Source organism: Actinomycetota bacterium, assembly GCA_030650795.1.
In the GTDB taxonomy this organism is placed as follows: Bacteria; Actinomycetota; Actinomycetes; order S36-B12; family S36-B12; genus UBA11398.
This window is the reverse complement of the sequence record JAUSDJ010000031.1, coordinates 286,530-478,710: the sequence shown is the minus strand read 5'-3', so window position 1 is coordinate 478,710 and position 192,181 is coordinate 286,530. Positions and strand designations below refer to the sequence as shown.

Sequence of the window (192,181 nt, the reverse complement as noted above, 5' to 3'; positions counted from 1 at the left end):
TCCGCCAATGCCCGTCGCGACCAACGGGGCTTGCTTTGGCTCGAGCGTTGTAGGCCTGCGCTGGAGTGCGCTTTGCCAGGGAGCGGTGCGGCCGGTTGTGGTTGTAGTCATGGGCAAATATGTCGAGTTGAATCTGCAGGTCGACAAGGGTCGGGGCCGGTGCTTGGGCGCGTAGCCATTTCTTCAAGGTTTGCTGGAAGCGTTCAACTTTGCCTTGGGTCTGCGGGTGGTTGGGTCGACCGTTCTTCTGCTGGACTCCCAAGATGACCAGTTCGCGTTCGAAACCGTTGCGGCCCCCACGTAGCCGGGTGGTGAACACCATTCCATTGTCAGTCAACGTGGATGCCGGGACCCCGTGGACGTTGATCGCCGCGCGGAACGCGGCCAGCACGATCGGACCAGTGACGACACGGTTGGCGGTGATGCTGATCGCGTAGCGGGAATGGTCATCGATGAAGGACAAGATCTCAGTGTCAGTTCCATCAGCCAACGGCCAGTGGGTGAAGTCGGATTGCCAGCATTCATTGGGCAGGTCGGACTCGAACCGAATGTAGGTGCGGCGGGGTCGTTTGCGTGGCTCGGGGGTGATCAGGTCTGCGCGATTCAAGACCCGCCAGATCGTGGTCACCGATGGTGGCCGGATCCCTTGGCGTTGCAGGTGGACGGCGATGGTGTGCGGGCCAGCATCAAGGCCAGCAGCGGTCAACTCACCTCGTAACGCGATGATCGCTTCAATGGTTGCCTCAGGTGCGGCGTTTGGGTTCGACTTGGGGCGGGTGGATTGTTTCTCGACCGCGTCCCAACCACCGGTCCGCCACCTGGCCACGAGCTTGCCGACCCAGGCCTTCGAAATTCCATACTGTCGCGCGACCGCCCCATGGGACTGACCAGCGAGCACTGCTTCCACGATGACCCGGTTCTTCGACATCCCCGCAGGGTTAACGAAGACGCGGGACAGGGGTTAACTAAGTCGTGAAACACCGCACCCGAGGCGGCTCCGCGCAAAGTTGTTTATTGCCAACGGGTTTGCATTGGTAGCCATGGATACCGACTTAGCTCTTGGCCCTGCACTTTGGCCCTTTCTCTTCGGGCTTGCGCCCTCAAATGCCTTCAGAACAAGGCCCTGTTCGGCTGGTTCGTGAGGGGCGGAGGCTCTCAGTACGCGGGTTGCCGCACGGGCAATGCGTAGGTCCGAGAATTTATCCACTAGAGACGAGCCTGGGTGGGTAGTTTCCGTCCGACCTCCGGGATCAGGCTGAGCCCATTTCTTCGCGTATCCGAGTTTGAATGGTCGGCGATGGGAAGAGGGGTACCTGCGCTGTTTGTCCACAGATGGGCGACACCGGTTGCGCTTCAGGCTCCGAGGGGGTCGTGTTCGGAGCATCACGCCATCGACCTAAGTCAGCTGAAAGGACGAGACATGACTACCAATGCTCACCACCGGTCGCGGGTCACCGACGACATTGCGACGCCGCTGCTTGCCCAGCAGGGCTTGTGGGACCGAAGCGACATCGCTGCGTTCCTTAAGCTGGGGAAGTCTGCAACCAATGAGGTTATGGCGGCGGCGGACTTCCCAGCGCCCGTTGTCGGGATTCGGCGCTATCGCCGGTACGTCCCCGATCTCGTCGTCGCGTGGGCTCTCGATCGTGCGCGGGGGAGGATGGCCGAACGCAGCCGTGTACGGCAGGTGCGGTAGCAGATCGACTGGGCGTGGGTGTCCCGGACTGTTACTAATATTGCGAGAGCGCTATATTAGTGACATGGCAGCCGTAGGAGTCTCCGAGGCGGCGCGCTTGCTGGGCGTGAGCCAGCAGCGCGTCCGAGCCATGCTCGCTGACGAGCGATTGGAAGGCAGCAAGGTAAGCGATGTCTGGCTGGTGGAGCTTCCTCGGCAGCGTGACTCGCGGCTGCGGCCGCGTCGGCGTCCGATGTCGCCGGCGCAGGCGTGGCGCGGCCTGGGGCTTTTGTCTCGACTCGATATCCAAGCGGACCCGTCCGTCAAGGCGCATCTGCGCGCACGTCTTCGCAAGGTTCTCGCGGACGACGGTCTTGATGACATTGCGCGGGCAGGCATCCTGCGTGCCTGGTTCAAGCTGCGGGCGGATCCCGAGCGGTACTTAGTTCCTGACGTGCCGCTCGCGCAACTCCGCAAGGATTTCCGCGTACTGCCTTCTGGAGCCAGCCATCCGGATTCGCCTGTGCGGGATGTCAGCCTGTTCGAGGCATACATCGCAGCGGACCAGCTCGCGGCAGTTGTCCGCGAACACTCGATGATCCCGGACGTTGCGGGCAATGTGCTGCTACGCGTCGTATATGAACCCGAGGGCTTGCGTTGGATCAGGCAAGGAATGCTGCCCGCCGCCTGCATCGCGGTGGATCTAGCCGAGCACGACGACGCACGATCGATCGCCGCCGCGAGTCAGATGATCCAGGAGTCATCGCTATGAGCCAATCACTCAGCCCACTCGGTAAGGCAGTCGCGGAGAGCGTCCACGCCCGGACCGGTCGGCGACTGACCATCGTGCGACACGACATTCTCGGACTCATCCTCGAACAGACAGCAGCCGCGCAGACCACTGACGCAACGCCCGACGTCGTCACCGAAATCATCGACCGCCACCGGGAGTTGAAGACAGTCTCTTTGGTCGGCGATGAGCTGCCGAGCATCGCGGAGGCACTCGCGTGTGAGGCCGTCCTTGAGACAAAGGGACAACCGCCATTCGTCGTTCCGGGCGTGCGAATCCCACTCGCACACCACACCGACTTCGAAGCCGAGGGCTGGCTCACGCTTCTTGAGTTGTTCGATGCGATGCCGCGCGACTGGGCACTCGTCGGCGGCCAGATGGTCCACCTCCACTGCTGGCAACGAGGCGTGACCCCACCTCGGGTCACCACCGACGCTGACGTCATTCTGGACGTGCGCCTGAGGAAGTCGGCCCTCGCCACGGCCACCGCCTTCCTGCGAGAGCGCGGCTTCGACGAGGACGGACGCAGCCCGACCGAAGTGGCCCATCGGTGGAAGCGCGGCCGCGTATCCATCGACGTGCTGTTGCCCGAAGGGATAGGCGAACGCGTCGCACAAGCGCGCACAGTCACGGGAGGGCGCACTGTCCAGGTGCCTGGCGGAACGCAGGCCCTCGCCCGGGCGCAACGCGTTGAAGTCGAAGTCGCGGGACGTACCGGCTACGTCATCCGCCCGAGCCTGCTCGGAGCTCTCGTGGGCAAGGCAGCTGCACTCGAGATACCCGTCGACCCGAACCGGGAACGGCACCGCGAAGACTTCATCACCTTGGCCGGCCTCATCGACAACCCCGCCGGGATGAACCAGATCGTGGACAAGAAGGATCGCCAGCGCGCGGAACGCATGTTGGCATGGGCACCCGACTCATATCCGGGCTGGGACCAAGCCGAGCATGGCGTCGCTACGCGCGGAACAGCCGTCATGTCCTTCGGAATCAGGCCGCCAAATTAGAGCCGAGGCATTCACTGGCCGGAGCGATTCGACTGCCTCATTCGGTGGGATTGCCCATCGGAAGCAAGTAGGGGCGGCGCTCAGAGAGTTCGAGCCGAATCTCCACCTCAGAGAGAAGTACGTGTGGGCCGCCGACTATCACAATCGGGTCTGCGAGACTTTCTTCAAACGACCAGACCTGATGATCTCAGAGAGTCAGATCGGTTGTCGCGAACGACGGTCGTTCTTATTGCTCTAGTTCCGGACAAGGCTCCATCGCTCTGAGGCGAGGCGGGACGAAGCAAGGTGGGCGAGTCCTCCGCAGGTGTCGGCCGCCCCCTTCATGAAGTCAAGCACCAACTTCCTTTGGAGCCTGGAAAGGCGTCGCGGCGAGTTACCGTCCGTCCTCATCCTCGCGCTCTAGGACCGCGAGCCGCCGCGCTTTCAAGGCCTCGATCACCTTCCTTGCCCATGTCTGAACTCCGGGGTCGGCGCCTTCGACTAACCACGCCTCAAGCTGGCCGATCTGCTTGCTCAGCCTGTCCGATTCTGGCCCCCACCAGCTTCCAGACGCGAACTCGCCGTAGAGGGAAGCTGTTACCTCGTCGTCCGCCCCGAAGCTGCCAAGTAAGAACGTGACCAGATCAGATGGAGGTCCCTCGGCGATCCGTGTCAGCGATGCGACCAGTCGAGCCCGCAGCACGTCGCTACCGATCCATGAGGCGACCTCGTCCGCAGGGTAAGAGTCTGCGAGCCAGCCGCGGAGGTCCATCCTCAGCCGCCATGATCCGGTCTGCAAGAGCCCCATCACCTTGCCGAGACTGGTCACGCCGCTAGCCGATATCGCGTCCCGGATCAGTCCCTGCTCCTCGCTGCCTTCGTAGATGTGCAGGTGCCCCGTATCGACTTGCTCCAGTAGGATCACCAGCAGCGCCTCTGGGTCTCTACTCAGTTGTCTGCGCGCCAGTTGTACCCAATCCCAGCTCTGCTGTCCGAGGTCTGGAAACGTCTTTCGCTTCTCTACGAGGGTGGTCAGCGTCGCCTCCAGGTCCCCGCCTGAAGCATCTCGGCCATGGACCAACATCGCGACAACGTCGATCGCGAAGCTGTAGTCGTCTTGGGTGTCGAGCTTCGACAACCACTCGTCGATGATCTCGATCAAGAGCGACTCATCGACGCCAACATGCCAGCCGAAGAGTCTGGGTGCGCCGACGTGAACGGGAAGGACCCTTAGCAACTCGACGACGCGGTCCCATCCCGACCGTGACTGCGGGCCGCGAACTGTAACGACCAGCCGCGTCACGGGATCTAGCCCGCGACCAATAGCTCCATCGAGAAATGAGTCAAACGCGTCCGGCGATCCGCGATCCATCGATGCATAGAGATATCCAACGAGACCAGCGACGTTGCCGTCCTCGGCCACAGCGGCGAGGTCGGCGACCGTCGGGTCCGTCCGTTCAAGGTGATGGAGCGCCCATCCCAGTTCAAACGACGCGTTGGGCGGCTCCTTCTCTCTGAGTAGTTGCAGGATCGACGTGACCGCGATGTCCTCGGGGAGATTGGAAGCAGCCCGAGTAATGGCGTCTTTCAGTTCTTCCTCTCCGACCTCCCAGCGATTCGCGTACGCGAGGGCCGCAAGTTCCTCGCTTGAAGTCGCCGGTGACAGGCGTGCACTTAAAACGTCCAGTGCAGCCCTGCGCGCCGTCACGTCCGGCGCAGAGTTGGTCGCCTCCTTGAAGGCCGGGTCCTCAACGTTCGCGAACAGCGCGTAAAGGTGGGCGACCGATATTCTAACTCCCCGCATCTGCTCTTCGGGCAGCGTTGTCAATGCATCGAACAGAGAGTCGCGAAGAGCGACGATCTCAAGCATGGGGTGTATTGCGTCAATGAGGGATTTCGTGGCGGTTTCACGGACCACGGAGTCGGGGTCGTCCGCCATCGTGCGTAGAAGGGCGATTGCGGCGCGCACATACTCCCAGGCTTCATCCCACGTTTGGGGAGCGCCCCGAGGCTCGACGACGACCCCGCCCTGGACCTCGCCGGAAACCGTGACAAATCCACCTCGGATATCAACCGCAGCGTCTGCACCTTGCGCCGCCAGTCTGCGCCTGCCAGCATCGACGTCTGCTGACACCGCGCACAGGTACTCCATGCGTTGGCTGGGAGTTGCGGCAGTGGCGGGGAGGAGGGCTCCAAACAGCGCGAGCCAGGTTCCAGTCGCATTGTTGCTCCACGACTCGTTCTCGGCGAGTGCGAGCCGAAGCAACAGGTCGGCCGCTGCCACGAACGTTCGCGAGTGCCAGACCAACTTCTCAAGTGTCCACACTAGGTCTCGCCGAATGGAAGTGAGCTCACGAAGTCGGGTGTCGTCCGCACGCTGAATCAGGTCGGTAAGACGTGAACACAATTCGTCGGGACAGATGATTGCAAGCTGGATCAGAAGGCGTGAGTTGCGGCCATCGGCAATGGATTCGAGCGAGGTGAACGGACCAGATGGACCAAGAATCCTACTCAGCGCTGTGGCTGCCGGACCCGACGTGCCGAGGTCGGCGGCGCGGAGCAGCAACTGCTCAGCCAGATCGTCGTCGATGAGTGGGAGTAGATCGGCAAGAATCTGCGTGTCGAGTGAGTTCCATGCGTGCCGAGCAAGAAAGACGGCGACTGGGTGCGGTGTCACGGAGCGGTACCGTCCGTGCCTCGTGACGAGTCCCAAGCGTTCGAGCTTCTCGTTTGCCTGGACGAGGTTGCCCACTGGAATGTTTAGGCCAGTTGCGATCTGTTCGAGTTCGAAGCTCATTTCGCGATCAACGCCGTACCGAGTGAAGAGCGCCAAGGCGCTCAGAGCTAAAAAATTGTCACCGTCCGACAGCTGGTTGCCGATAAGAATCTGCAGTGCGTTTTCGTCGATCAGACTGCCAACGTTGATCGTCTGGTCGTTGAGAATCGCGTCGGCGAGATGCAGGGCCCAACGGATGTTCCCAGCGCAGTGCGTCACGACCACCCGTCGGGCTTCCTGCCACAGCGTCGGTTTGCTCTGCGTCAGAATTAGGTCGATGGTCTCGTCCGGCAGGGCCGAGAGCTCGATTGGCAGGGCTTGCGTGATCCTCACGTCGCGCTCTCCGATGGTGATCAGCTTGATCTGCGAGCCAGTTTGAAGTTGTTGGGCGAAGACGATGTGGCGTTGCCGGGTGCACTCGTCGACAACGACCACTGCGCTACGTTCTTGGCCAGTCAAGTGGTCGATTAGCGGGTAGTTGAGATCATCGGCATCGCCGACGTAGAGCACGAGTGGCTCATACGGAGAATCTCTGAGAGCCTCGAGTACACCGCGGGTCTTCCCAAGTCCACTCGACCCTTCGATCCGCATCTCGTACTTAGAGTTGTCCGCTAGAAAGGTTCGTATGGCGGCTTGAAGTTCATCGCGCTCAGTCGAAGGAACCCAAGTAGGGCGGTGCGCCTGGCTCTGCTGCCACTTGTCGAAGGCAACCGCGACGTTGCCGATACCTCTAAGAACGCCGGAGACGGCAAGTTGCGGGTGGACCTCGACCCAGCGGGCCAACTGGTTCCCGTCTATCACCTTGAATCTGTCGCCGGAGACGTCGTAGCCGAGCTCCGCCGCCTTGTCGCGCAGCGCCTTCTCCCGACTCTCGATCAGGTCGTCCTCTAATGCCTTGCCCAAGACGATCCGGTAGCTGCCGCCTGCGTCGACGATCTCCCGCGCCCGGCTGGCACTTTCAAACTCGCTCGCGCAGGCTGCGGGTCCGAGATCACCCGCCTTGAACTGCCAGGCGGAATCGCCGGCCGGCAGCCATTCGGTCTCTCCAGCTGCATACACGCCTGCGTCGACACCTCGGTCAGCGACGGTGGCCCTGAACGACGTATGGAGATCGGTTCCAGCCATGCCAGCGCGAGCACACTCCACGTCGAGCAAACGATTCACCAGTGTCTGGAACAGCCCACCCTCGAGGCCCGCGACCTGCCCCGGGTCAACCGCGAACGGACCGAAACCCTCATTCAAGACGATGCCCCCGTCGGGTCGAATGCCCTGAAATCTATCGGACGCCTTGCACCGTCTCTAGCGGAGACGACACGGACCTTCGATGTATGAATGCTGCCCCCTTGTGAAGGACGACGCGCGCTGCATCGACGACGCCCTCGCCAGCAATATGTTCTGCCCAATCAGTTTCACTGACATCGCGCACCTGGCGGCCGACGAATGCGACAGGGCGAGTCGTGTCAGGTGGCTTCGGCCCCGCTTGACGCGAAGGCGCGATCCTGGAGGGTGTCGTATAAGAACTCGGTCAGTGCGACGGCGGCGTTGAAGGCCAGGCGTGCGTGACGCTCCAGGGCGGGACTCGCCTCCGTCCGGCCGTGTCCGCGGCCGATCTGGTTGCGAAGCTCGGCGAGGCCGGTAACGACCGTATTGAGCGCCCCGAGCGTCTTCTGAGCGGCCTCGCTCCCCTTGACGGTCGACGGCACGGACTTCTTGTCCAGTGCCAGCTCGGTCGCAACCTTCTTGTAGAGCGTGCCGAGATCGTCCTTGGGTTGGTAGGCGATGCCCCGCTTGTCGAGGATCAGCTTGTACATCGACTCGACCAGATCCTTCGCGCTGGTAATCGCACCTGCCGGGTCGTTTGCGATGTCGCGGGCGATGGCGGCGAGATGGTCTTGCAATGCGCGATGGTCCTCAAGTTCGTTGCGGGCTGACAGGTTCAGTGCTGTGTGCGGGTCATGCGTCGCGGAGAGCCGAGAGCCCTCGTACACCGAGCGACCGCTCACCTGGGAAGTCGGGCTCAGCACGAAGCCGTCGGGCCTGAGCTGGCGGTTGAATTCAGCGAGGATGTCCTCGGCCTTCTCTGGGTCGGGCCTCACGACGGGATGGACGACCTCCGCGAGAAAGGCCAGGAACGTCTTGTCATCGCAGTTCATCAGGTCGAATCGGGCGTCGGTGAAGATCCAGTCGTCCTCCCAGTCATAGTTGTTGATTCGGTGCTGGTAGGTATCGGCGATCGCATCCTTGAAGCGCGGGTCGTACGAGGGCATGGACTTCGCCGTCGGCCACACGCGCACGATGAAGTCGGGCTCGGCGAGCCGCCCTGCCCACGCGACAGGGGTCATCGACATGTAGTCGAAGACGTTGCGTCGCGTCGCGCTGGAGATCGCGTGTCGGGTACTGGCCATCGTGACCCAATTGTCGCACCGATTCACGGAACGTCCGCCCGCCTCCATCCAGTCATCCAGGCGTTCCTAACGGCGGCGACGCCCAGCGTCCCTTGCTACGCCATGTCAGCGAAGGCCTACCGTCGACACATGCGAATAGGCGTGTGACCCACCACCCATGCCATGATCGCCACCACGATGTGGCGATCGCCGCAGCACGTGGTGCCCACGAGCCATTCGGTCCGCCGAGATCGGCGTGATGACCAAGGGCGATCACGCCACCATCGACGTTGACGATGTCCTCGGAGACGCCGAGCGCCTGTCAGCTGGATCCGGCGGCTTCGCTCGGGGCTGCGAGAACGAAGTCGTCGTTGAGCTTGATGACGAGGGCGATCATCAGCCGCAGCGCGACGACGTAGCTGTGAAAGTGCAAGTCCTCGTCCCCGTGCGGTTGAGATCCGTGCATGTACTTGTTCCGCAGCTCTGGCCCGTTGCTGAACTCGACCTTGTTGAGGAGGAAGTTGACGTAGCTGGCCTCTGGCTCCGACAGGAGTGACGAGCGTCGGGTCATCCAGCCGCGGGCGGCCATGGTGTCAACCGCCTTGCGCCCCTCGTGGCCAAGGTGGAAGTAACTGGCGGCCTGCGTCTGGAAGAGCGACCTGAGCACCCGGAACTGTGACGCGTTCGCGATACGCACGCGCGCGCCTGTGACCTCGAGAATGCCGAGCTGGATCAGGAAGTCGATGGCCGGCCGCTGGTGGTCGGCGAACTCGGCGTACGCGACCGTGTTGTTGATGAGGCCCGATCAATGACAACAGAGGTTCGACGACATCGCCGGCCAGATGCGCTCCGGCAGACGGGATGTGGGTTCGTCAGCTCGTTGCACACCCGGAGTTTGGCAGATCCGGCTGCCTGATCACCCGCCGCTTCGGTGCCTCGTAGGCCGACATTGATGCGCTGGGGCGCGTGGAGGTCGAGGTGTTGGTCGGGGCATTGACAGGCGGTAGTGCCATGAGGACTCTTGTCGCAGTGACAGGGGGTCGCCATGGTTCGTCGTACAGTTGGTTCACTTGCGTTGGGGATTCTCGTGCTGGCGGGTCTGGTCGCTGGTCCAGTTGCCGAATCGTCGGCCGAGCCGGAGTTCCGTAATAAGCGTCCTCCGGTGATTTCGTCCGCGACGGTGGATGCGCAGCGGCGGCTTGCGGTGACGTTCACGGCTCCTGATGGTGTGCTCTACGGCGGCCATGTCTACATGGGCAACTCGACGACCAACCTCGGGGCTCCGTCCGGGGATCCGTCGTACGGTCAGTTCATGTTTTGCAACAACAAGGGCACCTGTCAGGGTCGTTGGGCGCTGGAGCAGCCCAGCACCGCGGCCACTGGGCCTTTTACGTTCACGAGCCCGCCGCTGGACGTGGCTACGTTCGGTGCTGGAACCTGGCAGGTCCAGGTCGAGACGACCAACGAGGACACGTTCGCCAGTACGAGGCAGTGGGAGAACTCCAACATCGTGAGCGTCGAGCTGCCGGCAGGGAAGCCCGGTGCGGGAGGTGGCGCTGCCGGCGGAGCAGGTTCCACTCCGAAGTTCGGCGGGTTCAGCGTCGGTACTTATCAGAACGGTGGACAGCTTCCAGGTTTCCACGTTGGCGTCGCGTGTGGTGCCGCGAAGTACTTCTCTGTGCACGTGGAATTCACCACTTTGTCGGGCAAGACGTTTTTCGGTAAGGCGGTCGCTCGAGGCGAAACCAAAGAGGTACCCGGAGTGGTCCAGAACGGTAACGCGAACTTCGAGTTGCGTGGTCGCGTTCCTAAGGAGGGCTTTGTTATCAAAGTGTCGAATGTCGCCTGCTGGAGCGATGACCAAGCTAACGCGATCGGCCCGGGCAGAAAAGTTTTCACGCGTCAGTGCCGGTCCTTTGCCGCGGGCTGCCTGCTGACAGATACTTCCGGTCGACGGTTGGCCACGAGAGCGTCCACCACTCCGGGAGCTGATCCGCATCCTGTCCCGACCACGCTGGCTCCGATCCCCGACGTGGGAGACGCCAGCGACGCGGACGCTGATGAGGCGACCGGCGGCCAACCGCCGGGCAAGCTGATGCACTACACGCTCGTCGCGACCACGGACAAGAGCGGGCTGCGGATGAACAACCTCACTGTTCAGGCCGAGTGCCAAACCGGCAAGAAGTTCGCGAACGAGTCCTTCTCCGTTCTCGTCACCGTTGGTGACGCCGACGGGAACGACAAGGCACCCATAGTCAAAGTCGCCGGAGCTATGAACGGCGGCAAGGGCGCCGGGCTCAAGCCACTCGAACTCGCATTGCCGCTCGCGGGATACACACTCGGCGTCTCCAACGCGTACTGCATCGGGACTGACGGAAGCCGGGGCGCGGGCATTCGCACGCCCTTCCACCGCGTTTGTAAACCGGCGAGGGGACGCACCACTCGCTGCACGATTGAGGCAGTCTTCCGCTAAACCGGCAAGCACTGGCGAGTCGGGCCCTAGAGCCCCCCGACTTCACTGCCCTCACGCCAGCTACTGGGTTGATTGGCTCCAGGCTTCGGAGAAAATCACCGCTTCGAACTCCAGCGCCACAGCCTCTACGTTGTCATCGGTGTCATCCTCTGGTGAGAAGTAGAACGTCATGCCTCTGTGTTCCCGCCCTGTTGCGCAATGGAACCTGTTTGCCGCTTGACATTAACGACGCTGGGGCCGAGGGGAGAAGGGTTATTCCGATGGCGCCCTCCCGCTATTCGAGCCCTTAGAAATCTCGCCCGTCAGTGGACGCTTCTCCACGGAGCGGAACAAGAGCGCATTACGGGACCGGCGTGATTGCCTACCCCTCCCATGATCACCGCATGCACTCGGCGGGACCGGTAGTTCGCCCTCGACCATCCAGGCATGTTCCTGCTTCGTGAGGCATGCTGTTCAGATGGCAGAGCCACCTGAACGACCGGTGTCTCATGGGCAGCAACAGGGCATCGACGTCGACGCCGTTGCGCAGCGCCTGCGCGAAGAGCGCGACGAGGTCAGCGCGAGACTTGCGACCATGATCAAGAGCCTTGAGTCTTTGTTCGCTGCGTCGGTGGACTCGAACGCCGATGACGAGCACGATCCCGAAGGTCAGACCATCGCCTACGAGCGGGCCCAACTATCGGCGCTCATCCGCGCGGCTCGCTTGCAAATGTCCGCTATCGAGACGGCCACAGCGCGAGTGGAGAAGGGAACGTACGGAATTTGTGACGTGTGCCTCGAGCAGATCCCGGGCGCTCGCTTGGAGGCTCGGCCTACCGCCCAAACGTGCGTCCTGCACACTACGACCGACAGTCGTTGAGTTCGTGTATATCCAACGGCTTCGGGCACCGGCGAACCGCAGTTGCTCGGCCCTTGCTTGTCCGCGGCTCAATTCCACAAGGCGACGAGAGCCGTCTGTGCGCGTTCTGCTTTCGGTGGGTCCAACCAGGAGGTTGTGTCCGTATTCTTGGGTCTTTCCGGACCGGGTGGAGCCTGAAGGCAATCATGATGCCGACGCAGCGCATGCGCAGTGCGTAGGTCCAAGGCATTCGCGCGGTGGATATCGCGAGTTCGTATCGGCCCTGACTTTGGCCCTACCTTCCTGCCTCTCCGTGCATCTCTATGCACCTCGAATCGTTGGTACTGCTCGATTTCCTCATGGATATCCAAGCCGTCGGTGAACTCGTAATGCGTAGGTCCGGGGTTCAAATCCCCGAGGCGGCTCCGAGCCGAAATCCATTGCGCTGCAACAGGTTGTGGCGAGTCGAGGGCTCATTCGAGGCGTCCGATTCGCCTCTTTCCACGGACCAAATGCCCCGGAAATGACCCGGTCTGCGAGCCGGTTGCCTTGACTTACGCACGAATGTTTAGGTCAAGGCGCCTGTCCGGACTGTGGACAATCGAGGCCCTCGACGCGTACCACAATTACAGAGCCCGCAGCCCGCAGCCCCCAGCCCCCAGCCCCCAGCCGCCCGGCGACCGTGCGGATCGCGTTCGAACTCGCTGCCGTAGTCCTCACGGGGATCCATGACCGGCCGGATCGCCCTGACCTTGAACTCCTCGCTGTACTTCGATGGCATGACCGCATCCTTCCGGGAACCCAGATAGGCGTGCGCATCAAACCCGGCGCGGTTCACTCCCTGACTTCCCTGGGCAGTGCCGTACACTCGGCGCAACTCACAGGAGGCTCTATGAAGCGCAATCGGGTCGTTGCGGTCGCCGGATCGGCGCTGGCGGCGCTGCTCATCGCGGGGTGCTCGTCAGGCGAGCCGGACCAGGCGCCATCGAGCGCGCCAGCAGTGGACGTGTTCTCGGCGCCGGCATCGGATGACCCGCCCGACTCGGGCGCTGAGCTGATGGACGTCGACGCTCGGGCACTCGCCACCGGCATCGCCAAGGCGGCAGGCGTCCCGGCTGAGAAGATCACCGTCGACTGCCCGGAGACCTACCCGAATGAGGTGGGACACACGTTCGAGTGCGGGCTCAACGACGGCAGCAAGGATTTCACGGTGACGGTCACGGTGACAGATCTCGCGGGCGGCGTCGAATTTGAGATCACCGCCGAGGGTCTGCCGGACTAGACGGTATGTAGAGGCCGGGGCCTCGCTCACCCGATCGTGGTGGCGCTGATACTCCTATGTCAATGCGGCGAGGTCGGCGGTGAGGATGGGGGAGAGTCGTCGGGCGAGGTAGCGCCTGATGCAGCGGACGATTTCGCGGTGTGAGAGTCCTTCTTCGGTTCGCCGTTGTGAGTTTGTCAACGTGATTTGGCCCCACCTGTTGTCACGAGGTGTTGCAGCAGTGACCAGAACGGTTCCATGGCGGCGGCGTCACCGGCTGAGGCGACTCGGCCCATGGGGCCTTGCAGTCCAGCTGCGGCCAGGACTGCTCTGAAGCCTCGGTCGCGAAATTGCGATCCACGATCCGAATGCATGATCACCACGCCTGCGGGTTGGCGTCGGGCGATCGCGGCACGAAGCGCGGCCACTGCCAGGTCCGCGGTCATCCGCTTATTAATCGCGTAGCCCACGATCCGGTTGGAGAACACGTCCTTGATCGCGCAGCAGTAGATCTTGCCTTGGCTGGTGGGATGTTCGGTGATGTCGGTCAGCCACACCTTGTCCGGGCCAACGGGGGTGAAAGCGCGGCGTACCAGATCGTCATGCACTGCTGGCCCGGGTCTCTTGCCTGATCCGCGCCGGGCTTTGCGCACCGTGGTTGACCAGATCCTCTGCTGAGCACACAGTCGCCACACCCGGCATTCCCCAGCAGTGATCCCGACCTGGGCCAGCTCATCGGCCAATACCCGATCGCCGAACGCCGGATCATCACCATGAGCATCGAACAGCGCGTTGATGACATAGGCGTCTCCCAGGTCCCTGGCGCTGACCGGATCAGCCACCCACGCGTAATAGCCCTGAGTCGAAAAGCCGAGCACCCCGCAGGCCTACCGCATCGAGAAACCCTCGGCGGCCAAGTCACGGACCAACGGGTAGGTCATTTTGGGAGCGACGACTGCGCGAAATAGGCCGCAGCCCTACGCAAGATCTCATTCTCCAACTCCAGGCGCCGCATCTTCCTGCGCAACTGCACGACCTCGGCCTGCTCCGCGCTAGTCAGACCGTCCTTGATGCCGTCATCGACATCGGCTTGACGCATCCAACGCCGCACCGATTCCTCAGCGATATCGAAATCAACAGCGACTTCAGCGATACTCAAATCACCACGACGGGCGACCGCAACAACATCCCGCTTGAACTCCGGGGGGAACTTCTTTGGCATAGCAACCTCCTTCCTGCAGGACCTCGTCCCACAAAACAGATGTGAACCCAACCGACAGCAGACCCAGCGCACGATCGGGCAGCGTGTCTAATTGACTTCTCTAAAAGTCGCATCTGACACCCTCTAAAAGTCGCATCCAAGATCCTCCAAAAGTCGCATCCGTGCTAGAGTCGATGCATGGGGACACAGTTCTCTGGCATGAGAAGTCGACGAATCCTGGCTGTCGCCTTAGAGCACATGTTGGACGATCCGGTAGTCCTGCTGGAGGGTCCTCGCTCTGTCGGCAAGTCGACGTTGCTGAGCGAGATCGCCAAGAAGCGTGGTGGGCGTGTCGTCGACCTGGATGATCCGGCGACCTTGACCGCGATGCTGGCTGACCCCGCTACGCAAATCGCGGGCGACCACCTCGTCTGTATCGATGAGTACCAGAAGGCGCCGCTCGTCCTTGATGCGATCAAGGCAGAACTCAACAGAGGGACAGCCCCCGGTCGTTTCGTTTTGACGGGTTCGGCAAGACACGCATCTTTGCCGGGGGCAGCGCAGGCACTGACGGGTCGTCTGGACCGGCTCGAGGTGCTGCCCCTGTCTCAAGGCGAAATCGGCGGGGTGCACGAAGACTGGCTTGAGAGTTTCCTCGCAGATCCGGATGCATGCGTCGCCCCCGACCTGTCTACGACGACGCGTGAGGACTACATCAACCGAATCGTCGTAGGCGGATTCCCTCTCGCACTTGCAGCGTCTAGCGACGCAGCACGCAACCGATGGCTGAAGAACTACGTCTCGTTGACCCTGGCGCGAGACGTTGCGGACCTGTCAGCGATCCGTCACGGGGCACTTCTGCCGGACTTCCTTGGAAGGTTGGCAGCACAGACTGCGCAAGTACTCAACATCGAGAAGGCGGCCAAGGATGTTGGACTAGAAAAGAACACGGCAGCGCGATACGTATCGCTTCTGGAGCATGTGTTCTTGCTTTATCGCCTGCCTGCTTGGGGGAAGACCCTCAGCGCGAGAACAGCTCGGCTACCGAAGGTGCACATGATGGATTCGGCCGTAGCCGCTCATCAGATGCGCCTGACTGCCACAAAGCTGGCTCGCCGTGACGCAACAGCGCTTACCGAGTTCGGGCACCTGCTGGAGACATTCGTGGTGGGCGAGTTGAAGAAGCAGGCCTCATGGCTGCCGGACGCACATTCATTTGGCCACTGGCGAACGCGCGATGACGACGAAGTCGACTTCGTCCTTGAGCGAGATGACGGCTGCGTGGTCGCGATTGAAGTCAAGGCTGCAGCTCGCGTCGCTGGGCAAGAACTGCGGCCATTGAGTCACCTTCGCGACAAACTTGGCGAGGCCTTCATAGGAGGCGCGGTGCTGTACCTCGGCCAAAGGTCCTACAACTTCGAGGATCGGATTTTCGTCGTTCCTGTCGACCGATTGTGGACCAAATAGGTAGCCAATTAAGGTGGTCAAGACATGGATCATCGTTGGAAACCGCGCCCGCATCTGCGCTAGCGTTCCCGGTGCGGGCCTTTCGAGGCGTTACCGAGCCCTTGCTAATAACCCGCTAATAACCCGGCGCTACGCAAACTCTTGCGGAGCTCTATGAGGGAAATGGCTTGCGGTGGAACAACTTTTGTGAGGGAAGCCGCTCGCTCATAAGTACTCCCTAAATTCAGAAGCACCAAACTGTCAAGCATGTCCGTCAGTTTCATACCCGAGGCGGCTCCTGCTCTCATGGAATTGCGACGCGAGACGTCATCATTGGCCTTCAGGCGCGGATGGGTGTGACTGAGTCGCAGGCAGGAAGGGAATGTGTCGAGCAGGCGTGTCGTTGGCAGACCGCATGCGCTGTGTTCCTTCAGAGCCAAGAAGTTCGGGCTATCGGAACTGCAGGACCCCGGCTGGCGTGAGCGTGGGATGCACGTTCTCGGGCAGGGCTGACGCCTGGCTCGAGCCAGGTATGTAGACCGGGCTGGCTGCCAGCGACTGCTCGAGCGTCGATCCGGCAGGCAGGTACATCGAGGCACAAGCGGAGATCGCGACCACGCCCATGTTCGGTCGTAACTGGTCGTTGAGGGTCGTTGGCCCCGAGACATGCTTGGTGAACAGGCCCTCGGCGCCGTCGAACGGGAGGAAGGTGAAGTTCGGCATGAGATCGCCGGCCTTGTAGGTCACCTTGTAACGGTTGTCCTTATCCGTGAGGTGCCCGGTGTCGACATGAGGGCCGAGGGAGCCGTCCATCGCGGTGCCGAGCGGCACATAGGTCACCACCTCCGACCCATCGGGCACCCGCGTGAAGCCATTCAGGGTCGGCTCCCAGCCGCCATGCGCGGAGATGACGTAGTTCGGTGACTGCGTGCCCAGATGCGCGGTCGCCTTGGCGAAGCTCTCGTCCTGGCCGCGCCAGGCAATGGGCGTGCCCGCAGGTCGGTACTGCACGAGCTGGGTCTCCTCCTGGCCTCGGCCCGTCGGAAGGCTGTAGGAGTGCTTGCTGTAATAGCCGTCGGTGCTCCGGCGCCAGTACGCGTTCTCCTCGGGATCGATCTGGTCCTTCTTGGGCGCGAGGCAGAGATCCTTCCCGCAGAACGGGCGCAACTTGAAGCCCCAGTCGACCTCTGGGACCTTGCCCCCGACGATGCCGAAGTAGTCCTTGGAGATGCCCGTGCCCTGGTCGCTGCTGATTCCCACCGTGACGATCCGGTAGGGGCTGCTCTTGGCTTTCGCCGGAATCCGGACTGTGCATGTGGCGTCAGCAGAGGTGCAGCCAGCGATGCGCGAACCCACAGCCGCGAGCTGGTTCCACTCGATCGGGCAGGGCTTGTCGGGGGGTTGTGAGTAGTCGCCAGTCGAGTGATAGCTGCAGCGGTTTGCGACAGTGCCCGTGAGCGCCTGCCCTGGGCGCACGACGTGGCTGTCCAGTGAGAAGGTGCCATTGCGCGTCTGAGTCGTGCAACTGGAGTCGGAGTAGTCCTTGCCGACCGCGCCGCAGTCCGGCGGCGGAGTGCCGAGCCCAGCAGCGCTCGCTGCACCGGGTGCAGGCAGCACCAGGGCGAGGGTCACGAGCAGGCCCACGACTATCCGTGCACCTGCAGTCCAGGTTCGCACCACGCGCCTGATTATGCACGCCGTCGTGCGGAGATGTGTCGCTATTCTCGATGCCACGCACCCGAAGTACCCCTCGCAGGAGCCATTAAGCGCGCGCTGTCGCCCTAGGTGATGCTCATCTGTTGATGGCACGTCGCCGACTTCCGAAGTGGCCTGCGCGGTCGTGCGTGAGATCGAGCAGTTGGGCGGCTCAGCGGTCGCGGTCAGCGAGTCAGTCACTTCGATGGCCGGGGCACAGATGATCGTGCGCTCGGCAGCCGTGGATATCGACGGTGTCGTCACCGCAGTTGTCGCACCAAGTCTCCGAGCCCTAGGTTCTTCCAGTTCTCCAGCATGCCCGTCATCGTGTGCAACATGACTCGCGACGCATAGTGGTCTCTGAAGAAGGGATCCCGAGGGCCGGAAAGTGAATCGATGTCGTCGTTGTCGCGAGCAATCGCAACCGGTGCGGCCATCGACAGACCGAAATTGGATGCCATGGAGAGTCGGACGTGCAGGCTGATCTCTCCGAGATCCAAGTGCGGTCCACCCTGAGCCTCGAACTCATCGATCATGATTCCCAAGAGCTCATCAAGGTGCTCGGCGAAGACATATGACTCAGCACAGCCGAGCGCGCCACCGACGACCTGTGTCAGAGGGAGTTGTCCGCAGTTGGCCCAATCGATGAAGCCGCACTCGAGCTCACCCTGATCGTCTCGTTCGAACCAGCAGTTGTCGATATTGCCGTTCCAGTGTGCGAAGGCAACGAAACGCGGACGGCCACTCAGGAGAATCTCCTGGATGCGCTCGCGGACGGCGAACGCGTCGCCCATGTAGGCAATGAACTGCTCGCGCAGCGAAGGATCAAGAAGATCCTCAGGAAACAATTTGGGATAGCGCTGGATGAAATCGAACATCTTGTTTGCCCGCACTATCGACTGCTCGTCGGACACAGGGATGCGGAACATTGCTGACCCCTGTTCGGCGTCAGGAAAGAGCTCATCGAACTCGGAGGAGAGCTTTCCGGCGCGGTGTGAGCCAGACAGCCGGCCCAGGCTCCGAAAGATTGCTCGGTAGTGCTCGACCGCATCGGGGATGAGGTAGTCCATGCACTTGGCGTGGGCTGGCTCCACGTTTCCCTCGCCGTACGGGATCAACTCGGTGATGAGCAATCCAGTGGCGGACTCAGCCTCTAGGTCGGCGAACATGAACACCGGGACCATGACGGGGAAGTCTGGCGATCGCGAGAGCAGCGCAAAGTTCACTTCCGAAAGCATCATCCACTTGGCGCTGTCCCAGAGGTCGTTGTCGAAGTGGCGGGAGAACTTCACAAAGAGACGGTCAGGCAAAGCAGTGTCTGGTTGCTCGTAGACCACGGTCATCTTGAGCTTCTTGCCGCTTCCACCGTCGAAGAACTCCGATGACTCGACGATGGCGACGACACTGTTGGTCGCACTTAATACACCGCTGGCGCGAAACGCCTTTGTGAGGAATTCGACGCCACCCGCCAAGAGAGCCTCGGGATCGGCCGGGATTGGTAAGCCAAAATTGTCGCCGGTGACCCAGCGCTCCTGCGTGGAGGAGTTGAGGGCATCCGTTCGAGAACTCATCTGAGCGACGCTACCAATCCGTTGCGGTTCTTCGGGAACTGCCTTCGCGATATCGCTGCCCCTCGAGAAGGGATTCTGGCAGGCACACATGCACGATGAGCCGTGGTTCTCGTAATGCGTGGGTCCGGGGATCGAATCCCCGAGGCGGCTCCATGCAGATATCCGGATAGATCAGGGAAGGCCAACGTGGCGTTCAGGTCTTGAGAGCCACTATTTCTCGCGTGCATCCATGCTCTGAAAGACGTTCCTTACGCGGTTGCTGCTGATGTTCCATTCACAGTTGGCGGCTGCTGCTCGCGAGACTTCCGGGGTAGGACGTAGCCGAGAACGATGCCGATCACGATCCCACCGACACCGAGGATGGCTAGCCAAACGATGGTCACCGGGATGACGCCGAAGACGAACAGAAGTAGGGCAACCCCTAGACCCAGAAACACTCCTGCGAAGAATCCCATGATCGGATGATGGCGACGTTTCACTGTGGATCCCCTCTATCTGGCTTGCAGCATTGTGTAAGTGGACATCAGAGCAGCAGTATTCCCAGGAACATCAGGAAAAAGATCAAGAGGAAGATCAACCCCGAGTAGAACAGCGGCGAAGCAAAGGGAGAGCCGCTTCCGGTGATGTAGCCACTCGCCGTGCAGGAGCCTCCAGATCCAGTCACCGTCGCCGTGACCGGCACCTTTGCCTCCCCCAAGGAGTTCAGCATGAACGTCACTGCGCCGGGAAGATCCGAGAGGGCGTACTCACCTTGGCTCTTCTTCAAGCCTTCATCGTTGGTGAAGTCGCCGCTCGATACTGGAAATCCGCTCACCGTGACCTTGTAAGCGCCATTCTTGAGGACAACTTTGGAAGCACCTTCCCACTGGACTTTGCCCTCCATGTCGATAACGAAGGGACGCTCTTCCGTGCCACCGATGCCTGGTGCGTAAGCGAGGTCTAGCGGTCCGCCACTGGCCGTGTATGAGGTTGCGTTCCCGCTGCAGCCCTCTGCCTCGGCTGCGTGCGCCCCGTCTGCGACAAACACGATTGACAGGAAAGCGACAACAATCGCCGTGACAACGGAAGCTAGTGATGATTTTCTGTGCGACACAGATGCCTCCCGGTCATGAGGATGTGCAGACTACTACCGCGAAGTCACCTGCGTCTACGAATGCAATGGGCGGTGATACAACGAATTTTGAGACTGTAGACGCGCACACGGCAGGCAACGCTGCAGTTTGGTTCTCACCGAACTCAGCGGCGTCCAGACAAATGTAGGCAACACTGCCTTGATTGCTTGTAGTGCTGCAGCCGTGTTAGGGCTGAATGTGGTTGCGGCTATGCCTGCATCCGCGACTCAGTCTGGCTTGCAATCGGCTCTTGCTGCGGCAAAGAAGACCGGCTGCACGATCACGGGGACGAACGGCAATGACGTGCTGCGCGGCACGAGTGGCAACGACGTGATCTGTGCTCGCGGCGGGGACGACAAGATCTTTGGTCTCGGCGGGAATGACATCCTGCTCGGTGACTCCGGCGCTGATGACATCCACCAAGACGTCCGCGCGACGGTACGTGCCGACACATCCGGTGATCATGCGATGTATGTCAACTGGCAGACTCTCGGAGATCTTCCCAATGACTGGACCGCGTCGTATGCCGGCGGCGCCTGCACCAACAACGAGGCCAGCCCGACCTTTCGCTTTCGAGATAGCTGGGATGGTCGACTCTTCGACCTCAAGAGCGCAGACATGTGGCTCTTGGCAACGCACCCGGGCGGATCTGAGTTCAAGGTGACCGTGTGTTCCGGGATCCGCGGATGTGCCGTGATCTGCGACAGCGACCAGAGGTTCAAAATCACGACCCAATTCTCGTAGGTGAGCGGCGATACAGTCGTTCCATGAGTCCGGTCCGGCCTCCCATCGCCAAGGCCTTCATCCCGTTCCTGCCGGTCGCGCTCGCACTCGTCTGCATCCAGATCGACTTCTTCTCCCTCGGACTGGCACTGCCGGTGATCGCCGATGACTTCGGCGTCACAACAACAAATCTGCAATGGGCATTGAGCGGTTACATGCTCGCTCTTGGTTCGTTGATGATCCCCGCAAGTCGACTCGCTGATCTGCTTGGTAGGAAACGGATCCTGCTCATTGGCGTGGCGACCTTCGGAGTTACGTCGCTGGCATGCGGCTTGTCGTCGACTCCGGAGATGCTCATCGGCTTTCGAGTGCTGCAAGGTGTTGGTGGCGCAATGATTCTGCCTGTTGCCTTCTCGCTGGTGACCAATGCAACCGATGCAGATGTTCGTCCTCGCATCCTTGGCATGCTGCTGGCCATTGCTGCAGTCGGAACGGCTATTGGTCCGATCCTTGGCGGAGGTCTTGCTTCCACCATTGGATGGCAATGGGTCTTCTTTGTGAACGTTCCGGTCGCGTTGATCGCGCTGGTGTGGGGGAGCATCTCTTTGAAAGAGAGCAAAGACAGCGAAGGTCACCGCTTGCGCGAGCTCGACTGGCTGGGGGCGGGTCTTGTTGTTACCGCGGTTGCATTGATCAGTTTGGGGATTGACGCAATATCTGGCGTGGGCTTTCTCGTGCTCTCGACGATCGCTCTACTGGTCGTGGGATTGGCGGCGTTGTTCGTATTCTTGTTGCACGAGCGAGGCGTGGCATGGCCGATGGTTGGGCAGGACCTGATGCGTCGCGGATCGTTCTGGACTCTGGTTGGTGCTGGCAGCTTCGCCAATGGCTGCTTCGGCTTGATGATCATCGTGTCAGTGATTGAACTTCAGCAGGTTCAAGGCCTTAGTTCTGGTCAAGCCGGTCTTGCGTTCATCACTGCGGCATTGGCCACCGCTTTGTGCGGACCAATCTCGGGTCGACTCGCTGGCAAGGTGCCGGGCGGACAAGTCATGGCGGTGTGCATTTTCATTGGAGGGATCGGACTCATCGTGCAGGCGAAATCAGCATTACTTGTGGTGGACCTCACCGGTCTCGCTGTCTGCGGTTTCGCCTTCGGGATGGGGTACACCTTCACCAATGTCGCAACTCAGAGCGTGCTTCCCGAAGAGTTGTCCGGGCAGGCATCAGGAGTCTCGCTCACGCTCATGGTCACTATTGCTGGTCTTGCAGTGGTCCTTGGGGCCATGGCCTTGGAGCTCGCCAGCGGCGGGACCGACATGGGTGCGGCGACGGTGACAGTGCTGCTCTGGTCCGGGATTGTTGCTGTGTTGGTTGCGGTTGGCTTTGGCTGGACACAGCGTCATGACCGCATTGCCAAGGTGCCAGTGCCGGCGTGAAGCCGGCGCTATTCGACTGAAACGAATAGGTCAGTGCGCATGTCTGCTGGGTCAGCTCCCGGAGTTGGCATCGTCACGTAGACACCCCACACCGGTCCGGTCGGTGCCAGCCCTTGTTCTTCAATCCACCGATGCAACTGCTGCCACGCTCCTGGATTCAATTGCAATACCGGTGGGAAAGCCGGCCTCGAGATCGAAGGTCTTTGCTGGCACGCTGAAATAGCGAGCGGATGCCGGACCGGCAATCGAAGCCCCCTGTTCTTGGATCTCCTGCACTTCGCCTCGACCGCCGGCCTTGGCGTGTTGGCTGGCTAGCGGCGAATTTCATTCACCCGCACAATGACCGATATGGCAATCCGCGGACGAGCCCTCATCGCTGCTGTGTCGATTGCATTGCTTGGTGCTGCGGTGGGATCGACAGGCATCGCATCCGCGGGCGTTGAGTCTGCTCGTCAGGTGCCCGGCACTAGCTGCCCGATGTTTCCCGACGACAACTATTGGCGCGCGCGCATCGACTCGCTGCCCATCAATACTTCGTCGGCGCAATGGATGTCGAATATGCATCCCTCGACTTCCCTTCATCCCGACTTCGGGCCTTCATTCGGCGAGCAAGAGGTTCCGTACGGAATGCCGATCACTGTCGTTCACGGGGCGGCCCGAGTTCCCGTCACATTCGATTACGCCGATGAGAGCGACAAGGTGACCTATCCGCTCAATAAGGACACATTGATCGAAGGTGGTGCCAACGCTAACGGCGATCGACACGCGATCGTCGTGGATGCGGACAGTTGCACTCTGTTCGAGACGTGGAACACCCGACAGACAGCAGGCGGATGGACCGCCGGTTCAGGTGCTGTGTGGTCTTTGAAGTCGAACAAGCTGCGCCCCAAGTCATGGACTTCGGCAGACGCGGCTGGCCTGCCGATACTGCCCGGCTTGCTTCGCTGGGTCGAGGTCAAAGCAGGTCAGGTCGATCACGCCATTCGATTCACGACCGACGTCACCCAACGCGCATTCATCTGGCCTGCGCGCCACCAGGCGGGATCGACAGACTCCGTGGCATTCCCGCCTATGGGCGCGAGGTTCCGTTTGAAGTCTGGCTATTCAACTTCGGGCTATTCGAAGTACGCCCAGGTCGTCCTCACAGCCATGAAGAGATATGGCTTAGTGCTTGCAGACAATGGCTCGCCTTGGTACTTCCAGGGTGATGCTGATCCAGCGTGGCCCTCTGTTCTGATTGCAGAACTCAAGCGCATCCCTGCCTCGGCTTTCGAGGCGGTCGACACCGCGCGACTCCAGGTTTCGCCGAACTCGGCCGCGGTAAGACAGAAGTAGTGGGACAGTGATGTGATGTCGCAAAGCCCTTCAGGTAGTCGGACGAGCACTCGGTTGGCTCGCCACTTCGAGGCAGTGCGAGACGCATCCGGCATGGTTACTGGCGTGCTCGCAACCGAGCAGCACTATCCGGATCGCACCTACTCGATCGACGAACTCCGTTTGCGAGTGAACGGATTGCGCAACATTGCGGTTCGCTACGGAGGGCACCTGCTTTTGGCCGAGGGCAATATTGAAGCTTGGACAGTCGGCGTTCTGCACAGCCGAGTCACGCTCAGCATTCCCTACCTTGAAGGGCTTCAAATGTTCAGCGAACCGCGAACGGCTGGCGCCTTCATGTCGATCTTGGAGGAAAGCGAGCGAAGGCTTTTCGATTGGCTCAACACCCTGCCTGGCTTTACGAGTGAAATCGACGACCTCGCCTGAAGATGGTCCTTGGCATGAACCTCAGAAGCACATGAGGATCACTAGGTTCGTTACATATCGCGATATCGAACGGCCATTGCGAGCTTTGCCTTGATGGTGTCAGCGGTGGCTGGACGCGGATCGGTGATGCCGTCCGGACCGCTGTAGAGCCCTGCGTAGGCGGGTGTGTCTCGCTGGAAGCGCCAGCCTTCAGATAGCGGGCCAGCATCGACCGCGTCATAGCCAATTCGATCGAGGAATTCGACTACCGATTGCTTTGCGCTGGCATCATCGCCAGCTATCGCCAAGGCGCTGCGATCTTGCGCACCGGTCGGACGTGCCAATTGCAAGAGAGCTCGGTACCAGATGTTGTTGAACCCTTTGACGACGTGTGAGTCCGGAAGGTGAGCTTGCAGCAGTTCGCTCGTAGTCGTTGACTCATCATCGAGTTCGGCGATGTCGCCGTCCCGTTGGGCGTAGTAGTTATTGGTGTCAATGACCACCTTCCCCGCCAGAGGCACGGCAGGGACTTCTCGGTAAGCCCGCAAGGGGATTGTGACAACGACGATGTCGCCCGCCGCCGCAGCTTCAGCCGCTGTCCTCGCGCGTGCTTGTGGTCCGAGTTCCTCGACTAAGTCACTCAGAGTTTCGGGTCCGCGCGAGTTGCTCACGACGACGGCATAGCCAGCCGCTACAGCAAGGCGCGCAACTGTGCTTCCGATTTTGCCGCTGCCGATCAAACCAATTGTTGTCATAGCTGGTCGTCACCCCATGTTCAGGGCCGACTTGCCGCCCCACTGGTAGCCGCTGCGGAGACCGCCATGAGAAGTGCCGAACACCACGGTGTTCATGGCCTGGTCGAGTTCTTCCGGGTCCCATTGCTTATCGGACACACCGACAACGCCGTTGGGAGTCCAGGGAGAGAAGTGCGTGACCCGGGATCCCTGTGAGAAGAAGGCCTGACCATTCACATGACGGGACAGGTCCGAGGCCAGCCAAACGGCCAGGGGTGCGACATTGCCTGGGTCGCGCGGGTCGTACTCGGTGTACTGGTCGGGCTCTGCGATCTCGTCGATGTCGGTGCCGCGAGTGATGCCGATGAGCCGCGTCGTGCCCGAGGGAGCAATGGCATTGGAGCGGACGCCGTACTTCATCATGTCCTGGGCAAGCGCGACGGAGAACATCGCGATGCCGCCCTTGGCCGCTGCGTAATTTGTCTGTCCGGTGTTGCCCAGCAAGCCGACCGATGACGTTGTGCAGATCACGGATGCGTTGACCTTGCCCCCGATCTCCCTGCTCTTCTCTCTCCAGTAGGCGGTCGCGTGGCGCGCAGGTGCGAAATGGCCCTTCAGATGGACTTTGATCACGGAGTCCCAGTCACTCTCGTCCATGTTGAAGATCATCTTGTCTCGCAGGATTCCCGCATTGAGCACGAGACAGTCGAGTCCACCGAAACTGTCGATTGCCTGATCCACCATGACCTTCGCTGCTTCGAAGTCCGACACATCGGCGTAGTTGGCGACCGCCTCGCCGCCCCGGCTCTTGATGATCTCGACCACCTCGTCTGCCGCGCGTTGGTCTGACCCACCGCCCGACGGAGCGCCACCGAGGTCGTTCACGACCACTTTGGCGCCATGCTCGGCCATAAGGAGGGCGTAGCCACGGCCCACGCCGTGCCCTGCGCCAGTGATGATTACGGACTTGCCCTCGAGAAGTTTCATGTCGGGATCCTAAGGAGCGGAGCAGGTCAGGATGGGGCAAAGGCCAGATCTCGGAGGCGACTCGACACTGAATGCCAGGCGGGGCAAACGGCTGCGAGCGCACGCACCCACCGGCTAGCGTCTTTTGCCAAGTGCACGCATCTTCAGATGCTGACGAAACCCTGAGGGAGTTGATGGCCGTGTTCGAGGACAAGGTTGTAGTGGTGACCGGTTCAAGCCGTGGCATCGGTCAAGCGACGGCGATTGAGTTCGCTCGCTTGGGGGCCAAGGTCGTAAGCGTGGCTCGCGGCGTGCCGCATCACATCTTCCCGGGGACTCTTGCCGAGACCGAGCAGGTGATCCGCGGGCTCGGCGGCGAAGTGGTGAGCGTGGAAGCAGACCTCATGGACGAAGTCGCCATCCAGAAGATCTACGACGAGACCATGAATGCCTTCGGACGGTGCGACATCTTGGTCAACAATGCGGCGGCCTCGTTCCTCGGCTCGTTCATGGACCTGTCGCTGAAGCGACTGGACATCATCTGGAAGGTCAATGTCCGGGCAACGTGGCAGCTCTCCCAGTTGTTTCTGCCTCAAATGCTCGAACGCCAGTCTGGCCGGATTGTGAACGTGAGCTCTGGTGGCGGTCATGTGAACTACGGAGGTGCCACTTGGGAGGATCTTCAGGCCCCCGCCACGGGCGCAGTGCGGCGCATGGGCGTTGGACAGGCCGGTTTGGGCGCGACCGCGTACGGCACTTCGAAGGCAGCCTTGGATCGACTCACTCAAGGACTGGCCGGTGAGATCGCAGGCCAGGGCGTCGCTGTGAACGCAATCGGCGTCGAGGCCCGGACGCCACCCAACGTGCATTTCATCACCGATGAGGAGTCACCAGAAGGAGAGCTCCCAGAGGCGCCCGCGCAACTCATCACCTGGCTTGCAGCCCAGCCACCGGAGGTCACCGGAAAGATTCTCAGTCAGCACTTGCTACTCGGGCCACTGCGCGAACTTGGGCTCGTGCGGCCAGCGGCCAGGCCCGGCGACAACCCCGACCTGCCCTCTGGTTCTTCTGGGATGCTGCCGAAGAGTTGACGACCGCGGTGAGTTCGTGGTTGCAGTACCGCCGGCATCATTTGCTGACGTAACTCACAGTTGCTTGTTGCGACCGTCGATATTTTTGGTAAGCGGGCGTAGCGTCAAAACATGAGGCAACACACGCACATGCGAGCCGCCGATGTGAAGGCGCTGTTGGTCTTTGCAATGCTGGCATTGTTAGTGGTTTCGACTTCGGCATTGATCTTCGCGCAATTGCGCTGACACGAGGTTGGCTCCAAGTCGCAGCAGCGACTCGTCTATCCGCCGAGTCTTAGGCGCTTGGATCTGAAGCGGCAGGATTGCTCGAGTTCAGTTGTACCTCAAGTCGCGATGCTGAGAGAGCAAGGCTCCAACTCGAGACGTAAAAGGCCACTCCACTGATGACGGTTGCCACTCCAAATGCCCAGAAGTACTCGACCGACGCATCCAGACCGGATTCACCAGTGATCCATGACATGACGGCCGCGATGGCAGCGAGGATGCCGATCGCTGCTGTGGCATAGGCGCCTCGCCTCAGCAGCCGGGCTGCATGTCTGGCGTTCTCGACTTCCGCGGCATAGCCGCGGGAAGCGCCAAATTGAGGATCCACGCGATGACCTTAGCGATCGTGGCCGATACTCACGGAGTTTCCAAATGGCTCTTGGCTAGCTTGCGGTTCGCGTTCGCCAGTTCGGATTGCGCCCAACAAATGCCACCAGCCTCGTCTGCACATCTGCGTCGTCGGACACTTTGACACTCGGGCCGTACTGAACTGAGGAACGCAGCATTTCGTCGATGCCTTCCATGCCCGCGAGTAAGTTCGCACAGAAGTCAGCATCGAGTTCGATCGGCTGATCAGTTGCTTGCGCCAAGTCCCAGCTGTGCATGAACACATCTGGAGTGATCATCATGTCGATTGCAGTTCCCAATGGCATGACTCCCGCCTGCGGGTGCGCGAACTGCGCACCTTGGGTTTCAGGCTTCATCAGGATGTCGCGCAGCCCGTCGTCGAAGCGCGCCCAATCACCGACGGGATCATTTTCCTTCGGATCGCGAGTTGGCAGCTGAATTGATGCGCCAACGCTCAACAGCCCGGGTACCCAATCAACCAGGTGCCACACCACATCACAAGCCGCCCAACCTTCGACTGGCGAAGGTGCGTCCCAATCTGTGGTGCCGTTGACGAGTGCAGTGAAGCCGCCAGAGATGGCGGCGTAGCGCTCGGCTGGATCGTCAGGAAATGCCATTGCTCAACAACCTCTCAAGTTCTGCGTAGCCCTCGTTGACTCCAGTTTCCATTCCGCTGGACATCCAAGAGTCGCGCACTGCAAAGCTCTCAGAGAGCGAGCGCGCATGCAATCGCGTCATGCCGTTGCCGAGATCGGTGAACTCCACAGTTTCCAGCGCAACATCATCTGGTTGCCCCTCCCAAGTGAATGTCTGGACGATCTTGGTCGGTCCAACGGTGTGGAAGCAGCCGTGGAAGGCGAACTCCTCGCCATCTCGGCTGGCGACGTATCGCCAGGAGCCACCGGTTCTTGCATCCCAGTAGTCGATTCGAGTGCTCAGGCTGGCCGGTCCTATCCAACGGGCGAACAGCTCCCGTTCGAGGTGGCAGCGCATCAACTGCTCAGGGCTCGCGTGGAAGTCGCGACGGATATGGATCAACGGCACCTCGGCATCTGCCTTGATGCTGGTTTGGTTCAGTTTGGTGTTCATGCGGTTGCTCCTTTCGTCGTCTCATTCATTTCGGCCAGAACCCCGTCGAGTCGGCTGTAGCGAGCTTCAGCCTCGCGTTGATAGCGGCGTATCCAGCCGGCCATCATGTCCAGAACTTCTGGCTCGATATGGACAGGTCGACGCTGTGCGTCTTTGGTTCTGCTCACAAGGCCAGCGGCTTCGAGCACCTTGAGATGCTTGGACACCGCCTGGAGACTCACGTCGTATCGCTCGGCAAGTGCGGTGATCGTGGCTTCACCTGTAGCCAAGCGCGTAAACATGTCGCGGCGCGTTGGATCCGCGAGCGCACTGAACGCCAAAGACAATTTGTCAGCCATCTGGCCCCTAACTAGTGAGTGAAGAAAGTTATTGGGCATTGTCTGGGCTATCAACCAGTTGGTTGACAACAGGAGAAGCCTGCGCTCGCGCTCAGATTCGAGTGGAATACATCTTGGACAGCTACCGGTTGAAGGCTGGTGTCGAGCGGGACAGGATGTGAGCGGGACCTAACTCAGTGCAGTGGGAAGGATCGACATGGCCGATTCAGATGGCGTGACCAACAGCGGCAGCGAGAGCGAGAACCCGGCGATCTCTTCGCCCGAAGTGAAGTCGACGCGACCGAATTCGAATCGTGACTGGTGGCCCAACCAGCTAAACCTGCAAGTACTGCAGCAGCACGCGACTGGTCCCAATCCCTTGGGTCCTGATTTCGACTACTCCGAGAGTTTTGCGAATCTCGATGTTGAAGAGCTCAAGCGCGATCTCTTTGCCTTGATGACTGACTCACAAGAGTGGTGGCCTGCCGACTACGGCCACTACGGGCCCTTCTTCATTCGCATGAGTTGGCACGCAGCTGGCACCTATCGCGTAGCCGATGGTCGCGGCGGCGGAGGCAGCGGCATGCAGCGCTTCGCACCGCTCAACAGTTGGCCCGACAATGCCAACCTCGACAAGGCACGACGCCTGCTGTGGCCGATCAAGCAGAAGTATGGGCAGCAAATCTCCTGGGCTGACCTGCTTGTTTTCACCGGCAACTGCGCATTGGAGTCCATGGGCTTCACGACCTTCGGCTTCGGCTTTGGTCGCGAAGATGTCTGGGAGCCAGACGAGATCTTCTGGGGACCAGAAGACACTTGGCTTGGCGATGAGCGCTACACCGGCGAGCGCCAACTCGAAGGTCCATTAGGTGCAGTGCAGATGGGCTTGATCTATGTCAATCCCGAAGGTCCTGACGGCAACCCTGACCCGCACGCCTCAGCCCATGACATTCGCGAGACCTTCAAGCGAATGGCAATGAACGACGAAGAAACTCTCGCCCTGATCGTCGGAGGACACACCTTCGGCAAGGCACATGGTGCGGTTGACTCTGAATACGTTGGGCCCGAGCCTGAAGCCGCACCCATCGAGGCACAAGGCATCGGCTGGACAAACAGCTACGCCACTGGCAAGGGCGTGTACACGATCACCAGTGGGCTTGAAGGTGCGTGGACGAAGGAGCCCACCAAGTGGGACAACGAATTCTTGGAGAACCTGTTCGGATACGAGTGGCAACTCACGGCAAGTCCGGCCGGTGCAAAGCAATGGGAACCTACTGATCCTGCTGCCAGCACCACAGTTCCTGATGCACACGACATCACCCAACGGCATGCACCAATAATGTTGACAACTGATCTCGCGATGCGGATGGATCCGGTCTACGAACCGATTGCAAAGCGATTCTTCGAGAATCCTGATGATCTTGCAGATGCCTTCGGCAAGGCCTGGTTCAAGTTGCTGCACCGTGACATGGGCCCGCGATCGAGATACCTGGGCCCGTGGATTCCAGAACCCCAGATTTGGCAGGACCCCGTTCCGGATGTTGAAGGTGATCTCATTGGCGGTGCCGAGATCGCAGCACTGAAGCGATCAATCTTGGAGTCAGGACTTTCCGTGCAGCAGTTGATCTCAACTGCCTGGGCTTCTGCTTCGTCATTCCGCGGCACTGACAAGCGCGGTGGCGCGAACGGTGCTCGAATTCGCCTTGCACCGCAGAAAGATTGGCCGGTCAATGAGCCCGCGACTTTGAGTTCTGCACTCGCGAGTCTCGAGCAGATCCAAACTGGATTCAACAGTTCACAGACAGGCGCGATCCGCGTTTCGCTCGCTGACGTGATCATTCTTGGTGGCTGTGCAGCAGTTGAGAAAGCGGCCAAGGATGCTGGCTTCGAGGTCATCGTTCCGTTCGCTCCTGGGCGCACCGATGCTACGCAAGAACAAACCGATGTCGAATCTGTAGGAGTGCTCGAGCCGACAGCTGATGGTTTCCGCAACTTCCTGCAGGAGGGCGAAAAGCTCTCTCCAGAGACTCTACTGCTTGATCGCGCGAACCTGCTGACACTCACAGCGCCGGAGATGACTGTGCTGGTCGGCGGAATGAGAGCACTGGGCGCGAACTCCGGACCGTCCAAGCTGGGCCTGCTCACAGACCGTCCGGGCGTCCTGAGCAATGACTTCTTCGTGAATCTGCTCGACATGGAAACTCAGTGGCGAACTTCTCAAACAGACGTTCACGTCTTTGACGGTTGTGATCGCAAGACCGGTGACGTCAAGTGGACGGCCACTGCCGTTGATCTCGTCTTCGGCTCGAACTCGCAATTGCGTGCACTCACTGAGGTGTACGCATCCGCGGATGCCAAAGAGAGGTTTGTGCTCGATTTCGTTGCTGTGTGGGACAAGGTCATGACTCTGGATCGTTTCGATTTGCTGTAGTAGTTGTCGCGCACTGCACTCAAGTATTGCGATCGTTGAGAGAGGTGAATCATGAAGACAATGACGTGTGAGCAATTGGGCGGGTCATGCGAGCTTGCCCTGCACGGCGACACTGCTGACGACATCATCAAGGCTCAGGATCGTCATCTGAAAGACATCGTTGACACTGGCGATGAAGCCCACAAGGAAGCATTGAAGTCCATGAAAGGTCGTTGGAAGAACCCGATCAAGGGCATGGGTTGGTACAAGCAGGTCAAGAAGGACTTTGCTGCGTTGCCTGAAGTCTGAGCACCCCGCAGTCCAGCATGCGCTTGCCGAATGATGGAAGTGAAGCGACTAAGCGCACGACCTAGCGTCAGTACTCAGATCGGTAGGCGCCGGTTGGCTCATTGATCTGAGCCGCCTGATCGGCGCCGGTAACCGGCAGGCCTGCCGGATCAATGAGTCCGATTTGCACGAGCACGGCTGCCTGATCCCAATAGATGTGCTCATGAGTCACCAGACCTGCGTCTGCGCGCACGATGACCACCAACGGAATCTGCACGCTTCGCCCTGTCGCAGGAACCCCCGGAAGTATCCAGTCGATCGCTTGGGTGTGCGTGAATCGGACGAGTAGTTCATCAACCATTTGCACGGTGTCCGTGGTGCGCGAGATGTTGGTGATCTCGACATCGGGGGGGAAGAACTTGCCCACAAGGTGGGCGTCATAGAACTCTCGCACCCCCCGCTGCCCAGACCCCCCTGCGCGTACGGGCACGTGATTGAGGTGTGGGTTGGGGCCCATGGTGGCCATCGTTCGCTCGAGATCACCGTCCATTTCTGCTTGCATGTGATCTTCGAACAACTCCGCAACGGATGGCTTAGGCAGATTCATGGCTTCCCTTCGATGGGTGGTGCTGTGAATTGATCATTGCCCGGCGATGCGCAAGCGCTCGTTCACACGTGCGCGTGCCTTGAGACTCGAACCGAGTACCGCATCTCATGCGAGTGCCCAGGCTGGAGTTGTACTGCCTCTTCGCGCAGATTGCCGCCTTCTACGCAGAGCATTGAGGGCCACTCCTCGTCGCCGAAGTCTCTGATGCGCTTGGCTTTTTCGACCCATGGATTCCACACCACTGTGCTGGCCGAGTTTTCTTTGTCGATGATCAGCACTCGATCCATAGCTTGGTCGATGACGCGCACCTGGCCCGATGCCGTATAGATCCGATCAGTTTCATTCGTGAACGTCACGTCGCCAGCCTGGGTCTTGACGTTCAGTCCGTTTGGGTCTGCTTGGTCGAGGTACGAGCATCCGTCGAGCCCTTCGAGAGCGATCTTGCGAATATCGCTCACATGGAAATAGGCATGCAGAGCAGCTTCGTAGGAGAACGCCCGCTTGTCGGTGTTCTCGACGGTGAATGAGAGTTGGAGTGTGTCTCCTAGACGAATCTCGTATCGAGCAGTGAAGGCGAAGGGGAAGTTGGGGTCATCAGTCGGCGCACCATTGAGGGAGAATTGTGCGATGGCATCGTTGCCGGCCTGCCCTTGATCGATGAGGCGCCACGGTTGAGTGCGAGCAAAGCCGTGAGCTGGAGTGAGATCACCCGATCTTCCTGCTCCGAACCACGGAAAAATGATCGGCACCCCGCCTCTGATGGCAATACCGGTTTCGAAGCGCGCAAGCGAACTCATCCAGATCACGGGCTCGTTGCCGGTGGGAATCCAAGACGTGAGGTGTGCGCCGTGTGCGAACACGGTGCCAGTGCCTCCAGTATTCGACAATGCGATCGCTGAAGGGATGGACTCATTGGCCACGTCGGTGAACGTACCGCATGTTGACTGGCATTCATCTGGATTGTGGCGCTCCTAATTGAGTTCGCACTGACACACTGAACCCCTGCGCGGCTGATCTTGCGTCCTAGGGGAGGATTCAAATGAATGCACGAGCGTTGCTTCAAAGAGCAAGCGCAGTGCGACTGCTGATTGCATCGCTAATTGCTGTGAGTTCGGTGATTCCGGCCAATGCGAGCACGGTTGCCATCTGCAATTCGGCGGACCTTTCAGGCAAAGCAACTGGATCGGGAGCCGGAATGTCTCAGCCGTACGTGGTGATCACAGTGACCAACATCGGCAAAGCATCATGTGCGCTGAAGGGCTACCCGGTGTTGACCGGGGCTTGGACTGCCAAGGGCAAAGTCGCCATCAGCGCCAAGAATGGTGATCTGTTCAATATGCCAAGTGCAAAGGTCAAGAGATTCGTATTGGCTCCCAAAGCCAAGGCGTGGTTCGCCAACGGATCTGCAACGGCCTATGACCCCCCTCTTGTCACGATCAATCGCATTGCATTTGCTACTTCGGCTGGTACCAGCGTGGCTGACAGCTCGATGATTCGATCAGGGCTGATGGCGACCGCACCCGCTGGCAAGCCCTACCCGCTGGGGGTAACGGCCTTTGCTGCAGGCAAGGGTCCTGCGTCAGGTTGTGACTCTGGTAACTGCTGAATTTGTAGGGCAGGCTTTCTTGCCCACTCTCATCGTTCCAACCGTGAAGCATTGCAAGAGTCCGCGACTTCTCGGGCTCGCGTTGCTTCCCGCAATCTTCGCTATGCATTCGTTCACCTCGGCATTCGTCTGGCACGGCCTGCTTGGCGGTGTCCCGCCAATTGTTCTCAACGCAGCGACCGGGTTCTATCTGTTCGTCGCATTCGTCCTATTGCCGATGTACGCACCGACCGCCGTGCTGCTTGTGGAACCGCGGGGTTGGCGAAGAATCGTGTTCGTACTTCTGATCGCAACGGGTGCGTATGCAGGTCTCTCTTTTCTGCTAGCGCTGATCGAAGGTCGCGGAAGTGCCGTTGCGTGTGACTTCTACATCTCGTTCAATATCGACTCCACGGCAACCTCTGTCGCGGTGCTCTACATCCTCGCCGCGTGTGGGGCGCTGCTCTTGTCGGGACAACGGATTCTTGAGTATTGGGGAATCGTCAACGCGCTGGCGGTTGGAGCACTCGCATTTTGGGCCAGCCGTGGTCTGTCATCTCTGTGGTGCTTTTTGGCCGCGTGCAGCAGCGTGTTCATCGCTTGGTACTTGCGTCACTTGGATGCCGCACATTTGTCTGGCAAGCCCTGGCCCTGGGAGTCGCCTGCTTCTGATGAGGTGCGGAAAGTTGAAACACGACTCTGAAATCTATACGCAACTAAAGGTTGCGTCGCTTCGATTCTCCCGATCGTCTCTCGCGCAACCAAAAGTTGCAGGAGGAATTCATGGAGTTTGGAAGTATCGATCGAGAGATCTACGTGGAGGCGTCACCAGAGATCGCCTTCGAGGTCATTGATGTGCAAGCCCCTCGCTTCTTTTCCTTTCGCTGGACCCAGCCCAGTGGTGAGGCAGCCGTTGAAGGCAACTCGCTCTTGGTCACCTTCGAACTCTCGCCCTCGGGAAGTGGCACTTTGGTGAAATTCGCCGAGACTGGTTTTCGGGAGATGGGTTGGGAGGTCGCAGTCCTCGAGGAGACCTACAACGAGCACGTCAATGGTTGGAACCTCTACATTCCGCGTCTTGCTCCATACGTCTTGAGCATGCAGTCTCAGTCGTGAGCACAACACTCTCCGACAAGATCGATGACGAGTTGTGGTCGGCCATCGGCGATCCAACTCGGCGCCGCATGCTCGATCTCTTGCTCGCAGGTGGCGGCGGTACTGCCACCTCATTGGGTCAGAAGTTGCCGGTGACTCGCCAAGCCGTTGCCAAACACCTCGTCGTCTTGGATCGAGTGGGTTTGGTTCATGCAATCTCAGTGGGGCGAGAGAAGAGATATCAGGTAGACGAGGCTCAACTCGCGCGCGCAGTGGCTCAGTTGACTTCGGTCGGATCAGCTTGGGATGCACGACTGCAGCGCATCAAGCGGATCGCAGAAACGATCCAACACGCTCAAAAGAAGTAGCAGTCCTCTGTGGTGAGAATGGATCGACTAATCACAGCTCGAACTGGGGCCGTCTTACGTGCACGATCCATCGGCAATCCGAGAGATCAGTTCGCGTAAGAGTTCGCGCTCGCCTTGCGTGAAATTCGAGAGAAGTTCGGCCTCGGCTGCATCGCGACCCTTGGCCACTTCGACTTGCACATTGGTACCGGCAGAGGTGATTTGCGGCATGCGGGCTCGGCGGTCATCAGGGACCTGCATGCGGATGACCAACTGCTTGGCCTCCAGGCGGTCAATGAGGGCGGTCAAGGTCGTCTTGTCGACACCGAGGTCGTGGCTCAAGGCCAATTGAGTTCGCCCGGGATGCTCAACAAGCGCTGTCAGCACGATCCAGTCACGAGCGTCGGAGAGGCCTTGAGTTCGGCAAACGGCGTCGAGGGAAGCTCTCAGGCGCTGAGCGCCACGGTGGAAAAGCCAGGTCAGATCTTCAGGAGTCCCCGTGCAGACCTCGGCGACGTCGTCCATCACGTGAGGCTAGCCGGATGGCGGCCCATGGAAAGGTCGCAAAACATTCTCACCTCGGATGGTTGAAGGATGGATAGTTGAATGTTATACTTTATGAATCTAAAGTAATTGGCCCGGCTTGAGATTCTCCAGCCGCCATCACCGACCCAGGAGTTCCTCATGACGACAGCAAGCGACGTTCAGATTCCCGAGTACATTGCCGGCACTTGGATGATTGACCCTGTCCATACTCATGTTGGCTTTGTCATCAAGCACATGATGGTCAGCAAGGTTCGCGGCAATTTTGACACCTTCTCAGGCGAAATTGTTGCCGCCGACAACCCGCTGGAATCAACAGTGAGCGTCAGCATCGATGCCAAGTCGATCAACACCGGCAACACCATGCGTGATGACCACATCCGTTCAGCTGATTTCTTTGACGCCGAGAATCACCCCACCCTCACCTTCACCTCCACTGGCATCCGTCAGGCCGGAGAAGAATTCTTCATCGACGGTGACCTCACCATTCGCGGAGTCACGAAGGCAGTCTCGCTGAAGACTGAGACCCCAGAGTTCGCGCAGATCTCACCGGAGAAGTTCAAGGCCGGCTTCTCGGCCACAGCCGAGATCACCCGCACCGACTTCGGAGTCAACTACAACGGCCCGATCCCAGGTGGCGGCCTTGCACTAGGCGAGAAGGTGCAGATTGTGCTTGAGGTTGAAGCTGACCTCGTCCCCGCAAGCTAGTACTGCGGAGCACATTCGCCTGAAGCAAATCAGTTGGCTGGATCGCGAATGATCGGGCAGGTCATGCAATGGCCACCTCCGCGACCTCGCCCTAGTTCGGCGCCAACGATGGTGATGACCTCGACTCCTGCCTTGCGCAGCAAGGTATTTGTGTACACGTTGCGGTCGTAGGCCATGACTACGCCGGGCGATAGCGCAATCAAGTTTGCGCCTGAATCCCATTGAGTGCGCTCGCGTTGGTAGGCATTGCCACCTGTTTCGACCACGCGAAGTTTTGGCAGGTTCAGTGCGCCGGCGACTACATCTACAAAGTTGCCTTCATCGCGGCGCAACTCGACCCCGCCGGGCTTGTCTGATGGGTAGTACGAGAAGGCTTGAATGCTGTCGACGATGTCGGGATACAGCAACACCAGGTCGCGATCCGCGAAAGTGAAGACAGTGTCCAAGTGCATTGCTGCGCGCAATTTTGGCATTGCCGCGACGAGCACGCGGTCGGCGGCACCTGCTTCGAAGAGCCTGGCCGCGACCTGACTGACGCCCTGTCGTGAGGTGCGCTCGCTCATGCCGATCAGCGCAGTGCGATTGCCGATGGGCATGACGTCGCCGCCTTCGACTGTGGCCATGCCCCAGTTCTGAGTCGGATCGCCCCACCACTCGTGCACCTTCCCGGCAAACTCGGGATGGAAGCGGTAGATGGCAGTCGTGAGGATCGTCTCTTCATGGCGTGCCGGCCAGAACAGCGGATTGAGAGTCACGCCGCCATAAATCCAACTCGTCGTATCGCGCGTGTAAAGGGTGTTCGGCAGTGGTGGCAAGAGATATTCGTTGACGCCTGCCGCATCGCGGACAAGTCGCAGCATGTCGCCGCCACGCGTTTCCGGGAACTCCTCGGTCGAAAGTCCGCCGATGAGGGTTTCAGCGAGCTCGCGGTCCTGGAGTTCGTCGAGGTATGAGCGAACTTCATCCACGAGCCCATTGCCCACGGTGTTCGCGACAATTTGGTGATCCAGAATCCAGGCTCGAGCTTGCGGAATTGCGACCGTTTCGGCAAGCAGCTTGTGCATCTCCACGACCTCGACTCCGCGATCTCGCATCTTGGTGATGAAGTCGAAGTGATCGCGCTTGGCGTTCTCCACCCACATGACATGCTCAAACAGCAAGTGATCGCAATTGCTCGGGGTGAGCCGTTCATGCGCCCTACCGGGTGCGCAGACCAGAACCATGCGGAGTTGACCGACTTCGGAATGAACGCCGAATTCAGTGCTCATCGAACCTCCAGAGTGTCGGTGCTCAGAGTTTCGCAGAGTTGATTCGAAAAACACGAATGTGCTTATGGGGGCAAGGACTGTTGAGCACCGCTAGGTTCAACTCATGAAACGTCACTTCGCGCCCATCGTTGTCGCCGCCGCATTCGCTTCCGTGTTGCTCGCTGGTTGCTCAGCAAGCGTCGATATTGGCGGTCAATCGATCACGTCTGATGAATTGTCATCGCAGGTCACATCAGCGCTTGCCGGTGAAATGAAGGTGGATGTGGACAAAGTGCCGACCATCACCTGTCCCGAGGATCTCGATGCGAAGGTCGGAGCCACCACCACGTGCCTGCTTCAGGATGAGACTTCGGGCAAGGATTACGACGTCGCCGTGAAGGTCACCAGTGTCGATGGCAGCAAGGCGCAGTTCTCGATCGAGGTTGCCAGCCAGCCTGTCCCGGCATCAACTGAGTAGTTCGGCCAAGGAAGCGCGCACCCTTCCCATGTCTACTGAGGTGGGAACGGATGCGGCATCATCGAGTTTCGCCAGCGATTTCTGAGCATTCGCGGTTGCTCCTTTGCGATTGCCACGTGCGAGTTGCGTCAGTGCCGCAGCCCACTGAGCGAGTGCTTGCCACACCGCGCGCTCTTCATCGGGGCAGCAGCGCCACCTTTGCTCGAAACTCTCGTGTGCATGAAACGGCAAGTCAGCGTTGACGTAGTCCATGGCTTGTGACCACGCCTCTTCGCTGGAAATCTCAGTTCGCTCTGGAATGCCAGGCACAGCCGATTGGATCGACCCGCGCAATGGGCGCCCGTACTTATCGCGCGGCTGCTCACTCATGAGCGGTGGTCAGGGATCACATGAGTCGATTCCAGATTTGGCGCCTGAACACCGGCAATGGCGATGGACACGGCCTCATCGAGAGCCCGCAGTTCTTCGCGGAGCTTGTCGCTGATTCGGCTGCTGCTGAGGGGCACCGTCCTAGTATCGAACTTCGACGACTCGAGGGAAAATCATGGTTGAGTAAGCGGAGTTTCGCGGGGCGAGAATGGACAAGCGAATCGAGGCTTGGTTCGCTCTGTTGTTGCTTCTCGTGCTGTTTGCTCTCGTGGTTGGCATGCTCCTCAGCTCTGTTCTTGGCCTACTTGCCGTGGGCCTTTCCAAGGGATAGGTACCGAGAGTGTGCGATTCAGGGCTGCTACCGTCGCGATTCATGAGTGTCAACGCCCTATTCAGTCGAGATGGTGACTGGTTCAAGCCCAGCCCTTTCACCACCGGACCCTGGCGGCCCGATGCCATGCATGGCGGACCTCCTTCGGCGCTGATGGCTCTGGCAATTCATGAGGCTCTCGAAGAGGACGAGCAGGTAGCACGTATTGGCGTAGATCTTGAGAAGCCCGTTCCTTTGGAACCAATGCAGGTGCACGCCTCGCGTCGGCAGGTATCGCGAAGAGTGGCCCATCTCAGCATTGAATTGCGAACCTCGAGTTCTGTCGTGGCATCTGCGCGAGCTTTACTCCTGCGCGGCCAAGGCCCCGTTCCATTGGTCGACATGGTTCGTTCGATTGCGCCTGAACTGCCAAACTCAGTATTGGAATCTTCGGAACGGGACCAATGGGCGACTCAGCCCTGCGTCTTTCACCGCGATGCGATCGAAGCCCGATTCACGACAGGCGACTGGGGAATACCTGGGCCGGGAACTGCCTGGATGCGCTTGACCGTGCCGTTGGTTGAGGGTGAGCCGACGCCGGATCTGTGCCAGTTGATGGGTGTTGCCGATTTTGGTTCGCCGTTATCGCAGGCCGTGGAGCCTGGTGCCGGTGTGGCATTGATCAATGTGGACGTGAACGTCACCTTGGCCGGAGCTCCGGTTGGTCCATGGTTCTGCATCGCGACCCAGGGCTCGGTGAGTCAAGCGGGCATTGGCTTGGCAGCAACGCAGTTGTTCGACGTGAACGGCCCGCTCGGTGTCATCACGCAGAGCCAAATTGTGTATGCCGCTCCCCGCGGCTGAATCAACATGATCCAGCGGAAGAGTGATGGCCTAACTCGCTGTTGCGTCGTGAGGCAGGCCGGCTCCTGTCACGCAGAATCCGAAATGCCGCACGGTTGCGCCAGCCGCGATGGCGCCGCCCCATGAGGGAGCCGTCACCCGAGCACGGTCGCCACTGACGGCGGGTTCGTCGTCGGAGTGGGTGTCGCAGTCGGGTGGGCATGGTGCCAGAGGTCGGCGCTGTGGCTCTGGCCTGCATCGGCAGAGCAACGCAATGCGTTAAGCGAACGGCGGTCTAGGAACTCACAACGTCGACTGGAAACCAAGGAGGCGACACTCGGCAATGATCTGCTTCATATTGGACAGAGCGCCGTTCTCATTGCTCGCATCAACCTGCTTGGGAAAGCCATTCACCAATACGGCCAGATGCTGGAAGTTCTTCTCATCGGCAACAAGGGCTTGCGTTGCATTGAACTGGGCTTCCTGCACAGCGCTTCGAATATCCGGAGTCCCCTTGTTGAGCATGAGGTTGACGGCGTGCATCTCGATACAGGCATCTTTCGCCGAAGCATGACCATCCGGACCGCCGCAACCAGCCAGCCCTAGACATCCAAGCAACACCAGGAGGCCAAGCACAGCTGCGCGATTCACCTTTGCACACTAACCCCTGGCATTCTGCTCACCTCCGAGAGAAGAGCTGCCCCTACGATCCCAAGAGCCAACCGACTCCTAGTGAACCAACAATGCGAGAGGGACCCCTTGGACGATCAGCTGTTTCCCGCCTTGCTTGCAGAGGTGCCGAACTTCCGTGACTTGGGAGGAGTGGGAGCCGGAGCTGGCCGTGAGTTTCGCCGCGGGGTTGTGTTTCGCACGCAGGCGCTCACTGGCCTTTCCGCTGAAGCTCAGGCGGAGTTGCTCGTGCTAGGTCTTACACGCGTTGTTGACCTTCGCATGGAGAAGGAGCGGATCGATCTTCCAGTGACAGTGCCTGGTGGCATTGCAGTGCTCGTCGCGGATGTGGTGGGCAGCGCGAGTCCGAATGGTGCTGCTGCGGCAGGTGCTGCCGCGACGGGAAAGGATATCGATCAGCCTGTCAGTGAGACTCCAGGTGGCAAGGACATGATGTTGGAGACCTATCGCAACTTCATTCAGCTACCCACAGCACAGGCTGCCTACTCGGCGTTCGCTCGATCCGTCATGGAGACCGATGGCGCCGTGGCTGTGTATTGCGCGGCAGGAAAGGACCGAACCGGCTGGGCTGCTGCCTTCCTTCAGAACTTCGCAGGAGTCGATGAGGCCACCGCAATCCAGGAGTATGCGAAGAGCAATGTGTTTCTCGTTAGCAGGTATGGTCCTCGCATTGAAAGTGTGCGCGTGTCCGGTGGTGACCTTGAAGCCTTCAAGGCTTTGGTCAACGCGAATCCTGATTACCTCGCCGAAGCTTTCGCATTCATGCGTGCGCGTTACGGCAATATCGAGGGCTACATGACGAATGCATTGGGATTCTCGCAGGCAGAACTTGCGGCACTTGAGGGTCGCATCGTTTCCGAAATCTGAAACAAGGACTCATGCGCCTAGGCACGATCGAACCGCCGGTCAATTCATTAATTGGCGAGCGCAACTCCACTTATATCAATCGGAGGAATTGCTCTACGTCTAATTAGGGTGCGTAACTGGTGTTGCGGGGGGGGTAACCTCTAGTCGCCAAAAGGTATTGTGCAGCAACAAGTATTCGGTGTAGATTCTTGTGGAAAGAGTTCTCTGTGAGACTCCGCGAGTGCGCACTTGCAACGTATGTGCACCCAAATGTCGCTTACGTACTGAATAACGAGCACAAGGTAACGAACGAATAACGAATCGAACTTGGCTCTATCTACAAGACAGCCGTTGGTGCTCTCATAACGGTATTCGACCCGTCTTCGCGTCTGCGATTGACGAACCTAGGAGGATTGCATGCACGCTCAGATTCGTGTCCGACGCCGTTCAGCAGCAGTTGCTGCTGGCGCCAGTGCGTCGCTACTGCTCGCCATGATCGCAACAAGCGCAGGGGCGGCTCCAACGACGCCGCCAGGCCTGGTGAAGAACAACGCGTCCTGTCCGGCTACTCCGGGTGTCTCGCCTACCTCGGTGACCTTCGGCTGGGTCGGTCCCAAGACCGGAGCTGCTGCGGCGAACTACCTCTTCTCCTCTGAAGGTGCTCAGTTGCGCATCGATCAGGAGAATGCCAAGGGTGGCGTCAACGGTCGCAAGATCATCTTCAAGGTCTATGACGATCAGTCCAATGGCAGTGGCCAGATCACGGCCGTGCAGAAGGCCATTCAGTCGGACAACGTCTTCGGCATGACCGCCCAGACCAACATCACCTCGATGTACCCGACGTTGAAGGACAACAACATCCCGGTCACTGGTTTCTCCAACCCGGCCTTCGGCACCGATCGCAATGCTTTCGGCAACAATGGCGCGACCCTCTCCTCCAACCCAGCCCTCGCCAGCACCGGCGTGCTGGAGAAGCTGAAGCAGCAGGGCGTCACCAAGATTGCCAACATCAACCACGTCAGCACCGGCGCCTCGGCTTCGGGCAACGCCACTGCAGCGCTCATGCAATATGTGCCGGGCCTGACCCAGGTGCTGCGTATCGCTGATGAGCCACAGGGAGCGCATGACGCGACCTCGACCGCACTGCGCATCAAGCAGTCCGGTGCTGATGGCGCGATCATTGTCGGCTTCATCGACGGTGGCATCTCGATCATGCAGGCACTCAAGCAGCAGGGAGTCACCCTGAAGGGTGTCAGCCTGGTGGGTCTGTCCGACCCAGCGGTGCTGAAGAACACCAATGGTGCGCTTGACGGAGTGCTCGGTACGAACTACGGCACTGTGCCAGTAGGCGTGCCTAACAATCCCGCCGTTCGCACCTACGCAAACGGAATGAAGGCAGCCGGGCTGAACCCCTATTCCTCGGCTGCTCCGCAGGGCTTCCTCGGTGCTGACCTGTTCATCACCGGACTCAAGCTGGCCGGCAAGTGCCCGACCCGTGAATCCTTCATCACCAACCTGCGCAACTTGACCAAGTACAACGGCCATGGACTGCTCGCAGAGACGGTCTCGATGAAGGGTCCTGGCTTGGTAGCTAACGGCAACCCGGCGCTCTGCACCTGGTACATGATTGCCAAGGGCACCGACCTCACGCCCGATTCCAAGGCAACCTGTGGTGCCAAGATCATCGACACCTCGACAGGCAAGGTCGTCTACGGCGGCTAGTCAGCAATCGATCGAGTGACTGTGGCGGGTGTCCTTGGACACCCGCCACTTTCACGCACCGCAGCGGCGAAATGTCGTGTCTGACCTGAATAGCCGATTTGCCGAAAATAAACTAGTAACGATGCAATAACGAATCGCATTGCCTGCTATCCACCAGTGCGACGGGATGTTGTCATGGACGTATCGCATCCGTCCGCGCGAATTTCGCAGGACGAACTAGGGAGGTCTCAATGCACGCCAATAATCGTGCCCGACGTACGTCGGTCGCACTCGCAGCAGGGGCAAGCGCTTCGCTTCTGCTCACACTGATCGCAACAAGCGCCGGTGCTGCTCCAACGACACCGCCAGGCCTCGTGAAGAACAACGCATCTTGCCCGGCAACTCCGGGTGTCACGCCCACCTCGGTCACGCTCGGCTGGATTGGTCCCAAGACTGGTGCTGCTGCAGCGAACTACATCGGCTCTTCGGAAGGTGCGCGGTTGCGCATCGACCAGGAGAATGCCAAGGGTGGCGTCAACGGTCGCAAGCTGACTATCAATGTCTATGACGATCAGTCCAACGGCAGCAGCCAGATCACAGCTGCGCAGAAGGCAATCCAGTCCGACAACGTGTTCGGCCTGACGGCGCAGACGAACATCACCTCAATGTACGCAACGCTGAAGGATCAAGGCATCCCTGTCACTGGCTTCTCCAACCCGGCATTTGGAACCGACCGGAACGCCTTCGGCTCCACGGGTGCCACGACCTCGTCCAACCCAGCCATCGCCAGCACCGGAGTGCTCGAGAAGTTGAAGCAACTCGGTGTGACCAAGGTTGCGAACATCAACCACGTCAGCACCGGTGCATCAGCTTCCGGTAACGCAACCGCTGGTCTTATCCCCTTCGTAGGTGGTTTGACTCAGGTTCTGCGCATCGCTGACGAGCCCCAGGGCACCCACGACGCCACCTCCACCGCATTGCGCATCAAGACCTCCGGTGCCGATGGCGCGATCATCGTCGGCTTCATCGACGGTGGCATCTCGATCATGCAAGCACTCAAGCAGCAGGGAGTCACCCTCAAGGGTGTGAGCATTGTGGGTCTTTCTGACCCGGCAGTGTTGAAGACCGCAAACGGCGCACTCGAAGGTGTGTTGGGTACGACCTACGGCTCCGTGCCAGTGGGCGTGAATTTCCGCTCGGTGAAGACCTTCGCATCAGGTATGAAGGCTGCCGGACTGAACCCCTACTCCTCTGGTGCACCTATGGGCTACCTCGGAGCAGACCTGCTCATCAAGGGACTCAAGGTTGCGGGCAAGTGCCCAACCCGTGAGTCGTTCATCTCCAACCTGCGCAACGTCACCAACTACGACGGTGCAGGCCTGGTTCCTGAGAAGGTCAGCTTCAAGGGCCCGGGACTCATGCCAAACGGTAACCCGGCCAACTGTGGCTGGTACCTCACTGCCAAGGGGACTGATCTGGTTGCTGACGCCAAGCCAACATGTGGGTCGAAGTACATCGACACCACCACTGGCAAGGTTGTCTACGGCGGCTAGTCCTCAACAGAATCAAGAACTGTGGCGGGTGTCCTTGGACACCCGCCACAGTTCTTTGTCTTGCAGCTACTTCATGATCACGTCTTGAATGAATGGGGATTCAATCACCTGCCCGAGCACGCCGAGATCGGCACCAAGGCGTGCCGCTACTTCTTGAACCACCCGAACGTCCTTTGCAACAAACCTACCGGCTGCGGCTGCGGATTGCTCGAGAGATCCGCTGGCAGCAATCATTTGCACTGCGCGACTGTTGCCACTGGCATGGGGAAGGGCAGCAAGGAGCACAGCTTCGGATACACCGATTTCCTTGCCCAGTCGCAGAGCGTCGGCGGCCAGGCCGATGTGTGCAGTGAAAAGAGCGTTGTTGATGAGCTTCACGCGCTGGCCGTAACCAACTTGACCAGCGTGCACGATCACCTCGGCGTAGGTATCGAAGAGCGGGCGGACGAATTCCAGGTCGTCATGCGTTGCTCCGATGAACAAGGTGAGCCGGCCGGCCTTGATGTCTATGGGACCACCGCTCAAGGCGGCATCAACGACGCGTATCCCTTTCATCGCAGCCTCACGAGCCATCGCTTCCAGGGTCAACGGATCGCAGGTGGTGTGCACGATGATCACGCCGCCAGCTGGCATCTCCGCGATGAGTCCGACTTCACTGAATGCGACCTCGTTGACCTGCCGATCTGTGAGAACGCAGATATACACAACATCAGATTCGCGAGCGATCTGCATGGTCGAACTGCTGCTGCGAATCCCTGACGAAGTGAGTTCCTTGGTCAGCTTTCCACTGCGATCAACGACATAGGGATCAAACCCTGCCAGTGATAGGCGGTGGACGATTTCAATGCCCATTTGACCCGTTCCAACGAATCCGATGCGCACTGCCGCTCCCTCATGCCTTCCAGTGCGGGTCGCGACCAAGGAAGGCAACCAAGTGTTCGACTGATGTGTCAGTTGTTGAGACTGGGAATTCCTCGGCAAAGAACTTGTCTGGTCCGCGGTATTCAGGCTTGAGCATTGACTTGCCGACAGCAAGCCCAACGATGGTCGCGGCAGCGCTGTCGAATTCGGCAGTTGGGTCCGCACCGGCTTTGTAGGCATTGGGGTCAACTTCTGACGGATTGGAAGTCAATCGTCCGGCGAAACCGTTCGACCAGCCCACCAAGTGATTGATGATGTCCTCAGCGGAGAATTCCGAGCAGGGTGTTTGCAACTGCAGTTGCTCTGCTGTGACGCCAGAGATGATCGCTCCCGTTTTGGACAGGCTGTCTTCGAGCAGGGCAACATCATTGGAAGCCATTTATTGAGGCTACTCCTGTGTCCTGGCCTTGACAGGCTGGAATTTCGTCAGTTAAATACAACCAAATGGTTGTAGATATGTTGAGCGATCGTGAAGTGGATCGGCTCTTTCATGCGCTAGCCGATGCCACCCGCCGGGACATCGTCCGCCGCGTGATGCGCGAGGACTGTTCAATCTCCCAACTTGCACAGAGCTACTCCATGAGCATGACTGCAGTTCAAAAGCATGTGATTGTCCTGGAAGGTGCTGGTCTGATCGCCAAGATCAGGCAAGGACGTGAGCAGCGAATCGTGGGAAACCCCGACGCGGTGAAGAGCGCGCAAGGCCTACTTGATAGCTATGAGCAAATCTGGCGAGACCGATTCAAACGGATGGACGAATTGCTGGCCGAATCAATAACAGGAGGCAAGAAGTGACTGTCACCAAAGTTCTCAAGGATCCATCGACCTGTTCAATGACGGTCACTGCTGAATTCGATGCCCCACTCGATCGAGTGTGGCAACTGTGGGCCGACCCGCGTCTACTTGAGCGTTGGTGGGGACCGCCGACCTATCCCGCAACCTTTCTCAAGCACGATCTGACGGAGGGTGGACTTGTCACCTACTTCATGACTGGCCCCGAAGGCGATCAGCCTCGTGGATTGTGGCGAGTAGTTGAAGTTGCGCCACCGCGACTCTTGGTTGTTGAGGACGCATTCGCGGATGAGACTGGTGCAGCCATTGCTGATATGCCTGTGACACTCATGCGCGTAGATCTGACCGAACGTGATGTCGGCGGCACCAGCGTGTCCATTCGTTCGACCTTCGCATCGGTTGAAGCAATGGAACAGCTCGTTGCTATGGGAATGGATGAGGGTGTGCGCCAGGCCATGGGTCAGATGGACGCCATCCTGCTCGATTGAGCACAGAACTATCGACAACTGCCGCTAGCGTGACCATATGGGTCTTGCGGCAGCTCGTCGAGGAGTAGCACCAGAGATCTACGAGGCCGCGGATCGTCGCGTATTGGATATGCCCGGTCCGGTCTGGACTATGGCGATGTGGTTCGGCGCATCGGCGGTAGTGGTCGCTTTCTCGCTCATCTTCCCTACGCCACCGAATGAAGCTCTCGGCCTGCGGGTCTTCGCCATGATCTATGGCTTCAGCGTTGGCGTTGCTTTGATCATCATGCGCAGCCGCACGCCGATGCTGTTCATCCATGTGCAACTGGTGATCTACATGCTGCTTCTCATCCGACTCACCACGACGGCCGGCACTCCACAAAGCGCGGTGACCTCCGCAATGAACCTCATCGTGCTCGCGGTCTACGTGGGTTGGTGGATTCCGCGACGAGTTGCGGTCATCTACATGGTCCTGGCGGATTTCGGCCTGCTGTTCTCCTTCTGGCGCACTGATCGACTTCCCGAGCTTGCTGTTTCTTGGCTAGCAATCACCGGGCTTTCGATTGGACTCGTGATTGCCTTCGGTGCCCTGGTGTGGAACATGAAAGTCCAGCTGGTAACAGATCCGCTCACTGGTTTGCTCAATCGTCAAGGACTTGGCGCGCTCATTGAGCGTCGGGCCCAAGTTGTTGGTGAGCTCGCGCCGCGCGCGCTCATTGCATTGGATCTGGATCATTTCAAGACCATCAACGACCGCGATGGTCACCTCGCTGGCGATAGAACCCTGGCTGCATTCGGCGCTGCCCTCAGCGCGGAGCTTCGGCCGCAGGACATCGCATTTCGTGTTGGCGGTGACGAGTTCGTGGTCATCCTTCCAGGAACTTCCATCGCCGATGCCTACGCTGTGGCACAACGCTTGCGAGAGGCTATGACGATCGACTGGTCATACGGCATTACCGAGTGGCTTCTTGAGGAGGAATTCAGTTCCGCTTCCTCACGCGCTGATGCGGCGATGTATGCCGACAAAGCAGAACGCGAACGCAGCTCGCCACCGAGGCCATGATTCTCGTCGCTGGCAACACTCGTCAGTGATCGCGACAGAATGCATCCATGAGTGAGCAAGTCGCGCGTACCGCAATCGCGCTTGCGCTGCTGCTCATCGCAGCGCTAGCCGTGATGACCGTCGGCGGTCTTACGTACCGGCGCGAGTTGGTGGTTGCATCCTTGCGGGCTCTTGTTCAACTGACCGTCGTTGCGCTCGTGATTGCGTGGATCTTCAATCACTCCGAAGGCGCGTTTCTCTATCTCGGATTGATGCTGCTCGCAGCTTCGTACACCTCGAATCGACGTATTGGTGGTGATCGGCGCGATTGGCTATGGCTGTTGCTTGCCATCTTCGCCGGAGTTGCCGCAACCACTTCGATCGTTGCAATCACGGGCGCGATCGACTTCAGCCCCCAGGCACTCTTGCCATTCACTGCTCAGATGATCGGTGGCGCGATGAGCGCAGCGTCATTGTCTGGTGTGCGGCTTCGCCAAGAGGTGCGAACGCACTTTGCTGAGTTTGAAGGCTACGTGTCCTTGGGCGCGAGTGTCCGTCAGGCAGGCAGGGAATTCTCAAAGCATGCTGCGGAGCAATCCCTGTTCACTTCACTTGATCAGACAAAGAGCGCTGGTTTGGTGACTCTGCCAGGCGCCTTTGTTGGGTTGTTGCTCGGCGGTGCCACACCACTGCTTGCTGCACAGATCCAGTTGCTAGTGCTGATTGGCCTGCTTCTCGCGCAGAGCATCACGAGTGTGATGACCACCCGGATGATCAGTCCATTGCAGATACCGGATGTGCACAAGGCCGCCCGTGCCGTCACGGCCACGCATTGAGATGGCCATGAGCGCTGGCATACAGCCACCCAATGATTCTGGCTTTCGACTCGATAAAGTCAGCGTCTACTACGGGTCGGAACTCGCCGTTGGCGAAGTAAGCATGGCTATCGCAGAACATCGCATCACTACATTTATTGGCCCAAGCGGGGCGGGCAAGACGACACTGCTGCGTGCACTGAATCGCATGAATGATCTAGTCCCAGAGATCCGAACTGAAGGACTCATCGAATATCGCGGCCAAGATCTCTACGGTGCGACAGTTGACCTCATCGGCATTCGCCGACGTATCGGCATGGTGTTTCAAAAACCTAATGTCTTCCCCAAATCAATCTACGACAACATCGCATACGGCCCTCGCCTGCACGACAGGACAGGGGAACTCGATGAGCTTGTACGGCGTTGTCTGGAGCGGGCCGGACTGTGGCAGGAGGTCAAGTCGCAACTGTCAAAACCAGCGATGGAACTGTCCGTTGGCCAGCAACAGCGCCTCACGATTGCCCGGTGTCTGGCAGTGAATTCTGAAGCGCTCCTCATGGATGAGCCCAGCGCCTCTCTGGACCCAGTTGCGACTCATGCCATTGAAGAATTGATGGCGCAACTCGCTATTGACCACACCATCGTGCTCGTCACGCACAACCTTCAGCAGGCGCTGCGTGTTTCAAATGATGTGGCCTTCTTCGAGGCCGAGCATTGCGGCCAAGAGGAACGGCATGGCCATTTGGTCGAATACGGGTCAGCAGACCAGGTGTTCGCTGACCCTCAGGATGAACGCACGAAGGTCTATCTCGCCAGCAGCTAACTCGTTAGCCCTCAATCAGCCAGGACACGTCAAGGGTGACGCTGACCTTCGTTGTGCCGGGCTCGATTGGCGTCGTCACTTTCTCATCGGGGGCGGCATTGGCCATGGCGATGGGAGGTGGAGCATTCGATGAAGTCTCCGTCACCGATGCAACTGAGCCGAGGCTGAATCCGAGAAGTTCGGCGTATTGCTCGGCTTGTGCGCGAGCAATCTCAACAGCTTGCGCGCGTGCCTTCTGCGAGGCGGCGGCCGGGTCGCTGACATAGGTGCTGACTGAATCGATGCTCACCGAATTGCCACCAGCAGTGACGATGGCATCGAGGCTTGCGCCGGCTTGGGCGAGATCGCGCAGGGTGACGGTCAGGCTCTGCGTTGCCTGGTAGCCGTTGAGAGTCTGCGAGCCGGTGGATGAGTAGCGATAGACCGGACTGACGCTGATGCTTTGCGTGGCGATGTCTGCGCTGTCGACGCCGGCATTCTTGAGGGCATCCAGCACCTTCACGGTGGCTGCGGCCGTGGCACTTTGTGCGGCAGATGCAGAGTTTGCATTCACTGAGGAGACGGTGAGCGAGGCCTTGGCGGCGTCAGGGGTGACCTCGGTTGATCCGGTGGCCGAAACATTCACCGTGCGTAGTGCGCCACTGGGTTCGGCTGAGTTTGAGGAGCAGCCACTCACAAGGATGGCGGCGGATGCGGCAATGGCTGCTAGGCCAAGGAGAGCGCGTCGATTCATGCATCAATAGTGGGTCAAGGCCGCCGGCAAACAAAGCAGTGTCCGGCCCCGAGCGGAGGAGATTTCCCGTTGACCGAGGCCGGACGCCTGAATTAGACAGTTTTGATGAGGGTTTGCACCATCGCGCCCATGTCTGGGTTGCCAGCGAGTTCTGGATGAGCGCGCTCAGCGTGGAGCATGACGTGCTCGATGAGCTCGTCCTTGTTCTCTGTGGTGAAGCTTCCCGGGCATGCAGCGCCGGTGTCAGCACATGTGAGTTGGTAGGCCATGACAATCTCCTTCGTCCATCGGTTCGTGCCGGGCGGGATTCCACCGGGCCGCTTACACAAGAAGGACGAGCGAGATGAGCCGAAAAGGACAACTCGCCCGAGAGTTCTTGGGAAGATTTCTCAGACGTGCTGATCGAGCATGACCGGATTGCCGTCGGCATCTAGGGCAGCCAGGCTCGCCGGGCCAATTCTATTGCAGTTCCTCTATTAGACGGTCAGTTCCGCGGGCACGGTTTCAAGCACGTTGGCGATGGCGTTCATCAGTTCGCGGGCGCTTGCTGCCGTCATCTCAATTGCGACGCGCTCGCCTGTTGTCGATCGTGGATTTGGTAGATCGATGTTCAGGGTGTGATCAGCTGACGCATGTACGGGATGGTCGAAATAGACGACGGCATCGACTGCGGCAAACCAGTGCCCACCTGGGCCTTTTGCGCTGGCTTCAATTGGCGCGTGAACGGTGACGTAGGTGCACATCTCAGGCTCTCAGGTAGGTGGCGTAGAAGTCAGTGATGCGAGCCCAACCATCATTGGCCGACTCGAATCGGTAGGCGCTGCGGTCTGTAGTGAAGAAGCCGTGTCCGGTGTCTCCATAACTCACGAGTGTGTGGGTCTTTCCTTCGTGCACAAGAATTTGCTCGAGTTCGGCGACTTGTTCGGGGCTTGGGTACCAATCGTCTGCTCCGAACAATCCGAGCAGGGGCGCGCGCAGCGCTGGCAACTGTTCAACGAGGTTTGTCACTTTCAGCGGGAAGCGTTCACTCGGAGTGCCGGTGACAAAGGCTCCGTAGCAATCAACGACTGCGTCGACATCCACAGTGCAGCCGACGAGCACTGATTGGCGTCCCCCAGAGCAGTAGCCGATCACGCCCACCTTGCCGTTGGATGTGGGGAGTGCGCGCAGGTACGCGGCGGCGCCTGTGGCATCACCAACCAAGCGGTCATCAGGCACGCCACCGTTTGCACGGGCGACAGCAGCTGCATCGTCGGGTGCCGCATCTGGCGCTTCGCGCCAATACAGATTTGGGCACAGGGCGTTGTATCCCATGGTTGCGAATCTGCGAGCGATCTCCTTGGATCCGCGATCGAATCCTGGCATGTGGTGCACCACGATGACTGAGCCGCGGGGAGCGCTGCCCTCCGGCACGACGAGATATCCCTGCACCTGGTCGCCATTGGCTCCGGTGAACATGATGAATGAGGCAGTAAGTGATTCAGACATGCTTGGAATTTATCGCAGCAACAGAGGGTTGAAAGAAATTCTTCGGATAGCGAACCTAGCCAAGCGGATGGACATCAACCTCGACAGCATCCGCGATGGGCGCAGTCTTGGCGGCTACTCGTTTGAAGTTCCAGAACATTGGCAATCCCAGCACGAGCAGTGCCATGGCCGCGAGTGGGAAGACTGCGCGAAAGCCGATATGTGCAGCAATGATCCCGCCCAGTGCCGGGCCCACCTGTCCAGATAGAGCTTGCACACTTTGATACAGGCCGAAGATAGAACTCAGCGCAGTAGCTGAAACCAAGGTAGGCAGAAGCGTGGCTGAACTGGTCTGCAGCACTCCCTGGAATAGCGACATCACCACCACCAGTAGAGCCAATGCGGCGACTGAATGCACGATGCCCATTGGGAAGAGGAACAGTGCGACGCCGATCGTGGCTCCCAGAAGGGCCAGTTGTATTCCGATGCGCTGAATGATGCGTCCGGCAGAGATGGCAGCGAATGCGCCCGCAGCGGCGATGCCGAAGAACATCAGCCCGATGATCACTGTGGTGTCACTTCCCGGGGGAAGCATCGTCACGACATACGGGGCCAGGATCGGTTGAATCATGGGTCCTGCAAAACTCAAACACAGTACGAGTCCGAGCGCGGCCCAGGTGATCGGAGCGCGCAGGACCGATCCGAATCCCTGCTTCTTGGCTGAATGTGCTGGGGCAAGGGCCCTCTTGGGCTCGCGAATCATGATCATCGCGACGATGGAGCCTGAGTACATCAGCACTCCAGCAACGATGAAGGTGGAGCGATAGCCGAGCGAAGCCACGAAACCAATCGCTATGACTGGACCGAGCGCCAGGCCAGCGAGACTCACGCCCTGCAGCCGTCCGATGGCCTTGGGAATGAGATTGCCGGGTGTGCCAGCGGCGATGAGTGCCATAGCAGCGGCAGCTGAGCCAGCCATGAGCCCGATGAACAATCGAATTGCAACGATCTGCCACGTACTGGTGGCCAGTCCCATCAAGAGCAGCCCGGTTGCGCCGCCCAAGCAGGCCCGAACAAGCATTGGCTTGCGTCCGTATCGGTCTCCAGCAATTCCCCATATCGGCCCGGAGATGAACGCACCCAAGCCCTGCGCTCCCACCGAGATTCCCGCCCACATAGCTGCCTGCTCTCCCGATGAGCCATCAATTTGCTGGATGTACAAGGGAAGGAAGGGATACGTGAATGAAAATGTCGATGTCAGAAGGAAGCTCACCAGCATTGCGGCAGCGTTATTGCGTTGCCAGCCCGGCGAGCCTTGGTCGTCCATGAGGTTCCGCATCCCTAAGTCGAGAGGAGGGTCTTGGGCAACGTAGCCGAACTCTCACGTCGACGCGGGGCATCCTTGATATCGCCTTATGAAGTCCTGCCGATCGAACGGGTCAACCAGTTTTTCGAGGAGAGGGCAGGGTCAGAATCAAGAGGCCTGCCACCGCCGAACCGATGGCGACGAGCATGAACGGAATCAAATAACCGCTGGAGAACTGGTGGGTAAGACCGATGTACAGGGGTGCGGCCGCGACACCAAGTGACGTGAACAGATTCGCCCGTGCAAACAGACGGGCATAGCGTTGCGCACCGAACAGATTGAGGATCCACAGCGGAATGAACACCTGGTTGTTGCCGACCGTCACACCCATGAGTACGGCGCCGATGATGAGTATGGGAAGGCTGTGAGCAAAAGCAATGATCGTGAGAGAGGAGACTTGGAAGACCGCCATTGAAAGACTGAGTATCTTCAGCGACACATGCGGAAGCACAAGTATGCCAAGGATTCTGCCTAAGACCGAGGTCGCAGCTATGAGTGAGACAGCAAGCGCGGTATTGGTGATGCCACGTTCAACACCCAGGGTGAGCATGTGAGTGATCGCCGCCACCTGCGACATGATCAGCAGAGCAAAGGCCAGGCACACTGTTGCAAATACGCGCGTTACTTGAGCTCCGGTGATCAGTGCGGGCATGACGACCGCATTGGCAGCTGCAGTTGTTCCTGTTGATGCCGCAGCCAACTCCTTGGCCTTGGAAGATTTGGCCACCGTGGCAACTGGGATGAGCACGACGAGCAGGACAGCTCCCATGGCAATGCCTGTTGCGGTGAGGCCCTGACCCTGAACAGCCGAGCTCACTATTGGTGCGAAGACGGCACCACCGACGCTGAGACCAGCGGCAGCGACGGCGAGTGGTCGTGCGAGTTTGTTGTCTCCGAATCGTTCGAGCACCATCGTCGAAGCGGGAATCATCGAAAAGCCAGCAGAGACAAGGCCATAGACCAGGTACAAGGCCCACAACTGCCAGGCGTGTTGAACTGATCCAAGCAGCGCCATACACCCGGCCGAAATGATCGCGCTCACTGTAATCACCTTGCGCAGCCCGAACCGCGGCAAGATTCTTGCCACGGGGATGCCACCGATGCCGTTGCTCAGCAAGAAGATCGTGGCGCCGGCCGATGCCGCAGTCAGAGAGATGTCGGTGTTGTCGATATACGCGCGACTGAATGCACCAAGGGAGTAGAAGCCAAATCCGGTATTGAGGGTGAGCATCACGAAGGCGGCAGCAACGATGCCCCACGCTCCGCGCGATCTAGCTCCCGATTCTTGTTCGTCTACCAGGCTCACGCCGTCATCTGCTTTGCATGGTCATCGATCTCGCTGAGCAGTTGAGTCTTGGTAGTCGAACTGGCGAAGGAAGCACGAGCTGATTCGCGAGCGAGTTCGGTGAGGTCTTGGGCGTTCAGACCAAAGATTTCGTGAGCGATGCGGTACTCCTTGTTTAAATCAGTGTCGAACATGCCTGGATCATCGGTATTCAAGGTGAGACGCACCCCTGCTTCCCGCAATTGCGGGAATGGGTGCTCGTGCAGACTCGCGACAGCTTTTGTGCAGACATTTGAAGTGGGGCACACCTCAAGCACGACATCACGGTCGACAAGTTCGACCATGAGTTGTGGGTCCTTGGCGGCCGCGATTCCGTGTCCGATGCGCACTGCATCCAGTGAATCGAGGCTTTCGCGAATGCTCTCTGGGCCGGTGGTTTCCCCTGCGTGCGGCACGCTCGCGAGTCCGATCGCTCTGGCTCGGCGGAAGACATCAGAAAAGGCCGAGCGGGGAACACCAATCTCGGGGCCGCCGAGACCGAAGCCAACGCTTGCCGCCGGCAAATGCTTTTCAGCCCATTCAATGGTGCGAAGCCCTGATTCGAGCCCGAGCTCACCGGGAATGTCGAAGATCCACGCGAGTTCAACGCCGAAGTGCTCGAGCACTTGCTGCCGTCCGTCGGTTAGAGCCTGCGCGAGCGCGTCAGGGGCGATTCCCACGAGTAAGTGGCTATCTGGAGTGACTGTCACTTCGGCGTATCGCACTTGCACTTGTTGAAGGTCACGTCCTAACCCGAACACAAGAGCCTGAACGTCATCAGCCGTACGTACCAATGCGTTGACTGCGATGTACACATCGATGAAGTGGGCGAAATCGGTGAAGGCGTAGAAATTGCGAAGTGCCTGTTCCGTCGTTGGAATTCCAGCCTCGGGGTGGCGCTGGGCGAGTTCAAGAACGGTCGCGACTGAGGCCGCGCCCTGTAGGTGAACGTGCAATTCAGCCTTCGGCAACCCAGAGATATACGAGGAGATCTCGAGGGGGGCACTCACTCTTGGGACCCTATCGGGGACATGAGGCATGATCGGATGTATGGCTGAGACTCGTCCTCGAATCGAATGGATGGACCTCGTCAAGGGCTCGGCGATCCTCGTGGTTGTGGGCTCACATGCCGTTATCTTGATGGAGCCGGTGACGCACGGTCAGTCCGCGCAGACGGCTTGGTCACTGATCCTCACCGTGCTCGAGCCCATGCGCATGGCGCTGTTCTTCATGATCTCCGGAATGCTCGCCACCGCCGCGATCACCAAGCCTTGGGGCAAAGTCCGCCGACGCACATGGGGGATGACGTATCTCTATGTGCTGTGGTGCTCGATCTTCTTCGCCGTTCTCTATATATATGCGCCGTTGCCATTCCTGGAGGAATTGCGCTGGGTGGTTCGCAATCTGCTTGTCGCCGGAAATGGCTACTGGTATCTCTATGCGCTGATCGTGTATTTCTTCCTGGCGCGAGTGACGCGGCGCTGGCCGATCTGGATTCTGCTGAGCATCGGAGTGGCGCTGAACTTGCTCAAGTCACCCCTGCTCGAGATCACTCGGGAGCACTTCAACAGTCTTGAGACTGGCTCGATGATGGTAAAGATTCTGATGAATCTGATGTTCTTCCTGATCGGCTTGCATTTCAAGGAACTGCTGACGCAGATCACCAGATTCGCAACGTGGCCACGCATTGCGACGCTGAGTGTGATCCTCACCATTGCCGGAGTCGTACGTTTCAAAGTCTCTTGGTTCTGGGAGCAGTCATTCCTGCCGGCATCGTTGCTGTTCATCTTGCTGGGGGTCATGCTGTCGTCCAAGCTCATCAACTTCGCCGGCCCACGCAACTTTGGATCCCGTATCGGCACACAGACACTGCCGATCTTCGTACTGCAATTTCCGTTCATGCTGATGCTGCAGCAGGTATTCAAGGACGATGACATTGCACTGTTCAATGGCTGGGTATTTGCGGTGGTATTCCCCATCGCGTTCACGGCGTTCGTTGTGGTCTTCGCCCTGTGGCTGCACCGCATTACGCTGAACAATCGCAGCCGCTACCTCTTTGAGATTCCTGACTGGGTCACTCGCGAGAAGAGCCGAGAGAGCACGACCGTGAACTCCTAGTACTAGTCAAGAGCCAGCAGCAGCTTGCCGAAGTTCTCTCCTGAGAACAGCATCGCAAATACCGACGGGAATTCCGCCAATCCACCGCTGACTCGGGTCTGGGGCGCTACCAGCTTTCCCTGCTTCACCCATTGCGCAAGCTGTACTCGAGCTCGCTGGTATTCAGATGAATAGTCGGAGACCACCACCCCTGACATTCGAGCTCTGCGCACGAGCAGGTTCATGTAGTTGCTGGGACCTGGGGGCCGTGTCGTGGCGTTGTACTGAGAGATCCCACCGCAGAGAACAACGTGGCCGTTCACGGCGATATTTCCCAGTGCGGCATTCAGCACTTCACCACCTACGTTGTCGAAGTACAGATCGATTCCTGTTGCACAGGCGGCAGCGAGATCAGCCGCGAAGTCACCCGATTTGTAGTCAACGGCAAGGTCGTAGCCGAGTTCAGCGGTGACTCGTGCGCACTTCTCGGAGCCTCCTGCGATGCCAATGGTGTGGCAGCCGGATAAAGCAGCAAGTTGTCCAACGATGGAGCCAACCGCGCCAGCGGCTGCCGAGACAACGACAGTGTCCCCAGCTCGTGGATTGGCATGAACAATCAGCCCAAAGTAGGCAGTGAGTCCTGACAGACCAAGAAGACCGAGATACATCGAAGCCGAGCCGAGTGCAGGATCGACCACGGTCACTCCTGTGCCATCGGACACCGCATAGGTCTGCGCATTGAACATGCCGACCACTTGCGTATTCACCGGAAATGTGGAATTGCGCGACTCGACCACAGTTCCTGCGCCCGTCGCGCGCATAGCGCTGCCGAGTTCGACGGCTGCGGCCGCGGCGGGGCTTTCGTTCATCCAACCCCGCATGGCCGGATCCATCGAGAACTCTTCGAGCTGCACCAAGAATTCCCCGTCACCAACTTCGGGCATGCTTGTCTCGCGAACTTCCCAACATGAGGAGTCCGGAAATCCGACCGGGCGCTTCATCAGCGCCAGGATCTGGTTCGTGTTCAGCCCAATACCTCGGGCAGATCCGCCGCGATCGTTTCTGGCGTTACATACGACTCGTAGCGGCGAATGACATGGCCATCGCGGCCAACCAAGAACTTAGTGAAATTCCACTTGACCTCATCGGTGCCGAAGGTCTGCGGGTTGCGCTCTTTCAGTGCATCCCACAGGCGTGGAATGACCGGCTGGAAATCGCCTGGATCTTCAGCTCGCAAGTAGACGAACAGCGGATCGGCATCCTCGCCATTGACATCGATCTTGCTCATGACGGGGAAAGCGACCTTGTAGGTCAATGAGCAGAACTCTTGAATCTCTTCGTCAGTCCCTGGCTCCTGCCCTCCAAATTGATTGCAAGGAAAACCAATGATTTCAAATCCCTTGCCCTTGTTCTCCTCGTAGTGAGCTTCCAGCGCTTCGTACTGAGGGGTGAGCCCGCACTTGCTGGCCACGTTCACAATCAGCACGGCCTTGCCGGAGTAATCGCTGAGGGCAATGTCGTTGCCATCGGCAGCCTTCACGGTGAAATCGAAGGTGTTTGTCACAGATTCCCCATTCGAGTGATCAGTCGCGAGATGCCTATGACGGTAGTCCACGACCGCATCTCGTACTTCGCTGTAGAGCAGAACTATATATGGCGGGCGTCAATTAAATTGTGCGAAACCTAAATCTTCTCTCAGCCACCGGACCCAGGGAGTGACGCTTTGCCAGCCGTTGACAATCCGATCCAAGGATTCGCGAGTGGCCAGCCAGCGACCTGGTGCGTGATGTCGACTAAGCGACAGGCTCCGCAAGCGCAGGAGATCAATGTTGGGGTGATCCTTGGAGTAGCCCCGAGGCGCGGTCTTCAGGCTGGATTCATCGGCAAGAGTGAATCCCTGGGTTGCGGCATCAGCGAGCAGGCCGCGAACCATGGAAGCCCCCTTTTCGGTCGCCACGATCGACCGAAAATGAGCGATCTGGGTTCGATCGAGTTGGTGGCTGCCGCCGTTGACGAGCATGCCGTCAGCATCGATCCGCAGATAGAAGATCGCCAATTCTCCGGCATTGGCAACGAGCGAAGCGTGTTCGTTCAGCGGAGGCAGTTCGGGCCAGAATCGGGTGTTCCGATACGGACGGAAGACCTTGATCGGTGCGTACTTGGTTTCCAACTCGCTGGCCAGCGCCTTCAGTGGCAGTGCCACTTGGGAGTCATAAGTGGCGCGATTCGCCTGAAACCACTCACGATTGTTGTTCTTCTCAAGCGCGAGATAGAAATCAATCAAGCCTGGTCCGAATCCTTGGAAATCAGGCACTTTCAGGATCCTGGCCAGCTTCCTCAATGCTGGCCAGCATTCGATCAACGGCGTCTGCTGACCACTGCTCGTCTTCGACAGATGCATCGTGCACATTTACGGTGCGAATCTGACCTTGCGGAAACCACAGTTCAACCTTGCGGCCACCTCGCGAGAATTGAACGAGTCCCTTCCATGTGTTCTGATCTCGATCCTCGCGCCAGGAGACGAGTTGCCCTGCGTAGACCTCGCCTTGAAACTGCACGAGTACTGGACCAGGTTCCACGGACACATGTAACCACTGAGTGCTCATTCAATTAGGGATCTCAGATCAAGGCTTTGAGTTGGATGTGCATGCGTTGTCACCGAACACCGTCGATCTGGTCTATTGGCGCGCATTGCCCACTCTTGCAGTCGCTCGTTCTACGGTACGTAGGTGGCGAACACATCCGATGGCTCTGATTCGGCGGTGACCATCGCGGAAGCCGTGCCGGGCAAGGGTTTGGCGGCCGGTTCGATCGGGCTCGCTGGTGCGACTGCAATGGGCTTGGCCTCCACGGCGCCGGTGTTCTCGCTGGCCGCCACCATCGGATTCGTTGCTGCAATTGCCGGGGTGAAGGCACCAGCCTGCATGTTGGTGGCATTCATCCCAATGCTGTTCACGGCGTACGCGTATCGCGAGCTCAATGCGGCGGTGCCCGACTGTGGCACGACCTTTACCTGGGCGACAAAGGCCTTCGGCCCGTATGCCGGCTGGATGGGCGGCTGGGCGGTGGCCGTTACCGGCATTGTCTTTCTTGGAAATGCTGCGGAAGTCACCGGCCAATACCTCTTTCAGATTCTGGGCATGGGCGGCTTGGTAGGCAACCGATTCGCCGTTGCCTGTGTTGGCGTGGTCTTCATTTTGGTGATGTCCTACATCGCCTATCGAGGCATCAATATTGCCGCTTGGACTCAGATGGTCCTGGTGGCACTGCAGTACATCGCCATGGCGATGCTCGCAGTCGCTGCATGCGGGGCTGTTTATGTCACTCACAGCAACCCCGCGTCACTCAAGCCAGAACTTGCTTGGTTCAGCCCCTTCGGAATGCAACTGGGAGATTTTGTCCAGGCCAGTCTGCTGTGTCTGTTCATCTACTGGGGCTGGGATGCGATCTTGGCCATCAACGAGGAGACGAAAGACCCGAAGAAGACTCCGGGCCGGGCTGCACTCATCGCGACTGTGATTCTGTTGGTGGGCTACTTGTCGGTGACTACTGCGGTGGTGGCTTACGCGGGCCTGGGAGACACGGGGACAGGTCTGAACAATCCGGCCATTCAAAATGACGTGTTTCACGCCATTGCCCTGCCGTTGATTGGCCCCTGGGGAACGCAGTTCATCCTGATCGTGACCTTGCTCTCGGCAGCAGCGTCAGCTCAAACCACGATCCTGCCCACGGCTCGAGGAACTCTTTCGATGGCTACCTACAAGGCGCTGCCTCACCAGTTCGCCCGTGTGCATCCCAAGTACATGACGCCTGGCTTCTCGACATTCGTCACGTGTGCGATCGGGCTGTCGTACTACGTCGTGATGTCGATCATCTCTGACTCTGTCCTGCAGGACACCATCCTGTCGATCTCACTCGCCATTGCCTTCTACTACGCCCTCACTGGATTCTCATGTGTCTGGTATTTCCGCCATGAGGTCTTCACGAGTTGGCAGGCATTCTTGGTGAAGTTCTTGCTGCCCCTGCTCGGCGGATTGATGCTGGCCTTTGCTTTCGTTGCCAGTTCGATTCAGATGTTCAGCCCCGACTACACCGGGACTGATATCTGGGGCATCGGGAGTGTGTTCATCATCGGCTTGGGATCACTCGCGGTGGGCATTGTGGTGATGCTGTTGTGGCAATTGCACCAGCCAGAGTTCTTCCGCGGCGAAACCTTGCGCCAGGACACTCCAGTACTCGCGCCTGACGCATAAGCCAATGTCGGTGGTTCACGACGGTGATGGCGAAGCCCTTCGCGTCTCCAAGTTGTGTCTGCAGCATCGCAGCGGCACTTCCTGAGAACGATCTAGCCGAAGGTGAACGCGTAAGCGGTGACGCCGGGAGAGAACTTCAATGTCAGGAGCGCTTCTTGAGCCGAGCCCTCGCTGAGCGTGTACAGCGTTGGAGCGACATCTTCGAGCGCTATCCGAATGTGAAGGTCGTCTCTGCGGAGAGCGGGATCGGTTGGGTCCCATTCATGCTGGAAGCCTGCGAGTACCAACTCGATGAGATGGTCACGACCAAGGAGGAGCGAGGCTTACAAAAGCATCGACCTACGGAGTACTTCCGCAGCAACGTCTATGTCATGAGCTGGTTCGAGCGATCAGCAATGAAGATTCTTGATGACGTGGGCGTGGACAACGTCATGATTGAGACGGACATCCCGCATCCGACCTGTCTCTTCCCAAACTCTCATGACCATTTCGCAGATGTCATACGCGATCTGAGCCCTGAGGTTCGGCGGAAGATCGTGCAGGACAACGCTGCTGGCGTATACAAGGTCAAGCTGTCGCAGTGAAAATCGTGAAAGGGCGGGAGCGAGAGCTCCCGCCCTGCCACACTCAATATCGGATCGCAGATGCATGAAGGAAGGACGGATCATGGCCACCATGCCGCGGGTCGCAATTGTTGGAGTCGGGTACTCAACCATTGGACGCAATACCGGTTTGAGTCTGGACGCACTCACTGCTCAAGCAAGTGTTGCGGCCATGGAGGATGCGGGGCTGAAGCCAACCGACATCGATGGCGTCGTGACGCACAGCTTCCCTGCCCAGTTCGTGTCGTCTACGCACACGGCTGCCAACCTTGGAATTCCTGATCTGGCCTTCTATTCAGGCAACTGCGACGGTGCGGCATACAGCGTCGCGGCCATGCATGCGATAGCTGCAATCGCCTCTGGTTCTGCAGAGACGGTACTCACGATTCGCACCGTCCATCGTCGGGGTGCGGCAGGACCGACTCTGGACATGGTCGATGGCAGCGCCAAGATTGATGGTCCAGGTCAACTCGCAACGCCATACGGCGTTGGTGGACCCTCGTGGGCTGCCTTCTACATGCAGCGACACATGGCCAAGTACGGCAGTACCGAAGAGGACTTCGGCGCCATGGCCATCGCGCAGCGTAAATTCGCGACGAACAACCCGGCGGAGGCATTCCACACCGACCCGTTGACCATGGATGACTACATGAACTCGCGCTACATCTTCGCGCCGCTGCATATGCTCGACTGTGACTACCCGGTCGACTCATCCAGCGCTCTCATCTTCACCACCGAAGAGCGCGCAAGGGATCTCAAGCAGAAGCCGGTGTTCTTCGACTCCTGGGCCAACGGCACCACAAAGGAGTCCGACTTCAGTCTCGTTGAGGAGATGACAAAGTCCTCGCCGTGGATGGCGTCCCAGCGGATGTGGAGCCGCACTGACCTCAAGCCGAAGGATGTTCAGACGGCAGGCTTATATGACGGCTTCACGTTCATTGCCATGCAATGGATGGAAGCTCTCGGCTTTTGCGACGAAGGTCAAAGCGGCGCCTTCATTCGATCAGGTGCAACAGGCGTTGACGGCTCGCTGCCCACCAACACCGATGGTGGCGCGTGCAATGTCGGCCGGCGTCACGGAGCCAACTTCTTCATTGAGGTCACGCGTCAATTGCGCGGCACCGCGGGCGATCGAGCGCTGCCGAACAATCCGAAGGTCGGCGTGGTGAGCAACGCAGTTGGCGGCTTCGCTGCCTGTGCGCTACTGACAGCTGAGTAACTGACCGACGCTACGCAGCCTGGGGATATATCCGACGCGAGTCGACGGGTCGACGCCATTTGGTTGATCGCCGCCAGTACAGATAGGTGACCAGTCCGATGGGGATCGGCACCAAGAAGGTCGCCAGCCGGTAGAGGACGACTGCGGCCAGAATCGCGGTTTGTTCAGATTCGGGCAGCCGGTAGCCGAGAACAGCGACGAGCACTATTTCAGCGACTCCAAGCCCACCCGGAGTCGGAATGAGGAGTGAGGCGAGGATCACGCAGCCATATGCCAGGACGATCGTCCACCAGGAGATGGTGTCGATGCCGAGCCCCTGCACCCGGCAGGCAACCCCTAGTACCAAGCAGGCAGTCAACTGCGAAGCGATCGTCGCAAATGTCAGGCGCATCCAGCAAGTACGCAGACTCTGGATCATTTGTGAGCGGAATCTCGGGAGTTCAGTGGTCATGTCCGGTGGCTTCATCCTTTTGATGATTTTGCGCGCGAAGCGCAGAACGGCGTTCGTCCATCCACCGAGCCTGCGAGAAAATCCCTCGCTCCGAAGAATCAGGCCGAGGATGATCGCTGCGAGCACCACAAGTCCAAGGAGAAGCAGCGCCCACCAGACAAGGTTCTCTGGCGCTGGTCCATAGATCGAGACCGCTGCGAGCGAGACGGCGAGCAGGGTGAACTTCGTCATCTGCGACCAGACACCGGTAACGATTACTTCGGATGTGATGTCGTCGAGTGCGAAGCCCCATGAGCGCAACATCGCGAAGTTGAGGCCCGTGGCGATCGCTCCGCCTTCGGGCACCGTGTTGGATAGTGCAGCGGACGCAGTGTTCGTCACGGCGGCTTCGCGTAAACGCAGACCGCGGAGGACCACAATGAACGGTGGCCAGTTGGTGAAGAGATTGAAGACGCCCAAGAGACTGATGACGACGACCTGCGGCCAGGTGATCAGGGCGAGCGCGTCGCCAGTGTTCTCGGCACCTTCCATCTTGCTGAACAAGAACAGCAAGGCGATGATGACGACGCCGTAGGAGAGAAGGCCCGAAAGAATGCGGCGAATGACGCCTTTCGGCCGATCCTTGGGTAGACCGGCGTCACCAATGTCGTCGTCATCGACCGGCTCTGGCACAGGAGAACTATCCGGAGTCGTCACGATCGGAATTCGACCACAGATGTGGATGTGGCATCTAGTCGCCCCGCCGCGGTGATTGCGTGCTACTGCTTGTCAGTTGTAAGAGCAGCACAAGATGGACTTGCTTCAAACGCTTTGCCGATTGCTGCTGAGCGATCCTTGATGGCAGCGTCGATCGCCTTGATGTTGTCGATTGCGGCTTGGCCTGCCTCAGCAGCCGAGCTGCCCACGCTCAAGAGCGCGGATGCAAGGTCGATGCCGGATGCATCCTTCAAGCCGGCGATACTGGTGCCCAACGCAGCGACGGCAGAATTCAAGTCGTCACTCGACTGCTGGATTGCGGTCGCATTGGCGCCCGAAGTATCGGTGTCAGGAATTGTGCCGACAGTTGTCGCCAGTTCCTGCCCGGCTTGTTGGATCAGAATGAACTGCTGTGCGATAGACGTCTGAAGATCCGTGCCGCCCGATGTCACAGCCGTTCCGATGTCGGTAATTGAACTCTGCAAAGTCGAGGTGTCAGTGCACACCTGATCCGCCCATGCGATCAACGCCGCACTTGGTTCGGAGCCGCTAGTAGCTGAAGAACTCGCTGTTGGCTCTGTGCTGGTGGAACTGCAGGCAGCCAGTAATCCGGCAGCCGCAATGACAACGAGCATCCTTTTCATCGCGCGCTCCAATTCCTGAAACTGGTGGGTCGAACCTACCAATGTCAGGAAGGAATATGTGATGTGAATACAGAGACATTTGCAATCCTGAAAGTCCTGTTGGGCACGTCATCAGCGAACTTTGCAGTCGACGTGCCCAACTTCAATGGACTAGCTGTTGATTCGTTAGCGACTCAGATCAGAGGGCGCGGGAGAAGATTGCGTCGATCTCTGCGAGCTCGCTTGCGCCGATGGCCATGGCACGTCGGCGGTCCCACTCCTTGCGAATGTCGCCATTCTCAGTGGAAGAGTCCTTGCGATGGAACATTGATGTGATCTTCATGGAGTTGTGCTCCTTTACTTGTGTACGCCGTTGCTTGGCTTGTGGCCTGCAACCGCGTACGGCCTTGTTTGGTGTCCCAATTGTCTCATTAGAAAAGTGCACTCTTCGCAATCAGGACGTGTCCTACGTCACGGTCGTGTTTCGACTATGAAGAGATAGAAAACATTGGCGTACAACAAGTTTTCGTACTCGGCTATTCCACGAGGGGAACAACGTTCTGTTATTGCAGAAGCCCATTTGAAATGTTTACAAAGAATCGCGTGATTGTTGCTTTGCAGCACGAGTAGTTTCCAGCTGCGAAAGACGTGCAGTAACTGAGGAATGCACGTTTCTGAATGCAAACGATGGGAGCAACCGTGTCGCGTGACGCAAGTTTGTCAACAACGCAATATGTCGAACTTCGAGGCAATCGCTTCGCATATACGCAGCGCGGGAGCGGTCCTGTTGTCATCAGTGCACATGGCCTCACTTCGAGCCGTGCGAACAATCGAATAATGGGCCTGAGTGACTTTTCTGAAGTTCTGGATGCTGGCAGGCAGTTGATCTCGTATGACGCACGAGGGCACGGTGAGTCCTCGGGAACGCGAAACGCCGAGGACTACTCGTGGGCTGACTTGGCCAAGGACATGCTCGCGCTGGCAGATCACTTCTCACCTGATGCGCCCGTTGTTGGCATTGGCTCGTCGATGGGCACCGGCATCTTGTTGCACGCGGCATCTCAGCGGCCAGATCGATTTGCCGCGTTGATTCTCACCGCTCCGCCGACAGCGTGGGAGACCCGAGCTGATCAGGCTGGCATCTATCGCCAAATGGCGGATCTTTTTGAAAGTAGCGAGCCAGATGCAGTCGCGGCGCTATTCGCCCAAGCACCTGTATCAGTGCCGCCTGTCTTTGCCAACGTCCCCGGCTATCCGGCTGCTCCGGACATCAGTTTCGAATTGTTGCCGACTGTGTTCCGCGGAGCCGGGCTCAGTGACCTGCCGCCGCTGGCATTGCTCTCCACCCTTACCCAGGCCACATTGATCCTGCCCTGGGCGGGCGACCCTGGACATCCTGTGGTCACGGCCCAAGAACTGATGTCGGCCATGCCGAATGCCCAGTTGCATGTGACCGACACTCACGAGGATCTGTTGACCTGGGGGCAGCGGTCAGCGGCTTTCCTTGGGAGCCATGACCTCTAAGGCAGTTGATCGGACAGTATGCGGTGGTTATTGCTTGCTTGCCATTGAACCCGGTGGACTACTGATGAGCAGTGCACGGATCTCCTCTTGTTGTTCGGTGAGGCGATCGAGGCGAGCGAGGAGTTCGGCATGAGCCTGGGGCGCTGCGGGGGTGGCTGCTGATTCGCCTTCGGCCACTTCAGGTGGATTGGACTCATTGGGACGTTTCACAAACCACGAAGCGACGGTGGCGCTGATGGTTCCGATCAATCCGATGCCCACCATCATCACGACTATCGCGATGAGTCGGCCGGTCGGGGTCACCGGCGTGTAGTCGCCATAGCCGACGGTTGTCGTAGTGACTACCGCCCACCAGAGCGCCGTGCGAAAACTGGTGATAGTCGCGTCCGCGGCGTCCTTCTCCACCTGCCATTCGAGAAATGAACTGACGAAGACAACAACAATGACCAGACTGCCGATGGAGCCGGCAATCTTCTCGGTGCTGACGGAGGCAAGACTTTTTCGCAGTAGCAAGAACACGCGAAGAATTCGCAGCATCGGCAGCAACACCATGAGCAGATCGAGCTTGTGGGTGGCAACGAATGCGCTCTTTGGCTTTGAACAACTCAATCGCACGAAATAGTCGACCGCGAATCCAGCCCAGACAAGCCAGGCGATGAGATCAAACGCGAGTGTTATCCCGCTCGATGCATCTGGCAGCGACCAGATCAAGAGAAGATCGATCAGGAAGACCACTGCTAGTGCATCAAGCAGTCGAGCCGTCACGCTGACCCAATGTTGGCCCTTGGGCGTGAGTGTTGGAGTCCTCTTGGCCATGGCTCATCTTGTTGCGAATTGATGCCTGCTTGTGTGAGCCACGCTGGCGGTGCGCAACTCCGCTAAAGTCCGGAACATCAACTAGCAGGGGGTAAGCGCAATGCAACTAGGCGATGTCTTGTGGAGCCTTTTCGTCATCTTCTTCATGGTCATGTACTTCATGGTCTTCTTCATGGTCATCTTCGACCTCTTCGGCGATCACACCATGGGTGGCGGAGCCAAGGCAATCTGGGTGGTTGCCCTGATTCTGTTTGGGCCCTTCGCGGTTCTGGTTTATCTGATCGCACGTGGCAACAGCATGGCCGAGCGCCGCAAGGCAGCGATGGACAAGGCTGAAGCGGCTCAGAAGGCCTACATCCAGCAGGCCGCCGGCTCTGTGGCTGCACCCGCTGATCAGATCGCCTCTGCAAAGGCGCTGCTTGATTCAGGCACGATCAATCAGCAGGAGTTCGATTCATTGAAGGCCAAAGCACTGGCGTAGGCCTGATGAAAGTTCGACAACAATCTTTGGGGTGCTCGCGATTACGCGGGCACCCCAGGTTGTTTCTTTCGAGAGAACCATGTGGCGCGCAATGTGTCTGCAGTTGCGGGCGGCAGTGTTCAGTGAAATGTGCACCGTCAAGCTGGTGCGAATCAACTCAGGGTGTCCTACGCTCCGAGGCATGTGTTGCGTCGTACTCGTACTCGGATTCCTCGGACCTCGGCTCGCACTTCTCTATGCCTGGATCTTTACCCCTCGAGTGAGCGACGCCTTTTCCGGCAACTTCTTCTTGCCCCTTCTTGGGTTGCTGCTCCTGCCTTGGACTGCACTGGCCTACTGCGCGGCTTGGTCGGTTGCTGGTGGCGTCAGTGGCATTGGCTGGTTGGTCGTCGCACTTGGCTTTCTATTCGACATCGGCTCCTATTCGAGCCGGTCTGCCTCACAGCGCATGCAGGCATCGCAGTCCTGACTCTGCGTTGATACCTTCCCTATCGTGAGCAAGGGACGGCTAGAAGCATTCAGCGACGCAGTGATCGCAATCCTGATCACGATCATGGTGCTGGAGCTTCGCCCACCTGAGAGTGCTGATTGGTCGTCGCTTGAACCGGTCATTCCTGTTTTTCTCACGTATGTATTGAGTTTCATCTACTTGGCCATCTACTGGAATAACCATCACCACTTGCTCCAAGCCAGTACCAGGGTCACTGGCGGAGTGCTGTGGGCGAATTTTAGCTTGCTGTTTTGGCTGTCGCTCTTCCCGTTTGCGACGGGTTGGATGGGCCTGAACCACTTCGAGCCTATTCCGACGGCCGTGTATGGCGGGGTTCTGATGATGGCCGCGATCGCGTTCTACCTGCTGCTTATCGTCATCATTCGCGCTCAAGGTCCTGAGTCTGAAATCGCCGCTGTGCTGGGGAGCAATCTCAAGGGAAAGATCTCACCCATTATTTATTCCCTTGGCATCGTGGTTTCGTTCTTTCAACCTTGGGTTGCGGTTGCACTCTATGTCGTTGTTGCTGGTATGTGGCTCGTGCCCGATCGCAAGTTGGAGCGCGCTTTCAACAGTTAACCGAGATTGACCCAGCTCATCCGCGTCACCTGATGACAGAACCAGGAATGGGTTACCGGCTGGATCTCAAGGCTTCAATCGAGTCACCGGCTCACTGTTCGTTACTGGCGTAACGCAGTACTCGCAATTGCCTGAGGTTTACGATCGATCCATATTCTGAGCCTTGGATGGATGTGCCTATTGATGATTCGCCTGCTTCGCCGATTTCTGCAGCCCTACAGGCGAACACTGATAGTCATCATCGTGTTGCTGTCCATTCAAGCCCTTGGACAGTTGTATTTACCAAACCTCAATGCCTCAATCATCAACAACGGTGTCCTCAAAGGCGACACGGACTACATCCTGCGCACGGGCGCCTTCATGCTCCTGGTTACTGCCGTGTTCACGATTGCGGGAGTCGTCGCGGTGTACTACAGCGCGCGAACGGCAATGCGGTTTGGCCGTGATGTCCGCCGTTCAATATTTGAGAAGGTTCAAGGCTTCGCTTTACGCGAGGTGAATGAATTCACCGCGCCATCCTTGATCACGCGAAATACCAACGACGTCCAGCAAATCCAGATGCTCGTCATCATGGCATTGACGACGATGATCTCGGCACCCATCGTTGCCATTGGCGGGGTGTTGATGGCCATGCACGAGGATCTGCGCCTTTCGGCCCTCTTGCTTGTCGTCATCCCCTTGCTTCTCTTGGTCATCGGATCAATCGTGCTGCGGGCCGTCCCGCAATTTCAGGTCATGCAGGAGCGAATAGACCGGATCAACCTTGTCCTTCGCGAGAACCTGTCCGGCATCCGCGTCATTCGCGCATTCGTCCGCAATCGCTATGAGCGCGAGCGCTTCGCGGAAGCCAATGACGCGCTCACCGCGACCTCTCTTCGAGTGCAGCGCCTCTTTGCTCTGATGATGCCTTCGCTGTCCTTGATTCTGAACCTGGCAGTAGTCGGCGTGCTGTGGTTTGGCGGGCAACTGGTCAACGATGGTTCCCTGCAAATCGGCAACCTCACGGCGTTCATCGCTTACGTCATGCAGATCCTGACCTCAGTGATGATGGCAGTGATGATCGTGGTGATGATTCCGCGCGCGGCAGCATCGGCCGAGCGCATTCAAGAGGTCTTGGATACCGAGCCGGCAATCGTCGAACCCGAGCATCCCGCGCAGATCGTTCCCACCATTGGCCTTGTTGAATTTCGTGATGTCGATTTCCTCTACCCAGGAGCCGAGCAGCCCGTTCTTCAAGGAGTCAGTTTCACCTGCAGGCCCGGTCAAGTCACGGCCATCGTTGGCAGCACAGGCGTTGGCAAGACGACTGCTATCAATCTGATGTCGCGTCTCTACGACGTATCGGCAGGACAAGTGCTCGTCGATGGCGTTGATGTGCGCGAGCTCTCCTTCGAATCCCTTTGGTCGGCCTTTGGCGCAGTGCCGCAGAAGGCATTCCTCTTTCGAGGAACCATCGAGAGCAATCTGAAGTTTGGAAAGCCTGAAGCCACAGAAGAGGAGATGTGGGCCGCATTAGAGACGGCGCAGGCTGCAGATTTCGTGGGCGAGTTGCAGGGCGGTCTCCTAGCCCGGATTGATCAAGGCGGCGCGAACCTTTCGGGAGGACAACGTCAGCGCATCGCCATTGCGCGAGCGCTGATTCGCCGACCGCTCATCTACATCTTCGATGACTCCTTCTCGGCTCTGGATTTCACGACCGATGCTCGCCTGCGCAGCGCTTTGAAAGAGCAGACCACCCATGCCACCGTCATCATCGTTGCCCAGCGAGTGAGCACGGTGATGCAGGCCGAGCAGATCATCGTGCTTGAGGATGGCCAAGTGGAGGGCATTGGAACCCATCAGGAATTGATGGCCGAATGTGAGACCTACCGCGAGATTGTGTTCTCCCAGCTCAGTGTGACGGAGGCAGCATGAGCGGCGGTGGGCCAGCAGGCCCGATGATGCGACGTCCCGGCGGTCCACCCGGACCAGGAGCAATGGCGCCGGAGAAGCCAAAGGCCTTCGCGGCATCATTGAAGCGTCTGGCCTCGCGCCTCCTGCCTGAGCGGCTGCAGATCACCGCAGTCTTTGTATTGGGATCGATCAGCGTGTTCTTCGCTGTGCTTGGACCCTTCCTTCTCGGGCAGGCAACCAACGTGGTCTTTGACGGCTTCCTTGGCAATCAGATTCCCGCGGGTCTCACCAAGGATCAAGCCGTTGCTGCCCTGAATGCCTCGGGGAACTCAGCACAGGCCGATCTGCTCGCCTCCACGTCTGTGAGTCCCGGCGTTGGCGTGGACTTCACACAGCTCGGGCGCATTCTCGCGCTGGTGATCATCGTGTACATGTTGAGTTCGGCGTTCATGTACGTGCAGGCCTTTCTCATGGCGGGCGTTACGCAACGCACGATGTATCGCCTTCGCGAGGAAGTCGATGCCAAGCTGGCCCGACTTCCGTTGAGTTACTACGACCGCCATTCGCGGGGTGATCTGCTGAGCCGGGTCACAAACGACATCGACAACGTCTCGATGACTTTGCAGCAGGCGCTCACTCAGACGATTACTTCACTTCTGACTGTCGTTGGCGTACTGATCATGATGCTGTGGATCAGCCCGATTCTTGCGCTGATCTCCTTGCTGACGGTTCCGCTATCCTTCTTTGTGACCATTGCTGTTGCACGCAAAGCGCAACCGCATTTCTCGCAGCAATGGAGGTGGACAGGAACCCTCAACGGACATGTTGAAGAGATGTACAGCGGTCATGAACTCGTGAAGGTGTACGGGCATCGATCTGAGGCAATCGCCGATTTCAACGCGGCCAACGAGAAGATGTACGAAGCAAGTTTCAAGGCGCAATTCCTCTCTGGCATCGCGCAGCCAGCCATGCTGATGATCTCGAACTTGAACTATGTGCTCATCGCAGTCGTCGGCGGCCTTCGAGTTGCCACCGGCGCAATCTCACTCGGCGATGTGCAGGCATTCATTCAGTACTCACGCCAGTTCACGATGCCGATCACGCAACTCGCGGGCATCATCAATCTGATGCAGTCTGGCCTGGCCTCCGCCGAGCGGGTGTTCCAAGTGCTCGATGAAGAGGAAGAGATCCCGGACAGCACCACGCCTTCGACCATTGAGTTTCCTCGAGGACGTGTGGACTTCGAGGACGTGACCTTCAGGTACAAGGAGGACACCCCGCTGATTGAGGGTCTTGATCTCCACGTCGAACCTGGTGAAGTCGTGGCAATCGTGGGCCACACGGGTGCCGGCAAGACCACCTTGGTGAATCTGCTGATGCGCTTCTATGAACTCAAGGGCGGGCGAATTCTCCTGGATGGGGTTGATATTCGTGATCTGACCCGCGATGAGTTGCGCAGCACTTTCGGCATGGTCTTGCAGGATGCGTGGTTGTTCACGGGCACCATTCGCGAGAACATCGCCTACGGATCATTGAGTGCGACAGATGAGGAGATTGAAGAGGCGGCTAAGGCGGCCTATGTCGATCGCCTGGTGCGCACCCTTCCGCACGGCTATGAAACCAAGCTCGATGGTGAATCCTCAAATGTCTCGGCAGGCGAACGCCAACTGCTGACGATTGCTCGAGCATTCCTGGCGGATCCGGCAATCCTGATCCTTGACGAAGCCACAAGCGCAGTCGATACACGAACTGAGGTGCTTGTCCAGGAGGCGATGGCCAGGCTTCGTCACGGGAAGACCGCCTTCGTCATCGCGCACCGGCTCTCAACGATTCGCGATGCCGACACGATCCTGGTGCTGGATCGAGGACAGATTGTTGAGCAAGGCAGCCATGAAGAACTCATGGCAGCCGAGGGTGCCTATCACTCTCTGTATGCCAGCCAGTTCGAGAGCGCAATCCCGGATGTTGCGTAGATCTACTGCGCGCGCCATAGCGCTGCTTGTGTGCGCAGGCCTTGGACTGATCGGTATCGAATCGGCGAGCGGTCTGACGGCCTCCGCAAGCCCATCAACGAGCTCTCCCACTCTTCACGTTCAATATGCCTCCGCAGCAGGCACGACATTTGCTTTCGCTCAACTTGGCAGCGGGCCTGCGCTGATATTGCTCAATGGCACTGGTTCGCCGATGAACGAATGGGATCCAGCGCTGCTTGCTGCGCTCGCGAGGTCACATCGAGTCACGGTGTTCGACTACCCCGGGATCGGACTGTCTGCGCGAGCGCCTTCGAAATGGACTTTCTCCAACGCTGCCGACTGGGTGGCTGCCTTCGCCAAGGTGCTATCGCCCAAGGCCCCAGTTGATGTCGTGGGCTGGTCGATGGGCGGTTTCATTGCCCAGCAACTCGCGATCCGCCACCCCGAAGTGGTTCGGCAACTCATCCTTGCTGCAACGAATCCTGGCGGACCGCAGGCGAAGTTGGGGCCGCGATGGGTGCAACAACTGGACAGCGCATCCCAGGAGAGCGACAAGGCGTATCTGCAAACGAACTACCCGCATTCAACTGATGCGCAGGCCGCGGGACGGGCCTTCCTGCACCGACTCTCCACAGCCGTTGAGTCCGGTGCGTATCCGCCTGAGCAGGTACCTGCGGCCACTTACAGGGCGATGGTCGCGGCTGAGGATCCTTGGCTTCGCAGCGAGGCCAACTCCCGCGCTCTTCGAACATTGAGTATCCCCACGCTCGTCATCACGGGCGCTTCCGATGTCGTCACGCCAGCGGCCAACAGTCGACTCCTTGCGCGAATAATGCCTGGAGCACGATTGGTGTTGGTGCCTGGCGCGGGCCATTCCTTCCTCTTTCAGAATCCGCAACGCACAGCCCGGACATTCGATGCCTTCTTGGCCGCCTCGCCAGTTGAAGTAGTGCGTCAGCCGAGCGGACTCCATTGCCGACTGAACCATCGTTGAATCCGCTCAGCCCCGAACTGCGCTTTGTCATCCATCAAGGCACTTGAGGGACCAACGAGATCACCCTGAGGTCGCTCACCAGGACGAAAAACTACGTCGACCTTTGCGACCTCGAAGTCACCGAACTCCAGGTAGCAGATGCCGCGACCGTCGTACTCGCTTGTCGGTGCTTGCCTGTCTATCGTCGCGATGATTCGCTCGGCAACCACCACCGCCTGGCCTTCAGAGAAGACTCCGGCCTTGGGAGTACCGATGCTAGTGACGTCTCCGACTGCGTACACATTCGGATGCGCGGTCTCAAGGGTGAGCGGATCAACCGGTATCCAGCCGTCCACAGTCATGCCGGATTCCGCAACGACCTTCGGCACTTGGTGCACCGGCACACCAAGGAAGAGATCGAATGGGAGTTCCTCCTCGTTGCTGAGCTCAACTGTCTTGGCATCAGCATTGAGACCTTTGACAACTCGATCCGGTACCCAATTGATACCGCGCTCAGAGAATGCTTGAAGGATTGCTTCAGAAGCTTCTGGTGAAGGCGGAATCGGCACGCCGAAAGGCATCACCAGTGTGATGTCCGATACCTGGCTCAAACCCCGGTCCGAAAGGAACTCGTGCATGAGAAGCGCAGTTTCACTGGGCGCTGGGGGACACTTGAACGGTGTTGAGGTGACACCAATAACGACCCGACCACCTTTGAAGTCAGCCAGCACTTCGCGAAGAGCAAATGCCCCTGCGACGGTGTAGAACTCGTGACCAACTTCTGCGAGTCCTGGTGTGGCAGAGATATCAAGGTTGGCACCCAGAGCAATCACCAGAATGTCTGCCTCAAACTCGCCCGCTGTTGTCGCAACACGACGTTCGTTGGGATCAATGGAAGTCACGCTTGCTGACACGAACCGCACGCTCGGTTTCACGATCTCGGAGTATGGATGCCGAACATCACATCGAGCTTGGAAAACCCAAAGACGAAATATGGGCTGTGATCGATCAGCACAATCTCGACATTGCTTGAGCAGGCTTCAGAAACGAGAGTTGCGATTTCCAGCCCGCCAAAGCCGGCACCGAGAACGACCAAGCGCGTGGTCATGGCAGGACCTTAGCCCGGAAAGTGCACGCTTACGAGTGCTGTCGCGCATTGAAGGCATCCACTGCGTCCGCGAGGTTTCCGTACATGCGGTCGGGAGAAATCTGGCTCATCAAGCCGTACTCCTGCAGTGTTGTACTCAGCGCCGAATCCGCTCGAGCCAGAGCAAAAGTGATGTTTCGGGCCTTCAAGAAATCGAGAAGGCCGGCGACGGCTATCCCAGCGGAATAGTCAATATCGTCCAGTGACGAGGCGTCCAGGATCAGCCATTCGACAGGAGCAGGGGCCGAATCGATCAAGCGCTCCACATCATCAACGAAGGAGTTCGCATTGGCGTAGAAGAGTTCAGCGTCGTAGCGAAAAACGATGAGTCCAGGCTGGCTTTGGACCCCGGGAGCACTCGTGACGTAACTCGGTTCGCCGCTGGGACTGATGCTCACGACAAAGTCCTTGGGCTTGTACTGACGACGGACGATCTCCAAGATCGAAATGGCGATTGCAAGGATGATCCCCTGCTCCACTCCGACGGCACAGACGACTACAGCAGTGAGGACTGCGATCACGAACTCACTGCGGCGGCGCGAGGCAATCCGCTTCAATCCCGTGATGTCGATGAGGTCCACGCCGATTAGAAACACGATCGCGCCAAGAACAGCCTTCGGCATATTGGTGAGCAAGCCAGTGAAAAACAGGGTGAAGAGCAATGCGATCAAGGCCATAGTCAGATTGGCGACTTGCGTCTTGCCTTGTTGACCATCGAGGATCTGGGTCTTCGTGGGGCTGCCGTTGACCACGAAGGTTCCGCTGAGACCAGCAGCGAGGTTCGCGCCGGACAGGCCGAGGATGTCTCGATTGATGTCCACTCGATCGCCGTGCTTCATCGCGAAGCTGCGAGAGGTGTTGCGCTCTGGGCGATGATGAGGATGAAGCAGGAGAAGGCGATCCCCACGATGTCGGCCATGTTCGACATGCTCACGCCTTGTGGCAGTCCAATTGGTGGGAAGCCGCCCTGCACAGCCCCAACAACATCGATTCCCTTGGAAGCGGAGTCGAGCACAGTAGAAATACTGATGAGATTGCGGACTTCTGCTCGGTCAACTACAAAGTGACCTTCCCGATCATGGGCAAGATTGATGTCAACGGGCCGGACGCCGACCCACTCTTCACCTATCTTCGTGCCGAGGCGCCCGGTGACTTCGGTCCACAACATGGCGGCATGTTCGACCACATCTCCAAGAACTATCCAGAGCGAATCGGCACCGACGAAGTCAAGTGGAACTTCAACAAGTTCCTGGTCGGCCCCGATGGAGAGGTCATCAGGCGTTACGAGCCGAGCGTGACCCCAGCCCAGATCAGTGAGGATCTTGAGAACTACCTGAAGTAGCGCACTCGAGCCCTCTCACAACGCGAATTGGGTGGGTCCGTGCTGCGCGGATCCACCCAACTGCTATTTGAATGGTGAATGCCGACTCTGTGATTCCTCGGTGATTATCCTCAAGGTGAGCTGCGAGTGTGCGAACGCAGTTCTCGGTCTGCGAGTTATGAAAGCAACGCTGCCACCGGTCGCAGCGCATATCCGAAGGCTTCGGCAACAGCCGTGTAAGTGACCTCACCAGCGTGCACATTCAAGCCGAGCGCTAGTGAAGGATCCTCAGCCATAGCCTTCCGCCAACCTTTGTTGGCCAGATCAATCGCATACGGCAGTGTCACATTTGTCAGCGCGTATGTAGAGGTGTGCGGCACAGCCGCGGGCATATTGGCGACGCAATAGAAGAGTGAGTTGTGCACTCGAAAAGTGGGAGCGGCGTGGGTGGTAGCACGGGATCCCTCGAAGCAGCCTCCTTGGTCGATTGCAATGTCGACAAGAACTGAGCCTTGCTTCATTTGCGCGACCAGATCATCACTGACGAGCCTCGGTGCCTTAGCACCGTGCACGAGCACAGCGCCAATCACGAGGTCGGCATCGATGACCGCTCGCTCGACCTCGAAGGCATTGGAAGCAATGGTCTGCATGTGCCCCTGGTAGATCGCATCGACTTCACGGAGTCGAGCAATATTGCGATCCAGCAGCAAGACTTCTGCTTGCATGCCGAGTGCGATTGCTGCTGCATTCATGCCGGCTACCCCTGCGCCAATGACGACCACCTTCGCGGCATAGGTTCCTGAGACGCCACCTAATAGCACCCCTCTGCCGCCACTGATGCTGAGCAGCGCTTGCGCACCCACCTGCGGTGCAAGGCGGCCGGCGACCTCTGACATTGGTGCCAGCAACGGCAAAGTGCCGTTGGGCAACTCGACCGTCTCGTATGCGATGGCCGTGCAACCGGAGTCGATGAGGGCCTGAGTGCACTCGCGCGATGCCGCCAGATGCAGGAATGTGAAGATCATTTGGCCAGATCGAATCAGCGGGAACTCGCTGCTGATTGGCTCTTTGACCTTGAGTACCAGTTCGGCCTGGCCCCAGACATCTTCCAGCGATGAGCAGATCTCCGCCCCAGCTGAAGCAAACTCGTGGTCAGGGATCGATGAACCGTCGCCGGCACCAGATTCGATGATGACTTCATGCCCGTTGCCTACAAACTCATGGACTCCTGCGGGAGTGATCGCCACCCGCAACTCCTGGCTCTTGACCTCTCGAAGCACTCCGACCTTCACAGCATCCTCCCTAGCGAGTTCAACTGATTTTAGGCCTGCTTATGCTGTTCGCGTGATTCATGGACTGCGCCGCGTGATCTTGTTCGATGGCGACTGCCTCACCTGCAATCGGGTCCTCACCTTCATCGCTGCACGGCTCCCGCATGAGATTGAACTTGCATTCGTGCCGCTTGAATCGACTTTGACAACCGAGTTGCTCGTCTTCCATCCCAAACTTCGTGAACGCGATGCGGTGATCTATTTGGATGACTACGCCTTGCTCCATGGCGCGGCAGCTGTTGAGCGAGTGCTCTCGTTCATCCCTCGATGGCGTATCGCTGGGCAAGTGCTCGCGGTGCTTCCGAACGCGTTGGCCGAAAGCGCATACGACGTTTTCGCCTCGAATCGATACCGATGGAACAAGAGACTGACGGCCTGTGAAATTCCCAGCGCGCAACTCTCTGCGCGTCTGGTCGGTTAGTAGTAGTCGTAAGTCCCACCTGGAGACGTTGCGCCGCCCGGCGCGGATCCGGAACTGGACGATCCGGTTGACTTGATGGGAGCCCCGCTCGGAGCAATGACCCACCACAGTCCACCGGAAGCGTTCATGCCCTGACCATGAGCCTGACCCGCTGCCGTGTCTCCGCTATAGGTGTAGGCCGGAAGTCCGTTCACGGCGAGTTGGGTCTTGCCGTCGCTGCGCTTGATCACACTCAACTTCGCCTTGACATCAACTGAATGGCCAAGTGTCTTCGCAGTGGCGAGCACGGGTGGCCACGCCTGAGCGCAGGCGCCATTGCAACTCGACTTGCCAGCGGTATCCGCGGCAAACAGATAGATGGTCTTGCCCTTGGCATTGACCAAGACTTTGCCGACACTTGTGGTTCCCGTGTGCACTGGCTGCGAAGCGGCAGTCACGCTCGCCGTGCCAGCAGCCACGAGGCCGATCGTGAAGGCCAACGCTGCCACAGCCTTGATTGGACTGAATCGCGAAGTGCTCATGTTCTTCTCCCGGATGTCCGTCAACGTTTAGATCGCCTATTCGGACCCCGCTGCCACCAGGGGTTGCTCTCGACGGTAGTTCGACTCTCACTTATCTGTCAATGATCTGCGCCAATTGTGGCTCCAATTCGACATGAACTGCGACCCTCGAAACTGACGGGTCCTCAAGATGCCAGACTGGGTGCATGGCTGAGGAGCAGGTAGACGAGCAGCGCGAGAAATTTCGCCAGGCGCTCGAAGCGAAGAAGAACAAGGGTCGGAGCAATGGACAGGGCCCAACAGGCACAACCGGCGCCGTGAAGGACAGCTCAAATCGAGCTGGTGGCAAGCGGGAGCATCGCCGCAAGAGCGGCTGATTTATCGATTCTGGGGGACTCGAAGGTAGATTTGTCCCCTATGGAAACCAGCCGGCCACGCATTGAGTGGATGGATCTGGTCAAGGGCACCGCCGTCTTGGTCGTGGTGCTCTTCCACTCGGTGAACCATATGGAGTCCATCACCAAGGACGACAGCGTCTCAGCTGTGTGGTTCACCTCGATGAATGTGCTCGAGCCAATGCGGATGCCGCTATTCTTCATGGTCTCCGGAATGCTCGCAGCCGGTGCCATCTCGCGTCCTTGGCGGCGCTCTCGTCGACGTACCTACGGAATGACCTACCTCTACATCCTGTGGAGCGCGATCTTCTTCACGGTCGTAGCTCTGTATGTGAACTCAGGCTTTGTCGCTGCGATCAGCCAGTTCCCTGGTCGCTTGCTTGTCGGCAGCAGTGGCTATTGGTATCTCTACGCGCTGCTGCTGTATTTCATCGTCGCCAAACTGCTTTGTCGTTATCCGGCGTGGATCATCGTGGCGCTTGCCATCGGACTGAATCTATTGAGAGCTCCAGTTGCGCAGTGGAATCGCGATTTCATGGTGAATCTCGATGCGGGGTCAGCGATGACCTCAATCGTCACAAATCTGGTCTTCTTCCTGATCGGCGCGTACTACAAAGAATTGCTCGCCCAGATCACGCGGTGGGCATCGTGGCTTTGGGTCGCAGGGTTGTTGGTGCCTGCCATTGCGTACGGCATTTGGCGAAGTGCGAATTCATCGACTTGGGAGCTGACCTATCTGCCGGTCTCACTCCTTTGGATTGTGGCCGGCGCGATGGCGGCGTACCTCCTGGTTCAATGGGAAGCGCCGCGAAAGTTCGGTACCTTCTTTGGCGCTCGCACCCTGCCCATTTTTGTCGTGCAGTTCCCCTTGCTGATGTGCTTGTCTTCCTATCTGCACAACAACAATCCCGCGTATATGCAAAATGCCATCGTCCAAGTATTCTTTCCCGTCGCGATGACCTCGATGCTGGTTGGGGCAGCTCTGATCCTGTACTGGGTGACGCGAAATAACTTCGGCAAGTACTTGTTTGAAGCTCCTGGCTGGGTAGTGCGTGAGCCAAGGGCACTCAAGCAGGAGCATGCATTGCTGGAGTCGAATTCAGATAATGCTCAAGACCTATCGAATGTCCATCCGTAACTGAAACTGCTTGCGCTCATCTGCGTTGTGCCAGTCTTGCTTTCCACACGAATGAGGGAAGGCTTCACATGCGAGTAGTCGGTGTTGATGAGTTTGGTGGACCAGAGGCTCTGAAGGTCTTTGAAGTTGCCTCGCCTGAGCCTGGTCCGGGTCAAGTGCGCATCCGCGTTCACGCCGCAACGGTCAATCCCACGGACACACTTTTTCGATCGGGTGCCCAAGCAGGCAACATGCGCAAGACAGAGCCGCCTTACATACCTGGCATGGATGCCGCTGGCGTGATCGACGCAGTCGGGCCCGAGAACGATGGCCGGCTTTGCGTTGGCGATCGAGTTGTGGCGTTGGTGCTGCCAGGTGGCTCTCGTGGTGGCGCTTATGCAGAGCAGATCGTTGTCCCTGCCTTCTCTGTTGTTGCTGCGCCGAAAGACGTCGATTTTGCAGCGGCGTCGACACTGCTGATGAATGCGTTGACCGCGAGGATCACTCTTGACCTGCTGGGCCTGCATGAGGGACAGAGTTTGGCTGTCACTGGTGCTGCCGGAGCCTATGGCGCCTATGTTGTCGAACTGGCTTTGTCGGAGGGGCTTCGTGTGATCGCCGATGCCTCGCCCAAGGATGAGGAACTTGTCCGGGCACTTGGTGTCTACGAGATCGTCCCTCGCGGCGACGCAGTTGCTGTGGCCATTCGTACCCTGGTGCCTGAAGGAGTGGATGCCCTTGCTGATGGTTCCCTGCAAGGAGCACTCGTTCTTCCGGCAATTGCCGATGGCGGCGGATATGCCGTCGTGCGTGGTTGGAACGGCGATGTTGAGCGCGGAATCACCGTCCAGCGTGTGCTGGTAAGCGCAGAGTCGAAGAACACTGCTGCATTGGAGAGGCTCGTCCAGCAGGCCGATGCTGGGCTGCTGACTCTTCGGGTTGCGGACGTAATTCCGGCAGCCGATGCAGCGCAGGCTCATCGCCGCCTTGAGGCTGGCGGCGTACGGGGACGCCTCGTACTTGATTTTTCGTAGAACGAGGATTTTGCTGCCGAAGTGAGGCTTGCGACAGCTTGCTGCGAGGAAGTACGGATAAATTGCTGGGGAAGTGGGGTGTCGTAACCGCTCGATCTTGGCAGCCGTTCGTACCGTGAAGTTATGGCTATTCGTACCTTCGCGCGTCCTTTTGTCCTGCTGACCGTTTCCGCTGTGGCAGTGGTCGGCATCGCCTCACCAAGTCCGGCAGCAGTGGGTGATGACACCTCCTTTGCGCTGGCCGCTGGGGCAACTCCGTTCGGAACAGTGCTCGGGCCCGATGGCGCAATCTGGATGGCCACCGGAGCCGCAAACTCGATCGCAAGGGTCGATGCCAAGGGCACGGTGACCAACTACCCCGTGCCGACGGCCGCATCGGCCCCCCGCTTCATCACCGTTGGTTCGGATAGGAACTTGTGGTTCACCGAGCAAAGCGGCAACAAGATCGGTCGCATCACGACGGCAGGCGTCATCACAGAATTTCCAGTCACCACTGCAGGCGCCGAGCCATTCGCCATTGCACCGGGACCCGATGGCAACTTGTGGTTCACCGAGCAAAGCGGCAACAAGATCGGTCGCATCACGACCTCGGGATCGGTGACAGAGTTCTCAATTCCGACAGCGGCCTCTGTGCCCTACGGCATCGTTGCGGGCCCCGCGGGCAGCAATGACATGTACTTCACTGAGTCTGCTGGAGACAAGATCGGCAAGATCACTTCCTCAGGAGCAATCACGGAGTTCCCGCTGACCAGTGGAGCTCGCCCCTTTGGCATCTCCACAATCGGTTCGGCGCTCTGGGTTGCCGAGCACGGGATCAACAAGCTTGCTCAACTGCAGGGCACGACAGTTCTTGAACTGAGCCTCCCAGCTGGTACGCAGCCTCTCTGGATCACCCAGGGTCCTGGCCCCACCATGTGGGTCTCCTTCTTTGGCACCTCTGCAGCGGCAGTCTTCACAGCTGCGGGTTCTTTGCAAGCTATCTACCCGCTGGAGGCCGGATCCAAGCCCACTGGCTTGACTCAGGGCTCCGATGGCAACATCTGGGTGGCTGAAAGCGGAACTGCCAAGCTCGCACGTGTGTTGTCAGGCCAACTGCCGATTTCAGTAACAGCGCCTGCAGTAACTCCCGCCGGCGTTGCTGTCGGTGCGACGGCGAGCACGACAACAGGCACCTGGGCATACGAGCCAACGAGCTTCCTCTATCAGTGGCAACGATGCACGGCGAACTCGACTACGAGTTGCACTGTCATCGCTGGTGCCAGCGCGGCTACGTATGTGGTGACGACGGCTGACGCAGGCAAGTACCTCCTATCCAGCGTCGCGGCGACAAACCTCAATGGCTCAGTGACCGCTGTGAATAGCGCTCCGGTTCAGGTTGGCGGAAGTGCGACGCCGTCGCCGACCTCGTCGGCCACCCCCGCGCCCTCGACAACTGCAAAGCCGACGGCCAAGCCGACTGCAACGTTGTTGACGATCGCCGGTCCGGCGGTCATCAATCGCGGTAGTGCGGCAACCTTCGTCGTCACCGTGAGTCCGTCGACGGCAGCAGGTGTGGTGAATCTGACCTACCGTCAAGGAGCGAAGCGGGTTCTCGCGCTGAATTTGAAGCCCGTCAATGGGGTGGTGTCGTCATCCTTCGCGGCTCCTGCCACCTGGAAGAAGGGCAAGGGTCGAGTGATTGCTCGATTTACGCCCACCACGCCGACGGTCAACGGCTTTGCAAAGTCGATTCATCTGGTGAAGGTCCGATAGCGAGCTGGCGTCAGTCGCGCAATTTGCTGAACTGTGTTGACCGCCCAAGTGGTGGGGTCTAACGTCAGTCGGGCCCCGCTGCAGTTGGCCTGCGGGAGATGCCGAACTGCTGAGGAGTGCACACCTTGACCATGCGCGACGGAGTTTTCATTGCTGGTGCTTGGAGTCAGGGAGCTGGGTCGGCAGAGCTCGTCGAGCGCTCATCAATCGATGACCAGGTGATCGGGTCGGTGCAGTCGGCATCCGAGGCACAGGTTGATGCCGCAGTACTTGCTGCCGCCGCGGCCTTTCCTGTCTGGAGTGCGACACCTCGCGCGGAGCGCACGGCAAAACTGCATGAAATAGCAGAGGCTCTTGAAGCCCGCACTGACGAGTTTGCTGAGCTGGCCACTCGCGAGGTTGGCACCACCTTGTCGATCTCCAAAGCAGTTCAGGTCGGCTTGGCAGTGCGCGTGCTGCGCTCAACCGCAGATGCAATGGACGAACTCTCCCTTTCGGAGGAAGACGAGAACTTCGTCGTCGAGCGTGAGCCAATCGGGGTCGTTGTTGCGATTACACCCTGGAACTTTCCCTTGCATCAGATCGTCGCAAAGCTCGCCCCGGCGCTTGCTGCTGGATGCACAATCGTGGTGAAGCCTGCTGAGCTGACCTCACTTTCAGCAATCGCGCTGTTCGAGCTCATTGATGGCGTCGGACTTCCGGCGGGCACAGTCAACCTGGTATGCGGCCCCGGCTCGGTTGTAGGCGAAGCGCTCGTTCGTCATCCGCTGGTCAACATGGTCAGCTTCACCGGATCCACTCTGGCCGGAAAACGCGTCGGCGAACTAGCCATCAATGACGTGAAGAAGGTCGCGCTTGAACTCGGCGGCAAATCGGCTTCCGTGTTGCTCGAAGACGCCGATCTTGATCGGGCGGTGCCCTCATCATTGAGCAACTGCTATCTCAATAGTGGCCAGGTCTGTTCGGCGCTTACGCGACTGATCGTCATGCGCTCGCAACTGCCTCGTGTTGAGGAATTGCTGCTCAAGGCTGCCGAGAGATTCGTGCCGGGTGATCCACTTGAGAGCTCAACGCGACTAGGCCCACTGGTGTCAGCCGACCAGCGTGATCGCGTCATTGAATACATTGAAATTGGAATTGCCGAGGGCGCTCGCGTTCTTGTCGGTGGTCCGCAGCAACCCGAACTTCCTGGCTATTTCGTTACGCCAACGGTGTTCACTGACGTCGACGTCGACATGCGCATCGCACAAGAGGAGATCTTTGGGCCGGTGCTCGTTGTCATTCCGGTCGACTCCGAGGAGGAAGCCCTTGCAGCCGCCAATAAGTCGGCTTACGGGCTGGCTGGTGCCGTCTGGTCAGCTGACCGTGATCGCGCGGTTGCCTTTGCTCGCAAGTTTCGCACGGGGCAGGTGGCCATCAACGGTGGTGCCTTCAATGCACGCGCTCCCTTCGGTGGCTACAAGATGTCGGGCAATGGACGCGAGCTCGGAAAGTACGGTCTGGACGAGTACTTCGAATACAAGGCCTTGGTCTACTAAGACCAACGGCGCTGAGCTAAAGCAATCGATCTGCGAGGAGGAGGAACTGTGTCATCGCTCGTAGTGATCGATAGCCTCGACGACGTCGTGGTGATCCGAATGAACCACGGCAAAGTCAATGCTCTTGACGTGGATCTGCTCATAGCGGTGCGTGCGGCTTTTACGCAAGCGCCCAAGGATGTAGCCATCGTCCTTACTGGCAATGATCGGGCATTCTCAGCTGGGCTGGATCTGCGACAGTTACTGGACTCTCCACTGCAGTACTCCGATCAATTACTTGATGAGCTTTCGGCAACCTGCCTGACGATCTTTGATCACCCTCGGCCCGTCGTTGCTGCTGTCAACGGGGCGGCAATCGCTGGCGGCGCCATGCTGGCACTTGCCGCCGATGTGCGCATCATGTCGGGAGGTGTCATCGGCTTGCCAGAACTCAAAGTGGGCGTTCCGATCCCCTCTGTGCTGATGGAACTTGCCCGGTACGTACTTGGACAGCATTTGTCACGCCATGTCCTTCAGGGCCTGGCCATCGATCCCGAGGCAGCGCTCGCGATCGGCATGATAGATGAGCTGGCCGACCCAGAGCAGCTACTCGATCGCGCCATTGCCCAGGCTCAGGGTCTGGCTTCGGTTCCTGCTGTGACCTTCGCATTGACCAAGCAGGCATTGCACGCTGAGACTCGCGATCTGATGGAAGCCGGCTCGCCAGCCGACGATGACGAGGTTGCCGATGCGTGGCAATCCGCGGAGGTCCGGGCCCAGATCCAGGCTCAGGTCGATCGCATGACTCGGCGGTAGTCAGCAGGCTTGGTAGTCTGCTGAGTGTCGGAAGCGGTAGCTCCGAACACTTCACGGAGGCCCGCCATCAGTACTCCATCGCCCGATGCACCAACTCAAGAGTCGCTATACGCCAACATCTCAATGCCCCACCTGCTGGATCTCTTGCACCTTGACGAAACAAATCACGACGTATTTCGTGCCAAGACGATCTTCGAAGATCCCATCAATCTCTACGGTGGTCAGGTTGCAGCACAAGCCCTGCGCGCTGCTGGGACGACAGTTCCGGAGGGTCGCGCTCCACACTCCTTCCATTGCTACTTCCTGCGTGCCGGCGATCCCAAACTGCCAGTGGACTACTTCGTCAATCGTGATCGAGATGGCCGTGCTTACTCAGCACGCACAGTGAGCGCGATGCAGGATGGTCGCGAGATTCTCACGATGAGTACCTCCTTTCACGTCGACGAAGATGGCCCAGACGTGCAGCCGGCAGGCATTCCGGAGGTGCTCTTTCCAGATGATCCGCGTGCGAAGACCATGAAGAGTCGAACTGTGGATATCGACTACCGCGATCCACGCCTTGTCGTCGAAGAAACCATGGTGCGCCAGGTGTGGGCCAAGGCGACTGTCGACCTGGGTGACGACGCACTTCTGCATGCCTGTGTAACCGCATATATCTCTGACATGTTCACGGGCCTGTTCACTCTTGTGCCCCGTCGCGAAGACGTGGCGCTGAGCAGCCTTGATCACGCAATGTGGTTCTTGCGCCCCAATCGCGCGGATGAATGGATCTTCATGGATCTCGTTGGTGAGTCCTTGAACGGTGGACGCGGGCTCTATTCAGGCTCGATGTTCAATGAGCAAGGTCAACTGGTTGCTCGGCTGATGCAGGAGTCCCTATTCCGCGCTCGTAAGAATTAGCCCGTCGTATATCGCAAGCGCCCAAGAGCTTCCTGCATGGCGATGGTCTTTGCGGTTGTCCAACCGGGTGGGTTGAGGGTCAGTGCGATGGCCGAACCCGAGGCACCGATGTAATTGTGGCCGACCTCCGGCGGCTCACCGCCGCTGACCAGATCCATCCCGACTTGCAGACAAGTGATGATCCAGCTGTAACGAATGTGCGTATCGACGCCGGGCCCCAAAGGAGAATCGATCCATTCGGGTCGATTGAAGAGGAGATCCCAACTCCAGTACACGACTGGGTCGTTTGGATGCGCCGCGATAGCAATGGATTTCCCTGCGGCTGGCGGAGCAGTCAGCAACTCCTCGCTGCTGACGAATACGCGCGCAGCCGTGCCGTTTCCGATCACTGGCTGCCATGCCGGCCCTGCAGTGCGATCGGCCTGCCATGCCTTCCACAATGTTGAACCGGCGGGTGGTCCGATCCAGATCACGGACGAGAAGTCGGTCAGCACATCGGCTGGAGTCGACAAGCTGTTCCAAGCGCCCTGACTGCCAAAGGCGCCGAGGGATTCTCCGAAGAGCACCAGCTTGGGACGATGGTCGGCTGGATGTTTTCGCCAGGCATCAATGATCGTGTGGATCGTGTCAGCATTCTGGATCTGCGTGGTCTCTTGGTCGATGAGAAAGCCGATCCAACTGGGCACCGCGCTGTATTGCACCCCGATGCTTGCGATATTCCCAGCCGTCACGGTCTCCAGGGCGTTGATGGCGTCGGGCTCAACCCAGCCGGTTCCCGTCAGTGCAATGACCGCGAGGTAGTCACGATCCCAAGCGTGGGTGCGATCCAGTTCTCTCACCGCCAGATCGCTTCGCTCCTGAGGAGTTGGCGCCTGATCAACGCCAATGTACAGACGAAGTGGTGTCGTTGCAGGTGCTTGAGTGATGGCTGAGATCTCACTGGGCTGCATAGTGTTGCTCACGAAGAAGCGTCCCTCGCGACCCAGAGTTGCCCATGGGGTCAGGCTCTCGGCGCTGCCGCTGTTGGAACCAAGATCACTTTGGGATTGTCCTGAGGTATCTGCGTTGATGACGCTGTAGGAGGCAACAAGTCGGTTGAATCCAAGGGCCATGGCGGAGTTGAAGAGCAGAACGACGAGTACCGCTGCGATGACTCGGATGGTCATGACTCGCCGGTATTGTCGTAGCGGTCCGCGCTTGGTTGTCCAGCGCCATAGCAGCGGGAATGCGGTTGCCAAGCGCGCCAAGTTGTTGGTGCCCAAGCGAATGCTTCGTCCAATCGCGATGAATGCGAGGGCAAAGACCAGGCTGGCGAGCAGCACGATGACCGTTGATGCCAAGGTGCCGGGCATATCGAGCTCGGCCTGCTGTTCGAGCTGCCAGCTGATCGCAATTGGAGTGAATATGACAGCCGGAATCCACGCGATCACGATGCACGCCCAGCGAAGTGACTTCCGCGGTTGCCAGCCCGAGGTGAGAGGAATCTTCCGCCAGATCCAGCCAACTGAGGCGCCGAGCGCGTAAGCCAGAGCGGTGCCAAGCGAGGCAAGCAGGATCAGGAGGCTGATGGGCCGGGGCAGCAGCGAAGGAGTCAAAGCGATCACGTAACCCGGCGCCGCACACACCAAGCCCAGCGCGCTCAAGGGCGCGCGGACGATCCGACGGCGCAAGGGCGGGGAGAACGGCGCAACACTCATGACAGCAGTATTTCGATGACGGACCCTGCCTCGCCCGGCGGCTCGTGTGTAGCGTTTCACCATGACAAATATCGCCCCATTTGTATGGTTTGACTCCCAGGCAGTTGCGGGCAGTTAGTCGCGATGCGGATCGCCGTTAGAGGCAGATCCTGTCGACGCGAGCGGCAAGTTCGAAATCGAGAGTGGTCAGACCTTCTTTGTCGTGCGTCATCACTGACACGCGCAATTTTGTCCACCGGATGTCGATGTCGGGGTGATGATCCATGGCCTCGGCGACTTCAGCTATCGCATCGACCCACTGCATCGCCGTGTGAAAGTCCTTTGCCACTGCGGTGCGAGTGAGTTGGCCCTGCTCAAGGAACCACAGAGGAAAACTCGTAAGCATGACGGCGATTTCTTCATCTGACAGCAGGGTGGGGCGCACATCCTCACGGTACTCGAATACAAGGGAGGTGCCGAGCTGATTGCCGGCACCCCCCTTGTATATGAGTGGACTAGGCCGGTACCTGTTGTGCGATCTTGGCTGCGGTCATGACCCACTCGGTGCCGTCGTCGGTGTAGCCCGCCGGAGGTGTGTCTTTGACCTGATCAGTCTTCGTGTATGCCGAGCCGTTGTCACCGTATCCAACTGGCGGCGCGTCTTTGACACTCGCGTAGTAGCCGTCGGGAATGACTGCGTAGTAGCCAGCCGCACTGCCGTTGGCATCCCAGGCATTCGCCGCGTAGTAGGTGCCGCCGTTGGGCGAGGTTGAGAAATCCACGTGTGACCCGGTTTGCTGGAACTGCTGGTGGTAGCTGTATGGATAGGTGCTCGTCACCGCATGGAAGGTGTACGGGAGAGTCTTTTGACATTGCGCACCGGCATCGGCAAAGCCAGCAGGGCAGACCCAAATGGTGCGAGTGGACGGTCCGGGTGCCGGCGCTGGGGCAGGGGCAGCCGCCGGTGGCGCTGGCGCGGGTGCGACAGCAGCTGGCTGCACGGCGGCGGCCGGCTGATCAACGAGAACACCAGTGAATTGAGCCAGGCTTTGCTGCATGGTGGCCGAGCTGGGTCGGCCTGTGCTTGCGGAATTCGCCGGGGTGACAGTGAACGTGTACCGCTGTCGCACGTCGAGGCCGCTCAACAGCGTGTGCGTGTCTGATGTGATTACCTTGGCCGCGGGGTTGGCTGCGCCGACAACCGTGGCAGTCGCGGTGTATTGGACGACGCTTCCCTCGCCCTTGTTCGCAGTGTGGTTCCAGCTCAACTGCACCTCGCCGGAGATTCCTGTGGTGACAACCGTCAGCCCCGATGCTGCGCCTACCTGAGAAACGGGAGTCGCGAAGCCGATGCGCGCGCCATCTCTTGAAACGGTGTACCGAATGCCGGGATCGAGGTTGTTGAATATTGCCGGCTCACCTGCGCGCACCTTCATTGTTCGAAGCTGATGACCAGCAGCCTGAGCCGCGATAATCCCGCCGTCCGGCGAGATCACGGTGATGCCATTGAGTCGATTGGCAAGCACTTGAGTGATGCTTGGTGTCGAGTCGCTCGCGATGATTGTTGGAGCCGGCTCTTGTGCGATGGTGACGGCAAATGCTGGCGTGGCGCTGAGGTACAAGCCGATGGCTGTCGCAGCGGTTCCGGCCAGGATGAAGCGCTTCATGATGTCTCCTCCTCGGGACGGCCGATGCCGTCACTACGGAGGTTTCCCCGACACCCATGCGATCAAACGCAGAATTGTCAGAGTTGGGTAAGGATCGACGTGGGAGTTCGCCTGTGGACGAGGAAGATGTGCAGTCGCTTTGCTACTCCCGGAATCGCAAGAGTGCGCCCCCGGTTTGAGTCGGATCGGCCAGCAATAGCGGGATGCTGCCGCCCGTGGTCATGCTGGTCCTTGCCCCGCGAGCGTCGAGTTCCTGTTGGGCATCTCCAAGAGAGCGCACTGGCAGAGTCACTGCATAAATTGCGGCGCCTCTCTCAGCGAGAGCTTCCCGTAGGCCAACATCGGCTTCGTTATCCGAAGGCGAGACGAACTCAACGATGTGATCCCCAAAATCCAGCGCCGCAGAAAGGTGTGCTGTACCGACATGTGAAGTTGATGGCTGCCGCCCAGTGAACTCAGCCATCCATGCCACGGATGCCTGAGCGTCTTTGACGCACACAGTGATCGTCGGTCCGCCGCAGATGCCGATCGGATTGCTGCCCGCGCCCTTGCTCGGGTCCCAATCCGAAGTCTCGCGTGGATCATGTTCGAAGCGAGCGGTGGTCAGTTCAAGTGACAGCCCATGGCAGTCACGAGGATGCACGAATATGTACTGGTCAGGTGCGTGATCGGTGATGCGGATGCCGCGCTCTTGAACGATCTCAATTGCTTCCTCCAGCGACGGCACGGTCCATTCAAGGGAGTGCCAGCGCTCGCCGAATTTCTTAATCCAAGAGTCGATGGCCAGATCAGGCAATGTGGGCGAGAAGACTTCAAAGCATGCCGCGCCAGCCACGTACAGCGCATTCCTAGCACCGAACTCAGGTGTGCTGAATTCCATGAACACTGGAGAGTCGAAACTCGTGCGGTAGTAGTCAAGGAGACCGTCATAGTCCTTGCAGAACTGATTGACATGTCCATGCCGGATTAGATTCAAGACTCTGCTCATTGTGCTGCCTACTTTCCTTGAAAGGCTCCCGGGCGATTCTCGCGCAGAGCCGCCAAGGCTTCTTGGTGATCATGCGTTGTCATGATCACTCCCATATGGGATGCAACCAGATCGAGCGCGGTTCGGAGGTCGATATCGGCAGATTGATAGACAGTGCGCTTGATCAAGCTCACTGCGATGGGCGCCTGTCGAGCAATGCGTTCGGCCAAGGCTTGAGTGTGCGCAAGGAGTTCGTCATCGTGAACAACAGTGTTGACGAACCCGATCTGTGTGGCTTCAGCACCGGTGACGGTATCGCCAGTGAGCAATAGCTCGAGTGCCTTTGCTGTGCCAATAAGTCGGGGCAAGTAGTAGCAACCGCCGTCACCGGGTACGACGCCAAGGCGAACATATGCCGCGCTGAATCTGGCGGATTGCGCGGCAATACGCATGTCGCACATCAGAGCCATATCCATGCCGGCACCAACGGCTGCACCGGCCACGGCTGCAATCACTGGTTTGTCGATGCGATCCAATGTGAGTGCGACGCGATGGATGTCCTTGGTGAGGAATTCGCGGCGGGCCAAAGCCGAGGGGTCCACAGCGGCGAGCGCTTCGAGATCAATTCCGGCACAGAAGGCTTCGTTGCCACCTGTGATCACGATGACGCGAACTTCTGGATCTGCGTCGGCCTTCAACAGCAGGTCCGCCCACAGGTTCACCATGCTCAGAGTGAAGGCATTGCGCCGAGCAGGTCTATTCAAGGTGAGTGTTGCAACGGCATTTGTCACTGAATAGAGGATTTCCTCGCTCATCGATCCTGACCTTCCCCTGCATTGACGATGGCTTCCCACAATTGCGGTTGATCCTGCCGCATGAATTGAGTTCCGAGCCAGGTCTCCCACTCTTCAGGCCTACCACCCTCTTCGATCCATGACCACAACCGGGTGGTGAGCGAGCCGAGTGGATATTCCTGGCTCATACCCATCGCCCCGTGCACTTGATGTGCATCGGCACTCGCTCTTCGCGCGGCGCGGGAAGCCACACTCTTTGCGATCGCGCAATTCCAGACGGTTGGGGAATTGATTGCGGTGGCAACTGCTGCTTCGGCAAGAAGAGTTTGTTCTGCGATCGCGGCCAACATGTGTGCTACCGCCTGCTGCTCGGCGATCGGCTTGCCGAATTGTTCCCGGGTTCGGGCATAGTTGACGGTCAGATCACGCAGCGCCAAGAGAGCACCTGAGATCTGAACAGCTCGCGCTAATGCAAGGCGGGCATGCAGATCAATCCAGCCGACTTCCGAAGGCAGCGGCAACAAAAGTGCAACTTCGGCGTTGTCCAGAAGAAGCTCTGCTCGACTTTCACCGGCGAGATTGCTGCCAGCAATGATCTCTGCCTGGCTCATGGCTACTAGAGCGATGTGCCAGAGCTGATCGATCAGCACTGGGAGTACTGCCAAGTGTGTGTTTTCGGCAATTGGAACGTTCAATGCGCGGCCGGTGATCTGCCAAGCGCCATCCGCCCGCGCCGCTGCCAACTCAGAGCCGATGTCGAAGGCGGGCGCGAGCTTGCTCTGAAGCTCTACGTGACCACATTTCTGCAAAGCCCATCCGCTGATGAATCCGCTTTCGGCAAGATCCGTATTTCGCGCCCGACCAGCCAGAAGTCGTAGCGCGACAGCCAGGTCAGCATCATCTCCACCCGATCCTCCCTCGGCCTCAGCGATGCCAATCCAGCCGATACCCGCCTCTTCGAGGGCACTCATGAGTTGGTCATCGGTGCCCTCGCACATTGCAATCAGCGCATCAGCCAGAGCGCTGCGTTCAGGAGTCAGTGGCCAGTCGAGTTGGCTCATCGGCTCAGACCCTTGCTGACGATGCCGCGCAGAACTTCGTTCGTGCCCCCTCGGATGGTGAATCCAGGCGCTTGAAACTGTGCCTCGCGCAAAAGTGATCGTGCTTGCGTACTCGCTGCAGATGTTCGACCTTGATCTGCAACAAGATCGAGCGCGACTTGCACAGTTCGCTGTTCAAATCGAGTGCCGAGCGATTTGAGGAGCGGAATCTCGATTGCCGAAGTCTGACCGGCAGCCAGATGCTCCACAACGCATTGGTTGATCGCGCGATAGCTGGTGATCTCGGCAATGCAGCGGCCGATTTGGGAAGCCGAACCTGCGGACGGACCTAGGCCGGAGAGCAATTCCTGCAGCAACGGAAATGTGGAGAGATATCGTTCTGGCCCGGCTCGCTCGAACGCCAATTCCTGCATGGCCTGAGTCCAACCATTGCCGATTGGTCCAAGGACGTCGCCGTCAGGCACGAACGCCGAGTCAAAGGCCACCTCATTGAAGTGATGCTCGCCGCTGATCAACGGGATCGGACGAATCTCAATGCCTGCATTGGGCAGGCGAACGATGAACTGCGTGAGGCCCTCGTGACGCAGGCCGCCCGTGCGTGCGAGCACAACAATTGCGTGCGCAGAGTGGGCGCCGCTAGACCAGAGTTTGGCTCCGGTGATCGACCAACCACCCTCGACTTGCTCGGCACGAGTGCGTATGGCTGCCAAGTCTGAGCCGGCATCGGCCTCACTTAGGCCAATTGAGATCCAGGCTTTGCCGTCTGTGACCCGAGGCAGCCATTCGCGCTGTTGAGCGGGTGTGCCATGTCGCAGAATCGAAGGGGCGAACTGTCGTTCGGCAAACCAATGCGCTGACACTGGGGCTCCAGCTACGAGCAGCTCTTCGCTGACCACCAGGCGCTCTGCGACGCCCAATCCACGTCCACCGAATTCTCGGGGCAGCATGAGACCGATGAGCCCGTGATGACCAAGCCGGGCGCTGAATTCAGGATCGAATCCGGTGAGCCAGGAATCGCAATGGGCGGTGAAGTGCCCTTGAGCCAACTCGTCTTGAATGAATCCGCGAATCTCTGAACGCAAAGCTGCCAGCTCAGACATGCAGACCTTCCCTCATGACGGCAATCTCCCCGATCCGCACTCTAGGTGGCAAGCACCCCCTTATGGTTTCGAATGTGACTGCCAGACATGAGCAACGTGGACGGATTCTGGTGATCACGATTGATCGACCTGAGAAGCGCAATGCCATCAATAGCGAGATCACCGAAGCGATCGATATTGCCCTGAATGAACTGGAAGACAATCCCGATCTGTGGGCCGGAGTCATCACTGGTACTCCCACGATGTTCTCGGCCGGAACCGATATGAGTTCCCGTGATTCGCGATCAACTGAACGCGGAGGGGAATATGGCCTGATCCGTCGACAACGCGTGAAGCCGCTTATTGCTGCTGTCGAAGGCAATGCATTAGGTGGCGGCTTCGAAATCGCCCTCGCTTGCGATTTGATTGTTGCCTCCAAGACGGCACGCTTTGCCTTACCTGAAGTTCAGCGCGGGGTCATTGCCACCTCAGGAGCGCTTTTCCGCGCGATGCGGGCATTGCCTCTCAATGTTGCGCGCGAGATGCTCATCGCTGGCACCAGCCTCGATGCTGACAGGGCCTATCAACTCGGACTCGTCTGCCAGGTCACTGAACCCGAGCGAGCGTGTCAAGCCGCGGTGGAACTTGCCGAGCGCATCTGTGTGGCGTCACCGCATTCGGTGCAGCAGACCCTGAAAGCCATCAATGCGCAATTGGCAGATGAGGATGCGCTTGGCTGGGAGGCGACTCGCGTCGCAGTTGAGGCGATTCTTGAATCTGAAGACATGCAGGAGGGCCTAGCCGCCTTCTTTGAGAAACGTTCACCTGAATGGAAGGGCCGGTAGCCATGTCAGACGACGGATTGAAGCAGCAGCGTCGCAGTCGCCGCATCGCGATGACCGATGAAGAGCGCGACACGTTCCTGGGAAGTCAACGAGTGTGTCGGGTGGCCACGGTCGGCTCGGATGGCGCACCGCACGTGACACCTCTGTGGTTCGTGTGGGATGGGTCTGCGCTGTGGCTCAACTCCATTGTGCGCAGCCAGCGCTGGGTCGATCTGCAGCGTGAGCCGCGCATTGCCATCGTCGTCGACGGTGGTCAGGAGTACTCGGACCTGTGCGGAGTGGAGATTGAAGGTACCGTCGCAGTCGTGGGTGCAGTCCCACGCGGCTCAGAAATCAGCGATGAACTGCTTCCAATCGAGCGGTCCTTTGCCGCCAAATATTCACAGAGTGATGTCTATCTTCCAGATGGATTTCACGCCTGGCTGCGCGTGCAGCCGAGCAAGATCACGAGTTGGAATTTTCAGAAGAACGAGGCATTACGACCCCCTCGCTGACCAGTTGGATCAAGCGGCCGTAGTTGCGCACGATCCATTCGTCCTCGGTGTTTTCGAGGAGCCTTTGGGTGCGCAAGCCCACGGCCAATCCAAGGATCAGGCAGGCGAGCAGTTCCACGCGTGACTCGAGATCTTCGCCGGGCTCAACAAGGGGCGATACGTGCTTGAGCGCCCACGCGCGAAACTCCTCGCGTTCGGATTGTGGGTCGGGGGCATCGGCAGTTCGAAACACCGCTTGCACCCAGGGCTCCGCCATTCCGGCGGCCTGCCGGTCGAGGACCCTTTGGGCAAGTGCCTCACCGACCTTTTCGCGCGGAATTGAAGGGTCAAAGGGCGGGGGCACCGACGGCGCGGCGTCTTCGTAGAGCTTGGCCTTGCTCCCACCAACCTTCATCACCATCGAAGCAGAGAGACCGGATTCCGCAGCAATCTGACGGATGGTCACGGACGGGTAGCCGCGCTCAGCGAACAGCCGCTGGGCTGCGTCGAGCACGACATCTCGGGAGTTTGTCTTCACTTCAAGGCCTCATGTCGGTGGGTGAGCTCTTCGACGAGTTTGGGATCGATGGGATCAAGTTCATGATGAGCAGGCCTTGGAATAGCCATGGCGACCAGCGCACCGATGAGCGAGGCAGCAGCCGCGAACAGGAAGATGTGCTGGAAGGCCGCAAGAGATGGCAGGGTTTGCCCCGCGACACTCAGTGTGGTCACCGAGAGGATCGATGCCACGGCTGCACTGGACACTGACGCACCAACGCTGCGAAGCAGGGTGTTCAGGCCATTGGCCGCAGAAGTTTCGGTTTCCGGCACCGAGCCCATGATCAACATTGGCATCGCCGCGTATGAGACAGCTGTGCCGGCCGCGACGATGACGGCGGCGATCATGATGAGCGTGACAGTGTCGTGCATGAACACCCGCAGAATGTAGCCAAATGCCATCACCAAAGCGCCGGTGATGAGTGTGATTTTTGCCCCGAATCTTCGCGTCACACCTGCAGACACGGGCGCGAGGACAACCATCGTCAGCGACGTGGGAATCATTGCCAATCCGGCTTGAAGCGGCGTCAGCCCGTGGCCGTAGCCAGTGATGGCTGGCATCTCGAGCATTTGCAAGGTCGAGAGCATGTTTGCGTACATCGCGAAGCCCATGAGGATTGCGGAGATATTGGTCATGAGCACGGGGCGCTTCAAGCTGATCCGCAGATCCACCAGCGGCTGCTTGACCTGAAACTCCCACGGAGCCCAGAGGGCAAGGATCGCGGCACTCACACCAAATGTCAGCAGAGTCTGCTGGCTCGTCCATCCCCAAGAGCCGCCTTTTGAAATGCCGAGCAGGAGCGAAGTGAGCGCTCCAGACAGCAAGATGGCGCCGAGATAGTCGAATGAGCCGCCAGTGCGGATCTCGGATTCGCGCACCACTGTCACAATTGCAATGGCCATGATGATTGCGAAAAGGCCGGATACCCAGAACACGGCGTGCCATCCGAGAGTGGTGTAGATGATGCCCGCCATTGGCATTCCCATTGCGGCACCTACGCCAAGTGTCGCACTCATGAGGGCCACGGCAGCGCCCAACTTCTCGGCCGGGAGTTCATCTCGCATGATGCTGATGCCGATGGGAATGAGTGCCGAGGATGCGCCTTGCAGCAGGCGCGCAACGATGATCAGCATGAGGCTGTTGCTCAGTGCGCCGATTACTGATCCCGCAAGCAGCAAGCCAAGGCAGACGAGCATGATCCGCTGCTTGCCGTACATATCGGCCAGCCGCGTCAAGGTCGGGGTGGCCACAGCTGCGGCGAGCAGCGTGGCGGTGACGACCCACGAAACATCGTCGGTGGACGCATTCAGCAAGCCTGGTAGATCCGAAAGCAATGGCACGAGCAGGGTGTGCATGAGCGAGACGCCCATGCCGCTGACCGCCAGGACCGCGATGATCGCGGCCGGTGAGTAGAGGTGCTGTTGACGCTCGGGCATATCCGCCTAACCAATGGTGGTGAACAACCGTTCACCCATTCAACCACATACGTCAAAACGCTCATTTCCACCAGAACGACCGGTGGTTCATCTCACATCTTCCTTCGGGGAAGATGGCGAGTCATGTGAGCCAGATCTCCGCCAATATATGGACAAATCGGATGAAATGCCCCAAGCAGACGAGAGGCGAAGGCTTGGAAATCGCGGAAGAGGTTCGTATCGTCATGCAGTCCGAGTTTGAGATTTGAGCTCGGGGAACTCCTTGGCCGTGGCCAAGAACTGCGTGGCCCTTGTGGTCCGTTCCGTGCGATTCGGGGCGGCGGTCTCGTTCGTTGGAGAGTGCAGTGGGCCGGACCGATGGCCGCGCTGCGCATTGACCCGAGGTCCCGCCACGCACCTCCAGGTGCTGACCGAAGAGGACCAATGCGCATTGCGCACCGTGCCGCCCTTGTGGTGGCATCGCTGGCTGTGGGGCTGTTTCCGATGACCTCACCCGCCCAAGCCCAAGAACCGACTGCCTTGGTTATCAGCCAAAGCGCAGCAACAGCAAAGGCAGCAACTCTTGCGGCCAAGACCTGGAAATTCGCCTTCGCCTCCACAGAGACCCTGGACCGCAATGGCGTCGAGCCGAGTCTGTACCGCGGGAAGTTCTTTCGGCCTTCCGTCGAGCGAGTTCGCAAATGCATCGTGCATCGCGAGAGTTCCGGTCACTACACCTCTGTTTCGCATAATGGCTATCGCGGGGCGTATCAAATGTCTGGCTCACTTGCCCGTGGCGTTACCTGGATGATGCTCAAGGAGCATCAAGGCCTGCTCGGCAAGACTGCAGCACAGCAGGCGATGGCGAAACTGAGAGCTACCCCTATCTCCAAATGGACCCGCTATTGGCAGGACGCCGCCTTCAGCACGATCTACAACTGGGAGAAGACAAAGTCAGGTGCCAAGCATTGGCGTGGCGGCCGTTGGCACTGCTAGCGCGCTGACTTCTGGCACGATGCGGACATGCTTCGAGTGCTCACCGTCAATGTCAATGGGATTCGCGCGGCCGCCCGTCATGGTGGGCTGGGTTGGCTCGCCGACTCCGGTGCGGACGTCATCTGCATGCAAGAGGTTCGAGCCACCCACGAGCAGTTGCACGAAGTACTGCGCGAGTCACCGCTAGCCGCCTACTTCGTCGAGCACTCGCCAGCTCCGCAGCTGGGTCGTGCCGGTGTGACTGTGCTGAGTAAGCGCCCACTCAAGCGAATCAAGACGGGCGATCCTCAACTCGACAGTGAAGGCCGTTGGGTCGAGGTTGAAGTCGATACCGACGTCGGACCCATCACTCTCGCGTCGGTCTACGTCCATTCGGGCGAGGTTGGCACTGTGCGCCAGGATGCGAAATATGTCTTCCTGGAGTCGATGGAAGCCAGACTCGCCAAGTTGGCGTCCCCTCGCCGCAAGAAGCCAGCCGTCATCTGCGGTGACTTCAACATCGCGCATCGCGAAGTCGACCTCAAGAACTGGAGGGGCAATCGCAAGAATGCCGGCTTCCTTCCAGAGGAGCGGATCTACCTTGATCGGTGGTTTGACAAGATTTGGACGGATCTAGGGCGCAAGTTCGGCGGCGATGGTCCTGGCCCGTACACCTGGTGGTCGATGCGCGGAAAGAGTTTCGATACCGATGGTGGATGGCGTATCGACTACATCATCACCACAGCTGGCTTGGCCAAGCGCGCCCAGTCCGTGGTCATCGGAAAAGCAGCCACCTACGCCGAACGATGGAGTGACCACGCGCCGGTCATCGCTGACTTTGCGTAGTCAGGCGCCGAGAGTCTGATCGTGAATTCGATAGATCGTGTCCGTGATGGATCGAGCTTCTGACTCATCGTGGGTCACGTGGATAGCGGTCACGCCCTTCTCGCGCAGAAGTCCCGCTACTTCAGCTGCCAGCCTCGCACGAAGATCGGTATCAAGTGCGCTGTAGGGCTCATCGAGCAGCAGTAGGGCCGGGTTGGGCGCCAAGGAGCGCACCAGGGCAACGCGCTGTGCTTGCCCACCGCTGAGTTCAAGGGGGGAACGATCCTCGTAGCCTTCCAAGCCGACCCAGGCCAGCAGTTCACTCGCGCGTGCTCGCGCCTGATTTGAGGCCATTCCTGCGCGTCGCAGTCCGTAAATCACGTTTCGGCCCACCGTGAGGTGTGTAAACAAGAGCGGGTCCTGAAAGACCATCCCCACTCTGCGCTTATGGATGGGCAACGAAGTGACGCCCACGCCGGCGACGTGAATCTGTCCCGAAAGGAGCGGCACGCTGCCGAGAATCGACGCGAGCAAGGTGGATTTTCCGCAGCCACTTGGGCCCAGGATTGCCACGATGTCTCCTTGCGGTACTACGAGTTCGGCCTGAAGCAATGGGCTGTCATAGCCGATCGAACACTCAATCAACTCCAGTCCGCTCGTCATCGGGCCAAACTCCTACGACCAAGGGCATCGACGCCAAGGATCAGCAGGACCGTTCCAATGACCAGGACCATCGCGAGTGCCGTAGCCACACCGAGCGAGGCGTCACCAGGTCTTTGCAGTAGGCGCATGATCTGAAGAGGCACAGTTGGTGCGCCTGATCGGGCTAGGAATGAGGCCGCTCCGAATTCGCCAAGCGAAACGCAGGCCGCCAAGCCGCCAGCCGCAAGCAGAACTATGCGCAAGGTAGGTCCATAGGCAGTGAAGAACGCTCGTGTCGGGCGAGCACCAAGCGCGCTGGCGACCGTGGCAGCGCGCGCATCAGTGGCTCGCAATGTTGGGAGCACTACTGCGATCACCAATGGCACCGCGACGAGCGAATGAGCCAGCGGGATGAGGAGATCCAGTGACCGCAAGTCGATTGGAGGTCGACCGAAGGACAACATCAGTCCAAGGCCAAGAGTCGCGGCCGACAATCCCAGGGGTGCCAGCGCCACGAGCGCCACGGCCCGACCAACGCGGTGGGCGAGCACGCTCATGGCAGCAAGTACACCAATGAATCCAGCGATGAGCCCGGAAATCACTGCGTACTTCAGCGACACTGCGATGGCCGAAGCTGGGCTTGCAAGCCGCGTTGTTCCGGCGTCCAGTGAGGTGAGCGACTGCCACCACTGCAGAGTCCATCCGTCCTGCCCTCTGATGGAGTCAAAGGCGAGAGATACCAGTGGCAGCAATACGATCGCCACGCCGGCTCCGGCTATTGCGAACACGAAGATTCTTTGACGCAGCCTCCGCGGTCGAGGCAATCGCGCTATGCGCAAAACCGGGGTGGATCGAGTTCGTGTCACTGAAGCACGTGCTCCGAGGAGTAGCACAACTGTTACGAGGATCAACTGCAGGACAGCTGTCATCGCAGCGGTGGGAAAGTCGAGCAGCAGCGAGGTCTCGCGGAGAATCTGCGACTCCAAAGTGCGAGTGCTGCTGTCACCCAGTACCAGCACCACACCAAGGGAGGTAAAGCAGAACACGAACACGACCGCTGCTGCGGACAAAATGGCCCCGCGCAGTTGTGGCAGCGTGACTGTGACGAAAGCGCGGAATGGGGTGGCTCCCAAGGCGCGGGCCGCAGTCACCTCGCGGGTGTCCAATTGCTGCCAAGTCGCACCGACGATCCGAACGATGACAGCGAGATTGATGTATGTGTGCGCTGCGATAACGAGAAGAAAGCCTGGTTCCAGGAATGAACCAAGCAAGCCTCGAAAGGCCAAGGCGATGACCACTGTGGGTAAGACAAAGGGCACTGTGACAAGTGCCTGAGTCAACGCTCGGCCGCGAAATTGGTAGCTGCTCAGCACAGCAGCAAGCGGGATGCCGATGGCCAATGCAAAGCCCGCGCTGATGAGTGCTTGCACTGCGGCAAGCCCAGCAATGCGCATAGTTGATGACCAGTCGAAGTTGCCGACTGCTTCGAGCGAATGCTGCAGAACTGTCGTGATGGGTGCGCCAAGAAGAACAGCAAGAAAGAGAGCAGGGGGAACCCACGCCCACTTCAGCCAGCTTGGTGCGTTCAGCGGCCCATCACCTGACCCCAAGTCTTGAGCCACTCATTCAGATGAGAGTTCACATCTGAGGCTGGAAGCTGCATTGGCTTGGGCACCTGCGCCGCGAACTTGGTGAATACCTTGGGCAGCGGCACACCGGAGCGAGCTGGAAAGACGAACATCGAGAGCGGAACATCGGCTTGCACAGGCGCCGAAAGCAGCCAATCGACAACCTTCTGCGCCGCTGCTTCATTCTGAGTCCCGCGGAGTACACCTGCAAACTCAACTTGCCGGTAACAGCCTTCTGTCAGAACTGAGGTCGAGGGCTTGCTTGGCTTCGGTGCCTCGGAGTAGACGATCTCGGCTGGCGGGCTTGTTGCGTACGAGACAACCATGGGACGGTCGCCCTTGCTTGCGCTGAAGACACTTTCGTATGCGTCAGTCCAACTTCCAGAGACTTTGACTCCGTTCGCGTTCAACTCCTCCCAGTACTTCGTCCAGCCGTCTCCGTATTTGGCGATCGTTGCCAGAAGAAAGGCCAGACCAGGGGAAGAACTCGCCGGATCCTCAACCACGAGTAAGTCCTTGTACTGCTTGCTCGTGAGTTGATCGATGTTGGTCGGCGCTGCCAAGTGATGCTTGGCGAACCAGACATCGTCAATGTTGATGCACACATCGCCATAGTCGATCGGCGTCACTAATCCACCCGCGGTGTCCTCGCGAAGACTCGGCACGATCGAGTTGACGTCAGCGGCGGTGTAGGAGCTGAAGACGTCGGCATCCACAGCCTTGGAAAGCAATGTGTTGTCGATGCCGAACATGACGTCGGCGCTCGGCGAGCCCGAAGCGAGCACGGCTCCGGCAACCATCGAACCCGCATCGCCTCCAGTCGTCACTTCAATCGTGATTCCGGTGTCTTTCTTGAACTGATCGACGAGCGACTGGCTTACGACAAAGGAATCGTGTGCGAGTAGTCGTACGGTTGTCGGTCCGGAGGACTCGGTATTGCTGCTGCAGGCGCTGAGCAGAATCCCACTGCTCACGACGAGCCCGATGGTCAATTTTGATGCATGGAAACGCATTTCCACCTTCTCCCTTGCGCTGGCATTACCCAGATCAGGTTCATTGGGTCGGTGGAGACGTCCACCCTCTCAGCGCGCCGAATCTGCGAGCTCCCCTTGGTCATTGCAGTCTAGAGGTGGATGGCTTGGGGCTTGCTGGCACCCGATCAATTAGAACTTGCGCAAGGCGCGAATGAGGAACAAGGCAGCAGTTGCAGAGCCGAGTCCGGCAAGGATGAACACCAGTGACCATCCATCGAATCCGACTGCGGTCCATCGGACAACTCCAGCGGTGATGAGCAAGAGCCCGGCCATCGATTGAAGGAAGACGGCGAACTTGATCTGCCTTTGGGTGGCGCTGTCGTTTTGCACCTGATCAACCTACTGAGGTTGCTGGCTGCTTGCGTTCCAGGTTCGGATCACGTGCTGCTCATGCTCGAATCCGAGAATCGACAAGGTTGCGGGATCCAGTGCAAACAATCGGCCATCAATGGGCTCCAGTGCCAGCCAAGTAGAAGTGAGAATTCGCAGGAGGTGACCGTGAGCCACGAGCACGCACACACCGCCTTGCTCGACAATGGGCAAGCATTGCGAGATCACCCGCGCGGTTCGCGCATGAATATCAGCCAACTGCTCACCGGGGGTGGCGCCAGCCGGGATCGGATCAGACCAAATCGTCCACGTGGGTTCGTTCAGTTGTGTGCGGATCTCTGCGGTGGTCAGGCCCTCCCAAGCGCCATAATCCCATTCGAGGAGATCTGGATCTGTGCGCGTGACTTTGAGCCCGGCGAGAGTGGCCGTGTGCTGCGCCCGTTGCAGTGGGCTGCACAAGACGAGATCAGGATGCGGCGGGATCAATGCTGCAACTGCGCGGGCATCTCTTTCGCCATGCTCGGTCAACGGTATTTCGGTGCGGCCAGTGTGCCTTCCAGAATTGCTCCATTCGGTCTCTCCGTGACGAACGAGGAAGATCTGTCCACCACTCATTGGGCGACCGAGTCTGCTTCCCGGGCCTGAGCCAGTGCAGATTCAAAAAGCTCGCTGGATTGTGCGCCAGTAACGCCAAAACGTTCATCGAGAACAAAGAACGGCACGCCCGTGCAGCCCAAAGTTCTGGCGATTGCTTGATCGCGATAGACGAAGTCGGCGTAGTCGTCGCCCAAGAGCAGAGTATTGGTCGCTGCACTTTCGAAGCCGGCTGCGACCGCGAACGCCGTGAGCTCTTCGACTCCGAAAATCGAGGCCCCTTGCTCGAAATAGGCGCTGAACAGGGTGTTGAGCAAGAGCGTGCCCGATGCCAGATCCTGATCTTGCGCCCAGAGCACAAGCCGATGACCATCGAGAGTATTGCCAGTGAGTGTGCGATCCAGTTGATAGCTCAAGCCGACGCTTGCTGCTGTCTCAGTGATGCCGCGCTGCATCTCAGTTGCCTCGGCAACGCTGACGCCGTACTTCGCGGCGAGCAGTTCGGTCGTGCGCTGCGTCGTTTTGCTTGCTTGCGGATTGAGTTGATACGCGCGATGCCAGATGGTGACCTCGTCCTTGTGCTCGAAGTTTTCGAGGGCAATTTCGAGCTGGCGCTTGCCAATGAAGCACCACGGACACACGAGATCTGACCAGACTTCGATCTGCATGTTCAATCCTCACTCGTCAGGGGCTGACGTCGTCTATCCCAAGCGTAGATACCCAGGGCAGTCAGACCGACGAGCAATTGCGGAACGAACCAAGCCAGCCGCCAGATCAGATCGGCCGCGATGGCGTCGGCCGCCGGACAGCCAAATGCCACCAGCAAGGCGACCAGCGCTGCGTCGACAGTGCCAAGTCCGCCGGGCGTGAGCGGAATACTCGTGAGAATCAGCGAGATCGAGAATGCCGCGAAGACTTCGATCGCGTTCACCGGATCGGGAAATACGCCGAGAGCCGCAAGTCCAACGACGAGCACCAGGATCGGAGCCATCTGAGCGGCTACGTTTGTGAGCGTCAATTGCTTCCATCGGGTGCTCACCATCACTGACGCATGCTTGTTGAAGTTGGCAAGTGCCTCGGAGAGGTCAGGAGGAGTCTTGCGAATCAAGCTATAGAGCTTGTTAGCCGGTGATTGCAAGAACTCGCCAACTCTTCTTGCGGTGGTCTCTGATCGAAGTACGGCAACGATCCCGAGAATCGACATCACGACAGCGCCAAGTCCGAGGCCGGCGATGGTGACGTAGGCGGTAGCGGAGTGGCCATCGGCCACGAGCAGGGTCACGGCAACGGCCGGTGCGCCGAGAATCAGCAAATAGGTCCAGATGGCATCGGCTGTGACTGCTGCTGCGGCGCGAGCAGCTTCAACCCCGTAGCGCGCCAGGATTGCGTATTGAGTTGCTGCGGCGAGGGCGCCGCCGCCGGGCAGGATGTTGCTGATCGAAAATCCCGCCTGGCGATTGATGAAGCTGGTCCGGTAGCCGACCTCAGGCATCGCCGCGGAAGTGGTGAATGGATAGATCCCGATGTTGATGGCACTGGCAACTGCAAGTGCGGCAATCCAAATGGGCGCCATGTCGGCAATTTGGGTGAGCGCGGCTCGGTAGTCACCCATTTGCGGGAACAGGAACGCAAATACCGCGATCACGATGACGAGCCCGATCACAGCAGTGAGCGCTGTGCGCACCGTTTTGCCAGACGGTCTGGAACTCATTCAAGTGACCTTAGCGGCGTTGGCTTGCTCTATTGGGCCTAGTCGAATTCACCATCCGTTCATGTGTGTGATGGCTGGTGTTCTCTAGGGATGCCCCCTGACGTCAACCTCACTCAGACAGCATCCGGATATGGCCAATCCCGACCTGGAACAACGCGACCTGCATTCGGCCGCGACTTCGCATCGAGGCGATCGGGTTTTCAGCCGGCTGGTCACGGGCGCCGCATTCACGTCCCTTGTAGTGCTTGCAGGGATTGCCATTTTCCTGGGCGTACAAGCGGTGTCGGCCTTCCAGACGGAAGGCCTGTCCTTCATCTTCTCGACCGGTTGGGATATCAACACAGATCCGCCAACGGCTGGAATTTGGGGGATGCTCTATGGCTCAGTCCTGTTGGCTGTAATTGGGCTCGTCATCGCTGTGCCCGTCGCCCTCATGCTTTCGATCTTCATGGTGTTCTTGGCGCCGCAGAAGCTCTCTTCGGTGCTGACCAATCTGATCGACCTGTTGGCTGCAATTCCGTCAGTGATCATCGGCCTGTGGGCTTTCTACATCCTGAATCCACCAGCTGAGCAGTGGCAGCAACTCCTCAACCAGTACCTCGGTTGGATTCCGATCTTTCAGAATACGTCGCAGAATTTTTCGGGCACCCCTTTCATCGCAGGTCTGGTCTTGGCAATCATGATGATTCCCATCATCACGTCGATCTCAAGAGAGGTGCTTGGGCGTACACCTCCAGACTTAATCAATGCCGCGGAAGCCCTCGGGTGTTCGCTGTGGACGATGTTGCGGTATGTCGCTCTCCCCTACGGGCGTGGCGGGATCGTTGGCGGTGTCATGCTGGGTTTGGGACGCGCATTGGGCGAGACGATCGCAGTGTTCTTCGTCTTGAAACTCACCTTTGAGACGAACTGGTACCACATCATCGAGTCTGGTGGCGGTTCCATCGCCACGCTTATCGTTTCGCGCTTCGGCGAGGTATCAGGACCAGAAGAGTTGAATCTCTTGCTCGCCGCAGGATTCTTCCTCTTCCTGGGCACGATCGGGGTAAACATCGTGGCGAACTTGATCGTCAATCGGACGGGCGGGTTGAAGAAGTGAGCACCGTGACCTACCAGCCGGGTGGGCCCGAGAGCATGGTCCAATCACCACAGCGACCATGGCGACACAAGCCACCCTCCTTCACGCTTGCTGTTGGTCTTGCTGTTGCGATCCCAGCGCTCATCTCAACGGGACTCTTCTTCTTTTCTCCCATTCCAGGCGCGCTTGTCCTGACCGTCATCTACTTCCCGCTTCAAATTGTGGCCTCAGGCATCGCGGCCTGGTCGACTCGTGGGGTTCGCGGCATCGCTGACTCGGTCATCATCGTCAATGCCATTGGTTCGACAGTTTTCAGCATCGTGGTTCTCGTGTCACTGATCGGCTCGCTCATTGTTCGCGGGCTACGGGCGCTCAGTGCTCACTTCATCTACCAAAACAGCGTCTACATCAATCCGAGTACTCCCCTTGACTATGGCGGCATCGGTCATGCGCTTGTCGGGACCATCTTGGTCGTGGCGATTGCCTCGCTGCTCGCCGTTCCTATCGGCATCGCCACCGCCGTGTACATCACCGAAGTTCGTGGCAAGGCAGTGCCATACGTGCGCTTCTTTGTCCAAGCAATGAGTGGGGTGCCCTCAGTAGTGGCGGGTTTGTTCATCCTGACTATTGCCGTGTCGACTGGTTGGTTCAGCCAGAACGCTTTCGCAGGCGGACTCGCGTACGCGATCCTGATGCTGCCTACAGTGGCGCGCACCGCAGAAGAAGTGCTCAAGCTGATCCCGGACGAACTCCGTACGGGTGCACTGGCCCTCGGCTCCACGCGAGCACGCACTGTGATGCGCGTAGTGCTTCCTGCGGCGAAGACGGGAATCATCACAGCAATCCTGCTCGGCATCGCTCGTGTCATCGGCGAAACAGCACCTCTGCTGCTCGCTGCTGGGAACAACGATGGAACAGTGATCAACCCCTTTGGGCAGGCGATCGCTTCAATCCCCGTGTACATCTTCAACAATGTGGCCGTCCCATATCCCGACGCTGTCGCTCGGGCGTGGGGTGCCGCGCTTGCCCTCATGATTCTGATTGCAATTCTGTTCACCCTTGCACGCGTCCTCGGCCGAGGACGCGTAGGTCGTGCGAAATAGGAGATGGCCATGTCTACAGCTGAATTCGAGGAAGTCGCCATGATGGAATCGGATCTCCTTGTTACGCGTCGGACCGCCCCTAGCGAATTGCGCGCGGAACATGTGAGTGTCTGGTTTGGCAAGCGAAAGGTTTTGGAGAACGTCGACATCGACTTTCCCAAGAACACCGTGACAGCCCTTATCGGACCGTCAGGCTGCGGCAAATCGACCTTCATCAGAACGTTGAATCGCCTGCACGAGTTGATCCCAGGCGCCGCCCTAGCTGGGTCTGTCCTGTATGAAGGCAAGGACATTTACAGTTCAGATATTGACCCTGTGCATATTCGCTTGCAGATCGGAATGGTCTTTCAGAAGCCGAATCCATTCCCAAGCATGACCATCCGTGGCAACGTTCTTTCAGGCCTCAAACTTTCAGGAATGAAGCGCGAGAATCACGACGAGATTGTTGAGCAGACTCTTACGGCTGCAGGATTGTGGAATGAAGTCAAGGACAGGCTCAGCCATGCTGCCGGTGATTTGTCAGGCGGCCAACAGCAGCGCCTAGTGATCGCGCGCGCTCTCGCAGTTCAGCCGAGTGTTCTGCTGATGGATGAGCCATGCTCTGCGCTTGATCCAGCGTCAACGCTCAAGATCGAAGAGACAATTCGACAGTTGTCGAAGGAAGTAACGATCGTAATCGTGACGCACAACATGCAGCAGGCAGTGCGAGTTGCGGACAACACGGCCTTCTTTCTCGCGCAAGAAGGCGAGCCAGGGCACATTGTCGAGCAGGGACTCACTACTGACATCTTCGGTCAGCCTCAGGATCAGCGCACCCTCGATTATGTGAACGGTCGCTTCGGTTAAGCCTCTGTTCATCTCGGCACGCACTGTTCATCTTGGAGTTGACTGCGCGTCACAGATAAGTCCCTGACCGGCAACGTGAATTACGTAACTTCGAAATTGCAGTCATCACATTCATCAAAGGAGGATTCAGTGCGTCGCACACTCGCGATCGTCGCCGGTACCGCAATCGCAGCCTCGGGGCTTGCCATGGTTGCGCCGGCTAATGCAGCCGAAACTGTTCCGGGCGGTGGAGCTTCGTTCCCCGCCGTATTCATGCAGCAGTGCGCAGCCGACTACAACGGCTCTCAGACTAATTTCACGGTCACCTATACCTCTACCGGCTCGGGAACAGGTAAGGGCAACTTCGCTAAGGGCACATTCGTGTTCGGTCAGACTGACTCCGCATATGCCTCAGGGGAACCAACCTTCGCGTGGGAATACGTGCCTAATATCGGCGGTTCGATCGCACTTGCGATCAACCTGAAGAACCCGACTACTGGTCGAACCTTGGGATCCTCGATTCAGTTGACTCAGACAACAGCAGCCAAGATCTTCGGCGGCCAGATCGCAACGTGGAACGCTCCAGAAATCCTCAAGGAGAATCCGCGCATCGCCAAGTCGATTCCGGCAGTGCCAATCACGATCTCTTACCGTTCGGATGCTTCAGGAACGACCAACAACTTCCTGCAGTACATGAATGCATGGGCGCCGACAATCTTCACCAAGGTGCAAGATGACATGTCCACCGGATTCCCCGGTGGTGTGCCACCGCAGAACTCGGTCGCTGGACGTACCAATCAGGGCGTCATGGCGAACGTGCTCGCCAAGGAGGGCACCATCGGCTACGTCGACCTTGGCGATGCCAGGGGCTACCCGTCAGCACGACTTCAGAATGCGATGGGTGAGTTCATCGCGCCTTCGGCCGCATCGGCCGCAAAGAACCTGGCGACTCAGGTCGATATGCAGTCTTCTGGCATCGTGAAGTTGAACTACGAGAACAAGGTCAAGGGTGCTTACCCGATTGCAATCTTCTCGTACGGCCTTGCACAGACTGACGGCAAGGGCGCCAACGGTTTGGGCGTTCGCCAGTTCTTCGACTACGTGCTGGCCAAGTGTGGACCTTCACGCGCATCATCGCTTGGCTACGTCCCGTTGGCAGGAAAGATCCTCGCCAAGGCACGTGAGAACGTCCAGAAGATTAAGTAGTCACTGCTCGACTATCTGCTATTAGCGAAGGTGAGGACGATGTCTCGGAACTCCTTGAAGATCCGGGGCATCGTCCTCACTGCTGTGATTGGGGCAACTGTCGTTGCTCTAAGTGCATGTACACCTCCGATGCCGCCCGATGTTCTCGCTGCCCGCGCTGAGGCACAAATCCAATGCAGCAAGGGCAACGTCGACATCTCGAGGCCGCAGGAGTTTTCCGGTGCAATGAGTACCGTCGGCGATGCGCTCGCGTCAGTGTGCCCTGATCAGACGGTCACGGAAGTGGATCCTGGCGGGGAAGCGCCGGTCGAATTGCTTGGTCAGGCTCCGACCCCTCAAGAAATTCTCGCTTTCAAGACGGCATCCTGTCCGGCAGACAAGATCATCACGATCCCGGCTTTTGCATATCCGGTCACGATTGCCTACAGCGTGGTTGGGCTCGAAGGGCTCGTCTTCACTCCCCAGGCTGCCGCTGGCGTCCTCAATGGCACTGTTACCACCTGGGAGGATCCGCTGATCGCGGATGCCAACCCTGATTTTGATCTGTCCGGACTGCCACCGATATCCCTCGTTTCAGTCGAGGTTCCCAGCGGGGCTGTCTCGGCTATGACCACCTGGATCTCGCAACAGGATTCGGCAGCTTGGCCTGATGGGCCCCTCGCCACCCTGAAGGCAGGCAAGAAGTTCGCTGATCAGGAGGCGATGCTCGCGGAGATGCTCGCAAGTGAAGGCAGCCTGGCCGTTTTGCCGATCTTCACGGCCGTCAACAATGGCATCGCATCGGCCAACCTGCCAGTCAAGGGAGCAGACCTCAACGGCCAAGAAGTGGACACCGTCGTCACCGCCGATGACGTGCAACTGTACAAAGTCGGGTCCGGCGCTACCAATGTGACGACGACGCCTGAGGGCGATATTCTCGCCAGTTCCGCCACTGGCGGCTTTCCAGTCGCAGGCAACTTCGATCTCGCCTCGTCCAAGATCGTGCTCGGCGAAGGCGCCGGGCTTGCCGGTTGGCCGGTGGAGGGCTATGCCCATCTTCTCATCTGCGACTCCGGCTCGAGTTCAGCACTTCCGTTGCTCTATGCGCAGTACCTGGTTCGCCTTGCAGGGCAGGGGGCGCTTGAGTCCTTCGGCCTCACACCTATGCCCGAGCCAATCCGGATCAAGACCTTCATGCCGCTCAGGGTCGTTGCTGCACCTGAGGAATAGACAAAGCCAACGCTGCTACGAGAGCGCCTGCGCGATCTGCTGCAGCCGTGATTGATTCATCGAGAACCAGGCCGAGGTGCCTCGATGCTCGCGTTCAGCGTTGCCGGAATAGGCGCTTGTCTGAGTCTGGCCGTGCTGGGGCTTGGGACACCGAGCGCTAACTTGCTGGTACGTCGCCCCGTCTGCCCCAGGGAATGCCTAGGACTGCTCAGATACCCAAGCACCCAAGCACCCAAGCTCACCAACAGCCGCGCCCAGTGAGGAGGCGGTCCTGGCCAAGTTCTCGTTGCTGGACCGGTTCCTGCCCATTGGGATCCTGACGGCGATGGCTGGCGGACTCCTGCTCGGTTGCCTCGCGCCATCGGCACGGACTGCCCTTGATGCAGTGAAGGTCGGCCAGACATCACTGCCGATTGCACCGGGCCTGCTGCTGATGATGTACCCGGTCCTGGCCAAAGTGCACTACGAGGACATGGGTCACGTCACTGGTGATCGCAAGCTCCTGTGGCTCTCACTCCTGCTCAACTGGGTCATCGGACCGCTGATCGAAGTGCCGGCCCTCGTAGGCCTCGTATACGTGTCGCTATGGCTCCGCCGCCGCTACTTCATCTCCAGGGTGAATGCGGCGTGGGTTCTCATCGCTGAGCTATAAGCATGATGAAGGCCCGCCACAAGACTTGGGTTTTAGTGGCGGGCCTTCATCACTTCCAAAATCCAGTTCAGTGCTTGTGCTTCGGGTTGGGCACGTAGCGCTTCTGTGAAGCGCGAATTTCATTCTCGGCCTCTTGGCGGCCCTCCCAAGATGCACCTTCGACACTCTTGCCGGGCTCGAGGTCCTTATAGACCTCAAAGAAGTGCTGGATCTCAAGGCGGTCAAACTCCGCGATGTGGAAGATGTCGCGCAAGTGCTCCAAGCGTGGGTCACCGGAAGGAACGCACAGCACCTTGTCGTCGCCGCCAGCCTCATCTGTCATACGGAACATGCCGACGGCGCGGCAACGGATGACGACGCCCGGAAACGTGGGCTCTTGAGTCATCACGAGCGCATCAAGCGGGTCGCCGTCCTGGCCGAGGGTGTTCTCAATGAATCCGTAGTCATGTGGGTAGCGGGTGGAGGTGAACAGCATGCGATCCAGGCGAATTCGCCCCGTCTCGTGGTCGACCTCGTACTTATTTCTGCTACCAGCGGGGATTTCAATCGTGACGTCGAATATCAAAGGTTCCATAGTCGCCTAGTGTTCCCTACCGACATGAGTGATGCCGACCGCCAAGGGGGTGAGAGGTGACACATCGGGTACGCCTTTCGCTCATCTTGTCGATGTTGCTCCTTGTCTGCGGATTCGGAAGTCAACTTCCTGCGACTGCTGATCAAGACAATTCACCAGTGCTGCCGATCCTCCCTGTGGTGGGCAGCACCGCGCCGATTCCCTCGACATCTGGGCTCAGGACTGTGCTCGATCCGCTGATTCGCAAGCCCGCTCTTGGCAGTTCTGCCGTTTGGGTTGCCGACCCGGCAACAGGTGCGACTTTGCTGGAGTCACACGCGCAGTTGGCGTTGTCGCCAGCATCAACGCTCAAGCTCTTGACCGCAGCAACCGCGCTGAACACTCTCGGGGCATCCACTCGCCTAGCCACCAGAGCGGTGAGCGATGGATCAACCGTGACGCTCATCGGTGGAGGTGACGCCACCCTGCCGTCGAAGGGCCCAGGTGCTTCACTTGCCGAACTTGCCGTCAAGACTGCGAAAGCGGTCGGAGACGGCTCGATCAATCTGGTGTACGACATCTCGCTCTTCAGCGGGCGAACTCTTGGGGCTGGTTGGTCGCCTTCGTTCCCGGCCGCCGGTGTAGTCGCCCCTGTGCAGTCTTTGATGATGGATCAAGGCCGTGCCAATCCCAAGGGAAATTCGAGAGTCGCCAATCCGGCGCAATATGCAGCGCAGGCTTTTGCTCGCCTGCTTCGAGCAAAAGGCGTGAAGGTCGGATCGGTCACAAAGGGGAAGGCAACTGCGGATGCAGTTGAGATTGCGAGAGTTGAGTCAGCGCCCGTGCAGCAATTGGTTCACCACATGCTCACTGATTCCGACAATGATCTGGCCGAGTCGCTCGCGCATCTGTCGGGCGCCAAACTCAGTGGTGTTGGAAGCTTCGCAAGCGGGGAGCAAGCAATGACCGCCGTCGCAAGCACGCTCGAACTGCCAACTGTCGGCATGGCATTGTCCGATGGCAGCGGGCTGTCGAGTCGAGATCGAGTTTCAGCGCAAACTCTTGGCAGCATCCTGTTGTTGTCCGCGCAAGGCTCCTTTGGTGGCATTGCGCCTGCTCTTGCAATCGCCGCCTTCACCGGCACCTTGGCCGACAGGTTCACGTCCGCGCTTCAGGCCGACGCTGCTGGCTTTGTGCGCGCCAAGACGGGAACACTCAACGATGTGGTCACATTGGCTGGCATCGTTCCTGATGTGGACGGTCGGGTGCTGGTGTTCGCCGTGCTGGCCAATGAAGTGCCATCCATTGTTGGCGCTCGCAAGGTTGTCGACCAAATTGCGACGAAACTTCGTTCTTGCGGATGTACTGAAGCAAAGCCATGACTCAGGAACCTCGCCACTGGGCCTCGACTGCGACCCTCGAGGTGCGCAAAGCGGTTCAGACAAGTCTGGCTGATCTGCAGCCGGGCTCGGTTGTACTCGTTGGCTGTTCTGGTGGTCCAGATTCCCTGGCGCTCGCAGCTGCCGCCGCTTTCGTGGGCCGGACTCTGGATCTCACGGTAGGCGCGGTGATCGTCGATCATCAACTCCAAAATGGATCCCACGCGGTCTCCGCAATGGCACAGGCAGCCTGTCTGGCGTTCGGATTGAATCCAGTACTGATTGTGCCCGTCGATGTAGGCACCCAAGGTGGACCCGAAGCCGCCGCTCGAACGGCCCGCTACGAAGCATTGACCGCGGTGGCGGACCGCTTAGAAGCAACAGCGGTGCTGCTTGGGCACACTCGCGAAGATCAAGCCGAGACGGTGCTTCTGCGCTTGGCTCGTGGTTCAGGCACCCGGTCAATTTCGGCCATGCAAGCAGTTGCTGGCCTGCTGCGAAGGCCGCTGCTGACCCTGCCGCGCGAAGTGGTGCGGGCGAGCGCACTCGATGTGTGCGAGCCCTTGGATCTCGAGCCTTGGCAAGATCCGCACAACAGAGATCCGCGATTTAGTCGAGTCCGATTGCGCGCTGCTCTCGATGAATTACATGGCGCCCTCGGTGCAGGCCTGATCCCCGGTCTTGCCCGCAGCGCTGAACTTGCTGCGGATGATGCGGATGCCCTGGACGAATGGGCGGGGACCGCCTTCGACCAGCTGGTGGACTTCGGCCAAGACCAGCTCGCAGTGGAAGTTGCTGAGTTTGTTCGACTTCCAGTTGCGATCAGAACTCGGATAATCCGACGCATGTGCACGGATCTCGGCTCTAGTCCAGAAACCGTGACGCGGGCACATGTTCTGTCCGTGGATGCATTGGTGCACTCGTGGCATGGTCAGGGAGCAGTCAGTCTGCCGGGGCGGATCAGCGCATCTCGAGAGTATGGGAGGCTGGTCCTTACCACCGTCCTCGACGCAGGAGACCCAGTTGCTACCTGAAGATCTCGGAGCCGATCTTGCTCATGTCCTGGTGAGCGAGGAGCAGATTCACACGCGCATCGCTGAACTCGCTGAACAGATCGAGATTGATTATCGCGACAAGGATCTGCTGCTCGTAGGAGTTCTTAAGGGCGCTGTGATGATCATGGCTGACCTGGCTCGTGCACTGCGCCGCAGTTCAGACATGGACTGGATGGCGATCTCTTCGTACGGCTCCGGAACGAAATCAAGTGGCGTGGTGCGCATCCTGAAGGATCTTGACGGCGACATTGCCGGACGCAATGTGCTCGTTGTGGAGGACATTCTTGATTCCGGACTCACGCTGTCCTGGTTGGTCAGGAATTTGGGCTCGCGCGGCGCTGCTTCGGTCGAAGTGTTTTCACTCCTACGCAAACCGGATGCCCTCAAGGTTCAAGTGCTGCCCAAGTACGTCGGTTTCGACATCCCCAATGAATTTGTCGTTGGATACGGCCTGGATTACGGGCAGAAATACCGCAATTTGCGATGCGTGGGCACTTTGGCTCCGCATGTCTATGGAACCTGATCGCGCGTATCGCCGCACTCCGCTGGTGGGTGGGCTGCTCGTCTCGTAGTACCGTCAGATGATGGACTTCAAGCGGATTATTCGTGGCCCAATCTTCTGGGTTGCGATTGCCGTGACGTTTGTTCTGATCGGCTCAAGCCTGCTTTCCGGGCTTGGCACGCCCGACCAGATCGACACTGGCGAAGCCGTGTCAGACATCAATACAAACCAGGTCGACACCGCCACGCTGACTGATCGTGATCAACTGCTCGAGTTGACTCTGAAGGATGGTTCCAAGGTCCGCACTTCATACATCGCTGGCCAGGGCGTCAACCTTCAAGAGCTTCTGCAGACCAAGGTCGATCAAGGGCAACTGCCTGGCGGCTACAACGTCGTGGTGCCCAGTGAGAACTTGCTGCTCACTTTGTTGTTCTCCCTGCTGCCGATCGCAATCGTGGTATTCCTGCTCTTCTTTTTCATGGGACAGATGCAAGGCGGCGGCAATCGGGTCATGAACTTCGGCAAGTCCAAGGCCAAACTGGTCAACAAGGACATGCCCCAGACTACCTTCGCTGATGTGGCCGGCGCCGACGAGGCAGTCGAAGAACTGCAGGAGATCAAGGAGTTCCTCGCAGATCCGACCAAGTTCCATGCTGTTGGCGCGAAGATCCCCAAGGGTGTTCTTCTCTACGGGCCTCCCGGAACTGGCAAGACCCTGCTGGCTCGCGCGGTCGCGGGCGAAGCGGCCGTTCCCTTCTTTTCGATCTCCGGCTCAGACTTCGTGGAGATGTTCGTGGGTGTTGGCGCCAGCCGGGTGCGCGACTTGTTCGAGCAGGCCAAGGCCAACGCGCCATCCATCATCTTCATCGACGAGATCGATGCGGTCGGACGCCATCGCGGCGCTGGTCTTGGTGGCGGTCACGATGAGCGCGAGCAGACCCTTAACCAGATGCTGGTTGAGATGGATGGATTCGACGTCACTGGTGGCGTCATCCTGATCGCGGCAACGAACCGACCGGACATCCTTGATCCGGCGCTGCTGCGCCCAGGTCGATTTGACCGGCAGATCGCCGTTGATCGTCCTGATCTGCTTGGTCGACACGCCATTCTTCAGGTGCATGCCAAGGGCAAGCCGATGGCCGATGAGGTTGATCTCATGTCTGTTGCGCGCCGCTCGCCGGGTTTCACCGGCGCGGATCTGGCCAATGTGCTCAATGAGGCTGCACTCCTCACTGCCCGCCTTGGCAAGACCCGTGTTGACGACTTCGCACTTGACGAGGCGATTGATCGTGTTATTGCTGGTCCGCAGAAGCGCACGCGCGTGATGGACGATCACGAGAAGAGCATCACGGCTTATCACGAAGCAGGACACGCACTGGTTGCCGGCGCGCTCCCGGGCAACGACCCGGTGCACAAGATCACGATCCTGCCCCGCGGTCGAGCTCTGGGATACACGATGGTGTTGCCCGATCAGGACAAGTACTCAACAACGCGCAGCGAGATGCAGAACCAGTTGGCCTACATGCTCGGCGGTCGAGCAGCAGAAGAGCTCGTATTCCATGATCCAACTACCGGCGCTTCCAACGACATTGAACGCGCAACAGCCGTCGCGCGCGCGATGGTCACCCAATACGGCATGACCGAACGCCTTGGCGCAATTCAGTACGGCCAGCAGAATCAGGAAGTCTTCCTTGGTCGCGACATGGGCCACATTCGCGATTACTCCGAAGACATAGCCAGCGCCATCGATGAAGAAGTGCGCACTTTCATCGAACTTGCGCACCAAGAGGCCTACGACATATTGGTCGCCAATCGCGATGTGCTCGACGCGCTGGTCACCGAGCTCCTTGAAAAGGAAACTTTGGATCGCGCCCAGATTGATGCGGTGTTTGCCACCTTGCAACTGCGAGCGCCTCGCCCGGCCTGGACAGGCTCTGCGCGCCGCCAGCCAGATTCCCGTGGGCCAATCCAACGGGTCTCGCCCTCATCCAATGGGCACAACACGACAGATGAGGTGCAATGAGCATCAACCCAGTGAGCATCGATCCGAATAGTGGGGGCGGGGCATTCGACGCCGCAGGGGTCGAGCGCGCTATTCATGCTCTCCTAATCGCCGTTGGCGAGGATCCCAATCGTGAAGGACTCAAGGACACGCCCGCTCGCGTAGCGCGTTCCTACCGAGAGATCTTTGGGGGTTTGCACATGCAAGCTGAAGAGGTACTCACCACCATGTTTGACATCGGGCATGACGAGATGGTCGTCGTTCGCGATATCGAGATGTACAGCACCTGTGAGCACCACCTTGTGCCCTTCCATGGGCGCGCGCACATCGGCTACATCCCCAATGAGAATGGCCGCATCACCGGGCTGTCCAAGTTGGCGCGTCTCGTCGACGTCTATGCCAAGCGCCCGCAGGTGCAGGAGCGGTTGACGACTCAGATCGCGGATGCTCTGATGCGAATCCTTGAGCCACGCGGGGCGATCGTCGTGATTGAAGCTGAGCACCTGTGCATGTCGATGCGTGGGGTTCGCAAGCCCGGTTCCAAGACTTTGACCAGTGCGGTGCGCGGAACCCTGCGTGATTCAACATCGCGCGCTGAGGCGATGGCGCTGATCCAAGGCCGATGAGCACCCGGCACCCGGCAGGGCTGCCTGCGGCTTTGGGCAATGCCGATCGAACTTTGGTCGTGGGAGTGCTCAACGTCACGCCGGATTCCTTCTCCGACGGCGGTCGTTATCGCAATGCCAAGACCGCGATTGAGCACGGAGTTGCCTTGCACGAATCGGGCGCAGACTTCGTCGACGTGGGTGGCGAGTCGACCCGCCCGGGTGCCGTTCGAATCACTGCCTCCGAAGAAGAGCATCGAGTGCTTGCTGTTCTCAGCGGACTGCGCGCTGCGGGAGTGCCGGCCAGCATCGACACCATGCGCGCGACGACTGCAAGCGCTGCGGTCGCCGAAGGGGCATTCCTCGTCAATGACGTGAGCGGCGGGCTTGCAGATCCGGATATGTACGGAACCATTGCATCGCTTGGAGTCCCTTACGTGGTGATGCATTGGAGAGGCCACAGCGCCACTATGGCGTCGCAAGCTGAATACGTGCACGTTGTCGATGAAGTGCGCTCGGAGATAAGTGAGCGCCTTGCCGCCGCGATCGATGCTGGAATCTCTGCGGATGCGCTCGTGATCGATCCAGGTTTGGGATTCGCGAAGGATGCCGATCACAACTGGGCTTTGCTGCATTCACTCAATGAGTTCGTCGCGATGGATTACCCAGTGCTCCTTGGAGCATCGAGAAAGAGATTTCTTGGCAGCCTGCTGAGTTCGGATAATGGTGAAGCGCGTGCGGTTGATGAGCGCGACATCGCAACTGATGCGATCTCGGCACTTGCTGCCGCTGCTGGAGTCTGGGCAGTGCGCGTGCACGATGTGCCGGGAAGTGTTGATGCGGTGCGCGTTGGTCAGGCATGGAGATTGGGGCGGGGATGAGTAGAGATCAGATTGTCATCACCGGAATTCGGGGCACGGGACACCATGGTGTCTTCGACTACGAGCGCAGAGATGGACAGGAGTTCGTAGTTGACATCACCCTGATTCTGGCTCCCAGCAAGGCAGCACACAGTGATGATCTCAATGACACCGTCGATTATGGGGCGGTGTCGCAGGTGGTGTTCGATCGCATTGTTGGCGAACCGGTCTCGCTCATCGAAACTCTCGCCGAACTGATCGCGGCCGATGTACTACGAATCCCTGGGATCGAGCAAGTAGAAATCACAGTGCACAAGCCTCAGGCCCCGATTCCGGTTCCCTTCCAGAGCGTCGCCTTGAAGATTCAGCGCCCGTGAGTTCTGCAGTTCTTGGGCTCGGGGCGAATTTGGGCGATGCCCTCGGAGCACTGCAAGGTGCTGTGGATGCGCTTGCCCAAACAGCGGGAATCACGGTGATTCGAAGTTCATCCGTCTTTGCGACTGACCCAGTTGGAGGGCCTGAGCAACCGACCTATGTCAATGCCATAGTGCTTATCGATACATCGCTGACTCCATTGCAATTGCTCGAGCAGGTGAATGCAATAGAGGTGGACTGGCACCGGACCCGTGAAGTGCGGTGGGGTCCGCGCACTCTCGACATCGACATCATCGTTTTCGATGACCTTGTCTCCTCAGATGAGCGACTCACCCTTCCTCACCCCCGCGCGGCCGAGCGCGGCTTCGTGCTTGTTCCGTGGCTCGACGCTGACAGCGAAGCTGAGCTCTTGGGCGTACCTGTGAGCGCGCTCGTCAAAGGAGTCGATACCACGGGCGTACAACAGTTGGATCCGCCGCTGATCTTGCAGGTTCATTCGTGAGGCCGACTCGAATCCGTCTGCTCCTGGCGCTAGGAGTGCTTGCCGGTTCAATCGGCTGGGCCGTAGCCGTACTCGTCGACAGCCAGTCCGGTCGCGTCGTGCCAATCCCGTGGTTGGCCGCTGTCACCTTGTGGTTTCTGACGATCGCGCTGCTCATCTGGACGGTGCTGGCCCAGCCACGGTTGAAGCGCAAGCGCGGGCATCGCCCCATGGCGCCGCTCGTGGCCGCACGCACGGCTGCGTTGGCCATGGCCGGTTCTCGCACCGGCTCTCTGGTTGCTGGTTTCTATGCCGGGATCTGCCTTGGCACCCTGCCCTCGCGTGCAACGCAGGCCGGCTCGGACACTGTCTGGATAAGCCTTGCCTCGGCTGCTGGTGCACTCGCCCTGGCCGCGGCGGCACTGTGGCTCGAGCACATTTGTCGATTGCCAACCGACGGCGATAACAACGATTCTGGCCTCGGTAGGGTCAGCGCATGAGTACTGAGCCTGAGCTTGAGGACCTGCCCTTTGATGAATTGCGGCAGCGGGCCTTTCACCATGCCGAGAAGCACCTCGACCTTGGTTTCTTCACTGATCTCTTTGGCCACATGCCGAGCATGGCTGCGATCGAGGGTGAAGGCGGTGACTTGGGGGCCGTCGGTGGCACCTTCATCGAGACAGTTCGCGCTGTGCGCGAGATGTTCGGCGACAACCCGCTCGACCCGACCACGGAGGCACTGCTGCGTGCCCGTTTCGCCACCTATCTTCGCGAGCACGACGAGAAGTAGTTCTCGAATTCCGTGTTTGCTCTTGTAGCAGAGCAAGTCGGCTGAAGTTCAACGTAACTTGCCTGCATGACCCCAGATCCAGAGTTCACTCGATCTCAGGCCCGTGCGCTTCAGCGGTCGGCGTCACCCACGACGAAGGTGCACGACTGCAGCATCACGCCCAGATGTTCAAGCCGAAGACCTATCAGGGTGCTGGTCAGGGATTGCACCATGGCCAAAGACGGGGTGCGCAACTTCAGTCGCCAGGGAGTCTTGCCACCGGCGCTGTCCAGCAGGGCGCCAAGAATACCCAGCGGGCCCTCGATAGCCAGGTAGCTCGTGCCCTCGGGAACGCGCACTACTTTCGGCAGCGGCGTGTCGACAGGCCCAGGTCCGGACTGTCGCAGCCAGGCAGCTGCGGCTCGAATGATCTCCAGGCTTGGTTCGAGCTGCTCGGCCAGCAGGCCCAGGCGACTGGGAATATCGCTGGCCTGCCCAAGTTGCATGGGCACTTTGACTTGGGCGTATGCCAGATAGGGCTGCTGGATCCGCAGATCCATGTTGATCCCACAGGCGCGTGCGCAAATCCCGGATAGGCCGAATGTGTTCACCTGCTCGTCGGTGATGACTCCGATGCCAATCAGATGTGCGAACTCGCGTTCGGCCTGGCTGCGCAAAGCTGGCAAGAGCAACTGCAGTGAATCGAGCTCGGTCTCCAGCGCGTCCAGCCACTCCGGGGGCAGTTCATGAGCGATTCCGCCGATGCGCACGAACATCGGGTGCAGGCGCGTTCCAGTCAACTGCTCATGCACGTGCATGAGACTCTCTCTTGCCTGTATCGCTTGCGAGGGCCCAGTGCTGGTGGCGCCAAGCATGAGCAGGCCCGTGGTGACCCGGTCAAGCTCGGCAAGCAGCATTCGCGACCAGCTTGCACGTTCGGGCGGAGTGATGCCCATCGCATCCTCAAGTAGCAGTGCGATATTCAACTCAGCGTGGAAGGCATTTACCCAGTCGTGACGACTTGCCAACATGAGCAGTTGTCGGTAGTCGAGGGATTCGAAGATCTTCTCATCGCTGCGATGCATGAAGCCGATTCGTGGGTCGGCAGCGATGATGATCTCGCCGTCCAAGTGGAGATTGATTTGCAGCGCCGCATGTTGTGTTGGATGAAGCATGCCAAGGTCGATATACATGTCCGCTGGCAAGTGTCGTGCCATCCCGAAGGCGACCAAGACCTCGCGAGTGCTCACTGCGGCATCCTCTCAGGCAGCGTCAGTCACCATGGCGAGTCTGCAACGTCTACGCTCGGGATTGTGACGGCTCCTCCCCGACTTCGTGTCGGCGTTATTGGCACAGGCCGAGCTGGATCTGTTATTGCCGCGGCACTCCAGCGCGCTGGGCATCCCGTCATTGCAGCCTCGGCCGTCTCGGATCTTTCACGCTTGCGTGCTGAAGCGCTGTTGCCGACAACTCCGATTGTTGACTTGGCCGAGGTGGCTGCAACGACTGATCTTGTACTCGTCGCTGTGCCAGATGACTCTCTGATCGGGCTAGTGCAAGGTCTTGCCAATGCCGGTGTTGTCAGGCCTGGCCAGTTCTGGATGCACTTGAGCGGTCGTTACGGCATCGAAGCCCTTGATGCGGTGGTGAAGGAAGGTGCGCTGCCACTGGCAATTCACCCGGTGATGTCGTTCACCGGCACCAGCATCGATCTTTCGCGGCTTGCTGACTGTCCCTTTGGGGTGACAGCTCCGGATGCCTTGCGCAGCGCGGCGGAAGCCCTCGTGATCGAAATGGGAGGCGAGCCAGTCTGGGTGCCTGAAGGCAGTCGTCCGCTGTATCACGCAGCCCTTGCCTTCGGATCGAACTTTCTGATCACCCTTGTGGCGCAGAGCGTTGAACTTCTGCAGCGAGCCGGCATTGAGCAGCCCCAACGCGTGCTCGCTCCGCTGCTTGGAGCAAGCCTGGATAACGCCCTTCGGCTCGGCGATCAGGCATTGACCGGACCTGTCGCACGCGGAGATGCACGCTCTGTGGCAGCGCATATTGAAGTCATCGGCAATGAATCAAGCACTGCTGAAGCCGCCTATCGCGCGCTCGCTCGGGTGACTGCGGACCGCGCCGTTGAAGCAGGCTTGCTGTCGGCCAGCCTGGCGGGTCCGCTCCTTGAGGTGCTCAACTCCCACGGCGATCCGTCATGACCGCACGTCTGGTTTCCACGCACGCAGAACTCGTAGCCGAACGTGGTCAACTGACTCCGGTCGCCGTGGTGATGACGATGGGTGCCTTGCATGAGGGTCACGCGGAGTTGATTCATTGTGCGCGTCAGGAGGTGGGTCGTTCGGGCTGCGTGATCGTGACCGACTTCGTCAATCCAACTCAGTTCGGCGAGGCTGAGGATTTCGAGCGCTACCCCCGCACTCTTGACCATGACCTCGAACTCGCAAATGTTGCTGGCGCTGATCTGCTGTATGCCCCTGCAGTTGAGGAGTTGTACGGATCAGCGAATCTGCAGGAACTCGGGGCACAGGTCATGGTCATTCCCGGTGAGCTTGGTTCGATTCTTGAAGGCAGTTCCCGTCCTGGACATTTCCAGGGGATGCTTACGGTGGTCGCGAAATTTCTGAATTTGACTGACCCGGACTTCGCGCTGTTTGGACAGAAGGACTACCAACAGCTCGCACTGATCAAAGCGATGGTGAAGTCCCTGTGCTTCTCGATCAATGTCGTTGGAGTTCCGACCGTGCGCGAAGAAGATGGCCTGGCTTTGAGCAGCCGCAATCGATTCTTGACCAAGCATGAGCGGGGAGAAGCGGTAGCGCTTCCGCGGGCCATTGCGGTGGCGGCAGAAGTGGCGGCTCAAGACGGTGCGCTGGCAGGCGAGCGTGCAGGTCGGGCAGTCCTCGTCGATCACCCCGATATCCACTTGGACTACCTCGTCATCACCAATCCTGAACTTGGTGATCCTGTGATTGGCGAGGGACGGGTGCTGATTGCGGCCAAGCTCGGCTCTGTTCGGCTGATTGACAACATGCCTTGCTTCATTGGCGGCAGCGGGTGAACCTGCTTCCGATCCAACTCACCGCCGCGCCTCCGGGTTGGACTGTGCGAGCCGACGTCATCGTGGTGGGCTCAGGTGTCGCGGGACTAGCGACGGCACTGCATGCGCGCAGAGTTGGGCTCTCGGTGCTCCTGGTGACCAAGGCGACTGTCAACGAAGGTTCGACGCAGTGGGCGCAAGGCGGCATCGCAGCCGCATTGGCCGAAGACGATTCGCCTGCGGAGCATCTCGAGGACACCTTGGTGGCCGGCGTCGGGCTCTGCGATGAAGAAGCAGTGCGAGTGCTAGTGACCGAAGGCCCAGCGGCAGTGCGCGGACTCATGCGTTTGGGCGCTCGGTTTGATACTGAGCCGGGCGGTGGCATCGCTCTTTCGCGCGAGGGCGGACACCACCGCGATCGCATTGCGCATGCTGGCGGTGACGCGACAGGGGCTGAAATCTCACGTGCTCTGGTGCAGGCCGTTGCTCGTGACCCTGGCATTGAGCTTGTTGAGAATGCGCTTGCTCTTGATCTGATCACCGATGCAAGCGGCGCTACTCAGGGCATCACCTTGCACGTGATGGGTCAAGGGCAGCGTGATGGGGTCGGAGCCGCCCTTGCTCCGCGGGTCGTGCTTGCCACTGGTGGATTTGGCCAAGTCTTTCGACAGACCACGAATCCATACGTCTCCACTGGCGACGGCGTTGCGCTAGCGCTGCGGGCTGGTGCTGACGTCGCCGATGTCGAGTTCGTGCAGTTCCACCCGACGGTGATGTGGCTTGGACCTTTCGCACAGGGCCAACAACCACTCGTTTCTGAAGCGGTGCGGGGTGAGGGCGCATTTCTCATTGATTCGACCGGCACTCGGTTCATGGCCAACGAGCATGAGATGGCAGATCTGGCACCGCGTGATGTGGTGGCCAAGGCGATCATGCGTCGCATTCGCGAATCGGGCACTGAGCACGTGTGGCTTGATGGCCGCGCTCTCGGTGCAGATACCTGGGTGCGTCGCTTTCCCACGATCCTGGAATCGTGCAGATCGCGCGGTATCGATCCCGTCACTGATCTCATTCCCGTCGGGCCTGCGCAGCATTACGTGTCCGGCGGCGTGCGCACCGATCTTCATGGCCGCACTTCCATTCCCGGGCTGTATGCCTGCGGCGAAGTTGCCTGCACAGGTGTTCATGGCGCCAACCGGCTGGCATCCAATTCCCTGCTCGAGGGCCTTGTCTTCGCTGCCCGTATCGGTGTGCGAATGGCTGTGCACCCGGGAATCGTGCGTGATCCGATCGTGCCAGGGCACGGTGGCCAGCGTCTGCTCGCGCATCAGGCTCGGCGTCGGGTTCAGCAGACCATGGACACCCACGTGGGAGTCCTGCGAAGTGAGCATTCACTGGAGATGGCAAACAAGGAACTCTCTGACTTGGCTTCCTCGGAGGAAGGCCGGCCCAGTACTGAGGATTGGGAGACGACGAACATTCACACCCTCGCCTCAGTGGTCACTCGACATGCAGCGTTGCGTACGGAAACTCGCGGATCACATTGGCGCGAGGATTTCCCGGTGCTCGACGACGAGCACTGGCGGCATCGTTTGGTCAGCAATCTCGACAGCGATGGAACACTGCGCACGCGCTCGGTTTCGCGATCGGGTGCTTCCTACAAAGACGAAGGGTGAGCATGACTGCATCCGATCTCCTCGGCCCAACGATCGCGCAAATGCTGATGGCTTCCCGCCTTGATCCAGAGGCGGTCTGCCAGCTCATTCGACTGGCCATTGATGAGGATCTCGATGGTGGCGTAGATGTCACCAGCGTTGCCACTGTGCCCGTGGATCAGATGTCAGTTCTTGATTTTGTGGCTCGCAAGCCGGGTGTGATTGCCGGAGTTCCCGTGGCTGCTGCTGTATTCATGATAGTGTGCGCTGATTCGGACGTGGCCATTGATTTTGCAAGCCAGGATGGCGACGAAGTTGCCGCGGGCGAACTCGTGCTCTCGGTTCGCTCAACCACCCACGCACTCCTGCAAGCCGAGCGACCAGCGCTGAACTTCCTGAGTCACTTGAGTGGCATCGCGACACTGACGCACGAGTGGGCGGCTGCGATTCGAGGCACTGGTGCTGCGATCCGCGATACGCGCAAGACCACTCCAGGATTCCGCGCACTTGAGAAGTACGCGGTGCGTTGTGGTGGGGGAGTCAACCATCGGATGTCGCTCTCCGACGCAGCGCTGGTCAAGGACAACCATGTACTGGCAGCCGGTGGCGTGGCTGAGGCCTTCGCGTTGGTGCGCAGCAGCTTCCCGGGAGTCCCGGTAGAGGTCGAGGTCGATTCCCTCGAGCAGCTGCGCGAAGTCGTCTCGGCAGGTGCCGATCTTGTGCTGCTCGACAATTTCACCATCGATCAGACGCGCGATGCCGTTGCGTTCGTCGACGGTCGGGCACGGCTTGAAGCCTCTGGTGGGCTGACTCTCGACGTGGCACATGCTGTGGCAGCCACCGGAGTCGACTACCTTGCTGTCGGTGCGCTGACCCACTCAGCGCCAGTGCTCGATATCGGCGCGGATCTCAGACAGGCGGACTGATGCTCCTCACAATTGACGTAGGCAATACGAACACGGTCATTGGCATGTTCGACGGTCAGGATCTGACCGCGTCGTGGCGTATCAAGACCGATGCCCGTGACACCGCCGATGAGATCGCGCTCACCTTCAGAGGCCTGCTCGATGGTCATTCGCCCATCACCGGCATCGCCCTATGCAGCACCGTGCCGTCAGTACTTCGTGAGATGCGCCTGATGCTTGTGCGCTACTTCAACAATGTCGAGACTGTCATCGTCGAGCCAGGTATCAAGACCGGGGTGCCGGTGCTCACGGACAACCCCAAAGAGGTCGGCACTGATCGCATTGTCAACACCGTTGCAGCCTTCGCGCTCTACGGCGGACCGAGCATCGTCGTTGACTTTGGGACGTCGACCAATATTGACGTCATCTCAGACAAGGGTGAATTCCTTGGTGGTTCGTTTGCGCCTGGCATCGAGATCTCCCTTGATGCATTGGCGCAGCGTGCCGCAGCCTTGCGCAAGGTTGAGCTGGTGAGACCGCGTGCAGCAATCGGCAAGAACACTGTCGAAGCCTTGCAGTCTGGTGCGCTCTACGGATTCGCCGGTCAGGTTGACGGCATCGTGGATCGCATAAGCGAGGAGTTGGATGAAGTCAGCGCCGTGATTGCCACCGGTGGTCTTGCCACGCTCGTCATCGATGAATCGCGCACCATCACTCACCACGAGCCTGACCTGACTCTTATTGGGCTACGACTGGTGTTCGAGCGCAACTCAGTGCGCTAGTTCTTGACTCGCACGTACGAGTCCGACAACGACGCTCAGTCCATGAGCCGTCCCTCGTGTCCGCGGCAGCACGAGAGTGCGCATCCCCAATCCGGTGCCACCCACATCGTCATGCCCACTGTCACCGACCATCAATGACTCGGCTGCCGTACTACCAAGTGCGTCGAGCACTGCAGCAAAACTCGCGAGTTCCGGCTTGACGACACCAATCTCACACGAGAGCACTACGGCGTCGGCGTACGACGAGAGACCTTCGCGATCAAGAACGGTATGCAATGCGAGTGCTGCGTTGGAGAGCATTCCGATTCGAACCCCGAGCTCCTTGAGTGCGGCCAGGGTCGGGGCTGCATCTGTGTAGGCATGCCAGGTGTCCAAGATGACCTCGTACAGTGCGCTGCCGAGTTGATCGTCAATGCGTGGGCCTTGGATAAGCAGCTCGTGAAAGACCCGCTTATGCGCCTGGGCTGACAGATCGCGTTCGCTTGTTGGATCCAGCACTCTCGCGTTCTCCCAGACCCGATCAAGAAATTTGGCCAACTCGGCGTATGCAGTAGCCGTGAGAATCAGGCCCGACTTCGTCAGTGCAATGTCCAGCCATTCACGGGAGTCGCCTTGGTCGATCAGGGTGGAGTGGACGTCGAAGATCACGGTGGTGATCGGCTGGACGGGATTGAACGGCGCCTGCGCGGCGGCTTCGACGAGCATGCTTGCAGCGTAGGCCTTGCCACTAGCCTTGCTTGTCGTGACCACAGACCACGATGAGGAGCAAGAGCTCCCCGAGCAGATGCGCATTCGTCTGGACAAGCGAGCCCGCCTTGCCGAACAGGGTCGTGATCCATACCCGGTGTCCCTGCCGATTACGCATGCGATCGCTGCAGTTCGTGCAGAGTTCCCCGAACTGCCCATCGATACTCAGACATCCGTGATTGTCGGCGTTGCTGGGCGCGTGATGTTCGTCCGCAACACAGGCAAACTTTGCTTCGCCACCTTGCGGGCAGGGGACGGCAGTGAGATTCAGGCGATGCTGTCCTTGGCCAATGTCGGTGAAGACTCTCTTGAACAATGGAAGGCTCTGGTCGACCTCGGCGATCACGTGTTTGTGGAGGGTGAGGTCATCACTTCCAAGCGGGGTGAGCTCTCTGTTCTGGCAAGTTCGTGGGCAATGGCAGCTAAATCTCTTCGGCCGCTGCCTGTAGCGCACAAGCCGATGAACGACGACAGCCGCATCCGTCAGCGCTATCTCGATCTGATCATGCGTCCTGAGGCGCGGCAGATGGCCCAGACGCGAGTCGCCGTGGTCGGCCAGATTCGCCGAAGCATGGAGGGCCGAGGTTTCCTTGAGATCGAAACCCCGATGCTGCAGACCATGCATGGTGGCGCGACTGCCCGGCCGTTCGTCACCAATTCCAATGCCTTTGACATGCAGTTATTCCTGCGCATTGCGCCAGAGCTCTTCTTGAAGCGAGCTGTCGTTGGTGGGCTAGAGCGAGTGTTCGAGATCAACAGGAACTTCCGAAATGAGGGAGCTGACTCAACCCACTCGCCTGAGTTCGCGATGTTGGAGTTCTATCAGGCCTACACGGATTACATCGGCATGGCGCACACCACTCGTGAGCTGATTCAGGAAGCTGTGTTTGCAGTGTTCGGCTCGCATGTCGCAACACACCTGGACGGCACTGAGCTCGATCTCTCGGGGCAGTGGCCGATGGTTTCCCTGTATGGCGCGCTCTCGGCTGCGGTGGGCGAGGAGATCATCCCGCAAACTTCCAGGACGCGACTTCTTGAACTTGCAAAGTCCGTTGAGCTCGAAGTTGGATCGACTTGGGTCAACGGCAAGATTGTTGAAGAGCTGTTCGAGTATCACGTCATCTCGAGCTTTGGGGGCCGTCCCACATTCGTGATCGACTTTCCGGTCGATACCTCGCCACTGACTCGCGACCACCGCACTGATCTGGGCAAGGTTGAGAAGTGGGATCTCTACATCAACGGATATGAGCAGGCCACTGGATACTCAGAGTTGGTTGATCCCGTCATCCAACGAGAGCGCCTAGTGGAGCAGGCTGCACTGGGTGCTCGCGGGGATGTGGAAGCGATGAAGCTTGACGAGGATTTTCTTCGTGCTCTCGAACATGGCATGCCACCGTCTGGTGGTGTTGGTGTTGGCATCGACCGACTCCTGATGACTCTCACAGGTCTGGGGATTCGTGAGACCATCCTGTTTCCACTCGTCAAGCCTGAACGGGCCTGACTTACAGGAGGAATCCCGTGCTCGTACGTCCAGCTCATCCGCGAGATGTCCCCGCCATCCGCGAGATGGTCGAGTACTACGCCTCGCGCGGGATCTTGCTGGCCAAGGCCACGGTCACGCTGTATGAGCAGGTGCAGGAGTTCTTTGTTGCCGAGGATGGCGACGAAGTCATCGGTTGCGGCGCTCTGCACGTGATGTGGGAGGACCTCGCCGAGGTGCGCACTGTCGCGGTTCGGCCAACGACCACTCGCTCGGGAGTCGGGTCTGCCATCCTGCAAGCCTTGATCGCACGGGCTCAGGAGCTGGACATCACTCGCATTTTTTGTCTTACCTTCGAGACTCGCTTCTTTGGCAGTCACGGCTTCAAAGAGATCCAGGGCGCACCAGTTGACCCCACGGTCTACCAACAATTGCTGCAGTCCTATGACGAAGGCGTCGCTGAAATGCTTGGGCTCGAACGCGTCAAGCCCAACACTCTTGGCAATCATCGAATGCTGCTGGAACTGTGAAGCGCCTCGCTTCGACTTTGTTGGGACTTCTGCTCCTCTCGCTGGTGCCCTTGCCTGCACACGCGGTCGACGGAGCCCTTGCTGGAGCTGTGATCGCCTTGGATCCGGGGCATCAACTCGGCAATAGCAATCCAAAGTTCAGTTCGCAGATGAAGCAGAAGCGCTTCAATGGCACGATCGTGAAGTCGTGCAACACCTCTGGCACGGCCACCAATGCGGGATTGCCAGAAGCCACGTTCAACTGGCGAGTGAGTCAACAACTGAAGAAGATGCTGGAAGCGCAAGGTGCGCGAGTAGACCTGACGCGCACGACCAACTCGCGAAATTCTTGGGGTCCTTGCGTGTGGGATCGCGGAGGTTTCAGCGAGAAGGTCGGTGCCAAGGTCTTTGTGAGCATCCACGGTGATGGAGCTCCCGCCAAGGGCCGCGGCTTCCATGTCATTGCCCCAGGACGCGTCAAGGGATGGACCGATGACATTGCGGCCGGAAGTCGAACTCTGGCTCGCAACATGATTGCTGGGATGCAAGAGGCAGGAGCTATGCCAACAACGTATCTCGCAAGCCCGTTGTCCGTTCGAAGCGATCAGACCACGCTGAACTTCAATGGTGTTCCTGCTGTGATCGTGGAACTTGGCAACATGCGCAATGCGCGCGACGCTGCGCTGATGTCTTCGGCGGCCGGGGTGGCGCAGTACGCCAAGCAGTTGGCTTCAGGTATCAGCCGGTATTGCGCAGTCCAGTCGCGATGCCGTTGATCGTGACCGAGAGGCGTGTATCAGCGCCGGATCCGGATCGACTCCACCTGCTCGATCCTCGCGAACCGGCTCATCTGCGTTTGTTCTGCAACTCCACGGGAGCGCTCCACCTGCTCGGCGATATTGGCCAAGTCGAAGAAGATGGAGAAGGCCCGGGCCAGCCGGGTAGCGGTGGGCAGATCGAACGATTCGAGCAGAGTCCGAGCCTCAGCGGCGTCGCGCCTGACCGCATGTCGGACTTCCTCGACCAAATCCAGGAGCTTTTGGCCCTCTTGTCGGGCCTCCGTCTGGCCCAGCAACTGTCCGAGTTCGCGGACATGTGCCCGAAGCCTGGCGTCCGAGTTGTCCTGGGGGCCGCCCTCTGGCACGCCCTCCATCCTCGTGCATGCGTGTTTCAGGCGAATTACATCGGGCCTGTTCGCGGCTGGCGTACACGCGAAAGGGAAGGTTCTGGTCCTGGTCGTGGTTCCCTTATCTACAGCGTCCGGCGACACACTGCTGAAATCGAAAGCAGATTAAGGTTTGGGTAGTACGGAAGCAGTGAAGCAATGAGGCTGTACGCGCAAGTTGTAGCAGTAGACGAAGAGGGGTGTGTCCGATGTTTGAGCGGTTTACCGACCGGGCCCGACGAGTAGTGGTGCTTGCGCAAGAGGAAGCGCGCATGCTCAACCACAACTACATCGGAACTGAGCACATTCTTCTGGGTTTGATCCACGAAGGTGAAGGCGTCGCGGCCAAGGCTCTTGAGAGTCTGGGCATCTCGCTGGAAGCTGTGCGCAGTCAGGTCGAAGAAATCATCGGCCAGGGACAACAGGCACCAAGTGGGCATATCCCTTTCACCCCACGCGCCAAGAAGGTTCTTGAGCTGTCTCTGCGCGAGGCGCTGCAGCTTGGGCACAACTACATCGGAACTGAGCACATCCTGCTTGGCCTCATCCGCGAGGGTGAAGGCGTCGCCGCACAGGTGCTCGTCAAGCTTGGCGCCGATCTCAATCGTGTGCGCCAGCAGGTCATCCAATTGCTCAGTGGCTACCAGGGCAAGGAGCCAGCCAGTGGGGCTGGTCCCGCAGAAGGAACCGCGTCCACGTCGTTGGTGCTCGATCAATTCGGGCGCAATCTCACCGTGGCTGCCCGCGAGGGCAAGCTTGATCCCGTCATCGGGCGCGAGAAGGAGATCGAGCGTGTGATGCAGGTGCTGTCACGTCGCACGAAGAACAACCCAGTGCTTATTGGTGAGCCCGGCGTTGGCAAGACTGCCATCGTTGAAGGCTTGGCTCAGAACATCGTCAAGGGCGAGGTCCCAGAGACCCTGAAGGACAAGCAGCTGTACACCCTTGACCTTGGCGCACTGGTTGCGGGCAGCCGCTATCGCGGTGATTTCGAGGAGCGCTTGAAGAAGGTGCTCAAGGAGATCCGTACTCGCGGCGACATCATCCTTTTCATCGACGAGATGCACACTCTTGTCGGTGCAGGCGCGGCTGAAGGCGCGATCGACGCGGCGAGCATCTTGAAGCCGATGCTCGCTCGCGGTGAGCTCCAGACAATCGGTGCAACCACCCTGGATGAATACCGCAAGCACATTGAGAAGGACGCCGCACTCGAGCGTCGCTTCGCTCCTATCCAGGTCGATGCTCCTGATGTGGTGCATACAGTCGAGATTCTCAAGGGTCTGCGCGATCGCTACGAGTCACATCACCGAGTCTCGATCACCGATGGTGCACTCGAAGCAGCGGCTCGCCTCTCAGATCGCTACATCTCTGATCGCCAGCTGCCTGACAAGGCAATTGACCTCATCGATGAGGCTGGTTCGCGGCTGCGCATTCGCCGCATGACTGCGCCACCAGATCTTCGTGAGTTCGACGATCGCATTGCGGTCGTGCGTCGTGAGAAGGAATCGGCAATCGACGCGCAGGATTTCGAGAAGGCTGCTGCGCTTCGCGATGACGAGAAGAACTTGATCGCTGACAAGTCACAGCGTGAGAAGGAATGGAAGGCAGGCGATCTCGATGTCGTCGCCGAAGTCGATGAGCGGTTGATCGGCGAGGTTCTTGCGCTCATGACGGGTATTCCGGTTACTGATCTGACTGAAGACGATCTGGCTCGACTGCTGCGCATGGAAGAGGAACTGCACAGGCGGGTCATCGGCCAAAGCCAAGCCGTCAAGGCGCTGTCGAAGTCGATTCGTCGTACGCGTGCGGGTCTGAAGGATCCCAAGCGTCCCTCGGGTTCATTCATCTTCGCTGGCCCCTCTGGCGTCGGCAAGACCGAACTGAGCAAGGCCCTGGCTGAGTTCTTATTCGGCAATGAAGATGCCTTGATCGCACTGGACATGAGCGAGTACGCCGAGCGCCACACTGCTTCGCGGCTGTTTGGCTCCCCTCCCGGCTATGTCGGATACGAGGAGGGCGGGCAGCTCACTGAAAAGGTGCGCCGCAAGCCGTTCTCAGTGGTGCTGTTCGACGAGATCGAAAAGGCCCACCCGGACATCTTCAACTCGCTGCTGCAGGTGCTCGAAGAAGGACGACTCACTGACGCTCAAGGTCGGGCAGTGGACTTCAAGAATACGGTGATCATCATGACCACCAACCTCGGTAGTCGCGATGTTTCGCAGGGGGTTCTGCTGGGCTTTGCTCCAGAGAACGATGGCGAGACTGGCTATGAGCGCATGAAGGCCAAGGTCCAGCAGGAGCTCAAGCAGCACTTCCGTCCTGAGTTCCTCAATCGCATCGACGATGTCATCGTCTTCCACCAGCTCACCGAACTTGAGATCGTCGAGATTGTCGACCTCATGATCGCCAGCCTGGAGAAGCGTCTTGCCGACAAGGACATCGACATCGAGTTGACTACCGCTGCAAAGGCACTGGTCGCTGAGCGGGGCTATGACTCCCAGCTCGGCGCTCGACCGCTGCGTCGTGCGATTCAGCGCGATATTGAGGATCCGCTGAGCGAGAAGATGCTCTTCGGTGATCTCAAGCCCGGCAACATCGTCGTGGTGGATGTCGAGGGCGAAGGCGATGAGCGGGAGCTGACCTTCACGGCCACGCCTCGGGCGATCCTGCCTGATATGCCGCCGGTCGAGACTGCCGGTTAATTCGTTGGTAGCGCGTACCCCATGGGGGTGCGCGCTATCAAGCCGTCTGCAACAAGGCTCTCCAGCGCACGTTCGCGCTGCTGAACATCAGCCCAGGCTTCTTCAATCGCGCTGATCTCTCCTCCACCGCTCACTGCCCTCAGCAGAGTTCCGCGCGCCTGCCGGTCGCTTCCTTCGAAGTGTGGCTGCCTGCGGGCCTGGGGTCCGTTCTGAGGCTGCCCAGCTGCAAGCCACAGGCAGGAGCCCTGCAGCGGGCACTCCTGGCACTTCGGCGCTCGCGCGGTGCAGACGACTGCTCCCAGCTCCATGACAGCTGCTGACCAGCGCGCGCCCGTTGTTTCGGTAACCAGGCCCGCGGCCAGGGCCCGTTCAGCATTCGTCAGATGTGCAGGCATTGCGGCTTGACCACCCCAGGCTCTGGCGATCACCCTTCGAATATTCGTGTCGAGCACGACCGTCGGCTGTCCGTAGGCAAAGGCCGCTACCGCGGCGGCGGTGTAGTGCCCAACTCCGGGAAGCATGAGCAGCGCTGATTCCTCGCATGGAACTTCGCCCTGCCAGTTGTCGACGATGGCCTGCGCCGCTGAGTGCAAACGCAGAGCGCGACGCGGATATCCAAGGCCCTGCCAGGCAAGCAGGACATCAGCAATGGGCGCCGCCGCCAGCTCTGCTGGTGTTGGCCACTCGCGCATCCACTGTTCCCATTTGGGAATCACCCGATCCACCTGTGTCTGCTGCAGCATGAATTCGCTGACCAAGATTCCCCAGGGCGTCACTTGGGACTCTCGCCACGGAAGTGCGCGTGCATGCTCGCCAAACCAGGTGATCACCGCGGTGACTTCCGTCGATGATCGCGCCACGAGTGGATCGTCGCATGACTCGCAGGGCCTGCCACTACCGTGTCCATCGTGAGCGGAGTGATGACACCAAGGGGTCCAGAGCCACCATCGGTGTACTGGTGGCGCCGAGTTGCCTTGGTGCTCGTCGTGCTCACTGTGCTCGCCGGACTGTGGTGGCTGGTCGCCGGACGCTCAAGTTCGGGAGTTGCTGCTCCACCAAGTGCTACCAGTTCGCCCAGCGGTGCACCGGCTGCGAGCGCTACGCCTGATGCAAGTACGACGCCCGTTTCGGCGCCTGATCCAAAGAACCTGTGCCCGGACACCAGCATTGGGGTCTCGGCAACAACTGATTCGTCGACTTATCCCGTTGGAGCCAGCCCACGTTTGACTCTGACCATTCAGAACATCGGCAGCTTCGCCTGCACCCGCGATATCGGGCCGAAGGCGAACTCGCTGTCCATAACCTCAGGCGGGTATCCGGTGTGGTCCAGCGATGCCTGCAACGCAAGCAATACGAGCAAGCTATCGGTGCTGGAAGCGGGGGAGAAGGTTGCCTCAAGCATCACTTGGGATAGTCGACTCTCGACCAAGGGCTGCAATAAGCAGGGAGCAATTGCCAAAGCCGGCTCCTACGACCTGACTGGCAGCAACGACCTCGTGCAGAGCGACAAGACACCATTCGCGCTGACGTCGAAGAACTAGCGGGTCCGACCAGTTTGCAAGGCGGCAATGGCCTTGGCAAGGGTTGGTACTTCGACTAGTTCAAGTTCGCCATCGCGTACCCGAGTCTTGGTGCCTACCGGAACGAGCAATCGACGAAATCCAAGCCGTGCTGCCTCGCTCACACGCTCTGTCATGTGCGGCACCGGGCGGACGTCGCCAGACAAGGTGACCTCCCCGATCGCCGCAAGATCGAGGGCGATTGCTGACTCATGGGTGGCCGAGACCACAGCGAGGCAGACCGCGAGATCGCTGCCGGGATCAGACAATCGCATTCCGCCGATGGTGGCCAGAAAGACATCCTTGTCGAACAGGCGCAGACTCGCGCTTCGCTCGGCAACGGCAATGAGCATCGCCATGCGCGAGTTATCGAGCCCAGATACTCCGCGACGCGGATTTGGGTTGGTGGTGGCGGCCACGAGGGCTTGCACCTCGGCTGCGAGGGCACGGTTGCCTTCCACAGTCACGGTGATGCACGTGCCGGGTACTGGAGTATCGCGATGCCCGCGGAAGAGCATGCTCGGATCAAGGACCTCTTGCATACCGGTATCTGTTTGCTCGAAGGCGGCGACTTCCAAGGAGCCATAGCGGTTCTTCACGGACCGCAGCAGCCGCAGCGATGTGTGGGGGTCTCCCTCCAGCGACAGGGTCGCGTCAACGATGTGCTCCAGAGCTCGCGGGCCGGCCACATTGGAATCCTTGGTGACTTGGCCGATCAGGATGATTGGCACATTGCGAGTCTTGGCGATGCGAGTGAGGGCTTGAGCGACCTCCATCACCTGGGTTACGCCACCAGCGCGACCCTCGATGTCCGAAGAGGCCATGGTCTGCACAGAATCGACGATGACGAGTGCAAGTTCGGGGTAGTGCGCGTCGATGTGGCCGATGGCCGATGACAACTCGGTGTCGTCAGCCAGCAACAGGTGTTCGCTGGTAGCACCGATGCGCTGCGCGCGAATGGCGATCTGCTCGACGGACTCTTCGCCAGATATATAGAGCACAGGGCGGCCCAGGCGTTTGGCCAATGAGTCAGCAACCGCGAGCACAAGAGTGCTCTTGCCAGAGCCGGGTGCACCGCTCAGCAGGCACATCTGCCCGGCAACGAGACCACCACCGAGAACTCGATCGAATTCAGAGATTCCGGTGGTGAGTCGGGGGATAGGCCCGGAACTGGCGATGGCAGATATCGGGCGAGCTGGCCGCACAGGCGTTGTGCCCGTGAGAGCGCTCTTCATGCCCGGGCTTGAGGCGGCTGGCGCGTCGAGATCCATCGTTGCGAATGCCCCACATCGCGGGCACCGACCAGCCCAACGGACCGTCGTTGCATCGCATGCCGTGCATCGGTAGGTGGTGGTGGCTCGTGCCATGGCCGAGACGGTAGCGCTTGGGGCTGACGCGCTAGTGCTTGTCGGCCGGATGGGGCGCGATGCTGAGGCCGGTGGTGGCCCGCATCTGCTCGAGCTTGCTGCACGCATCGGCGACCAGAACGTATCCCTTGGGTCCGATGAGCGCGATCAATTCATCCTTGGCCGAGATGTAGACCGGATCTGACGCGATATGTGCTTCGGAGTTGCTGCTGCAATACCAGTCCAGATCATGTCCACCTGGTCCCCAGGAGCCACGGTCGTATTCACTGATGACGACAACGGTCTTCTCAGTTTCATCAGGGTGTTCAACGGTTTCGTATGCACGACGCATCGGTACCTGCCAGCACACCTCGGGCTTGGTCTCAGTGAAGGAGATGCCTTCATTTTGCGCCAGATGGTGCAGCGCGCAACCGTAGCCGCCCTCAAAATCGGAATCATTGTGGAAGATGCAGGCTCTGCCTGCCTTCTTGCCGACCACTCGGGTCTTCCAAACTCCGTCTTCCTTGACCAGCCAGCCATCCTTGGTGCCGGTCTTGTGATGCTGCCAGCTGCTCGCATCGAGTTTCTCAACCCACTTCTCAGTGCGCTTGCGATCGTCCTTGTCGGAGAAATGCGCGCCCAGTGTGCAGCAGCCTGCTTCAGGTGAGGACTTGTAGATACCAGGGCAACCGCGGCCAAAAATGCAGGTCCACTTGGACGTCAGCCAAGTGAGGTCGGCGCGAATACGTTGATTCTCATTGGCGGGATCGGCGCATTCGAACCACTGTCGTGGGAACTCCAAGAGCACCTCAGCCATAGGAGTGAGCCTAAGGCTAAGTCTCATCCGGATTCGCCACCGGCGGATGCACGGTTGCACGGTTGCGCGCATATTTAGATACCGTGAGCACGTGCGCATGGGAGTTCTCGACATCGGTTCCAACACCGTTCATCTGCTGCTCGTGGATGCGCACTACGGCGCAGCACCTATCCCGGCTTCCAAACTCAAGATCCCGCTCAGACTCGCAGAGCATCTGACTGCAGAGGGCCATGTCGCTGATTCAACGATGGATGCACTCGTTGAATTCATCCGAAAATCGCAAGCTCTGTCTGAGGATCTTGGGGTTAGTGAGTTGATGGCATTTGCCACGAGTGCCATACGCGAAGCTGGGAACGGCGAAGCCGTGTTGCAGCGGCTGCGCACCGAAACCGGACTCGAAGTAGAAGTGCTCTCAGGCGAAGATGAGGCCCGAATGACCTTTCTTGCCGTACGCCGCTGGTTTGGCTGGTCTGCCGGGCGCCTCTTGGTGATGGACATCGGCGGTGGTTCTCTCGAGCTTGCCTCAGGTGTCGATGAGGAGCCCGACGTTGCAGTCTCGCTCCCGTTGGGAGCAGGGCGCCTCACCCGCAGCTATCTCTCGCAGGATCCGCCGAGCGCGGAAGAACTTCGCGCCCTTCGCAAGCATGTGCGGGCATCAATTGCCAGCGTCGTTGGTCGGATGCGGCGTGAGGGAGAGCCACGCATCGGCGTTGCTTCTTCCAAGACCTTCAAGCAACTGGCACGCATCGCCGGTGCTCCTTCATCCAGCGAGGGTCTCTACGTTCGACGCACCCTGACCCTGGAAGACGTGCAGACCCTGGTTCGGGATCTTGCGAAATTGCCGACCATTGAACGAGCCAAGATCCCTGGTGTCTCTGAGGGTCGCGCTGAACAATTGCTCGCCGGCGCCGTGGTGGCCGAAGCGGCGATGGAATTACTGAGCGTCGATGCGCTTGCCATTTGTCCGTGGGCACTTCGCGAAGGTGTGATCCTGCATCGAATGGATGGCCTGCCCGCATGATTGGTGTGCAGTCGGGGCTGACCTCGCAGGAGGTGGCAGCCCGGGTAGGTGCGGGACAGATAAACCTGGCTCCCTCGGCCACGAGTCGAAGCCTCACCGACATCATTCGGGCCAACACCCTCACCTGGTTCAACCTCGTCATCGGATCAATGTGGGCCGTGATGCTGCTTGTTGCACCTTTTCAAGACTCGCTGTTCGGCTTTGCAATCGTGGCCAACACCGCCATCGGCATCGTGCAGGAATATCGCGCCGCGCGAGCCCTTGAGAAACTGTCGGTCCTCGGCGCTGCCCGTCCCGTGGTTCGACGCGATGGGCAAGACCTCTCGGTCGCCTCCAGTGAGGTCGTTCTTGACGACATCCTCGTCCTTTCGCCTGGAGACCAACTCGTCGTCGACGGCGTGGTGCTGGAATCTGCGGGCCTGGAGATTGACGAGAGCTTGCTCACTGGCGAGGCGGATCCAGTGGACAAGAAAAGCGATGACGAAGCGATGTCAGGCTCCTTCGTCGTTGCCGGCGGTGGGCTCATGCGTGCAACTCGCGTTGGGCGCGATTCGTTCGCCGGCGGCTTGACCGAACAGGCCAAACAATTCCACCTGACGAACTCTGAACTTCGCGATGCAATCAGCGGCTTCATCAGGGTCGTGTCGTTACTGCTGCTTCCGATAGGTGCACTGCTGCTCTACTCGCAACGGGTTCGCGCAGATGCAAGTTGGGACGATGCCATTCGCGGCACGATCGCTGGAATGGTCACGATGGTCCCTGAAGGTCTGGTGCTGCTGACCAGCATCGCCATGGCCGTTTCTGTTGTGCGGCTTGCGCAGAAGAAAGTGCTGGTGCAGGACATGCCGGCGGTCGAAGTGCTGGCCCGAGTCGACACCATCTGTGTAGACAAGACCGGCACGCTGACCGAGCCAGGGATGCATGTGCGCGACCTGGTCGTGCTGCAGGGAACTCAACATGACGCAGGATCTGCGCTGGGCGCTCTCGCTGCTGTTGAGTCCTCGCCCAACCCGACCCTCGCTGCTGTCGCGGCTTCATATCCGGATCCAGGCTGGCCTGTGTCTTCGATGGTGCCCTTCTCCAGTGCCCGCAAGTGGTCCTCGGGCAGTTTCGCTGAAAACGGCACCTGGATTATTGGCGCCCCCGAAATGGTGCTTGACCCAACAGATTCGGCTCTGGCCCGCGCGCAGGAATTGGCCGCGGATGGCTCACGGGTCTTGGTGCTCGCGCGCACAGGAGCAGGCAGCCTGAGTCCGGAAACACAACTGCAAGGCCTTCAGGCCGAAGCACTCGTGCTCATCGATCAACAGTTGCGTGCTGATGCGGCAGAGACTGTCGCCTACTTCATTGCGCAGGGCGTGCAGATCAAGGTGATCTCAGGTGACAACGCCGTCACTGTTGGTGCGATCGCGGCACTGGCTGGTGTTCCCGGCGCAGATGCACCGGTTGACGCTCGCTCTCTACCCGCCGATCTTGCAGAGTTGAGCAAAGCTGTCGCCGATGCTTCGGTCTTCGGCCGAGTCACGCCAACGCAGAAGCAGGCGATGGTTGACGCGCTTCACCTGACTGGCTCGACAGTGGCCATGACCGGTGACGGAGTCAACGACGTGCTCGCGCTGAAGTCAGCTGATCTTGGTATTTCGATGGGCTCAGGCTCGGCGGCCACTCGAGCCGTTGCTCAACTGGTGCTTCTCGACAACAAGTGGTCGGTTATGCCAAGTGTGGTGACCGAAGGCCGTCGCGTGCTCGGCAATATCGAGCGAGTCTCCGATGTCTTCCTGACGAAATCCTTCTACGCAGTCATCATCTCTGTAGCCACTGGACTCTTCGCAGTTGAGTTCCCGTTCCTGCCTCGTCATCTGACACTGATTGGCGCACTCACCATCGGCATCCCTGGCTTCTTCCTCGCCCTGATGCCGAACACGGAGCGATTCCGGCCTGGCTTCTTCAAGCGAGTACTGCTCTTCACTGCGCCAGCCGGTGCGATCTGCGCCATTGCTGCCTTCACGAGTTATGGAGTGGCATTGCATCTCGGTGAGAGCGTCGGCAACTCGCAGGCAGCTGCCACGGTCACGCTGTTCATCGTTGCTATTGCAGTTCTTGTTCAGAGCGCGCGCCCGCTGAACCTCATTCGACTGCTGATCGTGCTCGCGATGATTCTCGCCTTCCTCGCCGTGCTTTTCATTCCGTTCCTGTCCAAATTCTTCGCACTCTCACTTTCGCCAGAGCGGTATTCGGTCGTCGCTTTGGGAGTTGGGGCGATCGGTGCTGTTGCGGTCGCGATCGCAACGCGCATCACGGATCGTTGGCGTCGGGCTCCGCGATGAGTTCCCTCGTCGGGCTTTCAACCTCGTCAGTCTTTCCCGAGGGAACGGCTGCGGCTTTCAAGATGGCTGCCGACCTTGGCTATGACGGTGTTGAGGTCATGGTCGGCACTGATGCCACGAGCCAGGATTCCTACGGCCTGCTCGATCTTGTTCAGACTCATCAGGTCCCCGTCCTATCCATCCATTCGCCTTGTCTGCTGGTCACGCAGCGCGTCTGGGGGACTGAGCCGTGGGGAAAGCTGCGCCGGGCGCAATCTGTGGCCGAGCAGCTTGGCGCACGCACGGTCGTCGTGCATCCACCCTTCCGCTGGCAGCGCGGTTACGCGCAGGGCTTTGTCGATGGTCTGGATCGAATGAAGAACGAGACGGAGATCCAGTTCGCTGTCGAGAACATGTTTCCGTGGCGGGCCTTGTCGCAGGAGATCACGGCATATGCGCCGGGCTGGGACGTGCGCGATGAGGACTACGCGCATGCCACCGTTGATCTTTCGCATACGGCGGTGTCAAAGACGGATGCGATGGGACTTGTTCGTGAACTCGGCTCACGAGTTGCGCATATGCATTTGGCCGACGGAACAGGTTCGGCTCGCGATGAGCATCTGATTCCCGGACGCGGTACGCAACCGGTTGCTGAGGTGCTCTCGCATCTGGCATCGACCGGATTCACCGGGAATCTCATCGTCGAGGTCAACACTCGTGCGGCTGCCAATGACGACGAACGTGCCAGCGATCTCGGCGAGGCCTTGGCCTTCGCCCGTGAGCACAGCACGCCCATGGCAGGCTAGGTCAGGCAGCCGGATTCGATTGCGGTGCTGGAGATGAGGTGGGGATGACTCGAATAGCCGTGCTCGGTGGCGGGGTCATGGGTGAAGCCTTGATAGCCGGACTCCTCCAATTCGATCCGCAACCCACTGTCACTGTGGTCGAAAAGCGTGCGGAGCGAGCGAAGGAACTTACTGTTCAATACTCAATTCAGAGTTCCGCAGCCCAAACGGCAGTGGCTGATGCGGAAGTCATCATCGTGGTGGTGAAGCCGCAAGATATGCGAGAGGCACTTGCGGAAATTGCCGAGGCAGTTCCGGCAGCAGCACTAGTGATCTCCATCGCAGCGGGAATTACCACTTCTTTCATTTCCGAGATACTTCCGCAAGCTGCAGTAGTGCGAGCTATGCCGAACACACCGGCTCGCATTCAACGTGGGGTCATTGGGATCAGCGCTGGTGCAAGTTGCAGTCCAGAGCAATTCGAGCAAGCCGCGAGCTTGCTGGCGGCGGTCGGTCTCGTGCTCGAAATCCCCGAGGATCTCCAAGATGCGATCACGGCAACTTCTGGAAGTGGCCCTGCCTATGTCTTCTACCTGGCTGAGGCAATGATTCGAGGCGCGCAGGAGGCTGGTTTGAGTGCGAGCGATGCCCGCGCCGCAGTTGTACAGACTCTGCTTGGTTCGGCCGAACTGCTGGCCGCATCCACGGAATCTCCGACGACCCTACGCACAAACGTCACCTCTCCCAACGGCACCACAGCAGCGGCGATCGACGTCTTGAACGAGCAAGCCGTTGGTGATGCAATCGTCCAAGCGATGCTCGCAGCTCGCGATCGCAGTCAAGAGCTTGCGCGTTCATGAGCGCTCGCGTCGGAGTGGTGTGGGATGACGCTCTCAGCAACTATGACCTTGGCCCTTCGCATCCGCTGGCACCGATGCGCGCGCAATTGGCAATGCGCTTGTCTCATGAGCTCGGACTTTTCTCGCATGTGAATGTCGAGGTGCTCACTTCTGTCGAGCCTGTTGAACGCGAACTGCTGGAGCGCGTGCACACGTCGACATATGTCGATGCGGTAATTGCTGCATCCACCGACACGAACACAATCGATCTCGAGCATGGCCTTGGCACGACTGACGTACCCGTGTTCGCCGAAATGCATCGTGAGTCAGCTCGCGTTGCCGGAGCCACGTTGATGGGTGCACGGGCAGTGCTCTCCGGCAACTTCGAGCATGTGGTGAGTCTTTCCGGCGGGCATCATCATGCGATGCCTGATGCGGCCGAGGGATTCTGCGTCTACAACGATCTCGGCGTCGCAATCCAGTGGCTGCTGGATGAGGGATATGAACGCATTGCATACCTCGATCTTGATGTGCACCACGGTGACGGCGTGCAGGCCATCTTCTGGGATGAACCGCGCGTGGTGACGATCTCAATCCACGAGAGCCCAGTGACTCTTTTTCCCGGCAGTGGCTTCCCGGCGGAAATCGGCGGCCCGAATGCCCAAGGCAGTGCTGTGAACCTGGCTCTTCCTGCGGGCACTGGAGATCAGGGTTGGCTGCGTGCCTTCTCTGCGGTCGTCCCAGACATTCTCCAAGCATTCCAACCGCAGATTCTGGTGACTCAGCAAGGAGCAGATGCCCACCTGCTGGATCCACTCGGGCATCTGACGATGAGCATTGATGGCCAGCGGATGTCCTATGAGCTTGTCCATCGCTGGGCTCATGAGTATGCCGATGGCAAGTGGCTGGCAGTTGGTGGCGGCGGCTACGCCTGTCCTGAGGTTGTGCCCAGAGCCTGGACGCATCTGATAGCCGAAGTCACTGGTCACCCGATTGATCCAGCTTCGATGGTGCCAGAGGTCTACCGCGACTTCGTCCAGGATTCGCTGCACCGGCCCAGTCCGGAACGCATGACCGACGGGCAGACTCCTTGGCCTCGCCCATTCGAGTTCGGCTTCGATCCTGAAGACCGAGTTGACCAGGCCGTGCTGGCCACCCGAAAGGCCGTTTATCCGTCTTGGGGGCTGGTGACCGAGCCGGTGGATTGGTACTAGGGGAGCGCAAATACGTCCCGCATCTTTGCAATGCAGCCCGTGGGCACTAGATTGCCGTTTCGCGTTGCAAGTCGTGGGTCACCGGGGTGCTGGTGCGACTTCGAAGCAGGAAGTTTGGTGGGAGATGTCGACAGGCACTGACCGGTCACTGAGCGAGGTCCGGTTCTTGACTGTGGCCGAGGTCGCAGCACTGATGCGCGTCTCCAAGATGACGGTCTACCGGCTCGTGCATCACGGCGAGCTCCCCGCAGTGCGTGTCGGACGCTCCTTCCGAGTGCCCGAGCAGGCAGTTCAGGATTATCTGCGCGACTCCTTCGTCGACATCGCCTAAGCCCCTTGAATTCTGCTTTCGGCTTCTGAGCCAACTGTCTGCCTGAATGTCACCCGCGCTAGGCTCGGCTGTCCACACCACAGGTTTCCCGAAAGTCTGTTAGCAATCTACGTGAGGTTTCATCCATGGGCTCAGTAATCAAGAAGCGTCGCAAGCGGATGGCGAAGAAGAAGCATCGCAAACTGCTGCGTCGTACTCGAGTCCAGCGTCGCAATAAGAAGTAGCGCTGGATTCGGGCCGTGGCCAACGCTTCGCAAGCGGCTCGTGATGCGGGTAACACTGGTCCGGCAGTTTCACGTCCAAGCTTCCAAGCACGCATTCCACCTGCCCAAAGTGAAGACGGCTTCCTGCAACTGTTGTCAGTAGTTCAGGATGCGCTTTCATCCAGCGGGGCCATCGATGAGTTCGGCTTCGATCCGGAGTTCACGACTCGGCTGCTGATGCCATTGCTGCGACCCCTATATCGATCCTGGTTTCGCATTGATGTCGAGGGCGTCGAGCATGTCCCCAGTTCGGGTGCGGGTCTTGTGGTCTCCAATCACGCAGGAGCAATCGCTGTCGATGCGGTGATGACCCAGGTCGCCATTCACGATGCACTGCCGACTCCGCGCTATTTGCGCATGCTTGTGGCTGATCTGGTGTTCAACCTGCCCGTGCTTGCAGATGTCGCAAGCAGAGCTGGCCACGTTCGCGCAAGTGTTCACACTGCAGAGACCTTGTTGTCGCGCGGAGAACTCGTTGGGGTGTGGCCCGAAGGCTTCAAGGGAATTGGCAAGCCATTCCACAAGAGATATCAACTGCAGAGATTCGGTCGCGGTGGCTTCATCTCTGTCGCCTTGCGCACAGGCGCCCCACTCATCCCTACGGCGGTGGTCGGATCTGAAGAGATCTACCCGATCATCGGTGATGCCAAAGGCCTGGCTCGACTATTGGATCTGCCGTACTTCCCGATCACCCCGTTCTTTCCCTGGCTGGGTCCCTTGGGACTCATCCCGCTCCCAAGCAAATGGACGATCCGCTTTGGCGAACCGATTGATACAAGCAAGTACGGATCCAAGGCGGCAGACGATCCAGAGGTGGTCTTTGCACTTGCCGACCGCATGCGCGATCGAATTCAGCAGATGCTCATTTCAATGTTGCTGCATCGGACAGATATTTTTGAATGACAGGTACTTGTCTGGCGTGGGTGCGGGATTGAATGGCTAGCGAGCTAGCCGACCTGCACGTCCGGCGAGAAAGCCGACGGCAATGCCCGCAACAAGACCGCCTGCGACAACTGCTGCCGTTGAACCTACGGCCTTGTGCATGTGACGACGTGCGCGGAAGTCTTGAATGGGCCAAGAGTGCAAGCGCGCATACGCGCGGAGTTTCGGATCTGGATTCACTGCCACCGGATTGCCAACGCAACCGAGCATCGGCAAGTCATTGGTTGAATCCGAATAGGCCCAGCAGTTGCCGAGATCCAAGCCCTCGCGTTGCGCAAGGGCAAGCACGGCCTCGGCCTTTGCCTTGCCATGCAAGGGTGCTCCTACGAGACATCCGGTATAGGCGCCATTGGATATCTCGGACACTGTGCCAAGTGCACCTGTAAGCCCAAGACGACGAGCGATCACTTGTGCAAGTTCGATTGGCGTAGCAGTGACCAGCCACACTTGACGGCCAGCATCCAGATGCTCCTGCGCTAGAGCAAGGGTGCCGGGAATCATCTTGTCGATCATGGTGTCGTCGAAGATCGCTTGTCCGAACGCGATGATCTCGTCCACTTTCCGACCCTTGACGAATGCGAGCGCGGCCTCAGTTGCCTCAGCCATGTCGTCGGCATTTTCAGTTCCGCGCACGATAAAGCGCGCTTGAGCCATCCCAAACCCGATGAGTTCTTGAGTGGAAAAGAACTTGCGCCGAGCCATGCCCACTGCGAGGTGAAACAGGCTTGCTCCGTGCATGATCGTGTTGTCGACATCAAAAAAAGCTGCAGCGCGCGACGGGTCATATTCACTTGGAAGCAGCGCTGCGGCAGCGGACGCAAGACCCGCAACGCGCGCCCGGTCAACACCCCCATCCATCGTGCGAGCGTAGTCTGCGTGTCATGGATCAGCCCGCCGCTCATCGCGTGCAGTTGTTGAGCAAGCCGCAATGTCACCTCTGCGATGACGCGCGCGTAGTCGTCACTGCAGTGTGCGCAGAGCTCGATATTCCTTGGACTGAGCAATCGATCATGGAGGATCCAGCGCTTTACGACGAATTTTGGGAGCGCATCCCGGTGGTCTTGATTGATGAGCGGGTGGCACAGTTCTGGCGGGTAAATCCAGAACTCCTACGAGGCGCGTTATCCGGATAACGGACACCTACGTCCGATGAACTTTGTGCCTTCGTGCACGAATCCTTACCCTTAGCAGGCGGCCAGCACCCTTCGGCCGAATTCGGTGGGTCTTCCCACGGCATCTCCCGATGCTGACGCCTACCGGACGAACCCTGGAGCACTGTGTCACTGTCCCGTCAACTTGGCCCGAGTCGCACGCGCGACGATGGGCGTGGGATCCCCGACGCCACCGTGGCGCGATTGCCGGTGTACCACCGTGTACTTCGCGACTTGGCAGATGATGGCGTACAGACTGTTTCCTCAGAGCACCTGGCCCTGGCCTGCGGGGTGAGCTCGGCGAAATTGCGCAAGGACCTCTCGCAACTGGGCTCCTACGGTACCCGCGGAGTTGGCTACGACGTCTCCTTCCTGAGCTACCACATCAGTCGCGAACTTGGTCTGAGCCAGCCTTGGGGCGTTGTGATCGTTGGCGTTGGCAACCTCGGGCATGCACTGGTGTCCTATCGCGGCTTTGCGTCGCGTGGCTTTGAAATCGTTGGCCTTCTTGACTCGCATCCCGACGTCGTCGGTGAGCAAGTCTGTGCCAGCGGAGTTGATCTGCTCGTGCAGCCAATGGGGGAGCTCGAAAGTGTGGTGCGCAGTTCCGGCGCGCATATCGGAGTGATCGCAACCCCTGCTGAAGCTGCCCAGGGCGTATGTGACCGACTCGTAGCTGCCGGGGTCCGCAGCATTTTGAACTTTGCACCGATGGTGCTGGTAGTTCCCGAAGGAGTAGAAGTGCGCAAGGTCGATCTCGCTGTAGAACTGCAAATCCTGGCCTTTCACGAGCAACGTCGGGTTGACGACTCCAGCGCGCTGGCCCAGGTGATGCAGGCATGAGCGCAAAAGCCATCAGCACTCCGCCACCGAAGCTTCCAAAGCCGGCGGCCACGACCAAGCCCACCCCGCAGGACAAGAAGCAAGCCCCCACGCCTAGTTCAACAACAGCAGGAGATAACCCGGTGATTCGCGCAGCAACCGCACCAGTCAAGAGCCGTAAGAAAGCACCGGTGGGCACCGTCGCCCTCGTTGCCGCAGGCCCGGGTGATCCCGATCTGCTGACCTTGCGTGCAGTTGCCTTGATGCGCGAGGCCGATGTCATCGTGGCCGATGCAGCCACGGAGTTGATTGCCCGGCAGTACATGAGCGTCGATGCTGAATTCATCATGGCCGGCGATCACTCCAAGGCGATGCTGGATGCTGCCCGCGAAGGCAAGAACGTCGTGCGTTTGATTGCTGGTGATCCCATCGTCGATGGCACCTTGGTGCACGAAGCCGCTGCGCTTCGCAAAGCCAAGATTCCTTTTGAGGTTGCTCCTGGCGTCAGTGAGGTCACCGGAATTCCGGCATACGCCGGCTTCAGCCTCACAGGTGGCAAGGTGCGTCAGATTCGCGTGGTGGATGGCAGTTCGACAGATTTGCCGTGGGCCGAGCTTGCCCAGCCGCAGGTCACCACGGTTTACCTCAATGGTGCGGACTCCTGTATCGAGATCGCGACGAACTTGTTGAACGCCGGTGCGGATCCCAAGACGCCGATAGCCGTGACTCGTCAGGGCACGACCGTTGACCAGCGCACCCTGGCTGGCACTCTCGGCGAGATCGGCGCCATCGCCAAGCGTTCCAAGCAGGCAGGTCCCGGCGTCGTCGTGGTCGGTGAAGTTGTTGCGCAGCGCGATAAGGCTGATTGGTTCGAGGCCAAGCCACTGTTCGGCTGGCGCGTGCTGATCCCTCGCACTCAGGATCCCTCGGATTCGATCGTCGCGTTGTTGCGTCGTCACGGAGCCGTGCCGATGGAGGTTCCGACCATCTCTGTGGAGCCACCACGCACGCCTCAGCAGATTGATCGCGCTGTTCACGGTCTTGTTTCGGGTCGCTACGAATGGATCGGCTTCACATCGGTAAATGCGGTGCGCGCCATCCGTGAGAAGTTGGCTTCCTACGGTCTGGATGCGCGTTCTTTCGCAGGGCTCAAGGTGGCTGCAGTTGGCGAAGCCACGATTGCTGCGCTCATCGAGTTCGGTGTGCGGCCAGATCTCGTTCCACTTGGCGATCAGACCACCGCTGATCTGCTCGAAGAGTGGCCGGGCTATGACTCGCTGACAGATCCGATCAATCGTGTGTTCTTGCCGCGCGCCGATATTGCCACCGAGTCCCTCGTTGCCGGTCTGACTGAACTTGGCTGGGAGGTCGAGGACATCACCGCCTTCCGCACCGTTCGTGCTGCACCGCCACCAGCGGAGATTCGCGAAGCCATTAAGACCGGCGGCTTCGATGCAGTGCTGTTCACCTCGAGCAGCACAGTTCGCAATCTTGTTGGCATTGCAGGAAAGCCGCACCACACCACTGTGGTTGCATGCATCGGGCCGCAGACCGCCAAGACAGCTGAAGAGCATGGCCTTCGTGTTGACGTGATGGCCGAAGCCAGCACGTTGATCGGTCTGGTTGATGCACTCGCAGCTCATGGCGAAGAGTTGCGCCTAGCAGCTGCAGAGGCGGGTGAAGGAAGTTGGCGGCCAAGTCGTCGCCGTACTCCGGCGCGACGCAAGGCCTGATGCGCGATGGCAACAACTGACCGCACCGTTGTACACCTGCTGCGGCACGGTGAAGTTGATAACCCAGAAGGCGTTTTATATGGACGGTTGCCTGGCTATGTCCTCTCAGAGCTTGGTTATGAGATGGCGCAGCGCGCAGCAGCCGCCTTGCAGGTACACAACATCTCGGCAGTGATCTCTTCGCCGATGGAGCGGGCTCAGCAGACTGCCGCGCCAATTGCCGCTGAGCACGGGCTGGAGATCGGCACCGATCCTCGGCTGATCGAGGCTGACAATCTCTTCGAGGGGAAGAAAGTCAGCGTCGGCGACGGCATCCTGAGGCAGCCGCAGGCTTGGCGTCATCTGTACAACCCCTTCAAGCCTTCCTGGGGCGAGCCGTATACCGAAGTCGCCGAACGCATGACGGCTGCGATCAACGCGGCGCGTGAGATTGCTCGCGGCAGCGAGGTGGTGCTCGTCAGCCATCAACTGCCGATCTGGGTCGCCCGGCTGGCCGCTGAGAAGCGTCGGCTCTGGCATGACCCAAGAAGTCGCCAGTGCTCACTTGCCTCAATCACCTCGCTCAGTTTCCGCCGTGATCAACTCGCTGCCATCACCTATACCGAGCCCTCGCGAGACCTCCTCGTAAAGGCCAGCAAGGTTGCGGGTGCCTGACGTAGGTCAGGACCTGAATCTCCATGCCTAGTTTGCGCATCCGAATCGGCAGTTGCCTTGCTCTGCTGCTCTTGGCGTCTTCCTCGCTCGCGGCCTGCGCCCAGTCGAGCTCTCCTGCATCAAGTGGTGGTGACACCGGATTTGTGTCTGGTGATGGATCCATCATCGTGATTCCGGCTGATCAACGAGTAGCGGCTCCTGACTTCACCCTTCCGACTCTGGATGGCAAGACCTTCACCTTGAGCAAGCAATTGGGCAAGGTCGTGGTTATGAATGTATGGGCCTCCTGGTGCGCCCCTTGTCGCGCGGAGGCCCCGGAGTTGCAACAGGTGTGGGATCTGCAGAAGAACAAGGGTGTGCAATTCGTTGGCCTCGATACTCGAGATTCGGGTACATCAGCCCAGGCGTTCGTGAACCGGTTCGGACTGACCTATCCCCAGGCTATTGATACGGATGGACAAGTGCAGTTGCTCTTCCGCGACACTCTGCCCGCGCAAGCGATTCCATCAACTCTGATCGTTGATGCGCATGGCAAAGTTGCAGCGCGCTTCCTTGGCGCAACAACTGCAACTGCATTGCGCAATGTCATCGACGACGTGCGAGCGAGTACGAAGTGATCGCTGACGTCATCAATCAGGGCACCCTCGCCTTCGCACTTCCACTGGCATTTGCCGCCGGCCTCCTCGCCTTCGCGTCGCCATGCGTGCTCCCACTTGCCCCGGGCTACCTCTCCTACGTCACGGGACTGACTGGTGCCGAACTGGCCGACGGGCGGGGCAATCGTCGACGAGTGCTCGCCGGAAGCCTGCTTTTTGTTCTCGGCTTCAGTGTCGTCTTTGTCTCCTACGGCGTGCTGTTCGGATCCATCGGGTCAACCTTGCTCGAGTATCAGGTCACCATCGATCGGATTCTCGGCGTACTCGTCATCGCCATGGGTCTGGCATTCATGGGTTTGATCCCCGGGTTGCAACGTGAATGGCGGATCCATCAGCTCCCGCGTTGGGGGGTTGCTGGTGCTCCTCTGCTGGGCATCCTCTTTGGTTTGGGCTGGTCGCCCTGCATCGGACCGACCTTGGCCGCCGTGCAGAGTCTGGCGTTCACCGAAGCCAGTGCGGCTCGCGGCGCAGTGCTCTCGCTGTTCTACTGCCTTGGCCTAGGACTCCCGTTCGTACTGCTGGGCTTGCTCTTCACCCGCATGGGCCATGCCATTGGCTTCCTTCGGCGTCACTACGAACTCGTGATGCGCATCGGTGGCGGCATGCTCGTGCTGGTCGGCCTGCTGCTCGTCACCGGACTCTGGCTTGATTTCACTATTTGGCTGCGCGTATTGGTTCCCGGATTCGAGACAGCGCTATGAGCAATCTGCCGCCGATCAGCAACACCGGATTGCTCCGATGGGCTTGGCGCCAGCTCACCAGCATGAAAACAGCATTGATTCTGCTGTTCCTCCTTGCGCTGGCAAGTGTTCCGGGCTCGCTTCTTCCGCAACGTGGCATCGACCCGATCAAGGTTCGGGCGTACATCACCGAGACCCCGACCTGGGGACCAATTCTTGATCGACTCGGTTTCTTCGAGGTCTACTCCTCACCTTGGTTCTCAGCGGTCTATCTACTGCTGTTTCTTTCGCTGATCGGTTGCGTCATCCCGCGCGTTGGCGTGCACTTCCGAGCGATGCGCAGTGCGCCGCCTCCCGCCCCACGAATGCTGCAAAGACTCTCCGGCACGCGCACTCTGGGAGCCACCGGGGATGCGGCTGACGTATTGCAGACTGCGGAGAAGACCTTGAGCTCTGCTCGCTGGCGAGTGGTCACCGGACCAGCAGACGAGCCGCGTTGGGTCTCGGCCGAGAAGGGTTACCTCCGCGAGACCGGCAACCTGATCTTCCACTTGTCGCTGCTTGTCGTGCTGGTCTCTATTGCCTTGGGCGGACTGTTGGGCTGGAAGGGCAATGTCATCATCCGAGAAGGTTCGGGCTTCTCGAACACGCTGACTCAATACGACGCCTGGGGTGGCGGCCGATTTGTGAATGCCGAAAACCTGCCGCCCTTCTCCTTCACTCTGGACAAGTTCACTGCTGACTTCGAGCGTGGGGTGGCGCAACGCGGAGCGCCGCGCGCCTTCGAAGCTGAGGTGTCCTACCGACCAGATCCCGCCGCGCCACTTCAGCACACGCTGATCGAGGTCAATGAGCCCCTGGAGATCAATGGGGCCAAAGTATTTCTCGTGGGTCACGGGTATGCACCGGTCATCAAGGTGACGGACAAGACCGGCGCTGTCGTCTTCGACGACGCAGTGACCTTCCTTCCGCAAGACGGCAACTTCACTTCCACCGGTGTGGTGAAGATCCCCGACTCAACTCCTGCGCTGGGCATTCAGGGACTCTTCTTGCCTACCGCGGCTCTGGATGCGGTGCTCGGTCCGCACTCAACCTTCCCCGGTCCTGACGATCCGGCTTTGTTCATGTCAGCGTGGAAGGGCGATCTGGGTCTTGACTCTGGAACCCCGCAAAGCGTGTATCGCCTCGTTACCGACAAGATGAAGAAGATCGGCCTTGAACAATTGCGGCCCGGTCAGAGTTGGACTCTGCCTGATGGCTCGGGAAAGGTGAGCTTTGAGGGCTACGAGCGCTGGGCCTCCTTCCAAATCGCGGCCGATCCGGGCAAGGAGTTCGCGCTGTTCGCCGCCGCCGCCGCAATCCTGGGCTTGACCATGTCCCTGTTCATTCGTCGTCGACGGGTATGGGTGAAGGTCGTTGAGCACAATGGCGTTACCGTTATCCAGCTTGCCGGAATCATGCGCACCTCGACCTTCGAGGACGAGGACATCGGAGTGCTCGCTGAGGATCTCGACCTCGTCGAGCAGGCCCTGGAATCCGCCGGGCAGGCGCAAGCCGCTGAACCATCCAAGGAGGAATCGTGAATCCAGAGTCCCTGGCTCAGATGAGCAATGCGGCGATCTATTCATCGATGCTGACTCTGGCGATGGCGATGATCGCCTTCGCGGCCTCCTTTGCCAATGGTCAACGACGCGTCGTCAGCGTTGCGACTCAAGAGTCAAAGATGAGTGCTGGTGGTGCCGCCCTGCTGACAAAGCAGAAGTCGAAGCCGGCTGAAGATCCTGGTCGTCGCGCAGCCAATATCGCGATGTCGCTGACCTGGCTCGCCTTCGTCTTGTTGCTTGCTGGAGTTGTGCTGCGCGGCATTTGGGCAGGTCGTGCGCCCTGGGGCAACATGTACGAGTTCTCGATCACAGCAGCCCTCGGAACCTTGGGTGTCTATCTCTTCTTGAACCTGCGCATGGATTTGCGTTGGCTCGGATTGTTTGTCGTCATCCCGGTTCTGCTGACCCTCGGGATGGCCGTCACCGTGCTCTACACCGAGGCGGCGCAATTGGTTCCGGCCTTGAAGTCCTACTGGCTGGTGATCCACGTGCTGGCAGCGATCATCTGCTCTGGGGCCTTCACTCTGGCCGCGGCGACTGCTGGCCTTTCGCTCGTCAAAGATCGAGCAGAGCGGCGCGCCGAACCTGGCAGCACCCCAACTGGGCCATTGAGCTCGCGCATCCCAGACGCTGAGCGGCTGCGCACGATCACCAATCGCATCCTCGCCTTCGCCTTTCCGCTGTGGACATTCGCGGTGGTTGCTGGCGCAATCTGGGCTGAGAACGCCTGGGGTCGCTACTGGGGCTGGGATCCCAAGGAGACTTGGGCCTTCATCACCTGGGTCGTTTATGCCGCGTACCTGCACGCCCGTTCTACCGCTGGATGGCGTAAGAACAAGGCCTCGTGGATTGCCCTGGCTGGCTGGCTGGTGTTCTTGATCAACTACTTCGGCGTCAACTTCCTGGCAAGCAGCCTGCATTCGTACGCAGGGGTGTCTTCCTAGCTCTTGTGAGAATCTAGTTCTCTCCGCGGCGCTCTCGCATGCGTCGCTTCCAAGCGTCTTCGTCGAGCTTGGCCAGGAATCGTGGATCATCGTCAGGGGCGCTGGGGGTGCGGCGAAGCCGCCGTCCGCCGCCGCCGATCGGCTTGGTTCGGCCAAACAGCACCCAGATGGCGCCACCAATGATCGGGATGACGACAACGATGAGGAACCAGATGCCCTTGGGCAGGTTCCGGACAGCAGACTTGGGAGAGCTCGCCACATCGACCACGAACCAGATGTACACCGCGAGTAACACGATGATGCCGGCAACTCTCAGCACTGCAACCTCCAGCAGTCAGCCTAACTCCCGTGAACTCCCCTTTCGTTCTTCGCATACGGTTGAGCCGTGACCGTTGACCGCACTCGAGCCAAGAACCTCGCCATCTACACCGGACTTCGAGTCCTGCTCTGGCTTGGAGTCTGGGCGATCCTCCAGTTCTTGACTCCAGTCAAGGGTGTGCTTGCGCTCGCGATCTCGTTGCTGCTCTCTGGCGCGATCAGCATTGTCGTGCTTGACCGGCAGCGAGATTCGATGAGCGAAGGCGTAGGTGCCTTCTTCGGTCGGATCAACGACCGGATTGAAAAGTCTGCAGCGGCAGAGGACTACTGGGAGGAGCCGGAGAGCTCACGACCAGGCGAGCAGGCCAGCAGTGAGCAAGCCGTAGTCGAGCACCAGGATCCCAGTCATCTTCAAGACGGTGACGAGCACCGAACCGACACCGCCACCTAGAACGATCCGCAGCGGGCGGAGTGCGAGCACAAATGCGAGCAGCGCAAGCAGCACCCACCAACTTGTCATCGCCGCGAGAAAAATCGTCAGCGCAAATGTGAGCAGCATGAACAAGGCGTACATCGCACGAGTGCGCTTATCTCCGAGAGCGACAGCCAAGGTTCGCTTCCCGGCGATGCGATCAGTTGGGATGTCGCGCAGGTTGTTGACGATGAGCAAGGTGCAGATCAAGAAGCCCACTGCACATGCTGCAACGACATCGGGTGCAGCGATGCTCAGCGCCTGGACGTAGACCGTGCCCAACACTGGAACTATTCCAAAGAAGATGAAGACGAAAATCTCACCTAGACCGAAATAGCCATACGGATGCTTGCCGCCGGTGTAGAACCATGCGGCCGCAATCGATGCCGCTCCGACAAGGAGCAGCCACCACTCCGATGTGATCAGCACAAGCGCAAGTCCGGCAAGCATGGCAAGCCCGAAGCTTGCGAAGGCAGCCATCTTGACCAGCCCAGGCGCAACTAGCCCCTGCCCGACCAGCCGCACAGGCCCAATGCGAATTTCATCGGTCCCCTTGATGCCGTCGCTGTAGTCGTTGGCGTAGTTGACCCCGACTTGCAAGGCGAGGGCGACGATCAATGCGAGAAGTGCGCGCACTGCGATGAAGGAATCCTGCCGAGCGACCAATCCCGCGCCAATGGCCACGGGCGCGATTGCTGACGGAAGGGTGCGCGGCCGAGAGCCGGCAATCCATTGGTTCAGCGTTGCCATGTCGCTCCATCACCGATGAGTCCTTTGAGGACTCGTCGGTCAACCTTTCCATTGGGCAGCATCGGCAGGCTCTCGAGGATTGCAAAGAACCTCGGCACTGCTGCTGTTCCGAGGTTCTGGCGAATAGCCGCGCGCAATTGAGTCTTCAGCTCTTCTGCATCAACTTCCACTTGCCCAAGGGTGATGGCCGCGAAGAGTTGAGTGTCCCCGCTGCCGTCAGTCTCAATCATGACGGCGCATGAGTGCACAGCCGCGTGGCTGTTGAGGCCTTCCTCAACGGCGTGCACGGAGACATTGACACCATTGATCGTTGCCACATCGTCGAGCCGGCCGGTCACGCTGAGCAGCTTTGCGAATATGCCGGTGTCTCCGGTCAGGTACGCGCCGTTGACGAATTGTCGTGCGGTGAGCTCAGGCTCGCAGCGATAGCCCAAGGCCACCATCGGTCCGGAAAGGATGATCTGGGCGTCGTGTTCGTCAATTGCTATGTCGACGCCAGCGAGTGGATGACCGTTGAATACGCAACCACCAGCAGTCTCGGTGGCCCCATAGGTGGTGGTGAGATCGACTTTGGCTGCGCGCGCTGCTTCTGCAGTCTGCAGTGGCAGCGGACCGCCACCGATCAGAATCTGCGAGCACTGTTGTAGCGCCGCAGCGGCTGCTGGATCCGCAAGCAGCCTTCGCAATTGCGCGGCTACCAATGAGACGCGCACATCTGGTGACCGTATGAGCGCTGCGACGAAAGCCTCATTGAATGCCTTCGGAGTGAAGGGCGCAGCCCCTCCGACACTGCTGACCGCAATGGGGTCCAGCCCGGTGCCTGACGAGCGGATCAGCACATTGATGCCACCCATGGACGTCACCGGCAAGGCGGCAATCCACTGAGGAACAGAGTTCACAGGGCCAAGTGCTGCGCGCGTCAGCGCGGTGAGGGTAGAAGCGCTGTGCATGACCCCTTTTGGGTTCTGAGTCGAGCCAGAGGTGGCCATCACCACGGCGATTTCGTCTGACTCAAGCGGCTGCGAAGAATCGGCTGGGCGCGTTGCGCGGAGCAGTTGGCTGACGTACTCATTGGAGGTGGTGGCACTGACGATGGGAATTGGCGCAATTGCTGGACCAGTGCCATCCAGAGCCCTGCGCAGAGGCTCGATCAACGCGACTACCCCGTCTGCTCCAGGTGGCACCGGGATGCGAGCGAGTGGTCGGTCAGGCATTCCGTGAAGCGTAGTCGCGATACCGTTCCGGTCATGGATACCCGTACGCGTTACACCCTGCCACCGGTCGTTGCGGCCAACTCACCAGCCTTAACAAATCCCGAGCACTCCTCGGCGGTGGCGGCTTGCGAATGGGAATCTGGACGGGCTTTTCGCGACATCAAGTACGAGTTGTCTACAGGTCACGCGGCAGGCATCGCCAAGATCACGATCAACCGCCCAGACAAGCGCAACGCCTTTCGGCCCCAGACCATCATTGAGCTGATCGAAGCCTTCACTTTGGCCCGCGACGACGGCCGTATTGGCGTCATCATTCTCACCGGCCAAGGAGATTGGGCCTTTTGCTCTGGTGGCGATCAGATCATTCGCGGAGACGATGGCTATATCGGCGACGATGCTGTCGCTCAGGCTGGAGTCGGCCGACTGAATGTTCTCGATCTGCAAATTCTCATCCGGCGAATCCCCAAGCCAGTGATCGCGATGGTTGCTGGGTACTCCATTGGCGGCGGGCATGTGCTTCACGTCGTCTGCGATATGACCATTGCTGCCGATAATGCGCGCTTTGGCCAGACCGGTCCCAAGGTCGGTTCCTTCGACGGTGGCTATGGCTCGGGTTTGCTCGCGCGAATCATCGGACAAAAGCGTGCCCGCGAAATCTGGTATCTGTGCCGTCAGTACGGCGCTGCTCAGGCCTATGACTGGGGACTGGTCAACGAGGTCGTGCCGCTGGAGGATCTTGAGATTGCCACCGTTGATATCGCCAAAGAGATGCTCGCCCTCTCGCCATTGGCTCTTCGCATGCTCAAGGCCTCGCACAATGCTGCCGATGATGGCTTGGCTGGCATTCAGCAACTCGCGGGCGATGCCACCCTGCTCTTCTATATGAGCGAGGAAGCCCAGGAAGGCCGCGACGCCTACAAGGAGAAGCGTCAGCCAGACTTCTCGAAGTTCCCAAAGCGCCCGTGACCGCACTGGGCTCACTCCTGCAAGGTGCGGTGCCCTTCGCAGTTCGGCTGCACCGTGAGTTTCGCGGAGTCACAGTTCGCGAGGGCATGCTGATTCAGGGTCCTTCGGGATGGGGCGAATTCTCACCCTTTGAGGATTACGACGACCAAGCGGCGAGCCGTTGGCTGGGTGCTGCGATCGAGTCAGCCTTCGGAACGTGGCCGCAAGCGCAGCGGTCAACGATCAACGTGAATGCGATCATTCCCGCGGTCAGTCCCGCAGTCGCACGAGAGCTCGCTGAACAAGCTGTCGTTCGCGATGGCTGCACGACCATCAAGGTCAAGATCACTGGCGAGGACACCTCCGACGAGGCTCGAGTGGCGGCAATCCGCGAAGCCCTGGACGCCACCCTTGGCTACGGAGTTGGGTTGATTCGCATCGACGCCAATGCCTGTTGGAATGCCCCGCAGGCCATCAGCTCGCTGCACCGGCTGGCTGCCTACGGTCTGGAATATGTAGAGCAGCCGGTACCCAGCAAGGAAGAACTGCGCACGGTCAGGGCGGCAGTGGATGTGCCGATCGCTGTGGATGAGTCCATCCGAAGTGATCGTGGCATCGACCCCCGGGCATTGAGCGAGTTGGCAGAGATTGCGGACGTGGCAATCATCAAGCCATCGCCAGTAGGTGGGGTTCGGCGTGCGCTGGAGATTGCTGAGTTGGTCAAATTACCTGTTGTTGTCAGTAGTTCGATGGATTCCTCGATCGGACTTTGTGCCGCTCTCGCACTGGCTGCTGCCCTTGACGTTGATCGCGCTTGCGGCTTGGGCACAGGTGCGCTTCTTGCCACTGACCTGGTCGTGAATCCTCTGGTTCCAGTGGGCGGGGTGATGCGGGTTCAGCGGCTGTCCCCGGACGCAGGTTCCCTCCAGGCTGCGCAGCAACTTCTTGTGCCAGAACGCGTGCAGTTCTGGCACGAGCGCGTCGGCCGTGCTTGGGAGGCGGGAGCATCCGAGGCTTGGCAGAAAGTGATCACCTCAAGTGCATGAGCTGAACTCAGACGTGCAATGGTGAGCCGGTGAACCCAGCAACCGCGATGGCTCGAGTCATCGTCGATGAGCTCATTCGCTGCGGAATCACAGACGTTGTGCTTGCACCAGGCTCGCGCTCAGCCGCACTCGCACTGGCCTTGGCGGCTGCTGAAGGCCGCGGCGATCTCACATTGCACGTGCGCGTTGATGAGCGATCAGCTGGTTTCCTAGCCCTCGGACTTGGCAAGGTCAGCGGGGTGCCAGCCGTGATTGTCACGACTTCAGGCACCGCCGTGGTGAACCTGCATCCAGCGATGGTGGAAGCCGATCATTCCAATGTGCCGATGATTGCGCTGACGGCTGATCGGCCTGCGGCCCTTCGCGGCATCGGTGCAAATCAGACGATAAATCAGGTCGGCGTGTTCGGCACCAGCGTGCGCGAACTGATCGACATTGCTGCACCTTCGACTGACATGAGCGATGCGAACCTCAGCGCACAGGTTCGCGTGTGGCGGTCAACTGTTTCGCGAGCCGTGGCCTCCACGACAGATGTCATGCGCTCCGGTCCGGTGCACGTCAATGTGCAATTCAACGAGCCGCTGGTCCCCGACTCCGAACAGACTCCTGAGGAACAACGGGAGATGATGAAGTCCGGCCCGCTTGCTGGCAGAGCTGACGGCCGTCCATGGACGGCCGACGCCCGATTGATGGCAGGCATGGGTCTGCCGATCGATGAGATTCTTGAAATGCTGCTCGATGATCCGACCATTCCCGAACGGGGGCTCATCATTGTTGGCGATCATGCTGATGGTGAGGCCAGCGATCTGGTCGATGAACTCGGAGATGCATTGGGTTGGCCGATCATCGGTGAGCCCAGCGGCAACGTCTCGACCTGTGACACGGCACTCGCCCACGGCGCACTCTTGCTCGCCAGCTCGGCATTCGCTGAGGCTCATGTCCCCGATGTGCTCATCACTGTTGGTCACGTAGGGCTCAGCCGAGATATCAACAAGCACATCCTTGCGGCCAAAGTGCATATTGCAGTTGATCCGCAACCGCAATGGAGCGATCCGATGCGCTCTGCAGATGTAGTGGTTGCTGCTTGCCCGCTGCCTCCAACCATTGCCGATTTGGGCACTGACTGGCTGGAGTCATGGCAGCGCGCCGACCTGTTGGCAGCAGCAGCAATCGAGACCGTGCTCGCTGGCCCATCGATGCAGCTGACGGGCATGCATGTGGCACGGGCTTGTGGTCAAGCCGTCCCGGAGGATGGCCTGTTCTTTGTTGGGCCTTCCTGGCCAGCTCGCCATGTTTTCAACTTCGCCGCGAATGCCACGGGCAGTGCGGTGACCCTTGCTAACAGAGGCACGTCCGGCATTGATGGATGCATCTCAACCGCGTGGGGTGCGGCGATCGCTGCGCAACGCGAGAGTGAAGCCGGATGCGTTGCACTCGTTGGAGATCTCACTTTTCTCTATGACCTCAATGCCTTGCGCGTCCCGGCCAGCGAGGACATTCCTGATCTCGTGTTCGTCGTCAGTGATAACAACGGCGGCGGAATCTTCTCGCAACTCGAGCAAGGACAACCGCAGTTCGCTGCGGCATTTGATCGCGTATTCGGCACCCCTCTTGATGCAGACATCCCGGCGAGCGTGGCGGCCTTGGGCTTCCCATGCGTTGTGGCTACCTCAGTTTCCGAAATAGACGAAGCCTTGAAAGCTGCACTTGAAGTTGGGGGAGTCCACGTGATTGTTGCTCGCACCTGCGCGCGCGATCATGAGGCCGCGATTCTCAGCCAGGTGAAGACTGCGATAGATCAGACTCTTGCAACAGCGTGATTGCGTCAGTCCCCGGCGAGTGAATCTCTGATCGGCACAAGTTTGGCGCTTGATTCCGCCAGTTCTTGTGCGGCATCGGATCCCGAGACGATGCCGCACCCAGCGAACGCGCGGATGCGGCCCTGCTCCTGATCTACTTGTGCGCATCGCAAGGCGATGCCGAATTCACCGTCGCCGTGCGCATCGCACCAACCAACCGGTCCGGCGTAGCGTCCACGATCCATGCCCTCCAGCTCACGAATGACTTCAAGCGCGCGTTCCGTTGGTGTGCCACACACTGCGGCGGTCGGATGCAGGAGGGCCGCTAGAGCCAAGACTGGAACGTCGTCAGCTAATCGACCAGTGACGTCTGTGCTGAGATGTTGAACATTCGGAAGTTGCAGCACATGAGGTCCATCAGGCACTTCGAGGTCAGTGCAGTGCGCGGCCAGTGCTCGCGCAACTGAGCGCACGGCGTACTCATGTTCAGACAGATCCTTCGGGCTGGCCAGTAGGGCTTCGGCCATGCTCGCGTCGGCGGCGGCGTCGCCTTGACGGCGCACGGTTCCGGCCAACACTCGGCTGGTGACGAGGTCGCCAGTGCGCCGAACGAGAAGTTCTGGGGTTGCACCAATCAAGCCGCCGACACCGAAGGTCCAGCACGAGGGATATGAGTTCGCCAGAGAACTCAGCATTGCTCGTGCATCTAGAGGTGCGTCGACTGTGGCAAAGACATCGCGCGCGAGCACGACTTTGTCGAGTTCGCGGCGATCGATGCGTGCGATGGCCTCTTCGACTGCTTGCTGCCATTCCAGTGGCGAGCGAGTTCCCTGTGTCCATTGAACGTTCTGCGGTTGATTCGGAACGCTGACGGCGCGCAGTTCACTGCGTGGATCGCCATCGGAGCCGATGACGGTGATCCACGACTGTCCGCGCCGACGACCAATCAGCACGCGAGGAACGATCATGATCGAGCTGCCGGGCTCGGGGTCAAAGGCGAATGATGCGAAGGCAACTGGCCCCGTTCCGGGCATCGCAACGGTGTCGTCGATCGCGGCACTGGCACACAATTGTGACCACCAACGCTGAGCTCGACTGAAGCGCTCTGCGCCGCTGACTTCAAGGCTTGCAGCCACGCCCCAGCCGACCATTCCCTCGCCATTGCGAACCCACGTGACCGCGTCGCCCGAGGGCAATAGCGAAAACAGATTGCGTGGATCATCGAGAGGACGAGTGCGCACTTGGAGTGGTGCTCCGTGCCGCTCAGGTGCACGCGGGACGGACTTGGCCGGATCGGCGTGAGGTTCTGGCATGACACCAGCCTAGATGTGGTGATGCGAGCTGGCGGTGCAAGGATGCGGGCGTGATAAGAGCCGACCTGACCAAAACGCCGACCGACGTAGCGGCCATGTTCGACGGAGTGGCTCAGCGCTACGACATCACCAATGACGTGTTGGCCCTGGGGCAGACCCGAATCTGGCGACGAGCTGTGGTCTCAGCCGTTCGCCCGCAGCCAGGTGAGCTGATTCTTGATCTTGCCGCCGGAACGGGCACATCAAGCGTGCCCTTTGCCGAGGCTGGCGCGCACGTATTCCCGACGGATTTCTCGCTTGGAATGCTCCGCGTTGGACGCCAACGCCAGCCGAATCTTCCCTTTGTCGCTGGTGATGGGCTGCATCTGCCGTACCGCGATGATTCCTTCGACGCGGCCACGATCTCCTTTGGGCTTCGCAACCTCTCTGATCGCGCGGCGGGGCTGGCTGAATTTCGACGGGTGCTTCGACCAGGCGGTCGGCTCGTCATCTGCGAGTTCTCGCATCCAACGGTGGCACCGATTCGCAAGGTCTATACCGAATATCTGATGCGCGCACTGCCTGCAGTTGCTACCAAGGTCGCAAGTAACCCAGAGGCGTACGTGTACTTGGCTGAGTCGATTCGCGCGTGGCCAGTTCAAGCTGAGTTAGCAGATGAGTTGCTGGCCAGCGGATTTCTGGGCGTGCAATGGCGCAACTTGACCGGCGGCATCGTGGCCATCCATCGTGCAGTGAACCCTTAACACGGAGTATTGGCTCGCCACTATGCTTACGAAGGTCGTAAATGTGTTCACAATCGCGCAATCTGGCCGCCGAGTTCTGAATGTGAGGAGTCGTAGGTGAACGTCTATACCCCAATCCTGGTATTGGGCGCACTGGCTTTCGCCTTCGCACTGTTCTCAGCGGTCATCGCACCGCTGACCGGCCCAAAGCGCTACAACCGCGCAAAGGTTGATGCCTACGAATGCGGTATTGAACCGACCCCGCAACCTGTTGGTGGTGGTCGATTTCCGGTGAAGTACTACCTGACGGCGATGCTGTTCATCGTGTTCGACATTGAGATTGTGTTCTTGTATCCCTGGGCAGTCGCCTTTGATCACATGGCCATTTTTGGCTTGGTTGAAATGGTGCTGTTCATCGCAACCGTCCTCGTTGTGTACGCCTACGTATGGCGTCGACGTGGTCTTGAGTGGGATTGACCGGGAGTAGTCATGGGCCTTGAAGAGAATCTGCCGTCGGGGGTCTTGCTGACGACGGTTGAAAAGGTTGCCGGCTATGCCCGCAAGGGCTCCCTTTGGCCCGCCACTTTTGGACTGGCCTGCTGTGCAATTGAAATGATGGCCGTCGGTGGTCCTCGCTTCGACATCGCGCGCTTTGGCATGGAGGTTTTCCGGGCTTCGCCACGCCAGGCCGATCTCATGATTGTCGCCGGTCGTGTCAGCCAGAAGATGGCTCCTGTTCTGCGCCAGATCTACGACCAGATGCCCAACCCCAAGTGGGTGCTAGCCATGGGCGTCTGTGCCTCAAGCGGTGGCATGTTCAACAACTACGCAATCGTGCAAGGCGTTGACCACGTCGTGCCGGTCGATATCTATCTGCCCGGCTGCCCTCCTCGCCCAGAAATGCTGATCGACGCAATTCTCAAGCTGCATGAGGAGATCCAGGACATGAAGCTCGGCGCACACCGACGCGAGCAGATGCGTGAACTCGAGGCACACGCCCTTGTTGCTCCCACCACCTTGGAAAGCAAGGGGCTTCTGCGATGACCGATACGCCGGCTGCGCCGGTGTCAGTAGTGCCTGTCCCTGTAGTGCCTGTCCCTGTAGTACCAGAGGGAGTCAGCCAGTTCGAAGTATTTCACGTCCGCGAGGGTGCCTTCGGAGTTGAAGGTTCAGGTGACACCAGTGGTTTTGGTGGACTCGTTGAACTCATGCACATGCCAGAGCCGAGCGCTCGTCCCTACGGCGGCTGGTTCGACGAAGTCGCCGATGAACTCGAACTTTCCCTGACGGCACGCGGCATCGACTCTGGCAGCGCAATTGAGAAGGTCGTCGTTGATCGTGAAGAGATCAGTTTCTTCATTCGCCGCGATCTGCTGGTCGGCGTGCTGTCCGCACTGCGCGATGAGCCGGGGCTTCGCTTCGAATTCTCAAGTGGAGTTAGCGGCGTTCACTACCCAAGCGATCTGACCCGCGAATTTCACGCGGTCTACCACCTGCTTTCCATCACGCATAACCGCCGCGTCCGTGTTGAAGTCACAGCGCCCGACAGCGATCCGCACATCCCTTCATCTGTTGGTGTCTACCCCACGAACGACTGGCATGAGCGCGAGACTTTCGATCTTTTCGGCATCGTGTTCGACGGCCACCCAGTGTTGACTCGAATCCTGATGCCTGATGATTGGCCCGGGCATCCGCAGCGCAAGGACTACCCACTCGGTGGCATCCCAGTTGAATACAAGGGTGCGACCATTCCGCCACCAGATCAGCGGAGGTCGTACAACTCATGACCGCAGAAGACGTCAAATACACGAGCGCCCCCTCGCAGTCCAATGATGCCTACGCGGGCGCCAATGACGATTCCGAAGGGCGCATATTCAATATCGGCGGCGGCGATTGGGATTCCATCACCGTTGCTCCCGAGGGCGAAACCGAGCGCATCGTGGTCAACATGGGACCTCAGCACCCTTCGACTCATGGCGTGCTCCGACTCATCCTTGAGATCGATGGCGAAACTGTCACTGAAGCCCGCTGTGGCATCGGCTACCTACACACCGGCATCGAGAAGAACATGGAGTACCGCTCGTTCGTGCAGGGCGTCACCTATGCCACGCGCATGGACTACCTTGCGCCCTTCTACAACGAAGCGGTCTACTGCCTGGCAATAGAGAAATTGCTCGGCGTAACCGAGCAAATACCTGAGCGCGCAACGATTATTCGCGTGATCATGATGGAGCTCAATCGCATCTCCTCGCACCTTGTCGCACTTGCAACAGGTGGGATGGAACTTGGTGCCCTGACAGCGATGACCTTCGGATTCCGCGAACGTGAATTGGTACTTGAACTCTTTGAATTGATCACCGGCTTGCGCATGAACAATGCGTACATCCGGCCCGGCGGCGTTGCAACTGATTTCCCGGCCGATGGTGTCCAGCAGATCCGCGACACGATTCCGCTACTGCGCTCTCGTTTGAAGGACACGGGCAATCTGCTTATTGACAACAACATTTGGATGGGCCGCACTTCAGGCATTGGCTTTCTGGATCTGACGGGCTGCATGGCCTTGGGCATCAGCGGACCGATTCTGCGCGCAACTGGCTTCCCACATGATCTTCGCAAGACTCAGCCGTACTGCGGCTACGAGAACTACGAGTTCGATGTCGTCACTGCCGATACTTCGGATGCTTACGGTCGATTCCTCATTCGAATCCGTGAGATGGAGCAATCATTGCGCATCGTCGAACAAGCCCTCGATCGTTTAGAGCCCGGGCCGGTCATGATCGAGGACAAGAAGATCGCTTGGCCGTCACAGCTTTCCGTTGGCAGCGACGGCCAAGGCAATTCGCTGGATCACATTCGCGAAATCATGTCTGAGTCAATGGAAGCCCTGATCCATCATTTCAAGCTGGTCACTGAAGGCTTCCGTGTTCCCGCTGGGCAGGTCTACACCGCCATCGAGTCACCCCGAGGCGAGCTTGGCTGTCATCTCGTGAGCTCTGGCGGAACTCGGCCATACCGCGTGCACTTCCGCGATCCCTCGTTCACGAATCTGCAGTCTGTCGCGGCAATGTGCGAGGGCGGTCAGATCGCTGACGTCATCGCTGCGGTCGCAAGCATCGATCCCGTCATGGGCGGAGTCGATCGCTAACGCGATCGAGAGGAAGAGACATGGCCATCAGCGAACAGACCATTGAGCGCCTGCGCGAGCTTGCCGGGCTCTACCCGAAATCGCGTTCAGCGCTGCTGCCGATGCTGCACCTTGTGCAAAGCGAACAAGGCGAGGTCACGACTGAAGGCATCGCGATCTGTGCCGAAGTTCTTGGCCTCACACCTGCCGAGGTCACTAGCGTCTCGACCTTCTACACGATGTACAAGCGCAAGCCGGTCGGCAAGCACCATATCGGCGTGTGCACGAACACCCTGTGCGCATTGCTTGGAGGCGACGCTGTCTACGACGCCCTGTCAGAGCATCTCGGCGTTGGCCACAACGAACCCACTGCCGATGGCGGCTTCTCTCTTGAGCGCATCGAATGCCAAGCCGCTTGCACACATGCACCAGTGATGACAGTCGACTGGGAGTTCATGGACGACGTCACTCCTACTTCTGCCGTTGGGGTGGTCGAGCGACTGGCTCGGGGCGAGCAAGTTGAATCCACTCGCGGTCCAGTCATCCGCGATTTTCGGGCAACTCAGTTCAGCTTGGCCTTTCCCGATGACGGACTGGCCGGTGAAGGCAACTCAGTTGACGACAAGATGCTCGCCGGATTGCGCTATGCCAAGGAGCACAACATGTCTGCCCCAACGCCCGGACAGGAGAGCTGAACATGTCGCTGACTCCAGTCATCACTGAGCACTGGGATGTTCCAGATCTCTACACGATCGATGGCTACAAGCGCTTTGGTGGCTACCGAGCCCTGCAGAATGCACTCACTCTTGATCCTGACTCGATCGTCACCACGATCAAGGATTCCGGACTTCGCGGACGCGGAGGCGCTGGCTTCCCTACCGGCTTGAAGTGGAGTTTCGTTCCGCAGAACGACGGCAAGCCGCACTACTTGGTGGTCAACGCCGATGAGTCAGAGCCGGGTGCCTGCAAGGACATTCCGATCATGATGGCCAACCCGCATGCGCTGGTTGAAGGCGTCATCATCTCTGCTTTTGCCATTCGTGCCAGTCATGCCTTCATCTACATCCGTGGTGAGGTGCCCAATGCTCTGCGCAAGGTTGCAAGCGCAGCAGCCGAAGCACGTCGTGCTGGCTATCTCGGCAAGAACATCCTCGGTAGTGGTTTCGATCTCGAGCTCGTGGTGCACGCCGGTGCGGGTGCATACATCTGTGGCGAAGAAACAGCGCTCTTGGATTCTCTCGAGGGCTTCCGCGGTCAGCCGCGCTTGAAGCCACCGTTTCCAGCAGTCGCGGGCCTGTACGCATCGCCAACAGTGATCAACAACGTCGAGACCATCTGCAATATCCCCTACATCCTTGATCGCGGTGTCGATTGGTTCCGTCAGTTCGGCACTGAAAAGTCACCTGGTTTCAAGGTGTGGGCGGTTTCGGGCCATGTGAATCGTCCAGGCATCTACGAAGCTCCGCTGGGCATCACGATGCGCGAACTCTTGGACTACGCCGGCGGGGTTCGCAATGGCGGCGAGGTGAAGTTCTGGCTGCCGGGTGGATCTTCAGTGCCGATGCTGACTCCCGATCACCTTGACATCCCAATGGCCTACGAAGAAATGGCCGCCGCCGGAACCATGCTCGGCACGGGCACACCGATGATCTTCGACACCACGGTCAGTGTGGTCAAGGCCGTCAGTCGATGGTTGGAGTTCTACAAGCATGAGTCCTGCGGCAAGTGCACTCCCTGTCGCGAGGGCACCTACTGGATCACCGGCATCTTGGAAACCTTTGAGCACGGACACGGCGCGGAATCCGATCTGGATCTGCTCGTCAGTGCATGCAATCAGATTGCTGGTCGATCCTTCTGCGCCCTTGGTGACGCTGCGGCAACGCCGTTTCCTGCAGCACTGCAGTACTTCCGTGATGAATTCATCGCGGCCACCCAGACCCCGGTTGACGAGCAGTTCGATCCGGTGGCCTCTTATGTCTTTGCGGGAGCCGTTGCGCGATGACTGAAATTCTCAAGCAAGAAGTAGTGGCGACCATCAGTGTCACCATCGATGGCGTGGAGTTGCAGGTTCCTAAGGGAACTCTGGCAATTCGTGCCGCGGAGATGATCGGCGTTGAAATTCCACGCTTCTGCGATCACCCATTGCTTGAGCCAGTAGCCGCCTGTCGAGCCTGCCTCATCGAGGTCGAGGGCATGCCCAAGCCGCAGCCAGCGTGCGCGCAGGTGGTCAGCGACGGCATGACCATCCGCACCCAGCAATCCTCGCCCGTTGCTCGTGACGCGCAAGAGGGCGTGCTCGAATTCCTGCTTCTCAACCACCCACTTGATTGCCCGGTCTGTGACAAGGGCGGCGAATGCCCACTGCAGAACCAAGCAATGTCAGCGGGTCGTGCAGAGTCACGCTTCGATGGCGAGAAGCGCACCTTCGACAAGCCAATCCCCATCAGCGCACAGATCCTGCTCGACCGCGAGCGCTGTGTTTCATGCGCCCGATGCACGCGATTCTCTGGGCAGATCGCTGGTGACCCGATGATCGAGCTGCTCGAGCGTGGCTCGAATCAGCAGGTCGGCATTGCCACCGGTGAGCCCTTCAATTCCTACTTCTCTGGCAACACCATTCAGATTTGCCCGGTCGGCGCTTTGACCAGCGCCGAGTACCGATTCCGATCGCGTCCCTTTGACCTTGTGTCCACGCCCACCACATGTGAGCACTGCGCTTCGGGTTGCTCCTTGCGCACAGACTCCCGACGTGGTGAAGTCACCCGCCGCCTGGCTTGGGAAACCCCAGAAGTCAACGAAGACTGGAACTGCGACAAGGGTCGTTTCGCCTTCGCCTACCTCACCGAGAGCCGCATCACCACGCCCCTCATTCGCGAGGATGGCGAACTTCGTCCCGCTTCGTGGCCAGAGGCGATCGATGTTGCGGCGCGTGGGCTCGCAGCAGCGGGTTCGGCAACTGGTGTTCTCACCGGCGGTCGGCTCACTCAAGAAGACGCCTACGGCTACGCGAAGTTTGCGCGTGGAGTTCTGGGCACTGATCACATTGACTTCCGTTCGCGTGCGCATTCCGAAGAAGAAGCCCAGTTCCTTCGCGCCCTTGTTGCTGGCTCGTCGCTCACCACGACATATGCGTCTCTTGAGCAGGCACCGTTCGTTCTGCTCATTGCCTTCGAGCCTGAAGATGAGTCGCCGATCGTCTTTCTGCGCCTTCGCAAGTCCGTCACTCGCGTGACCAGCATTGCTACTCGAGGCTCCAAGGGCCTGGCCAAGCTCGGCGGCACTCTGCTGTCTGTCGTACCTGGTGAAGAAGCATTGGCAATCCGTGAACTCTCAGCAGACATTCGCGAGGCTCTTGCACAACCAGGCGCTGTCATTCTTGTCGGCGAGCGCATCGCTGCAAGTGTGGGTGCCCCCTCGGCCGTAAGTGAGTTGGCTGCGGCTACCGGTGCTGCGCTGGCTTGGGTGCCTCGTCGCGCCGGCGAGCGCGGAGCACTGGATGCCGGAGCACTTGCGGGCCTGTTGCCCGGCGGACGTCCGCTCACCGATTCGCAAGCGCGAAATGAAGTTGCCGCAGCTTGGGGTATCAGCGCTGATGCCTTGCCTAGCGCTGCTGCAGCTGAAGTTCTTGACGCCGCAAGCCGTCGCGCTTTGAAGGCGCTGATTATCGCAGGAGTTGATCCCGCCGATATACCCTCGCCGTTTGTCACCGACGCGGCTCTTGAGCGAACATCGTTCATCGTGTCTTTGGACCACCATCACTCGGAGATCACTGAGTTCGCTGATGTGGTGCTTCCTGTTGCTCTGGTCACCGAGAAGTCAGGCACCTTCGTTGACTGGGAAGGTCGCGCTCGTCCCTTCGCCCAAGTATTCAAGGACGCATTGGCGATGAGCGACGCCACCGTGCTCGGCATGATCGCTCGGGCAATGGGAGTCACTGCTGGTGCTTGGGATGGCCCGGGCATTCGACGCGAACTCGCGGGACTTGGCTCATGGGCCGGCCCCCGCGCCGAGGCTCCAAATCTCGCCTCGCCCGCAGCATCCGAATCCGGATTCCGTCTTGCCTCGTGGCGAGAACTGCTCGATGCCGGTGTCATGCAAGAGGGCGAACCACATCTCGCTGCCACAGCGCGTCCAGTCGCGGCCGTTCTTTCTGCCTCAGCGTTCGCCAAGCTCGGGTCGCCAGCCAGAGTCATGGTCACCGGCCCCCTTGGCTCAGTGCACTTGCCAGTTGAAGTCGGTGATGTTCTCGACAATGTCGTCTTCGTCCCGATGAATGCTCCTGGCTGCTCGATCTACACAGATCTCGGCGCGCGCGTTGGCGCTGCTGTTGACGTCACTGCTGGAGGTGCGGCATGACCGACGGCCAGTTCGGATTCTTCGGCACTGATCCTTGGTGGATCGTGATCGTCAAGGTGCTTGGCATCTTCGTGATGCTCGTGCTGCTCACCTTGTTCACGATCTGGTGGGAACGTCGCGTGGTGTCTCGCATGCAGAACCGCATCGGACCAAACCGCGTTGGTCCCTTCGGGCTGCTGCAGTCCTTGATGGACGGCGTGAAGCTCGCATTGAAGGAAGAGATCGTTCCCAAGGGTGTGCACCTTGCGGTGTATTGGATCGCGCCGATCATCTCAGCGACGATGGCCTTTGTCGCTTTCGCAGTGATTCCGTTCGGCCCGGTCGTGAATATGTTTGGCGTCTACACCCCGCTGCAACTCACCGATTTCCCGGTCTCCGTGCTGTACGTGCTTGCGATTGCGTCAATTGGCATCTACGGCATCGTCCTGGCTGGCTGGGCATCCGGCTCCACCTATCCACTGCTTGGTGGGCTGCGCTCCAGCGCACAGATGATCTCCTACGAGATCGCGATGGGCTTGTCCTTCGTCGCGGTGTTCCTCTACGCGGGTTCAATGTCTACCTCTGAAATTGTGAGCGCGCAGGAGCCAGTCTGGTTCGCGGTCATCCTGCTGCCTTCCTTCTTGATCTACGTCACGGCAATGGTGGGTGAGACCAACCGCGCACCCTTCGACCTTCCCGAGGCAGAAGGCGAGCTCGTCGGCGGTTTCCACACTGAGTACTCCTCGATGAAGTTCGCGCTCTTCTTCTTGGCCGAGTACATCAACATGGTGACGGTCTCGGCATTGGCGACCACCTTGTTCTTGGGTGGCTGGCGGGCTCCATGGCCATTGTCTTTGTGGGAGGCCTCGAATACTGACTATTGGCCAATCCTTTGGTGGCTGGCCAAGGTGCAGATCTTCATCTTCATCTTCATCTGGCTGCGCGGCACTTTGCCTCGCCTGCGCTACGACCAGTTCATGAAGTTTGGCTGGAAGGTGCTGATCCCAGTCTCGATCGCGTGGATCCTGATTGTTGCCACCGCACGCGCATTGCGCAATGAGGTCACGTTGAATACGACCGAGATTCTGGTGAGCGGAGCGATCGTCATCGGCGTCCTGCTCGCGGCTTCTTGGTTGCTGCAAGCCCGAGCCGATCGCAAGGCTGCAGCTGATGAACTGGATGCCGCCGAGACCGCAGTTCAACCATTTGATGCGATGGCCGGCGGCTACCCAATACCTCCAATGCCGGGCCAGGAGTCGAATCTGACCAGCCGCCGTGGCCCGTCAACCATCACTACGCAGGAGGCCATCGATGGCTGAGCTGCCCCAAGCAGTCCGGGGATTCTGGGTCACCTTCCGCACCATGTTCAAGAAGGTGGTCACAGAGCAGTACCCCGAGGATGCTGCGAAGTTCCCGCCCAAGCCCCGCTTCCATGGTCGTCATCAGCTCAACCGCTGGTCAGATGGCCTGGAGAAGTGCGTGGGCTGCGAGTTGTGTGCGTGGGCTTGCCCGGCCGATGCGATTCTGGTCGAGGGTGCCGCCAATACCGAAGACGAGCGATTCTCGCCAGGGGAGCGCTATGGCCGCGTCTACCAGATCAACTACACCCGCTGCATCTTCTGCGGCCTGTGCATTGAGGCCTGCCCAACTCGTGCGCTGACGATGACCAATGTCTTTGAACTTGCTGACAACAATCGCGCAGATCTCATCTTTGAGAAGAAGGACCTTCTGGCTCCAATGCTGCCGGGCATGGTCGCCCCGCCACACGCCATGGTCGAGGGATCAACGGAGCAGGATTACTACGCGAATCGGATCAAGGGAGCTGACGTTGTTGATCAGGGGGTGAACCCGTGATCGACACCCCGACCAACACCGGAGAAGCCGTTGTCTTCTGGGTCTGCGCAGTGCTCTCGGTTCTTGGAGCCATTGGCTTGATCACCTCGCGCAAGGCAGTGCACAGCGCGTTGTGGATGGCGCTGACAATGATCACCTTGGCCGTTCTGTACATCACGAACTCAGCACCGTTCCTGGGTATGGCGCAGATCATCGTCTACACCGGCGCCGTGATGATGCTGTTCCTATTCGTCATCATGGTCGTTGGAGTTGATGCTTCTGACTCGCTCATTGAGACCATAAAGGGCCAGCGCTGGGCAGCCATGCTGCTTGGCTTGGCTTTGATCCTTATTTTGGTCTGGGGCGTGGGCAGCTCGCTCGCTGGAATTCCGGCGACGGGTCTGGAGTTTGCGAACCGAACAGACGGCGGCAACGTGCCGGGTGTCGCGCGTCTGATCTTCACTGACTTTCTGGTGGTCTTCGAGGTCACTTCGGCTCTGCTCATCACCGCGGCCCTTGGCGCTATGGTTCTGGCGCACCGCGAACACTGGAAGCCCAAGCCAACTCAGGCAGAGCTGTCGAAGGCTCGATTCCTGGGCGATGAGCATCCGGGCAATCGTCCCAACCCCGGTATTTACGCGCGCCACAACGCCGTCGATACTCCCGCATTGCTTCCGGATGGCTCGCCAACCGAACTCAGCATCCCTGGGGCGCTGCGCGCGCGCGGCGACATAGCGCCAGTTGATATCGAGGACGTTCACGCAATCGAGGAGGCTGATTCGCTGTGAATCCCTCCAATTACGTCGTTCTTTCGGCTCTGCTGTTCGGTATCGGAGCACTGGGCGTGCTGGTACGACGCAACGCGATCGTGGTGTTCATGAGTGTGGAACTCATGTTGAACGCCTCGAACCTGGCGTTCGTTGCCTTCGCTCGCATGAACGGCAATCTCGATGGTCAGGTGGTCGCCTTCTTTGTGATGGTGGTTGCCGCTGCCGAGGTCGTGGTTGGTCTGGCGATAATCGTCCAGATCTTCCGATCGCGCCGTTCTGCGTCCATCGACGAACCCAATCTGCTGAAGTACTAGGACAAGGAAACTCACGTGCAAGAGTTGATGCCGGCGACCGGCGTGTTCTCGCTGCTGTGGTTGCTGATTGCGCTGCCACTGGTTGGCGCGGCGATCCTGCTGCTCGGTGGGCGCACGACCAATAAGTGGGGGCCATATCTGGGCGTCTTCACTGTTGTGGTCGACGCCTGCCTGGCGATCTGGATGCTCGTGGAGATGATGGGCCAAGGCGCTGAAGATCGGACTTTCAACGACAACATCTACAGCTGGGTCTTTGCGGGAAGTTTCAAGGTCGACATGGCCTTCCAACTTGATCAGCTCTCAATGGTCTTCGTGCTGCTGATCACCATTGTCGGTTCGCTGATTCACATCTACTCACTTGGCTACATGAGCCACGACCCTGATCGTCGCAAGTTCTTCGGCTACCTGAATCTCTTCGTTGCAGCGATGCTCTTGCTCGTTCTGGCCAACAACTACCTGCTGATGTATGTCGGCTGGGAAGGCGTTGGTCTTGCGAGTTATCTGCTCATCGGCTTCTGGCAGTACAAGCCGGCTGCGGCAGCTGCCGCCAAGAAGGCATTCATCATCAACCGAGTTGGTGACGTCGGCCTGAGTCTGGCGATCATGGTCCTGTTCGTGACCTTCGGGTCGGTCTCCTTCCAGGATGTCTTCAGCAGCACCGGACAGGCAAGTGAAGGCACGCTCACGGCCATTGGCCTGCTGTTTCTCTTGGCTGCTTGCGGCAAGTCTGCGCAGTTCCCGCTGCAGGCTTGGTTGCTTGATGCAATGGAGGGCCCAACTCCGGTCTCGGCACTGATTCACGCGGCGACCATGGTCACCGCTGGCGTGTACTTGATCACGCGTAGCAATGCGATCTTCGATGCTGCTGCCTGGGCTGCGACAGCTGTTGTCGTGATTGGGGTGATCACTATGTTCATGGGCGCGATCATCGGTTGCGCCAAAGACGACATCAAGAAGTCTCTTGCGGGTTCCACGATGAGCCAGATCGGTTACATGGTGATCGCGGCCGGCCTGGGGCCGGTCGGCTACGTCTTCGCCATCTTCCACCTGCTGACCCACGGTGTGTTCAAAGCTGGACTCTTCCTTGGTGCGGGCTCGGTCATGCACGGAATGAAGGACAACGTGAACATGCGTCGTTATGGTGCATTGCGCGCGCTGATGGTGATTACCTTCGGCACCTTCTTGATCTGCACCTTGTCGATCATGGGCATCCCGCCGTTCTCGGGCTTCTGGTCTAAAGACAGCATCGTTCACGCGGCATTTGAGAGCAACAACCTGGTTGGCGTGTGCACCGTGCTTGCTGCTGGCATCACAGGCTTCTACATGACTCGCATGGTCGCGATGACCTTCTTCGGCAAGGCGCGCTGGGAAGACGATGCGCATCCGCATGAGTCACCGGCTGTGATGACCATCCCGTTGATCATCTTGGCCATCGGGGCGACCTTCCTGGGCATGGCGCTGCTGTTCTGGGGGAATATCGAAACTTGGCTTGAGCCTGTTGTCGGCTACCAGGAGCACGAAATCGCGATCCCAGAAATCCTGTTGATGGTCATCACGCTGGCGGTCGTCCTCGCTGGTGCTGCGTTCGGATGGATTCAGTACGCCCGCCGGGAGGTCCCCGTCGCCGAGCCGCATGGCAACCTGCTCACACGTGCGGCTCGTGCCGAGCTGTATGGCAATGCGATCAATGATGTCCTGGTCGTGCAGCCCTCCTTCTGGTTGTCGCGCTTCCTGGTGTGGTTCGACAACGCCTGGGTCGACGGCTTCGTCAATGGCAGTGCAGCTGCAGTTGGCGGATTGTCAGGACGCATGCGCAAGTACCAGACCGGCTTCATCCGTTCCTATGCACTTTCGATGGTCGGTGGCGCCGTCTTGGTTGTCCTGGCACTGGTACTGGTGAGGCTTTCGTGAACGAGTTCCCCTGGCTGACCGTTCTCGCAGCCGTGCCGCTTGTCGGCAGTGTTGTGGTGGCCTTGCTGCCCAAATCGCGCCCGCTGTTGGCGAAGCAACTCGCGCTGGCCATCTCCGTCGTGGCTCTGGGGTTGACCGTTGTCATTGCCTTGCAGTTCAACGGCTCCACCAGTGAGCCGTTCCAGCTCGTCGAATATCACGAGTGGATCCCGGCCTTTGGCATCACCTACTCCATGGGAGTCGATGGCATCGGCCTTGTGCTGATTGCGCTGGCGGCAATTCTGGTGCCGATCACGATCCTTGCTGGGTGGAACGATGTCGAAGAGCCGAACTCCGAGACGGTCGGCAGCGTCAAGGGCTACTTCGCTCTGATCTTGGTGCTGGAGACCTTGATGATCGGCGTCTTCGCAGCCACCGACGTATTCCTCTTCTACGTCTTCTTCGAAGCCATGCTGATTCCGGTCTACTTCATGATCGGGCGCTACGGCGGCCCGGAGCGTTCGTACGCGGCAATGAAGTTCCTGATCTACAGCCTCCTCGGCGGCTTGTTCATGCTCGCAGCGATGATTGGTTTGTTCGTTGTCTCTGGCCAGATCTCAGGACAGGGGACCTTCAATTGGTTCCAACTCGTTGGCCTCGACATTGATCCGGCAACGCAGAAGATCCTCTTCCTTGGATTCTTCTTTGCCTTTGCAATCAAGGCTCCCTTGTGGCCATTCCATACCTGGCTTCCCGATGCAGCGAGTGCGGCAAAGCCCGGCACCGCGGTACTGCTGATTGGCGTACTCGACAAGGTCGGCACCTTCGGCATGATCCGCTACTGCCTGCCGATCTTCCCTGCCGCAAGTGAGTTCTATGCGCCGGTGATCATTGGCATGGCTTTGGTAGGCATCTTCTATGGCGCATTTGTGGCGCTGGGTCAAAACGACATGAAGCGCTTGTTCGCCTACTCGTCGATGTCGCACTTTGGCTTCATAGCGCTGGGTATCTTCGCCTTCACCACGATCGGCATCAGCGGCTCCGTTGTGTACATGGTGGCGCATGGGTTGTCCACCGCCGCGCTCTTCTTGACTGCTGGCTTCCTGATGCAGCGTCATCGCGGTTCGAGCCTGCTGTCGGATTACTCCGGTGTGAACAAGCCGGCACCAGTCTTGGCGGGCTTCTTCCTGTTTGCCGCGCTGTCCTCCTTGGCCCTGCCTGGGCTGGTGTCATTCATCGGCGAGTTCATGGTGCTGCTGGGCACTTTCCAGCGGTATTTGTGGGTGGGCGGCGTCGCCACTCTCGGCATCGTCATCACGGCTGCCTATGTGCTGCGCGTTTACCAGAAGTCGATGACCGGTTCAGTTGGTGAAGGCCTAGCAGGCATCAGGGATCTTGGGGTGCGAGAGTTCACTGCCTTGATTCCGATTGTTGCCTTGACGATCTTCCTCGGGCTGTACCCGACGCCTCTGCTGAATGTCATCAATCCCGCCGTCGACACCGTCATGTCCATCACGGGTCAAACCGATCCGCCTCCGACTATTGGCGTGACGAGCACCACCACTGAAGGGACCCAACCGTGATCGCCGTGAGTGCCGTGGTCCAGGCGGCCGACACCACTACTTGGGTGATGCCAACGATCGAGTATCGACTGCTGGCTCCGATCCTGATCGTGCTCGGCGCTGGCGTTGTCTCGGTTCTCATCGAGGCCTTCCTGCCGCGAGCAGCACGACGCCCAACGCAGTTGATCCTGGTGTTCACAACGCTCATTGCCGCACTGATCGCGATCATCAGCCTGCATGGCGATCGGGCAGTCGTCGGCCAAGGTGCACTGGTTGTTGATGGTCCCGGCTTGATCATGCAGGCCACGATCGTGGTCATCGCGATCCTTGGTGCGCTGCTGATGGCTGAGCGCGGGCTTGATCCAAGCGGCGATGCCTTTGCCCCGCGGGCCTCCGCCCTCCCGGGGTCTGAGGATGAGCGTCAATTCACTGCGCGCGGCTATTTCCAGACCGAAATCTGGGCCTTCTTCCTGTTTGCCGTTGGCGGCATGCTGCTGTTCCCGGTAGCCAATGACCTGCTGATGATGTTCGTGGCCCTTGAAGTCATGTCCTTGCCGCTCTACCTGCTCGCCGGCATGGCCCGTCGCCGTCGCCTGCTCTCCCAGGAAGCTGCGTTGAAGTACTTCGTTCTTGGCGCCTTCTCTTCAGCCTTCTTCCTGTACGGGTCAGCGTTGCTCTACGGCTTCTCCGGCTCGATCTCCTTCCCAGTGATCGCCGAAAAGCTCTCGGCCATCCCGGGGCAGAGTTCGCTCGTCCTGATCGCCATTGCACTTGTTGCAGCTGGTCTGCTCTTCAAGATCGGCGCCGTGCCCTTCCACCAGTGGACGCCAGACGTCTACCAGGGTGCGCCGACCCCGTTGACGGGCTTCATGGCGGCCGCAGTGAAGATCGCGGCCTTTGGTGCCCTCTTGCGTCTGTTCTACGTTGCCCTTGGCGGCATGCGTTGGGACTGGATTCCGATGATGTGGGTCATCGCGATTCTCACCATGCTCGTCGGCTCGATCATCGCGCTCACCCAGAGCGACATCAAGCGGATGCTGGCCTATTCCTCGATTGCGCAAGCTGGCTTCATCCTGCTGGGTGTCATCGCGGCATCGCCTGCAGGTTTGGCAGGTTCGATCTTCTACTTGATCTCTTACTCCTTCACAACCATCGGCGCCTTCGCCATCATCATGTTGGTGCGCGATGACACAGGCGAAGCTACCCACCTTTCCAAGTGGGCTGGCTTGGGACGCAAATCACCCTTCGTGGCTTCTGTCTTCGCCCTGTTCATGCTGTCGCTGGCCGGCATCCCCCTGACCAGCGGTTTCATCGGGAAATTCAGCGTGTTCACTGCGGCAATCGCCTCAGGCAATACCTGGCTGGTAATCGTGGCCGTAGTCGCCTCGTTGATCGCTGCCTTCTTCTACCTTCGCGTCGTGGTCTTGATGTTCTTCACCGATCCGACGGAGGACACCGCCACAGTGGCCGTCCCCTCCGTCTTCACGACCATTGCTCTGGCTGCCGGTGCCACCGTGACCATCCTTCTGGGAATCGTGCCGCAACCGCTGCTCGAGCTGATCGTCAACGCCGGCGTTTTCGTTCGCTAGTAGCGTGTAACCATGAGTTCTCAACCCATGGATCTGCTTTCGGGCGATCCTGAGCTGGAGGCATCCCTCACCTCGGCCATGGCGCAGGTGGAGTCCGCCCTGCATGAGGCGATCAAGAGCGACTACCCATTTGTCACAGAGACTTCAACGCACCTAGTCGATGCGGGTGGCAAGCGCTTCCGCCCACTGCTGACTTTGCTGGCTGCGCAGTTCGGGGATCCAAGGCGCAAAGAAGTCATCGAAGCGGCCGTGGTTGTTGAACTGACTCATCTGGCAACGCTTTATCACGATGATGTGATGGACGAGGCCAAGATGCGCCGCGGTGCTGATTCGGCCAATGCTCGTTGGGACAACTCGATCGCGATTCTCACTGGTGATTTTCTCTTTGCTCGTGCCTCTGACATCCTCGCCGACCTCGGTCCTTCGGCAGTTCGCATCCAAGCCCGCACCTTCGAACGGCTGTGCATCGGACAGATTCGCGAGACGGTCGGTCCGATCGATGGCGCTGATCCGGTGCAGCATCACTTGCAGGTGCTGGCCGACAAGACTGGTTCGTTGATTGCAACTGCTGGCCAGTTCGGCGCGATGCTTTCCGGTGCTGACGAACTGACCGTTGAGGTGCTCACCAAGTTTGGCGAGTGCATCGGTGTGGCATTCCAGCTCGCTGACGATCTTGTCGACATCACTTCTGAATCTGAGCAGTCGGGCAAGACTCCGGGAACCGACCTGCGCGAGGGAGTTCCAACTCTTGCGGTGCTTATCGCACTGTCGAGCACAGATACTGCGGACAGCAGACTGCAACAACTGCTCTCGCGACCACTTCCGGATCCGATTGAGCACGCCGAGGCGCTCGCACTGCTGCGCCAGCACAGCGCTTTGGAGGAGGCTCAGGTTGAGGCTCGTCGGTGGGCCGATGATGCGCGTAAGTCCTTGGTGGAATTGCCCGCGGGCGCTCCTCGGGAAGCCCTTGAGCAACTGTGCGACTACGTCGTTTCGCGCACGGGCTGATCCCCTCCACCACCTCGCTACGCTCGGTGGATGCTCGCCGAACTCGCCCCCGAGATGTATCGCGTTGTCGCTGATCCGACCATCCGCATCCATGTGAGCGAACTGGCCTGCTGCGCACTCGAAGTGGGCTCAGCTGTGACTTTGGGTTTGCTTTCGCGCGAGAGTCCTCAGGACTGCGTTGCCCGGATAGATGTGCTTCTGGTTGCAGGCACGGTCACTGAGCTTCTGGCGCCTGCGGTACAGGCTCAATGGGAGTCAATCCGGGAGCCCCGGCTGGCCATTGCCGTGGGCGCCTGCGCAAGCTCGGGCGGACCGTATTGGGATGCGCTGCCCGTCCGCAAGGGCATCACCGATCTCGTGGAGACCTCTGGCTATGTCGCAGGTTGTCCACCTGATCCCCGGCGAATTATTGATGGTGTGCTCGCCTTGGTGCCAACGCTGTGATGCCGACAAGGATTGATTCAGAGGTGTGGCTGCAGCATTTCGCGCAACTGAAGTCTGAAGGCCTGGGCTGGTTCGACTTTCTGACTGCCATCGATCGTGGGGACCACGTCGATGTTGTCGCACGCGTCACGGACCAGTCACAGTCTCGGTCGGCATTGGTCACCACAGCAGTCTCGGTCGAAGTTGCATCACTGACGAGCCTGTATGCCGGCGCAGCTTGGTATGAGCGCGAGACTCTGGAGATGTTCGGCATTGGCTTCGCTGGTCTCACTGATCAACGTCCGCTTCTGCACCGATTCTTCCCCGACCCGCCGCCCTTGCGTAAGTCAGTGCCGTCATGAGTGTCCGAGAATCCATTGGCCTGCATGAGGATTCCTGCACTTCATGCTTGATTTGCGTGCGTGACTGTCCCAGCGTGTGCATCGAAATCGAGCGGCATACCGAGCAGCTCACGGAAGGCCGCAGGCCAAAGACCGTGCACGTGCTCGATGCCTTCCGCATCGATTACGCGCTGTGCATGTACTGCGGCATCTGCATTGACGTCTGCCCAACCGATGCACTCAGCTGGAGCCAGGTTGCAGGACTGTCGGTGCATTCGCGCGCGGAACTCGTCAGTGATCGCGAGGATCTGGCTCGTCGAGCGCTGTAGCTAGCGGTAGTTCACGAACTGAGTTGCGAAATCCAGCTCGGCTGTTCGCACTAACTCCTGCACGGCCTGAAGATCATCACGACTCTTGCTGGTGATGCGCAGCTCCTCGCCGATCACCTGAGCCTTGACGGCCTTGGGCCCCTCGTCACGGATCAGTTTTCCGAGCTTCTTGGCCTGCTCCTGATTGATCCCGGCCTTGAAGGTTCCGGTGATCTTGTACTCCTTGCCCGAGGAGCGAGGATCCTCAGCTTCAAAGCTCTTCAAACTCATGCCACGCTTGATGATCTTCTCCTTGAAGACATCAAGGGCGGCTTTGGCTCGCTCTTCAGTTCCCGAAGTGATTTCAACGCCGAGTTCACCCTTCCACTCAATGGTGGTATCGGTGTTCTTGAAGTCGAATCGTTGCGCCAATTCCTTTGCCGTCTGATTCAAGGCGTTGTCGGCCTCTTGCCGATCCACCTTCGACACGATGTCAAAACTGCTGTCTGCCATAGCTCCTCCTCAACCCCGCCATTGTGCCGAATCGCGAGTGCCATCCTGCATGGTCCCGCCCAGAAACATGCGCGTGTATTGTTTCCCGCGCTGCCCGCAAGGGGAGCATGGCAGGTTGCCCGAGCGGCCAATGGGAGCGGACTGTAAATCCGCCGGTTAATACCTCCGAAGGTTCGAATCCTTCACCTGCCACACAAGGCTGTGGGGTTCGTCGAAATTCTGACGGACCCCACAGTGCATTCTCGGGCGAACTGACAGACTGCGCGAGTGCCCAAGTTGAGTATCGACATCACGCCCTTGCGTACCTCCAAGGACTTCCGCAACCTGTTCGTGAGCGGGATGGTCACCTACCTGGGCTCGATGATCAGTTATGTCGCCATCCCCTTCCAGATTGCTGATCTGACGGGATCCTTCTTTGCCGTTGGTGCCGTAGGCCTGGTGCAACTCGTGCCGCTAGTCGTCTTCGGTCTGTATGGCGGTGCGCTGGCGGACACCCTTGATCGACGTCGGATCGTGTTGATCACCGAAGTGGTCGCGCTGTTGCTGCTGAGCGTCTTGTGCCTGAACTCGTTGATGTCTGATCCGCATCTCTGGGTGATCTACTTCGTGGCTTTTGTGCTGGCAGCTAATCAAGGAATCCAGCGTCCGTCCATGAATGCGATCATCCCGAGGGTGGTATCGCATGAAGAATTGCCTGCGGCAGGTGCTCTGCGCATGGTGCAGTACACGCTCGGTTCGATCATCGGACCAGCCATTGGCGGCTTGCTGATCGCCGTTGCTGGCGTCGGCTTCGCCTATGGGGTCGATGTGATCTCCTACGCAGTCTCTGCCATCTTCCTGTTCCGGCTGCGGAGCCTTGGACCGTTGTTGGAGGTTGTTGAGAAGGCGAGCATTGGCCATATTCTCGAAGGAGTGAAGTATGCCTACGGCAGGCGTGATCTTCTTGGCACATACATCATCGATCTGATCGCCATGATCTTCGCCTTTCCGGTGGCGATGTTCCCTTTTGTCGCCGAGCAGTTCGATGCGCCTTGGTCGCTCGGCTTCCTCTATGCAGCAACAGCTGTGGGTGCGCTGCTCGTCACTTTGACCAGTGGCTGGACCTCACGTGTCAATCGACATGGACGCCTGGTGGTCTTCTCCGCTGCGCTTTGGGGACTGTGCATCGCTTTGATCGGCGTGGCCCCCGGTATCTGGTGGGTTCTGATTCTGCTGGTGTTAGCGGGGGCGGCAGACATGGTCAGTGGTCTGTTCCGCACACTGATCTGGAATCAGACAATTCCCGACGGAGTGCGCGGCCGGATGGCTGGCATCGAGATGCTGAGCTATTCGGTCGGTCCGTTGCTTGGCCAAGTCCGCAGCAGCACGGTTGCGTCGGTCACTTCCCTGCGCTTCTCCTTTGCCAGCGGCGGACTGCTGTGTGTGGCTGGCGTGATAATCGCGGCGGTGCTTACGCCGACTCTATGGAAGTACAACGTCCAGACCGACGCGCATGCTCAGCGTGAGCGAGAGGTTCGGGGCAGGGTCGAGGGAGCTAGTTGACGCGCAGTTGCACGGAGTCCTCGATGCGATGCTTGCCTGACGATTCAATTCGCCAAGCAGATAGGCGTCCGCGCGGCCGGAAGTGCCACATGGAACTTCCATCGCTCTCGCCAAGAAGTGCGGTGTCCTCGTCGATGCCCAAGGTCATTGCTCCCTTGGCGGCGAATGGGCGCAGCGCGATGTCGGGCATCCATTGGGTCAAGCGATCAAAATGGGGAAGCACGCGCACTTCGGGAAGTACTCCTAGGCCTTCAACCCCACCCTTGCGGGGATGTCTGAAGTCATTCACCGCACCGCCCATTGCCATGGCTCCAGCGCTGCACCCGGCAAGAGAAGCGCCATTGCGCCATTCCTGCACAATGGCCTGCCACACATTGGAGCCGCGCAAAGTGTCGGCTAAGTAGGCTGGATTGCCACCGGAGAGATAGATGAGTCCAGCACCGGCGATCGCTTGCACCCATTGGTCTTCATCGGCGTCAACGCGGTCGCGAACATCGACAATGACCTGTTCAACGCCAAGCCTTTGGGATGCCGAGCTCCCGAGTTCGTGCCAGCGGCTCAGGGATTCGTCCCCCTCTGGGGCTGCGGCGGTGGCGAGCTGGACGTAACGCTTTGGCCGACCTTCGAGAAGCCAGCCCTCAATCTCCTGCATCACAGGCAGATATTCGCCGCTGCCTACAAGGGCGATCCGACCCGGGATGCTCATGGTTGGACTTTACGGGGTGATGGAACTGGCCAAGGTGGAATCCATGGCATGCTCGCGAACCATGTCTGAGCTGCACGCGAGGCACGCACGTGGTCGAGAATCCGATTGCAATGGCCAAACGGAATCATCATCGTGTTCACCAAGCATGAGTCCACCCAACTCTCAGATCGCTTTGATCACAATCGCGTGGGCTTGGATCACATCGGGCTGTCCTGCCCATCGGAAGCTGCAGTGCGCGGCTGGGCCGATCGACTCGATGAGCTCGAGTTCCCCCACGATCCCGTTGAGGATGTCGACTACGGCTGGGCAGTGACGGCTCGCGATCCAGACGGCATTGCCGTGGAGTTCTTCTGCCGCAAGGTCTGACTAGTCCAAAGGAAAGTGAATGCCGGTGATTTCTTCACTGACATTCCAAAGCCGCATTGCTGCGTTCACATCCATCGCAGCAGCCGAGCGATCAACGAGTTGGGGATTGCCCTTCCACTGACCCGCGCCATTGGGACCGATGCAGCTGTCGCCGTGGAGATCTGAGGCGGTGGCCGCATACAGGCTTGGCAAAGCGCCCATCGCGGCTGATTGTCCGATGACTGAGCCCACCTGCGTCATGGCGCTGGTGACGAAGGGAAACTTTCCCAAGTGCAGCGGGGCCACGTACAAAGCCGTTGCCGCATAGCCGGGATGGGCAGCCATCGCCTTTGCAGAACTGCCAAGACGATCCAGGCGAGTCTGAAGCTCATTGGTGAAGAGCAGTTGTGCCAATTTGGATTGTCCGTAGGCCGTCCAGCGCCGGTATCTGCGCTCACCCTGGAGGTCGTCAAAGTCGATCGATCGAGCAAATCGGTGAGCATTGGACGTGACATTGACGATGCGAGCCTGTGGTTGAGCCAGCAGGGCTGGCATCAACAGCGCAGTGAGGGTGAAGTGGCCCAGATAGTTGGTAGCGAACTGCAACTCAAAGCCGTCGCGGCTCAGTTTGCGGGGGATCGCCATGACTCCGGCATTGTTGATCAGTAAATCCAAGCCGCTCGGATTGTCCTGGCTCCATCGATCAGCGAATCTGCGCACGCTTGCCTGACTGGCCAGATCGAGTTCTTGCACGACAAGCCCACTGGCTCCAGAAGCATGCATACGCGTCGCGGCGGATTGGCCCTTGGCCACATCGCGCACGGCCAGAGTCACCGCAGCTCCGTGCTTGCTCAACTCAAGTGCTGTGAAGTAGCCGATACCGCCATTGGATCCGGTCACCACAGCTCGACGACCGTGCAGATCTGGCATGTCTGCGGCGGTCCAAGGCATGTGCATAGTGTGAGGCCTTGACCTTGGATCCACGTGATCGCATCGGGTTGAGGCACGATTTCGACTGGCTCATATCGCCGTGTAGGCTTGCGGGGCTTTGTGCCCCCATAGCTCAGTTGGTAGAGCGTCTCCATGGTAAGGAGAAGGTCTACGGTTCGATTCCGTATGGGGGCCCGTAAGGCAGCATCGACTCCCGTCTTTGCCGCCTAAAGCGGGGTAGCTCAGTTGGTAGAGCAAGCGGCTCATAATCGCTGTGTCGCCGGTTCAAGTCCGGCCCTCGCTACTGGTGAGCTCCATGCTCATTGCAACGTACGATTCAGGTTCGACAAGGCACGACCAGTCAGAAAGAGACGATCATGGCTAAGGCTTCCGACGTTCGACCCAAGATCACCTTGGCGTGCGAGGACTGCAAGCACCGCAACTACATCACCAAGAAGAATCGTCGTAACGATCCTGACCGCATGGAGATGAAGAAGCACTGCATGAACTGCAACAAGCACACTGTTCACAAGGAAACCCGCTAACCGGATTTCGTTCAGCAACTCATGGCGCTGAATCCCGAATTCATCGGGCGGACCTATCCAGCAGGCCCCTCATATTTGGTTGGCCGCGAGAAGATCCGCGAATTTGCGCGGGCAGTGGGTGACTCCAACCCTGCCTATCTTGACCCTGACGCCGCGCGAGCCTTGGGCTACGCCGATGTCATTGCGCCACCCACATTCGCAATCGTGCTCTCACTGGAAGCCGCAAATGCGGCTCTCTTTGATCCAGAACTTGGCCTGGACTATTCACGCGTCGTCCACGGCGAGCAATCCTTTGCCTACACCCGCCCGATCTGCGCCGGAGATGAGTTGATCGTGACAACAGTCATTGAGAATATTCGCTCAATGGCTGGTAACGACATGATCACCACCAAGGGCATCATCACGACCGTTGCCGGCGAGCCGGTGGCCACCGCGACGTCCATGCTCGTCTCGCGGGGCGAAGAATCATGAGCGTGAGCTTTGACAGCATCGCCGTTGGCACTGAACTGCCAGAAGCCGAGTACACGGTCGATCGTCTTACCTTGGTCAAGTACGCGGGCGCGTCTGGCGATTTCAACACCATTCACTGGAACGAGCGCATTGCCCTTGAGGTTGGCCTGCCAAATGTGATCGCCCACGGCATGCTGACGATGGCTGAGGCCGTTCGCGTGGTCACTGACTGGATTGGTGATCCCGGGGCAGTGATCGAATACGGCGTGCGCTTCACCCGCCCTGTCGTCGTAGCCAATGACGATGTCGGAACTGTGCTGGCGGTATCCGCGAAGATCACCGAGTTGCTCGATGATCGCTGCGTGAAGATCGCCATCACATGCAAGAGCCAGGATCAAACTGTCCTCGGACGCGCGCAGGCCATCGTTCGTCTTGCCTAGCGGTCTCTAGTCTTGGCCCATGCGTTTTGCGGATCACACCACCCTGCGCGTAGGTGGCATGGCAGCCGGATTCGTGGTCGCTGCCAATGAAGCAGAACTGATCGAAGCCGTTCAACAGGCTGATGCCGTTGGGACACCAGTGCTGCTCCTTGGTGGGGGGAGCAACCTGCTCGTCGCTGACGAGGGCTTTGCTGGGCTAGCAGTCCACACCAGACTCCGCGGTATCCATCACCAGGACATCGGCGATCTAGTGTTTGTGACTGCTGCATGCGGTGAACCCTGGGATGGACTTGTGTCTGTTTGCTTGAGCTCTGGTGCTCACGGGCTGGAAGCTCTGTCTGGAATCCCCGGAGATGTCGGGGCAACGCCTATTCAGAATGTCGGTGCCTACGGAGTTGAGGTCGGCAATCTCATCGCAAGTGTGCGCGTCTGGGATCGCCAGGAACAACAGCAGCGTGATCTGTCTCCACAAGAATGTTGCTTCACATATCGCGGCAGCATCTTCAAAGAACTGCCTGATCGCTGGGTTGTCTTGGCTGTGACTTTTGCCCTGGCGCGCACGGGCTTGAGTCGCATCAGCTACGACCAACTTGCCGAACTGCTTGATCTCGAAGTCGGGGATACCGCGCTGCCCTCGCGCATCCGTGAATCCGTAGTGCGCTTGCGCAGATCCAAAGGAATGGTGCTCGACGAAACTGATTACGACACCTGGAGTGCGGGCTCCTTCTTCACCAATCCAATAGTGTCCGATGAAGTTGCGGCACAACTGCCTGCTGACTGTCCGCGTTACCCGGCGCGCAATGGCGTGAAGCTCAGTGCAGCATGGCTGATTCAACACGCTGGCATTGAACCTGGCTTTGGACTCAACGAGCGAGCGCGCATTTCGAACAAGCACACCTTGGCTTTGACCAACCGGGGTGAGGCAACTGCCGCCGACATTCTTGAACTTGCACGTGTTGTGCGCGAACGAGTGCTGGCAGCTTTCGCCATTGAACTTCAGCCTGAGGTCCGACTGGTTGGCTGTTCGCTCGACTAGTTGAGCTCGTCCAGTAGTGCGGCTATCCGGGCGGCGCCTTCAGTGATGTCGGCATCACTGGTGGCATAGGACAGACGCAGATATCCAGGAGTGCCAAAGGCTTCGCCGGGTACAACAGCAACCTCTACCTCGTCCAAGATCAACCCGGCAAGTTGTGCCGACGAGGTCAGTTGCTGCCCGCGAAGGCTCTTGCCGAACAGTGCCTTGACGGATGGATACACGTAGAACGCGCCCTCCGGCAGCGGACAGGTGACTCCGGGAATCGCATCGAGTATGCCGGTGATCAATTTGCGTCGTCGGTCAAAGGCCGCCCTCATTTCGGCAACCGCCGACAAATCGCCAGTGACTGCAGCGAGCGCAGCAATCTGCGAGACGTTGGCGACGTTTGATGTTGCGTGTGACTGAAGGTTGGTTGCTGCCTTCACGATGTCTGCAGGCCCGATCATCCAGCCCACCCGCCAGCCGGTCATGGCATAGGTCTTGGCCACACCGTTGACGACGACACAGGTGTCGGCGAGCGCAGGCACGAGTGCGGGCATCGATGCAAACTCTGCATCGCCGTACACGAGGTGCTCGTAGATCTCGTCAGTCACAACCCAAATGCCGTGCTCGACTGCCCACTCGCCAATGGCTTTGACCTCAGCGGGGGAGTAGACCGCGCCAGTCGGGTTCGACGGCGAGACGAAGACGAGCACCTTGGTGCGCGCTGTGCGTGCAGCTTCCAGTTGATCGATAGTTGCGCGATAGCCGGAAGTTTCATCGGTCAGGATTTCAATCGGAAGTCCACCAGCCAAGCGAATGGATTCTGGGTATGTAGTCCAGTAGGGCGCGGGCAGCAGCACTTCGTCGCCTGGATCAAGCAATGTGGCAAAGGCGTTGTAGAGCGCCTGCTTTCCACCATTAGTGATCAGAACCTGATTCGCAGTGACCTCATAGCCAGAGTCACGCCTGGTCTTGAATGCCACAGCCTCTTTTAACTCAGGCAGACCGCCCGCAGGTGTGTAGCGATGCCATTTCGGATTCGAACAGGCCTTGATTGCCGCGGCAACGATGTAGTCAGGAGTCGGGAAATCCGGCTCGCCCGCACCAAATCCAATGACGGGACGGCCGGCGGCCTTCAGGGCCTTGGCCTTTGCATCAACGGCCAAAGTGGCCGATTCGGTGATTGCGGCAATGCGGGCAGAAACGCGTGCAGTCATATGAGCATTCTTCCAGCGCGCCGTGGCTCCACAAGCAGCAGCCTCACGCTGGCTGATTGAATGCCGACATGTCACATGAGCTGGGAGCAACTGATCACTACACCCAGGTCCTGAAGGCCGAGCAGCGATCACTCGTCTTATCCCTTACAGCTGCCGGAGTGATGTCGGTCGTGGGCATCGCCTGGGGACTTGCAGTCTCCTCGCAGATCATCTTGTTCGACGGTGCCTACGGCGTCATCGGGGTGGGGCTCTCGGCGCTGACTCTGCACGCCTCAAATCTGGTGAAGCGCGGGCCTTCGAGCCGGTATCCCTTTGGGCGCGAGGCCCTTGGACCATTGGTGCTGGGTGTCCAGGGGCTTGTTCTGCTGGGAGCCTTCAGCTTCGCTGTGATCGATGCGATCCAGATCATTTTGGATGGCGGTGGACAGACCGAGCTCGGAGCTGCCCTCGTCTACGCAATCATCGCGTTGATTGGCTCGCTGGCGGTGTATCTCGTGCTTCGTCGGATGAGCACCGACTCAGAACTGGTTGCTGCCGAGGCGGCCCAGTGGGCGGCTGCGGTGCTTCTTGGGCTAGCGATGCTCGTCGGCTTCTCAGCAGCGATCCTGCTCAATGATTCGCAATGGGCCTGGTTCGCGGGCTACGTGGATCCGATTCTGGTGCTCGTCGCGGCGGTTCTGGTGGCACCAACCCCGATCGGCATGCTGCGCACCACGATTCGCGAGCTCCTTGAGGGGGCTCCAGGTGCCGATGTCGCAGTGCCAGTGCGCCAGGGGATCGCTGAAGTCGCGGCGGCCCATGATCTCCCGGATCCGCAGTCGGTGCTCATCGGCAAACTTGGTCGAAAGATCTACGTCGAGGTCGATTTCCTCGTGGTGCCGGATCGATGGACCCTCACAGATGCCGACCGCATCAGGACAGAACTTCGTGACAGATTGCAGGCACCGGGCTTGAGCTTCTGGCTCAATGTTGAACTGCATACCGACCCCAATTGGGACACCCACTAGGGGCAAGGCAGGCATTTGTGCCCGAATTGCTCAGCACCCCGCAGCGGCCGTAGACTGCCTGCCGCGGTTAAACCGTTGGCGGTAGCCTGCCCACAGGCATGCCAATGGGGCGACTTAGGGTCGTAGCTCAATTGGCAGAGCACCGGTCTCCAACACCGGGGGTTGGGGGTTCAACTCCCTCCGGCCCTGCGAACGTTGCAGGATGCACGATTTCGACGAAGTGAAGGCAAGGGCATGACGGACACGGATGGCACCCTCGAGCGCAGCTCGAGCAGTCCAGCGCGCCCAAAAAAGAAGAATGTCTTTGCCCGACTGGCGCTGTTCATTCGCCAGGTGGTCGCTGAGCTGCGCAAGGTCATCTGGCCCACGCGCAAGGAGCTCATCGCCTACTCGACCGTTGTTCTCGTGTTCGTACTCTTCATGGCAGGCTTCATCGCCGGCCTTGATTTCTTCTTCACCAAGGCTGTGCTGTTCGTCTTTGGATGAGCACTCGCTCAACGCCCTTCCCCGATCAAGGAGATACCCCGCTGTGTCCGAGCAGGACCTGAACGAAGTTGTAGTCCAGTCAGATACTGACACCGACCTCGTCGCTGACGTGATTGAGGCCGAGCTTGATGCTGCTGATGCAGCAGTGGCTGAAGAGGCGACTGAATTACTGGTCGAGGCGATTGTGGTGGCCGAGGTCGAGGCAGAAGTCGGAGCCGAGATTGAGGCCGAGATTGAAGAAGAAGTCGATCCGATCGAGGAGTTCCGCGAGCAGATGCGCCGCGCCCTTGGCGATTGGTATGTCATTCACTCCTACGCCGGCTACGAGAACAAGGTCAAGCAGAACCTCGAATCGCGCGTGAACTCCCTCAACATGGAGGACTACATCTTCCAGGTCGAGGTGCCGATGGAAGAGGTCACCGAGATCAAGAGCGGCGTGCGCAAGCAGATCAAGCGCAATAAGTTCCCGGGCTATGTCCTTGTTCGTCTTGATCTCACGGACGAATCCTGGGGAGCTGTTCGGCATACTCCGGGCGTCACCGGCTTTGTGGGCCACGGCCATCAGCCGTCACCGCTTTCAGTCGATGAGGTCACCGCGATCCTCGCTCCGGTACCTGAGAAGAAGTCCGGAGCCACAGGAGGTTCCGGTGGCGCTAGCCCGTCAACCCCACAGATCACCGAGATCGATTTCGCCGTCGGCGATTCGGTCACGGTCGTAGATGGACCGTTTGCCACCTTGCATGCGACCATCTCCGAAATCAATATCGAGGCGCAGAAGGTCACCGGCCTGGTGGAGATCTTCGGCCGCGAGACTCCGGTTGAACTCGCGTTCAGCCAGGTCGTGAAGAACTAGCGACCACGCCGATTCCCGGAAGCGCCGCTCCCGGGTCGTATCAACACTAAAAGCACGCCACACGTAAGGACCCGAAACTATGGCACCGAAGAAGAAGGTCGCTGGCCTGATCAAGTTGCAAATTCAGGCAGGTGCAGCGAACCCCGCGCCGCCAGTGGGCCCAGCCCTTGGCCAGCACGGCGTCAACATCATGGAGTTCTGCAAGGCGTACAACGCTGCAACAGAATCCCAAAAAGGCAATGTGATCCCTGTTGAGATCACGGTCTACGAGGATCGTTCTTTCGATTTCGTCCTCAAGACACCGCCCGCCTCCCGTTTGATTCTCAAGGCCGCTGGTCTGGAGAAGGGCTCGGGAACTCCGAAGACTTCAAAGGCTGGCTCGATCACCCAAGATCAGGTCCGTCAGATTGCCGAGACCAAGATGCCTGACCTCAATGCCAATGACATTGAGGCCGCGATGAAGATCATCGAGGGCACCGCACGTCAAATGGGAATCACCGTTTCCGCGTAATCACGCAACCCCCCACCTGTGGGAGAGCCCGCGCGGCTCGCCAACCACAACCTGCGAAGGAGCAGAAATGAAGCGCAGCAAGGTCTACCGCGAAGCGGCAGAGAAGATCGACGCGGATGAGCTCTACACGCCATTGGCTGCAGTGCGACTGGTGAAGGAGACCACCAAGTCGAAGTTCGATCCCACCGTTGAGATCTCCATGCGATTGGGTGTTGACCCTCGCAAGGCCGATCAGATGGTGCGTGGCACGGTGAATCTGCCCCATGGCACTGGCAAGACCGTTCGGGTCCTGGTGTTTGCCAATGCTGAAAAGGCAGAGGAAGCCCGCGCCGCAGGCGCCGACTTCGTCGGCTCAGATGACCTCATCGAGAAGGTACGCGGAGGTTGGACCGATTTCGATGCAGCAGTCTGCACCCCTGACCTCATGGGCAAGGTCGGCACTTTGGGCAAGGTGCTGGGACCTCGTGGTCTGATGCCCAACCCCAAGACCGGCACGGTCACTATGGATGTGGCCAAGGCTGTCGATGACATCAAGGGCGGCAAGATCGAGTTCCGCGTTGACAAGCACTCCAACCTGCAGTTCCCCATCGGCAAGGCTTCGTTCACCGAGGTGCAGCTGGTTGAGAATTACGCAGCTGCTCTCGACGAAGTACTTCGCTTGAAGCCTTCAGCAGCCAAGGGTCGCTACGTCCGCAAGGCCGTGTTGTCCTCGACGATGGGCCCTGGCATCCAGGTTGATCCCAACCGCGTCAAGAACCTGCTGTCTGACGACGAGTAGTTCCAGTTCTAGACATGTGTAGGGGCCCGTCCAGAGGACGGGCCCCTACACATGTCTAGATGCCCTGTCAAGACTTGAGGCTGCCCGCGCGCGCCAACTCGACGACGCAGTCGACCACCGCAGGATCGAAGAGCGTGCCGCGCTCCGAACACAAGTATTCAATCGTCGCCTGCTGCCCGATGCTCGGCTTATACGGACGATCACGAGACATTGCATCTGCCACGTCCGCAACGGCGAGGATCCGGCCAGCCAGTGAAATCTCGTCCCCATGCAGCCCGCGGGGATAGCCGGAACCATCGAGGCGCTCATGATGCTGGCTGATTGCAGTCTTCAGCGGCCACGGAAAGTCGAAGCCCGCGAGCATCTCTTCACCAATGATGACGTGCTGCTGCAAGAGGGACATTTCAGGATCGCGCAGGAGCGAGGGCTTCAAGAGCAGTTCTGTCGGAACGCCGATCTTGCCGATGTCATGGATGAGGGCGGCAAGTCTGATGCCCTGGATCTCGTGGGCATCCAAACCTAAACACTCGGCAATCTGCTCTGCGATAACGGCCACTGCGGCTTGATGGCCAGCCGTATAGGGATCCCGTGCTTCCAGAGCGGAAGTCAGTGCGCGGATGGTGGCTTCGAGGGCGTCATTCAACTTGGCTGTGTTTCGCAGCCGTTCCAGTCCTAGCCCGAGCTCTTGGCACAAGGTCGACGCCAAGCTGCTGGCGACTTCGTCAAATAGGAGAGGCTCATCGGCATAGACCGTCAGCACCCCATTGACCACCCCGTAGACGCGCACTGGTACAGCAAGCAGAGATTTGATGTTGGCATTGGCTGCCCGATCCCGATCATGGGGGTAGTTCGCGTCGTGCTGAGCGTCAGGGAGATAGACGATCTCGCCAGTCGTGAAGCACACACCGCTTGGAGAATTCGGATTTGGCCCACCTGCTTGCTCAGGATGGGATTTCTGGAGGCGCTCAACAGGCCCATAACTTGCCCGGATGGCAAATCGACCTGGGATTTCGCTGGAAGGGCGCCAGTACACAGCCAAGAATGCGCTTCCAGATTCAACCACTGCTCGGCAGACCGATACCAGGAGTTCCTCTTCGGTCGAGGAGCGTGCCAATGCAGAGGTTGTCTTGAGCACCGCCTGCCACTCATTGCTCCGGAGGTCGCGCCAATCTGACCACCCCGGCACCTGCGCAAGTTCAATCATCCACGCCTCCATTCCAGTCCCCACTGGGCATGCAGGGTGAACTCGGCTGATAGTTACCAAATGTACCCCGCTTGGCTCCGCGTGAGCCTTGATTTGCCCATCTTGGCCGATTCGGCCTACAGTTCCCCCCGACCGAAGACCGCTGGTCACGAACCGCAAGGTTCGTCGAAGGCTCCACAGCATGTGGGCGACCCGCGTAGGACACTTGAGAATGGCCCGTTGGGGCCATGCCCCGTGCGCCTGCGCCGGGGCGTTTTGCATGGTGGGGGTCCACTTGAAAGGAGCCCCATGGCTAAAGCGACAAAGGTGGCAACCGTCACCGAGCTCGCCGAGCACTTCCGCACCTCCAGTGCTGCAGTGCTGACTGAATACCGTGGCCTCAGCGTTGCGCAGTTGAAAGAATTGCGTCGCACCCTGGGACCAACGGTGACCTACGCGGTCGTCAAGAACACTTTGACCAAGATCGCTGCCAAGGACGCTGGTGTCACTGGCCTGGATGATCTGCTGGCCGGACCGAGCGCAATCGCGTTCGTCACTGGCGATGCCGTTTATGCAGCCAAGGTCATTCGCAACTTTGCCAAGGACAACGTCGCTCTTGTGATCAAGGGCGGAATCATGGATGGCAAGGTGCTTGACGCCGCTGACATCCAGAAGATCGCCGATCTCGAATCGCGTGAGGTTCTGCTCTCCAAGCTTGCTGGCGCAATGAAGGCCAAGCAGTCCCACGCCGTCGCGCTGTTCGCAGCTCCACTGGCCAAGGCCGCCCGTGCTCTCGGTGCTTTGCAAGCCAAGCTTGAGGCGGATCCGTCCGCACAGGCTGCACCCCAGACTCCAGTAGCCGAGGCGCCAGTCGCCGAAGCACCAGCAGCCGACGAGGCTGTTGAGGCTGTTGCCGAAGAAGTTGTCACTCCCGAGACGCAGGCCACTGAGGCAGCTGTTGAGGAAACCACCGAGGGCTAAAGCCCACCAAAACCCGGCCCTCGGCCGGTTCTACCTGAAAGGACGCCACCATGGCGAAGTTGAGCACCGATGATCTGCTTGAAGCATTCAAGGAGATGACCCTTCTCGAACTCTCAGAGTTCGTGAAATTGTTCGAAGAGACCTTTGATGTGACTGCAGCCGCACCGGTTGCCGTTGCAGCCACAGCAGCACCGGCCGGCGGCGACGCTGGCGGCGCAGCCGCCGAGCAGGACGAGTTCGATGTCGTCCTTGAGGTTGCTGGCGACAACAAGATTCCAGTCATCAAGGAGGTGCGCGCACTCACGAGCCTGGGTCTGAAGGAGGCCAAGGATCTCGTCGAGGCAGCTCCGAAGGCGATTCTTGAGAAGGTCAACAAGGAGACCGCTGAGAAGGCAAAGGCACAGCTCGAATCAGCTGGCGCCACCGTCACCATCAAGTAACTCCCAGCGCTGCGTGGGGGGTGGGCCTTTGGCCTGCCCCCCACAGTGCTGTCTGGGTGCAGCCCGTGCTCGATGCTCCAGCCGCAGCGCTCCCACGCCCATCCGATATCCACATCCGGAACATGATTTGTGCCGATGCGCTTGACCTTTTGCACTCCAGGGTCCATTCTCAGCAGCGCAGTCTCGTGCACCAGACCGGTTACCGAGGACCTGCCCGCGCTAGTCGATGAGCCTTCAGCTGTCGAACGTCGCACTTGCGGGCAAGGCATCGAGGGTAATTGGCCTAGGGGTCGGGGTCGACAGCGGTTTGCCCGTAGGGTAGGCTGCCGCTTTGCGCTGCCATTTCATTGCAAACTGAACCGGGTTGTCTAGGGGTCTGCCCCTTGACTATCCGGACTGTTGCCATTGATTCAGGTCTGTGCAAGCTGGAAATTAGCGCCCTGTGGAAGGAACTACCTTGGCCCCCACGCGTACGTCTAGCGTCACGCCGCTTTCCCCCGGTTTGCACCGGGCCTCCTTTGCCAAGATTCGCGAGCCATTGGCTGCGCCAGATCTGCTGAAGTTGCAGACCGCCAGTTTTGACTGGTTGCTTGGTGGAACTGAATGGCAGCAAGTGGTGCGTGAGGCCCTCGCCGCCGGTAACCACGAGATCCCGCAGGCTTCCGGCCTGACTGAGATCTTCGAGGAGATCAGCCCGATCGAGGATTTCGCCGGCGCCATGTCGCTGTCCTTCCGCGATCACCGCTTTGAGCCTCCCAAGTACACCGTTGAGCAGTGCAAGGACAAGGACTTCACCTACTCCGCACCGCTGTTCGTCACAGCTGAGTTCATGAACAACGAGACTGGTGAGATCAAGTCCCAGACCGTCTTCATGGGTGATTTCCCGCTGATGACCAACAAGGGCACTTTCATCATCAACGGCACCGAGCGTGTCGTGGTGTCGCAGTTGGTCCGCTCACCCGGCGTCTACTTCGATCGCTCGGTCGACAAGGCCACTGACAAGGATGTCTTTGCTTGCAAGATCATCCCCAGCCGTGGCGCCTGGCTCGAGTTTGAGATCGACAAGAAGGATCTCGTCGCCGTTCGCGTTGACCGCAAGCGCAAGCAGCCCGTCACGGTGCTCTTGAAGGCGCTGGGAATGAACACCGAGCAGATCATTGAGCGCTTCGGTAAGTACGAGACCTTCATGGCCACCCTTGAGAAGGATCACATCGCGACTCAGGAAGATGCCCTGCTTGACATCTACCGCAAGCTTCGTCCCGGCGAACCGCCAACTCTGGAGAACGCCCGCAACTTGCTCGACAATTTCTACTTCAACCCGAAGCGTTATGACCTCGCCAAGGTTGGCCGTTACAAGATCAACAAGAAG

Annotated in this window: 207 protein-coding genes, 4 tRNA genes, 4 pseudogenes and 1 riboswitch (1 of these 216 running past the window's edge); of the genes and pseudogenes, 137 read left to right on the top strand and 78 right to left on the bottom strand. The window is 59.2% G+C overall.

Translation table 11 applies throughout. The features are described from left to right. A partial coding sequence (locus Q7L55_11855) for an IS481 family transposase (GenBank protein ID MDO8733242.1) occupies nucleotides 1-928 on the bottom strand: 928 nt, incomplete at its 3' end. Nucleotides 929-1,420: 492 nt separating this feature from the next. On the opposite strand from Q7L55_11855, the gene Q7L55_11850 reads away from it, so the two are divergent. The 3 genes from Q7L55_11850 to Q7L55_11840 all read left to right on the top strand — a co-directional run bounded on the left by Q7L55_11850 (nucleotide 1,421) and on the right by Q7L55_11840 (nucleotide 3,472). Further along, nucleotides 1,421-1,696 carry a hypothetical protein gene (locus Q7L55_11850; GenBank protein ID MDO8733241.1) on the top strand — a complete coding sequence of 92 codons (276 nt, stop codon included), beginning with the start codon at nucleotides 1,421-1,423 and terminating at the stop codon, nucleotides 1,694-1,696. Between the two features lie 64 nt (nucleotides 1,697-1,760). Continuing rightward, entirely contained in the window at nucleotides 1,761-2,447 is a 687-nt protein-coding gene (locus tag Q7L55_11845; GenBank protein ID MDO8733240.1) for a hypothetical protein, read from the top strand. Next, nucleotides 2,444-3,472 (top strand): hypothetical protein, encoded by a 1,029-nt coding sequence (locus Q7L55_11840; protein ID MDO8733239.1) that lies wholly within the window; start codon nucleotides 2,444-2,446, stop codon nucleotides 3,470-3,472. Before Q7L55_11845 ends, Q7L55_11840 begins: the two co-directional genes overlap by 4 nt. Before the next feature lie 373 nt (nucleotides 3,473-3,845). On the opposite strand, the gene Q7L55_11835 is transcribed toward Q7L55_11840, so the two are convergent. The 3 genes from Q7L55_11835 to Q7L55_11825 all read right to left on the bottom strand — a co-directional run bounded on the left by Q7L55_11835 (nucleotide 3,846) and on the right by Q7L55_11825 (nucleotide 9,308). Beyond that, nucleotides 3,846-7,469, bottom strand: a complete 3,624-nt coding sequence (locus Q7L55_11835) for a hypothetical protein (protein ID MDO8733238.1) — start codon at nucleotides 7,467-7,469, stop codon at nucleotides 3,846-3,848. Between the two features lie 218 nt (nucleotides 7,470-7,687). Then, entirely contained in the window at nucleotides 7,688-8,632 is a 945-nt protein-coding gene (locus Q7L55_11830; GenBank protein MDO8733237.1) for an abortive infection family protein, read from the bottom strand. 301 nt (nucleotides 8,633-8,933) lie between these two features. Continuing rightward, nucleotides 8,934-9,308: a hypothetical protein gene (locus tag Q7L55_11825; protein ID MDO8733236.1), complete on the bottom strand. Its 375-nt coding sequence runs from the start codon at nucleotides 9,306-9,308 to the stop codon at nucleotides 8,934-8,936. 348 nt (nucleotides 9,309-9,656) lie between these two features. Between Q7L55_11825 and Q7L55_11820 the strand changes: the two genes are divergently transcribed. The 3 genes from Q7L55_11820 to Q7L55_11810 all read left to right on the top strand — a co-directional run bounded on the left by Q7L55_11820 (nucleotide 9,657) and on the right by Q7L55_11810 (nucleotide 13,204). After that, complete coding sequence (locus Q7L55_11820; protein ID MDO8733235.1) at nucleotides 9,657-11,084, top strand: hypothetical protein; 1,428 nt, start codon at nucleotides 9,657-9,659, stop codon at nucleotides 11,082-11,084. A 457-nt stretch (nucleotides 11,085-11,541) separates the two neighbouring features. Beyond that, on the top strand, nucleotides 11,542-11,943 hold the full coding sequence (locus Q7L55_11815) for a TraR/DksA C4-type zinc finger protein (protein MDO8733234.1): 402 nt from the start codon (nucleotides 11,542-11,544) through the stop codon (nucleotides 11,941-11,943). A gap of 871 nt (nucleotides 11,944-12,814) precedes the next feature. Beyond that, the gene (locus tag Q7L55_11810) at nucleotides 12,815-13,204 is read left to right on the top strand and encodes a DUF4333 domain-containing protein (protein MDO8733233.1); all 390 of its coding nucleotides are present in this window, start codon (nucleotides 12,815-12,817) and stop codon (nucleotides 13,202-13,204) included. Nucleotides 13,205-13,380: 176 nt separating this feature from the next. Here Q7L55_11810 and Q7L55_11805 read toward each other — a convergent pair whose 3' ends face one another. Next, nucleotides 13,381-14,061, bottom strand: a complete 681-nt coding sequence (locus Q7L55_11805) for an IS3 family transposase (GenBank protein ID MDO8733232.1) — start codon at nucleotides 14,059-14,061, stop codon at nucleotides 13,381-13,383. Nucleotides 14,062-14,120: 59 nt separating this feature from the next. Next, on the bottom strand, nucleotides 14,121-14,405 hold the full coding sequence (locus Q7L55_11800; protein ID MDO8733231.1) for a transposase: 285 nt from the start codon (nucleotides 14,403-14,405) through the stop codon (nucleotides 14,121-14,123). Between the two features lie 177 nt (nucleotides 14,406-14,582). Between Q7L55_11800 and Q7L55_11795 the strand changes: the two genes are divergently transcribed. Then, entirely contained in the window at nucleotides 14,583-15,851 is a 1,269-nt protein-coding gene (locus Q7L55_11795) for an ATP-binding protein (protein MDO8733230.1), read from the top strand. Between the two features lie 429 nt (nucleotides 15,852-16,280). Here the strand turns inward: Q7L55_11795 and Q7L55_11790 are convergent, their stop codons facing one another. The 4 genes from Q7L55_11790 to Q7L55_11775 all read right to left on the bottom strand — a co-directional run bounded on the left by Q7L55_11790 (nucleotide 16,281) and on the right by Q7L55_11775 (nucleotide 20,189). Continuing rightward, a complete protein-coding gene (locus Q7L55_11790; GenBank protein ID MDO8733229.1) occupies nucleotides 16,281-17,510 on the bottom strand; it encodes a hypothetical protein in 1,230 nt (409 codons plus the stop codon). Between the two features lie 275 nt (nucleotides 17,511-17,785). Continuing rightward, a complete protein-coding gene (locus tag Q7L55_11785; GenBank protein ID MDO8733228.1) occupies nucleotides 17,786-19,096 on the bottom strand; it encodes a hypothetical protein in 1,311 nt (436 codons plus the stop codon). A gap of 248 nt (nucleotides 19,097-19,344) precedes the next feature. Next, on the bottom strand, nucleotides 19,345-19,551 hold the full coding sequence (locus Q7L55_11780) for a hypothetical protein (GenBank protein MDO8733227.1): 207 nt from the start codon (nucleotides 19,549-19,551) through the stop codon (nucleotides 19,345-19,347). A gap of 68 nt (nucleotides 19,552-19,619) precedes the next feature. Continuing rightward, on the bottom strand, nucleotides 19,620-20,189 hold the full coding sequence (locus Q7L55_11775) for a hypothetical protein (GenBank protein MDO8733226.1): 570 nt from the start codon (nucleotides 20,187-20,189) through the stop codon (nucleotides 19,620-19,622). Nucleotides 20,190-20,418: 229 nt separating this feature from the next. Between Q7L55_11775 and Q7L55_11770 the strand changes: the two genes are divergently transcribed. Then, nucleotides 20,419-20,952, top strand: coding sequence for a hypothetical protein (locus Q7L55_11770; protein MDO8733225.1), 534 nt, complete (start codon nucleotides 20,419-20,421; stop codon nucleotides 20,950-20,952). A gap of 23 nt (nucleotides 20,953-20,975) precedes the next feature. After that, complete coding sequence (locus Q7L55_11765; protein ID MDO8733224.1) at nucleotides 20,976-22,370, top strand: MFS transporter; 1,395 nt, start codon at nucleotides 20,976-20,978, stop codon at nucleotides 22,368-22,370. 120 nt (nucleotides 22,371-22,490) lie between these two features. Here the strand turns inward: Q7L55_11765 and Q7L55_11760 are convergent, their stop codons facing one another. Then, entirely contained in the window at nucleotides 22,491-22,646 is a 156-nt protein-coding gene (locus Q7L55_11760; protein ID MDO8733223.1) for a hypothetical protein, read from the bottom strand. Nucleotides 22,647-22,718: 72 nt separating this feature from the next. Between Q7L55_11760 and Q7L55_11755 the strand changes: the two genes are divergently transcribed. Beyond that, nucleotides 22,719-23,705: a hypothetical protein gene (locus Q7L55_11755; protein ID MDO8733222.1), complete on the top strand. Its 987-nt coding sequence runs from the start codon at nucleotides 22,719-22,721 to the stop codon at nucleotides 23,703-23,705. A gap of 15 nt (nucleotides 23,706-23,720) precedes the next feature. After that, a complete protein-coding gene (locus tag Q7L55_11750; GenBank protein MDO8733221.1) occupies nucleotides 23,721-24,131 on the top strand; it encodes a hypothetical protein in 411 nt (136 codons plus the stop codon). A 50-nt stretch (nucleotides 24,132-24,181) separates the two neighbouring features. Here the strand turns inward: Q7L55_11750 and Q7L55_11745 are convergent, their stop codons facing one another. Together Q7L55_11745 and Q7L55_11740 are read right to left on the bottom strand one after the other, a co-directional pair. Then, a complete protein-coding gene (locus tag Q7L55_11745) occupies nucleotides 24,182-24,865 on the bottom strand; it encodes an NAD(P)-binding domain-containing protein (GenBank protein ID MDO8733220.1) in 684 nt (227 codons plus the stop codon). 9 nt (nucleotides 24,866-24,874) lie between these two features. After that, complete coding sequence (locus Q7L55_11740; protein MDO8733219.1) at nucleotides 24,875-25,831, bottom strand: SDR family oxidoreductase; 957 nt, start codon at nucleotides 25,829-25,831, stop codon at nucleotides 24,875-24,877. Between the two features lie 131 nt (nucleotides 25,832-25,962). On the opposite strand from Q7L55_11740, the gene Q7L55_11735 reads away from it, so the two are divergent. Continuing rightward, on the top strand, nucleotides 25,963-26,901 hold the full coding sequence (locus tag Q7L55_11735) for an SDR family oxidoreductase (protein MDO8733218.1): 939 nt from the start codon (nucleotides 25,963-25,965) through the stop codon (nucleotides 26,899-26,901). 274 nt (nucleotides 26,902-27,175) lie between these two features. Here Q7L55_11735 and Q7L55_11730 read toward each other — a convergent pair whose 3' ends face one another. From Q7L55_11730 to Q7L55_11715, 4 genes are read right to left on the bottom strand one after another with little or no spacing between them, the layout of a single operon-like run. After that, nucleotides 27,176-27,493 (bottom strand): hypothetical protein, encoded by a 318-nt coding sequence (locus Q7L55_11730; protein ID MDO8733217.1) that lies wholly within the window; start codon nucleotides 27,491-27,493, stop codon nucleotides 27,176-27,178. A 55-nt stretch (nucleotides 27,494-27,548) separates the two neighbouring features. After that, nucleotides 27,549-28,130: a TIGR03086 family protein gene (locus tag Q7L55_11725; GenBank protein ID MDO8733216.1), complete on the bottom strand. Its 582-nt coding sequence runs from the start codon at nucleotides 28,128-28,130 to the stop codon at nucleotides 27,549-27,551. Then, on the bottom strand, nucleotides 28,117-28,602 hold the full coding sequence (locus Q7L55_11720; protein ID MDO8733215.1) for an SRPBCC domain-containing protein: 486 nt from the start codon (nucleotides 28,600-28,602) through the stop codon (nucleotides 28,117-28,119). Before Q7L55_11720 ends, Q7L55_11725 begins: the two co-directional genes overlap by 14 nt. Then, nucleotides 28,599-28,940 (bottom strand): metalloregulator ArsR/SmtB family transcription factor, encoded by a 342-nt coding sequence (locus Q7L55_11715; protein MDO8733214.1) that lies wholly within the window; start codon nucleotides 28,938-28,940, stop codon nucleotides 28,599-28,601. The genes Q7L55_11720 and Q7L55_11715 overlap by 4 nt, the downstream gene beginning before the upstream one ends. Nucleotides 28,941-29,136: 196 nt before the next feature. On the opposite strand from Q7L55_11715, the gene katG reads away from it, so the two are divergent. Together katG and Q7L55_11705 are read left to right on the top strand one after the other, a co-directional pair. Further along, the gene (katG, locus tag Q7L55_11710; GenBank protein MDO8733213.1) at nucleotides 29,137-31,350 is read left to right on the top strand and encodes a catalase/peroxidase HPI; all 2,214 of its coding nucleotides are present in this window, start codon (nucleotides 29,137-29,139) and stop codon (nucleotides 31,348-31,350) included. A 51-nt stretch (nucleotides 31,351-31,401) separates the two neighbouring features. Further along, nucleotides 31,402-31,638 carry a hypothetical protein gene (locus tag Q7L55_11705; protein MDO8733212.1) on the top strand — a complete coding sequence of 79 codons (237 nt, stop codon included), beginning with the start codon at nucleotides 31,402-31,404 and terminating at the stop codon, nucleotides 31,636-31,638. Between the two features lie 67 nt (nucleotides 31,639-31,705). Here Q7L55_11705 and Q7L55_11700 read toward each other — a convergent pair whose 3' ends face one another. Next, nucleotides 31,706-32,224 carry a nuclear transport factor 2 family protein gene (locus Q7L55_11700; protein ID MDO8733211.1) on the bottom strand — a complete coding sequence of 173 codons (519 nt, stop codon included), beginning with the start codon at nucleotides 32,222-32,224 and terminating at the stop codon, nucleotides 31,706-31,708. Between the two features lie 62 nt (nucleotides 32,225-32,286). Next, entirely contained in the window at nucleotides 32,287-33,144 is an 858-nt protein-coding gene (locus Q7L55_11695) for a D-hexose-6-phosphate mutarotase (GenBank protein MDO8733210.1), read from the bottom strand. 119 nt (nucleotides 33,145-33,263) lie between these two features. Here Q7L55_11695 and Q7L55_11690 point away from each other — a divergent pair, with 119 nt between their 5' ends. From Q7L55_11690 to Q7L55_11675, 4 genes are all read left to right on the top strand, one after another. Continuing rightward, entirely contained in the window at nucleotides 33,264-33,830 is a 567-nt protein-coding gene (locus Q7L55_11690) for a DUF4232 domain-containing protein (protein MDO8733209.1), read from the top strand. Further along, entirely contained in the window at nucleotides 33,811-34,512 is a 702-nt protein-coding gene (locus Q7L55_11685) for a hypothetical protein (protein MDO8733208.1), read from the top strand. The genes Q7L55_11690 and Q7L55_11685 overlap by 20 nt, the downstream gene beginning before the upstream one ends. Nucleotides 34,513-34,592: 80 nt before the next feature. Next, the gene (locus tag Q7L55_11680) at nucleotides 34,593-34,925 is read left to right on the top strand and encodes an SRPBCC domain-containing protein (GenBank protein ID MDO8733207.1); all 333 of its coding nucleotides are present in this window, start codon (nucleotides 34,593-34,595) and stop codon (nucleotides 34,923-34,925) included. Continuing rightward, nucleotides 34,922-35,272, top strand: coding sequence for a helix-turn-helix transcriptional regulator (locus Q7L55_11675; GenBank protein MDO8733206.1), 351 nt, complete (start codon nucleotides 34,922-34,924; stop codon nucleotides 35,270-35,272). Before Q7L55_11680 ends, Q7L55_11675 begins: the two co-directional genes overlap by 4 nt. 54 nt (nucleotides 35,273-35,326) lie before the next feature. On the opposite strand, the gene Q7L55_11670 is transcribed toward Q7L55_11675, so the two are convergent. Further along, a complete protein-coding gene (locus Q7L55_11670; GenBank protein ID MDO8733205.1) occupies nucleotides 35,327-35,776 on the bottom strand; it encodes a MarR family winged helix-turn-helix transcriptional regulator in 450 nt (149 codons plus the stop codon). A 159-nt stretch (nucleotides 35,777-35,935) separates the two neighbouring features. On the opposite strand from Q7L55_11670, the gene Q7L55_11665 reads away from it, so the two are divergent. Beyond that, complete coding sequence (locus Q7L55_11665) at nucleotides 35,936-36,502, top strand: YceI family protein (GenBank protein ID MDO8733204.1); 567 nt, start codon at nucleotides 35,936-35,938, stop codon at nucleotides 36,500-36,502. A 29-nt stretch (nucleotides 36,503-36,531) separates the two neighbouring features. Here Q7L55_11665 and Q7L55_11660 read toward each other — a convergent pair whose 3' ends face one another. Further along, a complete protein-coding gene (locus tag Q7L55_11660; GenBank protein MDO8733203.1) occupies nucleotides 36,532-37,770 on the bottom strand; it encodes an arginine deiminase in 1,239 nt (412 codons plus the stop codon). Between the two features lie 103 nt (nucleotides 37,771-37,873). Here Q7L55_11660 and Q7L55_11655 point away from each other — a divergent pair, with 103 nt between their 5' ends. Next, nucleotides 37,874-38,227 (top strand): DUF4333 domain-containing protein, encoded by a 354-nt coding sequence (locus Q7L55_11655; protein ID MDO8733202.1) that lies wholly within the window; start codon nucleotides 37,874-37,876, stop codon nucleotides 38,225-38,227. Here Q7L55_11655 and Q7L55_11650 read toward each other — a convergent pair. Together Q7L55_11650 and Q7L55_11645 are read right to left on the bottom strand one after the other, a co-directional pair. Beyond that, nucleotides 38,216-38,596: a DUF309 domain-containing protein gene (locus Q7L55_11650; protein ID MDO8733201.1), complete on the bottom strand. Its 381-nt coding sequence runs from the start codon at nucleotides 38,594-38,596 to the stop codon at nucleotides 38,216-38,218. The genes Q7L55_11655 and Q7L55_11650 overlap by 12 nt on opposite strands. After that, on the bottom strand, nucleotides 38,593-38,733 hold the full coding sequence (locus tag Q7L55_11645; protein MDO8733200.1) for a hypothetical protein: 141 nt from the start codon (nucleotides 38,731-38,733) through the stop codon (nucleotides 38,593-38,595). The genes Q7L55_11650 and Q7L55_11645 overlap by 4 nt, the downstream gene beginning before the upstream one ends. A 71-nt stretch (nucleotides 38,734-38,804) precedes the next feature. Here Q7L55_11645 and Q7L55_11640 point away from each other — a divergent pair, with 71 nt between their 5' ends. Next, nucleotides 38,805-38,927: a hypothetical protein gene (locus tag Q7L55_11640; protein ID MDO8733199.1), complete on the top strand. Its 123-nt coding sequence runs from the start codon at nucleotides 38,805-38,807 to the stop codon at nucleotides 38,925-38,927. A 42-nt stretch (nucleotides 38,928-38,969) separates the two neighbouring features. After that, nucleotides 38,970-39,770 carry a thioesterase family protein gene (locus Q7L55_11635; GenBank protein MDO8733198.1) on the top strand — a complete coding sequence of 267 codons (801 nt, stop codon included), beginning with the start codon at nucleotides 38,970-38,972 and terminating at the stop codon, nucleotides 39,768-39,770. A gap of 282 nt (nucleotides 39,771-40,052) precedes the next feature. Here the strand turns inward: Q7L55_11635 and Q7L55_11630 are convergent, their stop codons facing one another. Then, nucleotides 40,053-40,400 carry a hypothetical protein gene (locus Q7L55_11630; GenBank protein ID MDO8733197.1) on the bottom strand — a complete coding sequence of 116 codons (348 nt, stop codon included), beginning with the start codon at nucleotides 40,398-40,400 and terminating at the stop codon, nucleotides 40,053-40,055. A 108-nt stretch (nucleotides 40,401-40,508) separates the two neighbouring features. On the opposite strand from Q7L55_11630, the gene Q7L55_11625 reads away from it, so the two are divergent. The 3 genes from Q7L55_11625 to Q7L55_11615 all read left to right on the top strand — a co-directional run bounded on the left by Q7L55_11625 (nucleotide 40,509) and on the right by Q7L55_11615 (nucleotide 44,539). Next, nucleotides 40,509-41,306, top strand: coding sequence for a tyrosine-protein phosphatase (locus tag Q7L55_11625; GenBank protein MDO8733196.1), 798 nt, complete (start codon nucleotides 40,509-40,511; stop codon nucleotides 41,304-41,306). A gap of 396 nt (nucleotides 41,307-41,702) precedes the next feature. Further along, the gene (locus tag Q7L55_11620; GenBank protein ID MDO8733195.1) at nucleotides 41,703-43,007 is read left to right on the top strand and encodes an ABC transporter substrate-binding protein; all 1,305 of its coding nucleotides are present in this window, start codon (nucleotides 41,703-41,705) and stop codon (nucleotides 43,005-43,007) included. A gap of 230 nt (nucleotides 43,008-43,237) precedes the next feature. Further along, nucleotides 43,238-44,539, top strand: a complete 1,302-nt coding sequence (locus Q7L55_11615) for an ABC transporter substrate-binding protein (protein MDO8733194.1) — start codon at nucleotides 43,238-43,240, stop codon at nucleotides 44,537-44,539. Nucleotides 44,540-44,605: 66 nt separating this feature from the next. Here the strand turns inward: Q7L55_11615 and Q7L55_11610 are convergent, their stop codons facing one another. Both Q7L55_11610 and Q7L55_11605 read right to left on the bottom strand, forming a co-directional pair. Further along, nucleotides 44,606-45,460, bottom strand: a complete 855-nt coding sequence (locus tag Q7L55_11610; protein MDO8733193.1) for an NAD(P)-dependent oxidoreductase — start codon at nucleotides 45,458-45,460, stop codon at nucleotides 44,606-44,608. After that, nucleotides 45,432-45,839, bottom strand: coding sequence for a hypothetical protein (locus Q7L55_11605; protein ID MDO8733192.1), 408 nt, complete (start codon nucleotides 45,837-45,839; stop codon nucleotides 45,432-45,434). The genes Q7L55_11610 and Q7L55_11605 overlap by 29 nt, the downstream gene beginning before the upstream one ends. Nucleotides 45,840-45,904: 65 nt before the next feature. Between Q7L55_11605 and Q7L55_11600 the strand changes: the two genes are divergently transcribed. The 5 genes from Q7L55_11600 to Q7L55_11580 are packed head-to-tail and all read left to right on the top strand — an operon-like array spanning nucleotide 45,905 to nucleotide 49,399. Further along, on the top strand, nucleotides 45,905-46,255 hold the full coding sequence (locus Q7L55_11600; protein ID MDO8733191.1) for a helix-turn-helix domain-containing protein: 351 nt from the start codon (nucleotides 45,905-45,907) through the stop codon (nucleotides 46,253-46,255). Continuing rightward, nucleotides 46,252-46,740, top strand: a complete 489-nt coding sequence (locus tag Q7L55_11595) for an SRPBCC domain-containing protein (protein MDO8733190.1) — start codon at nucleotides 46,252-46,254, stop codon at nucleotides 46,738-46,740. Before Q7L55_11600 ends, Q7L55_11595 begins: the two co-directional genes overlap by 4 nt. Nucleotides 46,741-46,777: 37 nt before the next feature. Then, nucleotides 46,778-47,782, top strand: a complete 1,005-nt coding sequence (locus Q7L55_11590) for a GGDEF domain-containing protein (GenBank protein MDO8733189.1) — start codon at nucleotides 46,778-46,780, stop codon at nucleotides 47,780-47,782. 47 nt (nucleotides 47,783-47,829) lie between these two features. Next, nucleotides 47,830-48,597, top strand: a complete 768-nt coding sequence (locus tag Q7L55_11585; GenBank protein ID MDO8733188.1) for an ABC transporter permease — start codon at nucleotides 47,830-47,832, stop codon at nucleotides 48,595-48,597. Between the two features lie 7 nt (nucleotides 48,598-48,604). After that, complete coding sequence (locus Q7L55_11580) at nucleotides 48,605-49,399, top strand: phosphate ABC transporter ATP-binding protein (GenBank protein MDO8733187.1); 795 nt, start codon at nucleotides 48,605-48,607, stop codon at nucleotides 49,397-49,399. Nucleotides 49,400-49,403: 4 nt separating this feature from the next. Here the strand turns inward: Q7L55_11580 and Q7L55_11575 are convergent, their stop codons facing one another. From Q7L55_11575 to add, 7 genes are all read right to left on the bottom strand, one after another. Further along, entirely contained in the window at nucleotides 49,404-50,132 is a 729-nt protein-coding gene (locus Q7L55_11575) for an SIMPL domain-containing protein (protein MDO8733186.1), read from the bottom strand. Nucleotides 50,133-50,224: 92 nt separating this feature from the next. Continuing rightward, the gene (locus Q7L55_11570) at nucleotides 50,225-50,401 is read right to left on the bottom strand and encodes a DUF1059 domain-containing protein (protein MDO8733185.1); all 177 of its coding nucleotides are present in this window, start codon (nucleotides 50,399-50,401) and stop codon (nucleotides 50,225-50,227) included. A 207-nt stretch (nucleotides 50,402-50,608) separates the two neighbouring features. Next, on the bottom strand, nucleotides 50,609-50,875 hold the full coding sequence (locus Q7L55_11565) for a DUF6295 family protein (GenBank protein ID MDO8733184.1): 267 nt from the start codon (nucleotides 50,873-50,875) through the stop codon (nucleotides 50,609-50,611). A 1-nt stretch (nucleotide 50,876) separates the two neighbouring features. Next, nucleotides 50,877-51,620: a dienelactone hydrolase family protein gene (locus Q7L55_11560; GenBank protein MDO8733183.1), complete on the bottom strand. Its 744-nt coding sequence runs from the start codon at nucleotides 51,618-51,620 to the stop codon at nucleotides 50,877-50,879. Between the two features lie 55 nt (nucleotides 51,621-51,675). Next, nucleotides 51,676-52,926, bottom strand: a complete 1,251-nt coding sequence (locus Q7L55_11555) for an MFS transporter (protein ID MDO8733182.1) — start codon at nucleotides 52,924-52,926, stop codon at nucleotides 51,676-51,678. A gap of 112 nt (nucleotides 52,927-53,038) precedes the next feature. Next, a complete protein-coding gene (locus Q7L55_11550; GenBank protein MDO8733181.1) occupies nucleotides 53,039-54,271 on the bottom strand; it encodes an MFS transporter in 1,233 nt (410 codons plus the stop codon). Next, nucleotides 54,268-55,299 carry an adenosine deaminase gene (add, locus tag Q7L55_11545; protein MDO8733180.1) on the bottom strand — a complete coding sequence of 344 codons (1,032 nt, stop codon included), beginning with the start codon at nucleotides 55,297-55,299 and terminating at the stop codon, nucleotides 54,268-54,270. Before add ends, Q7L55_11550 begins: the two co-directional genes overlap by 4 nt. 40 nt (nucleotides 55,300-55,339) lie before the next feature. Between add and Q7L55_11540 the strand changes: the two genes are divergently transcribed. Further along, on the top strand, nucleotides 55,340-56,407 hold the full coding sequence (locus Q7L55_11540) for an acyltransferase family protein (GenBank protein MDO8733179.1): 1,068 nt from the start codon (nucleotides 55,340-55,342) through the stop codon (nucleotides 56,405-56,407). 2 nt (nucleotides 56,408-56,409) lie between these two features. Here the strand turns inward: Q7L55_11540 and Q7L55_11535 are convergent, their stop codons facing one another. The 4 genes from Q7L55_11535 to Q7L55_11520 form a co-directional block, all read right to left on the bottom strand. Further along, nucleotides 56,410-57,387, bottom strand: coding sequence for an NADP-dependent oxidoreductase (locus Q7L55_11535; protein MDO8733178.1), 978 nt, complete (start codon nucleotides 57,385-57,387; stop codon nucleotides 56,410-56,412). A gap of 23 nt (nucleotides 57,388-57,410) precedes the next feature. Continuing rightward, nucleotides 57,411-57,950, bottom strand: coding sequence for a glutathione peroxidase (locus tag Q7L55_11530; GenBank protein ID MDO8733177.1), 540 nt, complete (start codon nucleotides 57,948-57,950; stop codon nucleotides 57,411-57,413). A 99-nt stretch (nucleotides 57,951-58,049) separates the two neighbouring features. Beyond that, nucleotides 58,050-58,700 (bottom strand): DUF2461 family protein, encoded by a 651-nt coding sequence (locus Q7L55_11525; GenBank protein MDO8733176.1) that lies wholly within the window; start codon nucleotides 58,698-58,700, stop codon nucleotides 58,050-58,052. After that, on the bottom strand, nucleotides 58,693-58,992 hold the full coding sequence (locus Q7L55_11520; GenBank protein ID MDO8733175.1) for a hypothetical protein: 300 nt from the start codon (nucleotides 58,990-58,992) through the stop codon (nucleotides 58,693-58,695). Before Q7L55_11520 ends, Q7L55_11525 begins: the two co-directional genes overlap by 8 nt. Nucleotides 58,993-59,220: 228 nt before the next feature. Here Q7L55_11520 and Q7L55_11515 point away from each other — a divergent pair, with 228 nt between their 5' ends. The 3 genes from Q7L55_11515 (at nucleotide 59,221) to Q7L55_11505 (ending at nucleotide 62,460) form a co-directional block, all read left to right on the top strand. After that, nucleotides 59,221-60,639, top strand: coding sequence for an APC family permease (locus Q7L55_11515; GenBank protein MDO8733174.1), 1,419 nt, complete (start codon nucleotides 59,221-59,223; stop codon nucleotides 60,637-60,639). A gap of 155 nt (nucleotides 60,640-60,794) precedes the next feature. Then, on the top strand, nucleotides 60,795-61,223 hold the full coding sequence (locus Q7L55_11510) for an amidohydrolase family protein (protein MDO8733173.1): 429 nt from the start codon (nucleotides 60,795-60,797) through the stop codon (nucleotides 61,221-61,223). An 82-nt stretch (nucleotides 61,224-61,305) separates the two neighbouring features. Then, complete coding sequence (locus tag Q7L55_11505) at nucleotides 61,306-62,460, top strand: thiolase family protein (protein ID MDO8733172.1); 1,155 nt, start codon at nucleotides 61,306-61,308, stop codon at nucleotides 62,458-62,460. Nucleotides 62,461-62,470: 10 nt separating this feature from the next. Here Q7L55_11505 and Q7L55_11500 read toward each other — a convergent pair whose 3' ends face one another. The 3 genes from Q7L55_11500 to Q7L55_11490 form a co-directional block, all read right to left on the bottom strand. Continuing rightward, nucleotides 62,471-63,607, bottom strand: coding sequence for a YbhN family protein (locus Q7L55_11500; protein ID MDO8733171.1), 1,137 nt, complete (start codon nucleotides 63,605-63,607; stop codon nucleotides 62,471-62,473). Nucleotides 63,608-63,669: 62 nt separating this feature from the next. Next, nucleotides 63,670-64,251: a hypothetical protein gene (locus Q7L55_11495; protein ID MDO8733170.1), complete on the bottom strand. Its 582-nt coding sequence runs from the start codon at nucleotides 64,249-64,251 to the stop codon at nucleotides 63,670-63,672. Nucleotides 64,252-64,429: 178 nt separating this feature from the next. Further along, on the bottom strand, nucleotides 64,430-64,573 hold the full coding sequence (locus Q7L55_11490) for a hypothetical protein (GenBank protein ID MDO8733169.1): 144 nt from the start codon (nucleotides 64,571-64,573) through the stop codon (nucleotides 64,430-64,432). Between the two features lie 356 nt (nucleotides 64,574-64,929). On the opposite strand from Q7L55_11490, the gene Q7L55_11485 reads away from it, so the two are divergent. After that, nucleotides 64,930-65,754 carry an alpha/beta hydrolase gene (locus tag Q7L55_11485; GenBank protein ID MDO8733168.1) on the top strand — a complete coding sequence of 275 codons (825 nt, stop codon included), beginning with the start codon at nucleotides 64,930-64,932 and terminating at the stop codon, nucleotides 65,752-65,754. Nucleotides 65,755-65,781: 27 nt separating this feature from the next. Here Q7L55_11485 and Q7L55_11480 read toward each other — a convergent pair whose 3' ends face one another. Further along, nucleotides 65,782-66,570: an ion channel gene (locus Q7L55_11480; GenBank protein MDO8733167.1), complete on the bottom strand. Its 789-nt coding sequence runs from the start codon at nucleotides 66,568-66,570 to the stop codon at nucleotides 65,782-65,784. A gap of 100 nt (nucleotides 66,571-66,670) precedes the next feature. On the opposite strand from Q7L55_11480, the gene Q7L55_11475 reads away from it, so the two are divergent. The 6 genes from Q7L55_11475 (at nucleotide 66,671) to Q7L55_11450 (ending at nucleotide 72,980) form a co-directional block, all read left to right on the top strand. Further along, entirely contained in the window at nucleotides 66,671-67,051 is a 381-nt protein-coding gene (locus tag Q7L55_11475; protein MDO8733166.1) for an SHOCT domain-containing protein, read from the top strand. Nucleotides 67,052-67,232: 181 nt separating this feature from the next. Continuing rightward, nucleotides 67,233-67,520, top strand: coding sequence for a hypothetical protein (locus Q7L55_11470; GenBank protein MDO8733165.1), 288 nt, complete (start codon nucleotides 67,233-67,235; stop codon nucleotides 67,518-67,520). Between the two features lie 24 nt (nucleotides 67,521-67,544). Continuing rightward, nucleotides 67,545-68,120, top strand: a complete 576-nt coding sequence (locus tag Q7L55_11465) for a TMEM175 family protein (GenBank protein MDO8733164.1) — start codon at nucleotides 67,545-67,547, stop codon at nucleotides 68,118-68,120. 183 nt (nucleotides 68,121-68,303) lie between these two features. Beyond that, the gene (locus Q7L55_11460; protein MDO8733163.1) at nucleotides 68,304-70,034 is read left to right on the top strand and encodes an ABC transporter ATP-binding protein; all 1,731 of its coding nucleotides are present in this window, start codon (nucleotides 68,304-68,306) and stop codon (nucleotides 70,032-70,034) included. Further along, nucleotides 70,031-71,986 (top strand): ABC transporter ATP-binding protein, encoded by a 1,956-nt coding sequence (locus Q7L55_11455; protein MDO8733162.1) that lies wholly within the window; start codon nucleotides 70,031-70,033, stop codon nucleotides 71,984-71,986. The genes Q7L55_11460 and Q7L55_11455 overlap by 4 nt, the downstream gene beginning before the upstream one ends. Then, the gene (locus tag Q7L55_11450) at nucleotides 71,976-72,980 is read left to right on the top strand and encodes an alpha/beta hydrolase (GenBank protein MDO8733161.1); all 1,005 of its coding nucleotides are present in this window, start codon (nucleotides 71,976-71,978) and stop codon (nucleotides 72,978-72,980) included. The genes Q7L55_11455 and Q7L55_11450 overlap by 11 nt, the downstream gene beginning before the upstream one ends. Here the strand turns inward: Q7L55_11450 and Q7L55_11445 are convergent. Together Q7L55_11445 and Q7L55_11440 are read right to left on the bottom strand one after the other, a co-directional pair. Beyond that, nucleotides 72,941-74,067 (bottom strand): annotated as a pseudogene (locus tag Q7L55_11445) (FAD-dependent oxidoreductase). The gene Q7L55_11450 and the pseudogene Q7L55_11445 overlap by 40 nt on opposite strands. Before the next feature lie 29 nt (nucleotides 74,068-74,096). Next, complete coding sequence (locus tag Q7L55_11440) at nucleotides 74,097-74,927, bottom strand: SulP family inorganic anion transporter (protein MDO8733160.1); 831 nt, start codon at nucleotides 74,925-74,927, stop codon at nucleotides 74,097-74,099. 209 nt (nucleotides 74,928-75,136) lie between these two features. Between Q7L55_11440 and Q7L55_11435 the strand changes: the two are divergent. Further along, a pseudogene (locus tag Q7L55_11435) lies at nucleotides 75,137-75,448 on the top strand (glutathione peroxidase). A gap of 155 nt (nucleotides 75,449-75,603) precedes the next feature. Here the strand turns inward: Q7L55_11435 and ald are convergent. Next, nucleotides 75,604-76,719 carry an alanine dehydrogenase gene (gene ald / locus Q7L55_11430; GenBank protein MDO8733159.1) on the bottom strand — a complete coding sequence of 372 codons (1,116 nt, stop codon included), beginning with the start codon at nucleotides 76,717-76,719 and terminating at the stop codon, nucleotides 75,604-75,606. A 52-nt stretch (nucleotides 76,720-76,771) separates the two neighbouring features. Here ald and Q7L55_11425 point away from each other — a divergent pair, with 52 nt between their 5' ends. Next, a complete protein-coding gene (locus tag Q7L55_11425; GenBank protein MDO8733158.1) occupies nucleotides 76,772-77,179 on the top strand; it encodes a DUF393 domain-containing protein in 408 nt (135 codons plus the stop codon). Here Q7L55_11425 and Q7L55_11420 read toward each other — a convergent pair. Then, complete coding sequence (locus Q7L55_11420; GenBank protein MDO8733157.1) at nucleotides 77,176-77,700, bottom strand: hypothetical protein; 525 nt, start codon at nucleotides 77,698-77,700, stop codon at nucleotides 77,176-77,178. The two genes, Q7L55_11425 and Q7L55_11420, sit on opposite strands and share 4 nt — an antisense overlap. 185 nt (nucleotides 77,701-77,885) lie before the next feature. On the opposite strand from Q7L55_11420, the gene Q7L55_11415 reads away from it, so the two are divergent. The 7 genes from Q7L55_11415 (at nucleotide 77,886) to Q7L55_11385 (ending at nucleotide 85,210) form a co-directional block, all read left to right on the top strand. Then, nucleotides 77,886-78,056: a DUF5302 domain-containing protein gene (locus Q7L55_11415; GenBank protein MDO8733156.1), complete on the top strand. Its 171-nt coding sequence runs from the start codon at nucleotides 77,886-77,888 to the stop codon at nucleotides 78,054-78,056. A gap of 40 nt (nucleotides 78,057-78,096) precedes the next feature. Then, nucleotides 78,097-79,212 carry an acyltransferase gene (locus tag Q7L55_11410; GenBank protein ID MDO8733155.1) on the top strand — a complete coding sequence of 372 codons (1,116 nt, stop codon included), beginning with the start codon at nucleotides 78,097-78,099 and terminating at the stop codon, nucleotides 79,210-79,212. Between the two features lie 68 nt (nucleotides 79,213-79,280). Further along, nucleotides 79,281-80,225, top strand: coding sequence for an NADP-dependent oxidoreductase (locus tag Q7L55_11405; protein ID MDO8733154.1), 945 nt, complete (start codon nucleotides 79,281-79,283; stop codon nucleotides 80,223-80,225). Nucleotides 80,226-80,348: 123 nt separating this feature from the next. Further along, nucleotides 80,349-81,977, top strand: a complete 1,629-nt coding sequence (locus Q7L55_11400) for a hypothetical protein (protein MDO8733153.1) — start codon at nucleotides 80,349-80,351, stop codon at nucleotides 81,975-81,977. A 125-nt stretch (nucleotides 81,978-82,102) separates the two neighbouring features. Then, on the top strand, nucleotides 82,103-83,515 hold the full coding sequence (locus Q7L55_11395; protein MDO8733152.1) for an aldehyde dehydrogenase family protein: 1,413 nt from the start codon (nucleotides 82,103-82,105) through the stop codon (nucleotides 83,513-83,515). A gap of 48 nt (nucleotides 83,516-83,563) precedes the next feature. Next, nucleotides 83,564-84,310, top strand: a complete 747-nt coding sequence (locus tag Q7L55_11390) for an enoyl-CoA hydratase/isomerase family protein (protein MDO8733151.1) — start codon at nucleotides 83,564-83,566, stop codon at nucleotides 84,308-84,310. Between the two features lie 24 nt (nucleotides 84,311-84,334). Next, nucleotides 84,335-85,210: a thioesterase family protein gene (locus Q7L55_11385; GenBank protein MDO8733150.1), complete on the top strand. Its 876-nt coding sequence runs from the start codon at nucleotides 84,335-84,337 to the stop codon at nucleotides 85,208-85,210. Here the strand turns inward: Q7L55_11385 and Q7L55_11380 are convergent. From Q7L55_11380 to Q7L55_11350, 7 genes are all read right to left on the bottom strand, one after another. Then, the gene (locus Q7L55_11380) at nucleotides 85,207-86,907 is read right to left on the bottom strand and encodes an alpha/beta-hydrolase family protein (protein ID MDO8733149.1); all 1,701 of its coding nucleotides are present in this window, start codon (nucleotides 86,905-86,907) and stop codon (nucleotides 85,207-85,209) included. The two genes, Q7L55_11385 and Q7L55_11380, sit on opposite strands and share 4 nt — an antisense overlap. A 136-nt stretch (nucleotides 86,908-87,043) precedes the next feature. Next, on the bottom strand, nucleotides 87,044-87,331 hold the full coding sequence (locus Q7L55_11375) for a 4a-hydroxytetrahydrobiopterin dehydratase (GenBank protein ID MDO8733148.1): 288 nt from the start codon (nucleotides 87,329-87,331) through the stop codon (nucleotides 87,044-87,046). Nucleotides 87,332-87,401: 70 nt separating this feature from the next. Beyond that, on the bottom strand, nucleotides 87,402-88,553 hold the full coding sequence (locus tag Q7L55_11370; protein MDO8733147.1) for a fibronectin type III domain-containing protein: 1,152 nt from the start codon (nucleotides 88,551-88,553) through the stop codon (nucleotides 87,402-87,404). Nucleotides 88,554-88,695: 142 nt separating this feature from the next. After that, nucleotides 88,696-89,529 (bottom strand): hypothetical protein, encoded by an 834-nt coding sequence (locus Q7L55_11365; GenBank protein ID MDO8733146.1) that lies wholly within the window; start codon nucleotides 89,527-89,529, stop codon nucleotides 88,696-88,698. 20 nt (nucleotides 89,530-89,549) lie between these two features. Continuing rightward, nucleotides 89,550-90,335, bottom strand: coding sequence for an enoyl-CoA hydratase-related protein (locus tag Q7L55_11360; protein ID MDO8733145.1), 786 nt, complete (start codon nucleotides 90,333-90,335; stop codon nucleotides 89,550-89,552). Beyond that, on the bottom strand, nucleotides 90,332-91,375 hold the full coding sequence (locus tag Q7L55_11355) for an acyl-CoA dehydrogenase family protein (protein MDO8733144.1): 1,044 nt from the start codon (nucleotides 91,373-91,375) through the stop codon (nucleotides 90,332-90,334). Before Q7L55_11355 ends, Q7L55_11360 begins: the two co-directional genes overlap by 4 nt. After that, a complete protein-coding gene (locus Q7L55_11350; protein ID MDO8733143.1) occupies nucleotides 91,372-92,475 on the bottom strand; it encodes an acyl-CoA dehydrogenase family protein in 1,104 nt (367 codons plus the stop codon). Before Q7L55_11350 ends, Q7L55_11355 begins: the two co-directional genes overlap by 4 nt. Nucleotides 92,476-92,537: 62 nt before the next feature. Here Q7L55_11350 and Q7L55_11345 point away from each other — a divergent pair, with 62 nt between their 5' ends. Then, nucleotides 92,538-93,299 carry an enoyl-CoA hydratase-related protein gene (locus Q7L55_11345; GenBank protein ID MDO8733142.1) on the top strand — a complete coding sequence of 254 codons (762 nt, stop codon included), beginning with the start codon at nucleotides 92,538-92,540 and terminating at the stop codon, nucleotides 93,297-93,299. Nucleotides 93,300-93,301: 2 nt separating this feature from the next. Further along, nucleotides 93,302-93,793 (top strand): pyridoxamine 5'-phosphate oxidase family protein, encoded by a 492-nt coding sequence (locus Q7L55_11340; protein ID MDO8733141.1) that lies wholly within the window; start codon nucleotides 93,302-93,304, stop codon nucleotides 93,791-93,793. On the opposite strand, the gene Q7L55_11335 is transcribed toward Q7L55_11340, so the two are convergent. Both Q7L55_11335 and Q7L55_11330 read right to left on the bottom strand, forming a co-directional pair. Further along, a complete protein-coding gene (locus Q7L55_11335; protein MDO8733140.1) occupies nucleotides 93,744-94,310 on the bottom strand; it encodes a TetR family transcriptional regulator in 567 nt (188 codons plus the stop codon). The genes Q7L55_11340 and Q7L55_11335 overlap by 50 nt on opposite strands. Beyond that, nucleotides 94,307-95,767 (bottom strand): MFS transporter, encoded by a 1,461-nt coding sequence (locus Q7L55_11330; GenBank protein MDO8733139.1) that lies wholly within the window; start codon nucleotides 95,765-95,767, stop codon nucleotides 94,307-94,309. Before Q7L55_11330 ends, Q7L55_11335 begins: the two co-directional genes overlap by 4 nt. Nucleotides 95,768-96,190: 423 nt before the next feature. Here Q7L55_11330 and Q7L55_11325 point away from each other — a divergent pair, with 423 nt between their 5' ends. Both Q7L55_11325 and Q7L55_11320 read left to right on the top strand, forming a co-directional pair. Beyond that, entirely contained in the window at nucleotides 96,191-96,742 is a 552-nt protein-coding gene (locus Q7L55_11325; protein MDO8733138.1) for a hypothetical protein, read from the top strand. A gap of 27 nt (nucleotides 96,743-96,769) precedes the next feature. Beyond that, nucleotides 96,770-97,567 (top strand): exodeoxyribonuclease III, encoded by a 798-nt coding sequence (locus tag Q7L55_11320; GenBank protein ID MDO8733137.1) that lies wholly within the window; start codon nucleotides 96,770-96,772, stop codon nucleotides 97,565-97,567. Here the strand turns inward: Q7L55_11320 and Q7L55_11315 are convergent, their stop codons facing one another. From Q7L55_11315 to Q7L55_11285, 7 genes are all read right to left on the bottom strand, one after another. Continuing rightward, entirely contained in the window at nucleotides 97,568-98,209 is a 642-nt protein-coding gene (locus tag Q7L55_11315; protein MDO8733136.1) for an ATP-binding cassette domain-containing protein, read from the bottom strand. It abuts the gene before it with no gap. Beyond that, nucleotides 98,206-99,810 (bottom strand): ABC transporter permease subunit, encoded by a 1,605-nt coding sequence (locus tag Q7L55_11310; protein MDO8733135.1) that lies wholly within the window; start codon nucleotides 99,808-99,810, stop codon nucleotides 98,206-98,208. Before Q7L55_11310 ends, Q7L55_11315 begins: the two co-directional genes overlap by 4 nt. After that, on the bottom strand, nucleotides 99,774-100,829 hold the full coding sequence (locus tag Q7L55_11305) for a thiamine ABC transporter substrate-binding protein (protein ID MDO8733134.1): 1,056 nt from the start codon (nucleotides 100,827-100,829) through the stop codon (nucleotides 99,774-99,776). The genes Q7L55_11310 and Q7L55_11305 overlap by 37 nt, the downstream gene beginning before the upstream one ends. Then, nucleotides 100,821-100,936: riboswitch (TPP riboswitch) on the bottom strand. Its footprint overlaps the gene before it by 9 nt. A gap of 43 nt (nucleotides 100,937-100,979) precedes the next feature. Beyond that, nucleotides 100,980-101,180 carry a hypothetical protein gene (locus Q7L55_11300; protein MDO8733133.1) on the bottom strand — a complete coding sequence of 67 codons (201 nt, stop codon included), beginning with the start codon at nucleotides 101,178-101,180 and terminating at the stop codon, nucleotides 100,980-100,982. 9 nt (nucleotides 101,181-101,189) lie between these two features. Next, nucleotides 101,190-101,795, bottom strand: a complete 606-nt coding sequence (locus tag Q7L55_11295) for a histidine phosphatase family protein (GenBank protein MDO8733132.1) — start codon at nucleotides 101,793-101,795, stop codon at nucleotides 101,190-101,192. After that, nucleotides 101,792-102,442 (bottom strand): DsbA family oxidoreductase, encoded by a 651-nt coding sequence (locus Q7L55_11290; protein MDO8733131.1) that lies wholly within the window; start codon nucleotides 102,440-102,442, stop codon nucleotides 101,792-101,794. The genes Q7L55_11295 and Q7L55_11290 overlap by 4 nt, the downstream gene beginning before the upstream one ends. A gap of 2 nt (nucleotides 102,443-102,444) precedes the next feature. Further along, nucleotides 102,445-103,485, bottom strand: coding sequence for a lysylphosphatidylglycerol synthase transmembrane domain-containing protein (locus Q7L55_11285; protein MDO8733130.1), 1,041 nt, complete (start codon nucleotides 103,483-103,485; stop codon nucleotides 102,445-102,447). Between the two features lie 130 nt (nucleotides 103,486-103,615). Here Q7L55_11285 and pstC point away from each other — a divergent pair, with 130 nt between their 5' ends. From pstC to Q7L55_11255, 6 genes and pseudogenes are all read left to right on the top strand, one after another. After that, nucleotides 103,616-104,584 (top strand): phosphate ABC transporter permease subunit PstC, encoded by a 969-nt coding sequence (pstC, locus tag Q7L55_11280; GenBank protein ID MDO8733129.1) that lies wholly within the window; start codon nucleotides 103,616-103,618, stop codon nucleotides 104,582-104,584. Further along, nucleotides 104,581-105,666 carry a phosphate ABC transporter permease PstA gene (gene pstA, locus Q7L55_11275; GenBank protein MDO8733128.1) on the top strand — a complete coding sequence of 362 codons (1,086 nt, stop codon included), beginning with the start codon at nucleotides 104,581-104,583 and terminating at the stop codon, nucleotides 105,664-105,666. The genes pstC and pstA overlap by 4 nt, the downstream gene beginning before the upstream one ends. 42 nt (nucleotides 105,667-105,708) lie before the next feature. After that, nucleotides 105,709-106,512 carry a phosphate ABC transporter ATP-binding protein PstB gene (gene pstB / locus Q7L55_11270; protein ID MDO8733127.1) on the top strand — a complete coding sequence of 268 codons (804 nt, stop codon included), beginning with the start codon at nucleotides 105,709-105,711 and terminating at the stop codon, nucleotides 106,510-106,512. Between the two features lie 129 nt (nucleotides 106,513-106,641). Then, a complete protein-coding gene (locus tag Q7L55_11265) occupies nucleotides 106,642-107,697 on the top strand; it encodes a substrate-binding domain-containing protein (protein MDO8733126.1) in 1,056 nt (351 codons plus the stop codon). A 39-nt stretch (nucleotides 107,698-107,736) separates the two neighbouring features. Beyond that, the gene (locus tag Q7L55_11260; protein ID MDO8733125.1) at nucleotides 107,737-108,906 is read left to right on the top strand and encodes a substrate-binding domain-containing protein; all 1,170 of its coding nucleotides are present in this window, start codon (nucleotides 107,737-107,739) and stop codon (nucleotides 108,904-108,906) included. 271 nt (nucleotides 108,907-109,177) lie between these two features. Beyond that, a pseudogene (locus Q7L55_11255) lies at nucleotides 109,178-109,447 on the top strand (arsenical-resistance protein). Between the two features lie 178 nt (nucleotides 109,448-109,625). Here Q7L55_11255 and Q7L55_11250 read toward each other — a convergent pair. After that, a complete protein-coding gene (locus Q7L55_11250) occupies nucleotides 109,626-110,123 on the bottom strand; it encodes an inorganic diphosphatase (GenBank protein MDO8733124.1) in 498 nt (165 codons plus the stop codon). A gap of 65 nt (nucleotides 110,124-110,188) precedes the next feature. Here Q7L55_11250 and dacB point away from each other — a divergent pair, with 65 nt between their 5' ends. From dacB to Q7L55_11200, 10 genes are all read left to right on the top strand, one after another. Next, entirely contained in the window at nucleotides 110,189-111,493 is a 1,305-nt protein-coding gene (dacB, locus tag Q7L55_11245; GenBank protein MDO8733123.1) for a D-alanyl-D-alanine carboxypeptidase/D-alanyl-D-alanine-endopeptidase, read from the top strand. After that, nucleotides 111,490-112,524 carry a tRNA lysidine(34) synthetase TilS gene (gene tilS / locus Q7L55_11240; GenBank protein ID MDO8733122.1) on the top strand — a complete coding sequence of 345 codons (1,035 nt, stop codon included), beginning with the start codon at nucleotides 111,490-111,492 and terminating at the stop codon, nucleotides 112,522-112,524. The genes dacB and tilS overlap by 4 nt, the downstream gene beginning before the upstream one ends. Beyond that, a complete protein-coding gene (gene hpt, locus Q7L55_11235) occupies nucleotides 112,514-113,068 on the top strand; it encodes a hypoxanthine phosphoribosyltransferase (protein ID MDO8733121.1) in 555 nt (184 codons plus the stop codon). Before tilS ends, hpt begins: the two co-directional genes overlap by 11 nt. Nucleotides 113,069-113,129: 61 nt before the next feature. Continuing rightward, the gene (gene ftsH, locus Q7L55_11230; protein MDO8733120.1) at nucleotides 113,130-115,070 is read left to right on the top strand and encodes an ATP-dependent zinc metalloprotease FtsH; all 1,941 of its coding nucleotides are present in this window, start codon (nucleotides 113,130-113,132) and stop codon (nucleotides 115,068-115,070) included. Next, the gene (folE, locus tag Q7L55_11225) at nucleotides 115,067-115,675 is read left to right on the top strand and encodes a GTP cyclohydrolase I FolE (GenBank protein MDO8733119.1); all 609 of its coding nucleotides are present in this window, start codon (nucleotides 115,067-115,069) and stop codon (nucleotides 115,673-115,675) included. Before ftsH ends, folE begins: the two co-directional genes overlap by 4 nt. Further along, nucleotides 115,672-116,535: a dihydropteroate synthase gene (folP, locus tag Q7L55_11220; protein MDO8733118.1), complete on the top strand. Its 864-nt coding sequence runs from the start codon at nucleotides 115,672-115,674 to the stop codon at nucleotides 116,533-116,535. The genes folE and folP overlap by 4 nt, the downstream gene beginning before the upstream one ends. Next, complete coding sequence (gene folB, locus Q7L55_11215; protein ID MDO8733117.1) at nucleotides 116,532-116,891, top strand: dihydroneopterin aldolase; 360 nt, start codon at nucleotides 116,532-116,534, stop codon at nucleotides 116,889-116,891. Before folP ends, folB begins: the two co-directional genes overlap by 4 nt. Further along, nucleotides 116,888-117,391 carry a 2-amino-4-hydroxy-6-hydroxymethyldihydropteridine diphosphokinase gene (folK, locus tag Q7L55_11210; protein MDO8733116.1) on the top strand — a complete coding sequence of 168 codons (504 nt, stop codon included), beginning with the start codon at nucleotides 116,888-116,890 and terminating at the stop codon, nucleotides 117,389-117,391. The genes folB and folK overlap by 4 nt, the downstream gene beginning before the upstream one ends. Continuing rightward, a complete protein-coding gene (locus Q7L55_11205; GenBank protein MDO8733115.1) occupies nucleotides 117,388-117,870 on the top strand; it encodes a DUF3180 domain-containing protein in 483 nt (160 codons plus the stop codon). The genes folK and Q7L55_11205 overlap by 4 nt, the downstream gene beginning before the upstream one ends. Then, nucleotides 117,867-118,160, top strand: coding sequence for a hypothetical protein (locus Q7L55_11200; GenBank protein ID MDO8733114.1), 294 nt, complete (start codon nucleotides 117,867-117,869; stop codon nucleotides 118,158-118,160). Before Q7L55_11205 ends, Q7L55_11200 begins: the two co-directional genes overlap by 4 nt. Before the next feature lie 110 nt (nucleotides 118,161-118,270). On the opposite strand, the gene Q7L55_11195 is transcribed toward Q7L55_11200, so the two are convergent. Next, complete coding sequence (locus Q7L55_11195; protein ID MDO8733113.1) at nucleotides 118,271-119,389, bottom strand: NADH-quinone oxidoreductase subunit D; 1,119 nt, start codon at nucleotides 119,387-119,389, stop codon at nucleotides 118,271-118,273. Between the two features lie 60 nt (nucleotides 119,390-119,449). On the opposite strand from Q7L55_11195, the gene Q7L55_11190 reads away from it, so the two are divergent. From Q7L55_11190 to Q7L55_11170, 5 genes are read left to right on the top strand one after another with little or no spacing between them, the layout of a single operon-like run. Continuing rightward, complete coding sequence (locus Q7L55_11190; protein ID MDO8733112.1) at nucleotides 119,450-120,340, top strand: DUF2520 domain-containing protein; 891 nt, start codon at nucleotides 119,450-119,452, stop codon at nucleotides 120,338-120,340. Then, nucleotides 120,337-121,200 carry a pantoate--beta-alanine ligase gene (gene panC, locus Q7L55_11185; GenBank protein ID MDO8733111.1) on the top strand — a complete coding sequence of 288 codons (864 nt, stop codon included), beginning with the start codon at nucleotides 120,337-120,339 and terminating at the stop codon, nucleotides 121,198-121,200. Before Q7L55_11190 ends, panC begins: the two co-directional genes overlap by 4 nt. Nucleotides 121,201-121,202: 2 nt before the next feature. Continuing rightward, on the top strand, nucleotides 121,203-122,855 hold the full coding sequence (locus tag Q7L55_11180) for an L-aspartate oxidase (GenBank protein MDO8733110.1): 1,653 nt from the start codon (nucleotides 121,203-121,205) through the stop codon (nucleotides 122,853-122,855). Between the two features lie 2 nt (nucleotides 122,856-122,857). Then, nucleotides 122,858-123,760: a carboxylating nicotinate-nucleotide diphosphorylase gene (gene nadC / locus Q7L55_11175; GenBank protein MDO8733109.1), complete on the top strand. Its 903-nt coding sequence runs from the start codon at nucleotides 122,858-122,860 to the stop codon at nucleotides 123,758-123,760. Next, entirely contained in the window at nucleotides 123,760-124,521 is a 762-nt protein-coding gene (locus Q7L55_11170; protein ID MDO8733108.1) for a type III pantothenate kinase, read from the top strand. The genes nadC and Q7L55_11170 overlap by 1 nt, the downstream gene beginning before the upstream one ends. Here Q7L55_11170 and Q7L55_11165 read toward each other — a convergent pair. Beyond that, on the bottom strand, nucleotides 124,510-125,226 hold the full coding sequence (locus Q7L55_11165) for an HAD family hydrolase (GenBank protein MDO8733107.1): 717 nt from the start codon (nucleotides 125,224-125,226) through the stop codon (nucleotides 124,510-124,512). The genes Q7L55_11170 and Q7L55_11165 overlap by 12 nt on opposite strands. Nucleotides 125,227-125,305: 79 nt before the next feature. On the opposite strand from Q7L55_11165, the gene lysS reads away from it, so the two are divergent. The 3 genes from lysS (at nucleotide 125,306) to Q7L55_11150 (ending at nucleotide 128,033) form a co-directional block, all read left to right on the top strand. Continuing rightward, a complete protein-coding gene (gene lysS, locus Q7L55_11160) occupies nucleotides 125,306-126,769 on the top strand; it encodes a lysine--tRNA ligase (GenBank protein ID MDO8733106.1) in 1,464 nt (487 codons plus the stop codon). A 65-nt stretch (nucleotides 126,770-126,834) separates the two neighbouring features. Continuing rightward, nucleotides 126,835-127,278, top strand: a complete 444-nt coding sequence (locus Q7L55_11155; GenBank protein ID MDO8733105.1) for an amino-acid N-acetyltransferase — start codon at nucleotides 126,835-126,837, stop codon at nucleotides 127,276-127,278. Further along, entirely contained in the window at nucleotides 127,275-128,033 is a 759-nt protein-coding gene (locus Q7L55_11150; protein ID MDO8733104.1) for an N-acetylmuramoyl-L-alanine amidase, read from the top strand. The genes Q7L55_11155 and Q7L55_11150 overlap by 4 nt, the downstream gene beginning before the upstream one ends. A 20-nt stretch (nucleotides 128,034-128,053) precedes the next feature. Here Q7L55_11150 and Q7L55_11145 read toward each other — a convergent pair whose 3' ends face one another. Then, nucleotides 128,054-128,410, bottom strand: coding sequence for a phosphoenolpyruvate carboxylase (locus Q7L55_11145; protein ID MDO8733103.1), 357 nt, complete (start codon nucleotides 128,408-128,410; stop codon nucleotides 128,054-128,056). Nucleotides 128,411-128,631: 221 nt separating this feature from the next. Between Q7L55_11145 and Q7L55_11140 the strand changes: the two genes are divergently transcribed. Beyond that, nucleotides 128,632-131,124 (top strand): ATP-dependent Clp protease ATP-binding subunit, encoded by a 2,493-nt coding sequence (locus Q7L55_11140; protein ID MDO8733102.1) that lies wholly within the window; start codon nucleotides 128,632-128,634, stop codon nucleotides 131,122-131,124. On the opposite strand, the gene Q7L55_11135 is transcribed toward Q7L55_11140, so the two are convergent. Next, nucleotides 131,121-131,984, bottom strand: coding sequence for an A/G-specific adenine glycosylase (locus Q7L55_11135; protein ID MDO8733101.1), 864 nt, complete (start codon nucleotides 131,982-131,984; stop codon nucleotides 131,121-131,123). The two genes, Q7L55_11140 and Q7L55_11135, sit on opposite strands and share 4 nt — an antisense overlap. A 48-nt stretch (nucleotides 131,985-132,032) precedes the next feature. On the opposite strand from Q7L55_11135, the gene Q7L55_11130 reads away from it, so the two are divergent. Beyond that, nucleotides 132,033-132,665, top strand: coding sequence for a hypothetical protein (locus Q7L55_11130; protein ID MDO8733100.1), 633 nt, complete (start codon nucleotides 132,033-132,035; stop codon nucleotides 132,663-132,665). On the opposite strand, the gene radA is transcribed toward Q7L55_11130, so the two are convergent. After that, entirely contained in the window at nucleotides 132,662-134,050 is a 1,389-nt protein-coding gene (gene radA, locus Q7L55_11125) for a DNA repair protein RadA (protein MDO8733099.1), read from the bottom strand. The two genes, Q7L55_11130 and radA, sit on opposite strands and share 4 nt — an antisense overlap. Nucleotides 134,051-134,081: 31 nt before the next feature. After that, nucleotides 134,082-134,846 carry a hypothetical protein gene (locus tag Q7L55_11120; protein ID MDO8733098.1) on the bottom strand — a complete coding sequence of 255 codons (765 nt, stop codon included), beginning with the start codon at nucleotides 134,844-134,846 and terminating at the stop codon, nucleotides 134,082-134,084. 91 nt (nucleotides 134,847-134,937) lie between these two features. Between Q7L55_11120 and Q7L55_11115 the strand changes: the two genes are divergently transcribed. From Q7L55_11115 to Q7L55_11080, 8 genes are all read left to right on the top strand, one after another. Next, nucleotides 134,938-135,867, top strand: coding sequence for a Ppx/GppA phosphatase family protein (locus Q7L55_11115; protein ID MDO8733097.1), 930 nt, complete (start codon nucleotides 134,938-134,940; stop codon nucleotides 135,865-135,867). Then, on the top strand, nucleotides 135,864-138,194 hold the full coding sequence (locus Q7L55_11110; protein MDO8733096.1) for an HAD-IC family P-type ATPase: 2,331 nt from the start codon (nucleotides 135,864-135,866) through the stop codon (nucleotides 138,192-138,194). Before Q7L55_11115 ends, Q7L55_11110 begins: the two co-directional genes overlap by 4 nt. Next, on the top strand, nucleotides 138,191-138,979 hold the full coding sequence (locus Q7L55_11105; protein MDO8733095.1) for a sugar phosphate isomerase/epimerase: 789 nt from the start codon (nucleotides 138,191-138,193) through the stop codon (nucleotides 138,977-138,979). The genes Q7L55_11110 and Q7L55_11105 overlap by 4 nt, the downstream gene beginning before the upstream one ends. Nucleotides 138,980-139,023: 44 nt before the next feature. Continuing rightward, nucleotides 139,024-139,818, top strand: a complete 795-nt coding sequence (gene proC / locus Q7L55_11100) for a pyrroline-5-carboxylate reductase (protein ID MDO8733094.1) — start codon at nucleotides 139,024-139,026, stop codon at nucleotides 139,816-139,818. Then, on the top strand, nucleotides 139,815-141,011 hold the full coding sequence (locus Q7L55_11095; protein ID MDO8733093.1) for an acetoin utilization protein AcuC: 1,197 nt from the start codon (nucleotides 139,815-139,817) through the stop codon (nucleotides 141,009-141,011). Before proC ends, Q7L55_11095 begins: the two co-directional genes overlap by 4 nt. A 124-nt stretch (nucleotides 141,012-141,135) precedes the next feature. Next, nucleotides 141,136-141,342, top strand: a complete 207-nt coding sequence (locus tag Q7L55_11090) for a helix-turn-helix domain-containing protein (protein ID MDO8733092.1) — start codon at nucleotides 141,136-141,138, stop codon at nucleotides 141,340-141,342. A 125-nt stretch (nucleotides 141,343-141,467) separates the two neighbouring features. Then, nucleotides 141,468-141,566 (top strand): AURKAIP1/COX24 domain-containing protein, encoded by a 99-nt coding sequence (locus Q7L55_11085; GenBank protein MDO8733091.1) that lies wholly within the window; start codon nucleotides 141,468-141,470, stop codon nucleotides 141,564-141,566. A gap of 15 nt (nucleotides 141,567-141,581) precedes the next feature. Then, a complete protein-coding gene (locus Q7L55_11080; protein MDO8733090.1) occupies nucleotides 141,582-142,508 on the top strand; it encodes a lysophospholipid acyltransferase family protein in 927 nt (308 codons plus the stop codon). A 36-nt stretch (nucleotides 142,509-142,544) separates the two neighbouring features. Here Q7L55_11080 and Q7L55_11075 read toward each other — a convergent pair whose 3' ends face one another. Continuing rightward, the gene (locus Q7L55_11075; protein MDO8733089.1) at nucleotides 142,545-143,405 is read right to left on the bottom strand and encodes an HAD-IB family hydrolase; all 861 of its coding nucleotides are present in this window, start codon (nucleotides 143,403-143,405) and stop codon (nucleotides 142,545-142,547) included. A gap of 23 nt (nucleotides 143,406-143,428) precedes the next feature. Here Q7L55_11075 and Q7L55_11070 point away from each other — a divergent pair, with 23 nt between their 5' ends. From Q7L55_11070 to ccsB, 8 genes are all read left to right on the top strand, one after another. Further along, nucleotides 143,429-143,680, top strand: coding sequence for a glutaredoxin family protein (locus Q7L55_11070; protein ID MDO8733088.1), 252 nt, complete (start codon nucleotides 143,429-143,431; stop codon nucleotides 143,678-143,680). Between the two features lie 150 nt (nucleotides 143,681-143,830). Then, a complete protein-coding gene (locus Q7L55_11065; GenBank protein MDO8733087.1) occupies nucleotides 143,831-144,541 on the top strand; it encodes a redox-sensing transcriptional repressor Rex in 711 nt (236 codons plus the stop codon). Then, nucleotides 144,538-146,253 carry a bifunctional uroporphyrinogen-III C-methyltransferase/uroporphyrinogen-III synthase gene (locus Q7L55_11060; GenBank protein ID MDO8733086.1) on the top strand — a complete coding sequence of 572 codons (1,716 nt, stop codon included), beginning with the start codon at nucleotides 144,538-144,540 and terminating at the stop codon, nucleotides 146,251-146,253. The genes Q7L55_11065 and Q7L55_11060 overlap by 4 nt, the downstream gene beginning before the upstream one ends. Before the next feature lie 6 nt (nucleotides 146,254-146,259). Next, complete coding sequence (locus Q7L55_11055) at nucleotides 146,260-146,907, top strand: histidine phosphatase family protein (protein MDO8733085.1); 648 nt, start codon at nucleotides 146,260-146,262, stop codon at nucleotides 146,905-146,907. Between the two features lie 23 nt (nucleotides 146,908-146,930). Continuing rightward, nucleotides 146,931-147,524, top strand: coding sequence for a TlpA disulfide reductase family protein (locus Q7L55_11050; protein MDO8733084.1), 594 nt, complete (start codon nucleotides 146,931-146,933; stop codon nucleotides 147,522-147,524). Further along, on the top strand, nucleotides 147,521-148,264 hold the full coding sequence (locus tag Q7L55_11045) for a cytochrome c biogenesis protein CcdA (protein ID MDO8733083.1): 744 nt from the start codon (nucleotides 147,521-147,523) through the stop codon (nucleotides 148,262-148,264). The genes Q7L55_11050 and Q7L55_11045 overlap by 4 nt, the downstream gene beginning before the upstream one ends. After that, nucleotides 148,261-149,826, top strand: coding sequence for a cytochrome c biogenesis protein ResB (locus Q7L55_11040; protein ID MDO8733082.1), 1,566 nt, complete (start codon nucleotides 148,261-148,263; stop codon nucleotides 149,824-149,826). Before Q7L55_11045 ends, Q7L55_11040 begins: the two co-directional genes overlap by 4 nt. 20 nt (nucleotides 149,827-149,846) lie before the next feature. Next, complete coding sequence (gene ccsB, locus Q7L55_11035; GenBank protein ID MDO8733081.1) at nucleotides 149,847-150,791, top strand: c-type cytochrome biogenesis protein CcsB; 945 nt, start codon at nucleotides 149,847-149,849, stop codon at nucleotides 150,789-150,791. Nucleotides 150,792-150,804: 13 nt separating this feature from the next. Here the strand turns inward: ccsB and Q7L55_11030 are convergent, their stop codons facing one another. Continuing rightward, complete coding sequence (locus tag Q7L55_11030) at nucleotides 150,805-151,110, bottom strand: PLD nuclease N-terminal domain-containing protein (protein ID MDO8733080.1); 306 nt, start codon at nucleotides 151,108-151,110, stop codon at nucleotides 150,805-150,807. A gap of 66 nt (nucleotides 151,111-151,176) precedes the next feature. Between Q7L55_11030 and Q7L55_11025 the strand changes: the two genes are divergently transcribed. After that, nucleotides 151,177-151,560: a DUF4229 domain-containing protein gene (locus Q7L55_11025; GenBank protein ID MDO8733079.1), complete on the top strand. Its 384-nt coding sequence runs from the start codon at nucleotides 151,177-151,179 to the stop codon at nucleotides 151,558-151,560. Here the strand turns inward: Q7L55_11025 and Q7L55_11020 are convergent. Beyond that, entirely contained in the window at nucleotides 151,456-152,331 is an 876-nt protein-coding gene (locus Q7L55_11020; protein ID MDO8733078.1) for a 1,4-dihydroxy-2-naphthoate polyprenyltransferase, read from the bottom strand. The genes Q7L55_11025 and Q7L55_11020 overlap by 105 nt on opposite strands. Next, nucleotides 152,319-153,545: an AMP-binding protein gene (locus Q7L55_11015; protein ID MDO8733077.1), complete on the bottom strand. Its 1,227-nt coding sequence runs from the start codon at nucleotides 153,543-153,545 to the stop codon at nucleotides 152,319-152,321. The genes Q7L55_11020 and Q7L55_11015 overlap by 13 nt, the downstream gene beginning before the upstream one ends. Before the next feature lie 33 nt (nucleotides 153,546-153,578). On the opposite strand from Q7L55_11015, the gene menB reads away from it, so the two are divergent. The 3 genes from menB to menD are packed head-to-tail and all read left to right on the top strand — an operon-like array spanning nucleotide 153,579 to nucleotide 157,356. Beyond that, nucleotides 153,579-154,511: a 1,4-dihydroxy-2-naphthoyl-CoA synthase gene (gene menB, locus Q7L55_11010; protein ID MDO8733076.1), complete on the top strand. Its 933-nt coding sequence runs from the start codon at nucleotides 153,579-153,581 to the stop codon at nucleotides 154,509-154,511. Then, on the top strand, nucleotides 154,508-155,536 hold the full coding sequence (locus Q7L55_11005; GenBank protein ID MDO8733075.1) for an o-succinylbenzoate synthase: 1,029 nt from the start codon (nucleotides 154,508-154,510) through the stop codon (nucleotides 155,534-155,536). The genes menB and Q7L55_11005 overlap by 4 nt, the downstream gene beginning before the upstream one ends. Before the next feature lie 29 nt (nucleotides 155,537-155,565). After that, nucleotides 155,566-157,356 carry a 2-succinyl-5-enolpyruvyl-6-hydroxy-3-cyclohexene-1-carboxylic-acid synthase gene (gene menD, locus Q7L55_11000; GenBank protein MDO8733074.1) on the top strand — a complete coding sequence of 597 codons (1,791 nt, stop codon included), beginning with the start codon at nucleotides 155,566-155,568 and terminating at the stop codon, nucleotides 157,354-157,356. A gap of 5 nt (nucleotides 157,357-157,361) precedes the next feature. On the opposite strand, the gene Q7L55_10995 is transcribed toward menD, so the two are convergent. After that, on the bottom strand, nucleotides 157,362-158,648 hold the full coding sequence (locus Q7L55_10995; protein MDO8733073.1) for an isochorismate synthase: 1,287 nt from the start codon (nucleotides 158,646-158,648) through the stop codon (nucleotides 157,362-157,364). A 50-nt stretch (nucleotides 158,649-158,698) separates the two neighbouring features. Between Q7L55_10995 and Q7L55_10990 the strand changes: the two genes are divergently transcribed. The 19 genes and pseudogenes from Q7L55_10990 to Q7L55_10900 all read left to right on the top strand — a co-directional run bounded on the left by Q7L55_10990 (nucleotide 158,699) and on the right by Q7L55_10900 (nucleotide 176,810). Next, a complete protein-coding gene (locus tag Q7L55_10990; GenBank protein ID MDO8733072.1) occupies nucleotides 158,699-159,391 on the top strand; it encodes a demethylmenaquinone methyltransferase in 693 nt (230 codons plus the stop codon). A 96-nt stretch (nucleotides 159,392-159,487) separates the two neighbouring features. Continuing rightward, nucleotides 159,488-159,847, top strand: coding sequence for an NADH-quinone oxidoreductase subunit A (locus Q7L55_10985; GenBank protein ID MDO8733071.1), 360 nt, complete (start codon nucleotides 159,488-159,490; stop codon nucleotides 159,845-159,847). Between the two features lie 12 nt (nucleotides 159,848-159,859). Further along, complete coding sequence (locus Q7L55_10980) at nucleotides 159,860-160,414, top strand: NADH-quinone oxidoreductase subunit B family protein (GenBank protein ID MDO8733070.1); 555 nt, start codon at nucleotides 159,860-159,862, stop codon at nucleotides 160,412-160,414. After that, a complete protein-coding gene (locus tag Q7L55_10975) occupies nucleotides 160,411-161,157 on the top strand; it encodes an NADH-quinone oxidoreductase subunit C (GenBank protein ID MDO8733069.1) in 747 nt (248 codons plus the stop codon). Before Q7L55_10980 ends, Q7L55_10975 begins: the two co-directional genes overlap by 4 nt. Further along, nucleotides 161,154-162,515, top strand: coding sequence for an NADH-quinone oxidoreductase subunit D (locus tag Q7L55_10970; GenBank protein ID MDO8733068.1), 1,362 nt, complete (start codon nucleotides 161,154-161,156; stop codon nucleotides 162,513-162,515). Before Q7L55_10975 ends, Q7L55_10970 begins: the two co-directional genes overlap by 4 nt. A gap of 20 nt (nucleotides 162,516-162,535) precedes the next feature. Continuing rightward, nucleotides 162,536-163,189 carry an NADH-quinone oxidoreductase subunit NuoE gene (nuoE, locus tag Q7L55_10965; GenBank protein MDO8733067.1) on the top strand — a complete coding sequence of 218 codons (654 nt, stop codon included), beginning with the start codon at nucleotides 162,536-162,538 and terminating at the stop codon, nucleotides 163,187-163,189. Between the two features lie 2 nt (nucleotides 163,190-163,191). Continuing rightward, entirely contained in the window at nucleotides 163,192-164,496 is a 1,305-nt protein-coding gene (nuoF, locus tag Q7L55_10960) for an NADH-quinone oxidoreductase subunit NuoF (protein MDO8733066.1), read from the top strand. Then, the gene (locus tag Q7L55_10955; GenBank protein MDO8733065.1) at nucleotides 164,493-166,850 is read left to right on the top strand and encodes an NADH-quinone oxidoreductase subunit G; all 2,358 of its coding nucleotides are present in this window, start codon (nucleotides 164,493-164,495) and stop codon (nucleotides 166,848-166,850) included. Before nuoF ends, Q7L55_10955 begins: the two co-directional genes overlap by 4 nt. Continuing rightward, on the top strand, nucleotides 166,847-168,148 hold the full coding sequence (gene nuoH, locus Q7L55_10950) for an NADH-quinone oxidoreductase subunit NuoH (GenBank protein ID MDO8733064.1): 1,302 nt from the start codon (nucleotides 166,847-166,849) through the stop codon (nucleotides 168,146-168,148). The genes Q7L55_10955 and nuoH overlap by 4 nt, the downstream gene beginning before the upstream one ends. Further along, nucleotides 168,141-168,683 carry an NADH-quinone oxidoreductase subunit NuoI gene (gene nuoI / locus Q7L55_10945; GenBank protein MDO8733063.1) on the top strand — a complete coding sequence of 181 codons (543 nt, stop codon included), beginning with the start codon at nucleotides 168,141-168,143 and terminating at the stop codon, nucleotides 168,681-168,683. The genes nuoH and nuoI overlap by 8 nt, the downstream gene beginning before the upstream one ends. Beyond that, nucleotides 168,680-169,450 carry an NADH-quinone oxidoreductase subunit J gene (locus Q7L55_10940; protein ID MDO8733062.1) on the top strand — a complete coding sequence of 257 codons (771 nt, stop codon included), beginning with the start codon at nucleotides 168,680-168,682 and terminating at the stop codon, nucleotides 169,448-169,450. The genes nuoI and Q7L55_10940 overlap by 4 nt, the downstream gene beginning before the upstream one ends. Next, complete coding sequence (gene nuoK, locus Q7L55_10935) at nucleotides 169,447-169,746, top strand: NADH-quinone oxidoreductase subunit NuoK (protein MDO8733061.1); 300 nt, start codon at nucleotides 169,447-169,449, stop codon at nucleotides 169,744-169,746. Before Q7L55_10940 ends, nuoK begins: the two co-directional genes overlap by 4 nt. A 27-nt stretch (nucleotides 169,747-169,773) precedes the next feature. Further along, entirely contained in the window at nucleotides 169,774-171,657 is a 1,884-nt protein-coding gene (gene nuoL / locus Q7L55_10930) for an NADH-quinone oxidoreductase subunit L (GenBank protein MDO8733060.1), read from the top strand. After that, nucleotides 171,654-173,219 carry an NADH-quinone oxidoreductase subunit M gene (locus Q7L55_10925; protein ID MDO8733059.1) on the top strand — a complete coding sequence of 522 codons (1,566 nt, stop codon included), beginning with the start codon at nucleotides 171,654-171,656 and terminating at the stop codon, nucleotides 173,217-173,219. The genes nuoL and Q7L55_10925 overlap by 4 nt, the downstream gene beginning before the upstream one ends. A 5-nt stretch (nucleotides 173,220-173,224) precedes the next feature. Continuing rightward, nucleotides 173,225-174,787, top strand: a complete 1,563-nt coding sequence (gene nuoN, locus Q7L55_10920) for an NADH-quinone oxidoreductase subunit NuoN (GenBank protein MDO8733058.1) — start codon at nucleotides 173,225-173,227, stop codon at nucleotides 174,785-174,787. A 12-nt stretch (nucleotides 174,788-174,799) separates the two neighbouring features. Then, nucleotides 174,800-175,795, top strand: a complete 996-nt coding sequence (locus Q7L55_10915) for a polyprenyl synthetase family protein (GenBank protein MDO8733057.1) — start codon at nucleotides 174,800-174,802, stop codon at nucleotides 175,793-175,795. Between the two features lie 30 nt (nucleotides 175,796-175,825). Next, nucleotides 175,826-176,239 carry a hypothetical protein gene (locus tag Q7L55_10910; GenBank protein ID MDO8733056.1) on the top strand — a complete coding sequence of 138 codons (414 nt, stop codon included), beginning with the start codon at nucleotides 175,826-175,828 and terminating at the stop codon, nucleotides 176,237-176,239. Next, nucleotides 176,239-176,580 carry an NADH-quinone oxidoreductase subunit C gene (locus Q7L55_10905; protein MDO8733055.1) on the top strand — a complete coding sequence of 114 codons (342 nt, stop codon included), beginning with the start codon at nucleotides 176,239-176,241 and terminating at the stop codon, nucleotides 176,578-176,580. The genes Q7L55_10910 and Q7L55_10905 overlap by 1 nt, the downstream gene beginning before the upstream one ends. Continuing rightward, nucleotides 176,577-176,810: pseudogene (locus Q7L55_10900) on the top strand (4Fe-4S binding protein). The gene Q7L55_10905 and the pseudogene Q7L55_10900 overlap by 4 nt, the downstream one beginning before the upstream one ends. A 78-nt stretch (nucleotides 176,811-176,888) precedes the next feature. Here the strand turns inward: Q7L55_10900 and Q7L55_10895 are convergent. Beyond that, nucleotides 176,889-177,380 carry a YajQ family cyclic di-GMP-binding protein gene (locus Q7L55_10895; protein ID MDO8733054.1) on the bottom strand — a complete coding sequence of 164 codons (492 nt, stop codon included), beginning with the start codon at nucleotides 177,378-177,380 and terminating at the stop codon, nucleotides 176,889-176,891. Between the two features lie 109 nt (nucleotides 177,381-177,489). Between Q7L55_10895 and Q7L55_10890 the strand changes: the two genes are divergently transcribed. Together Q7L55_10890 and Q7L55_10885 are read left to right on the top strand one after the other, a co-directional pair. After that, nucleotides 177,490-177,572 (top strand) — tRNA-Tyr (locus Q7L55_10890). A gap of 75 nt (nucleotides 177,573-177,647) precedes the next feature. Next, nucleotides 177,648-178,922: an MFS transporter gene (locus Q7L55_10885; GenBank protein MDO8733053.1), complete on the top strand. Its 1,275-nt coding sequence runs from the start codon at nucleotides 177,648-177,650 to the stop codon at nucleotides 178,920-178,922. Here Q7L55_10885 and Q7L55_10880 read toward each other — a convergent pair. Continuing rightward, nucleotides 178,915-179,628 (bottom strand): Type 1 glutamine amidotransferase-like domain-containing protein, encoded by a 714-nt coding sequence (locus Q7L55_10880; protein MDO8733052.1) that lies wholly within the window; start codon nucleotides 179,626-179,628, stop codon nucleotides 178,915-178,917. The genes Q7L55_10885 and Q7L55_10880 overlap by 8 nt on opposite strands. 132 nt (nucleotides 179,629-179,760) lie before the next feature. Between Q7L55_10880 and Q7L55_10875 the strand changes: the two genes are divergently transcribed. After that, a complete protein-coding gene (locus tag Q7L55_10875) occupies nucleotides 179,761-179,994 on the top strand; it encodes a VOC family protein (protein ID MDO8733051.1) in 234 nt (77 codons plus the stop codon). Here Q7L55_10875 and Q7L55_10870 read toward each other — a convergent pair whose 3' ends face one another. Beyond that, on the bottom strand, nucleotides 179,995-180,930 hold the full coding sequence (locus Q7L55_10870) for an oxidoreductase (protein MDO8733050.1): 936 nt from the start codon (nucleotides 180,928-180,930) through the stop codon (nucleotides 179,995-179,997). A 95-nt stretch (nucleotides 180,931-181,025) separates the two neighbouring features. Between Q7L55_10870 and Q7L55_10865 the strand changes: the two genes are divergently transcribed. From Q7L55_10865 to Q7L55_10840, 6 genes are all read left to right on the top strand, one after another. After that, nucleotides 181,026-181,098: transfer RNA gene (locus tag Q7L55_10865), tRNA-Thr, on the top strand. Between the two features lie 36 nt (nucleotides 181,099-181,134). Continuing rightward, nucleotides 181,135-181,207 (top strand) — tRNA-Met (locus Q7L55_10860). A 73-nt stretch (nucleotides 181,208-181,280) separates the two neighbouring features. Next, on the top strand, nucleotides 181,281-181,448 hold the full coding sequence (rpmG, locus tag Q7L55_10855; protein MDO8733049.1) for a 50S ribosomal protein L33: 168 nt from the start codon (nucleotides 181,281-181,283) through the stop codon (nucleotides 181,446-181,448). A 21-nt stretch (nucleotides 181,449-181,469) separates the two neighbouring features. Further along, nucleotides 181,470-181,919 carry a MaoC family dehydratase N-terminal domain-containing protein gene (locus Q7L55_10850; GenBank protein MDO8733048.1) on the top strand — a complete coding sequence of 150 codons (450 nt, stop codon included), beginning with the start codon at nucleotides 181,470-181,472 and terminating at the stop codon, nucleotides 181,917-181,919. Further along, nucleotides 181,916-182,338: a MaoC family dehydratase gene (locus Q7L55_10845; GenBank protein ID MDO8733047.1), complete on the top strand. Its 423-nt coding sequence runs from the start codon at nucleotides 181,916-181,918 to the stop codon at nucleotides 182,336-182,338. The genes Q7L55_10850 and Q7L55_10845 overlap by 4 nt, the downstream gene beginning before the upstream one ends. 19 nt (nucleotides 182,339-182,357) lie before the next feature. Continuing rightward, nucleotides 182,358-183,374 carry a UDP-N-acetylmuramate dehydrogenase gene (locus Q7L55_10840; protein MDO8733046.1) on the top strand — a complete coding sequence of 339 codons (1,017 nt, stop codon included), beginning with the start codon at nucleotides 182,358-182,360 and terminating at the stop codon, nucleotides 183,372-183,374. Here the strand turns inward: Q7L55_10840 and Q7L55_10835 are convergent. Continuing rightward, entirely contained in the window at nucleotides 183,371-184,573 is a 1,203-nt protein-coding gene (locus Q7L55_10835; protein MDO8733045.1) for a pyridoxal phosphate-dependent aminotransferase, read from the bottom strand. The genes Q7L55_10840 and Q7L55_10835 overlap by 4 nt on opposite strands. A gap of 68 nt (nucleotides 184,574-184,641) precedes the next feature. Between Q7L55_10835 and Q7L55_10830 the strand changes: the two genes are divergently transcribed. From Q7L55_10830 to rplA, 6 genes are all read left to right on the top strand, one after another. Further along, nucleotides 184,642-185,580 (top strand): cation diffusion facilitator family transporter, encoded by a 939-nt coding sequence (locus Q7L55_10830; GenBank protein MDO8733044.1) that lies wholly within the window; start codon nucleotides 184,642-184,644, stop codon nucleotides 185,578-185,580. A gap of 116 nt (nucleotides 185,581-185,696) precedes the next feature. Continuing rightward, a tRNA-Trp gene (locus tag Q7L55_10825) sits at nucleotides 185,697-185,769 on the top strand. A gap of 45 nt (nucleotides 185,770-185,814) precedes the next feature. After that, nucleotides 185,815-186,066: a preprotein translocase subunit SecE gene (gene secE, locus Q7L55_10820; GenBank protein ID MDO8733043.1), complete on the top strand. Its 252-nt coding sequence runs from the start codon at nucleotides 185,815-185,817 to the stop codon at nucleotides 186,064-186,066. 43 nt (nucleotides 186,067-186,109) lie between these two features. Beyond that, a complete protein-coding gene (nusG, locus tag Q7L55_10815; GenBank protein MDO8733042.1) occupies nucleotides 186,110-186,919 on the top strand; it encodes a transcription termination/antitermination protein NusG in 810 nt (269 codons plus the stop codon). A gap of 79 nt (nucleotides 186,920-186,998) precedes the next feature. Next, entirely contained in the window at nucleotides 186,999-187,430 is a 432-nt protein-coding gene (rplK, locus tag Q7L55_10810) for a 50S ribosomal protein L11 (GenBank protein ID MDO8733041.1), read from the top strand. 67 nt (nucleotides 187,431-187,497) lie between these two features. Then, nucleotides 187,498-188,208, top strand: a complete 711-nt coding sequence (rplA, locus tag Q7L55_10805; protein MDO8733040.1) for a 50S ribosomal protein L1 — start codon at nucleotides 187,498-187,500, stop codon at nucleotides 188,206-188,208. A 67-nt stretch (nucleotides 188,209-188,275) separates the two neighbouring features. On the opposite strand, the gene Q7L55_10800 is transcribed toward rplA, so the two are convergent. Further along, complete coding sequence (locus Q7L55_10800; GenBank protein MDO8733039.1) at nucleotides 188,276-189,412, bottom strand: HD domain-containing phosphohydrolase; 1,137 nt, start codon at nucleotides 189,410-189,412, stop codon at nucleotides 188,276-188,278. Between the two features lie 288 nt (nucleotides 189,413-189,700). On the opposite strand from Q7L55_10800, the gene rplJ reads away from it, so the two are divergent. From rplJ to rpoB, 3 genes are all read left to right on the top strand, one after another. Continuing rightward, nucleotides 189,701-190,372 carry a 50S ribosomal protein L10 gene (rplJ, locus tag Q7L55_10795; protein ID MDO8733038.1) on the top strand — a complete coding sequence of 224 codons (672 nt, stop codon included), beginning with the start codon at nucleotides 189,701-189,703 and terminating at the stop codon, nucleotides 190,370-190,372. 50 nt (nucleotides 190,373-190,422) lie between these two features. Next, on the top strand, nucleotides 190,423-190,812 hold the full coding sequence (gene rplL / locus Q7L55_10790) for a 50S ribosomal protein L7/L12 (protein MDO8733037.1): 390 nt from the start codon (nucleotides 190,423-190,425) through the stop codon (nucleotides 190,810-190,812). 457 nt (nucleotides 190,813-191,269) lie between these two features. Then, a protein-coding gene (rpoB, locus tag Q7L55_10785; GenBank protein ID MDO8733036.1) for a DNA-directed RNA polymerase subunit beta crosses the window boundary here: on the top strand, nucleotides 191,270-192,181 show its start. It continues 2,556 nt past the right edge of the window; only the first 912 of its 3,468 coding nucleotides appear in the window; its start codon is at nucleotides 191,270-191,272; the stop codon falls past the right edge of the window.

What these genes read in the sequence shown, in the direction of transcription:
- Q7L55_11615 (MDO8733194.1), top strand. Translation starts at nt 43,238, where the DNA reads ATGCACGCCAATAATCGTGCCCGACGTACGTCGGTCGCACTCGCAGCA.
- nuoL (MDO8733060.1), top strand. Translation starts at nt 169,774, where the DNA reads ATGCCGGCGACCGGCGTGTTCTCGCTGCTGTGGTTGCTGATTGCGCTG.
- Q7L55_11650 (MDO8733201.1), bottom strand. Translation starts at nt 38,596, where the DNA reads ATGAGTGAGCAGCCGCGCGATAAGTACGGGCGCCCATTGCGCGGGTCG.
- Q7L55_11340 (MDO8733141.1), top strand. Translation starts at nt 93,302, where the DNA reads ATGTCAGACGACGGATTGAAGCAGCAGCGTCGCAGTCGCCGCATCGCG.
- Q7L55_11020 (MDO8733078.1), bottom strand. Translation starts at nt 152,331, where the DNA reads ATGGCAACGCTGAACCAATGGATTGCCGGCTCTCGGCCGCGCACCCTT.
- Q7L55_11755 (MDO8733222.1), top strand. Translation starts at nt 22,719, where the DNA reads ATGGCAATCCGCGGACGAGCCCTCATCGCTGCTGTGTCGATTGCATTG.
- Q7L55_11535 (MDO8733178.1), bottom strand. Translation starts at nt 57,387, where the DNA reads ATGAAGCGCCCGGTCGGATTTCCGGACTCCTCATGTTGGGAAGTTCGC.
- Q7L55_11350 (MDO8733143.1), bottom strand. Translation starts at nt 92,475, where the DNA reads ATGTCTGAGCTGGCAGCTTTGCGTTCAGAGATTCGCGGATTCATTCAA.
- Q7L55_11655 (MDO8733202.1), top strand. Translation starts at nt 37,874, where the DNA reads ATGAAACGTCACTTCGCGCCCATCGTTGTCGCCGCCGCATTCGCTTCC.
- ftsH (MDO8733120.1), top strand. Translation starts at nt 113,130, where the DNA reads ATGGACTTCAAGCGGATTATTCGTGGCCCAATCTTCTGGGTTGCGATT.
- Q7L55_11820 (MDO8733235.1), top strand. Translation starts at nt 9,657, where the DNA reads ATGGTTCGTCGTACAGTTGGTTCACTTGCGTTGGGGATTCTCGTGCTG.
- Q7L55_10980 (MDO8733070.1), top strand. Translation starts at nt 159,860, where the DNA reads ATGGGCCTTGAAGAGAATCTGCCGTCGGGGGTCTTGCTGACGACGGTT.
- Q7L55_11565 (MDO8733184.1), bottom strand. Translation starts at nt 50,875, where the DNA reads ATGTGCACCTACGTCACCGTTCACGCGCCAATTGAAGCCAGCGCAAAA.
- Q7L55_10835 (MDO8733045.1), bottom strand. Translation starts at nt 184,573, where the DNA reads ATGACTGCACGCGTTTCTGCCCGCATTGCCGCAATCACCGAATCGGCC.
- Q7L55_10915 (MDO8733057.1), top strand. Translation starts at nt 174,800, where the DNA reads ATGAGTTCTCAACCCATGGATCTGCTTTCGGGCGATCCTGAGCTGGAG.
- Q7L55_11660 (MDO8733203.1), bottom strand. Translation starts at nt 37,770, where the DNA reads ATGAGCACTGAATTCGGCGTTCATTCCGAAGTCGGTCAACTCCGCATG.
- secE (MDO8733043.1), top strand. Translation starts at nt 185,815, where the DNA reads ATGACGGACACGGATGGCACCCTCGAGCGCAGCTCGAGCAGTCCAGCG.
- Q7L55_11840 (MDO8733239.1), top strand. Translation starts at nt 2,444, where the DNA reads ATGAGCCAATCACTCAGCCCACTCGGTAAGGCAGTCGCGGAGAGCGTC.
- Q7L55_11315 (MDO8733136.1), bottom strand. Translation starts at nt 98,209, where the DNA reads ATGACGAGCGGACTGGAGTTGATTGAGTGTTCGATCGGCTATGACAGC.
- Q7L55_10910 (MDO8733056.1), top strand. Translation starts at nt 175,826, where the DNA reads ATGCTCGCCGAACTCGCCCCCGAGATGTATCGCGTTGTCGCTGATCCG.
- Q7L55_10840 (MDO8733046.1), top strand. Translation starts at nt 182,358, where the DNA reads ATGCGTTTTGCGGATCACACCACCCTGCGCGTAGGTGGCATGGCAGCC.
- Q7L55_10970 (MDO8733068.1), top strand. Translation starts at nt 161,154, where the DNA reads ATGACCGCAGAAGACGTCAAATACACGAGCGCCCCCTCGCAGTCCAAT.
- Q7L55_11665 (MDO8733204.1), top strand. Translation starts at nt 35,936, where the DNA reads ATGACGACAGCAAGCGACGTTCAGATTCCCGAGTACATTGCCGGCACT.
- Q7L55_11470 (MDO8733165.1), top strand. Translation starts at nt 67,233, where the DNA reads ATGTGTTGCGTCGTACTCGTACTCGGATTCCTCGGACCTCGGCTCGCA.
- Q7L55_10895 (MDO8733054.1), bottom strand. Translation starts at nt 177,380, where the DNA reads ATGGCAGACAGCAGTTTTGACATCGTGTCGAAGGTGGATCGGCAAGAG.
- Q7L55_11810 (MDO8733233.1), top strand. Translation starts at nt 12,815, where the DNA reads ATGAAGCGCAATCGGGTCGTTGCGGTCGCCGGATCGGCGCTGGCGGCG.
- Q7L55_11845 (MDO8733240.1), top strand. Translation starts at nt 1,761, where the DNA reads ATGGCAGCCGTAGGAGTCTCCGAGGCGGCGCGCTTGCTGGGCGTGAGC.
- Q7L55_11495 (MDO8733170.1), bottom strand. Translation starts at nt 64,251, where the DNA reads ATGAAAAGGATGCTCGTTGTCATTGCGGCTGCCGGATTACTGGCTGCC.
- Q7L55_10850 (MDO8733048.1), top strand. Translation starts at nt 181,470, where the DNA reads ATGGCGCTGAATCCCGAATTCATCGGGCGGACCTATCCAGCAGGCCCC.
- nadC (MDO8733109.1), top strand. Translation starts at nt 122,858, where the DNA reads ATGACTGCATCCGATCTCCTCGGCCCAACGATCGCGCAAATGCTGATG.
- Q7L55_11420 (MDO8733157.1), bottom strand. Translation starts at nt 77,700, where the DNA reads ATGAGCACTTCGCGATTCAGTCCAATCAAGGCTGTGGCAGCGTTGGCC.
- Q7L55_11815 (MDO8733234.1), top strand. Translation starts at nt 11,542, where the DNA reads ATGGCAGAGCCACCTGAACGACCGGTGTCTCATGGGCAGCAACAGGGC.
- Q7L55_11285 (MDO8733130.1), bottom strand. Translation starts at nt 103,485, where the DNA reads ATGAGTTCCAGACCGTCTGGCAAAACGGTGCGCACAGCGCTCACTGCT.
- nuoE (MDO8733067.1), top strand. Translation starts at nt 162,536, where the DNA reads ATGGCCATCAGCGAACAGACCATTGAGCGCCTGCGCGAGCTTGCCGGG.
- Q7L55_11480 (MDO8733167.1), bottom strand. Translation starts at nt 66,570, where the DNA reads ATGGCCAAGAGGACTCCAACACTCACGCCCAAGGGCCAACATTGGGTC.
- Q7L55_11580 (MDO8733187.1), top strand. Translation starts at nt 48,605, where the DNA reads ATGAGCGCTGGCATACAGCCACCCAATGATTCTGGCTTTCGACTCGAT.
- lysS (MDO8733106.1), top strand. Translation starts at nt 125,306, where the DNA reads ATGCGCATTCGTCTGGACAAGCGAGCCCGCCTTGCCGAACAGGGTCGT.
- Q7L55_11050 (MDO8733084.1), top strand. Translation starts at nt 146,931, where the DNA reads ATGCCTAGTTTGCGCATCCGAATCGGCAGTTGCCTTGCTCTGCTGCTC.
- rpmG (MDO8733049.1), top strand. Translation starts at nt 181,281, where the DNA reads ATGGCTAAGGCTTCCGACGTTCGACCCAAGATCACCTTGGCGTGCGAG.
- Q7L55_11700 (MDO8733211.1), bottom strand. Translation starts at nt 32,224, where the DNA reads ATGAATCTGCCTAAGCCATCCGTTGCGGAGTTGTTCGAAGATCACATG.
- rplL (MDO8733037.1), top strand. Translation starts at nt 190,423, where the DNA reads ATGGCGAAGTTGAGCACCGATGATCTGCTTGAAGCATTCAAGGAGATG.
- Q7L55_11360 (MDO8733145.1), bottom strand. Translation starts at nt 90,335, where the DNA reads ATGAGCGAGGAAATCCTCTATTCAGTGACAAATGCCGTTGCAACACTC.
- menB (MDO8733076.1), top strand. Translation starts at nt 153,579, where the DNA reads ATGGATACCCGTACGCGTTACACCCTGCCACCGGTCGTTGCGGCCAAC.
- Q7L55_11040 (MDO8733082.1), top strand. Translation starts at nt 148,261, where the DNA reads ATGAGCAATCTGCCGCCGATCAGCAACACCGGATTGCTCCGATGGGCT.
- folE (MDO8733119.1), top strand. Translation starts at nt 115,067, where the DNA reads ATGAGCATCAACCCAGTGAGCATCGATCCGAATAGTGGGGGCGGGGCA.
- Q7L55_11355 (MDO8733144.1), bottom strand. Translation starts at nt 91,375, where the DNA reads ATGAGCCAACTCGACTGGCCACTGACTCCTGAACGCAGCGCTCTGGCT.
- Q7L55_11540 (MDO8733179.1), top strand. Translation starts at nt 55,340, where the DNA reads ATGGCTGAGACTCGTCCTCGAATCGAATGGATGGACCTCGTCAAGGGC.
- Q7L55_10995 (MDO8733073.1), bottom strand. Translation starts at nt 158,648, where the DNA reads ATGCCAGAACCTCACGCCGATCCGGCCAAGTCCGTCCCGCGTGCACCT.
- Q7L55_11585 (MDO8733188.1), top strand. Translation starts at nt 47,830, where the DNA reads ATGAGTGAGCAAGTCGCGCGTACCGCAATCGCGCTTGCGCTGCTGCTC.
- Q7L55_11140 (MDO8733102.1), top strand. Translation starts at nt 128,632, where the DNA reads ATGTTTGAGCGGTTTACCGACCGGGCCCGACGAGTAGTGGTGCTTGCG.
- Q7L55_11605 (MDO8733192.1), bottom strand. Translation starts at nt 45,839, where the DNA reads ATGGCTTCCAATGATGTTGCCCTGCTCGAAGACAGCCTGTCCAAAACG.
- Q7L55_11095 (MDO8733093.1), top strand. Translation starts at nt 139,815, where the DNA reads ATGAGCGCTCGCGTCGGAGTGGTGTGGGATGACGCTCTCAGCAACTAT.
- rplJ (MDO8733038.1), top strand. Translation starts at nt 189,701, where the DNA reads ATGGCTAAAGCGACAAAGGTGGCAACCGTCACCGAGCTCGCCGAGCAC.
- radA (MDO8733099.1), bottom strand. Translation starts at nt 134,050, where the DNA reads ATGGCACGAGCCACCACCACCTACCGATGCACGGCATGCGATGCAACG.
- Q7L55_11670 (MDO8733205.1), bottom strand. Translation starts at nt 35,776, where the DNA reads ATGGACGACGTCGCCGAGGTCTGCACGGGGACTCCTGAAGATCTGACC.
- Q7L55_11620 (MDO8733195.1), top strand. Translation starts at nt 41,703, where the DNA reads ATGCACGCTCAGATTCGTGTCCGACGCCGTTCAGCAGCAGTTGCTGCT.
- Q7L55_11680 (MDO8733207.1), top strand. Translation starts at nt 34,593, where the DNA reads ATGGAGTTTGGAAGTATCGATCGAGAGATCTACGTGGAGGCGTCACCA.
- Q7L55_11520 (MDO8733175.1), bottom strand. Translation starts at nt 58,992, where the DNA reads ATGAGCACTCAGTGGTTACATGTGTCCGTGGAACCTGGTCCAGTACTC.
- Q7L55_11765 (MDO8733224.1), top strand. Translation starts at nt 20,976, where the DNA reads ATGAGTCCGGTCCGGCCTCCCATCGCCAAGGCCTTCATCCCGTTCCTG.
- Q7L55_11750 (MDO8733221.1), top strand. Translation starts at nt 23,721, where the DNA reads ATGTCGCAAAGCCCTTCAGGTAGTCGGACGAGCACTCGGTTGGCTCGC.
- nuoH (MDO8733064.1), top strand. Translation starts at nt 166,847, where the DNA reads ATGACCGACGGCCAGTTCGGATTCTTCGGCACTGATCCTTGGTGGATC.
- Q7L55_11060 (MDO8733086.1), top strand. Translation starts at nt 144,538, where the DNA reads ATGAGCGCAAAAGCCATCAGCACTCCGCCACCGAAGCTTCCAAAGCCG.
- ccsB (MDO8733081.1), top strand. Translation starts at nt 149,847, where the DNA reads ATGAGCAATGCGGCGATCTATTCATCGATGCTGACTCTGGCGATGGCG.
- Q7L55_10880 (MDO8733052.1), bottom strand. Translation starts at nt 179,628, where the DNA reads ATGAGCATCCCGGGTCGGATCGCCCTTGTAGGCAGCGGCGAATATCTG.
- Q7L55_11295 (MDO8733132.1), bottom strand. Translation starts at nt 101,795, where the DNA reads ATGAGTGGTGGACAGATCTTCCTCGTTCGTCACGGAGAGACCGAATGG.
- Q7L55_11850 (MDO8733241.1), top strand. Translation starts at nt 1,421, where the DNA reads ATGACTACCAATGCTCACCACCGGTCGCGGGTCACCGACGACATTGCG.
- Q7L55_11600 (MDO8733191.1), top strand. Translation starts at nt 45,905, where the DNA reads ATGGTTGTAGATATGTTGAGCGATCGTGAAGTGGATCGGCTCTTTCAT.
- Q7L55_11505 (MDO8733172.1), top strand. Translation starts at nt 61,306, where the DNA reads ATGGCCACCATGCCGCGGGTCGCAATTGTTGGAGTCGGGTACTCAACC.
- Q7L55_11740 (MDO8733219.1), bottom strand. Translation starts at nt 25,831, where the DNA reads ATGAAACTTCTCGAGGGCAAGTCCGTAATCATCACTGGCGCAGGGCAC.
- Q7L55_11555 (MDO8733182.1), bottom strand. Translation starts at nt 52,926, where the DNA reads ATGGACGACCAAGGCTCGCCGGGCTGGCAACGCAATAACGCTGCCGCA.
- Q7L55_11720 (MDO8733215.1), bottom strand. Translation starts at nt 28,602, where the DNA reads ATGAACACCAAACTGAACCAAACCAGCATCAAGGCAGATGCCGAGGTG.
- Q7L55_11640 (MDO8733199.1), top strand. Translation starts at nt 38,805, where the DNA reads ATGGACAAGCGAATCGAGGCTTGGTTCGCTCTGTTGTTGCTTCTCGTG.
- nuoF (MDO8733066.1), top strand. Translation starts at nt 163,192, where the DNA reads ATGTCGCTGACTCCAGTCATCACTGAGCACTGGGATGTTCCAGATCTC.
- Q7L55_11170 (MDO8733108.1), top strand. Translation starts at nt 123,760, where the DNA reads ATGCTCCTCACAATTGACGTAGGCAATACGAACACGGTCATTGGCATG.
- Q7L55_11415 (MDO8733156.1), top strand. Translation starts at nt 77,886, where the DNA reads ATGGCTGAGGAGCAGGTAGACGAGCAGCGCGAGAAATTTCGCCAGGCG.
- Q7L55_11370 (MDO8733147.1), bottom strand. Translation starts at nt 88,553, where the DNA reads ATGAAGCGCTTCATCCTGGCCGGAACCGCTGCGACAGCCATCGGCTTG.
- Q7L55_11705 (MDO8733212.1), top strand. Translation starts at nt 31,402, where the DNA reads ATGAAGACAATGACGTGTGAGCAATTGGGCGGGTCATGCGAGCTTGCC.
- Q7L55_10845 (MDO8733047.1), top strand. Translation starts at nt 181,916, where the DNA reads ATGAGCGTGAGCTTTGACAGCATCGCCGTTGGCACTGAACTGCCAGAA.
- tilS (MDO8733122.1), top strand. Translation starts at nt 111,490, where the DNA reads ATGACTCAGGAACCTCGCCACTGGGCCTCGACTGCGACCCTCGAGGTG.
- Q7L55_11455 (MDO8733162.1), top strand. Translation starts at nt 70,031, where the DNA reads ATGAGCGGCGGTGGGCCAGCAGGCCCGATGATGCGACGTCCCGGCGGT.
- Q7L55_11075 (MDO8733089.1), bottom strand. Translation starts at nt 143,405, where the DNA reads ATGGATGGGGGTGTTGACCGGGCGCGCGTTGCGGGTCTTGCGTCCGCT.
- rplK (MDO8733041.1), top strand. Translation starts at nt 186,999, where the DNA reads ATGGCACCGAAGAAGAAGGTCGCTGGCCTGATCAAGTTGCAAATTCAG.
- folB (MDO8733117.1), top strand. Translation starts at nt 116,532, where the DNA reads ATGAGTAGAGATCAGATTGTCATCACCGGAATTCGGGGCACGGGACAC.
- Q7L55_11715 (MDO8733214.1), bottom strand. Translation starts at nt 28,940, where the DNA reads ATGGCTGACAAATTGTCTTTGGCGTTCAGTGCGCTCGCGGATCCAACG.
- Q7L55_11290 (MDO8733131.1), bottom strand. Translation starts at nt 102,442, where the DNA reads ATGCAGATCGAAGTCTGGTCAGATCTCGTGTGTCCGTGGTGCTTCATT.
- Q7L55_10955 (MDO8733065.1), top strand. Translation starts at nt 164,493, where the DNA reads ATGACTGAAATTCTCAAGCAAGAAGTAGTGGCGACCATCAGTGTCACC.
- Q7L55_11155 (MDO8733105.1), top strand. Translation starts at nt 126,835, where the DNA reads ATGGTCGAGTACTACGCCTCGCGCGGGATCTTGCTGGCCAAGGCCACG.
- Q7L55_11165 (MDO8733107.1), bottom strand. Translation starts at nt 125,226, where the DNA reads ATGCTCGTCGAAGCCGCCGCGCAGGCGCCGTTCAATCCCGTCCAGCCG.
- Q7L55_11785 (MDO8733228.1), bottom strand. Translation starts at nt 19,096, where the DNA reads ATGAGTTCTCGAACGGATGCCCTCAACTCCTCCACGCAGGAGCGCTGG.
- Q7L55_10975 (MDO8733069.1), top strand. Translation starts at nt 160,411, where the DNA reads ATGACCGATACGCCGGCTGCGCCGGTGTCAGTAGTGCCTGTCCCTGTA.
- Q7L55_10800 (MDO8733039.1), bottom strand. Translation starts at nt 189,412, where the DNA reads ATGATTGAACTTGCGCAGGTGCCGGGGTGGTCAGATTGGCGCGACCTC.
- Q7L55_11460 (MDO8733163.1), top strand. Translation starts at nt 68,304, where the DNA reads ATGATTCGCCTGCTTCGCCGATTTCTGCAGCCCTACAGGCGAACACTG.
- Q7L55_11325 (MDO8733138.1), top strand. Translation starts at nt 96,191, where the DNA reads ATGCGCATTGCGCACCGTGCCGCCCTTGTGGTGGCATCGCTGGCTGTG.
- folP (MDO8733118.1), top strand. Translation starts at nt 115,672, where the DNA reads ATGAGCACCCGGCACCCGGCAGGGCTGCCTGCGGCTTTGGGCAATGCC.
- rplA (MDO8733040.1), top strand. Translation starts at nt 187,498, where the DNA reads ATGAAGCGCAGCAAGGTCTACCGCGAAGCGGCAGAGAAGATCGACGCG.
- Q7L55_11410 (MDO8733155.1), top strand. Translation starts at nt 78,097, where the DNA reads ATGGAAACCAGCCGGCCACGCATTGAGTGGATGGATCTGGTCAAGGGC.
- pstB (MDO8733127.1), top strand. Translation starts at nt 105,709, where the DNA reads ATGGAATCGGATCTCCTTGTTACGCGTCGGACCGCCCCTAGCGAATTG.
- Q7L55_11110 (MDO8733096.1), top strand. Translation starts at nt 135,864, where the DNA reads ATGATTGGTGTGCAGTCGGGGCTGACCTCGCAGGAGGTGGCAGCCCGG.
- Q7L55_11515 (MDO8733174.1), top strand. Translation starts at nt 59,221, where the DNA reads ATGGGCTTGGCCTCCACGGCGCCGGTGTTCTCGCTGGCCGCCACCATC.
- Q7L55_11635 (MDO8733198.1), top strand. Translation starts at nt 38,970, where the DNA reads ATGAGTGTCAACGCCCTATTCAGTCGAGATGGTGACTGGTTCAAGCCC.
- Q7L55_11725 (MDO8733216.1), bottom strand. Translation starts at nt 28,130, where the DNA reads ATGGCATTTCCTGACGATCCAGCCGAGCGCTACGCCGCCATCTCTGGC.
- Q7L55_11780 (MDO8733227.1), bottom strand. Translation starts at nt 19,551, where the DNA reads ATGGGATTCTTCGCAGGAGTGTTTCTGGGTCTAGGGGTTGCCCTACTT.
- Q7L55_11260 (MDO8733125.1), top strand. Translation starts at nt 107,737, where the DNA reads ATGTCTCGGAACTCCTTGAAGATCCGGGGCATCGTCCTCACTGCTGTG.
- Q7L55_11055 (MDO8733085.1), top strand. Translation starts at nt 146,260, where the DNA reads ATGGCAACAACTGACCGCACCGTTGTACACCTGCTGCGGCACGGTGAA.
- Q7L55_11830 (MDO8733237.1), bottom strand. Translation starts at nt 8,632, where the DNA reads ATGGCCAGTACCCGACACGCGATCTCCAGCGCGACGCGACGCAACGTC.
- Q7L55_11085 (MDO8733091.1), top strand. Translation starts at nt 141,468, where the DNA reads ATGGGCTCAGTAATCAAGAAGCGTCGCAAGCGGATGGCGAAGAAGAAG.
- Q7L55_10870 (MDO8733050.1), bottom strand. Translation starts at nt 180,930, where the DNA reads ATGCACATGCCTTGGACCGCCGCAGACATGCCAGATCTGCACGGTCGT.
- katG (MDO8733213.1), top strand. Translation starts at nt 29,137, where the DNA reads ATGGCCGATTCAGATGGCGTGACCAACAGCGGCAGCGAGAGCGAGAAC.
- Q7L55_11405 (MDO8733154.1), top strand. Translation starts at nt 79,281, where the DNA reads ATGCGAGTAGTCGGTGTTGATGAGTTTGGTGGACCAGAGGCTCTGAAG.
- nuoI (MDO8733063.1), top strand. Translation starts at nt 168,141, where the DNA reads ATGGCTGAGCTGCCCCAAGCAGTCCGGGGATTCTGGGTCACCTTCCGC.
- proC (MDO8733094.1), top strand. Translation starts at nt 139,024, where the DNA reads ATGACTCGAATAGCCGTGCTCGGTGGCGGGGTCATGGGTGAAGCCTTG.
- Q7L55_11770 (MDO8733225.1), top strand. Translation starts at nt 20,419, where the DNA reads ATGCCTGCATCCGCGACTCAGTCTGGCTTGCAATCGGCTCTTGCTGCG.
- Q7L55_11800 (MDO8733231.1), bottom strand. Translation starts at nt 14,405, where the DNA reads ATGCCAAAGAAGTTCCCCCCGGAGTTCAAGCGGGATGTTGTTGCGGTC.
- Q7L55_11145 (MDO8733103.1), bottom strand. Translation starts at nt 128,410, where the DNA reads ATGGAGGGCGTGCCAGAGGGCGGCCCCCAGGACAACTCGGACGCCAGG.
- Q7L55_11570 (MDO8733185.1), bottom strand. Translation starts at nt 50,401, where the DNA reads ATGGCCTACCAACTCACATGTGCTGACACCGGCGCTGCATGCCCGGGA.
- Q7L55_11450 (MDO8733161.1), top strand. Translation starts at nt 71,976, where the DNA reads ATGTTGCGTAGATCTACTGCGCGCGCCATAGCGCTGCTTGTGTGCGCA.
- pstC (MDO8733129.1), top strand. Translation starts at nt 103,616, where the DNA reads ATGGCCAATCCCGACCTGGAACAACGCGACCTGCATTCGGCCGCGACT.
- Q7L55_11590 (MDO8733189.1), top strand. Translation starts at nt 46,778, where the DNA reads ATGGGTCTTGCGGCAGCTCGTCGAGGAGTAGCACCAGAGATCTACGAG.
- Q7L55_11305 (MDO8733134.1), bottom strand. Translation starts at nt 100,829, where the DNA reads ATGCGTTTCCATGCATCAAAATTGACCATCGGGCTCGTCGTGAGCAGT.
- Q7L55_11400 (MDO8733153.1), top strand. Translation starts at nt 80,349, where the DNA reads ATGGCTATTCGTACCTTCGCGCGTCCTTTTGTCCTGCTGACCGTTTCC.
- Q7L55_11015 (MDO8733077.1), bottom strand. Translation starts at nt 153,545, where the DNA reads ATGCCTGACCGACCACTCGCTCGCATCCCGGTGCCACCTGGAGCAGAC.
- Q7L55_11200 (MDO8733114.1), top strand. Translation starts at nt 117,867, where the DNA reads ATGAGTACTGAGCCTGAGCTTGAGGACCTGCCCTTTGATGAATTGCGG.
- Q7L55_11575 (MDO8733186.1), bottom strand. Translation starts at nt 50,132, where the DNA reads ATGAATCGACGCGCTCTCCTTGGCCTAGCAGCCATTGCCGCATCCGCC.
- Q7L55_11475 (MDO8733166.1), top strand. Translation starts at nt 66,671, where the DNA reads ATGCAACTAGGCGATGTCTTGTGGAGCCTTTTCGTCATCTTCTTCATG.
- Q7L55_11690 (MDO8733209.1), top strand. Translation starts at nt 33,264, where the DNA reads ATGAATGCACGAGCGTTGCTTCAAAGAGCAAGCGCAGTGCGACTGCTG.
- Q7L55_11090 (MDO8733092.1), top strand. Translation starts at nt 141,136, where the DNA reads ATGTCGACAGGCACTGACCGGTCACTGAGCGAGGTCCGGTTCTTGACT.
- Q7L55_11330 (MDO8733139.1), bottom strand. Translation starts at nt 95,767, where the DNA reads ATGCCCGAGCGTCAACAGCACCTCTACTCACCGGCCGCGATCATCGCG.
- Q7L55_11120 (MDO8733098.1), bottom strand. Translation starts at nt 134,846, where the DNA reads ATGGCTGAGGTGCTCTTGGAGTTCCCACGACAGTGGTTCGAATGCGCC.
- Q7L55_11320 (MDO8733137.1), top strand. Translation starts at nt 96,770, where the DNA reads ATGCTTCGAGTGCTCACCGTCAATGTCAATGGGATTCGCGCGGCCGCC.
- Q7L55_10905 (MDO8733055.1), top strand. Translation starts at nt 176,239, where the DNA reads ATGCCGACAAGGATTGATTCAGAGGTGTGGCTGCAGCATTTCGCGCAA.
- Q7L55_11745 (MDO8733220.1), bottom strand. Translation starts at nt 24,865, where the DNA reads ATGACAACAATTGGTTTGATCGGCAGCGGCAAAATCGGAAGCACAGTT.
- Q7L55_11490 (MDO8733169.1), bottom strand. Translation starts at nt 64,573, where the DNA reads ATGAAGATCACATCAATGTTCCATCGCAAGGACTCTTCCACTGAGAAT.
- Q7L55_11380 (MDO8733149.1), bottom strand. Translation starts at nt 86,907, where the DNA reads ATGAGTGTTGCGCCGTTCTCCCCGCCCTTGCGCCGTCGGATCGTCCGC.
- Q7L55_11795 (MDO8733230.1), top strand. Translation starts at nt 14,583, where the DNA reads ATGGGGACACAGTTCTCTGGCATGAGAAGTCGACGAATCCTGGCTGTC.
- Q7L55_11560 (MDO8733183.1), bottom strand. Translation starts at nt 51,620, where the DNA reads ATGTCTGAATCACTTACTGCCTCATTCATCATGTTCACCGGAGCCAAT.
- Q7L55_11105 (MDO8733095.1), top strand. Translation starts at nt 138,191, where the DNA reads ATGAGTTCCCTCGTCGGGCTTTCAACCTCGTCAGTCTTTCCCGAGGGA.
- panC (MDO8733111.1), top strand. Translation starts at nt 120,337, where the DNA reads ATGACCGCACGTCTGGTTTCCACGCACGCAGAACTCGTAGCCGAACGT.
- Q7L55_10830 (MDO8733044.1), top strand. Translation starts at nt 184,642, where the DNA reads ATGTCACATGAGCTGGGAGCAACTGATCACTACACCCAGGTCCTGAAG.
- Q7L55_11345 (MDO8733142.1), top strand. Translation starts at nt 92,538, where the DNA reads ATGGTTTCGAATGTGACTGCCAGACATGAGCAACGTGGACGGATTCTG.
- Q7L55_11070 (MDO8733088.1), top strand. Translation starts at nt 143,429, where the DNA reads ATGGATCAGCCCGCCGCTCATCGCGTGCAGTTGTTGAGCAAGCCGCAA.